Source organism: Pyxidicoccus trucidator, assembly GCF_010894435.1.
Taxonomy (GTDB): Bacteria; Myxococcota; Myxococcia; order Myxococcales; family Myxococcaceae; genus Myxococcus; species Myxococcus trucidator.
Genome location: NZ_JAAIXZ010000015.1, coordinates 1 through 230,686 on the forward strand (window position 1 = coordinate 1; position 230,686 = coordinate 230,686).

Here is a 230,686-nt window from a genome sequence, read left to right on the forward strand (position 1 = left end):
CCACGCGCAACTGGACGCCCGCGGGGCCCGTGCGCCTCAACCCCTCCGCGAACACCACGCCCATTCAGCACGCACGGACGAAGACGCGCTGACCCGACTCACCCGACATCTTCCTTGACGCTCACCGCTGCCATGATCGAGCCCGCCCAATACGACCTCGTCACCTGCTGAGGGCCGTCGTGGTCCACCTGGGAGAAATCCTCCTCGGAGGCCGTTTGCAATGACCGAGTAATATTAATACTGCTTGGTCGCTTTGGGCATTCACCGAGGGAGATTTCCCCCGGTGAATGGTTGGAGGCTGCGCGTGCAGTCTCATCCCAACTCGCGCATCGGCGAGCTGCTGCCCCACGAGTGGACGCGCCGCCGCGCCACCGACTCTTCCTGAACGCCGCCGCTGGAGTCCAACGCCAGTCTGCTCATGCCCGAGCTCGAGACCATCGCTGAGCACAGCACCCGTCCGTCTTCAAGCGGTCCGGCACGACGTTCGCCGGACGGATACTGTGCAGCAGCACGTCTTCCAGATACTGCTATCGGGTCGCGGGCTGGCCCTGCAGGCTCTGCTGGATGGCCTTTTGGAGCACCTTGCGGTTCTCCGGGAAGCCCCGGTTGGGGTACGCTCTGGCGCCGCGCACGATGGGGGCGTACTGCTGGTACATGGGATCCGAGCGCGCCTGGGGGCTCTCGTAAAAGGACTGGCTCGCCTGGAGCAGGTAGCGCGGCAGGGAGCCCTGAGGCGCGTCCTGGCTGAGGGCGATGATGCCGCGCACCTCGGGGGTGCTCATGTACTCGGAGAATGCCTGAGCGTCCGCCGCACAGACGCCGGTGCAGTGGGCGTTGAGAACCAAGGCGTCCACGAACACTACCGGGTGCGTCCCCATACCGAGCGGGACGGAGATAATCTGCGGCAGGGGCAGCGCCGGGTTGGCCTTGCGGATGAAGAAGAGGCGCTCGGTGTACCCCATGAAGGCGTTGGCCTGCCCGGAGGCGAACGCCTCCTCGGCCTTCGTGTTGTCCTTGAAGGTGCCGTCGAGGCACGGGTTGGTGCTTGAGCCGCGGGCGCAGCTGTTCACCACCTGGTCGAAGACGCTCAGGGTCTTCGAGTCCAGTGGCAGCGCGAGGGCCTCGGAGAGCCGGTCCGCCGAGTTCGTGTCAGCCCACCCATCCATATATGCGGCGGGCAGCGTCCAGCTTCCGCTGTAGTTCGTCGCGAGGGGAATCTTGTCGGGCCCCAGGCCCGTGAGGGTCCGCACGAGTGACTGGCCATCGGTGGCGGAGTGGATGCTGGGGCTGCCCGAGTACACGACGTTCGTGCACAGGTACGTGGGCGTGCCGTAGCTCTTGCCATCGATAGAGGCAGCCTGCCGCGCGGCCGGGAACGCATCGCCTGCCTCCTTCGGCCAGGGCTGGATCCAGCCCTTGGACTGGAGCGTCCCCAGGAGCAGGGTGTCGATCTCCACGACCTGGGCGGCGTCGGCCCCCTCACTGAGGAACTTCTCCAGGGTGCCGCCAGCGTTCAGGTCATACAGGTCGAGGTTCTTGTCGAACACGACGTCCAGATCGATGTCCGGGTGGAACTGCTCGAAGTCGTGCTCAAGCCTCCGCTTGAGGCTCGCGAAGTTGTCGCCCGCCGAGTCGGGGATATAGGGGAAGAGAACCGCCTTGAGCTGCCGAGGCTGCTCTGCCGGGGGTTTGGGTTGCGAGGTGACACAGGCACTCGCAGCCAGGAGGACGGCGCAAAGCAGGACTCTCCGAAGCATGGGCGGCTCTCTTCCACTAGAGGGGTAAGGGGCGGCAGTGTAGTGGCCCTTCCCCCGGGGTGGAAGCCACACCCTTCCTGCTTGGCCAGGTATTCCATAGCGGCGATCGTCTTGGCTCCCTCAAGTCTGCTCACGCCCGAGCGCGAGACCACCGCCGAGCACAGCACCCGACCGTCTTCAAGAGGTCCGGCACGACGTCCGCCGGATGGATATGGTTGGAGTCCCGAGGGAAGTGACCGAGTAGTATTAAGAGTTCCTTTCAAAAATCCCCCGGGCTCTGTCAGCCCGAGGGAGCGCTCCGCTCAGGTGTGGTTTCGGAAAGAAGTTCTAAGTTGGTAGTCTCGGGGTATGTGCAATGGACAATCCCTCTCGGCCGCTGTGGACACCTGGATCCCGCTCAAGGACGCCGCGCAACATGCGGGAGGACCGTTCTCCGGCATCCCCACCAGCTCGGGCGTCTATGTGCTACGGGTCAGCAAGGTGGGAACAACGGACATTGATCGCGTGAAGAAGAAGTTCTCCTCGTCCCCGTTCATGAAGATCCGGGACCGTATGGACGCGTCAAGTGGCGCAATGTTCGCGGAGCTGGGCCTTGGTGAAGATCAGGGGTGGGCGCTCTCTGATTTCTACCGGCGACGGTTGGAGCGTGTTGACCGGATCGCCATCAAGCAGGGCGTCCTTACCTGCCCCATCATCTATATTGGCAGGGCCAACAGTCTCCAGCGCAGGCTGAATGAACTCGCTTTCGACGGGCACACGATCAATGCACCGTTCTGGGCCCTGCTCATGTCCGGCTGGGAGCTTGAGGTGGGCTTCAAGAAGATGAGGAAGAAGGCCGAGACCGCAGAGGAAGCCCGCCTCAAGGGGATATACCGCAAGCTCCACAGCAACGACCTTCCGCCCCTCGTGAAGAGGTAGTACGCACTGTACCCAGGCTGTACCCAAGATGAACGGACGCGGGTGGACCTCCATGGACGCTCCACCCGCCCCGCTCCAGAGGGAAACCGGCCGACCCTCAATCCCTCCGGGCACCTCGCGGATCAGGGTGGCGGGGCTTCAAAACCGGTGAGGGGCGCTGAGAGGCGTCCCTGGCGAGTTCGATTCCCGTGCCCTACCGCCAATCTTTCCCTTCTGATTTCGTGCCGCGTTCGGAGACGTCAGACCGGTAACTCACCGGGGATGGCTCTACGGTGGCCACGTCCTCAGTCCTGTGTCGTCCGCCTTCTGGCGACTCCACATTCGATGCAGTGCGTCCGTAAGCCGGTTGGAGCCGTTTGCGGTGCGGCGCGATGCCTCGCGAAGAAGCGCCATGGTTCCCTCATCCATGTCCAGTGCAGCCTCCGCGTTGATGATGCAACCTCTCTCGCAGTGCGCAGCAAGAGAACGCCTGTCTCGCCTGCGATCGACAGCGGCGTCCCTTCGCGCAGGGTTTGGCGCGCGAGGGCTCTGAATGAGTTCCAGTCGGGTGGTTCGTCCATCGTTCCCCCCTTGCGGCTCGGGAGGCACTTCAGGCTGCCGGTGACCACCAGCCCGCCGTATCTGGGGAAGGAAGCACCCACGCATCCAAAGCTTCGACACAGCCGGGATGCCACCCCTCCGTCCTACGGAGCGCTTCCGCGAGTGCCTCCATCTGCCTCCACTCCCGCTCATCAAACGTGTGACTGCGGATGACGCTGGGAATGGGCTCGCGATTCTCTTCTAGCCCCCACCGTGCCCGCTCGCGCTCCAACTGGGTGCCCCGCAGCAGCATGAGAGGAAATGCCTTTAGCACCGGCACCCGTTGCTGCAGGCAGAAGTCGACCGTTCTCCGGAAGGACGTCAGCGTCTGCTCGGGTAGGCCGAAGATGATAGAGACCTCGAATGAGGTGCCCCTCGCATGGAGTTTGCGAATGCCTTCCAGCACTTTCTCCAGATGGTTCACCCGCTCCACTGCGCGAGCCTCGCGCTCGTGGATGGTCTGAAGGCCGAATTCAAGCCTCACGTCGAGCCCCTCGCAGGCGTCGAGGAACTCGTCATCCAGCGTCGAGAAGTGGCACTGCAATGACAGCCGCCCTCGATAGCCGAACCTTCGGAACGTCCGCAGCACCGCCAGGGCGTGGTCCCCGAGATTGAAGAGTGGATCCAACACGGCGATGTCGTCTACCCCCGAGCGTACGAACAGTTCCATCTCGCGCTCCAGCCGCGCCAGGGGAATGTCCCGCCGCCGCAGGCGGCTACCCGCCTCCCGATGCTGGCAGAACGAGCAGCGGAAGGGACATCCGCGCTGCGTCTCCCAACGAATGAACCGCTGGCCCCCAGAGAGTTCGATGACATCGCCGAGGAAGGGGGACGGCAGCAGTGCCAGGTTCGCCTGCGCTTGGAGGCCGGGGTCCACCTGCCCCGCCCAGTGGACTCCCGTGAACCGGATGCGCTCCGAGGTGGAGGCGAGTGCCACCATGACCTCTTCGCCATACCCTCGAACAAAGGCATCCGCCTCGGGATAGATCTGCTCGAGGCCCGCCCCCGCGTAGGAAACCTGCGGCCCTCCAAGAACGATGCGCCCGCGAAAACCGTGCTGTCTGAGCGCTACCAGAAGTCTCTTCACCACCCCGTCGTTCCACACGTAGACGCCAAGTGCCACGTCCACCTGATCCGACTCGGTCCCCAATGCACCATCGAGGATGCTCCTCAGGACCTGCTCCTCGCTGAAGCCAGAGTTGTTGATGGCAAAGGAGAACGCTCGCACATCCACACCCGCGTTCCTCAGCGCCGCGACAATAGAGGCATGCCCCAGCGGAAGCCGAGGGTCCTTATCTCGGGTCCAATCGATAGACACCTGGATGACTCGCCGAGACCCAGGAGGGGCAGGAATGACCTGTGCAGTTTGAACGGACATGTGCCCCCGGGATGCGTTGGCAGTAATGGTCAGCAATACCCATAGCCCCAGCCGATTCCGACGAGTGTGAATCGGATGGATTCAACGGGATCGCCAGCAACGCTTTTCGGGAGAACGACCTTCCGCCGCTTCCAACCACGACACCGTCCATTGGGCCACCCGGCGACAAGGCGGCGGACAGTGCCCAGATGTCACGCTGGACTCCCCACCCCGCCCCTGCGCATATACGCCGCATGAACAGGCTCGCAAGCGCATCGATAGCGGCACTGGCCACGTTGACCCTGACGTCCTGCCTGGGCGGTGACGACGAAGGAGTGGACTGCGCCCAGGTGGTCGTCTGGGCCCGTCCCGCCTCGGGCGAGTGCCGGACCTTCGCGACTCCCTGTGACGTCCCCTCCGGCTACACCGAGTGCTGTGGCGGCCTCTTCGGCGGCTGTGTGTCGGGCGGTTCCGCCGACACTTGCGTGGATGACCCCACCGACGCCTGCAACCCGGGCGCGGGCGCCACGGACTGCCCTGGCATCTGCCAGTAACACCGTCACTTTCCACTCACGTTGACCGGCGTGTAACGCGGTGCGCGAGCTGATTCTTACGGGATGAAAGCGGCCGAGACTCCTCCTTGAAGAGTGAGGTACTCTCGACCTTCCGATTCAGCCGCTCTCGTCCGATGAGAATGTCCACCCACGTCCCACACCGGATTGCTGCTGGCAGCCCCCTTCTTACGCGCTCCTCCGCCCCACGGATGGCCGCCTCACCCGCCTCGTTGCGGAGTGACGCCTCCCGGGGCGGGCACGCAGGTGGGCCTTCCGCATTATCGGGCACCGCACCGCCCGCGAGGGCGTTCGTCCACGCCTCGAACCGGGTCGGGTCCGGCAGCTAGCCAGCGCCGACCCGGCCCTTCCTCGACACCTCGACTGCTTCCGTTCCACTCCGCGGCCGGGCCGCACGTGGGACACGACTGGCACCCAGGAGCCTCGCCTCATGAGTGACGCTTCGAAGAACCTCGACAAGCTCTCGCCCAAGCAGCGCGCCCTGTTCGAGCTGCTTCGCAAGGAGAAGCTCGCCGGGAAGAGCCCCGCCCGCCAGACGATTTCCCGGCGCACCGCGAGTGGCCCCGCTCCCGTGTCCTTCCCCAGCATCGACTGTGGTTGCTCGACCAGCTCGAGGGCGGCACCTCGTTCGCCTACAACGTCCACATCACCGTCCAGCTCACCCTGCGCTCGCTGCACCACCACGAGACGCTGCTGGAGGGCTTCCACCTGGACTTCGACGCCTTCTTCAGCGAGGAGCTGGAAGGCAGGGGCAGCTGGTTCTCCCACCTGGAGTCCTGGTGGCCGCACCGCAACGACGCCAATGTCCTCCACGCCCGCTTCCGCCAGAAGCTGGGCATCTCCGGCGACGAGCTGTAGGCCGCCAGGGCCGTCAGCCCACGGAGAGCGCCGTCACGGACGCTCCGCGTCACCCGGGGACCTGGGGCCCTCCTCCTTCTTCGGGCCCTCGCGCTTCTTGAAGCCCCACGAGGAGCTCCACATGCCCGGCCCGGTGAAGAGCACCGTCACGAGGGTCATCACCGCGGCACCGATGAGAATCTCCACCAGCATGTCCACGTTCTCCCCTGTCGTGACGACCCGCGTCGTCCCTCGCGAAGGACTGCCACCCACACACCCGCCGCGCGGCGCCTGGAGGGCAGCCGCGCGGGCAGCCGTCTCGCCGCCCACCGTCCCTCATGCCGCAACCCATCTCGGGACGCAACGCGGCGCCGGGTGGGAGCCCTTGATTGAACCTAACGCCTCACCGAAGCCCGGGGCATGAGGCGCCGGTGCCCCCGCCGCCCCTGGTGTTAGGCTCGCCGCCCCCATGCTCCTTCTCCTTGCCAGCGAGCCCCTCGCACCGGGTCGCGCACGCCGCCCCATCGTCCGCCGGGCCGCTCCGCTGCTCGGGCTCGTCCTCTCCCTGCTGGGCTGCGGGGGCCGCGAGACATCCTTCGGCACGGACGACCCCTGCCCCACCGGGAACTGTGGGACTCCCGGGCTGGAGAACAGCCTCCGCATCGCCGCGTTCAACGTGCACCGCCTCTTCGACACCACCTGCGACTCCGGCGCGTGTGGCGGCAGTGCCTACGAGGCGCTGCCCACCCCCGACGCCTTCGGCACCCAGGCCGACAAGCTCGCCAGCGCCATCTCCCGGCTGGAGGCCGACGTGGTGATGCTCGGCGAGGTGGAGACCCAGGCCTCACTGGACGCGCTGTCGACGCGGCTCCCGGGGTTCCGCCACGCGGTGCTGGGCGAGACGGGCGCCCCCGCCTCCGTGGACGTGGCCGTCCTCTCCGCGTACCCCATCCTCCTGACACGGGGCCACCGGGACCAGCCGCTCATCAAGCCGGACGGGTCCACGACGCGTTTCTCGCGCGAGCTGCTGGAAGTGCACCTGGAGACGCCGGGCATGCGGACGATTGTCTTCTCCGCGCACTTCCGCTCGAAGGTGGACGACGACCCCGGCCGCCGGTTCGCCGAGGCGGACGCATCCCGCGTCATCGTCACCCGCACGGCCCAGGAGTGGCCAGACGCCCTCGTGGTGCTGGGCGGCGACCTCAACGACGTGCCGGGCTCACCGCCGCTGGATGCGCTGGAGAAGGACGGCGCGCTGCTCCGCGTCGCCAGCGACCGCCCGGACAGCGAGACGTGGACGTACTCCTACCTCGGGAACCTCCAGGCCATCGACCACCTGTACCTCGCGCAGGGCGGGGGCACGTACGTGACCGGCTCGTTCCGGGCGGCACGCGAGGCGAGGGGCGGCTACGGCGGCTCGGACCATGCCGCGGTGTACGCGGACTTCCTGCCCGCCACGGAGTGACGCTCAGGCCGGGGCGGGCACGGCCTGGATGTCCAGCTCGATGTCCACCTTCTCGCCCACGAGCCAGCCTCCGTTGTCGAGCGTCTTGTTCCAGCGGAGGCCGTAGTCCGAGCGGTTGATGGTGGCACGGGCGGTGTAGATGAGCCGCGTGTTGCCCCAGGGGTCCTTGGACGTGGCGGCGTGGCGCGCCTCGAACACCACGGGCTGGCTCACGTTGCGGATGGTGAGCTCGCCCAGCAGCCGGAAGCCGGCGCCGCCGGTGGGCTCCACCCCGGTGCTCCGGAAGGTGAGCTTCGGGGCATTGTCCGCGTCGAGGAAGTCCCCCGAGCGCAGGTGCGCGTCCCTCTCCGGCGAGCCCGTGTAGATGCTGGCCGTGTCCGCGCTCATCTCCACCTCGCCCTGCGCCGGCTGCTCGGGATTCACCTTCAGCGTGCCGGAGACGCGCTCGAAGCGGCCATGCACGCGGGCCACCACCATGTGGCGGGCAACGAAGAGGATGGAGGAGTGCGCCGGGTCGATGTTCCAGGTGGGGGCTGCGGGCATGAAGAAGGCTCGGCGATGAACGGGCGGGATGAGGAGTCAGCACGGCCTTACGGCCGTGGCTGGCCCCTGCATCCTAGGAAGAATCCAGCCTCAGGCCATCGGATTGCGTCAGCGGAGGGGTGAACCGGAAGACGCTTCACCCCGCGTGGCGCGGACCTTCACCCCCGTCATGCGCTCACGAGGCGTCGCGCTCTTCTCCCGGTGGGCGAGCCTTCCGGGCCTCCAGCAGCGGCAGTTCCACGGTGAAGGTAGCTCCCCGGTCCGGCGCGCTCACCACCGAGACGGTACCCCCGTGCGCCACCACCACCTGCCGGGAAATCCACAGCCCGAGGCCGAAGCCACCGTACTTGCGTGCGGACACCGCGCGCTCGAAGCGGCCGAAGATGCGCTCCTGGTCCTCGGGGGCGATGCCGATGCCCTCGTCGCGGACGATGATGCGCGCCGCGGCGCCGACGCGCTCCACGCGCACCTCAATGGGCGCGCCCGCGCCGTACTTGATGGCGTTCTGCAGGAGGTTGGTCACCACCTGGTCCAGGCGCAGCCGGTCGAAGTGGCCCACGAGGGGGGCCTCCAGCTGGAGCGCGAGCGTGGAGCCCGCGGAGTCGACTTCGTCGCGCAGCCGCGCCACGGCGTCCGCCACCAGCGCGCTCAGGTCCACCAGGTCCAGCGAGAGCTGGAGCCGTCCGGTGGTGATTTGCGACACGTCGAGCAGGTTCTCCACCAGCGCCGACAGCCGGCTCACCTGCCGCCCCGCGGAGAGGATGCGGTCCCCCACGTGCGTGCGCGCCTCCGGACTCAGGTTCCGCTCGATGAGCTCCAGTTGCAGGCGGAAGGCTGTCAGCGGCGTCTTCAGCTCGTGGCTCGCCACCGAGAGGAAGTCGTCGCGTACGCGGACCGCCTCGCGCAGGTGCGACTCCATCACCTCACGCCGGGTCACCTCACCGCGCATCCGCGACAGCTCCAGCGTCGAGCGGGCACGGGCCACCAGCTCGCGTGCGGAGAAGGGCTTGACGAGGTAGTCGTCCGCGCCCGCCTCCAGTCCCTCCACGCTCGCCTCATCCCCGGCGCGCGCGGACAGCATGATGACCGGTAGCGAGCGGGTGCGCGGCTCGTCGCGCAGCGCCTTGAGCAATCCGAAGCCGCCCAGCCGCGGCATCATCACATCCGTCACCACGAGGTCGAACGGGCCATGGCCGGCGATGAGGTCCAGCGCCTGCTCGCCGTCCTCCGCCGTGACGACCTCGAACAGGGTGCCGAGCACGCGCGCGAGGTACTCGCGCAGGTCCGCGTTGTCGTCCACCGCCAGCACGCGCCCGCGCTTCCCGTCGGCGGGGAGCGGCTCTCCACGGGGAAGTGCCTCCGGGCGCGCGGACGGGCTCACTCCCGCGCCCTGGTCGGGGAGCCAGCGCAGCGCCTCCTCCACGAAGGTCTCAGGTCCGGTCGCCGTCGACTCCCGGGTACGCGCGGCGCGGAGGCGCGCGCTGGGGAGGTGCTCGCTCCCCAGTGGCAGCGCCACGGTGAAGGCGGTGCCCCTCCCCTCCTCACTGTCCACTCGCACCTCGCCCCCGTGCAGGTGCGCCAGCTCGCGCACCAGCGACAGGCCGATGCCGCTGCCCTCGTGGGTGCGGCTCCGGGCGCCCTTCACGCGGAAGAAGCGGTCGAACAGGCGCGGCTGGTCCGCGGCGGGAATGCCCGTGCCGGTGTCCTCCACCGTCAGCAGGGACTGGCCCCTCTCCTGGCGCAGGCGCACGGAGATGCCGCCCTCGAAGGTGAACTTCAGGGCGTTGGACAGCAGGTTGAGGACGATTTTCTCCCACAGCTCCCGGTCCACGAACACGGGCGCGGCCAGCGGCGGGCAGTCCACCGTCAGCACCAGCCCCGCGCGCTCGATGGCGGAGCGGAAACCACTGGCCAGGTCCACGGTGAGGGTCGCCAGGTCCACCGGCTCGAAGCTCGCCTCCAGGCGGCCCGCCTCCAGGCGCGAGAAGTCCAGCAGTGTGTTGACGAGCCGCAGGAGCCGCATGGCATTGCGGTGCACCAGCTCCAGCTCCCGCCGCTCGGCGTCACCGAGGCGGCGCGACGCGAGCAGGTCCTCCACCGGCCCCAGCATCAGCGTGAGCGGCGTGCGGAACTCATGGCTCACGTTGCTGAAGAACGCCGTCTTCACCCGGTCCAGCTCCGCCAGCGCTTCGGCGCGGCGACGCTCGTCCGCGTACGCGCGCGCGTTGCGCAGCGCCCCCGAGACTTGTCCCGCCAGCAGCTCGAAGAAGGACTGGTAGCCCGCGTCGAGCGCGCGGTTGGGGCTCACCCCCGCGACGAGGACACCCAGCGGCGTACCCTGCCCCTCCGCGGCGAGGGGGAGCACCAGCGCCGAGCGCACCGCGTCTCCCCAGGGGCCGCCCTTCACCGAGACGCGGCGCTCGACGTCGTCCACCCGCACCGTCTCGCCCGCCGAGGCCCTCGCGAGGGGCCACCCCGTGTCCTCCCCGGTTGCCAGGTCCACGATGGAGGGGCTCGCGGCTCCGCCCGCCGGAAGTCCGACGGTGCCGCACAGCGTGAGGCGCTGGCCATCCGACGAGCGCAGGTAGAGCAGCGCGAAGGGCACATCCAGCCGGTGTCCGGCGAGGGCCTCGGCCAGCCCCTGGCAGGTCCGCTCCATGCTGTGCGTCTCCCCGGCCTGGGCGGCGAGGTCGCTCAGCAGGCGGAGGCGCCGCTCGGAGATGACCTGCGGAGTCACTTCCGTACACACCGCGAGCATACCCATCACCGCGCCCGAGTCGTCCTCCGCGGGCGCGTGGGACACGTCGAAGTAGGCCTCCTCGCGGTAGCCCGAGCGCTCCAGCAGCAGCAGCAGCGCCGGCAGCCAACTGGCCACGCCCGTCTCCATCACCTGCCGGATGACCGGCCCCAGCGTGTCCCACGCCTCCGCCAGCGTGACGCGGATGTCGATGCCGAGCGCCGCCGGGTGCTTGTCTCCGATGAGCCGCGAGTAGCCGTCGTTGTAGAACTGGGTGAGCTGGGGCCCCCACGTGAGAATCATGGGGAAGCGCGAGGCCAGCATCGTCTTGACGAGCACCTTGAGGCTCCGCGGCCAGGCCGACGGCGGCCCTACCGGCGTGGACCCCCAGTCCCGCGCGCGGATGAGCTCGCGCAGCTCGCCAGGGTTGCCCAGGGCATCCAGCCAGGCCTCCCGCGCGGAGCCCTGCGGCACGGCGCGTTGCCGTGGAGTGTCCTGCCTGGCCTGGTCGTCCATCGTCCCCGGTCTCCTCCTGCGTTGCTGCTGCCGTGAGTCCACCTCCAGCGGCTGGCGCCTCCGGGAGCCCACTCGGGCCCACCGACTGGAGGGCATATCGGTAACCACCGTTCCGCGGAGCTGCTCCTCCCAAGGGCACCCTGACGGGCCCTTCTGGGACGCTGGAATGAAGAAGCTGTCATGTGCCCGACGCTCGGGGCTGTCCACCCGGAATCACCCGGCAGGCAGGGAGGCAGGCGGCGGCTCCCACGCAGGCCCGCGCCGTCGCAGCCCGAAGCCCGCCTGGTCCGTCAGCGGGGCCCGGGACGCTCCGAAACACCCCGAGTAGCGCCGAGTGGTACTCCCTGTAAGGCCGCCCTCGGAAAATTGGCTCAGGAATCGCTCGTCGTCCTCGTCGCTCACCTGCTCCTTCCTCCAACATCCCCACCTTCCATGCGCCCCACCATCGCGGTCATCAACGGCGAGCAGTACTGGCAGAGCTACTTCCCCGACTGCGAGGTCGTCCCGCGACGGCTCCAGGACGCGGCGTGGGTGCTGCGGGACGGGGAGCTGTGGTGCCTCAACCGCGAGGCGGCGACGCGCATCGACGGAGTCTTCTGGCGCGTGGGCGCGATTCGTCCGGACCCGCGACACCGGACGGTGCTGGACGTGCTGCGCCTGAGCGGCGTGCCCTGCGTCAACCCCGCGTCGGCCCTGGCCCGCTGCCAGGACCGCCTGTCCATGCTGGCCGAGCTGCGCGCCGCGGGGCTGCCCGTCATTCCCTTCGACGTGGCCCTCGGCGACGACATGGTCCGCCGCATCGCCCGCCCCGCCCCCTTCGTGGTCAAGGTGGGCAACCACCACGGGGGCTATGGCAAGGCGCTGGTCCGCAGCGAGGCGGAGTGGTTCGAGGTCGCCGACCTGCTGTTCGCCGCCAATGACTACGCCGTCATCGAGCCGTACATCGACTACCGGCGGGACGTGCGCTGCCTCGCCATTCGAGACAGGTATTGGGCGATGGCTCGCGAGGGCGCGGGCTGGAAGGCCAACGTGCAGACGCGGAAGCACCAGGTCATCGACCCGCCGGAGGCGCTGGTCGGGTACACGCAGCGGGCCCTGGAGCACCTGGGCGCGGACATCGTCGCGCTCGACTTCCTGGAGACCCAGGAGGGGGAGTTCGTGCTGCTCGAGTGCAACGACACGCCGGGCCTGTCCGGCTTCCCGGAGGTGCTCCGCGAAGAACTGGCGGAATGTCTCCGGGAGCGGATGCGCCGGTGAGCCGGGGGGCGGCTATGCGGCGAGGAAGCCGCCGTCGACGGAGAGAGGCGTGCCGGTAACGTAGCTGGCGCCGTCGGAGCACAGCCAGAGGGCCGCGCTGGCGATTTCCTCTTCCGTGGCCATCCGCCCCATCGGGTGCTCGGCGACGAGTCCCTGGACGAGCTCCGGGGCGAAGGTCTCCGCCTGGCGCATGCCGGCAGTCCGGGTGACACCGGCGCAGAGCGCGTTCACCCGGATGCCGCGAGTCGCATACTCGAGCGCCACCGAGCGCGTCAGGCCCACCACGGCGTGCTTCGAGGCGACATAGGCGTGGTGCGCGGCCCTGCCAGCCAGGCCGTAGATGGAGCTGAGGTTGACGATGGCGCCGCCTCCGGACTGGAGCATCGCGGGGATTTCGTGGCGCATGGCGAGCCAGACGCCCCGGGCGTTGATGGCCATGACGCTGTCCCAGACGTCCTGATTCGTGTTCTCCAGCGAGGCCATGTCGCCGCCGCTCCCGGCGCTGTTGACGGCGAAGTCCAGCCGGCCGAAGTCCTTCAGGGTGCCTTCCACGGCACGTGCCACGGAGGCGTCGTCGCGCACGTCGGAGGGAAAGAAGCGGACCCGGGCGCCCTCGGCTTCCAGGGCCGCGCGGGCTTCACGCCCGGCGTCTTCGCCACGCGCGGCGAGGACCACGCTGGCGCCCGCCCGGGCGAAGGCTCGCGCCGTGGCGAGGCCGATGCCGGAGGTGCCTCCGGTGATGAGTGCCACCCGTCCGGTGAAGTCATAGCGAGTCATCCAGGTTTCCTTTCCGAGCCCAGCCCGTTGCGGATGAACAGGACCGCCTGGCGGGCCAGGGCCCGGCGGCGCTTGAGGTTGAGCCGCTTGCGCAGGGAGTCCGACGCGAGGACCTCGTGGAGCTCGGCGCCGAGCTCCTGGAGGACCACGTCCGTCAAGCCAGGGCCGATGACCGTGGCGACGAAGCGCGTGGCGATGTCCAGGTCGGACGCCTTCAGGACACCGCTCCGGGCGCCCTCTTCCAGGACGGCACGGAGCTCGATGATTCCGGCCTCGCAGATGGCCTTGTAGAGGCCGCGGACCTCCACGACGGCCGTGGGCGCCGCGGCGGCCGCGGAGAGGCGGGCGAGGCGGGGGTGCTCGACGAGGAACGCCATGCCCCGCTCGATGAAGGTCTCCAGGCGCGTCCAGAAGTCTCCGTCCTGGCTCGCGGCGCCGACGAACTCACGCTTGCGGCGCGGGGCCTCCTCCGTGAGGAGCCAGCGGTACAGGTCGAGCTTGTCCTCGAAGTACTGGTAGACGCTGCCCTTGGGGATGCTCGCGCGGCGAGCAATCTGCGACAGCGAGGCCTCGGTGTAGCTCCGGTCGGAGAACTCGACGATGGCCTCGTTCACGAGGCGGTCCCGGCGCTCGTCCGGGAGGCGGAAGAAGGTGGGCGTGGGCATGTGACCGGTCAGTCATATGACCGACCGGTCGCATTGGCAAGGGGAGTTTCAAGACTCAACAGGGCAGCGCGACGCTTGTTCGAGCGTCACCCGCCCTCATTCCCGGCCGTGGTGACGGACTGGACGTTGAACCGGGTGGGGCTGACCGACAGGCATTGGACGAGCTGCTCATGGGCCCTGTCGACGTAGTCCTGGACCTCCAGGGGCTTCGACTCTGCATCTGCTTCCAGTCTCGCTTGATTGCAGAGCACCGGCCGCAGCGTGAGGAGTTCCTTCAGCGAATCGGCCAGGGACGTGCGCTGCTCCGCGACTCGGGCGCGCTTCTCCTCGAAAGTCCTGAGCTGAGCCGCGTCCTGAGGCGGCGTTCCCGCCACCGGCGCTTCCAGGGTCTTGATCGCCTCCAGCAACCCGCCGGGCGGCAGTGACTCATCGTCGAGCAACTCTCGCACTTGCGTGAGATTCGACCCGGCCTCCGCCCCCTCACTCATCAGGGCCTTCAGCTGGAAGGAGGCGCGTTGAACCTGCGCTTCCTTCTTTCGAAGGCGGTTCGCGCATGCAGCCAGATGCCCCGCGTTGTGAAGGCTTGCAAGCCGTTGTGAGGCGAGGGCCTGCTGGACGAATGTGCGCTCCCCACAGTTCAGCCAGGAGTCAAAGCCCGTGAAGAAGGCCAGCGCTGCCGCCCCCGTGATACCTGCGTAGGTCCAGTGCCGCTGCACGGTGTCGTTGGACGTATTCGGCCCCACGCCTGCCGCGATGACCGTCACTCCCGCGCTGATGAGCTGGCCAGCCTTGAGGAAGCCGGCTGTGAATCCGCAACGGCGATAGGCAGCCAGCGCATCATTGTATGCTACCGCGCAGTTGCGCGCCTGCGCGGCCATGTCACGGTCCTCCAACAAGGGAGTGGGGATGATCTGGGCCGTACCCTCCTTCACCTCTTCCACGTCCGAATAGCTCATCGTCCCATCATTGACGCTGCTGGGCATGACGATTCCCTGGCGAGAGGCGGATGCGTTGTTCTTACATGCAGTCAGGGTGAGCAATAGAGCAATCACTTGCAGTTTCATGAAGCCTCCGCTTCGGGTGATCCGCCGTCTGGAGCAATCCAGGAACCTGGGACGTCAATCGTCAAATGGCATGAGGCCGCTCGTGACGAGGGCGAACCTCTGCGTCGTCCCCACGGAGAGTCGGGTGGGATTCACCTCGAGGGTCCAGCGCCCATCCATGATTGGGGCGACCACGACCTCGACGTTGTCCACCCGATTGGGACCGTTCCTCGCAGCCATACCGGAGGGGTCCGACCTGTCGAGGCTGAAGGGAAAGTGCACCGCTCCGTCGGGGGACACGAGCATGAGGTCCAGGTCGTTCCGGAGCGCGGGCGTGGAATCATCTACACCCGCGCCGTTCGGCTCGGAAGCAGGGTCCGTCCACACCACCGTCACACGGATCGGCCCACCGTCAGACCGGAGCGTGCGCCTCAAGGGTGTGCCGGCTGAGACCTCGGAGAGTTCAACCAGGTGTTGACCCGTGCGTGCAATCACATGCCCTGCCTGGAGCGAGTGGATGGCCCCCCACCCAAACATGGGGTCAGGCCCGGGGGCCCCCCCGTCCACTGCGGTGTGGATGAGCACGGCCTTCAGCTCGGCGGATGAGGCGCTTCTGCCACGCCTTGCTTGAAACTGTTGGAGCAGGAGCGCTCCAATCCCAGCGGCCGTCGGGCACGCCATGGAGGTGCCACTGATCTCCGTGTACGCGCGGTCGTCTTCCGCCGAGACTGACAACAGGCTTTGCCCATTCGCCACGAGGTCAGGCTTGATGCGGCCGTCATCCGTTGGCCCCCAGTTACTGAAGTCCGTCGTCCGGATGGGCATGGGGGCCCCGCCATGGTCCTCGATGGCGCCAATGCAGATGCTGTTCTTCGCCACGCAGAGCCCTGTCACCGTGTCGAAGCCCCGCTGCGCGCCTTCGGAAGCGTCCGGAGCACGAACCAGGGCGGAGCGGACCCAGATCAGCTTTCCTGTCGTGGAGTCCCTCCCAAGGCTGTAGTGGACCACGGGCTGGAAGCTGGGAGCATCACTCCGGTCATTTCCCGCGGCAACGAACGAGGACAGGTGTGGGTAGGCAGCGAGGACGGCGTCGAGCTGGGCTTCCGTCGAGGTGTACTTCCCGAATTTGAAGTCCTCGGTCTCGCTGAGGCTCGGGTCTCCCCACCAGAACCATGCGCCATTCCGACGTTCCCATCCTGAAGAAGGGCCATAGGAGTGGTTGGAGATCTGCACGTCCCTGGCAATCAGCGGAAGCTGATTCAAGGCCTCGTGGAAGTCGAAGCTCCACAGCCTCACGGAGGGGGCCATGCCCCGGGCACGCGAGTCGACACCGCGCGCCGCGATGGTCCCCGCCACATGGGATGCATGCGTGCTGGGCGGGCGCTGCGTCCGGATGGAGACCCGGGACGTCAGGTGGCTCGCGGAGCGGGTGAGGAATTCGGAATGGCTTGCCCGGATGGCCCCTTCATCGAAGACCGCGGCGACAATGCCCGAACCATCGAAGCCCGGATAGGTGGCCATGAATTCCGGCACCAGGTGGAGGGAGCGGGCGTCCTGGTTGAAGGGTCTCAGTGCCCAGAGCTCGTCGACGTCAGGGGGCCGAGCCAGCTCGATCCACGCCACCCGGTCATTCGCCTTGAGCGACTCAAGCACCTCTGGCTCTGTCGACTTGAGCTCGGCTGCGACGGGCACCGTCGCGCGCGTGGCGATGGGCCGCTGGAAGTGCTTGCTGACGGACAGAGGCAGCTGGTTGCCAGGCGTGATGAGGGCCGTGACCTCCAGTTCCACGAGCTGCGCGCGTTTGACCGGGGCCCCCGCCGCGACTCCCGCGTCTTCTTCCGCGGACATCGACAGGAGCCCCAGGGACTTCTCGTCCGCCGGGATGCCCGCATCCGCGATGTCCACTCCCGCGCCCGCCGGCTCATCGTCCCCGGCAATCGAGTTCAGACTCAAGAGCGAGACACAGGCGATTCCCGCTCCAATCCATCGAATGTGAAAGGGCTGCTTCATGACTGACATCTCCTGCATGCGTGCGGCTTAGAGGCTTCCTGCGTCGTCCCTGACCGGGGCTTCGCTGACGGAGAGCGCCTTGTGGATGGCGAGCGAGTGGGCGTCATGCAGCCCCCCATCCCGCTGGGCGTCACGAAGCTCCGTGAGAGTGGGCAGGTCTTCGAGGGGCGGCTGCTCGTCGGGCGCCCCTTCCCCTGCCGGGCTGGTGGCCATGGCCTCGGGAGAAGCCATGGGCCCTCGAGGTGTCCTCCCTCTCCATCGCGAGGCCCGGACGCCCCCATCTGGAAGGACAGGGAGGTTCGCCAGATAGCCGAACGTGGGAGTTGGAGCGAAGTACTGGGTGACCGGGAGGGCGTCGACCGTCATGTCGAACTTGTTCACGATGTTGGTCGTCGCTCCGAAGAACTTCCCCCCAATCTGTACGACGGACTGCGCCGCCTGCCCTTCGACCTTCACCTCCTTGAGCTCACGGGAGGTGATCTGGGTGAGCACCACGCCGGTGATGTAGCGGACCTCGCAGGTGCGCGCCGGGAGACGCTGGCGCATGATCTCCACAATGTTCGCGCACTTCGCGGGATCCTTCTCGGCTGCGATGACAGGGTCGGAGATGCTGAATTCATAGGCATGATCGGCGGAGGAATTGATTCCGCCGACCACATGCTGGAAGGACAGCGCGGCCTGCCCCGTGACCTTCTTCAGGGTCAGCGCGTCGATGCCCGGGCGCGAGTCCACCTCACATCCGGCAAGTTGGTGCTTGAAGAGGCGCTCGAATTCGAAGTCACCCGCATCGGGCGAATCGCATGAGACACCCTCCCGCCTTGCCTTGCGGACATAGAGCGTGGAGAGCGCGTAGGAAGGATTGTTCCGCAGCGAGGAGATGGCTGGCGCCGGGAAGCGGTTGCCGATCATCTGCTCGTACGTGTAGTCCTCCAGGAGCTGGTCTTGGAGACGGGGCACCACGCCTCCATCCCGTTCGAGCGAGCCTCCCTCGGGAGGATGGGGGCATCCCGAAGTAGCCAGAATGGCCGCCACGGACATCGCCAGGATGACTCTCGGTAATACGTTCATCGGGCACTCCTCCTCGGAGCGCGTACTCAATGCCCTTGAAATTGTTGCGCTGCGCCTCCTAAAGCAGCGCGCGTACCAAAGGGCAGTCTCAGCAATTCCATTGACTTGCGCGGCTGCCCTCGTACCCACGGACAGTGGACGTGATCGCAATCGCGCGATCGCACTCACAGCGCCTGCCAGGTCGGGATTCACACCAGGAGCATCCACGCCTCATGCGAGGACGCTTCCCGGGAATGCGATCGCACTCACGCCCTCTTCAAGCGGCGGCCTTCACGGAACCCCATGGTTTCTCAACGCCCACCAGATGGCGCGCGCCTTGCTCTTCACAAACATTGCCAGCGGAGGGCAGCCCCGGAGGGGACATGCGGTAGGCGGATACGCAGGTCAGCGACTTCCGGAGGGCGCCACGAGGGCATGGGGGGCGTCTTCGGCAGGTCCGGTCGTCAGGGGCAAATACACCCCGAAGCGGCCGGGCCTGCCGAATCGACGTTTCTCGCGCTCGGCGGCCTCGCTCAGCCGCCGAAGCGCTCGAAGTAGCGCGTGAGTTGTTTCACCGCCGTGCCCCGGTCCGCCGACACGCGGGGGGCCACCCGGTGCGCGAGGGACACGACCTCCTCCGCCGTGCGCGGCACCGGGAATTGCGCCGCTCCGCTCATGTGAAACAGCAACAGGGGCTTGAGGTACTTCTCGTTCAGCTCCTTCTGGTCGTCCCACGTGCGCGGCGCGTGCTGGTGGTCCTCGATGAAGGCCCGCACCGCCGTGGCGGCGACCTGCGTAGCCAGTCCTTCCCAGTCATCCCCTGGCGCCAGCCCCTCCACCGGCGGGCGCGGGGCTTCCTGGGGCAGCGGCGCCACTGGCAGCAGCGCCCCCTGCTCCAGCGCTCGCCGGCAGGCCTTCGCGTCGATGCTTCCCTTCACCGCCTCCCTCGGCAGGCGCTGGACGAAGTTGGCCAGCTCCCGGAAGTTGCCCTCCCAGCGGTGTGCTCGCAGCAACTCCAGCGACTCTGGTGTGAGCGTGTCGTAGGCCGTCACCCTCTCGCCCAGAGAGCGCGTGCGCAGGTACGCGGCGAGGTCCTCCCATCGCTCCCTCAGCGGGGGCACATCGATGACCTGGATGGACAGCCGGTACCAGAGGTCCGCCCGGAACCGCCCCTCCAGCGTCGCGGCCCGCAAGTCCTTGTTCGTCGCGCAGACAATCCGCACGTCCGCCCGCTTCGGCCGGCCGTATCCGCCAAGGCGCTCGTACTCGCCGCTGTCCAGGAAGCGCAGCAGCATCGGCTGGACCTCGGGCGGCATGTCCGCCACCTCGTCCAGGAACAGCGTGCCTCCGTTGGCCCGCTCCACCGCGCCGATGATCTTCTGCGTGGCCCCCGTGAAGGCCCCCTCCTCCGCGCCGAACAGCTCCGAGCGCAGCAGGTCCTTGCCGAACATCGAGCAGTTCAGCGCCACGAAGGACCCGCTCCGGCCCGAGCGACGGTGGTACGTCCTCGCCAGCCCCTCCTTGCCCGCCCCCGAGGGCCCCAGCAGGAGGATGCGGATGCTCCGCGCGGCGGCGTCCACCACCTCGCGGTGCGCTTCCCGGATGGAGCGTGAGGCCAGGATGAGCCCTTCCTCGCGCGTCTGCCGCTCCGCCTCGAACAGCAGGTTCTGCCGGCTGACGTACTCCCACAGCTGCTGGAGCACCCGAGCCCAGCGCCGGTCCATCGTCTCCTGCAGGGAGAGGCGCAGCTCGCGGCCTCCCGCCACCGGAATGCGTCCGGGCTCGTCCGCGAGGGTCTCCGCCCCCTTGCCGCCATGCAGGGAGACCGTGGCGGGAATCCCCACCCGTGCCAGCCAGTCCTGCACCGCCCGCACCAGCCCCGGGCCGAAGTCCTCACTCCCAGACCAGGATGCGTCCGCCGGCCCGCCATCACCCCGCTCCCGATGCTCGGGCGCCGCGAGCTGCAGGATGACGGACTGCCCCGCGGGCACCCGCACCGTCTGGCGCCTTGGCAGGAACAGCCAGCTTCCGTTGCGGCTGCCCACGTCGCGCACGCACACCGTGCCCCCCTCCACCCAGACGAGCGCGTGGTTGGCTGAGACGCTGGGCGACGCGAGGGCCACTCCCCGCGGCGGACGCTCCAGGCCCGGCGGCACCTCGCCTGAGAGGTCCGCTGCCTCCGGCTGCCTGCCGGCCAGGAGCGCTTCGCCTTCCACCAACTCGATGGACTCCGCCCCCAGCTCCGGGGCCTGCAACACGATGCGCGTCAATGCAGTCCTCCGACGGTCTCCGTTCCACCCCCACCGCACTCCCAGCCCGCCATCCTACGTAATCGCACCACGAATCCCGATACCGGGGGCCCGCCTCCTTCCCCCAGATGACCGTGGCGCGCGTGCCTACTCCTCCAGGAACCGCTGCATCGCATCCGGCATCCAGCGGAACACCGTCTTCTCGCGAGCAGTGGCACCCAGCCGGGCATAGAAGGCTCGCGCGGAGGCGTTCTCCGGCCGCATCTCCCACCGAACGGGCAGCCCCTCCGCGGTGCCGACCTCCGCCAGGTGCCGCATCAGCGCCCGCCCCAGCCCCGCCCCTCGCACGCTCGCGCGCACGTACAGGTCGTCCAGCCGGATGACGCGCGAGTTCGCCCAGGTCATGAAGTCCACCGTGTAGGTCGCGAAGCCCACCATCCCCTCCGGCCCCTCCACCAGCGCCGCCCGCAGCAGCGGCGGCCGCGCGCCCAGCGCCTCCCGCAACCGGTCCTCCGTCGCCAACATGAACTGCGCGCTCTCTTCATGCGCCGCGAACTCGCGCAGCAGCGCCAGGAGCACCGGCGCATCCGCCTCGGTGGCGACGCGCACCTGGAAGATGGAGACCTGGGTCAGCTTGTCGGAGGACATGTTTTTCGCATCCCACGCGGCTGTCATTTTGCCAAGCCGCTGCACCCGGGGGATTCTGACGCCCACGGTCAGTCCGGAGGGGGAAACGTACCGTGAACTGGACTCCTCGTTCGTGCTGGCCGCCGCGCCGCCTTGCCTTGGAGCCAAGCCCCGTATGCGCATCGCCGTCATCGCCACGTACACCCATCCCACCCGGCTGCGCGTCAAAGAACCTTCCATCATGCAGTCCTCCGTGCCGGAGCTCATCGCCGGCCTGTGCCCTGCGCACGCGGAGGTGGAGATCTTCAACGAGAAGGAGACCGACATCCCCCTGGACCGCCACTGGGACCTCGTCTTCTTCTCGTACCTGCACTCGTACTACGAGCACACCAAGGTGCTCTCCACCCTCTTCCGCGCGAAGGGGATGAAGACCGTGGCCGGCGGACGCCACGCCAGCTACTTCCCGGATGACACGAAGGAGCACTTCGACGCGGTCATCACCGGCGAGCCGGAGGCCAACGTCCCCGCCCTCGTCGAGGACTTCGAGAAGGGCCAGCTCCAGTCGCTCTACAACCGGCCCTCGCTCGGCCCCACCGCCATCAAGCCGTACCGCTACGAGCTCATCGACTTCACCCAGAACAAGCTGCGCCTGCCCGGCATCGAGGCGTCCCGCGGCTGCCCCTTCACCTGCAACTTCTGCGTCCTCACCGGCAACGAGCGCTACCGCTACCGCCCCGTCGCCCACGTCATCGACGAAATCCAGACACGCATGCACTGGAACCCCAACTTCCTGGGGCTCATGGACGATGCGTTCATCTTCCTCGACAACAACCTGGGCGGCTCGCCCAAGTACCTGCGCGAGCTGTGCGAGGCGCTCATCCCCCTGAAGAAGACCTGGGGGTGCGCGCTCACCTTCAACGTCCTCAAGGACGAGGCGCTGGTGAAGCTGATGGCGAAGGCCGGATGCCGCTACGTGTACACCGGCCTGGAGTCCCTCAATCCCGACTCCCTCAAGGCCATGAACAAGGGGCAGAACAAGCTGAGCGAGGTGGATGCCGTCATCCGCCGCGTGTTCTCCGCCGGAATCCTGCTGTCCTTCGGCCTCATCGTCGGCTCGGACGGGGACACCAACGAGTACCTGGAGAAGCTGCCCATGTACCTCGCGGACCTGAAGTACTTCTCCGTGACGTTTCTTGGCATCGTCTGCCCGTATCCGGAGACGCCCTTCTTCCGCGAGCTCCAGGCCGAGAACCGACTGCTGCCCGGCACCGTGAGCCGGGACTATGACGGCTACACCCTCTGCCACCAGCCGAAGAACCTGCACCCATCCGAGGTGGTGGAGCACTTCAACCGGCTGTGCCTGGAATTGGGCAGCCTGCCCAACATCGCGAAGCACTACTGGTCCAAGCTCACCATGAGCGACATGCCCCGGTACAAGCAGACGATTCTGTTCTCCGGGCCTGAAATCCTGAGCATCCGCAACCCGGTGAAGAACAAGGCACGGCGGTACATCGCCGGCCAGGATTCTCTTGAGGAGTGGGACGTGCGGCAGATGCAGACACTGGGCTTGCAGCCGCAGCGCCTGACCTGAGGCGTGTCGCGTCCGGGGGGGCTCCGCAAGCCCCCCCGTTGCTCAGCCCGCCGCGACCTGAGCGCCCACTCCGGACTCCGCCTCCAGCCGCTCCACGCGCCGCAGCTCGGCCTTCGCGTCGATGGAGGTGAACACCTCCCTGGCGCGGGTCAGCAGCTCCGGCCGCCGGTGCGGCAGCGCCGCCGCCGCGTCCAGGTACGCCACGCCCGTCTCCCAGCGGTTGGGCGTGGCCTCCAGCACCTTGAAGGCGCGCTGGAACAGCGGCTCCGCCGCCTTCGCGCCCTTCTTCAGCGCCTTCGCCCGCGCCGTCACCCGCATGGCCGGGCCCCGCAGGTACGGGTACAGCTTCCCCAGCGCCCGGGCCTTGAAGGCGCAGCGGCGTACAATCGCCCAGAGCTGCTCCTTCGGCACCGAGACGGCCCCCTGCTCCAGCGCGAAGAGCGCCCCCTCCGCCGCGTCCACCAGGCCAATCTGCAGGAAGGGCACCAGCACGTGGTAGCGCCAGAGCGCCTCGTCCGCACGCACCGCCATCAGCGCCGCCTCCTCCACCTGCTGCTCGCGCACCGCCACATTCACCAGGTGGTTGAGGCTCGCGCACTGGTTCGCCAGGTCCTGCACCTCGATGCTGATGCGCAGCCCCTCCTCCAGCTCCGCGCACAGCTCGCCCACGTCCCCGTCCCCTCGCAGGTAGCGGCACATGGGCACCCACGCGTGCGCCCAGCCCTGGTGCATCAGCGCGTTCAGCTCCACCCCCACCCGCCCCATCTCCCGGTAGTTCCGCTCGGCGACCTCGAAGCGCGCGGCCTGGAACTGGCTCGTCGCCAGCATCATCAGCCCCGTCTGCACCTCCCACATGTCGCCGACCTGCCGCAGCAGCGCCACCGCCTCCTCGCCGTACTGCGTCGCCCGCGACTGCTCATTCGTGAAGATGGACAGCGTCGCCAGCCGGCTCAGGGCAATGCCCTCCGCCGCCGCGTCTCGCGAGAGCCTCGCGTGCTTCAGCGCCCGGTGGCACCACGTGCCCGAGCGCTTCAGCAGCCCCGAGCCGAACAGCAGTGAGCCGTAATAGCTGCTCGCCAGGGCCAGCCCGTACTCACTGCGCGAGCGCTCCGCCATCGTCGCGGCCACCATCGTCGCCCACGTCAGCTTCCCGATGTCCGCGAAGTAGTAGATCTTGATGAGCGAGATGAGCGTCGACAGCTGCTTCAGGTACAGCGGCAGCCGGGAGCCGAGCGGCCGCACCAGCCAGGGGAAGACGCCGTAGAGCAGGTGCAGCCCCAGCGCCAGCACCGTGCGCACACCCAGCGCCGCCAGGTTGCGCGGCATCGTGCGGCCCATCAGCACCAGCGCCGTCTCCAGCTCCTGGATGGCCCGCTTCGACTCGCCCTTCTCCTGGTGCGCCCGCCCCAGCCCCAGGTGGATTTCCGCCTTGCGCGACTCCTGCTCCTCGTCCGCCAGGCACTGCTCGAACATCAGGATGGCGCCCGCGTAGTTGCCCGCCTGCAAGAGCGTCTCCGCCAGCTCCTGCATCACCCGGCGCGTCTTGATGAGGACCTCGTCCGGATCCAACGCCACCGTGCCGCCCAGGACCTCCATGGCCCGGTTGTAGTGGTGGATGGCGTCGTCGTTGGCGTACTGCTCGCGCGCGCTGCGAGCCGCCATCAGCGTGTACTCCAGCCCCTTCACCTCATCGTTCCCCGCGAGCGCGTGGTACGCGAGGATGCCCGCGGACTTCACCGGGTTGTCGCCCGCCCGCGTCTCGATGAAGCCCGCCATCCGGCGGTGCAGCTCCTCCCGCGCCGACACCAGCAGCGTGTTGTACGCCACGTCGCGGATGACGATGTGCTTGAAGATGCAGGTGAAGGGCTCCTCCACCTCCAGCAGGATGAGCCCCAGCTTCGTCAGCGTGTCGATGGCCTCGCGAATCCGCTGCCGGGTCACCGAGCCCGGCGCCAGCTCCGCCACCGCCTCCAGCGTGAAGATGCGCCCCACCACGGAGGCCACCTTCACCACCAGCTTCTCCGTCTCGCTCAGCAGGTCGATGCGCGCCAGCACCACGTCCTGGATGCTGTCCGGCAGCTCCAGCGCCTGGAGGCTGCGCTTGCGCTCCATCCGCTCCGCCCCCGGCGACACCGGCCCCAGGTAGCCGCCCTCCACCAGCCCCTGGACGATGGACTCGGCGAAGAACGGGTTGCCCTGCACCTTCGCCAGCAGCATGTCCTCCAGCACCGTGTCCGGAGGCTCCATGCGCAGGTGCAGCCGCAGGAGCGCCCGCGTGTCGTCGTCGTCCAGGTTCGCCAGGTCCAGGCGGTGCAGCCCGGGCAGCCCCTTGAGGTTCTTGAGGTGCTCGCCCGGCCGCATCGTCACCAGCAGCGTCACCCGCAGCGGGGCCAGCCGCGCGGCCACGTACTCGATGAGGTCGACGGAGATGTTGTCCGCCCAGTGCAGGTCCTCGAAGAACAGCAGCACCGGCGTCTGCTTCGACAGCTTCTCCAGCAACTGGAGGATGATCTGGAAGAGCTTCTGGTTCTTCCGGCGCGCGTCCAGCTCGCGCGTGACGGGCTCCTCCTCCAGCGGCAGGCCCATGATGCCCGCGAGCACCGGTATCCACTCCGGCCCGGTGTCCTCCAGCCCCTCGAAGCCCTGGCGCAGCTGCGCCAGCTGCGTGTCCAGGTCGGCTCCCTCATGCAGCCCGAAGACCTGGACCAGCACCTCCTTCCACGGGAAGAAGGGGGTGAACATCTCGTACGAGTAGCAGATGCCGTAGAGGCTCCGCGCCCCGCGCCCCTCCGCCTCCTCGACCACCTTCGCGCCCAGCCGCGACTTGCCGATGCCCGCCTCGCCAGACACCACGCAGATGCGGCCACTACCGTCGATGGACTCCTCCACCGCGGTGCGCAGCGCCAGCAGCTCGCCCTGGCGGCCGACGATGTCGCCCTTGCCCTTGATGAACAGGCTGCGGCGCACCTCCGCCTGGAGCCGGTACACCGGCACCGTGCGCGCCACGCCCTTGAGCTTCGCGTCCTCCACGAACTCGGTGGCGAAGCCGCTCTGCTGCAGCTTGCGCTCCGTGTTGCCGTCGATGTGGATGCCCGTGCCCCGCCCGTGCGTCATCAACCGGGCGGCCAGGTTCACCACTTCGCCCAGCGCCGAGTAGCCCTTGCGCCACGGCGAGCCCATGTCGCCGAAGTACGCGTGCCCCGTGGCGACGCCGATCTGCAGCTCCTGCACGAAGGGGAAGTTCTCCCGCTCGCGGATGAGCTTGCACGCCAGCCGGCTCGCCAGCACTTCCTTGCTCTGCAGCGCCGTGGGTGCGCCGAAGATGACGTAGAGGACGTTGCCCTTGTCCGTGAAGTCCGTCATCAGCAACACGCCGCCGTGGTGCGCGCTCTCCCGCTGGACGTACTCGTAGAAGGTGTTCAGCTCGCGGGTGAACTCCTCCGCCTGCTCCGGCTTGCTGCTGTTGGTGAAGCGCAGGAAGAAGCAGGTGACGTCGCGGAAGTCCCCGCTGAACTCCTGGTGCGCCGTCGTTATCTTCGTGAAGAGCACCGGGTGCAGCAGCAGCGCGCAGCGCCCCACCAGGTCATCCCCACCGCCCAGCGCCAGGGACGGCGGCGGCTGGGACTGGAGCGGCGCGGATGGCTCCAGGCGGTACGCGCCGTCCCGGACCTCGCCCTTGCGCGCGCCCTCGGGCAGCAGCGCCCAGGCCTCGGGGCTCAGGAGCACCTCGCCCACCGTGGCGCGCTTCTCCGCCTTCACCGCCTGCTCCAGCGGCTGGCCGATGAGCGCCGGGTGCATCCACATTCCCGTGGAGCCGAGGACGATGCGGTGCGACTCGCCAAAGCCGATGCCGATGCGCGAGGACACGGTGAAGCGCTGGCCCAGCAGCTCCAGTTGAGCGAAGCGCAGGAGCCGGCGCTGCACGCCCAGCGCGCACCGGGCCGCGCGCTGCACCACGCCCGCGTCGTCCTCGCCCGGCGCGGGCTCGAAGCAGGCGAGGATGGAGTCTCCGGCGAACTGGTAGATGTCTCCGCCGTGGTCCTTCACGACGTCGATCATCTCCGTGTAGTAGCTGGTCAGCAGGCGCTGGAGCGCGTCGATGCCACGCGGCCCCGCCTCGCTCAGGCTGACGACGATGGGCGTGAAGCCGGCGATGTCCAGCAGCAGGATGGCGCCCCGTACCGGCTCCACCGGTGGCAGGGAATGCGCCTCCGTGTGCTCCAGCCTGCGGAGCACCGCGCCGGGGATGTACGGCACCAGCGACGCGAGGATGGGGTCGGTGTTCGCCGGCAGCATGGTGGCGCCCTCAGCCCAGCATCTCGAAGCGGATCCAGGCGGCCACCACGCCCACCACCGCGTAGAAGAAGATCTCCACCGTCTCGGATAGGGGCTGGGCCTTCCTCAGCGCCCCCCACACGTGCACCACCACCATGCCCACGCACACCAGCCCGATGAGGTCGAACAGGGCCGGCTGACTCCCCGGGTCGGGGATGAAGCGCACCACCGTCAGGATGATGGCCAGCGCCACCGCGCCCAGGCACCTCGCGAAGTACACCGTCAGGTCGGTGTTCCCCTCCTGCGGCTTCCACCCGAACCAGCGCGCCCACGTCAGCGGCACCAGCAGCAGCGGCAGCGCGTAGACCGCCAGGAAGAAGGCCACGGAGACCACGAGGAACCAGCTGGCGAGTGGATGTTGGGCACTGATCATGGTGGCGCACGAGAGACGACACGGCCGCCCGTTTCTTGAGCGGCTCCGGACGTTTCCCCCCTGTGTACCATTCTAGACGTTCTGGAACGCGGTTCCCACGTGCCGCACCAACCCGTGAAGTCCTGGGAATTCCAGCGTTAGTGGGCGGACAGGCGGCCCGACTCCCGGACGGACTCCCGGATGAACTCGGCGACCCGCTCCAGGGAGTCCGTGCGCTCCAGGTCCGAGTGGAAGCGGCGGAAGGACTCCGGCGGGCCGTAGAGGATGACGGGCTTGCCGTAGCGCAGCGCCAGGCTGGCCTCGGACGCGGTGCCCGCCCCGCCCGGCAGCGCCACCAGGGCATGCGGGGTGAGGACGTTGATGTGGTTGCGGCTCAGCGGATCCGTGCCCTGCTCGCCGCTCAGCGGCAGGTGGGTGTAGATGGCCAGCTCCACGCCGGGGTTGGGGTAGCCGGAGCGGGGGCGATATTCCCCGCCGTCCACCGTGCCCGGGACGATGCCGATGGAGATGCCCCGCCGGCCCTCCACCTGGACGAAGGCGTCCGCCGCCACGCGCATGACGCCGCTACCTGCACCGGTGAGCAGGTCGAAGCCCGCCTCGGCGATCCACCGGACGAGCGGGATGACCCACTCCTCGTGGCCCTCCTTGCCTGATCCGAAGACGCCGATGATCCGCCGTTCCCTGCGCATGGCCTCCGTACCTCCACCACTTTGACCTGCCCGGCCCCCAGCATCTTCCATGCTTGGACGCCGCACCCGCCGCAACCGGTTCACTTCCCCACACTGAGGCCGCCAGGCGTTCACCGATGGAAGGATCCACCCCCGGACAGAGGCCACTTTGACGCTTGCAGGACGGCTGGCAGGACACCGTCCGTCACCAGCGTCGGGCGCCCTCCTGTCAGACCCCCTCTCTACCTTGACGCTCACGAGCCAGGAGGTCGGCCATGTTCGACAGTTGTGGGGGATGTGAGCGTCTCGGCCGCGCCGGGGAAATCTTCGACTGGTGCGCCAACTGCGAGCTGTCCCTGTGCCCGGGGTGCATCGCCCGCGGCTGCTGTGACAGCGAGCCCGCGAGGTCCGGTCTCGCGGCAACGCTGATGCTTCCCGAGCCGCCCCCGGACGTGGGGCCCATTCCGCTGCCAGAGCATTTTGGGGGCCGCTGCTGTACGCGTGCCCGCGCCGTGGCGTGCTCCTGCGCCTTCCATTGGGTCTGTGACTCGCATGGCGACCAGCACATCGGCACCCACGACTGAGCGCCCTTCCCCGCGCGCGTGGGGAAGAAATCTCGTGAAGCCCGTTCAACGCTCGTGAGCATTGGAAGGTCTCCGGAGTCTTTCCCATCCAACGGGTAGGATGATGAGCCCTGCGTTTCTCTCCGACATTTCGAGACATGCTCGTTTCTTGAAAGAGTCGGGAAGGCCGATAGCGTCCGGGTGTCGCGGGGGGGCTCGCACATGATCACCATCCTGGGACGCAGTCCGGTCCATGTCCGTTTGCTGGCGCTGGTCGCCGCCGCCGCGGCCAATAACGCCGAAGTCCTCATCCAGGGCCCGAGCGGGGTCGGCAAGGAGCTGTACGCGCGGCGCGTGCACGAGCAGAGTCCGCGCGCGCCCCACCCCTTCATCCCCGTCAACTGCGGCGCGCTGCCCCCGGACCTCTTCGAGAACGAGCTGTTCGGCCACGTGGGCGGCGCCTTCACCGGGGCCCGCTCACGCAACCGGGGACTGGTGGCGGAGGCGGAGCACGGCACGCTGTTCCTGGACGAGGTGGACGCGCTGCCCCTGGCCAACCAGGTGAAGCTGCTGCGGCTCATCCAGCAGAAGGAGTACCGGCCGCTGGGGGACGCGAAGCTGCACCGCTCCAACGTGCGCATCATCGCCGCCACCAACGCGGACCTGCTCGCGGAGACGCAGGCGGGCAACTTCCGGTTCGACCTGTTCTTCCGCCTGCGCGTGCTGCCGATTGAAGTGCCACCCCTGCGGGAGCGGCCGGAGGACATCCCTCCGCTGCTGGAGCACTTCCTCCAGCACTACGCAGCCGAGTATGGCCAGGCGCCCGTCCGCTTCTCGCCGGATGCCATGGAGCGGCTGCTCACGTATGCGTGGCCGGGCAATGTCCGCGAGGTGGAGAACTGCGCGCGGTTCCTCCTGTGCACCCGCGCGGGGACGCAGGTGGGCGTGGAGCACCTGCCCCTGCTGACGGAATGGACGCCCGGGGCCGCGCGGCTGGAGGCGCAGCGCCAGTCCCGCGAGTCCTTCCAGGCGGCGAAGCGGCGCGTGGTGGAGGCCTTCGAGCGGGCGTGGGTGGAGGAGTCCCTCACGGAGCACGAAGGCAACATCGCCGCCGCGGCCCGCGCCAGTGGGAAGCACCGACGCGCGTTCTTCGAGCTGATGCGACGGCATGGGCTGAAGGCGCGCTCGCGGTAGACTGAGGGCCAGACACCGAGGAGTCGGAGGCCGCGAAGAGGCCGAGGCCTCGTCAGGACTTCGCGCCCTTCCCTGCTCACCTCTTCCGGAGATGGCCTGCTCCATGATGCCTGGTCCCGTCCTAGTGCTGGCCTGCCCGCGCTGCGGGGCGCTTCACCGGTGTCATTCGCTGGCGTCCGGCAACACCTTCGGCGCCATCGTCTGGACGGATGGCTGGCGCGACGCCCCGATGCTGCCGCTGCCGCCCCTCATCTCGCGGTGCGCAGCCTGCCACCGGTTCTTCTGGGTCGGGCGGGCGGAGCGACGGGGCGCGCTCGGGACCTCCAAGTCCGTTCTGGAGTCCGCCACCGTCGTCACGCTGGAGTCCGTGGGAAAGCGCCGGGTCGAGGTCATGCACCTCGTGCGGCGCGCAATCGGCGAGGACCTCCAGGAGGTGAAGCGGCGCATCGACCGGCTGCCGACGGAGCTCGGCCGGTATTTCCACCAGGGCGAAGTCAGGGAGCTCGCCGCCCGCTTCGAGGCGCTGGGCGCCCGGGTGACGCTGCGGGAGGAGATGTCGCAGGTGTGGCGCTCGACGACGCCTGTCGGGTCGGAGTCGGCACCCCGCGTGCGGGACCCGGATGAGGCGGGGTTCCTGGAGGCCCTCGCGGAGGGGCTGGCACAGGAACAGGACGAGGAGCGCGAGCTGCGGCTCCAGGCCTGGTGGGCGGGGAATGAGCCGTATCGCCAGGGCACGCCCTGGGTGCCGTTCTCCCAACGCTCCCAGGGGGCAAGGGACAATCTGTGCGCGCTGGTGGCGCTGTGCGCGCCGGATGATGTGACGCAGCGGTTGTTCAGGGCGGAGGCGCTTCGAGAGCTGGAGCGCTTCGATGAGGCTCGGGACATCCTGAGCGGAGAGTTCCCAGCGCCACTGGACCGGGTGGCGGCCTACATCCGGGAGCTGGCCACCCAGCGCATCGCCGAGGTCCAGCAGCTCGGCATCGCCGCGGCGGGACGGGCGTAGTCCCTGCCGGTCAGCTGCGCTGGGAGAGGAGGGCCCGCCGTTGGAGTCGAGCCGCCGGACGCCCGCCTACGGCCAACTCATCCCCCGGTACAGCTGGTGCTCTCCTCGTCCACGTCTCAGTGCGTGGGGATGACGTCTTCCCGCTACTGCCCCAGGGTCGGTCGCCCTCGCGGGACATCGTACCGGGGGCCATGGCGTGGGCGGTCGTGAGAGGGATTGCGTGCCCCCGGAGCCCGCTCGGCGCAGGTCCTCGAGGGCATGAGGGCTGGCGCGCACCCGCCACGCAGCACGGCCGGGAGATTGGCCAGCGGGCCCGTGTTGAAGCTGTCCTGGGTTGAACGGCCTTGCCCGGGTCCCAAGGTTGTCGCTGAACCTGTCAGGGGGCGGCAATGAAGAGCATGAAGAGCTTCCAGGCGTTGATGGTGGTGGGCTTGCTCTGGGGTGCCGGAGCCCTCGCGCAGGACGACGACGCCGACATGCGGGGCCTCACGGTGTCCGCGGGCGGCGGGGTGGAAGGCTACAGCGGAGGGCTGGCGCCACGCATCGACCCGGGCGCGGCCTACGGTGCCACGTTGACCCTCAAGCCCTCGAGGGTGCTCGGCTTCGAGGTGGGCTACAGCGGCGCGGTGAACACCCTCGACCTGGATGGGGCCGAGGACCTGGTGGGGAGCCCGGGCATCGTCCGCAACGGCGCGCAGGCCGTGGCCACCGTCGGGCTCACCGCCAGCCCCGTGCAGCCCTACATCCTCGGGGGTATCGGGGTGAACGACTTCAACGTGCGCCAGGGTGCAGAGGCGCTGGGCTACGCCGACGACACCGTGGGCTCCGTGCCAATGGGAGCGGGCCTGCGCTTCTACTCCGGCAACTTCTCCGCTGACCTGCGCGGCAACTACAACTTCCTCTTCGATGAGGAGTTCGCCCCGGGCGTCCCGGTGGCGGAGCAGGATGTCCTCGACGTGAACTTCGTGGACGGCGGCAGCTACAACGCCACGCTCAGCATCGGCGCCACGTTCTGAGCCGCCTCCCTCCCATGGCTACCCACGAGAGGCACTCACTGGAGCCTGCGTACTGGCAGCAGCTGCTGGCCACCCTCCTGCTCTCGTTGGCGGCCGTGGGCTCGGCCTTCAGCGCCTGGCAGTCCTCGCGCTGGGGAGGGGTGCAGTCCGTGCACTTCGCCAGCGCGTCCGCCGCGCGCGTCGAGGCGATACGCGCCTTCAGCAACGCCAGCGTCCAGATGTCCTATGACGCCAACACCTTCGTCCAGCTCGTGCTCACCGCCCTCCAGGGGGAGGAGCAGTTGGCCCGGATGGTGGGCGAGCGCTTCCTGCGCAAGGAGTTCAGGCCCTTCGCGGAGGAGTGGCTGGCGCTCAAGCCGCTGAAGAATCCGGACGCGCCCCCCACCCCCTTCGAGCTGAAGTCCTTCTCCAACGCCCAGTACCAGGAGGGCCTCCGGCTGGAGCAGCGCGCCGAGCAGCAGACGGAGGAGGCCAAGCGCGCGAATCAGAACTCCGACGACTTCATCCTCTCCACCGTCTACTTCGCCCTGGGCCTGTTCTTCGGGGGACTCGCCACCAAGCTGCGCAACCAGCGACTCGTCACGGTGCTGCTCGTCTTCGGGGTGCTGGGGAGTCTGCTCGGGCTCCGCCAGGTGCTGCTCCTCCCGTTTCACTGACCTGGGTCGTCGGCCAGGTCATCCAATGGGCCCTGCGCCATCGCCCGGTAGTACGGCACGACTTCGACGGCCAGCACGTCGCGCAGCTGCTGACGTGCGCTGTCGTAGTCTCCGGCCCGTTGGCAGCGGCAGCTGGACAGAGAGTTCCCGAACCGGGGCAGGCTCGCGCCCGGCTCCGCACTCGCAGTGCTCAAGCTCGCGACAGCACATACCGAGCGACGCGCTCCCGCTACCCGCTTGGAACCTTGAAGCCGGCATCCCTTCGGGCCTGGTCGATCAACTCCCAGAATCCACCGGGCCCGGTTGCTTCAAACCACGAAGATGCACAAGCGTCGCACCGGCCCCGCTCGGGTAGGCCCCAGTCAAGCTCGTAACCACCTCTGGGGCTTCTCTCCGCCTTCTCGATGTTCCGGAGGGCTCGGTCACGACACTCCTTGCAAAGCATCACGGCGGAGCCCCAGCCGTCGAAAACGACATGCATCTTCTCAAACCGGTTCGCCTCAACGGCGTCAGCAATATGCTCGCAGCATGAAATGATGCCCTGCAGCCCGTGAGTCGAACACTGAATCACACGCTCACTCCTGTCTTCACTCCAGTACGTCGCGAGGTCATACCGCTTGCGACGTCAGCTTCGTGCCGACCGCCGGCTTCCGCATCCGTTCAAGCCCGTCGCCCCTGCACAGCTGAATCATTCCCTGCACGACTCCTATCGCTTCACGGCTGCCCCTGATTCGTCGCTCACCTGCGGTGGCCGCGAAGTGGACGGCCGGCTCGAACAGGGTGGAGGTTTTCGTCCACCCCACTTCCCGCAGTGATCCCACAGGGTTGCGCGCGAGGGGTGGAGGTTTTCATCCGCCCTCCCCCATCCGAAGCCTCCAGACGCGCCCTTCAAGTGTGCGGGATCACGTTGATCCGCCAGCCCGCACGCCTGGGCACGCGCGTTGCTGTTGGGCCCGGGACGGTTCCGCCGCACCAAGGGGGTGTGGGTGGACAGGGGCAGTTCTCGGGCCCGGGGGTATGGCTGTTGGCGACGTACGCGGCGATTTCGGCGGTGGGACAGGGGCTACTGGCCCTGCTGGAGCAGGCGTGTCCCAAGCCCGAGTTCGAGGGCGCCAGCTTCCGCCTCTACCAGGCCGCTGACTTCAAGACGCCCATGGACGAGGGCGTCTCCCTCTTCCTCTACCGCGTCACCCCCAGCACCACCCGCCGCAACCTCCCCGGCCGCGTGGACTCGCAGGGCCGCCGCACCCGCAGGCCCCTGCCCCTGGACCTCTATTACCTGCTCACCCCCTGGGCGAAGACGGCCGTGAAGCAGCACCGGCTCCTGGGCTGGGCCATGCGCCAGCTCGAGGACACGCCCACCCTCACCGCCAGCTTCCTCAACCACTACGGCTCCTCCGAGACCGACACCTTCCTCCCCGACGAGACGGTGACGCTCGTCTACGACCCGCTGTCCATCCAGGACATGCTGAACATCTGGGAGCCGGGGAAGCCCAACATCCAGGTGTCCGCCACGTACATCGCGCGGATGGTGGGCATCGAGTCCGGCATCGCCGACGAAGAGGCCGGCCCCGTGCAGACGCGCGTGCTCGCTCCGGGGAGGTTGACCGAGCGATGAGGCCCCCCATCCACGTCATGGAGCGGCTGTCCCGCATCGCCCCCCTGGGCGTGCGCTTCCTCGACGAGGCCACCGGCGCCCTCGTTGGTGACGGCCTCCAGGTCTCCGCCTTCCCCGTGGGCCTCCCCGCCGCCCGAAGGGCCTCCGTCGTCAACCGCTCCGGCGTCCATGTCCTCATGGACCTGCCCGGCCTGAGGGACCTCGAGTACGCCGATGGCGACGCGGGCGACGACGCGTGGTGGGCCGCCCTGCCCGCGCGCCGGCCGTACACCGTGGAGGTGCGCGACACGCAGGGACGCTTCCTGCCGTGGGCCTTCCGCGCGGAGCTGCCCCACCGGGGCCTGTTCGTCCCGGACTGCGTGTCCTCGCCGCTGTCTCCCGTGTCCCCGCTGTCTCCGGCGGACGGGCCCGCGGTGCCGCTGTTCTCCGCGCCCGCGCGCCAGGCCGCCGTGCCGCTGGCCGTGCTGCGCGCCGAGCTGTGGGACATCGAGGCGCGCGTCCCCGCCGCGTGGACGCTGGTGGAGGTGACGCCCCCGGGAGGCGGCACCGCGCGCGGCATGGCGGATGAGCTGGGGCGGCTCGCCCTCTTCTTCCAGTACCCCGAGCCCGAGGACTTCATGCCGGGCTCGCCAGCGGATGCCTCCAGCTTTCCCGCGGGGCCTCCGCTGCTGGAGCAGAAGTGGAGCTTGCAGGTGCGCTTCCACTACGCCCGACGCACACCCGTGCCGGAGCTGCCGGACGTGTGCCTCACGCTGTCCCAACCCCCCGCGGGGGTGTGGAAGGACACGGGCAGCCCGCTGGAGCTGCTCGAGTCAACGCTGCGCTACGGCCAGGAGCTCGTCCTGCGGACCCAGGACGCGCCGGGCTCCCGGCTGTGGATCACCCCCACGGGTTCAACTCCCTAGGAAAGACCGATGCCCGAATATCTTGCCCCTGGCGTATTCATCGAAGAGACGAGCTTCCGTGCCAAGTCCATCGAGGGCGTGAGCACGACCACCACGGGCTTCATCGGCCCCACACGCTACGGCCCGGTGGACCTGGAGCCGGACCTCATCACCAGCGTGGTGGAGTTCGAGCGCGTCTACGGCAACCGCCGGCAGCTCGCCTTCCCTTCGGGCGTCACCCTCCACAACTACACCTGGCACGCGGTGCGCGCCTTCTTCGAGGAGGGCGGCAAGCGGCTCTACCTCAGCCGCGTCTACCGCCGGCCCGACAACAAGTCCTACACCGGCCTGGACCCGGACATCTCCCTGGTGGGCGCATCCCCAGCCTCGGCGCCCTTCCAAGACGGCCATGCCCGCGCGCTGCTGGACTCCACCGGCGGGACGGGGACGTTGGCGCTGGCCGCCCGCTACCCTGGCTCGGCCGGCAACCTGCGCGTGCGCTACACGCTGCGGGTGGGGCAGAACGTCCTCTCCTTCGAGAACGGCGCCCCGCGCGTGGGCGCCCTCCTGGAGCGCGACGTGGTGATGATGCGGGACATCCAGTCCCCCATCTCCCCCGTGCCGGGCAGCGGTGAAATCTACCTGGCCGAGTGGGACCAGGACGTCCAGGACTGGAAGTTCACCGGGGGCGCGAGCTCGCCGGTGTTCCTGTCCACCCTGACGAGCGGCGCGGGCTTCGAGATTCGCGTCATCACCGCGGCGGTGACAGTCATCCCCACGGACGACCCCGCGTCCGCGCAGACGTGGGACGGGCTGGCGTTGGACCCGCTGCACACCCGCGCGGGGGCGGCGGACTCCATCAGCGCGCGCTTCGGCTACGACGCGGACGATCCGACGAAGAACCGCGACGTGCCCATCATCATCGACACGCAGGCGCTGACCACGGGCGTGGCCGTCCTCAAGGCGTTCCTCGACGCCAGCCTGACCAGCCCCATCATGAGCCCGCCGCTGGACACTTCGCTGGAGGACCCGGACTCCACCGAGTCGTCGCGCTCGCTGGAGACCCTGCTCAAGGGTGGCAGCGACGGCCTGCGGCCGCTCGCGGACGACTACGGGGGCCAGGCCATTCCCAACACCACGCGGAAGACGGGCCTCATCCAGTTCGAGGACCTGGAGGACATCTCCATCGTCGCCGCGCCGGGCTCCACCTTCGGGTACGAGAATGGCTACGGCACCAACGCCGCCACCATCATCAACCTGCTCATCTCCCACGCGCAGCGGATGAAGTACCGCATCGCCGTGCTGGACAGCGGCAACGGGCAGACGCTGTCGCAGGTGCGTGCGCTGCGCGCCAAAATCGACACCAGCCACGCGGCCCTCTACTACCCGTGGGTGAAGGTGCTGGACCCCGTCACGCGCCAGCCCATCTTCCTGCCGCCCAGCGGCTTCGTGGCCGGCATCTACGCGCGCAACGACGTCAACCGCGCCGTGTACAAGGCCCCCGCCAACGAAGTCGTCAATCTGGCGCTGGGCTTCGAGGCCAACCTGAGCAAGGCGCAGCAGGAGGTGCTCAACCCCGAGGGCATCAACGCCTTCCGCTTCTTCGAGGGGCGCGGCAACCGGCTGTGGGGCGCGCGCACCACGTCGTCCGACCCCGAGTGGAAGTACGTCAACCTGCGCCGGTACTTCGCGTACCTGGAGCGCTCCATCGACAAGGGCACCCAGTGGGCGGTGTTCGAGCCGAACGGCGAGCAGCTGTGGGCGAACGTCCGGCGGACGATTGAGGACTTCATGCTCAACGAGTGGCAGTCGGGCGCGCTGCTCGGGGACAAGCCGGACAAGGCGTACTTCGTGAAGTGCGACCGCAGCACCATGAGCCAGAACGACCTGGATAACGGTCGGCTGGTCTGCCTCATCGGCGTGGCGCCGCTGCGCCCGGCCGAGTTCGTCATCTTCCGCATCGGCCAGTGGACCGGCGACCGGAAGTAACCCTCCAGGAGATTCCACATGGCCGTCTTTCGTGATCGCCCCTATGTGCAGTTCAACTTCCTGGTCGACCTGGGCACCGGCACCACCGATGGGCCGGATGCGGGCTTCCAGGAAATCTCCAACGTGGGCATGGAGGTCACCGTCGCGGAGTACCGCAACGGCAACGAGAAGGAGAACAGCGTCCGCAAGATTACCGGCCTGAACAAGGCCACGGACGTCACCATGAAGCGCGGGGTGATTGGCTCGCTCAGCCTCTACCGGTGGTTGGATCAGCTCCGCAACGGCGACGCCAACGCCCTGCGCACCGTCACCATCCAGCTCCAGAACGAGGACCACACGGCCGTGGTCCAGACGTGGAAGCTGCTGCGCGCGCGCATCATCAAGCACGTGTCCGGCCCCTTCAACGCGAAGGGCACGGACGTGGCGATTGAAGAGCTGACCATCGCCTACGAGCGGCTGGAGATGGAGTGACGTGAGCCGCCCCGCCGCCAGACGCCTTCCCGGCCTCCGCTTCGAGATGCAGGCGCCGCCCGTGGCGGACGCGCTGCCTCGGATGGACGTGGCCGCCTTCGTCGGCTTCGCCGCCTCCGGCCCGCTGCACGTGCCGGTGGCGGTGGAGGACGTGGCGGACTTCGAGGCCGTGTTCGGCGCGGCGCCCCTGCTGGCCTGGGACGCCGAGCGGGGCGAGCCCGTCCACGCGCAGCTGGAGTCCGCCGTGCGGGCCTTCTTCCGCAACGGGGGCCGGCGGTGCTGGGTGGTGCGCGTGGCGGGGCCTGGCGCGAAGACGAACACCTTCCCCGTGCCCGGGCTGCTGCGGCGCACGGAGGGCGGCGGAGTGACGGCGGCGCTGGCGCGGGCCCGCTCCGAGGGGAGCTGGTCCGACGGCGCGACGGTGGCGGCTTCCATCCAACGCGAGCCGGTGGAGCTGCTGGACTGGAGCAGCGTGGACGGCGCAGGCGCCGAGCTGACGGTGACGGCGCCCGGCGGCGTGTCCGTGGGCGACCTGCTGCGGGTGAGCTTCGAGGGCACCGGGTGCTCGCTGCTGGTGCCGGTGGAGTCGGTGGAGCCCGTGGCACAGGAGACGGCGCTGACGTGGTCCGGCCCGGTGTCGCGGCGGGTGACGGCGCGGGTGCGCTCGTCCCAGGCGCTGTGGCAGCAGACGGACGTGGCCCCGGTGGACGACACGCCCTTCGTCTCGTGGCTGCGGGGCGAGGGCGACGAGGTGTCCCTGGACGTCACCAAGGTGACGGACCCGGGGCCGGACGCGCGGCCCCGCGTGCTCACGCTGACGTTGGATTTGGAGGCGAAGGACGCGCCTCCCGCCGGCGCGGTGCTGCGCATCGTCGACAGCGCCACCGGGGAGAACTGGCTGCTGGTGGAGTCCGTGGAGCTGGGTCAGGCGGAAGGCGGCGCGGTGCTGGTGTCCGGTGGGGTGTCGCGCCTGCTGACGTCCTCGCCGGTGGAAGTGGCCTCCGCGCACGCGTGGTGCGAGCGACTGACGCTGGGCCTGTGGACGCGGCGAGGCGAGGAGCAACCGGCGCAGCTGGAGCGGCTGGGCTTCTGTCCGGCGCACCCGCGTCACTGGGCCGCGCTGCCCACCGACGTGGAGCGGGCCCGGCACGAGGACCAGGAGACGCTGCCCTCGCGCCTGCCCGAGGAGCGGCTGCCGCAGGACTGGCGCCAGGGCGTGCCCACCGAGCGCTTCCCGCTCGCCGGGCCCGGCGCCGGGGGCGAGGCCTTCTCCATTCCCCTGGGCCTGACGGACCCGCCCACCGCGTACGTGGGCTGCACGCCGCCCGCCGGAGACTCGCTGGAGCGCGATGGGCTGGCGGCCTTCGGCGCGGATCTCTTCCTGGACCCGGACGTGAAGTCGCTGGGTGTCGAGTCGCTGCTGGCACAGGCGGACTTCCTCCGCTACCAGAGCAGCCAGCCCCGCTCGCTCCGGGGCATCCACGCGGTGATGGACCGGCTGGACGCCACGCTGGTGGCCGTGCCCGACGCCGTGCACCGGCCGTGGGTGCTGGCCGGTCGCCCCGACGTGAAGCCCGCCCTGCCCGCCCAACCGCTGCCGGAGCCGGCGTGGGGCACGTTCCTGGACTGCGCCCTGCGGCCGCCTCCCGCACCCGAGCCCTTCGTCGCTGAGCCCGAGGAGCCGTCCTCCGGGCAGGCCTTCACGCTCGACTGGGGAACGGTGCCCGGCACGGACGTCGTCTACGTGTTGGAGGAGGCCACCCTCCGCGACTTCAGCGACGCCGCCGAGCTGTACCGGGGGCCGCTCTCCGCGCGCACCCTGTACGGGCGCACCGCCGGCACCCGCTACTACCGCGTGCGCGCGGAGCGTGGCGGCGTCACCGGACCGTGGGCGGAGGGCCTGGACGTCACCGTGGCCCCCCAGGCGCGGTGGCACCTGGTGCCCGTGTCCCAGTACGACGTGGGGCCCCTGCTCGCCGTGCAGCGCGCGCTGATGCGGATGGGGTGCGCCCGGGGCGACCTGCTGGCCGTGCTGTCCCTGCCCGAGCACTACCGCGAGGCGGACGCCATGGGCCACGCGGCGACGCTCCAGTCCCCGCTGGGCGCGGAGGAGGACGGCGTGCCTCCGCTGGGCTTCGCGGAGGAGACGGCCCTCTCCTACGGCGCGCTGTACCACCCGTGGACCTTCGTGTCCGAGGAGGGGCGGCCCGGGGTGCCCCGGCGGCTGGCTCCGGATGGCACCGCGTGCGGCGTGCTGGCGCGGCGGGCGCTGGAGCGCGGGGCGTGGGTGGCTCCGGCCAACGAGCAGTGGAACGGCGTGGTGGCGCTGAATCCGGCGATGAGCGCCGAGCGGTGGCTGGATCTCCAGGAGGCGCAGGTGAACGTGGTGCGCCAGGAGCCCCGGGCCTTCCTCACGCTGTCCGCGGACACGCTGGCCACGGACCCGGACCTGCGACCCATCCACGTGCGGCGGCTGCTGTCCCTGCTGCGCCGGGCCGCGTTGAGGCTGGGCTCCACGTACGTCTTCGAGCCCAACGACGCCAGCTTCCGCCGCCGCGTGCAGCGCGGCTTCGAGGAATTGCTGGGCCGGCTCTTCGTGCGCGGCGCCTTCGCGGGGAAGACGCGCGAGGGCGCCTTCCAGGTGGTGACGGGCGACGCGCTCAACACCCCCGCCCAGGCGGAGCAGGGCCGCTTCTTCGTAGACCTGAAGGTGGCGCCGTCCCAGCCCCTCACCTTCCTCAACGTGCGACTCGTGCAGAGCGGCGACCGCGGCACCGTCACGGAGGCGCGCTAGGCCATGGCCAACCAGCAGGACGAGACGGTCATCGCCCCGTTCACCGCGTTCGCCTTCGCGGTGGAAATCGACATTCCCGGCGTCAGCCCGAAGGCGTGCAGCGCGGCCTTCGCCGAGTGCGACGGCCTGGAGATGACCATGGACGTGAAGACCATTCGCGAGGGTGGCAACAACGGCCGGCAGATTCGCCTCGCTGGCGCGCTCAGCTTCGGCCAGCTCACGCTCAAGCGCGGCATGACGGCCAACGACGAGCTGTGGAAGTGGTTCGAGGCGATGCGCACGCGCCCCCGCCTGCGCGCCAGCGCGGAGGTGGTGGTGTTCGCCCCCGGCCCCCAGCAGAAGGAGCGCGCGCGCTTCGTCCTGTCGCGCTGCCTGCCGGTGAAGCTCAAGGCGCCGCCGCTCAACGCCAAGGACGGCATGGTGGCGATTGAAGAGCTGCAGATTGCCTACGAGTCGCTCAGCCGCAAGACGGTCTCCGAGGGAGGCGCCTAGCCCATGTCCGACGACGCCGCGCCGCTCGCCAAGGCGAAGCTCATCCAGCTCGACTCCAAGTTCGAGAACCCCATCGACGAGAAGGAGACGTCCTGCGAGGTGCAGTTCAACCCGGAGACGCTGAAGGTCTCCTACGCCAACCAGGTGCAGCAGCCGTCCGGCGGTGGAGACCAGCGCGGCACGCCCACGCAGCAGTTCGTGGGTGCCGGCACCACCAAGCTGGCCGTGCAGCTGTGGTTCGACGTGACGGGCCAGCCCGAGGACCAGGGCAACGCCGTCGACGACGTGCGCAAGCTCACCGAGAAGGTGGCCTTCTTCATCACCCCGAAGAAGGAGGGCGACAAGTTCATCCCGCCCGCCGTGCGCTTCCTGTGGGGCAGCTTCCGCTTCGACGGAATCATGGAGGGCCTGGAGGAGTCGCTGGAGCTGTTCTCCGCGGAGGGCCTGCCCCTGCGCGCCAGCGTGTCCTTCACCCTGTCGCAGCAGAAAATCGACAAGTTCTTCTTCGCGCCCACCGCGAAGCCTCCGGCGGGCGCAGGCACCACGCCCAGCGGCAAGCCCGCGGGCACCGCGCCGATGACGCCCGCACCGGCGGGCTCGACGATGCAGGGGCTGGCGGCGGACCAGGGCAAGGGCGGGAACTGGCAGGCGATTGCGACCGCGAACGGCATCGAGAATCCGCGAAAGCTCGCGGCCGGACAGCTGGTGGACCTGCAGGCGGGACTCAACGTCGGAGTGAGGCGGTAGGGGGATACGCATGGCCGTGGTCATCAACGAGATGGAAGTCGTGAGCGCGCCGCCTCCGGCCGCGTCGTCGGGTGGCGGCAAGGGCGAGGAGAAGGCCCCTACGTCCGGCGTGCAGCAGGCGCACGAGCTGGGACGCGGCCTGGAGCGCCGCCGTGAGCGCATGGAGCGCGTGCGCTCGCACTGAGCCGGGACAGCCATGGCCGACGGAAACTCCGACAACAAGCTCCTCGCCGCCCGCCCCACCCTGCGCGTGGACGGACGTGAGCAGGCCGAGCTCTCCGCCGGCCTGATGGAGCTGTCCATCGTCGAGACGGTCCAGGGGCTGTATCGGTGCGAGGCCACCTTCGGAAACTGGGGCCCCAAGGACGGGGAGACGGGCTTCCTCTACTTCGACCGCGCCCTGCTCGACTTCGGCAAGCCCTTCGAGGTGCGGCTGGGCACCACCGACGTCCTCTTCGAGGGCCGCATCATGGCGCTGGAGGCGGAGTTCCCGGAGAGCGCGCCGCCCACGCTGACGGTGCTCGCGGAAGACCGACTTCAAGACCTGCGCATGACGCGGCGGACGACGACGTACGCGGACGTGAGCGACGCGGACGTGCTGCGGCAGGTGGCCAGCAAGCACGGGCTGACGCCGGACCTGGACGTGTCCGGGCCCACACACAAGGTGCTGGCGCAGGTGAACCAGAGCGACCTGGCCTTCCTGCGCGAGCGCTGCCGCGCGGTGGACGTGGAGCTGTGGGTGGAGGGGCGCACCCTGAAGGCGAAGAAGCGCGGGGCCCGCTCCACCGGCGAGGCGCTGAAGCTGGGGCGCGGAAACGAGCTGACGGCCTTCACCGTGCTGGCGGACCTGGCCAACCAGCGCTCCGCGGTGACGGTGAGCGGCTGGAGCGTTCAGGACAAGGACGCGGTGACTCACGAGGCCGGCCCGTCCGTGCTGGGCGCGGAGCTGGGCAACGACGAGAGCGGCGCGAGCCTGCTGTCCTCCAAGCTGGCCGAGCGCAAGGAGGCGGTGGTCCACACCGTGCCGCTGGGCAGCCAGGAGGCGCAGTCCCGCGCGGAAGGACTGTTCCGTCAGATGGCCCGGCGCTTCGTGGTGGGACGCGGCACCGCGCAGACGGACGCGCGCCTGCGCGTGGGCACCCGGGTGGAGCTGACGGGGCTGGGGCCCCTGTTCAGCGGCAAGTACCACCTGGCCGAGGTGAAGCACCTGTTCGACGGCGCGCACGGCCTGCGCACCGAGTTCCTGGCGGAGCGGGTCGGCCTGGGGAGGGCGTCATGATGGACGGCTCGGCTTGGGAGATGGCGGCGGACGAGCGGGTGCCCGGAGGACTGGGCGGCCGGTTCTATGGCCTGTACCCGGCGCGCGTCACCGACATCAAGGACCCGGACAGCCAGGGCCGCGTGAAGGTGGCGCTGCCCTGGGCCGCGGATGCGGCGGGCGGCGGGCGCTATGAGGCCTGGGCCCGGCTGGCCACGCTGATGGGCGGCAACAACCGCGGCTCGTGGTTCGTGCCCGACGTGGAGGACGAGGTGCTCGTCGGCTTCGAGGCCGGGGACCCACGGCGCCCCTACGTGGTGGGCGCGCTGTGGAACGGCAAGGACGCGCCGCCGGAGAGCATGGACGGCGCGGGGAAGAACGCGAAGAAGGTGCTGCGCTCGCGCAATGGCATCGTCATCACCCTGGACGACACGGACGGCCAGGAGACGCTCACCCTGGAGACGCCCGGCGGCCAGAAGGTGACGCTCAAGGACGGGCCCGGCTCCATCGAAGCCCAGGACAGCAACGGCAACTCGCTGAAGATGGAGGCCAGCGGCATCACCGTGACGGCCTCGGCGAAGGTCACCGTCAACGCCAGCACCGCTGAGATTTCCGCCGGCATGCTCACCGTCAACGCGGGCATGTCCAAGTTCAGCGGCGTGGTGCAGGCCGACACCGTCATCACCAACAGCGTCGTCAGCGCGTCGTACACGCCGGGCGCGGGGAACGTCTGGTGATGGCCACGGCGCTCGCACATCCCGTCCAGTGGGTGACGGCCTCTCCCCTGTGGGCGGGCGTGGACAAGCTCGCGCGCATCCAGGCGCCGGGCATCCTCCAGTTCGACTCGGACCGATTCATGGAGGAGCTGGCCGAGCGGCTCCAGCAGCAGCCCCGGCCGGACCTGACGGGCCTGCTGGTGACGAAGTTCGAGAGCTTCAGCGAGCCCATTCCCGGCGAAGACCCGGTCGACGCGACGAAGACGCCCAAGCTGTATCAGCCCGCGCACGGGCGCTTCTACCTGGTGGCGTCCAGCCTGGTGTGCCGGCTGCCCGGCATGCCGGACCACGTGGTGGACCTGCCCAAGGGGGAGAAGGCCGCCTTCGTGCTGCGCAAGGAGCTGGGCAACGGGAAGGAGGCCGCGTGGGTGCCCGAGGCCCCCGAGAACCCGGCCATCAAGCGCCGCATCTGGAAGGAGCTGGAGTCCACCAAGACGGGCACGCTGGCGAAGGGCGAGGAGCTGCTGCCCCTGTTCCCGGTGAACTTCACTGCGGACGGCAAGCGGAGGCGGATGCTGGTGGGGCTGGTTCCCACGTCCAGCCGCGACACCTTCGAGTCCGCCGAGGCCTTCCAGGATACCGACCCGGCCACGGGCCTGGACCCGGAGAAGATGATTGCCGACGAGGCCGAGGCCCAGGTCATCGTCCCCTTCGAGCAGCTGCTGCTGTGGACGAAGAGCACCTCCGAGGCGGTGGAGGTGCAGAAGGAGGCGACGCGCTTCCTGCTGGTGGACTTCGCCACCCTGCTGGACGAGCGCCTCCACGCGCTGTGGACCCGGCTGGACAAGGACAGCCCGGGGCCCGCGCCGACGGACGCCACGCTGGGCCTGTTCAACCTGCTGACCGGCAACCACCGTGTGGAGGGCAGCTCGGGCGACACCTGGCAGCAGGCGCTGCGCAACGCCATGCGGGAGCGCGCGAACATCCTCAACGGGCGGCCGAACACGCTGAACTACAACCTGCGGCTGTGCACGGAGGTGACCGTGACCGCGCTGCGGTCCGCGCTGGTGCAGGCCGCGACGGTGGGCACCTACTCCCTGCCCTCGCAGCCCGAGCCCGTGTCCAAGCTGGAGCAGCCGGGAGTCACCCGCTACGTGCTGCGCTGCGTGTACCTGAAGCCGGCCTGCGGCGCGCTGTGCCCGCCGCTGGTGAGCGCGCCCTCGCGGACCTTCACGCTGGCGCCGTTCTTCGACCCGGACGCGCCCGCGCGCCCGGTGCGCATCGAGTTGCCGGTGGACACCAGCATCCGCGGGCTGCGCCGGTTCAAGAAGAACGTCGGCTTCACGCTGTCCAAGGGCCTGCGCAAGCAGATGTCCCGCGTGGCCGGCCTGAAGAAGACGATGGATGGCGAGCTCGACGACGGGTTGAGCTTCGACCTGGGAGAGCTGTGCATGTTCTCCATTCCCATCATCACGCTCTGCGCCTTCATCGTCCTGATGATCTTCCTGGCGCTGCTCAACATCATCTTCTGGTGGATGCCCTTCCTGAAGATCTGCCTCCCGAAGCCCAGGGTTGGGTGAGTCCATGGACGCCGGAAAGCTCATAGGCCGAGGCATCAGCTTCCCCCCACGCGTGGGCCCGGACGGGCGCGTGCAGTGGTCCGAGGGCGAGCGCAACGTGCGCGAGGCCATCCAGGTCATCCTCGCCACGGAGCCGCGCGAGCGCCTCCTGCTGCCGGAGTTCGGCGCGGGGCTGGCGCGCTTCCTCTTCGAGCCGAACACCGTGACGACGCGGCACCAGATTGCCGAGCGGATCACTCGCGCCCTGGCGCTGTGGGAGCCGCGCATCTCCGTGGAGTCGGTGAGCGTGGAGGCCGACGCGCAAGACGCCCGGGCCGCCACCGCCACCATTACCTACAAGCTCGTCGCCACCGGGGCGCGCGAGCGGCTCAGCCTGAACATCACGCTCGCGGGGTAACACCACCTTGCCACTCACCCTGCCCACCATCGATGACCGGAAGTACCAGCAACTGCTGGACGAGGCGCTGTCGCGCATCCCCGTCCACAACCCCGAGTGGACCAACTTCAACAAGGCCGACCCGGGCGTCACCCTGCTGGAGCTGTTCTCCTTCCTCACGGAGAGCCTGCTCTACCGCGCCAACCAGATTCCGGAGCGCAACCGGCTCAAGTTCCTCCAGCTGCTGGGCGTCCCCCTGCAGCCCGCGTCGTCCGCGAGGGGACTCGTCGCCTTCCGCAACGAGCGCGGCGGAACGCCCCAGGCACTCACACTGACGGACGGCGTGGAGGTGAGCGCCGGCAAGGTGCCCTTCCGCACCGAGCGCGGGCTGGACGTGCTGCCCGTGGAGGCCGCCCTCTTCTACAAGCGAAGCGTCGCGCCCGAGGAGCGCGTGAAGGCGTACTACGAGGAGCTGTACGCGTCCTTCACCGCCACCACGCCCCCGCTCGCGCCGCTGAACGCGCTCCAGTTCTACGAGACGACGCCCTTCTCGCCGCGCGGCACCGAGCCGCTGGACCTGAACACCCAGACACTGGACCGGGCACTGTGGGTGGCGCTGCTGCTGCGGCCCGCGGACCTGAAGCTGGCGTCGTCTCCGTTGGGGCCGGAGGGTGCCAAGACGCAGCTCTGCGAGCTGCTGAAGGGCAAGGTGCTGACGGTGGGAATCGCGCCCGCCGGAGACACCGGAGGGAGGGACCTGGTGCCCAACGGGCAGGCGCGGCCCGAGGGGTCGGCGGTGCTCCAGTTCCAGCTCCCCCGGTTGCCGCCGGAGGGCAAGCTGCCGGAGTCGGCTGCGGACCGCAACGCGAGCTGGCGCACCCTGGCCACCGCCGAGGTGCCCGCCGAGCCGGTGGTGGTGGACGTCCCCCTGCCCTCCAGCGAGGCCGAGCTGGCGCTGTGGTCGAACCTGGACCCGCTGGAGGCGGGCACCCGCGACTTCCCTCCCGCGCTGGACGACGAGGCGCTGGATGCACGCGTGATTACGTGGCTGCGCATCACCTCGTCCGCGCCCGTGTCCGTGAAGCTCTTGTGGGCGGGCATCAACGCGGCGCCGGTGACGCAGCGCGAGCGAGTGACGAGCGAGCTGCTGCCCGCGGGCACTGGCGAGCCGGACCAGGTGGCGAAGCTGGCGCGCTCGCCCGTGCTGCCGGGCACGGTGAAGCTCACCGTCACCGTCAACGGCACCTCCGAGACGTGGGAGGCGATTGATGACCTGATGAGCGCCGGACCCGAGGTGGCGGTGCCGGACCCGCGCCTGCCGCCGGGCACGCCCGCGTACACCAACACGCGGGTGAAGGTGTTCCTCCTGGACGCGGAGGCCGGCGAGCTGCGCTTCGGCGACGGCGCGCACGGCGCCCGTCCGCCCCCTGGCGCCACCCTGCGCGTGGACTATGACCATGGCGTGGGCCGCGCCGGCAATGTGGGCGCGGGCACGGTGACGAGCGGCCCCGCGCTGCCTCCCGGCATCAAGGTGGAGAACCCGCTGCCCACCTGGGGCGGCGCGGACGCCGAGAATGTGAAGCAGGGAGAGCGGAGCATCTCCCGCTTCCTCCAGCACCGAGACAGGCTGGTGACGGTGCAGGACTTCGAGGCGCTCACCCTGCGCACCCCCGGCGTGGCCGTGGGCCGCGTGGAGGTGCTGCCCGCCTTCCACCCCGCCCTGTCGCCCAACGAGCCCGGCGACGCGCCCGGCGCGGTGACGGTCATGGCCGTTCCGCGCTTCGAGCCGGACCCCGCGGAGACGCAGGGCGCGGACGCCTTCCTGGATGCCATCGCCTGCTGGCTGGCGCCCCGGCGGCTGGTGACGACGGAGATCTTCGTGCGCCGCGCCCAGTACAAGCCCGTCTGGGTGACGGTGGGCCTGGAGGTGGTGGCCGGCGTGTCCCAGGCCGTGGTGCGCGAGGCGGTGAAGGCCGCCCTCACCGCCTTCCTGTCGCCGCTGCCCCCCGAGGACGTGGACCTGCTGGAGCCCACCGTGTCGCTGGCCGGCGCGCCGCAGGCCACGGTGCTCCAGCGGGGCTGGCCGCTGCGCAAGGCCGTGGTGTCGCTGGAGCTGGCGGCCGTGGCCAGCCGCGTGGCGGGCGTGGCCCTGGTGCGCGGGGTGAGCCTGGGACTGGCCACCGGCGCCGCGCAGGGCCAGGTGCCATTGACGGGCCTGCAGCTGCCCCGGCTGGCCGGCATCTCCGTGGCCGTGGGGGACCCGCCGTCCCTGGACGAGCTGCGCGGCACCGGCCCCGTGGCCACCGGCGCGCAGCGGCCCTTCGTGTCCGTGCCCGTCGTGCCCGAGGAGTGCCGGTAGATGGACGCCAACGGCTCCCGCTTCCACCTGCTGCTCGGCCGCGACGACTGGGGCCGCTGCTCCTCCGACAAGGGGCAGCCCCTGGCCGAGGCGTGGGCCGACGCATCCGGCACCGGCGCGGACGTGGCCTGGGATGCCCTGCGCGCGGAGGTGTCCCTGCGCGCCGAGCTGTTCCGCTTTCCCGCCGCGCCCCGCGACGTGCCGCCGAAGCTGGAGGACCGGCGCGGCGCCGCGAGGGACCGCTACAAGAGCTTCTACTGGATTGACCGTGACGGGCTCGCCGTGAAGGTGATGTCCAGCGGCTCGCGGCTCACCAGCACCTTCTGGCCGGTGGCGCCCTCTGAGCCCCGCGCGGCGACGTTCGGCGGCTTCGGCCCGGTGGTGGCTCCGTCCGCTCCGGCGGCGGTGCCGCTGGGCGGACTGGGCATCACCGCGCACCACTACCTCGTGGTGGGGACGCTCGCGCCCGAGCCGGGGCTGCTGGTGTTCGACCTGCACTCCGGCGGCCCGCCGGTGCGGCACCTATGGCCCGCGGGAGTGCCCTTCGCACCGTGGGACGTCGCGGCCACGCCGGACGGCGGCGCGGTGGTGCTGGACCGGCAGCACCGCCGCCTGTGGCGCCTGGACGCGGAGCTGCGCGTGGTGCGCCTGGGCGGCGACTCCGTGCTGGCCGAGGAGGTGGTGGAGGTCTTCCAGCCGGCGCAGGGCGGCCCGCCGCGTCGCGTGCCCGCCGTCACCTTCCCCGAGCCGGTGTCGCTGGACGCGTCGCTGCCGCTGGATGCGGCGGACCCCATCTCCGTGGAGGTGCTGCCCGACGGCCGCGTGCTGGTGCTGGACCGGGGCGAGGCCGGCGGCTTCCTGAGCGTGTACCGCGACGGCCAGCCCGAGGGAGCGCCGCTGCCGCTGGAGGTGGAGGGCATCCTCCAGGGCTCCGGCTCCGCGTTCAGCTACGCGCTGGTGCCGCATGACATGGCCCTGGTGCCCGGGACGAAGGACACGCCCCACCGCGTGCTCGTCGTGGGCCGTGACGGCAACCAGGTGTTCGCCTTCGACCTGCATGTGGGCGAAGGCGGCGCACTGTCCGCCGTGCCCCAGCCGGAGTACCTGCCGCTGCGCTTGTTTGGCGGCAAGGCGCTCATCGGCGTGGACGGCGGCGCGTTCTACGACTTCGCCGACACCTTCGTGCCCCTGGTGGCCCAGCGCCGGCCCCGCTACGTGCGCGAGGCCACCCTGCGCACGCCGGTGCTGGACGGCCGCGCGCCCGACTGCGTGTGGCACCGGCTGATGCTGGACGCGTCCATTCCCCCCGGCGCCCGCGTCACCGTGCGCACCCGCGCGGCCAACGAGCATGCGGACCTGGAGGCCACGCCCTTCATCGAGGAGCCCACGCCGTACAAGCGCGGCCGAGGCTCGGAGCTGCCGTACGTGGCCGGCGCCACGAGTGGGCACCGGGGCACCTTCGAGGTGCTCTTCCAGCGGGCGAAGGGGCGCTACGCGCAGGTGGAGCTGACGCTGCACGGCGGCGGAGCCACCACGCCTCGCATCCACGCCCTGCGCGCGTGGTACCCGCGCTTCTCCTACCTGGCGCAGTACCTGCCGGGCCTGTACCGGCAGGACGCCGAGTCCGCGAGCTTCCTGGACCGGTTCCTCGCCAACGTGGAGGGGCTGTTCACCTCGCTCGAGGACCGCATCGCCGCCGCGCAGGTGCTGTTCGACGCGCGGGGCGCTCCGCCCGAAGCCCTGGACTGGCTGTCGTCCTGGTTCGGCGTGGCCATGGACCCGGCCTGGGACGAGACGCGGCGGCGGCTGTTCCTGCGCCACACGCTGGACTTCTTCCAGTGGAGGGGCACGCCGCGCGGGCTCATCATGGCCCTGCGCGTGGCGCTGGACGAGTGCCCGGACGACACCATCTTCACCGAGGAGACGGAGCCCACCCGCGCCCGCTTCCGCATCGTCGAGCGTTTCCGCTCGGCGCGCACGCCCTTCATCACCCCGCCCGAGTCCACCGTGTCGGACGGCATCCACGTCGTCACCACCGCCACGACTCAGCGCTGGGAGCCCTCGCAGGGACGCGCGCAGCTGGTGGACCGCTACCGCGCGGCCCTGCAGGCGGCGGGCGTGACGGCGACGGTGGACAGCTTCCCCCTGCGCGAGCCGGCGGGAGCGACGGCTTCCTCCGTCTGGCGTTCCTTCTGCATGGAGGCGCTGGGCTTCATTCCGGCGGCGACCGTCGCGACCACCTCGGTGTGGCGGGAGTTCCTGCTGCGGCGCTACCGCAACGTCACCGCCCTCAACGCGGCGCACCTGACGTCCCTGGCGGACTTCACGCAGGCCGCGCTGCCCGTGGTGCTGCCGGACGACGGCCCGGCGCAGACGGACTGGTACCACTTCGAGACGGTGGTGCTGCCGGTGCGCGCCGCGGCCCACCGCTTCACGGTGGTGCTGCCGGTGCCCAAGGGCAGCGCGGCGGAGGAGCAGCGTACGCGGCTGGAGCAGGCGATGCGGGTGGTGGCGGTGGAGAAGCCAGCCCACACCGTGTTCGACGTGAAGTTCTACTGGGCCATGTTCCGCGTCGGCGAAGCCCGCCTGGGCGTGGACACCCTGATTGACCTGGGCAGCCGTGCCCCCGAGCTGATGCCCGCCATGCAGCTCGGCCGCGAGTACCTGGCGGAAAGCCATCTGGCCCCGAGACCCCCACAGGATGCCAAGGACCGGCAGATCCTGGGACGGGACGCGCTCGGGCGCCGTGAGACCCACGGGAGCGACACCCTATGAGCACCTTCACTTCCACGTCAGTACCGCGCGCCGCCGCCGACCCCACCAAGCACGTCAACTACGTGCTGGGGATGGTGCTGGGCGTGGACGACTTCAATCAGGAGTTCGCCTGGCTGTCCGAGCGGGACAGGTGGCTCGCCCGCGATTTGCTCGGCTACGGCACCGCCTGGGGCCTGGCCGTGACGTCCGGCCTTGGCACCCGGGGCCCGGAGGTGCGGGTGTCGCCCGGCGTGGCGCTCACCCCGCGGGGTCAGCTCGTCCGGGTGACGCCCTCGCAGTGCGCGTCACTGAATGACTGGCTGAAGGCGAACCGCGAGGCCGTGGACCCGCACGTCTCCGCGACGGACCTCCTGCGGCTGTGGGTGGTGCTCTGCTACCGCGAGTGCCTCACCGACATGGTGCCCGTCCCCGGGGAGCCGTGCCGCAGTGAGGACGACTCCATGGCGCCCTCGCGCGTCACGGACGACTTCCGGCTGGAGCTGCGCCTGGGGCGTCCCGCCCAGCCTGAAGAGGACGCCGTCCGCGATTTCATGCGCTGGCTGCAAGGCCACATCCAGGGGGCAAGCGACCCTTCCAGCTCCATCTCCATGGAAGCCTTCCTCAAGGCCATCCGCGACGCGGCGGTGACCGGCTCGCCGCCGTCGTCGCCGCTTTCTCCCCCCGCCCCGAACAGTCCGCTGGACCCGATGATGGACGCGTCCCCGCCCGGGCCGCTCCTCATCTACACGGAGGACATGGAGCGGTACCTGCGCGCCGCCCTGCGGCTGTGGGTGACGGAGCTGCGCGCGCTGTGGCGGCCCAACTGGCTGGGCGCGGCGCACGGCTGCACTTCCCCCGTCACGCCGGAGCCCGCGAGCGACGGCGACTGCGTGATGCTGGCCGAGGTGGAGGTGGCGCTGGTGAAGTCCGAAGTGGCCGGCGACTGGCTGGTGGATGACGACCCCGGCGCCATCCGCCTCCTCGAGGAGGACCGGCCCTTCGTCCTTCACCTGCGGATGCTCCAGGAGATGCTCCTGTCCATTGCCGCGGCCGGCGGCGGCGGCGGTGGCGCGGGCCCGGCGGGTCCCCAGGGGCCCCAGGGGTTGAAGGGCGACAAGGGCGACCCCGGCAACCCGGGTGTGAAGGGCGACAAGGGCGACCCCGGCAGCCCGGGTGTGAAGGGCGACAAGGGTGACCCCGGCAACCCGGGTGTGAAGGGCGACAAGGGTGACAAGGGCGACCCCGGCAACACGGGCGCGCAGGGTCCGCAGGGCGACCCGGGAGAACCCTTCCCGTGGGTGGTGCGGCGCCCCGAGAACCCGGACCTGGGCAACTACCACATCGTGGCAGCGGGCATCGTCCCCCTCCGGGACGAGGACCCCGGCACCACCTACAACGGCCTGCGGTGCGTCGGCATCGTGGATGACGGGACGGCCTACTTCACCTTCAACGACTGCGTCTTCAAGCCCGAGGAGTACGTCTACATCGTCAAGGCGATGATGGTGCAGCACCCGGAGTTCCCCCACCTGGACTCCGTCACCTTCGGCGGCTTCCCCGAAGGGGATGACTCCTCTGTGTTCGCCCTCCACTTCTGGGACATGCCGAACCAGCAGTACGCCAATCCCGGCGACCTCGAGCAGCTCGAGGTGGTCATCGAAGTCAGCCAGTACTTCCGCTTCCCTCAGGGGTGAGGCGCCATGCGCATCGACCTGGATACGGCATTCCTCGACGACGGCATCCGCTCGACGAACTTCTTCAACGGCCGACTGCTTTCGGCCGAGGACCTGACGCAGGAGCAGCAGTCCCGCAAGGAGGCGCTCAAGCAGTTCGGTCGCGCCGTGGGCGAGGGCGTGGCCCACGGGCTGGAGGTGGAGGCCATCGTCGGCGGCAGCTCCGCGACGGACCCCGTCGTCACGGTGAAGCCGGGGCTGGCCATCAACCGGGAGGGGCGCCCCCTGGAGCTGCTCCAGGAGGTGAACGTGGCGCTGCTGCGCGGAGCGGCCAACACCACCTCCTCCACGGGTGGAACGGGCGCCTTCGCCACATGCGAGCCTCCCGGGAGCGCCTACGTGTCCGGCGCGGGCGTGTACCTGCTGGTCATCTCCGAGGCGGAGGGACGCGAGGGGCGCGCGTCCACCAGCGGCCTGGGAGGACTGCCCGGCACCGGATGCGAGGCGAAGCGGCTGGTGGAGGGCGTGCGCTTCCGGCTGCTCCAGCTCACGTTGCCGGACGCCGCCGAGCTGGGAAGTGACGAGGCCGTGCGGAGGCTCTTGCGCAACCGCGTGGCGCACCACTGCTTCGGGACGACGGACCCGAGCTCGAAGGCCTTCATACGGGACCCGTTCGGCCCCGCGGTGGAGGGGTACGGCCTCATTGACGGCCTGCGTCCCAACGCCCTCACGAGCTGCGACGTCCCGCTGGCCGTGCTGCACTGGCGACACGGCGAGGGCCTGCGCTGGGTGGACACGTGGGCGGCCCGGCGGCGGCTGACGCGGCCGACATTGCTGGGACGCTGGGCGTCCGGGGTGGCGGACCGCCGCGCGGCCGAGGGCGAGGCCATGTTCCTCCAGTTCCAGGACCAGTTGGAGAAGCTGCGCCAGGGCACGCCGCAGTCGGTGCGCGCGGTGGACCACTTCTCCTATCTGCCGTCGGTGGGGCTGCTGCCGCTGGAGGGCGGGGGCCGCGCGGGCTTCGTGTACGCGAAGTTCTTCGAGGGAGTCACCGCGCGGCAGCCCCCGCTGCACGTGGAGGGCGCGCGGCTGCAGTCGCTGCTGCGGCTGTCCATGGCGTACCCGCCCATCAACGTGGCGGGTGGGGACCCGGGCCTCTGGCTGTACCGGGTGCAGGAGAACCACGCGGCGGAGAACGGAACCGCGGGCCCGCAGCAGTACCTGGTCTTCACCAGCGGGTACCTGCCGTACCTGGGCACCCCACGCTTCGACGCCGCGCACTGGAGCTTCGCGAACTCCGCCCTGCCATGACCCTTCCCCTACCTGACGCTCGCTGGCCGCGAGGAGAGCGCGATGCCCATTGATCTGGATGACCTGCCCGAAATCAAACCCGGAGACCTCATCACCTCCGACCTCATCAACACGCTCGTCCGGGAGATGAAGAACCTGGTGGCCGGCGTGGGCAACAACCCGGTGCCCAACCTCTTCGGGCGCACCATCAGCGACGTGAAGAACACCCTCGCGCAGGGGGGCAACAAGCTCAAGATTGCCGGGGCGCTGGACGCGGCGGGCGTCTCGGTGGACATCGGGCGCGCGGAGAACGCGGGGCGGCTGGTGGTGGGGCAGATTCCCCCGCCCGACGCACGGGTGGCGGACAACACCAACGTCTTCCTGCTGATAGCGGCGGTGGCGGGCAGTGGGCCCCAGCAGTCGGAGCCTCCCGTCATCACCGGCTTCTCTCCGCTGACGGCGCCCGTGGGCACCCCGGTGCAGATCATCGGCAAGGAGTTCGACCCGGTGCAGTCGCGCAACAAGGTGACGTTCGACGGGGTGACGGCGGCGACGCCCTCGTCGGACAGCACGCGCTTCTCGCTGTTCGTCACGGTGCCGACGGGCATTCCCGGCGCGCCCACCACGACGGGACAGCAGAAGGTGGTGTCGGTGGTGGTGACCACCGCCACGGGCATCGCAACCGCGCAGCTCGTCATCACGCCACCGCCCGCGCAGCCCACCCCATCCGTCTCGTCATTCAGCCCGGCCATTGGAGCGAAGCTCGGCTCCACGCTCACCATCACCGGCCAGAACTTCGGCTCGGTGCCGAGCAACGTCAGGGTCTTCTTCGATGACCAGCCACTGGGAGGGAGTCCCCCTGCACCCGTGGGGGTCCAGCCGGCCACCGCGACGGGAACCCAGCTCACCGTCGTGATTCCGGCGAACCTGGATGGCTTTGGAGTGACCGGCGATCGGAAGACGGTCTCCATCAAGGTCAGCGTGGGGCCGATGACCTCACTGGGGATGGGAGTCATCCTCGAGAAGTGAGAAGACCCTCTCATGACCCACCGCCACGCGCTGTTCCTCTCACTCCTCTGCTGTCTGCTGTTGCCGGGCCTCGCGAGCCAGGCGGCAGAGCAGACGTTCGCCTACAAACTGCCGCACGTGCTTGCCCCCGCGCAGCCTGTGTCGCTGGTCAGGGTGGAGCTCTCGCTGTACGACGACTTCGCGCCCGGACAGGACGTTGGGGGCGTTGTCACCGGGGCACGCTTCACCGTCCGGGACGGGGGGGGCGATGAACTGGGGACCTTCCCCGCCATGGACGGGGCGCACACCCTGTCGAACGGCGATCAAATCACCCTCCGGGGAGTCGGCACCGAGACGGTATTCCTGAGACACCATGTGTACAGCCTCTACGCGGCCCCGAACACCGACCCCTGTGCGCTCAACGGGAGCGCGACGGACTCGGAATACCAGTACACGCTCACCGGCTGGACGGGCATCTCCACCTACCGGATGACGGGGTACTCAGCGGCCTCCGTGGACAGCTGCACCTGCTCCAAGCGCCGCGTGAAGAACGGCATGAATTGGACCGAGGTGCCTCCCGGCGACAACCTGGGCCGGTTCCCGATGGACATCGCGCTGGTGGTGGACCGCTCGGGGAGCATGTCCAGCTCCGTCACCCAGGGCATGTCACGCTGGATGGGCCTGCGCTCCGCCGTGGCCCAGTTCATTGCCCAGTGGAAGCTGGAGGGAATGCCGCGCCAGACGGGCGCAGTGGATCCGAAGCTGGGCACGGACCGGCTCGGGCTCTTCCTGTTCGGCTCGAACGTGGTGTCAGAAGGCTTCCGGGAGCGGGGGTTGGACGGCAACGAATGGAATGAGTTCACCGATGCCTTGGATCGGCCGGAGTACCCGAGTGGACAGACCGCGATGGGCGCCGGACTGGAGGCGGCCTTCAGCGAGCACAGCCAGCTCGGCAGCGAGAATGACCTGACGGTGGTGCTGATGACGGATGGCATGCAGAACGTCCAGCCCCTGGTGAAGCAGGGCCTGAACGGCCACATGTCGATCGTGTACCCGGGCACGGACATCGACCTCACCAACAAGTGCACGCCCATCCTCACCATCCCCGTGGGGAACGTCGGGGCCCCGTGGACCGAGGACCTGGAGCGGCTCTCGCAGCAGACGGCTGGGACGACGCAGCTCACCCTTCCGAGCCAGATTGGCCCGAGCTTCATCTCCAGCCTGGTGGATGCGCTCAAGGGCAACACCCCGTCCCTGGCGCTGCAGGAGCAGCGGACGATGCCGCCAGGTGGGGGCACGCACCTCCATCCGGTGACGCTGGACTCGTCGGTGGAGAACGCCATCGTCGTGCTCGGTTGGGTTGGGAATCCCAACCTGGTGGAAGGTGCGCTGTCGGTGCGCCTGCTGGACCCGAATGGGAACGAGGCGCCGACGGTGGCCAACGAGGACGGCTTCCTCTTCTCGGCCCTGCGGGTGGACCTGCCGGACAGCGGCCCGCCCGGCGTGTGGACGGTGGAGGTGAACGGCGGCGCGTCTGTGGGCGTGCCGTACAACGTCTCCGTCATCGCCGAGGAGTCGGTGCTCGACTTCGTCGTGCGCGTCGTCGGGGAGCAACACCCGGCGGGCGAGCCGCTCGAGGTTGAGGCGGTGGTCAGCGTGGATGGAGAGCCGGCCGACCCGGGCGACTACCAGGTGTCCGTGGAGGTGGAGGGGCCCGTGGAGTCGCTGGGGACGGTGATGAGCGAGTACGGCGGCGGCTACCCGGATGACCTGGCGAATGACCGGACCGCCTACGAATGGAAGCTCGACGACCTCCTGGAAGGTGATGAGGACTTCGCGGCGCGGACCGCGCTGTACCCGCGCGTGGAGCTCCCGCTGACGCCGGTGGGTGGCGGACGCTTCCAGCTCCCCTACACGGACACGTCCATCCCCGGCCGGTACCGCTTCCGCGTCGTGGTGACGGGGCCGGATGAGCTGCGGCGCGTGGAGACGCTGGAGGCCCACGTGGTGGTGCTGCCCGACGTGTCAGCCACCGCGACGGGCGGAGAGCCCGAGGGCGACGACCGCTTCGTCATCCACTTCACCCCGAGGGACCTCGAGTACCGGCGGCTGGGCCCGGGGTACGAGAACACCGTCCGGGTGTTCGTGGACTGGCAGGAGCTGACGCCCTCCACCGACACGGGCGAGGGCGTCGGCTACTCCCTCTGGGACAACGAGCAGATGGGCACCTACACGCTGCGGTTGTGGGGCGTGAACTACACCGCGCACCTCTCCGTCTGGATGGGAGGCGCCGTGGTGCTGGACAACTCCATCGCCTTCATCCTGGAGAACCCCCAGGACCTGAGGAACGCGACGCCCGCGGACCAGACGGCGAAGCAACGGTCCGAGGCGGAGCCCCTGCCCGGCCGCAAGTGCGGCGCGAGTGGTGGGTTGCTCGGCCTGTTCCTCGCGCTGCCCCTGCTGGGGTGGTGGCGCATTCCCCGTAAGCCGTACCGGGCGCCGCACAAGCGCTCCACCGAATGACCAGGAGATGAAGATGGCATACCGCCTGTCGCTGCTCGCAGGGCTGTTCGCGCTGCTGCTGTCCCCGGCCACGGCCGAGGCGCAGTTTTCCTTCCGGACGCCAATCACTCCCGCGGGAGGCCAGGCGGTCACCCACGTGAAGGTGATGCTGGAGCTGGGGGCACCCGTGCCCGCCGGCTCCACCATCGACTTCGGCGGCACGCCGGTAGGCATTCCCGGCAACGTGCTGCTCCCCAACGGGGACAACGCCGTGTTGAACGCCGCCGGCAACACCGTGGTCGTCGAGTACTGGCTCTACAGCCTGCTGACCAACATCTCGAACCTCTGCTCGAAGGACCCGCTGGACAACGGCCAGCGGACGGTGACGTTCACGCCGAGCTTCGCTGGCATCAACGGCTACCGCCTCACCGGGTACTCAGCGCTGTCGGAGGACCAGTGCACGTGCGCCCGCCGACGGGTGAAGCTCATGGAGTGGCTCACCCCGCCGCCGGGCACGAACAACGGCCGGCTGCCGCAGGACATCGCGCTGGTGCTGGACCGCTCCGGGAGCATGAGCGGCTCCACGCCGGGAGACTCGGAGCCGTCGACGAAGTGGCGGGCGCTGGAGGACTCCATCGAGCAGTTCGTAAACTTCTGGGCAGCGGAGGGAATGGACCCCTTCACCCAGACGGGAGGCCGGGCGCTGGCGAAGGACCGGCTGGCGCTCGTCTACTTCCAGAGCGTCGTGGAGCCCACCCCGTTCGGCGGCAACCTGTTCGTCGAGCGCGGAGTCGGCGCGGTGGCCGGCCCGACGCACCCGTGGACGCAGCTCAGCAACGACGTGAGGGCCAAGGAGCCGGCCGGGTCCACGGCCATGGGCGGAGGCCTCAAGGCGGCGGTGCAGGCCTGGGAGGCGCTGCCCGAGCCGAAGAACGACCTGACGGTGGTGCTCATGTCGGACGGCATGCAGAACGTGAACCCCCGCGTGAAGGACGGAGTGGGCGCCCACATCGGGAAGAAGGTCCTGGAGTTCACGGCGGGCGTGGACACCCCCCTGGTGCAGAAGTGCCGTCCCATCCTGACGGTGTCCATGGGCAACGCGGCAGACGCGTTCGTGACGGTGATGGACGACATCGCGCAGCAGACGGCGGGCACCAGCCGCCTCACCACGAGCAAGGGCACGGCGCCCGCGTTCGCGGGGATGCTGGTGGAGTCGCTCAAGGGCAACACCCTGTCCACGCTGTTGCAGAGCACCGCCACGTTGCCGGCCGGCACGAGCACGGAAACGCGGACGGTGGCGGTGGACTCGACGGCCCGCAGCCTCTACGTGAACCTGGGTTGGTACTCCGGCGTCTACCGCGCTCCGCCCCTGTTGCTGCGTGTGACGGCGCCGGACGGCAGCATCGCGAAGCCGGCGGTGGAGGTGCGGGGCAACAGCCACGTGCTGCACCGCTTCGAGCTGCCGAAGAATGGCCCGCCGGGTGACTGGAAGCTGGAGGTGGTGCGCGGCTCGGTGACGTCCAACTTCGTGTACCAGCTTGGCGCGTACGTCGACGAGCGGAGCCTGGACTTCCTGCTGTCGCTGGGGGGCAAGCGGCACTCGGCCGGCAAGCCGTTGGTGCTGACGGCCCAGGTCGCCTTCGACGGCAAGCCGATGAAGGGACTGGAGGGTGACCTGACGGTGCGGGTGGAGCGCCCCCTCACCGCGTTCGGCACGCTCATGCACGAGACGAAGACGCCCGAGCCGGGGTCCGGGCAGTCCGACGGAGGCACGCCTTCGCAGTCGGACGGGGGCGTGGATCCACAGTCGCCCTACCAGGCGAAGCTGAACGCGCTGCTCCGGGACAAGGAGTTCCTGGAGCGCGTGGGTACCAAGCTGGATGAGACACCGCTGACGCTGAAGGAGGCGGACACCGGCATCTACCGGCTGGAGTACAAGGACACGCAGCTGCCGGGCACCTACCGCTTCCACTTCACGCTGGAGACGAAGGACGCCGACGGACGCCCGCTGCGCCGCGTGGAGACCATCGAAACCCAGGTGGACGTGCTGCCGCACGGGCCGGCGACCGAGGTGACGACGCAGAAGGTGTCCGAGGGCGTCTACGACGTCATCCTCACGCCTCGGGACGTGCTGGGCCACTACGTGGGGCCCGGCTTCGAGAACGACGTCCATGCGGAGGTGAAGGGCGAGGGCCGACTGGAGTTCGTGGACACGCCGAAGGTCGACGGGACGTACCGCGCGCGGCTGACCGGCCTGAAGGATGACACCGAGGTGCTGGTGTACGTGACGGGCACTCCCGTCGCGCAGGGGCCGGTGACGAAGCTGGAGCCGGTGAAGCCCGGCGAGGACAAGCCGACCGACGGCGGCACCGGGCCGGGCCCGACGCCGGGCCCCGGCGGGTGCGGCTGCAGGCGGATGTCCTCGGGCGGAATGCTGGGGGCCATGGGCCTGCTCATGCTGGGCTTCATCTCCCGCCGGAGGGGACGCCGCGACGATGAGTGAGGGGGCGCGGGTGGGACGCACAATCATCGGGAAGCTGCGGCTGCGCGGGGCGGACCTTGAGCCGCTCTCCGCGCGGCTGCGGCTGGAGTCCCTGTTGAGCGGCGCCCACCTCGTGCCCCTGGGGCTGCCGCCCTCGGCCACCGTGTGCATCCGCCGGCTGATGGACCCCAAGCCGGGGGTGCTGCCGGTGCGGCAGCTCGCGCTTCGTCCTCCCTCGGCGTGGGACGAGGCGATGGTCTCCGCCCTGGAGGCGCAGGTGGCCCGGGCGGCGCGGCCCGCTCGCGGCGCGGTGCCTCCCGGCGCGGAGGCGGTGCTGTTCGCGGACCCCTCCGAGCTGCTGGCCTGTCTCGCCAGTGACGTCAGCCGGGGCAGTGCGCTCGCCCACTGGTGGTGGCGGGGATTGTTCCCCAGCGTGGACCTGGCGCGGACGGTGGTGGCCGAGTGGCTGCGCCAGCCCGAGTACGTCCCCGCCGCGCTGGAGGCCTCGGTGCGCCGCGGTGAGGCACGGCCCGTGCTGGCGCTGTTCACGGAAGCTGAAGCGGGGACCGTGCTGGCGCAGGTGGCCCGGGTGCATGGGCTGACGACGCTGGCGCCGGTGGGACGGGCGGACGGTGAGGGGCCTGCGCGGGACGCGGCGCGGGAGGTCGCGGGGGGAGATGGCCACGGGGCGGTGGTGGGGGGCTCCGTGGCTATCGCGCCTCCGTGGGAGCCGTGGGTGCCGGAGGTCCGTACGCTGGGGCTCGGACAGGCGCGGCAGGCGCTGCTGGGCGTGGCGCTGATGCTGCGACGGGCGCCCGAGGAGACTCGTCGGAGCGAGTTCGCTCCGGCGGTGGTGGCGTGGCGCGGTGGGAAGCATGAGGTTCTGGAGGGGGTGGAGGTTCGGCCGGCGCCGGTGGCTCCGACGGCTGCCATGGAGGTTCGTGCTGAGCGTGTCGACTCGGGGGACGGTGGCTCGGGTTCGCGCGGAGTGACGGAGGCGACTTCGGAGCAAGTGGCTTCTAGGGCGGAACAGACGGCTCCGGTTGGAGTGGACTCGGGTGCGGTCCACGCCCCGCGGGAGATGGCTGGGACTCTGGAGACTCCGGTCGTGGCGGTGGAGTCCTCCCCTGCTCCCGGAATGATGGGCGGGCTGCCTCCGGTGAGCGACGGAAGGATGGAGGCCGAGCGGGTGATGGAGCCGGTGGGAGCGGTGGAGGCACCCGCGCCTCCCGCACCTCCGGAGCTGCCGTCGACGCCGCCCCGGGTCTTCGAGCCTCCTCCCGGACGTGCGTGGGGGCTGCCCATCTCCACCGGACTGGGGGGCCTGTTCTACCTCGTCAACCTGGCGCTGTTCCTGGAGATGTACGGGGACTTCTCGCGGCCCGCGCACCCTCACCTGCCGCTGTCGCTGTGGGACTTCGTCACGCTGGTGGGACGGCGGCTGCTCGTGGACCCGCGCACTGGCGACCCCGTGTGGAAGGTGCTGGCCCTGCTGTCCGGACGGAAGGCCGGTGACGCGCCCGGTGCCGGCTTCGAGCCTCCGGAGGCCTGGCGGATTCCCTCGGAGTGGCTTCTCGCGTTCCGCGCTCCCGAGGAGTCGTTGTGGACGTGGGAGGCCCGGGACGAACGGGTTCGCGTGCTGCACCCGGCGGGCTTCCTGGTGCTGGATGTTCCGTGCGCGGGAGGCGACGACGCGGGGGCGCAGGTGCTTCGCGAGACGGAGGCGTTCTCTCGCGAATGTGCGTTCACACTCGTTGATGGAGCAGTGCCGGCCCCGGCCGAAGTGGAGGCCTCGGCGCTGGAGCGGTGGCTGGCGTGGCTGGTGCCCTACTGCCGCTCGCGACTGGTCCGCGCACTGGGCCTGGCTCCGGACGATGCGCCCGCGCTGGAGGCGGCGGTGTTGACCCACGATGCGCGGCTCCATGTCACGGAGACGCACGTGGACGTGGTGCTCGCGCTCTCGCAGCTCCCCCTCGCCGTGCGCGTCGCCGGGCTGGACCGCGACATCGGGTGGCTCCCCTCCGCCGGGCGCCACCTCACCTTCCACTTCGAGTGAGCCCGAGACGCGCCATGTCCGACACCCCGAACGCCGCTGCTCCTCACTCCGCTCCTGGCGCCTCGCGTGGCGCGGAGTCTGGTTCCTCTGCTGGTACCTCGCGTGGCGCTGAGTCTGGTTCTTCTGCTGGCGCCTCGCGTGGCACTGAGTCTGGTGATGTTTCTGGCGCCGCGCGTGGTTCCTCCGCTGGCTCCGCGCGTGGCGACTCCTCTGGGGCCGACTCGACTTCGGAGCCCCTGGAGCACTTCAAGCTGTACTTCTTCGCCGCCGCCACGCGGGTGCTGGCGCATGGCGCGAGGACCTTCGGCGGTGAGGGCGCGCTGCTGACGCGCTTCCCCTTCCTGGAGGGGTACCGCACGGAGCTCACGGAGCTGGGTATCGCCGCGCTCGAAGGCGAGAACGGCCCTGGCTCGTGGCCCGAGGCCCTGGCCGCCTGGGAAGCCGACGTGTCCTGCCACCTGCCCCTGCGCGCGCTGCGACAGGCCGCCGGGCTGGACCATGAGGCCCTCACGCTGCTGGTCGCGGTGGGCATGGTCGAAGAGGACGCCCGCTTCGGCGCGCTCTTCTCCGCCCTGCAAGGCACGCCCACCCTGCACCGCCCCACCCTGGGCCTGCTCAACGCGAGCTGGCGCGGCGAGGAGGACCGGGGCGAGGTGCGCGCGCGCCTGCGCCGGCTGATGGACCTGGGCCTCGTCGAAGTATCCGACCGCGAGGCTCCTCGCGCCGAGTGGGCACTGCATGTCCCCGGTCCCATCTGGGATGCACTCCACGGTGAGGCCCCGGAGCGTCCCGCCCCGTGGATGAAGCACCATGCCCACGAGACGCTGACGCGCGACGAGCCGCTCATCGTCCCCGACGCGCTGGGGGGAGCACTCACCCGGCTGCCGGTGCTGCTGGCCTCGGGCGAGATCCGCGCACTGGTGGTCCGCGGCCCCCGTCACAACGGACGGCGCACACTGCTGCGCTCGGTGGCCCGCGCGCTGGGCCGGGGGGTGCTGGAAGTCGAGGGGCCGCAGAAGGGGGACGACGCGCGGTGGCGCATGGTGGGGCCGCTGGCCACGCTGCTCCATGCGCTTCCCGTGGCGGTGCTGGAGCCGGCTCCCGGCGAGGCCGCGGAGGTGCCGGAGTTGACCGGACTGGACGGTCCACTGGGCGTGGTGCTCGGCCGGCTGGGCGGCGTCTCCGGCGAGGGCGTGGACCGCGCCCTCACCCTGGCGGTGGACATGCCCGGCCCCGAGGAACGCGCCCTGCACTGGAAGCGGGGGCTGGCGGGCCGGCCCTGCGCCTGCGTGGAGGAGCTCAGCGCCGCCTTCCGCCTCACCCGGGGCCATGTCCGCCGCGCGGCGCGGCTGGCGCAAGCTCACGCGGCGCTCGCCGGGCGCGCGGCGGTGGAGCCCAACGACGTGCGCGAGGCGGCGCGAGCCCTCAACCGGCAGGCCCTGGACACCCTGGCCGTGCGCCTCACCACTCCGGGCGACTGGGGCCAGCTCTCCGTGTCCACCGAGACGATGCGTGACTTGCGCCTCCTGGAGACGCGCTGCCGCAACCGCGAGCGCATGGGCGAGGCCGTGGGTGGCTCGCTGGCCCAGCAGCTCACGCCGGGCGTGCGCGCCCTCTTCCAGGGCCCCAGCGGCACCGGGAAGACGCTGGCCGCGCGCCTCGTCGCCGCGGCCCTGGGCCTGGACGTGTACCGGGTGGAGCTGTCCTCGGTGGTGAACAAGTACATCGGCGAGACGGAGAAGAACCTCGCCCGCATCTTCTCGCTCGCCGAGGAGCTGGACGTGGTGCTGCTCTTCGACGAGGGCGACTCGCTGTTCGCCCGGCGCACCGGCGTGGGCTCGTCCACGGACCGGTACGCGAACCTCGAGACGAACTACCTCCTCCAGCGCATCGAGTCCTACGAGGGCATCCTCCTCGTCACCACCAACGCGGCGGACGCCATCGACACCGCCTTCCAGCGACGCATGGACGTGGTGGTGGACTTCCGCGCGCCGGACCCGTCCGAGCGCTGGACGCTGTGGCAGCTCCACCTGCCCGCCGCGCACGCCGTGGACGCGGGCATGCTGCGCGAGGTGTCCGCCCGCTGCCAGCTCAGCGGCGGGCAGATTCGCAACGCCGTGCTGCACGCGTCGCTGCTGGCGCTGGAGGACGGCGGGCCGCTCGGCTCGGCACACCTGGAGGCCGGCGTGGTGCGCGAGTACCGCAAGGCCGGCGATGTCTGTCCCCTGCGCCGCACCGGCGCCACCTCCCTGCGGGGCTGAGAGCCACCACCCATGCCTCCCGCCCGCGCCGCAGCACGAGGTCCCTCCCGCGCCCCCGCGCGCGGTGGGGCCCCCGCGCGTGCACGGGCGGGCGCCACGTCCGCGCCGGCACCGGGCGGCGCCGCGGTGAAGGTGGGCGGCGACGCGGAGAAGGACCCGCGCTTCCGCAAGGTCATCGAGCAGTTGGAGAAAGGAGCGAAGAAGACCCAGCAGCACCCGCCCGCCTCGCAGAAGGCCTCCGAGGCCCAGTCCGCCGCCGTGTCCCCGCCCACCGAGCGGACCGCCGGCGCCAAGGCCAATCAGGTCGACGCCATGAAGGCGGCGGACGCTCCCAAGGCAGACCCCAACGGTTTCCTCACGCTGCTGCGCGCGGAAATCGAAAAGGTGATGCCCAAGAACCTGGACGATGCCGACAAGTTCATGGAGGGCGGCGAGACGGGCCAGGTGAAGGACGCCGTCTCCGGAGGCGTGAAGGAGCAGAAGGACACGGCGGCGGGCCCCACCGAGCAGGCCACCTCCGCGCCGCCGGACCCCAGTGCCGTGCCGGCTCGGCAGGCCGAGGCCATGCCCGAGGAGCCGGCCGCGCCGCCTCCGCCCGTCAACGGCGCCGCCGCCATGCCCGCGCCGAAGCCCAAGGCGGAGGTGCAGGCGCTGGGCAAGCCCAAGGAGGACGCCGACCAGCAGATGAAGGACGCGGAGCTGACGCCGGAGCGGCTCAAGAAGGCGAATGACCCGCGCTTCTCCTCCGTGGTGTCGCAGAAGGGCACCGTGGAGAAGCTCGCCGCGGCGGCGCCCGGGAAGTACGTGTCCAGCGAGTCCGCCACGCTGGGGCAGGCCAAGGGCAAGGCGTCCGGCGACGCGAAGGCCGGCGTGGCGCAGATGGGCGGCGTGAAGCTGTCCGGCAACAGCAAGGTCAAGGCGCGGCAGTTCCTGGCCAAGCAGAAGGACGAGGCGCGGCGCAAGGCCGTCAGCGACCACATCGAGTCGCTGTACCAGAAGACGAAGCAGAAGGTGGACACGAAGCTGTCCACGCTCGAAGCCGACGTCATGCGCCTGTTCGACGTGGGCGCGGAAGCGGCCCTGGCGGACATGAAGTCGTACGCCAACCGTGAGATCGACAAGTTCAAGGACGACCGCTACAGCGGCATCACCGGAGGCGCGCGCTGGCTGGCTGACCTGTTCCGCCCCGTGCCCGAGGGCATCAAGGTCATCCTCGGCCAGGCGCGCACGCGCTTCGCATCGAAGATGGACGCGCTGGCGGTGCGCATCTCCGCCATGGTGGATGGCCGGCTCGCCGACGCGAAGGCGGAGGTCGACAAGGGCCAGGCCGCCATCAAGACGTACGTGGACAGCCTGCCGAGGGACTTGCAGGCCGTGGGGCGCGAAGCGCAGCAGGCGATGACCGAGCGCTTCGACGAGCTGCGCAGCGGCATCGACTCGAAGAAGAACGACCTCGCCCAGAAGCTGGCGCAGAAATACAAGGAGGCGCACGACAAGGCGGACTCGGCGCTCAAGAAGCTGGAGGAGGAGAACGCCGGCGCGCTGAAGAAGCTGGCGGACGCCATCGGCGAGGTCATCAAGATCCTCACCGAGTTCAAGGACAAGCTGATGGCCGTGCTCCGCAAGGGGCTGGAGACCATCAAGCTCATCCTCGCGGACCCCATCGGCTTCCTGGGCAACCTGCTCGCCGCCATCAAGCTGGGGTTCAACCAGTTCGTCGGCAACATCTGGACGCACCTCAAGAAGGGATTCATGGAGTGGCTGTTCGGCTCGCTGGCCAGCGCCGGCATCCAGGTGCCGAGCGACCTGAACGTGTGGTCCATCCTCAAGCTCGTCCTCGACGTGCTCGGGCTGACCTACGCGTGGATGCGCAGCGAGGCCGTGAAGCTGATGGGCGAGCGCAACGTGGCGCTCCTCGAGAAGCTGGTCGAGTACATCACCATCACCATCAAGGGCGGCCCGCAGGCGCTGTGGGACAAGCTGAAGGAGGACCTGTCCAACCTCAAGGCAATGGTCATCGACGCCATCCAGAACTGGCTCATCGAGACCATCGTCAAGCAGGCCGTCACCAAGATTCTCTCGATGTTCAATCCGGCCGGCGCCATCGTCCAGGCCGTCATTGCCATCTACAACGTGGTGATGTGGGTCATCGAGAATGCCTCGCGCATCCTCGCGCTCATCGAGGCGATGGTGAACTCGGTGCATGCGATTGCGACGGGAGCGATTGGCGGCGCGGCTGCGTGGATTGAAAAGGCGCTGGCGAGCCTCATCCCCATCGTCATCGGCTTCCTCGCGCGGCTCATCGGCCTGGGCGGCATCTCCGCGAAGATCAAGGAGTTCATCACCAAGGTGCAGACGAAGGTCCGCGCCGCCGTACTCAAGTGGCTGAAGAAGGCCTGGGAGTACGTGAAGAAGCTGTTCGGGCGAGGGGGTGGCAAGGACAAGAAGGGCGCCGAGAAGCCCAAAGTGGACATCGGCTTCGCCATGGCCGGTACGGGCCACCAGCTGACGTTCGAGCCTCGCGGCGGAAGCGTCGTGGTGCTGATGGCGTCCGAGAAGCTGCCGCTGTCGGACAAGTTCAAGGTCGCCCACTCCGCCATCGACAACTTCAAGTACTACATGTCCTCTGTGACGGTCCCGGAGGTGAAGACCGAATGGCAGACCAAGATGCTGCCGGACCTCGAGAAGCTTCAGTCCTCGCTCGTCGGACGCTTCAAGGACATCTACGAGAAGCGCTTCAAGGACGAGAGCATCTCGGACGCACAGGCCAAGGCCCAGGTGGAGGCGCTCAAGAAGGAGGCAGAAAAGTTCCTGGCGCAGCTCGTGGAGTGGGGCTCCAAGACGGGCATCGCGGACCTCAGCAAGGCCTCCGTGGAACAGACGCTCCGCTCCAAGGGCGAGGCGCTCTGGAAAGCCGCCTGGGCGCAGACGAAGGCGGCCGTCGATGCGACCGTCGCAGGCCACGCGTTCCGGAGCGTACCCGTCAAATACAGGGGCAGTACCGCCACGGCATGGCGCGGCCCCCACAAAGCGCAGACGCACTTCGATGTGGCGGACTTCGACGTGGACCTCTACGTGATCCACCCCGTTGCATTCGAGGAGGCGCGGCGCAAGGGCGCGCCCGTGCTCAACGGCAAGATCTTCGCACCCAGCTCACGACTGGCAGACCTCGTCAGCGCCCAGGCCGCCGTCGTGGGTGACCTGGTTACCCGCTTCCCACATGTGAGGAAGGTCCGGACGTCCTCGCTCGTCTTGCGGAAGGATGCGCCGTGAGAAACCACCGTCTTTCGTTTCATGGAAGCTGAGGAACACATGAAGCGCACCGTCCTCGAGTTCTCGATACGTGCTGACGCCGCGGAGCCCGCCTCCGCCGTCATCCCCCGAATTGAGAAGGCACTCGGCTGCAGCCTCCAGTCCGAATGGATTCAGGGGGAGTACGTCCGGCAGGGGTACCTGCTGGGCATGAAGATCTTCTTTAGCGAGTGGAGGGGGATTGGCGGGGCGCCGACCTTCCAGCTCCATGGTTTCGCCGAGAACTTCACCCCGGAGACGGCCGACTTCGTCGACATCAGTCTGGCCGTCATCGGACTGCTCGCGGAGCACGAGGCGGGCACCTGGCGCGTCCCTTCGAACAAGGAGATCGACGCGGAAATCGCGAACGCCTCGGGCACCGGGGCAGAGGAGCCAAGCGGCGAATGAGCTCCCGTCGAAACATCTTCGCCTGCCTCGTCCATGAGAGCCCGGAGTGCGTCATCGACCTGGTGCGCAACCTCCACCACCTGGACCCGGACTCGCGCATCCTGCTCTACAACGGAGGCCGCGACGCGGGCCTGCTCCAGGGCTTTCCCTTCGAGCGCTACAACGCCGTCGTCCACCCCACCCCACGGCCGATGAAGTGGGGGTGGCTGCACGACTTCGCGCTCGACTGCTTCCGCTTCGCGCTGGAGCACGAGCCGTTCGACGCGATGACCATCGTCGACTCGGACCAGCTCGGGCTTCGGCCCGGGTACTCCGGGTTCCTGGGTGACTTCCTGAAGACGAACCCTGGCGCGGGGCTGCTGGGGAATGTGCAGACACCCCAGGGCCCGGGCAACCGCGCCGCCCCGGCCGTGAATGCCCGGCGCGAGCTGGACCTGTGGCGGCCCTTCCTGCGCAAGTTCCCCCAGGGCGAGGCCCAGTTCGTCCACTGGACGTTCTGGCCCTCCACCGTGTTCAGCGCGGACGCGGCGCGTGACCTGGTGAAGCTGTGGGACGGAGACCCGCAGCTGAATGACATCCTCCGACGCTCTCGCATCTGGGCCACCGAGGAGGTGCTCTTCCCCACCCTTGTCGCGCTGCTGGGCCACCGCGTCCTCACCAGCCCCTGCAACTACGACCTCGTCCGCTACCGCGTCCGGTACAGCCTCCGGCAGCTCGACGCGGCCATGGCCAACCCGGCCGCCTTCTGGGCCCACCCCATCCCCCGCCGTCCCGACGACCCGCTGCGCACCTATGTGCGCTCGCGGTACTCCGGGTACGAGGGGGCCGCGCGGGAAGCGCGGAACGTGGCTCCGGAGACGCGCGCCGTGGAGGTAGGGGACGTGGCACCAGAGGCGCATGCCGTGGAGGGACGGAACGGCACGCCGGTGCAGGAGGAGACCGCGGGTGCGGAGACGAACCGGCCCCGGCTGCTGCTGACGTGGCCCATCCTCGCGGAGATGCGCAAGGTGGAGGGCTGGCTCTCCGACGAGGAGGCGGACCTGCTCATCGCCGCGTCCTCCCACGCCCTGGCGTCGCTGCCCGCGCCCCATGCCGTCGTGGAGGTGGGCAGCTTCTGCGGGAAGGCCACCGTCATCCTGGGCCGCGTCGCCGAGTCGCTCGGCTCGACCGCGCCCGTGCATGCCATCGACCCCGGGGACGGCGTGGTCGGCTCGCGGGATGGCGGCCTGCGCCACCTGGGGCCGACGCGCGAGAAGCTCCAGCAGACGCTGCAGCAGGCCGGGCTCGCCTCGCGCGTCCGCGTCCACTTCGAATCCGCGCCCGCCGTGCCGTGGAGCGAGCCCATCGGCTTCCTCCTCGTGGACGGGCTGCATGACTACGCCAGCGTCGCCGCCGACTTCCACCACCTGGAGCCGTGGCTCGCCACCGGCGGGCTCGCCGCCTTCCATGACTGCGCGGACTACTTCCCCGGCGTGAAGCGCTTCGTGCAGGACCTGCTGCGCGGCGGCAGGTTCCGCCGCGTCCACACGGCGGGCACCCTCGTCGTCATGGAGAAGGTGGCGGCGGCGGAGCGCGCGGAGGCGATCACCGCGCCCGGGCGCATGAAGGACGGCGGGGCCACGGTGGAGGCGATGGCGGCACGGCCCACCGAGGCGCCGCCAAGCGAGAGCATGGTTGGCATTGCCGAGGCTGCTGCTCTGCCCGTCGAAGCGCCGCTGACGGGGACGGCGCGCACGCGGGTGTCCTGCATCATGCCCACGTACAACCGGCGCCGGTTCGTCCCGCTCGCCGTGCGCTGGTTCCTCGCGCAGGACTGGCCGGACCGCGAGCTCATCGTCGTGGACGACGGCAACGAGCCTTGCGGGGACCTGCTCCCCGAGGACCCACGCATCCGCTACGTGCGCCTGGAGCGCCGCCACTCGCTGGGCGCCAAGCGCAACCTCGCGTGCCAGGCGGCGAGCGGGAGCGTCATCGTCCACTGGGACGACGACGACTGGTCCGCGCCCACGCGCCTCACCTACCAGGTGTCGTCCCTGCTGAAGGCGGGCGCCGCCGTCTGCGGCCTCACCCGCGTCTACTACCACCAGCCCACCACCGGCCGCTCCTGGCAGTACGTCTACCCCGCCGGCCAGCGGCCCTGGGTGTCCGGCAACACGCTCTGCTACACGCGGGACTTCTGGCGGCGCAATCCCTTCCCCGACATCAACGTCGGAGAGGACGCACGCTTCCTCTGGAACGACCCCTCCCGGAAGCTGCTCGCGCTGGAGGACGCGTCCTTCTTCGTCGCCTGCGTGCATGACGCCAACGTGGACCCCAAGCGCGTCCACCACCGCTTCTGGCACCCCCACTCCACCGACGCCGTCCGCGCGCTCATGGGGGACGCCTTCGACGCCCTTCGCCACGCCACCCTTTCCACGGAACAGCACCCGCTCGCCGCGGGAGCCCCCTGAGGCCCGCCATGACTCCCGCCCTCACCTTCGTCTTCCACGACCACATCGTCCGCCCCACCGTGGTCGCCGCCGTCCGCTCGGCCATCGCCCAGAACCGCAACGCCGTCGTCCACATCTACTGCGACCCGGCGAGCATCCCCCGCTACCAGCCGCTGCTGCCCAAGGCGCACTTCGAGGACCTGACGCAGTACTTCGGCCCCTTGCAGACGACGCGGATGGAGGTGGCCGCGCGGCGCATGCCGGCGCTCGCGCTCCATCAGCACGGAGGCTGGTACCTGGACGCCTTCGACACCCTCACCCTCAAGACGCTGCCCTCGGTGGAGCGCTTCACCATTGGCGAGGAATGCTGGGACTCGCGCCGCCGCTGCCCCGCCGCCTGCGCCAGCCCGCCGGGAGACGCCTTCGCCCAGGCGTGGCTCAACGCGATGAAGGCCGTGCCCGACGCCCAGTGGGAGCCCACGACGGACCAGAAGCTCGTCAACCGCGTCATCGACTCGGGCCGCTTCCCCGTGGAGCGGCTGTCCACCGGTCAGCTCAACTGGCCGTCCGATAGCGGCTTCACCGGCGAGCTCCGCATGTCCGAGGACCAGGTCGAGTGGCTCCTCGATAACGCCTGGGTCGTCCACTACTACAGCCGGGGCGCACGGGGGCTCCCCTACAAGGAGATGAACCTCACCGCGCTGCGTCGCTGCCGCAACCTCGACGGCTGGCTGCCCCGGCTCATCCTCCACTACAGCCGGGGTGTACCCGAGGGGTCCGGACCGACCACCTGAGCCGTTCAGCGTTGGCCACCTGGATTCGGAGCGGAGGGTTACCGTGGGGCGGTCATTGCTCACTTCTTGAGAGGGTGTGAGGATGGATGCTCCCCCTCCGAGGAGCTGACCTTGAGCCACTCCCTCGCCGTGCCCTCACCGCAGGCGCCCGCAGTTCACTCTTCCGCTGGGACGGTGCGGCGCCCATGAGGCCCCATGCGCTGGCGGTCTCCGTCGCAGGCGATGTCCCCTCGGTCCTCCCCGCGCGAGCCCTGGAGGTGGATGCGGGCGTGGCCCTGCCCGTGGCCTTCGGCGGCCTGCGCAAGGTGCTGCGCGCCTGTGAGGACGCGGCGCCGGAGGTGGTAGGCGCCCTGTCCCGGGCCCACCCCTCCGAGTGGAACCGCCTCTTCCCGGGCTCCATCGCCGGAGTGCCTGACTTGAGCGACCTGGCGCTGACGCCCTCCGAGCGCCGGCTCCACCGCGAGTCCGAGCAGATGTTCTGGGTGCTCAACGTGGCGGCGAAGGCCATCGTCGAGACGCTGCGCGCCAGCGGACGCCCGCTGGTGCTGCACGGCGCGGGCGAGTGCGACCTGGTCAGCCTGCGCGCGGTGATGCGCGCCGCGGAGTGGAGCCGCCTGGAGGGCCTGGACGGCACGCTGCTGCTCACCGGGTGGAGCGTGCGCCGGCCGCATGGTGCGTTGGCCTTCGAGGCCCGCCGCCAGGCGTACCTGGACGCGCTCTGCGACAGGATGCGGGCCCCGCGTGCCTCGGGGCCGGGGCCGGTGTCCTCGCGCACGGTGGAGCCCGCGGTGGACCTGGAGGGGCGCTACCTGCAGCTCGCGGTGGACGGCTCGCAGGCGCGCGAGGTGCGGGTGGCCGCGGCCATCCTCGCCATCCGCAGCTGCTTCTTCACCACCAACTACGAAGGCGCGATGCTGGCCGCGGAGCAGGGGCTGGCGCTGCTGGACACGGACGCGGCGCTGCCCGGCCGCGTGGCGCAGGCCTGGGACTCGCTGGACACGGGCTTCACCACGCCCGCCATCGAAATCGACCGGAGCAGCCTGGGCGACGTGGAGGAGCTGCGGGCCCTGTTCGCGCGCTGCATGGGCGTGGTGCACGTCTTCACCGGCTCCCACGAAGCCGCCATGGAGGCCTTCGGCCTGGGGCTGGCGTGCCGCATTCCTCCGGACCTGGTGGCGCGGCTGCACATGTTCCGCGCCCTCACGCTGACGAAGCGCTTCGGGCAGCTTCCGAACGCGCGCACCGAGGTGGAAGCGGGCCTGGCCGCGCTGGAGCGCAGCACGTCCCCGGACCGCGCCCTCCAGGAGGGCTGGCTGCGCAACGTGTGCGCGCTCACCTGGTTCCAGGAGCGCAAGCTGGACAAGGCGGTGGTGGAGGAGAAGCTCGCCATGCGCTGCGTGGGGGACCTGCACGACGCGAGCGCCACCCACCTGAAAATCAACCTCATCTCCAACGCCAGCTACCTGCAGGAGACGGCGCGGCAGTACGCGGACGCCATCGCCACGTGGCGGCGCTTCGAGAAGATCAGCGCGAAGTGGGGTGCCAACTTCGCCAAGCACCACTGCTACCGGCTGGCCGGGCTGGAGCTGGGCGCGGGCGAGCGCGACGCCGCCGTGGAGCACTTCACCGCGGCGTATGCCAACGCGGATGAGCTGGGGGACTCGTTCCACCGCCAGGTCATCGCGGCGGAGCTGGGGCGCCTGTTCCTGGACGAGCAGCAGCCCGCCACCGCCGTGGAGTGGTTCTCCCGCGCGGAGGAGCACGCGCGCGCCGTGGGAGACCCGCTGAAGACGGCGGAGAGCCTCGCGGGGCTCGCGGTGGCCGGCGGCCGCACCGACTGGACGGAGGCCCTGCGCTGCGCCCAGGCCAGCACCACGTGGCCCAAGGAGACGGCGGCCCTGCTCGACGGACTGACGCGGGGGGATGCGAAGGCGGTGCACGCCGCGCTGCCCCGCGCGAGGACGAAGCTCAACCGCCCGTTCGACCCGGTGAACCTGTACTGACGGAAGCGAGGGCGCTCGCGCGAGCGGAGCGGGAGCGCCCGTGGGTGAGGGGCAGCGCGTCGCTCAGAGCCTGGCGGCGCGCGCGGGGTCGAACGGAGCCACCGCGTCACAGCGGCCGTGCTCCACGAGCTCCGCGATGGAGGCTCCGGTGAGCGCGCCGGTGAGGATGCCCTGCCCTCCCAGGCCCGTGGCGACATATACCTGCTGCATGCCCGGGTAGCGGCCGATGTACGGGCGCCCGTCCGGCGTCACGGCGCGCAGCCCCGCCCAGGCACGGACGAAGCGCGCATCCCTGAGGCGCGGCGCCAGCTTCGCCACCGTGGCGCTGAGGTGCAGCAGCCCCGCCGGCGTCACGTGCTCCGCGAAGCCCGCGTCCTCCTCCGTGGCCCCGACGACGATTTCCCCCGCGCGCCAGGGCGCCAGGTACGAGGGACCGGACACCACCCGCGACAGCTGGAGGCCCGGCTGGTGCACCACCAGCATCTGTCCGCGCACGGGCTTCAGCGGCAGCGCGGGCAGTCCCTCCAGGCCCGCCGACCACGGGCCCGCGCCGACGATGAGGTGGTCCGCCCGGAGCGTCTCCTCGTCCGTGTGGACCTCCACGCCATGGGCAGTCTCCTGGATGGAGCGCGCGGCCACGCCCAGCCGGACGCGGACGCCCGCTCGAGCCGCGGCGTCCCGGAGCGCGTTGACGTAGCCGTCCGTGTCCACCATGTGGCCCTGCTCGCTCTCGAAGGCTCCGAAGAGCGGCGTGCCCTCCAGCGCGGGCTCCAGCGCCACGAGCCTCGCCGCATCCACCCAGAGGCCCGGCCCCTCCACGTCCTTCGCGGCCTTCTCCGCCAGCGCGTCGCGGGACTTCGCGTCCGGGACGACGCGCAGGATGCCCTGCCCCCGGCGAAGCTGGGGGCCATCCGGAAGCGAGGCCAGGTCGTCCGCCAGGGCGGCGCGGCCCGCGCGGGCGAACACGAGCATGTCCAGGTCATCGAAGAGGCGCACGGAGGGAATGGCGACTCCGGCGGCGGCTCGCGAGCCCCGTCCTCCGGGGTCCACGGCGTCCAGCACGGTGACGCGTGCTCCAAGCGCGACGAGCCGGCGCGCGGCCGACAGGCCGACGACGCCAGCTCCGAGAATCACGATGTCGGCGTCAGCCTTCACTCACTCCGGCCTTGGCCTGCCTCGCCTCGACTGTCTGGCCGGCGGTGGCGGGGTCGAGCACGAGGGCCACGACGTGGAAGTTGCTGGCGACGTAGGTGAAGCCGAAACGCTCGGCGCGCTTGACCACCGCGTCCAGCTGCGTGTAGCCGATGAGGAGCTTGAAGCCGAGCCTCGCCGCCTCCGCGCAGATGGCGGCGACGATGGCGTCGACATACCCGGTGCGCTCCTCGCGAGACATTCCCGGCGCCGCGACGAGGTTTTCGATGAGCGCCACCGAGCTGTCCGTGCGGTACAGGAAGCCCGCGGCCTTGCCGGGGATGATGTACCCGGTTTGCGGCAGGGCATCCTGCGTCATCGACTCATTCCAGAGCTGCAGCCAGCCCTTGATCTGCTCGAAGTGCAGCTCTGGAACGTAGGGGATGGGAGTCATGGGTTACTGAAGCAGCATCGACCCCATGCGCTGGGCCATCAGCTCCATGGTGTTCTGACGGCTCTGATCCGTCATCTCTTCCTTCTTCTGGGTGGCCTTGAGCAGGTCCTTGGCGATGTCGGTGACCTTGCTCTTGCCCGTGGCCAGGTTGAGCGCGCCGCTCAGCAGGCTGTTGCCGCCCATGCCCTCCATCAGCCCCGAGCCGCCAAACTTGCCCAGGACATTTCCGAGAGCGCCACCCATGCCGCCGGGGATGAGGTCGCCGGCCGCGCCGAGCAGGGACTGCAGCGGGTTCTTGCCCTGCATCAGGCCGCTGGCGAAGCCCATGGCCGCGCCGAGCAGCGGGTTGACCATCGAGACGAACGGCTTGACGACGTCCATCACCTTGCCGAGAACCTTGGTAAAGCCGCCCATGGTCAAATCCTTTTTAGTAGGGGCCGCGGTGCGACCCTCAAGTGAGCCTGATGTACGAATTGTCGGAGGCTCGGCTTATTTGTTCCGTGTTACCCGAAAAAACTGACTGCCCGGGAGAAACCCAAGGGAATCCGGGTGCTTGGCAAGCGGCGACATGGAAAAAGCCGGTGAAATCCTCCCGCACCCGGAGCGCGGATCATTTCTTGTCGGAGGGCGTCTTCTTGGGGTCCACCTGCACCGCGGTGGGGGACAGTCCCTTGCGGGCCTCGGGCGCACCCTTCTGGACGGCATCGGAGGCGAGCGCGGCCTTGTAGCGTGCGTCCGCGTCCTCCGCGTTGAAGCCATCCCGCTGCTGCGCGCGGCTGATCATGATCTCCCCGTCGACGATCTTCTGCAGGTGCGTCTGCAGCTCCTCGACGGTGGGGATGTTGGGGTCCCTCGCCTTCAGCTCCTCGTCCGGGGTGATGACGAGCTGGGGCGGCTTCTCGGGGTTGAGGGCGTAGTCGAGGATCTTCTCCACGTACGTCTCGACGTCGACCTTCAGCAGCTGGGCCTGCTCCTTGACGTCCTTGTCGGCCAGCAGCTCCGCGCGCACCTCTTCCACCGGCCTCTTCAGCTTCTTCGGTTCAGGGACGACCTGGTTCTCTCCGGCCATGGCGCTCTCCAGAAAATGGGGGCCCGTCAACCCGGCGGGGGCGGAAAGCCCCGCCAGGTCCGAGCATGGAGCCATTCTGGCCGGTGAGACACCCCGGATGTCAAAGGGCTCCGGCGGTCCACCGGGTGAACTGCATGCGCAGCTCGCAGGTGTAGCGGCCTCGCGCGTCCTTCAGCCAGAGCTGCTCCGGCGCCGGATACATCTCCTCCACCGAGAGCCGCTCCGCCTCCCGGGCGAGGTGGGAGAGCAGGTCCAGCGCGAAGGGGCTCGCCGTGTCGATGAGGTAGGGCTTGCGCTCCTTCGAGCTGCGCATGAACACGAAGCGGGGCCAGCCGCCCGCCCGCCGCTCGCGCTGCACGGCGAGGAACAGCTCGAAGCCGGTGGGCCGGGACAGCCGCTCCGAGGACAGCTCCCACCGCTCGCGCTGGTACACCGCGCCGCCCACGCTCAGCCGGGGCAGGTGGCGGCCCTTCGTGCGCAGCGGCGCGTGCAGCACCTGGGGATGGGCCAGCGCCGCGAAGGGCGGGTAGGACGAGAAGTCGTCCAGCGGCATGTACAGGCTCAGCCGCTCGCCCTTCCCGTCCACCAGCACCGGCCCCTGGGGCGTGGGGCGCACCTTCACATCGCCCGGAGTGAGTGCCCCCTCCTCCACGTCCAGCACGTCCGACACCGAGTACACCAGCCGCCGTCCCGGGAAGACGTAGAAGCCCTTGTTGCGGCGGCGGATGGCCAGCCCCACCAGGCCTCGCGCGGCGGGGTCCGCGTCCAGCCACCGGGAGGCCACGGACGCGTAACGCTCGCGCTCCGGCTGGAAGGCGCCGAGCCAGCTCCACAGCAGCAGGTGGTGGTGGACACGCGCCAGCATCACCTCGAAACCACCGCCGTCCGGCTTCGCCGCGAGGCACACGTCCGGCAGCGCGTACCGGCCTCCGGGCGTGGACGTGCCCAGGAAGTCCACGGGCAGCGTCCGGGCGCGCGCGGCGTCGTCCTCCAGCAGCACGGGCGGCACGGGCGAGAAGCGGCTCCCCGACACGGTGTCCGGGCGCAGCCGCACCGCGTAGTCCAGCAGGTCCATCGGCGTTGCGTCCGGGCCCAGCGCGTCGCGCACCTGCTCGCGGAAGCCGCGCTGCACCGTGTCTCCGTACGCCGCCGACAGCTCCAGTGCGCCGGTGAGCGCCGACTCCAGCGACTGGGTGAAGCGCGCGCCGAAGCGCAGGCGGAACGGGGAGCTGGCCTCCTCGTAGAGGATGAGCCGGTCCGCATACACCTGCCCCTCGCCGCGACGCGCGGGCTTGCCGGTGGCCTCGGTGAAGGACGCCTCCAGGCGCGGCAGCAGTTCGCGGCGGGTGTCCAGGTCCGCCGCCTCGAAGTCGGCGCGCAGGCGCGCGAGCGTGTCCAGCCGCTCCAGCCAGCGCGCCCGCGCGTCGGACTCCGGCAGGGCCGCCACCGAGTCCCGCACGCTCTCGAAGGTGCCGAAGTCGTTCGCCCGGAAGGGCAGGCCCCACAGCAGCAGCGCCGACTTCACCAGCGGCAGCGCGCGCCGCTCCACGTCCTCCGTGGGGATGCCAAGCACCCGCGCCGCCTCCGCGGGCGTGGGGGTGGCCCGCAGCACGGAGAGGAGCTGCTCCGCCTCGGGGGACAGGGGCACGTCCAGCTTCAGCGGCGCGCACGCGGCCCGGCCCGGCGTCACGGTGAAGAGCGGGTTGAGGCGCAAGGGCAGGTGCGGGCGCAGCGTGCGCTCGCGCCACACCGCGCGCGACAGCTCTGTCACCGCCCAGAAGGAGAAGAACGTGCGTCGGCGCGTGTTGCCGCTGGGCACCGTGCGCACGTCGTAGCCGTCGTCTGCCGTGCGCTCGCCGTAGGAGATGGGGCCGAAGAAGCTCGTCGTCTCGTTCTTCGCGCAGAAGCGCTGCAGGTACGTGTAGACCTGCCGCTCCACCCGGCGCGCGTCGGAGGTATCCGGGCGCTCACCGCCCCGCACGTAGCGCGCCCAGACGTTGTCGTACATGGCCGGGCTGGAGAGGAACACCGCCTCCTGGATGGCCGGGGCCGCCGCCCGCTCGCGCAGCTGCCGCCGCAGGGCCGTGCGCTCCTCGGCGTAGCGGGCCTGGAGCGACTCGCGGCGCGCACGGTAGCGGGCCAGCGCGTCCCGGACCGGAGCGCCCTGGCGAGGCTTCAGCGAGGGCTCGCGTCCCTGGGCGAGCGCCTCCTGGAGGGCCCGCACGTCGGCGTCACCCCCGTGGGCCCGCACCTCCGTCAGCAGCGCCTCCTCGTCCGCCAGGAGTCCGGTGGTCTCCGCCAGCAGCTCCGCCGACAGCCCGAGCGACTCCAGCCAGTCGAACGGGAAGCCCGCGTGGCGCAGCACGAACAGCTCGCCCAGCGTCCAGGTCTCACTCATCCGTGCACCCTCGTCAGGACGGACTTCCCCACCAGCGTGTCCACCAGCTTCCGCCGCTGCGCCTCGGGGACGGCGCCCAACACTTCCGCCGGTAGCGCGGGCCGGTCCAGGCCGGACAGCTTCGGCGCCAGTCGCGCATCCATCGCCAGCACCGTGCCCGTGCGCAGGTTCGCCGCGTACCATGAGGACTTCGCCGCCCCGTCGAGGGACGCCGGCAGGTGGACCAGCGCGCAGTCGTCGTCGAGGCGGATGGGCGGATTGTCCGGGGCGGCGCTGCGCTCATCCACCTGCTGGGACGCGCCCGTGGGCAGCGGGGCCGTGGGCCCTCGCAGGCAGGCGGCGGCGACGCGGCCCGGGTTCAGGGGGACGCGCTGCATCAGCCGGGTAGAGAGCGCCGTGAGCGTCTCCTGGAGCTGGAAGCCCGAGAGCGTGGCTGGCGCGTCAAATGGTGTACTCCGGGCGAGGTCCCTGTCTTCGGCCGGGGCGCGCACCTGGACGGGGCTCCAGCAGAACCCACGGGCGGCCTCGCTCCGTGCCAGCGGCCAGTGGAAGGGACGCACCCCCGCCACGTGGTCGAACAACGGCTCCGCCTCGAGCGCCGCCAGCGTCAGCTCCAGTGCCGCCGCGTCCACGCCCGGCGCTCCCACCCACCACTCCGCGACAATGCGCACGCCCGCGGCGCGCAGGCGCTCGGCTCCGCGCGCCAGCTCCGCCCGCCGCCGCCAGTGGCCAGAGGGCTCCTGCACGCCGTCCTCGCGCACCGCGCAGAAGCCGACCACCGCCACGCGACAGCCGCTCTCCACCAGCGCGTCCGCGTGCGCGAGCGAGAGGAGCCCCACGTGGCCACCCCAGGGGGCTCCGCCCGTGAAGACGCGCACCTGCTCCGGAGTGCAGACCCCGAGCACCTGCCCCGTCGTCAGCGCCCTCACGTCCACGGGCTCGGGCACCTCCCCCAGCGTCGCCCAGCCGCGCTCATCGTCGGGGGGCGGCGTGGAGACCCACAGGTCCAGCGCCTCGGGAATCCAGACGAGTGACTCCGGCCCCGACTCACCGGCCAGTGGAGCCACGCGCCAGCGCAGGGGCGGGACGGCATCGAGGAACTCCGCCCGCTGGAACATGGGCAGCCGCGCCAGCACCTTCTTGTGCGCCACCGCGAAGGGCCCCGTGACTTCGAGTGGCACTTCCGGCGGACAGGCCCGGGCGAGCCAGGCCGCCGAGGGGAGCTGCTGGTCCCGCTCCAGCCAGAGGCGCACGCGCTCCGCCTTCGTGAAGCGTTCGGCGGCCCGGGCCAGGTCCTCCGCGTAGGGCGCGGGCTGTCCCGCCGTGCGCAGCACGTCCGAGCTCCGCTCGGTGGTGCCCGCTTCCAGCTCCAGGTCATCGAGCCGCAGCCGTACGCCGCTCGGAGGACCGGAGAGGGCCGTGAGCACCGCGCCCAGGGCCCGGAGCCGGGTGGGGCCGTGGAGGTCGCCACGCCCCGAGAGCGCCCCGGCCGCACGCAGCAGGAGCAGCTCCCTCATGGACTGAGGCGTCGCTGGCGCTGTCACCCGCGCATCGACGGCGTCCGCCATCGCCCCATCGGAGACGACGCGGCGACAGAAGTCCCGGGCCACGTCCACGACGTGCCACCCCTCGGGGGCTTCCGGCACGAGCGTCACGTCGCGGTGGGGTGGCAGGACCAACAGCTTCATCCCCGCCCCTCCTCGGCGGACGGAGGTGGCGCGCCCCACAGCAGCGTGCAGCGCAGCTCCACGGTGTGCCGGCCTCCCGGCCCCTGCAGCCACAGCTGGTCCGGCGCCGGCCGCATCTCCGAGAGGAGGACCTCCTCCTTCTGCTCCAGCAGGTTGAGGAAGACGCGCAGCAGCGGCGGGCTGCGCACGTCCACCAGCACGGGCTTCCGCTCGTCCTTGAACTTCGCGAAGACGCAGTCGGGCATCCCCCGGGCCTCCCACACGCCCACGGCCGCACGCAGCCTCGCGCGGTCGTCGCGGCAGGCAAGCAGCGCTTCCCGCTCCTCGGCGCCCAGCCGCCACTGCTCGCGCTGCACCACCACGCCGCCCAGCGTCAGCCGTGGGGTATGGGCCCCCAGCGACACGCGCAGCGGGCGGATGCGCGGCAGCGCGAAGGCGGTGTGGACCAGGCTCTCCAGCTCACCGTTGTAGAGGCACACCTCCGAGCCCAGCCGCTTCGACAACAGCCGCGCGGTCTTCCCGTCGCTCTCCACGAACAGGTCGTCCATCGGCAGCTTCCAGGCCGAGGCCCGCGCGCTCACCCCGCCCAGCTCCACCACGGGGCCCGGGAACTCCGAGGGCAGCAGGCCCGTGCGCCGGGACGCGAGCACCGTCACCAGCGGCACCGGCCGGCTCAGCGTCCCCAGCGCCCGCACCATGGCGCTCTCCACCCGCCCCCGCGCCTCGTGGAACTGGAGCGCCCAGCCCCACACCAGCGCGGTGTCGTGCACGTCGCCCATCACCAGCTCGTACTCGCCCCGGCTCCACGCCTCCGCGTCGCGCGCGCCGACCAGCAGGTCCACCGAGGTGACAAGCGGCAGCGCCCGCGCATCCTCCACCGGTGACGGCGGCGCCACGCTCCCCAGCTCCACGTGGCGCGCGGAGGCGTCGGTGATGGCCGCCGCGAGCACGTCCGTCACCGACGTGTCCGAGGGCACCGGCCGGTCCGAGTACGCGGCCGCGACCTTCCAGAAGGGCACCGTGCGCGCCCCCACCAGCCCGGCGACGGCGGCCCTCGCCGCCTCGCGCGTGCGCCGGGCCGCCTCGCCCATCCACGCCAGGGCGGGCTCCAGCCGCGTCGCCAGCTCGTGGGCCCGCTCGCCGCCGACCTCCACGCGCAGGTCCCCGCCACACTCCTCCCGGAGCGGGAGCCGGTCCTGGTAGAAGTTGTGCGACTCGGAGGCCGGGCCGCGCTCGGACGGAGGCACCACGCCCCACTGCGTCCGCGCGCGCTCCGCGAAGGCCGCTTGCAGCGCCATCTTCCCCGCCGCGTCCGCCGCGCCGTACCGGCCCATCAGCTCCAGCAGTGCGCTCAGCCCTTCCACATGGCGCCGGGCCGCCAGGCAGGACAGGCCCGCCACGCGCTCGGCCAGGTCGTCCACCGGGTGGTGCACGGCGGCGGGGACCTCGAGCTGGTGCGTGAGCAACCCCTTCTCGCAGCCCAGCCGCGCCGCCTCGCGCGCCAGCCCCGGTGCCACGCCCAGCGACGACGCCAGCCCCGCCAGCGTGCGCGTCCCGTCCGCGACCTCCACCAGCCGGGGCAGCAGCTCCTCCACGCTCTCCGGCGTGGGCGCTGTCTTGCGCGCGGGCACCTCGGCGAAGGCCTTGCGGCGCAGCACCAGCCAGGCGGCGATGTCCGGGTCGAAGGCGATGGCCCGCACCAACCCCTGCACCAGCCACGAGGCCGCGAAGGTGTTGCGCCCCACCAGCACCTCCGGCCCGGACCAGCGCAGCGTCACCCCCGTGGGCGCCTCCGCGTCCGCCCGGCCGTAGTTGATGGGGCCGAAGAAGCCCATCGTCTCGTTCTTCGCGCACAGGCGCTGCAGGTAGCTGGCCACCTGCCGCCGCAGCCGGGCGCCGTCGCGGCCCTCCACCAGGTCTCTCGCCACGGGCGGACTCGAGCTGGCCACCGCCTCCAGGAAGCGCGGCTCGCGCCGCAGCGCCGCCAGCGCCGACTCCACGGCCGCGCTCTCGCGCTCCAGCGCCTCCGTGAAGGCGGCCTCCGCGTCGCTCGCCGCCCGGGCCCGCGCGTTCCACGCGGCGAACACCTCGGGTGACTCCAGCCCTTCCGTGTCCACGGGGCGCCCGGCCTTGAGCGCCGCCAGCACCGCGCGCGACGGGCGCTTCACCCGGGGGCCCGCCGCCCGCAGCGACTCCAGCGCGCGCTGCTCCGACGCGAGACGCCGGGCTCCCGCCGCTGCCTCCGGGCACCCCAGGCGTTCCAGCCAGTCGAAGGGGAAGCCCGTGGTGCGCACCACGAGGTGGGGGAAGAGGGTCCAGCCCTTCATGCGTTCCGCACCCTTCGTGCTGGGGCGCATGCGGCGCCCCGAGGTGTGCCGCTACCGCTGCTGCTCGGTCCTGCTACCGCGCCGGCAACTCGATTTCCTGCCCAGGCACGGCCATCACCCAAAGCTTGCTCACCCCGCTCGGGCAGCTGACCAGCACCTCCAGCTCCCGGCCCGCCTCGATGGGGGACTTCACCAGGGGCGTCACGCCGGGCAGCACCGCCCCACCCACGTGGACCTGGCAGCCCGGGGCGCTCCCCTTCACGCTCAGCAGCCCGTGCGTGCCCGGCTGGTGCCTGGCGTCCGCCAGCGTGCGCACGTCGATGTCCTCACGCAGCTGCGTCGTCCCGAACCGGCGCAGCTGGCCGTTCACCGCCGTGGCGATGAGCAGCGGCCCCTGGGAGGCCGCGAGCGGGGCCGAGCCCTGCTCCAGGCGCAGGCCACCCACGTAGACCTGCTCGCCCTGCTCCACGTTGATGAACCCGGAGCCCGGCTCCCTCAGCAGCACGATGGCCACCGCGGCCAGCACCAGCAGCCCGCCACCCCCCAGCACCATCCACTTCCAGGAGCCAGACTTCGCCGGGGCCTCCTCGGCCACGGGCGGGGGCGGAGGACGCGGGGCCACGACGGGGACCTGCGCCGTCTGCCGGGCCGGGTGAGCCACCGCGGCGCTCACGACGGGCTTCACCTGGGGAGGCGGAGGCGGACGCCCCTGCTGGGCCGCGCCATTCGCATGCGGCGCATGCGGCGCATGAGCCGTCGGGGCCACGGCCTGAACGGCCCCGGAGGGACGTGCCGGCTGATGCACGGCGGGATGCGGCTGCGACGGCCGCACCGGTGTCGCGGGCCGGGCCGGCGCGGCTTCCACGGGAGGCCGGGGCGGCCCCAGCGACAGAGGGACCATCTCCGTGCGGTCGCCCATGTCCAGGTCGGGCAGCTCGGGGAGCGGAGCGGGAGGAGGCACCACCTGGGGGCCCACGCGCGGCTGGCTTCCCGTGGGGCGCGCCACGCTCACGGGAGGCGGAGTCATGGGCCTGGGACCACTGCCGCTGCCCGTGGAGCGGGGACCGCTGCCACTGCCCGTGGGGGACGGATGCGAGCCACTGCCCCTTGCTCCCGGCGTGCGCCCGTCGCCCGGGGCGACCATGTCGCCCGTGTTGACGTTGCCGCTGCCCGTGCCCGAGGGCATGGGCCGGGGGTGGCTGCCGGTGCCGGTGGTGGTCGACGGCGCGAACTCCACCAGCCGGTCCCCCAGCGTGTCCTTGAAGAACTGGGCCACCGCCGCCGGAGACGAGTTGAGCCGGTGGTGCGCCATCACCGCTTCGATTTCCTCGCGCATCGCCGCCGCCGACGGCGTGCGCCGCGACGGGTCCTTCACCAGCGCGCGGAGGATGAGGTCCGACACGTCCTGGGGAATGTTCGGCTTGAGCTGCGAGGGAACCGGCGCCGCCTCGCGGACGATGGCGTTGAGCGTGGCCGCGTCGTGGTCCCTGCGGAACGGAAGCTGGCCCGTGAGCAGCTCGAAGAGCACCACGCCCAGGGCGAACACGTCATTGCGCGCGTCCAGCGAGCGCCCGGAGGCCGCCTCCGGGGAGATGTACGAAATCTTCCCCTTCAGCACGCCCGCCTGCGTGTGCTCCTCGCCCGCCACCTTGGCGATGCCGAAGTCGCTCAGCTTGACGGCGCCGTCCAGCGAGATGAGGACGTTGTGCGGGCTGACGTCCCGGTGCACCACCGGGTGCGGCGTGCCCGCCGGGTCCACATAGGCGTGTGCGTAGTGCAGACCCGCCGCCACCTCGGCGACGATGCGCAGCGCGTGCTCCATGGGGAGCGCCAGCCCCTTGCGCCGCAGCTCGTTGACCAGCTTCTTGAGGTCCGGCCCGCGCACGTACTCCATCAGGATGTACGCCACCCCGTCGGACACGCCCACGTCGAACGTCTGCACGACGTTCGGGTGCGTCAGCCGCGCGTTGGCCCGGGCCTCCGCGAACAGCATGTCGACGAACTCGGGGTTCTCCGCGAACTGCGGGAGGATCTTCTTCATCACCACGAACTTCTCGAAGCCCTTCACGCCGACCTGCTTGGCGAGGAAGACCTCCGCCATGCCGCCCTGCCCCAGCCGCCGGATGATGTTGAGCTTGGTGCTGCCCAGCGAGTTGGAGATGTCGGTGGAGGCCCCCTGCTTCGCCTGGGGGTCGATGTTCGTGGAGCCGAAGAGGTACTGGCTGAGGGCGCGCGGCTCGAGCGCCTCCATTTCATCCAGCGGCCGGTCCGTGAGCGGCACGCGCGCCAGCAGCCCCTGCAGCTGCGGCATGTGCGGCACCCGCGCGCTGCCGCCGCAGATGGGGCACGCGCGCTCCACGTTGGACTGGTGCGCCCGCAGCTGCGCCAGGTAGTCCGCGGCCTGGATGCGCTGGTGGCTCACCTGCCCGCAGTTGCGGCAGTCACACGGCAGCCACAGCGTGGCCATGCGCGCGGAGGGCTGCCGGGACGAGCGCGCCAGCACGGCCAGCACCGGCGGCGGCAGCCGGCACAGCACCACCTGCGCGCCCTGGGCCGCCGTCTCCAGCACCTGCTCCAGCTTGGGCAGCGCCTCGGGCTCCACCTTGCTGACGTGGCTGAAGTCGAAGCCGACGCGCCCCTCCAGGCCGGACGCCAGCCGGCGCACGTTGAGGTCGCCCTTCAGCGCGCTGGCCAGGGTGATGTAGGTGATGTCGTCCTGGACGATTTTGAGGTGCTGCGCCAGCTCCGGCTGCTCCGAGGGCATGCTCGCCCGCAGGTAGCGCATCACCACCGGGTCCACCGTGCCGAACTGCTGGCGGCGCGCGTAGTCGAAGAACTCGCTGGCCAGGTCCGCGAACTCCAGCGCGTTGCCGCACACCGGGCAGGCGTGCTCGGGCGCGAGCTCCTCGGCGAGGACCTTCGCCTCGTCCTGCAGGTTCACCACCCGCAGCCGGTCCTCGTTGCAGGTGCGGCAGGTGTAGGGCGCCAGGACGGAGAGCACCCGCGCCACGCCGGCGAAGCCCTCCACCATGTTGAGCTGGTCCACCATCACCGGTGGCGCGTGCACGACGTACAGCCCCAGGGCTCCGGGCGGCAGCTTGCCCGCGAACTCAATCCACCGGCGCACGCCGAAGGAGCTGATGCGCTCCACCCGTCCCAGGTCGACCACCAGCACCCCGTTGAGCTCCGGAGTGCTGGACGTCAGCGGGAAGGTCTCGTCGATGACGCCGGAGATCCGTACGTGGGTAATGGTACCCACGCGGAGCCGGCTGATGATGGCGTTGGAACCCTGGCTATCCACCGGCCCTGACCTCATTGCAGACAGAACAACAGAGACTTCGGCTGGGTGGCGCGGCGTCGCGCCTCTCCCAGGTCCACCACGCACAGGACCCTCGACTCACGACCCGCGGCCACGCGGACCGCCACCGTGTCGCTGTGCTCCAGGATGCGCCGCAGCCCCAGGCCCGCGCCTCCCCCGGAGGCGTCCACCTGGACGCGTCCACCCCACCCCTCCAGGGCCCGGGCGAAGGGCCCCGGCCGTAAACCGCCGAAGCGGTCCACGACTTCCAGCCACATGCGTCCCTCCTCCACCGTATAGGCGAGCTCGCAGGCGTCCTCGTCCGCCACCTCGCTCACCTCCGTGCGCCGGTGCGCGTAGCGCTGCTGGCCCTTCGCATCCACCGGAGCGTCCAGCAGCGCGTTGACGCCCAGCTCATGCACCACGTCCGCCACCAGGCCGGCGGCCGCGCGAGAGCCCGCCGCCTGCCGCACGGCCGCGGCCGCCACGTCCGCCGTGGTGTTGATGTCCGCCACCCGCTGCAGCCGGTGCCGCGTCACCGCCGCACCCTCCGGCAGCAGGGACCTGCCCCGCAGCAGGGCCCCCAGCAGGCGGACCTCCCACGCGGAGGGCCGGCCCTCCGGGCCGCGCGAGGCCAGCAGCAGCGCTGGCGGCTCGCGGCGCAGGGACTCCGCATGCGCGGGCGTCAGCCGGCCGTCGAAGAGCACCAACCGGCGAGGGCCGGCGGCGGAGGGCGCCGGCTCCTGGTGGAAGACCACGCCTCCCTGGGTGAGTACGGGAGCCGCCTGCTCCAGCAGCGCGGGGGCAAGCGACTCGTCGGCGATCAACAGGAGGCTCCCGGCCTCCAGGTGGGGAGCGGTACTCAAGACCTAGTAACGAACCTTGACTTCACTGAAGAAGGACTGCGGGGGAGCCGGGAAGCCGTGCGACTCCTCGTATTGGGCGTTGAAGAGGTTGGAGCCCAGGAAGGACACGGAGATGCCGTCGTAGACGTTGAAGCCCACGCGCGCGCTGGCGGTGACGTAGCTGGGCAGCTGCACCCGCGTGGTGGGCAGGCCCGTCGCCTCGTCCACCGTGAAGCCCGGGTCGAAGCGCGGGCCCACGAAGAGGGCGTACAGCTCCGCGAAGGCCACCTTGCCGATGTTGGTGCGCCCACGCGCGTAGAGCCGGTGGCCGGGCGCGTAGTCCAGCGCCGCCTCGGGCCCGTCGTTGTACGGCAGCGTCTTGGCGTCCAGGTACTGGTAGGCCACGTCGAAGGACGAGTTGATGGTCGGAATCTGCGCGGCCGCTTCCAGCTCGAAGCCCGCCACGCGCGCGTCGCCCAGGTTCTTGAACTGGGAGACGGAGCCGAACACCAGCTCCTGGTTGATGAAGTTCTTGGCCAGGTTGTAGAAGCCCGTGCCCGTCAGGCGCACCCGCCGGTCGAAGGGCCAGAAGTCCACCGAGGCCTCGAACGTGTCCAGCGTCTCGGCGGCCAGGTTCGCATTGCCCACCAGCGTGGCGGCGTACATCTGCTGGTTGATGGCCAGTTCTGCCAGGGTAGGCGCGCGGAAGGCGCGGCCGTAGTTGGTGCGCAGCGTGAGCAGCTCCGGCACCGCGTGGAACACCACGCTGGCGCGCGGGGAGAGCTGGTCCGTGCGATTGCTCCAGACGCGCTCGGGAATCTGGTAGCGGTCATAGCGGGCGCCCGCGCCGAACACGAGCCGGTTGAAGAGCCGGTACTCCGCGTCCACGAAGCCGCCGATGATGGTCTGCTTCGTGTCGTCCACCGTCAGCTCCGGCAGGACGTTGGGCACGTTCACCTGGTCGGCCTTCACGTCGCCGCCGAAGGTGACGTTCAGGTCGCCCACGGAGAGGAGCGCACGCGCCTCGCCGCCCAGCCGCCGGCGCTTGCCCAGCGCGCGCGTCATCTCGCCGCCGAAGGCGTTCTCCATCAGCACGTCGCGGCGCTTGAAGAGGCCGTACGCCTGACCGAAGAGGCGCAGGTTCTCCGTCACCTGCTGGTCCACCTGGGCGGAGGCGTTGAGGTTCTGCACCGACTCCGAGTCGTTGGGCGTGTAGTGGCAGCGGCCGCAGTTGCCCACGGTGGAGATGTGCGTGCCACCCGGGCGGCCAATCTCCGCGTCCGTGAAGTCCGCGTCCAGCGCCAGGGGGCCCACGCGCACCTTGCCGCTGACCTGGTGCACCAGCGAGTCCTGGTTGGTGTCCACCCGGCCCACGCGCGGGTCATTGAAGAGCTGCGGCCCGTCCGAGCCGAAGCCGTAGTAGCCCAGCAGCGCCTCCACCGGACCGCCGCGGCCGGCCACGTTGCCGTGCAGGCGCCACGTCTGGTCCTGGCCCGCCAGCACGCGCGCCTCGGCGCCCACGTTCTTCCCCTTCTCGATGAGGTCGGAAGGCTGGCGCTCGATGATGTTGATGACGCCGCTGAAGGCGTTGGAGCCGTACAGCGAGGAGCCCGGGCCCCGGATGACCTCCACCTGCTTGAGGTTGATGAGCGGCGTCGTCTCGTCCGCGTAGAACTGGCCCGTCCACGGGTCCGTCAGCGGCCGGCCGTCCTTGAGGAGCAGCAGGCGGTTGGACAGGTAGTTGGAGCCCAGGCCACGCGCGCTCACCGCCGCCTTGCGCATGGAACCCCGGCGGCACTCCATGCCGGGGAAGTACTGGATGGCCTCGCACAGCGAGAACTGGCCGGTGCCCTCCAGCTCCTCGGCGGGAATCCAGGACACGGTGAGGGGCACGTCGGAGATGCGCTGGTTGCGCTTGGACGCGGTGGTCACCACCGCCTCGCTCAGCACGCGGTTGACGGACTCCTCAATCGAGTCCGCGCCCCCCAGCGGGTCCGAGCCGGGCAGGCCCGCGAGCCCCGAGGGCGGCGGCATGGCCCCGCCCGGGGTGGGCTCCGCGAAGGGCGCGCGGATGGGAACGTTGGACTCGGGCTCCTGCGCGGGCGCCGCCACCGTGGAAGGCGCGGCCAGCGTGCCGCTGGCAGGCGGCGGGCTGTCCGCCACCGAGGGCCCCGCGGCCGGCGAGGTCATGGGGGAGCCCGGAGACGCCACGGGCAGCGGGTCTCCTACCGGAGGGGCCAGCGGCGTGGGCGGCTCGGCCGTGGTCGGCGTCGAGGGCTCGCCCGTGGCGAAGGGATCATCCGTGGCGGGGCCACCGCCCAGCGTCGGAATCTCCTCGTCGGGCGTGCTGACGACGGCCGGCTTCGTGGCCTTGCGCGATTTGGTCCGCGTCTTGGCGGCGCGAGGCGGCGCGGCGCTCTTGGGCGTCGTTCGCCGCTTCTTCTTCACCTTGGGCTGCGTCTCCGCCGCGGCGGCCTGCGCCCGGGCTTCGGTGCTCGCGAGGCCGGCGAAGGCCAGCGCGAACACCATGACGGACAGAGAGAGAGCCCGAAGACCGCGGCGCTCCGGATAAGCCTTCACCGAGCCAGGCCGCGGCTCACCGTACACAGTCGAGTGCATCATTCTCACGTCCGTGAGTGAGGGGGACACCCACGGTCCTGTACGTACGCCCCGGTTGGCGGCCCGGCGTCAGGGCCATCGTCCATTCAGACGTGTCTCCACCTCTGAACGCTCGCGCCGTCAGATTGCAAACTACCTCAGAGATTCTGCCGTTCCAAGTCAGCGGCTCTCATTCCCTGAAACTCAAGAAGTTATCGGGGGCTCCGCTCCACAGGTGCTTCCTCAGTCATCAGGCTGCTCGGCGGAGACGGCGAGGTCCCCGGCGAACGACGGCAGCGCGGGCCCCAGCTCCTCGGAGCGCACCAGCACCTCGGCGTCCACGCGCACGTCGGGAGCCTCCGCCAGCACGGGCTGGCGGCGGGGCGGGCCCTGGGTGACGAGCCTGCGGAAGTCCTCGAAGTCACGGCCCTGGACGCGGGCGAAGGCGTCGAAGGGGGGCACCGCGCCCACGCTCCCGAGCGCCCCGGCGAGCACGTCGCCCTGGCCGCGCAGGTCCACCAGCACGGCGCCGGGCACCCGGCCGCTGCGGAAGAGGACGCGCACGTCCTTGGGGACGTGCGCGAGGGGGACGAGCGCGGCCTCCGCGCCCCGGGCCTCCAGCATCTTCAGGGCGGACTCCACGTTCGGCACCGGCACCACCTTGAAATGACGCTGCGCGTCCAGGTCGCCGCCGAGCACCACGTGGGTGACGAACTTCGGGTCCGCGGGGCCGGCGCCCTTCACCAGCGCCAGGCGCTTGCCGGCCAGGTCCTTCACGACGCCCTTCTGGGTGGAGACAATGGCCCAGCGCTGCTGCGTCTCGCCGGAGCGGGAGGCCCAGGCCACCGGGGTGGCGCGGGAGCCGAGCTGCACGGCGGCCCAGGCGTCCACCACCGCGAAGTCCACCAGCCCGTCGGACACGGCGCGGGAGAAGTCCTCGTAGCGGCCGAAGCTCTTGGCGGCGACGGGGCGCTCCAGGGACTCGCCCAGCTTCGCGGCCAGCGCCTCCGCGTACTGGAAGCGCTCCTGGCCCTCGCTGAGGGTGGTGGCGAGGAAGACGCCCAGGGTGGCCTTCTTCGGAGCCGCGCCCGCGGGGGCGGCGGCCAGGGTGCAGGCCAGCACGAGGCCGGCGAGGAGGAAGCGGTGTGCCTTCATCATGGAGTCTCCTCGGCGGTGGCCTCGGCCGGTGCGCCATTCGAAGCGGGCCCGGAGGGCTCGCCGAAGCCGTGCAGGCTCTGCAGGCGCTCCTTCCACTCGCGCACCTGCGCCATGCGCGGGCCGGTGCCGGAGGCGAGGTAGCGGCGCCAGGCGTCCACGGCCTCGGCGGGCTCGCGGCGGCGCTCCTGCGCGTCGATGCCGAGGTTGAGGGAGGCCACGGACACGGTGGGCTCCAGCTGCCGCCACGTGGTCAGCGCGTCCGACGTCTTCCCCTTGCGCCAGTCCACGCACGCCAGGTTGTGCCGCACCAGCGCGTCGTCCGGGGTCAGCGCGAGCGCGGCCTTGAGGGCCTTCTCCGCCACGCGCATGTTGCCGGAGGCATACGCCAGCCCGGCCTCGCGGCGGTGGAGCGCGCCCGTCATCGCGGACACCCACTTCGGCTGGCCGGGCATGGGCTTCTTCGCGGCGGCGGCGAGCTGCTTGCGCGCCGCTGCCACCTGCCCCTTCTTATAAAGGAGGAAGGCGTCCGTCAGGGCGCGGGTGTTGGGCCAGGCCCAGCGCTGCGCGGGGGTGAGGGCACGCTTGAGGGCGGCGCTGGCCTCGGCGTGCCTGCCTGCCTCCGCGCGCGCCAGCCCTCGGGTGAAGAGGGCCAGCTTCGCCAGGTCCGGGCGCTTGCTGACGCCCAGCCGGTCCACGGCCTCCAAATCCCGCTCCGCGGCCTCGGCGTCCCCGGCCTCCAGGCGCGCCAGGGCGCGGCGCACCAGGACGCGCGGCAGGTTGGCCTCGGCCACGCTCGCGGCGACCTTGGAGGGCCCCACGTCGGTGAGCCGCTGCACGGCGGCGTCCACCTGCCCCAGCTCCACCTCGGCCAGCGCGGCGCCCACCGAGGTCTCCGCCTTGGCGTCCGGCTCCTCCGTCTGCGTGCCCGCCCGGGTGAAGGCCTCCAGCGCGGCCGTCGCGTCGCCCGTGGCCAGGCGCGCGTAGCCCAGCAGCAGCCCCTCGCGCCAGGTGGCGCCGGGCAGCGTCGCGCCCTGCTCCATCACCTTCCGGGCCTCGGGGAAGGTGCGCGTCTCCAGCAGCGCGGCGCCCAGCCGCCGGGCCATGGGCGCGGAGCGGTCCAAATCGTACGCGCGGCGCAAGTCCCGCACCGAGTCCTCCAGGCGTCCCGTCCCGGCCCTGTCCCGGGCGCGGTGGGCCAGCGCGCGCGCCAGCCACTGCTTCGCCCCGGCGTGCTCCGGCTCCGCCTGCAGGGCGTTGGCGTAGTCCTCAATCGCCTGGTCCCACTGGCCGGTGGCGAAGTGGTCCGAGCCCAGCAGCATCCAGCCCAGCGCCTGCCGGGGGGCCATCTCCACCACGCGCCGGTGGACCTCCACCGCGCGCTGGAAGCGGCCCGCGCGCCGGTTGACGGAGCCGAGGTTGGCCCACAGCTCCAGGCTGTTGGCGCCCGCGCGCACCGCGGCCTCCAGGAACTGGATGGCCTCCTCGTGCCGCCCCTGCGCCTGGAGCGCCTTGCCCACGGCCATCTGCCCCACCAGCAGGCCCGGCTGCAGCTGCAGCACCCGGCGGTACTCCGCCTCCGCCGCGGCCGCGTTCTTCTGCGCCAGCCGCACGTCACCCAGCAGCAGGTGCGCGGCGGGCGTGCTGCCCAGCTTCACCAGCGCCTGCGCCTGGCCCTCCGCGCGAGGCACCTCGCCCGCGGACAGGTACAGCCGCGCCAGCTTCTCCTTCGGCTCGGCCACCTGCGGGAAGCGCGTGGTGACGCCCTCCAGCAGCGTGCGCGCCTCGCCCACCCGGCCCTCCAGCTCCAGCACGCTGGCCAGGCCCAGCTGCACGCCGGGCGACTCGGGCCGCCCCGCCTGCGCCTGCTGGAAGGACGCGCGCGCCGAGGCCACGTCCCGGCGCAGCACGTGCGCGCGGCCCAGCAGCTCGTGAATCTGGAAGTCGTTGGCCGCCAGCGGCGCGGGGCGCAGCGCCAGGTATTTCTGGAGCCGCGTCACCGCCGCGTCGCCCCGCTGCGCATAGAGGTAATAGCTGGCGAGGTAGTAGTGGACGATGAGGTGCTCGGCCGCGTCCGCGGCCGCCACCTGCTCCAGCAGCGGCACGGCCTCCGGGAAGCGGCGCAGCTTGTAGAGGGCCACGCCCAGCGGGTACGCCAGCGACAGCTCGCCGGGGCGCGCCGTCATGACGGGCTGCACCCGGTCCACCGTGCGCTGCCAGTCCTGGAGCCCGTTGGCGGCGGAGCCGATGCCGGCGGCGGCGGCGACGGAGCCCGGCTCCGCGACGAGCGCCTGCTCGAAGAGGCCCAGGGCCTTGCGGTACTTCTCCTCGGCCTCCTTCTTGTCACCGGAGGCACTGGCGGCGCTGGCGGCCACCTGGGCCGCCTCACCGTCCTTCACCAGCCGCTGCGACTCGGACATGGGGGGAGGACGGTACTGCGCGAGCGCGGGGGGGCCGGCCAGGGTGGCCAGCAACGCGAGCGCCGGAGCAAGGCGTCGCCGTGGGGTGTGGGGTGTGCGGCGCATGCGGGTCGGTTCCTGGGGAATCAGGCGACGGGGCTGAACTCGGCCACGACGACGGTGATGTCGTCTCTCTGCGGCTGGCCGGCGCTGAAGGCGCGTGCGTCCGCGAGCAGCGCGTCACGCAGCGCCTCCGCGGACAGGTGGGCGTTGGCCTGCACGGCGGCGGCGAGGCGCTGGGTGCCGTAGAGCTTGCCCGCGGCGTCGCGCGCCTCGGTGAGGCCGTCCGTGTACCAGACCACCACGTCACCGGGGCGCAGCTGCGCCTGGCGCGAGGTGAACTGCGAGGACACGTTGGCACCCAGCAGCGGCCCGCGCGCCGGCAGCGAGGCCACCTGCCCGCTGTTCCGGTTGAACACCAGGGGGCTGGGGTGCGCGCCTGCCGCGTAGTCGATGTGGCCGTTGGACACGTCGAGGATGGCCAGGGCGCTGGACATCTGGTGCTCGCCGCGCCCCACGTTGGCCAGCGTGACGTTGAGGGAGGTGATGAGCAGCTGCGCGCTCACCTGCGAGGGCTCGCGCAGCGTCATCGCGGACGCGAAGCCGCTGGTGGCGCTGGTGGCCACCAGCGCGGTGGACAGGCCATGGCCCGTCACGTCGCCGATGCCGATGACCACCCGCTGCGCGTCCAGCGAGGCGCGGAACCACCAGTCGCCGCCGCACGCATCCGCGGTGACGACGAGGCCGGCGATGCGCACCGGCCCCACCTGCACGGCGTCACGGCCGGGCAGCAGCGTCTCCTGCACGGTGCGGGCGAGCGACACCTCGCGCTCCAGCTGGGCCTTGGCGCGCACGTCGTCCAGCAGGACCTTGATGCGCTCCGCCATGTGGTTGAACACCACGCCCAGCGTCACCACCTCGCGGCCCGCGCCCCGGGCCGTGCCCGCGCGGGCGCCCAGGTCTCCGGCGGCCAGCTGCATCACCTTGCCCGTCAGCATGCCCAGGGGCCGGGTGATGCGCCGGCTCTGGAACGCGACGAGCGCGCCCGCGAGCACCACGAAGCCCAGCCCCAGGCCGAGCATGCGCATCGTGTTGGCGCGCACCGTGTCGCGCTTGTCCTCTTCCAGCGCCGCCAGCTGCTTCTGGAGCCCGCCCAGCGAGTAGCTGATGACGACCAGGCCCTTGCCGCTGCTGGAGCCGTAGTCGATGGGCTCCTGGATTTCGGAGATGGGCTGCCCCTGGTAGAAGGCGCTCACCAGCCGCCGCTCCGCGACGCGCGCCGGGCTGTTCCCGGCGGCCTCCTTCTCCGTGCCCTTCTCGCTGTCCGCCATCCGCACCCCGTCCGGGTCGAAAATCTGGACGCGGAGGATGTTGGGGTTGGTCTTGACGATGGAGCCCGCCACCTCTTCGAGGAAGGCGTAGTTGTTGTCGCGCAGGTTGGTGGCGGAGGTGAGGGCAATGGTCTGCCCCACCGTCTGGCCCAGCTCGCGGGCCTGGTCCTGGATGCGGTCCTTGGAGCGGAGCGCCGTCTCCTCGAACTGGGACTGCGTCGAGGCGACCGACAGCGCCGCCAGCAGGCCGACGATGGCCACCACCAGCACACCGGTGGTGAGCAGGAGGACCTGGTCCAACCGGAGGCCCTTGATGGCCGCCACGTTGGGCAGCTCACCGGCCTCCAGCGGGGCGATGAGGGTGCTGGTGGCCTCCGCCCGCCCCAGGCCCATGGGGCCCGTGAGTCGCGTGGCGGTGGACTCGCGATTCCCGGTGAGCTCCTGGGTACCCGTCCGCTCGGCGGGCGGCGGCGCGGAGTCCGGAGCGTCATCGTTCGGCGGTGGGGGGTTCAGACGCGTGTTCGTGCTGGACAAGGGCACACCCAGAGGGTCGCGTCGGGGCGCGACGAGGGAGCGGGGGAGTGGCGACTCTATCGCACTTCTCCTTATTCGCGAGGTCCCCGCCCTACCCGGCTGGCGTGTCCCCCGTGGCCGAGGTGACTCCACGGGGAGGCCGGGGCCCGGCGCTCCCGCGCCACTTCACGCGGGGTACGGCGGGCGTCCCCTGCCCTTCACCGGGCGTCCTCGGGGGCCTCCGGTTAGCATTGAGGGCGCATGCGGCCCCACTTCCACGTGGCGGGCATCCCGGTCCACGTCCACCTGTTCTTCTTCCTCATCGCGCTCGCCGCGGGCTGGGGCCTGGTCGACGCGCCCGCTCGGCTGGCGCTGTGGGTGGCCATCGTCTTCGGCTCCGTGCTGCTCCACGAGCTGGGCCATGCGCTGGCCTTCCGCCGCTACGGCTGCCCCGCGGCCATCGAGCTGCACGGCATGGGCGGCACCACCACGGGCCGGGACGCCGAGCGGCTCACGCATCGTCAGTCCGCGTGGGTGAGCTTCGCCGGACCGGGGATGGGGTTCCTGCTGGGAGCCCTCGTCTGGGGCCTGTCCCGCTTCACCCCGCTGGGCCAGCAGGGCGGGCTCGTGGGTGAGGCGGTGCGCCAGTTGCTGTGGGTCAACGTTGGCTGGGGCCTGTTCAACCTGCTGCCGCTGCAGCCGTTGGACGGTGGCCACCTGCTGGCCTCGGCGGTGCGTGCGCGGAGCGGCTACCGCTACGAGCGCGTGCTGCACGGCATCGGCATCGTCACGGCGCTCGGCGTGCTGGCCCTGGCCGTCCTGTGGAACCAGCCGTGGATGGGGCTGCTGGCGCTGCTCTTCGGGGTGATGAACTTCGAGCAGCTTCGCCAGCTTCCGAAGGAGGTCCGCGTCCCGCGCGCCGCCGCCCCACCCCGGCGCCGGGTGTCCCCACGGCGTGAGCCGGACACCGCCTCCGTCTCCGTGGAGCAACTGCTGGGGGAGCCACGGGACGCCCCTCGCGTCGCGGCGCGCCGCGCCCCCGCGTCCCTGCGAGAGCTGGAGGAGGACGAGCCCGAGGGGCCGCATGACCCCGCGCTGGTGGGAGCCATGCTGCTGGAGAGCGGACTGGCGGCGATGGCGGTGCGGCCACTCCAGTCCGCCTTCGCGGACTCGCCCTCACCGGACACCGGCCATGCGCTCGTCGTCGCGCTGCTGGAGACGGGACGCTTCACGGAGCTCGAAGCGCTGCTCGCCGGCCCGCGTGCCACGCACCTGTCCGACGACACCCTGACCCTCATCTCCGAGCGGGCGGGCGCCACGGGCCACGTCACGCTCGCGGCACGTGCCGGAGCGCTGCGTCACCGAGACAATTTCTAAGTCAAATGAGCCCGGCTGATTGCCGCGTCGCGTAAGGAGATGCCTTCCGCCTGACGGCTCGCCTGGAAGGCCATCAGCAGTCTTGAGCGGAGGGGGCACATCCGGGTTATAGGGGCGTCCCCTCCAGCCAGAGGAAGCTCGCGCGTGTCCCGTCCCCAGCTCATCAAAGAAGCGTCCGCGCCGCTCCAGCTCGACAAGGAGCTGCTGCTTCGCATTCACGACCTGATGGTCAAAACGCGCGCTCTCGAAGAGCGCCTCATCCAGATGTACAAGCAGGGCCACGGCTACTTCTGGATTGGCGGCCCCGGCGAGGAGGCGTTCAACGTCCCCCTGGGCATGCTGATGAAGAAGGGGCAGGGCCCGGCGTACGACTACCTGCATGCCCACTACCGCCAGTCCGGCACCATCCTCGCCCTCGGCGAGGAGCCCATTGGCGCGCTGCGGCAGATGAAGAACACGGCCACGGACCCCTACTCCGGCGGCCGCAACTTCGCGGGCCACTTCTCGCTGCGGAAGTACAACGTGGCGCCCGTCTCCTCGCCCATCGAGGTCCAGTACGCCGTCGCTCCGGGCACGGCCATGGCGCAGAAGCGCCACGGCGGTGACGGCATCACCATCGTCACCGGCGGTGACGCGGGCACGGCCGAGGGCGATTTCGCCTCGTGCCTGGTGTGGAGCAGCCGCCCCGCCAACCCGCTGCCCATCCTCATCATCGTCACCAACAACAAGTGGGGCATCTCCACGTCGGGAGACGGCCAGCACGGCGAGCAGCGCATCAGCGACCGCGCCAAGGCGTTCGGCATCACCGCGAAGACCATCAACGGGAATGACCCCGTCGAGGCCTACACGGAGCTGAAGAAGGCCATGGAGTACGTGCGCAAGGAGCGCAAGCCCTACTTCATCGAGGCCATGGTGTCGCGCCTGTACGGGCACTCCTCCGCCTCCGGCGCCAACTACGTGGGCGACGAGGTGGACTGCCTCAAGCAGTTCGAAGCACGGCTGGAGCAGGACGGCATCATCTCCCGTCAGCAGATGGACGACCTGCGCAACCGCTACACCGAGGACATGGCCGCCGCCGCCCGCCTGGTGCGCGACGAGCCCCAGCCTGACCCCGACTCCATCTGGAAGCACGTCTACGCGGAGGACAAGTAACCCATGGCCAACATGGCACAGGCCATCCGAATGGCCCTGCACTACGCCGAGGAGAACCTCGGTGTGACGGACATCTTCGGCGAGGACGTGGGCATGCCCCTGGGCGGCGTGTTCACCTGCACCCAGGGCCTGAAGACGACGTGGAACTCCCCTCTCGATGAGCGCGGCATCATCGGCGCCGCCATGGGCATCGCCATGGGCGGTGGCCGGCCCGTCGCGGAGATCCAGTTCTGCGACTACGTCTACAACACCATCGACCTGCTCAAGCTGGCGGGCAACACCTGCTGGTCCACCAACGGCGACTGGAACCTGCCCATGGTGGTGCGCACGCCGGTGGGCAGCGGCATCCGCGGGTCCATCTACCACTCGCACTCCTTCGACGCGACGATGACCCACATTCCCGGCTGGAAGGTGGTCATGCCCTCCACGCCGCTGGACGCGTACGGGCTGCTCATCACCGCGTGCAAGGAGCAGAACCCGGTCATGTTCCTGGAGCCCAAGGCGCTGCTGCGCGTGAAGGGCGAGGAGCGCATCCCCGGCGAGCCGGACGATGACCGCGCGCTGTCGAAGATGATTGATGCCCCGCTGGGAGACCGCACCCAGTGGAAGCCGCAGTGGCCCGAGCTGGAGGCCTACGCGGTGCCCTTCGGCAAGGGCAAGCGGGTGCGCGAGGGCTCGCACCTCACCGTGGTCAGCTACGGCCGCACCCTGCCCCTGTGCGCGAAGGCCGCCGCCGAGCTCGCGAACGACGGCATCAGCGCCGAGGTCATCGACCTGCGCTCGCTGTGGCCGTATGACTGGGAGCTCATCAAGGAGTCCGTCCAGAAGACGGGCCGCGTCCTCTTCGTCAACGAGGACACCGAGGTGACGAACTTCGGCGAGCACCTGATGCGCCGCACCGTCGAGGAGCTGTTCTACTCCCTGCTGGCGCCGCCCCGGCTGCTGGCCGGCAAGTTCCTCCCCGGCATCGGCCTGGCGGACGGCCTGGAGATGGCCTCGGTGCCCCAGCAGCACGACGTCACCGCCGCCATCCGCTCGCTCGCGGCCGAGCAGCCGTAAGCACCGCACCCACAGTCACCCCGCCCTGAAGGGCCCCGGGCCGCCGTTCCTCTTTGTAGGTTCGGCGGCCCTGTCGTTAGAATCCAAACTGCCTTGTCCCAACCAATCGTCCGTACCGTCAGCCCGTCCGTTGGCGCCGATGCGCCCGCCTTCCGCATCCGTCGCGCCCGTCGGGGCGACGCCGAAGCCATGGCGTTGCTCCTGCGCGAGCTGGGCTATCCCCAGGGCACGGACCAGCAAACGGTCCACTGGGTCGTCAGCCATCCGGAGATTGAAATCTTCGTCGCCGGGGACCCGCAGGACCGGCCCGTGGGCATGATTTCCTTCTCCCACCGGCCGCAGCTGCGCCTGCGCGGGCGCGTGGCCACCGTGGACGAGCTGGTGGTGACGGAGACGTGGCGCCGGCGCGGCGTGGGCCGGGGGCTCATCAGGCAGATTCTGGAGCGCTGCAAGGTGCTGAGCGTCAAGCAGCTCCAGCTCGTCTCGCCCATGGCCAGCACGCCCGAGACGCGCAGCTTCTACGCCGCCTGTGGCTTCTCCGAGATTGACTCGGGCGTGTTCCGCCACCTGGAGACGGAGAGCCAGCGCTAGCGGCCGGCCCCGCCGTCTGGGGCGCTACCGCTTGAAGCTGTCCACCACGCGCTGGAGCCGGGCGCGGTCCTCGTCCGGCATGTCCGTGAAGCGCACGCCGATGGCCTCCGCCTCGTCGCGCACCCAGGCGATGATGCCGTTGAGGTGGAACTCCTCGCCCTCAATCGCCATGGACAGGCGCACCTGGGCGCCCACGTCGTAGGCCTTGCGCGTGCGCAGGCACAACCCACCCGCGGAGATGTTGAGCGAGTAGGCCCGCAGCGCCCGTGCCGCGTCCTGGACCTGCGCGAAGCGGACCTCGAACCGAGCGGCGACGCGCTCGTCCGAGCGCCGGTTCGCGTATGCGCTCAAGTCCCCGCCATCCATGTCATCCGCCGCCTTGGTTGTCATGCGCACCCACTAACCCCCCACGTTAGACGCGACTGGCGATACCACAGACTGCCCACCCAGCCCCCTGAGGGTGACGCGCCGGGCCAACCCCGGGGAGTCTCGGGCGTTCGCCAAGTGTCCGCTGCTTTCCACGCCCGATTCAAGTGGGGCCCCTGTATCGGATTCTGTCGGCTAAGTCCCTGTGTACTTCGATTCAGGAGCTTGGGATGCGCGCTCGCCTCGTGATGTTGACTGGAACCCTGGCCCTGGCTCTCTGGGCGGCGGGGTGTGATGACGATGACGACGGCCCCGGGCCGGACCCCATGGAGGACGCTGGGGTAGGGACGGACCCGGATGGTGGAGGAACCCCGGAGGACGGGGGACGGGACGGAGGGCCGGGCTCGGACTTCGCGTGCAACGTGGCGCGGCAGGAGGGCTGCGGGGGCGGCGAGAGCTGCCACTTCGCGGACCTGGCGGACGGAGGCACGGGCAGCCGGTGCTTCTCGGCCGAGTGCGATGTGGTGCTGCAGGACTGCGCGGAGGGGCAGCGGTGCACGTACGTGGGCCAGGGCGGCGCCACCTCGCGACGCTGCGTGGAGCCGGGCACGGGGGACGAGGGCGCGCGGTGCACGCTGTCTCCCTCGGATGGGGGCCTCGCCTACGACACCTGCCAGCAGGGCCTCTTCTGCAAGGACGAGCCGGCGTCGGACGGCGGCACGGCCTTCTTCTGCCGGAGGCTGTGCCACGCCACGCCCCAGTGCGGGGACGCGGGCGAGTGCAACACGGTGCTGCGGCTGGAGGGTACGCCGGAGCTGCCGCTGGTGTGTGGCCCTCCGTCGGCGCGGTGTGACCCCTTCGGCCAGGACTGCACGTCGCCGCTGGGCTGCTACCCGTCCACCGCCGGTCCGGTGTGCGCGGGCAGCGGCACGCGGGGCGAGGGTGAGGCGTGTGACTTCAGCAACCAGTGTGCGCCGGGGAGCACCTGTGTGAATACGACGGGCAGTGGCCTCACGTGCCGCCCGCTGTGCCGTCCCGCCGGGACGCCCGCTTGCACCACCGGCACCTGCCGCCCGCTGGATGACAACCCCGGCGTGGGCGCCTGCGTGCCCTGAGCTCGCCTACCCTCCCCTCCCACGCACTCACGGTGGGAGGGCCGGGACATGGGGCTTGACCCCCGGGGGCGCCTCCGCTTTGGGAAGAGGGGCATGCACCCCGCTCGCGCACTCCTCCTCGTCTCGCTGCTGCTTCCCGGACTGTCCGCCGCCGCGCCTGTCATCCAGGTGCCCGAAGGAGGCCGGACTGTGGACGTCGTGGCGAAGGGCGTCGTGTGCGGCCCGGTGCGGGGCGGCTGGACGCTGGGCGCCGATGGGCGCTCCATCCGCCCTCCGGAGAAGGTGGAGGAGGAAGCGCGCACGCTGGAGCTCAAGGTCGCCGAGAGCGCGGACCTGTGCGCCACCAGCACGGCCACCGTCACGGTGATTGCCACCGGCCCCTTCCCCCGCATCGACGCCGGAGCGACCACCTTCTATCCGGACGATGGCCGCGTCGAGCTGCGCGGGACGGGACTGCTGAACGTGGCCATCGCCTGGGCCGGGCCGCCGCGGGGGGAGGCGCAGCGCGCGCCCGTCCAGGGCCAGGACGTGTGCCTGGTGCCGGTGCCGTCCACGGGCCGTGGCCCCACGGACTGCGCCGTGCCGGTGGCACAGGGCCTGCCCGTGGACGCGGCGCTGTACCAGGTGCCACCGCACGGCCGGCGAGGCCCGGAGGTGACGACCTACGACGCCAATGGAAACGTGGTGGACCCGGAGTCCCTGCGGCTCCGCCCCGGCCGCGTCGTCCTCACCCAGCCGCTCGTCCGCGCCAGCGGCATCGACGTGTCGAAGGGGCCCGGCACCGTGGCCGTCAGCCACTCCGAGGCGATTGCCACCGTCGACTGCGGGCTGGCGCGCTGCGAGGTGGGGGAAGGCGTCATCTTCGTCCGCAACGTCCCCGGCGTGGACGCCACCATCACCCTGCGCATGCGACTCACGCCCCGGGTGCTGTTCGCCCGGGGGGAGGCGCTCGAGCAGGTCCTGTCCGCGACGCTGCCCGTCCTCGCCTGTCCGCTCACCGCCGTGGAGGGCACGGTGCTCCGGAGCGTGGAGGACTCGGCGCTGGTGGTGAGGCTCGACCCCGTCTGCGCGCACGACCCGCGCACCCTGGTCTGGACCATCAACAACCAGCGCGCCCGCCCGGAGCGCGTGGTGAAGACGGCGGAGGGCACCTATGTGCTGCTGCGCACCAGCGGGACGCCGGACCAGCAGGTCACCATCACCGCGCTGACCTCGCGCCAGGATGGGACGGTGGTGGCGTCGGACACGGCGAAGACGGTGCCCCTGCCCGCCCCTCGCGCCACGCTCGAGCTCCCCGGCCACGGCCCCATCGACTTCATCCCCACCAACCGTCCCGCCGAGGTCCGCGTGGCGGCAGCGAAGGCAGGGGGCCGCTTCGTGCTGCACGCGCTCAGCGGCGCCTACGACGTCACGATGCGGGACACCCTCCCCCTCGTCCAGGGCGAGGCGACGGCGGGAGGCTTCGTGGCGCTGCGATTCGGCTACCGCCTGCCGACGCTGCCGGCGGAGCTCGCCACCACGGACCTGGCCCTCGTCGACGAGCGCGTCCAGCGCCTCGTGCGCGAGGCCAGCGTGCCCGCCCGCGTCGACAAACTCTTCGAGTTCGTCTGCGCGAACAAGCAGGGCCAGGACGAGGTGCTGGCGCCGAGCCGGCCCCACCGCATCCCCTACGAGATGCGCGGCACCTGCCGCGTCATCCTCCACCGGGAGCGCCTGACGCCCGAGGAAGGCAACCAGGAGGTCGTCCTCCGCATCACCGTCACCCGGCCGGACGGCTCCGCGCGAGTGGAGAGTCAGGTCGAGCAGCGCATGTTCCTGCGACCGAAGGGGGACGAGCGCGTCATCCCCATCCCGGGGAGCCTGGCGCAGTTCGACCGCATCCTCGTCCAGGTGTCCCACGTCGCGGACGAGGCCCGCTACGCCCTGAGCGCGACGGACCGCACGGGCCTGCCTTCCGCCCAGTGGACGGCCATCGTCCGCGGCGGCCTCTTCCGGCTCTACACGACGGCCACCATTCCCGCGGGCCTCTACCGCGCCACCGAGCCCTCCGGTCAGCTCAGCATCAACTTCGGCCTGGTGTCGCGACTGGCGCTGCTCAACAGCGAGGGCCAGGAGCGGCTGCTGGGAATCGAGCTCGGGCTGATGGGGCTGGGGCTCGTTCCACAGTCGGGCGACATCCAGTTCCCTCCGACGCTGGCGGTCGTCGCCGGCCTCGGCCTGCGCGTCCCCATCGGTCCGGGAGCCGCTGTCGGCGCCCAGGCCTGGGTGGCGCGCGAGTTCCGGGGCGACATCACCCGACGGACGAATGGAGACCCCACCACGGACCGCGTCGTCCCCTCCAGCAACTGGTCCTTCATCTTCGGACCGAGCATCTCCGTCGGAAACGTGGGCTACAACCTCTGAGCAGCCCGCGAGGTATCCGCAAGCGGTGTCGGGGGCTGAACGGTACGCCCCACACCCGCAAGGCGAGCGAGTGGGCGAGCATCCGGTGACCCCGTGCCGCTCCCACGGCAACCGGCTCGTCAGGGCGGTCGGGTGTGAGCATCCTCTAGCGCCGGGAGGGCGTGCGGATGCGACTGTGGCGGGCGTGGCTCGGGGTCCTGGTGTGCGCGGGGAGTGCGCTGCTGGCGTGTGCGGACAGCACCACCGGAGAGCTCCCGGTGGAACCACCTCCAACGGACATGAGCGAGCCCGCGTCCGTGGAGTCCTCCTCACCGGAAGAGTCGCTGGAAGTGGCCCCCGCACTGGTGTTGAACGATGAACGCCGGGTGCGGGCCACGCCTCCTCCGGCACCGGCTCCGCCGGGCAACTCGTTCCAGCCCGGCTTCCACCAGGCGCTGCGCTGGTCTCACAGCGTGGGGGGCATCACCACGTTCCGCCTGCGCATCCCCGTGGCGCGCGAAGGCGGGCGGCTGCGGGTGACGTTCCGCTCGGGAGACGGAAACCTGACACTGCAGCGGGCCACGGTGGCGAAGGCGGGCACGGACGGGGCGCTGGCGTCCATGCCGGTGTCGCTCACCTTCGGCGGGAAGACGGGCTTCACCGTGGGGGCGCGCACGCACGTGACGTCGGACCCGGTGGACTTCCCGGTGTCGTTCCGCGACGACCTGGCCATCAGCTTCGAGGTCCGGGGCGCGCTGGGGGCGAGCGCCATCGACGCCTTCCCCGGCAGCTCCGCGCGCTCCGGCGCCTACTCCGCGGTGCCGGCGGCCCTCGGAGGCGCGGCCTTCGAGCGCGCCGTGGGCGTGGCCACGGTGGACGTGGAGGGCCCCACGGGGCGGGCCTTCGTGGCGCTCGGGGACAGCATCACCGAGGGCTACATGGACATGAAGAACGACGCGCGGAATGCGTGGCCGGCGCTGGTGGAGGCCCAGCTCGGCGTGCCGGTGGTGAACTCGGGCGTCAGCGGCCAGGGCTTCTACGACGCGCTGGAGTTCCTCGACGGCGAGGTGCTGACACTCGAAGGCATCACCGACTGCATCCTCCTGCTGGGCACCAATGACCTGGGCGAGGACGGAGCGCTGGGGCAGCTCCAGGCCCGGATGCTGCGGATGGTGGAGCGGCTGCGGCCCTTCTGCCGCGTCTGGGTGAGCACCCTGCTGCCCAAGGAGAAGTCGAACCACAGCCCCTACGCGGTGGTGAAGTCCCAGCGGGTGTCCTTCAACGACTGGCTGCGCCAGGGCGGCACCGGGGCGGACCTCATCGACCTGGAGTCGGTGACGCGCCGGCCCGACAACGTGCACCTCTTCCTGGAAGGGCTGGTCGCCGACGGCATCCACCCCAACGCCGAGGGCCACAAGGTCATGGCCACGGAAGTGGTGCGCACCCTGCGCGAGCGGGGCGAGCTGTAGCCTCCGCCGTCAGGCCGCCGGGCGAGGGCCCAGCACGCCGTGCAGCACCAGCAGCTCGGCCAGGGCCGGGGGCGCCAGAATCCAGTCGCCCTCGTTGGGCACCCAGCGCACCGGCGCACCCGCTTCCTCCAGCAGGGCATTCACCCGCACGAGCAGCGGAGCGAAGGTGGGGCCGGGGGCCTCGCGGCTCCCCTCGCCTGCCTCCACCTCGGTGCCGCCCGGCTGCACCCGGAAGGCGGCGCGCCCCTGGAGCGGCTGCACCTGGAAGCCCGGCAGGTAGGGCTGCATCGCCGCCTCCAGTCGCTCCAGCAGCGAGGCGTCCTCGTACGGGTGGACCAGCTCCAGGTCGAAGAAGGAGGGCAGCTGCGCGAGCAGCTCCAGGCGCAGCGGATCCTCCCGGCTCTCGCGCCAGTGGTGCTCGGCCAGGTCGAAGGCGGTGGCGGGGATGCGCACCTCCCACCGCTCCAGCTTCGCGAGCAGCTCGCCCATCCGCTCCACCAGCTCGTAGGGCGGCTCGGCCCGGGACACCCACGCCACCTCGGACACGGACTGGCCGCGCCGCTGCCCCGTCACGCGGTCGCCCACGCGCAGCTGCAGCGGCGGCTCTCCGGAGTCCTCCTCGGGGTAGAGCGGCGCGTGCAGGAGGCCCTCGCCCACGTCCGGGCGCAGCCGCGCGAAGCCGTGTCTGGGGTTGACCTCCACCACGCTGAACAAGTCCTTGGGCATCCCGTCCTCCTCGCTGTCCCCTGTGCCAGCCTACCCCGTGTTCCGCATGCCGGCGGCGATGCCGTTGAGCGTGAGCAGCAGGGGCCGGTCGCACTCGGGCTGGCCCTCGCGCTTGCGCTTGAGCAGCTCCACCTGGAGGAAGGACATGGGATCCACGTAGGGGTTGCGCAGGGAGATGCTGCGCTGGAGCTGCGGGTTGTTGTCGAGCAGCCGCAACTCCCCGGTGAGGCGCTTCACCTGCTTGCGCGTGCGCCGGTGCTCCTGCTGGATGCGCCGCCACAGGGCCCGCGTGGACGCGGGGGCCAGCTTCGCGTAGCGCCCGGCAATCGCCATGTCCGACTTCGCCAGCACCATGGTGACGTTGTCGATGACGGCGCGGAAGAAGGGCCACTCGCGGTACATGCGCTTCAGCGTCGCCGCCCCGCCCTCCTCCTTCCCGTACGCCTCCAGCGCCGAGCCCACGCCATACCAGCCCGGGATGATGGCCCGGTTCTGCGTCCAGGCGAACACCCACGGAATGGCGCGCAGCGTCTCCAGGCCCCCCGCCTTGCGCTTGCTGGGGCGCGAGCCGATGGGCAGCGAGGCGATTTCCTCCACCGGCGTGGCGGCGGTGAACAGCTCCAGGAACTTCGGGTCCTCCCACACCAGCGCGCGGTACTCACGCCGGCCCGTCTCCGCCAGCGTGTCGAACACGGCGCGGAAGGTGCTCTCGTCCTCCGGCGCCGGGCGCGGCTGCGCGTCCAGCGTGTGCAGCAGCACGCCGCCCAGGACGAGCTCCAGCGTGCGCCGCGCCAGCTCCGGGCGCGCGTACTTGTGGTCCAGCGCCTCGCCCTGCTCCGTCGCCTTGTACCCGCCCGCCACCGCACCCGGGGGCAGCGCGAGGATGGCCTCCTGCGCGGGGCCTCCGCCGCGGGCCACGGACTCGCCGCGCCCGTGGAACAGGCGCAGCGGCACCCCGGCGGCGCGCGCCGTCTCCGTGAGCGCCACCTGCGCGCGCTGGAGCGCCGCGCTCGCCGCGAGCAGCCCCACCTCCTTGCCGGAGTCGCTGTACCCCACCATGACCTCCTGCACGCCTCGCGCGTCCAGGTGCCGGCGGTACTCCGCGTGGGCGAAGAGGGTCCGCAGCACGTCCGGCCCCGAGTCCAGCGCGCCGAGCTGCTCGAAGAGGGGCACCACGTCCACCGTCGCACAGCCGCGCTTCGCGTCCCACAGGCCCGCGTGGCGCACGCAGCGGAACGCCGCGAGCACGTCCTCCGCGGTGCTGGCCATGCTGAGGATGAGGGTGCGGCAGGCCGGCTCACCCGACTCCGCCTGCGCCTCGCGCAGCCGCGCCAGCACCGCGAGCAGCCGCGCTCCGCCCTCCGACGGTGGGGGCCCTCCATCCAGCGAGGCCGCCGCGCTCACCGCGTCCTCGGCCGGTACGCGGGCCTCCAGCTCCGTGAGGGACAGCCCCAGCGCGAGCACCTGCTCCCGAAGCCGCCGCACCTGCCGCAGTCCCGCGCGCTCCCCCTTCGCCTCCTCCAGCGAGCGCGCCAGCAGGTCCAGGTCCGCGAGCAGCGCCTCGGGAGTGCGGTAGGCGCCCTCGGGCATCGTCCCGGCCGCGCCCGTCCGCTGCGCCGTCACATAGTCCAGCGCGCGCCGCAGCCGTTCCTCCATGAAGCGCAGCTTGTGGCGCCAAGGCTCGCCGGTGGTGCGCGGGCCCTGGCGGCGCTCCGCCTCGGGCAGCTCCGCCGCGTCACGCGCGAGGGACGCCTCCAGCTCCGGAGACAGCCTCGCGTGCCGCGCCGACTGGGACAGCCGGCCGCCCAGCCGCTCCAGCTCGTGCAGCAGCAGGCGCAGGCCGCGGGCCCGGTGCGCGCGCAGCGTGTCCGCGAAGACCTCCGGCGTCACCAGCGGGTTGCCGTCCATGTCCCCGCCCACCCAGGAGTGGACGCGTACGGGCGAGTCCACCGCGCCGAGCGGCTCGCCATAGGCGCGCTCGAAGGCCCAGTCCAGCACCTCGGGCATGAGGGACAGCTGCTCGGCGAGCACCTCCTCCACGTACCAGAGGACGTTCTTCACCTCGTCGCCGACGGTGGGGCGCTCGCGGCGCAGCTCGTCCGTCTGCCACAGCGTGGTGATTTCCTCGCGCAGGGACTCCAGATTGTCGGCGGACTCGCGGGGCGTCAGCTCGCACCTGTCGCGCTCCTCCAGGAGGCCGGCCATGCGGTAGAGCTTCTCCAGCAGCGTGCGGCGCACGGCCTGCGTGGGGTGCGCGGTGAGCGTGAGCGTCACGCGCAGGGTGCGGAGGGCCTCGCGCACGCGCTCCGCCGGCACGCCGGACGCCTTGAGGCTCAGGAGCGTCGCCTCCAGCGAGCCACGCTGGGGCTTGGACGCGGCGGCGCCCGCGTGGAGTCGCGCGCGGCGGATGCGGTGGTGCTGCTCTGCCAGGTTGACGAGCTGGAAGTAGACGGAGAAGGCGCGCAGCACCGGCTCGGCCCGCTCCAGCGGCAGGCGCTCCAGCACCTCGGCCAGCTCCGCCGCCGCCGCCCGCCGGCCCGCCACCGGCCCGCGTCGGCGCTGAATCGCCAGGCGCCGCACCTCTTCCTCCAGGTCGAACAGCACCTGGCCTTCCTGCTCGACGAGTACCTCCCCCAGGAGCCTGCCAAGCAGGCGGACATCACGACGGAGAGGCTGGTCCAGAGAGCGCAGTCGGGGCATACGCCCTGAACCGTAACGCCGCACCGCGTCTTCGGCCCGGGTATTCAGGGACAATCGCCCGGCACCGGACGGTGCGCGCCGCGCCGCCCCGCCTGCCCGCCGCCGTGTCTCCCGAGCCACACGGAAGCCCGGTCCACGCCTTGCACAACACCCCTCCCGAGCGCCGCGGACACCTCCGCGGCCAGGGAGCCCGTGGCATGTGGACGACAAGGATTTGGAAGGCGACGCTTCTGTGTGGCTGGCTGACCGCGCCCCTGGCCGGAGCGCAGCCCGAGGCGCCCGAGGCGGCCCCCGAAGAGGCGCCCTACACGGAAGGCGCGCCGGACGACATGGGCGGGCCGGTGGACGAGTCGCAGTTCTTCATGGAGGACCCGGAGTCGCTGGACGCCCCCGTGCTCCGCTACGCCGAGCCCCTCTCCTGCCCCGCCGCGCCGGGGGGCCGGGTGTGGGTGGCCGACACGGAGGAGTGCGGCGACGCCGAGTGCATCCGCAAGACGACGGTGTGGATTGGCTCGTGGACCCTCGAGGACGCGGAGATGGAGGTCCGCTGCGAGACGGACCGCATCATCCTCGGCACCACCGACTGGCAGCTCGTCCTGGCGCCGGACGCCACGGGGAAGCTGGACGTGGCGGAGGCGACGCCGGCCGGGCCGGAAGGCGCCCCCTCCGAGGTGGCCGGAGAGACGTCGCTCCAGCCGGCCTCGGAGACCTGAGGGCCTACGTCCCGATGCGCTGCAGGATGAGGATGGGGCCGTCGTCGATGCGCCTGTCGCGCAGGTCGATTTCGCAGTCCAGCATCCAGTCCCCGTGCCCGTCCGGGTCCATGATGCGCTGCTGGGCGCTCCACAGCCGCGTCCCCGTCTCCTTGATGGTGCTGTTGGCGGGCTTGCGGGCCTGGGGCGTGAGCACCACTATCTTGTGCTCCTCGAAGTACGGCGCCATGGCCTGCTCCAGCTTGGGAGCGGTCCACTCGCCCAGCGCGTTGTCCAGGATGCCCAGCGCGTCCAGGTAGCGCTTCTGGCCCAGCGCCCTGAGCAGCCGGTGCAGCTCCTCGCGCACGCGGGCGGCGAAGGCCTTCGGGTCCTCGGTGAGCTCCTTCGGCTTCAGCTCCACCACCGGCTTCGGGGTGAGCGCGGCCTCCGGGTTCTTCATCCGCTCCCACTCGTCCAGCAGGCTGGAGTCCACCTGCCGCAGCGTGGCGCGCAGGTGGTCGCTGAAGTCCTCCACCTCCTCCGTGCGGAAGCGCTCGGGCACCGTCTGCACCAGCGTCTTGTAGACGTCATTCACATAGCGCAGGAGCACGCCCTCGCTGCGCTGGAGGCCGTACTCACGCACGTAGTCGTGGAAGGACATGAAGCGCTCGAACATGTCCCGCACCACGGACTTGGGACGGATGTTCGCCTCGCCCACCCACGGGTGCTTCTGCGCGAACTTGTTGAAGGTGCCGTAGATGAACTCACGGTTGGGCTTGGGCCACTCGAGCTTCTCCAGCTCCTCCATCCGGTCGTCGTACTCGACGCCCTGCGCCTTCATCTCCTGAATCTTCTCGCCCTTGAGCTGGTGGAGCTGCGCGTAGAGCACCACGTCCGGGTTCTCGAGAATCGACTCCACCAGCGTCACCACGTCCAGCGCGTACGTGTCCGTGGTGGGGTCCAGCAGCTCCAGCGTCTCCAGGAGGTACAGCGACAGCGTCTGGTTGAGGCTGAAGTCGTGTTGCAGCTCTCCGGCCACCTTCACCCGGCCGCCGGAGCCATTCTGGCCGCGCTCCACCTCGACGATGCCCGCGCCCACCAGCGTGCGGAAGTCCCGGGCCGCGGACTTGAGGTGCCGGCGCTTCAGGTAGTCCGAGTCATGGCAGCGCTGGATGAGCTGCACCAGTCGCCGGTAACCGCCCCGCCCCTCCACCTCGTGGTCGCTCTGCAGGAGGTTGAGGATCATCCCGTGCGACACCGCGAAGCGCGACTCGAGCGGCTCGGGCATGCCGTTCTGGAGCCGCTCGAAGGTGCTCTTGTCGTACTGCACGAAGTTCTTCTGCGGGGGCTTGGCCTTGGGCGTCTTCTTCTTGCCCGCGGCCTCCTTCGCGGCCAGCTTGACGTTCTCGACGACGTACTCGGGGGCCTGGGCCACCACGCTGCCCTGGGTGTCGAAGCCCTTGCGGCCCGCGCGGCCGGCAATCTGCTTGAAGTCGCGCACGCTCAGCGTGGTCAGCTTCTCGCCGTTGAACTTGAACAACTGGGTGAAGAGCACGGTGCGGATGGGGATGTTGACGCCCACGCCCAGGGTGTCCGTGCCGCTGATGACCTTGAGGTGGCCGCCCTGCGCCAGCTTCTCCACCAGCAGCCGGTACTTGGGCAGCAGGCCGGCGTGGTGCATGCCGATGCCGTGGCGGAGGAAGCGCTGGAACTCCTTGCCGTAGGGCGTGTCGAAGGGGGCCTCCATCAGCGCCTGGCGGATTTCCTCCTTCTCCTCCTTGGTGGAGAAGTCCACGCTCATGAGGTTCTGCGCCTGCTCGGCGGCGGCGCGCTGGGTGAAGTTGACGAGGTAGATGGGGTACTTCCCCTTCGCGATGAGGTCCTCGAGGGTCTCGTGGAGGGCGGACTCGCGGTAGTCGAAGTCCAGCGGCACCGGGCGCTGGTCGCTGCGCACGGTGGCCACCTCGCGGTTGGTGAACTTCTGGAGGCTCTCCTCGATGACGTTCGTGGGCCCCAGCGTGGCGGACATCAGCAGGAACGTCGTGTCCGGCAGCGCGATGAGGGGCAGCTGCCACGCCACGCCGCGCTCCTTGTCGGAGTAGTAGTGGAACTCGTCCATGACGACGTAGTCCACGCGGGCACCGGCATCGCGCAGGGCGAGGTTGGCGAGAATCTCCGCGGTGCAGCAGAGAATCTTCGCGTTGCGGTTGATGCTCGCGTCGCCGGTGAGCATGCCCACATTCTCGGCGCCGAAGGCGTCGCACAGGGCGAAGAACTTCTCGTTCACCAGGGCCTTGATGGGGCAGGTGTAGAAGGAGACCTTGCCCTCGGCCATCGCCTTGAAGTGGAGCGCGGTGGCGACCAGCGACTTGCCGGAGCCGGTGGGCGTCTTGAGGAACAGGTGCTTGCCGGCGAGCAGCTCCAGGATGGCTTCCTCCTGGGCGGGATAGAGGCTCAGCCCGTTCGTCGTGACGTAGCTGACGAAGCGGTTGAGAATCTCGTCCGCGTCCAGGGGAGGCTCTCCCGGCTTGGGCAGCAGGGCGGCGAGCGGCGCTTGGTTCTCGGAAGGGGCCATCACACGCCAGACTCTAGGCGGGGGCCACGGTCCTCACCGCGAAAAATCGCCTGCTGGCGCACGGTGCGTGAAGGAGAACGCTTTCCTGCCCGCCCGACCGGCCCTCCCAAGGGCTCACAGCACCTTCACCGCCTTCACCATGTCCGGCGCCAGCTCTTCGTGCGGGAGGATGGTGAAGCCCAACTTCCGGCTGATGGTCTGCATGGCGCGGTTGCCCGCGAGGATGTCCGCGAAGATGCGCTGCATCCCCCAATCGCGGCCCACGTCCACCAGCCGCCGCAGCAGCTCCGTGCCCAGACCCTGCTTCTGGGCGATGTCACTGATGAGGATGGCGAACTCCGCGTCCTGCGTCCCCCGCAGCCGGGTGAGCCGCCCCACGCCGAGCAGCGCCCCACTCTTGCGCTCCGCCACCAACGCCAGCTCCCGGGCGTAGTCGTTGAAGCAGATGCGCGCCAGCCGCTCGTGCGCCACCCGGGTGCTGAGCTGCAGGAGGCCCGCGTAGCGCAGGAACACCGTCTGCTCCGACAGCGTCCGGTGGAACTCCTCCATGCGCGGCTCGTCCTCCGGGCGGATGGGCCGCAGGAGCACCTCCTCGCCACTCTCCATCCGGAACGGCGCCACGTACCGCTGCGGGTACGGCTCAATCGCCAGTCGCGGCAGCTCCGCCTCCGTCACCGTGGGCGGGTGCAGCACCACGCGCGCGTCCAGCGCCAGCAGCCGCTCGGGCGAGGCCAGCAGCGGGTTGATGTCGACTTCCTTCACGAAGCGCTGCTCCACCACCAGCCGGCTGAAGCGCACCATCAGCCGCTCCAGCGCCGCCAGGTCCACCGGCTTGCGTCCGCGCACGCCGCGCAGCGCGGCATGGATGCGCGTCTGCTCCATCATCCGCCGCGCCAGCGTGGTGTTGAGCGGCGGCAGCCCCAGCGCCCGGTCCTTGAACACCTCCACCAGGACGCCACCCGCGCCGAACAGCAGCACCGGCCCGAACTGCGCGTCCAGACCGCTACCGATGATGAGCTCGTACCCGTCCAGCTTCACCATGGGCTGAACGGTGACGCCGTCGAATGCCCCCGGCTGCCCCAACTCCACCAGTCGTGCGCGGATGCCGCGGAACGCCGCGCGCACCGCGTCCGCGTCCGGCAGGTTCAGCCGCACGCCGTCCACGTCCGTCTTGTGCGTCACCGTGAGCGAGTGCAGCTTCACCACCACCGGGTAGCCCAGCGATGCGGCCTCCGCCACCGCCGCGTCCTCCGTGGTGGCCAGGCGCGTCTCCACCGTGGGGATGCCATACGCGGCCAGCAATTGCTTGGACTCGTACTCCGTCAGCAGCGTTCGCCCGGCCGCGCGGACCGCGTCAATCTGCCGCCGTGCCTCGTCGCGAGCGGCGGCGTGCTCCTCCGCCAGGGTGGGCGTCTCGTACAGCCCGGCCAGGTTGTACGAGTAGCGCCACATGTAATTGAAGATGCGCGCCGCCGTGTCTGGATAGCCGAAGGTGGGGATGCCCGCGTCGTTGAGCACGCGCTCCCCGGCGGCCACCTCCGAGCCCCCCATCCAGCTCGCCAGCACCGGCTTGCCGTGCAGCTTCGCGTAGGGCTTGAGCCGGTCCGCCGTCTTGGTGGGCTCGGTCATGTCCTGCGGGGTGAGGATGACCAGCAGGCCGTCGCTGTTCGGGTCCTTCCCCGCCACCTCCAGCGCCTTCGCGTAGCGCTCGGGGTCCGCGTCGCCCAGGATGTCCACCGGGTTGCCGTGGCTCCACTGCGGCGGGAGGAAGCCGTCCAACGCCTTGCGCGTGTCCTCCGCCAGCACCGCCACCTCTCCCCCACCCGACACCAGCGCGTCGGTGGCGAGCACGCCAGGGCCTCCCGCATTGGTGAGGATGGTGAGCCGGCGCCCTGCGGGCCGGGGCTGCCGGGCCAGTGTCTCCGCCATGTAGAAGAGGTCCGCGATGGAGTCCACGCGCAGCACGCCGGTGCGGCGGAAGGCGGCGCTGAGCACCTCGTCACTGCCCGTCAGCGTGCCGGTGTGGGACGCGGCGGCCTGCGCGGCCTGCGCGGTGCGCCCGGCCTTGATGACGATGATGGGCTTGGTGAGCGCCACCTCGCGCGCGGCGGAGAGGAAGGCGCGCGCGTCGCCGATGGACTCCATGTAGAGAAGGATGGAGCGCGTCATCGCATCCTCGGCGAGGTAGTCGATGAGGTCTCCCCAGCCCACGTCCAGCATGGAGCCCACGGAGACGAAGGCGCTGAAGCCCACCGCCTCGCGCAGGCTCCAGTCGAGGATGGCGGTGAGCAGCGCACCGCTCTGGCTGATGAAGGCCACGTTGCCCGGCCGGGCCATGGCGCCGGCGAACGTCGCATTGAAGCCACTGGGAGGCCGCATGACGCCCAGGCAGTTGGGGCCGATGAGGCGAATCCGCGCCGCCTGCGCCACCTCCAGGATTTCCCGCTCCAGCCGCGCCCCCTCCGCGCCCGTCTCCTTGAAGCCGGCGGAGATGATGATGGCGCCCCGGACGCCCAGTTCGGCGCACTCGCGGATGACTCCGGGCACCACGGCGGCGGGCGTGACGATGACGGCCAGGTCCACCGGCTCCGGCAGCGAGCGCAGGGACGGCCACGCCTTGATGCCCAGCACGTTGGGCCGCTGGGGGTTGATGGGGTAGACGGTGCCGCCGAACGGGTTGCTGATGAGGTTCCACAGCACGGTGCGGCCCACGCTGCCCGGGCGCTCGCTGGCTCCCACCACGGCCACGCTGCGCGGCGAGAAGATGACGTCCAGCGGCAGCCGCGTGGGCTGCTGGTGAAGCACGTTGTGGGACGGGTCCGTCTTCGGAGAGCCGGGGGCGCGCGAGTCCATGGGCCCGTGTTTGAAGCGGAGTCCGAACGGGCGCAATGCCTGAGTGGTGGACTCCGTGAGACAGGCGTCACTACCGCTCGCCGGCCATGGCGCTCAGTCGAGCCCGGCCTTCCCGAGCGACCAGTACGCCTTCACCTTCTGCGCCGGAGCCACCCCGGCCGCCTTGAGTCGGGCCCGAAGCACCTGGATGGCCTGGGCGCGGCCCGTCATGACGAGGTGCGCCCCCGGCTTCCGCTCCAGCGCGGCCTGGAGCAATGCCGCCACCTCGGGCAGGTGCCCGTCTCCGGGCGCCCGCGCGACCACGTCGCTCTCCGCGAGACCGAACTCGCGCAGCACGGCCCCGGACTCCTCGCGTGAGGACACCTCGAAGACCTGCTCGACGTCTCCGGTACCCGCGCGAAGGTTCCGCAGCGCGTGCGCCACCGCGAAGGACGTCTCGTCCCCGAAGAGCACCACCGGTCCTCGAAGGACCGCGAGCGAAAGAGAGCCGCGAGGCCCCATGAACTGACAGCGGTCTCCCACGCGCACGTTGCGGCCCCACTCCGCGCCCGGGCTGTTCCCGTGGAGGTAGACGAGGAACTGCGTCGCCCCGCGCGCCGTGTCCCAGGCCAGCGGGGTGTACGTCCGCATCCCTACGTCAGGGAGGAACACCTGCACCTTGTCGCCCGCGCTCCAGGAGGTGTTGCGAAGCCCCTCCCCCACCAGCTCCATCCAGCGGAAGTGCGGCGAGATGTCGCGGACCTTCTCGATGCGCGACTCCCGGAACAGGAACCGCCCCAGCACTCCGCCGATGATTGCCTTCCCTGATGCCATCCGTGTCACTCCCGTGGGGAACCGCCCCACCGATTCTCGCGGCGCATCCTCGCGCCTGCCAGCCGGAGCGGGGATGAACCCGTATGACGGGAGCATGAAGAAACGTGAAGGGGCTGGCGACGGGCCCGTGCTCCCCGCTGGAGCGCTCAGGGCTTGAACAACTGCGCCCCCTGTTCGGCGACCGCGAGCACCTCGCCCGTGGGCAGGAGCGTGGCCGTGTGGTTCTCGAACATGAAGGAGAGGCCGCCGGTGCGGCTCAGCTCGCCCGTCTCCGGGTTGTAGAGCTCCGCGAGCGCGAGGGACGAAGAGCTGATTCTGTTATCGCTGTGCCAGCCGCCCGTCACGAGCAGCGTGCCTGAGGCAAGCCGCGTGGTCGCATGGGAGTAACGCGACTGGTCGCCGCTCCGTCTGCTCCAGGTGCCCGTCTCCGGGTCGTACAGCGCCGACGACGGAACGGTGGCGTCGGAAAAGGTGTCGCCCCCCAGCACCAGCACCTTGCCCGAGTCGAGCAGCGTGGCCGTGTGGGAATGGCGAGGCGGGTCGAAGCCGCCAGTGGGGGTCCAGGTGCCCGTCTCCGGGTCGTACAGCTCCGCCGTGGCGAGAAGAAGGTTATCTTCCCCCATGCCGCCGGCCACCAGCACCTTGCCCGACACCAGCAGCGTCGCCGTATGACGACTCCGGGCCGAGGCCATGCTGCCGGTGGAGGTCCAGGTGCCCGTCGCCGGGTCGTACACCTCCGCCGTGGCGAGGTGCCCGGAGGCGTTGTAGCCGCCCGTCACCAGCACCTTGCCCGACGGCAACAACGTGGCCGTGTGCTCGGTACGATCCTCGACCGAGCTGCCGGTGGCGCTCCACTCCCGCGTCTTCGGGTCATACACCTCCGACGTCCCGACGGTGTCGCCGTTGAAGATGTTGCCGCCCGCCACCAGCACCTTGCCCGAGGGCAGCAGCGTGGCCGTCAGGTTGTAGCGGGGCGTGGCGAGGCTGCCGACGACGGACCAGGTGCCAGCCCGCGCATCGTAGACCTCCGCACGGTCGTCGAGGCCGCCCACCACCAGCACCTGGCCCGAGGGCAGCAGCGTGGCGGCGTGCCGGGGATGGCGGAAGTTGGGTTTGGCGGCGGGAGACCACACCGAGCAATCCGGAAAGCCCCACACGGTGTAATGGGTGGAGGCCGAGAGGCCCAGGGCATTGGTCGCCGTGGCCGTGACGCGGAGCCGGGTGCCGAAGAAGGGCACGCAGGCAGGAGCCGTCCACGTGGCCTCGCTCGTGATGCTGGTCGTTGCCCCGACGCTCACCGAGCCGGCGGTCGCGGACCAGGAGAAGCTCAGCGGGCTGAGCTGCGGGTCCTGAGCGGCGACCAGGAACGTCCGCTGCCCTCCCGGGGTCATCCCACCCGACAAGTCCTCCAGGCCCTTGGCGAAGACGGGGGGCTGAGGGCCACCCGCATCCGGAGTCGTGCCTGCATCCGGAGTCGTGCCTGCATCCGGAGTCGTGCCTGCATCCGGAGTCGTGCCCGCGTCCGGAGTCGTGCCCGCATCCGACTCACATTGCGCCGGATCACGCTGACAGGACTCGTCGCCACCGCTGTCGCAGCCAGAAAGGAGGGCCAGCAGTCCGCCAACCCACAACAGGTGTCTGTACATGAAATGTTCTCTCAAGAAGGTCCAGCAGCGGGTCTTCCCAGCTAACGCGTGTACAGTTCACCCGTGGCGTGGGGGCCTCCGACTTCACGGTCCTTGCCGCCGGCCACCAGCACCTGGCCCGAAGGCAGCAACGTGGCAGTGTGACGCTCGCGCTTCGTGGCGAGACTCCCTGTGGAGAGCCACATGCCCGTCTCCGGGTCGTACACCTCCGCCGTGGCGCCACCGAACGTGCCTTCCTGCCCCACCTGGTTGAAGCCGCCCGTCACCAGCACCTTGCCCGACGGCAGCAGCGTGGCCGTGTGGAAATGGCGAGGCGAGGCGAGGCGGCCCGTGGTGGACCAGGTGCCGGTCTCCGGCTCGTAGACCTCGGCCGTCCCCCAGCTGACCGCGCCACCGAAGCCGCCCGCCACCAGCACTCCTCCGGTGCCGAGCAGCGTGGCCGTGTGGCCGTGGCGGGCCCAGGCGAGACTGCCCGTGGCGGACCAGGTGCCCGTCTCCGGGTCGTACACCTCCGCGGTGGCCAGGGTGCTCCCGGCTTCCGTGTTGGCGCCCCTGCCACCCGTCACCAGCACCTTGCCGGCCTTCAACGACGTGGCCGTGTGGCCTTCGCGGGCCGTGGCGAGGCTGCCGGTGGAGGCCCAGGTGCCCGTCTCCGGGTCGTACACCTCCGCCGTGGCCACGAGCCCGTCACCCGAGCCGCCCGTCACCAGCACCTGGCCCGAGGGCAGCAACGTGGCCGTGTGGCTACTGCGCGCCGTGGCGAGGCTGCCGGTGGAAGCCCAGGTGCCCATCTCCGGGTCGTACACCTCGACGAGGGCGAGGCTGCCGAGACTGTCGTTGAAGCCCCCCACCACCAACACCTTGCCCGAGGGCAGCAGCGTGGCCGTGTGCTCGCGACGGCCCCTGGACAGGTCTCCGGTGGAGGCCCAGGCGCCCGTCGCCGGGTCGAAGACCTCCGCCGTCGAGAGGTCCGTCCCCCCGAAGCCGCCCGTCACCAGCACCTTGCCGGACTTCAGCAACGTGGCCGTGTGGCCCACACGCGCCGTGGCGAGGCGGCCGGTCGAGGCCCACGTCGAGCAATCCGGAATGCCTGGCGCGAAGACCCGGGTGGTGGCGGTGAGGTTCAACGCGTTGGTCACCGTGGCCGTGAGGACGGCCGTGCGGTCAGCAGGGACGCATTGAGGCGCCGTCCAGGTGACCTCGCCCAGGATGGAGTCTGTCTCTTCGTCGCTCAGCGTGCCGAAGTTCGCGGACCAGGCGAAACGGAGCTCACCGCACAGCGGGTCCTGGGCGACGAACAGGAAGGTCCGCCGCTCTCCCCGTGTCATGTAGACCTGAGGCCCGGGTGCCAGGTCGAAGTAGGGCGCCTGCGCATCGCCCGCATCGGGTGTTCCCGAATCCGGGAGCGTCCCCGCGTCCGCGGAGGTGCCCGCATCCGGAGACGTCCCCGCATCCGGAGATGCACCCGCGTCCGCCTCACACTGCGTCGGGTCTCGCTGACAGGACTCGTCGCCGCCGCCGTCACAGCCGGAGCCAAGCGATAGCAGCGCCCCAATCCACAACAGGTGTCTGCTCATGGAATGATCTCACCGGAGGGCTCGGGAACGGGGCTCACCTGGGGAGCCACCTGGCGCGTGTACAGCTCCACTTCCTTGGTGTCAGCGGTGCCGCCCACGACGAGCACCTGGCCCGAGGGAAGCAGCGTGGCCGTGTGGTGGATACGGGCCGCGGCGAGGCTGCCGGTGAAGACCCAGATGCCCGTCTCCGGGTCGTACACCTCCGCCGTGGCGTTCGCCTTGGTGTTTGGGCTGCCTGAAGTGCCGGCAGTGATGCCGCCCACCACCAGCACCTTGCCCGACGCCAGCAGCGTGGCACTGTGACGGTGGCGGCCCAGGGCCAGGCTGCCGGTGAAGGCCCAGGTGCCCGTCTCCGGGTCGTACACCTCCGCCGTCCCCACCCACCCATTGCCATTGGCACTGCCGTAGCCACTCGCCACGAGCACCTTCCCCGACGGCAGCAGCGTGGCCGTGGAGTTGTTGCGGGCCGTGGCGAGGCTGCTGGTGGCGGTCCAGCCTCCCGTCTCCGGGTCGTACACCTCCGCCGTTCCCAGGAACACATTGGCATTGCCGTAGCCGCCCGCCACGAGCACCTTCCCCGAGCGCAGCAGCGTGGCCGTGTGGCCTTCGCGAGCCGTGGCGAGGCTGCCGGCAGCAGCCCAGGTGCCCGTCTCCGGGTCGTACACCTCCGCCGTCCCCAGGTTCCCATGGGCATCGCTGTAGCCGCCCACCACGAGCACCTTCCCCGACGGCAGCAACGTGGCCGTGTGGCGAGCACGGGCCGTGGCAAGGCTGCCGGTGGAAGCCCAGGTGCCCGTCTCCGGGTCGTACACCTCCGCCGTTCTCAGGTTGCCGATGCCGCTCGCTCCCAGGTGGCTGTAGCCGCCCGCCACGAGCACCTTCCCCGAGCGCAGCAGCGTGGCCGTGTGGCTACTGCGGGCCGTGGCGAGGCTGCCGGTGGAAGCCCAGGTGCCCGTCTCCGGGTCGTACTCCTCGACGAGGGCGAGGTAGGAGGACCTGTTGACGCCCCCCGCCACCAGCACCTTCCCCGACGGCAGCAGCGTGGCCGTGGGGCCACTGCGGGCCGTGACGAGGCTGCCGGTGGGCGCCCACGTGGAGCAATCCGGAAGCCCCAGCGGGGTGAACCGCGTGGTGGCTGACAGCCCCCGGTCATTGGTCACCGTGGCCGTGACGACGCTGGGAACGTCGGCCGGCACGCATCGAGGCGCCGTCCAGGTGGCCTGGCTCGTGGCGGCGGTCGTCTTCTCGGCGCTCATCACGCCGACGTCCGCGGACCAGGAGAACCGGAGCACGTCACACAGCGGGTCCTCGGCGACGACCAGCAGCGTGCGCTGTTCTCCACTCTTCATGAGTGCCCGGGACTCGAGCGCCCGGAGGATGACGGGCGGCAGCGGCTCGCCCCCATCCGGGGCGCTGGCGTGCGGAGGCACTCCCGCGTCCTCGGACTCCGCGGCCTGGGCGTCACAACGCGTCGGGTCGCCCTCACAGGCCCCGGTCTGCTCGCCGTCGGCGTTGGCGCAGCCGGCGAAGAGGGCCAGCAGCGCGCCAACCCACAACAGGTGTCTGTACATGGAGTGCTCTCGTCGAAGTCGCCGGCCGCGACTCCGCCCCCTGCCTGCCCAGACATCATAGCAACTTCAACCAGGCCAGGGGGAGTCTGCTCGGGAGCACCTGCCGGGGCCGTGTCTCACGCCCCGGCGTCCCTCCCATGCTCAGGCCGCCGCGGAAGCCGCCTGCTCCAGCGCGGGCTTGAGCACCTCGCGCGCCCACTGCGCCAGGGACGTGGGCGTGGTGGTCTGCGCGGAGCGCGGCTCGGCGGGGTCCATGCGGCCCTCGCCGATGCTGCCGTACAGCTCCGCGTAGAGGTCCACCAGCCACGCCGGCATGCCCGCGCCGGCCATGCCCTTGCGCGCATCCTCCAGCGTCACCTGCACGTAGCGCACGGGCCGGCCCAGGGACTGCGTGAAGACGGCCTCCAGCTCCGCGTAGGTGACATCGGCCGGGCCATGGACGCCCACGTAGCGGTGCCCCTTCCAGCCCGCATCCAGCAGCACCTCGGCGGCCTTCGCGGCGATGTCCGCCACCGCGACGAAGGGAACGGCCTTGGTGCGGGGCACGGGCATGAACAGCGAGCCCGTCTTCGCCAGCGTCCCCACGTCGCGCAGGAAGTTCTCCATGAAGAAGCCCGGCCGGAGGAGGGTGACGTCGGCGCAGACGGCCTTGAACGCCTCTTCCACGGCCAGCAGGGCGTTCACCGGGCCGGTGCCCGAGCCATGCTGCGCGCCCACGCTGGACAGCACCACCACGCGCTTCACGCCGTGCTTCTTCACCGCCTGCGCGGCGGTGCGCGCCGTCTCCTGCGCCCAGGACACGAAGTCCGGCCCGGTCGCCGGAGGCGTCAGCCAGAACAGGGCCTCCGCGCCCACCAGCGCGCGGTCCAGCACCGCGGCGTCATCGGTGGAGCCCTCCACCAGCTTCGCGCCACGCTTCACCAGGTCGGCCACCTTGTCCGCGCTCCGGCTGATGACGGTGAGCGAGCGGCCCGCCGACAACAGGCTCAGCGCGAGGGCACGGCCGATGTTTCCGTTGGGGGTATTGATGACGATGCTCATGTGCGGCTCCGGGTGACTGCGAGATGTCCCCAAGGTGCTCGCACTCCCGTCATGAGGCCACTGCATGTTACTCATGTGCACATGAGCCCCATTCATGCCCGTCGGGCCCGTGCGCCGGCCTCCACCCCGAAGGTCTCCCCTCCCCCGCCGGCTCCGGCCGGCGCGGACCTGACCGGCATCAACCTCAACCTCATGGTGGCGCTGGACGCCTTGCTGACGGAGGCCAACGTCACCCGGGCGGCCGAGCGGGTGGGCGTCACCCAGTCCGCCATGAGCCACTCACTGCGCCAGCTCCGCGAGCTGCTGGGGGATGCGCTGCTCATCCGAGGGCGGGGAGGCATGGTGCGCACGCCGCGCGCGGAGCAGCTCGCCGCGCCGCTGCACCGGGGGCTGCTGGAGCTGCGACGGGCGCTGAGCAACGAGCCCGTCTTCGAGCCGCGCACCGCCCGGCGCCGCTTCACCCTGGCCACCGGGGACTACTTCGCCGCCACGCTGCTGCCGGAATTGCTCGCGGTGCTGGACCGCGAGGCCCCCCACGTGGACCTCGTCGTCCGCCACCTCATCCCGGACCAGGTGACGTCCCTCATGGAGAGCGGCGACGTGGACCTCTGCGTGGCCGCCTTCCCGGACTCCTCCCTCTCCCTGCGGCAACAGAAGCTCTACACGGAGGACTTCGTCTGCGTGGTCCGCGAGGGCCACCCCGCCGCCCGGACGGGGCTGGACCTGGAGACCTACCTCCGGCTGCCCCACGTCCTCATCAGCCCCCGGGGCGAGGGGGCCGGGGCGGTGGACACCGCGCTGGCGAAGCTGGGGCGCTCGCGCCGCATCGCCCTGCGCCTGCCCTACTTCCTCACCGCGCCCCTCACGGTGGTCCGCTCGGACCATGTCCTCACCGCGCCCCGCCGGCTGGTGGAGACCTTCGCCGGGGGCTGGCCCCTCCAGGTCCTCCCGCCCCCCGTGGCGCTCCGCGCCTTCGACGTCCTTCAAATCTGGCACGAGCGGTTCGACGCCGACCCGGCCCACCGCTGGCTGCGGGGCGTGGTGGCCCGCGCCGCGGGAGTCACGCGCGACCTACCCACCAGGGCCACACGGCGGGTGCGCGGGACGCAACCTTCCTGACACTCCCGGACAGCCACACTGAACGAAGATTCAAGGGTGGGAGAGCATCCCATGGGCCGACCGGTGTAGGGTGGTCCTCTATGACTTCTTCCGAGAAGCTGGTTTTCACTCAAACGGTCGAAGCGCTCTTCGTGCGCGCTCTGGAGAACCGTCTCACCCCGGCGTGCCGCGAGCACCTGCGCCGGGCGGGGCTGGACCTGGAGCAGAAGCTGGAGCGGACCTACACCTTGGAGCAGTGGAAGGAGTTCCTCCGCATCGCCGCCGGCCACGTCTATGGCGGCGTCCCCGCGGAGGCGGCGTACTACTCGCTCGGCGAGCGCTTCATGGACGCCTACTTTGGGACGTTCTTCGGCCGGGCCCTGCTAGGCGTCGTCCGGCTGGCGGGGCCCCGTCGCATGCTGTTGCGCGCCGCCATGGGCTTCCGTGCCGGCAACAACTTCAGTGACGTCGAAATCGTCGAGCGGAGCCCCACGTCCCTGGAGTTCCGGATGAACGACGTGCTGGCGGACCTGCCCACCTTCGCCTCGGGGCTGCTGGCCCGGGCGGTGGAGCTCTGTGGTGGGTGGCGGGTGGTGGCGGTACCCGAGGAGTTCGACGGCACCTCGGCCACCTTCCACATCCGCTGGTCCGAGGTCCCCGTCGAGGCGGCCCTCAGCGCCACGGAAGACGGCGGCGCGTCCCGCCCGAGGGCGTAGGCGACCCACCTGGGGCCGGCCTCTCACCGGCCCCTGTCACACCCCCGCCGGGGGCGTCCGCGAGTCCAGCGACTCCAGGAAAGCAAGCACGCGCCGTCCGCACGCCTCCGGCTGCTCCAGCGGGAACAGGTGCGCGGTGCCCGGCAGCTCCTCGGTGCGGACGCCGGGAATGGTGCGGCGCACGCGCTCCAGGCCCTCCGGGGTGAGCGTGGGCGAGTCGCGGCCCCGCACCACCAGCGTGGGCACCGTCACCGAGCGCAGCGTGCGCCACACATCCACCGGAATCGTCTCGAAGACGCGCGCCTCCCAGGCCGCGGGGATGGCCAGCCGGACGCCACCGCCGGGGGCCTCGACGAGCCCGTGGGTGAGGTAGTCCTGGAAGGACTCGGGGTCGAAGCGCTGGAAGAGGGCCTTCTTCTGGAAGCTCGCGGCCACCTCCTCGCGGGAGCCCCAGGCCTCACGGCGGCGCCGGGCGCCCCGGGCCAGGGGAATCCGGTGCCGCTGGCGCAGCAGCGCGGTGGCGCGGAGCAGCCACAGGCGCCTGCCGGTGACGAGCACGGGGTCCAGCGCCACCACGGCCCGGAACAGTCCCGGCGTCTTCACGGAGGCGAGCAGCGACGCCACGCCGCCCACGCTGTGCCCCACGCCCACGAGGCCCGTCAGGCCGCGCGCCTGGAGCGCATGGGCCAGCTCGTCGGCCAAATCCGTCCAGCTGGTCAGCGAAGCCGGGTCCGAGCCGGGTACGAGCGCACGGCTGCGCAGCGTGAGGACGCGATAGCGCGTCGTCAGCACGTCGATGAGCTTGCGGTAGCTGCCCGGAGGGAAGCCATTGGCGTGGGCCAGGTGCAGGTCGGGGCCGGTACCGCCCCAGTCGTCCAGTGGCAGGGCTTCGCGCATCGCCCTCCGAATACTCCAGGGGGCCCCGGGTGTCTCCACCCTCTTCGTCTAGACTGCTCGAGCTCCATGAGTTCGAATCCAACGCGCTTCATGCGAGGCTGGGCGCCATGCCCGGGAACGATCCGAAGCAGCACGAGGACAACGCGCTCGAGCGCGCGGAGTTCGAACGCGCCGAGGAGGAGTTCGAACGCTCGCTGCGAATCAAGCCGTCGAAGCTGGTGACGCCTCCGCAGCCAACACCCGTGATGAGCAAGATCCTCTTCCACGGGCATCCGCTCATCTGGCTGGGTGAGGAAGCGTCCGTCTTCGTCCACTTCCTCGTCGGCGAGCGAAGGCTCGACAAGCCGCTCGACGTGACGTGGACTTCTCTCGACCCGAGTGTCCTCTCGATTCGGGAGGCAGGGCGCCAGGGCCAATCCGTGATGGCAAGTCTCGTCGGCGCGTCCCCCGGAACCACCAGACTCATCGCGACGACGCAAGAAGGGCACCGCGAGGAGCTGGAAATCCGCGTCGTCGATCGCGACAGCGTCGAAATCCAGTGGTTTTGAGCCGGCGGTAGCGGAGAGGGTTCAACCGCGGCGGACGTCGTCGGCGTCGTCGGTGTCCGCATGGGCGCCGGCCCCGCCCATTCCGGCCCCGCCCATTCCGGCCCCGCCCATTCCGGCCCCGCCAGCACCACCGCCACCGCCCCCTCGGCCGCCGCCCTTGTCGCCGCCCTTGCCCCCTCCGCCAGCGCCGCCGGGACGCACTGGCCCCTGGTCGGGAATCGCGAGCCCGTTGGGGACCGGCTCGAGGTCGAGCGCCTTGCGGATGAAATCGCGCAGCGACACGACCAGCCGCGCGGTGCCGACCTTGCGCCCGGCGACCATGTCCGCCGCGGCCCCGGCGGCGAGCCGCACCTGCTCCTCGGTGCCGAGCAGAATCACGTCCGACAGCGCCGCCTCGACCGCGTCGCGGGTGCGCCGACGGCGCTCGAGCGCCGGGGACTCGAGCGGCGACGCAAGCCCGGGGCCGGAGTCGGGTTCCTGCTCGAGCGGCTCGCCGGCCGCGAGCCGCCGACGCAGGTCGCGAAGGTGGGTCGGGTCGACGACGAGCTCGCCGGTGAACGAGCCGCCGAGCGTCTTGTACGCCGCAATCAACGTCTTCAGCCGCTCGTTGATCTGGCGGTTCTCGCGTTCGCGCTGGCGCTGCACGGTCTGCATCACCAACAGGCGGATGCCGACGACGACCATCGACACCAGCACGAGGCTGGCCAGCGTCGCCGCGAGGCCGCTCCAGGAAGTGAAATCGAGGGTGCGCATCATCGAAGCGACGATAGCGCGTCCGCCGCTCAGGGCCTCGCCGCGCGGTCCAGGATGGGCTCGAGCACCGCGGCCAGGTCCCCCATCACGTTGGTGAACCCCGTGACGTAGCGGCCCGTCTTGGGCACATAGAGCATGAAGCTCTGGTATCCCGCCGTGGTCCCCAGATGCCCGATGGCGATGATTCCCTTGGACGCGAGCTGCATCACCCCGAGCCCGTATCCAATCAGCCGTGACTCGGGGTCAGGCGCCGACTGGAACGCGAACATGGCGTCCAGGGTCTCCGCGCGCTCGAAGAGTGCACCGTCGCGAAGCTGTTCCCAGAAGGTGGCGAGGTCGGAGACGGTGGTCACCAGGGCGTGACCGCCGGAAGCCCCGGCCATCGAAGGGTCGACGACGGTGAGGTCCGCCAGCTCCTCGTCGAATGGGACGTACCCACGCGCGCAGGGCGTCGGGCAGCCCAGGTCTCCCGGCTCGGGCAGAAACGTCTGCGAGAGCCCGGCTCGCTGGATGACCCGCTCGCGGACGAGCTCTCGCCAGCTTCGGCCTTCCGCCGCTGAGAGGATTTCACCGAGGAGCACGTAGTTGGTGTTCGAGTAGCCGTACTGCGCACCGGGAGGGAACGTGGGCGCCTGCGCTCCGACGACGCCGAGAATCTCCTCGAGCGTCCAGACGTGCTCCGGGTCGGACACGATGGCCATGTTCGTCTCTTCGGTGACCCACTCCGGAATGCCCGAGCGGTGACTGAGCAGCATGGCCACGGTGATGGTCTCCGCGTTCGCGATACGCTCCGTCACACTCGCCGGCAGTCGCTCCGCGAGGGTGTCGTCCAGCGCGAGCGTGCGCCGCTCGACGGACTGCAGCACGGCGGCGGCGACGAAGCTCTTGAGGACGCTGCCGGCGCGAAAGTGGTGCTGCGCGGACATGGGCAGCTTCTGCTCGACATCTCCGAGACCGGCGACTCCCAGCCACGTCTGGCCTTCCTTCGAGGTGACAGCCAGGGCGACGCCGGGAGTCACGCCCCTGGCGACGACGTCCGCGAGAGTGGCCTGCAGGTCAGCGTGCAGCGTCGTGGGCTCGTCGTCGTCGTTGTCGTCGCAACCGCTGACCGCTCCAGCCAGACAGAGGAGCAGGACGACAGAGACCACGGCGAGCGAATCACGGTGTCTGACTTCACGAATCCGGGCGTTGATGGGCATGGCCATGAAGCACCGCCCGACTGCGTGAGTGTCACCACGAGCAGGGCCCATGGGTCCGCAGGCGCCGCCCATCTATATTTCTGAGAAATTTGAATTGTCCGCAAAAACAACTTTTCCTGCCCTTCCGGGTGTTGGTCCAAGGGAGCGCAGGTATAGCGGCGGGCGGTCGCTGGAGCTCCCAAGCAGCAGCGTCCACGCCCTGTAGTCCCTCGAAAAGGAATCCCCATGCGTAAGCTTTCCATGGCGTTGTTGGTCGGTGTCACCCTCGTCGGCTGCGGTGTCGACCCGGAGGCCGAGAACCAGGAGATCGTCTCCAACCTGATTGAGGCCGGGTTTCCGGCCGAGGACATCATGGTCGCCGACGGTGCCGTATACGTGGGCCGCGACGCTCACGTGACGCTCGAGGCGTCCCGCGAGATGCTCCAGGCCCCAGCGGAGAGCGCCGAGCAGTACCGCACGACCAACCTCGTCGGCTCGAGCGTGACGAAGATCTGCGTCAACCCCACCTCCACGTTCAACACCTTCCCCCTCCTGAGCCAGGGGCTCGACCTGGCCATTGCCAACTACAATGAGCGGGGCCTCCGCATCACCTTCGCGCGCGGCCCGACCACCGGCTGCACCGCGAACATCACCGCGCAGACCATGTCCGGCACCGGCGGCTCCGCGGGCTTCCCCTCGGGAGGCCTGCCCTACGGAATCATCAACATCGGCACCGGCCTGAACAGCTACAGCGCGGACGTGAACGAGCACGTCATCACCCACGAGCTGGGCCACGCGGTCGGCTTCCGCCACTCGGACTACTACAATCGCAGCATCAGCTGCGGCGCCGGCGGCGACGAGGGAGATGCTGGCGTGGGCGTCATCCACATCCCCGGCACGCCGACCACGGCCACCGTGGGCGGCTCCATCATGAACTCCTGCTTCCGGTCGACGGAGACCGGCGAGTGGACCAGCTCCGACATCACCGCGCTGGCCTACCTCTACCCCAGCGGTGCGGTCGCGAGCTGCTCGAGCTACAACTTCATGTCCTACCGCGGGCAGAACGGGACGCAGATTCAGTGCAGCTGTGCGGCGGGGAGCGCGGGGACTGTGTGGGGGACGGACCTCTACACCGACGACTCGAATGTCTGCGTGGCGGCAGTGCACGCCGGTGCGATTCCCTCCACCGGAGGGACGGTGGTCGTCACCATCCAGCCAGGTCAGAGCAGCTACACGGGCACGACCCGCAACGGCATCACCACGAACTCCTACGGCGCCTGGGGCGGGAGCTTCTCCGTCGCCGGCCAGACGCCGCCTCCGAGCAGCTGCTCGAGCTACAACTTCATCTCCTACCGCGGGCAGAACGGGACGCAGGTCCGGTGCAGCTGTCCGGCGGTGAGCGGCGGGGCTGTGTGGGGTACGGACGTCTACACCGACGACTCGACTGTCTGCGCGGCCGCGGTGCATGCCGGTGCGATTCCCGCAACCGGCGGGACGGTGACCGTCACCATCCAGCCGGGACAGGGCAGCTACACGGGCACGACCCGCAACGGCATCACCACGTACTCCTACGGCGCCTGGGCGGGGAGCTTCACCCTCAGCCCGTAGTCGCCACACCAGCCTCCGGCAGCAGGAACGAGGGACGGTAGGAGAAAGGCACTACCGGGTCCTCGTCACGGACCTGGCCCTCCGGGAGCAGCAGCTCCCGGGGGGCAGTGCGGCTGCACGGCGTGCCCGCGTCCTTCACCGTCCCGAGAGGGCCTCCGCGCGTGGCTTGCCTTCGGCCGAGGCGGGCATTCCCATCTCCAGGAGCGCGGACAGCGTGGGCGCCACGTCCACCGGGTCTATCTCCTGGGGATACAGGCCGGGCTTCACACCCCGGCCCGCGAACACCACGGGCACCTGCGCGTCGTAGGCGTAAGGCGTGCCGTGGTTCGTCCCACGCGGGTAGTCGCTCATCACGTGGAAGGGCTTCGACATGAAGAGGACGTCCCCGCTCCGCATCGGGTAGTAGCCGCGCCGCAGCGGGGCCACCAGCCCCGCGAGGTCCGGGGCCGTGTCCAGGTCGTCCTTCGCCACCGCCGTCACCGTGAAGGGCTGCTTCGACAGCCACGCCGCCGCCGCGCGCCGCACCGCCACTCCATCCACCTGTCCCGACTCCAGGGCCTTGCCGCCCAGGTACACATCCAACGTCTGCAGCTTCACTGTCACGTCGACGCCGAACTTCTCACGCAGCTCCTGGGCCAGTCCCTTGGCCACCTCCACCGGGTGGATGCGCATGGCGGGCACGCCCGCCTGGACCCAGGCCTCCGGAATCTCCGCGCCTCCATGGTCCGCCGACAGCGCGATGACCAGGTTCGCCCTGCCTCCCGCCGCACGCTCGGCGGCGGTGATGAGCTCGCCCAGCGCCTGGTCCAACCGCAGCAGCGTGTCCTGCATCTCCCATGAGGTGGGCCCGAACGCGTGGAACACCACGTCCGTGTTGCTGAAGCTCACCGCGAGCAGGTCCGGCACGTCGTCCCGGCCCAGGCCCTCGCCCTCCATCGCCGCCTTCGCCGCCTGCACCAGCAGGTCATGTGAGCGCGGCGACACGGCGAAGGCCCGGTACGACGCGGGCCCCGGCTTCTCGAGCCCACCGTGGAGCGCATGGGGGAACGTGCGGCCCATGATGCCGTAGGGCTTCGGCGGCTCCGCGGCGCGGTCGTCCTCGCCCAGGTACTCGGCGCGCGGACGCAGCAGCTCCCACGTCTTGCCAAAGGCCGCGTCCGCCAGCTTCCGCGCGTTGAGCGCCTGCATCCACGCGGGCACCGCCTTCGCGTACCAGGTGCTCGTCACCATCTTCCCCGTGGCCTCGTCGAACCACCACGCCTGTCCCTGTCGCCCGGCCAGCGGAATCGCCGCGCGCGCCTTGAACGACAGCGCCACCACCTTGCCCCGGCCCTGCGTGGACACGCGCAGCCGGTCCGCCAGCGTCTCCGCCATCAGGTTGCCGGGGCTGGCGTCCGCCGTCGGGACGGTGACTCCGTCCAGGACGGCATACGCCGGGTCCATGTAGGCCTGCACGCGCTGGTCCGTGGCACGGTCATGGACGTCGTTGTCCACGATGCCGTGGCGCCACGGATTCGCTCCGGTGGCCAGAGTGGCGTGCCCCGGTGCGGTGCGGGCCTCCGCGTAGGCGTAGCGCGCGTAGGGGTAGAACGCCCCCGTGTCGAGCAACTTCCCCAGGCCGCCGGTGAGGCGCGGACGGTTGCGCAGGAGCAATTCACTGCCCAGTGCGTCCACGCTGATGAACAGGGTGAGCTTCGGGGCCCTGGCCGCGGCGGGCAGGGCGGACAGGACGAGGAGGGCGACGAGAAGACGGGACACGCGGGACAGACTCTCCGGCCAGAGGGTCGGAAGCAATCCAGATGCGTCCCCCGACGCTCTAATAGTGGTTCTGGTTCATCCCCGTGGCGGGACGCGTGCTGGGAGAAGAGGTCAGCGTGCTCGGAGACGAGACCGGCGTGGCCGGCAGGGCTCCCGCGGTGGCCGCACCGAACATGCGCCGGATGTTGTCGCCGAAGAGGGTGAGCGTGAGCAGGCCGATGAGCGCGACCAGCGAGAGCGCGGCCACCGCCGTCACGGCCGTACCGAGCAGCGTGGTCGCCTCCGCGCGCTGCTCGCTCCATACGCGCCGGCAGTCGCCAGTCACCACCGTCCCGTCCGACCGGCGGTAGAGCCGAGCGCAGACCTGCCCACCGGACTGAAGCAGCGTCTCCACTTCGGACGTGCTCAGCTCGCTCACGTTGTAGACATTGAGCCGGCAGGCGCCGCAGTGCCGGACGCGCGCATCACCCGTCATCTCCTCCCAGCGCATCTTGCAGGGCGTCGCGATGGTGAGCCGTTCATCCAGCGAGCGGGTAGTCATGACGGGAGACGGTACCGGCCTCGTGCGCCTCCGCACATCGGTCATTCGTCCGAAGGACGGATGACCGACCCCGCCTGCAGGTTCGATTCCCGCCGCCTCGCAGCACAACCCGCCGCTCCCAGTCTTGAACCAGCGTTCTACCCGTTGATGAGCGCGTTCGCAGGTGACCTGTTGTGGGCTCAGAGCGCCTAACAAAAGCAAGGACTGCAGCCATCGTCCGAGAGGACGAACCCCTCAAACCTGATTCTTGTTAGGCACTCTTATAGTCTTCGCCGGTTCGCACGAGAAGAAGAGCGTGAGGGTTTTTGCCGTGTCCTGTCCGAGGGCACCTTCCCACGTCGTGTCTTCTGTCGGGTCGATTTTTTCACATCCTTGCGCGGCTTTTCTCCAGACACGACTTCACGCATCTCGTCGTTGAACTGCTTGATGAACATCATCGCATTCATGAGCGCGTCCACAGGACCTTGACCGAAGATAGGCGTCACCTTGGTCAAATGCCCCTCGATCATCACTGGGGTGTACCAGCAGCGCTCCTGCGGGAAATGGACAGGCTGCCCTACCGTGAGTCTTGAAGTGCGCCGTTTACCCTCGGGAGTAGTGTATCTCCAGTAGTCATCCGCGATAGGGGCTTCGATCACGGTCAACTTCGGGCGCCAATCATCTTCAGGCACATGACACCTCAGCGGTTGGAGCGTGCACGCAAGTGACTTCCAAGGTCTTTAGTATTCGGCTCATATTCCTCGCTTGGAGTTGCGGGATCCGAGTCTGATTCCAAAGCCCTCCCTGGAGTTGCAGCCTCGCTTCGGAAGAGATTCTGGGAAGCCGTGCTCCGCCACTGGGAGGATGGTCCCGATTCAGTTACCGGCGCTCCCAAAGAAGGCCTTGAGGCAGGAGTTGTTGCGCACGCCAATAGAACCGTGCAGACGGAGAGTGCATGGAGCCGAGGCATAGGCTCCCACCAGCATATGGGTAGTTCTCTCAGCAGCCAATACCGGTGAGGGCCACCGTGTCGGTGCGGGCCGAGCCGGAGCCATAGGGTAACTGGAGGATGTAGGCCCTCAATGCGTTCGGACGCCCAGCGAAGAGCAAGGGGCATGTTGGCGTGCATGGAGAAGCCTTCAAGGAAGGAGCACCGAAGCTGCTTGCTGGGAGGGAGCAGGACATCCAGTTCCAGTAGCGAGGGCGGGTGCGAGGGCAATGACTCGGTGGTGAAGCGCAAGTACGTGCTCCGGGGCTCGGTGTCGCTGGCGGAGAAGCTCAACGCCATCGCCCAGCTCAAGCTGAAGGCCCTGTTCCAGGGTCTGGAGATGGCGGAGGCGAACGTCACCGTGGGCGAGGGCGGGACGTCTATCGACTCCGGCCGCATCGAGAAGTGCGATGACGAGCCGCACAAGTCGTGCGCGGTGAGCATCAATACCGACCCCTCCCGGAGCGGCGAGCGCAACGATGCGGGAGAGCCGCTCTGGCGCTTCGCCGGCAGCCCCGAGGGCGTCATTCCCCCGGACCGCTCCCAGCCTGTAGAGAAGGGCCGGGAGCCCTGGCGCGCACGCCGCCAGGGCCCTCACGCCGATGCTGGCACGGCGGCCCCTGCGCGGTAGCGGCCCCAAACGGGTAACATGCGCGCCAGGGGGTGAGGACATGGCTCCGAGCGTGGGCGTTGCAGGCGGACACAACGAGGTGCTGTTTCCTGGCAACCCTGGCTGCGAGAAGTTCTTCACGCTGCTGGAACAGGAACGCCTGCCGAGGCGGCTGCTCGACGGCCGGCTCACCTCCGAGTCACTGGATGGCCTCGAGTTGCTCCTGCTCGGAGGCCCCCGACTCGACCTCGAGCGCGAGGAGGCCCGGGCCATCTCGGACTGGGTCGAAGCCGGAGGGAGCCTGCTCATCACACTCGATGACGTCCAGCCCGGCCAGGTCCTCGCCTCCCTGTTCGACGGCCTCGTGTACACCCAGGTGGGGGGAAGGGTTGGAAAGCCGCACTCGGGATGGTGGCTCGACCCAATCCAGTCGGCCAGCCCCGTCCGCTACGAAGTCCCGCTCGAGCCCGGAGTGCCCGCCGACCGCAAGCGGCAACGGTCCGTCATCCAGTGGCGCCGGGGTGCGGGCGCGGTCTGTGTCTTCAGCCGTGGCTCGCGGCTCATCGGTTCCGAGTTCTCCGCGCACTTCGCGTCCTGGCTGGTGACGCTGTGGCGCCACCGCACGGCGGCCGAGGTTGCTCGCCGCCGCGCGCTGCCCCAGCGGCACCGCCTGCTCCAGGGCTATCCGATGGCGCCCCAGCTGCGGAAGGACCTCGACGAGGACAGGCTCGCGCAACTCGACGACTATCTCGGACTGGACGCGGGGAAGCCTTGCGTGGTCGGGGTGCTCCCGCACCCGTTCTGCAATCCGGCCGTCAAGGGGTGCGGGTTCTGCACCTTCCCGCAGGAGGCGTATCGCAACACCTCCGCGGAGCAGGTTGCCGCGGAAGTCGCACAGGAGCTGAGGCAGGGAATGAGGTGGGGGCGGCTCACGAACAAGCCCGTCGAAGCGCTCTACTTCGGGGGGGGCACCGCCAACCTCACCCCACCGGAGTCCTTCCGCGAGCTGTGCCGGGCCGCTCGCGCCGCGCTGCCCCTGGCCGAGGGCGCGGAAGTCACCCTGGAGGGAGTGCCCATCTACTTCAGCGCCAGGAAGCCCTCGCTGCTGGAGGTGCTGCGCGAGGAACTGCCCGACCTGTACTACCGCATCAGCATGGGCATCCAGACCTTCGATGACGCGCAGCTCGCGAGGATGGGCCGTACCGCCATCGGTGGGCCCGTAGCGGTGGAGAAGGCGGTGCTCGCCGCGAGGGACCAGGGCTTCTCCTGCTCCGGCGACCTGCTCTTCAACCTGCCCGGCCAGAGCCGTGAGCAGATGCTGGCCGACGTGGACCGGGCCATCGACCTGGGACTGGACCAGGTCTGCGTCTACCACCTGGTGCTCTTCGAGGGGCTGGGCACCGAGTGGAGCAAGCAGCCCGCGCTGCTGGCGGCGCTGCCCTCCAACACCGAGGCGTGCGCCAACTGGCTGGCGGTCCGCGAGCGACTGCTGGAGCAGGGCTTCGTCCAGACCACGCTCACCAACTTCGAGCGCGCGAGTCTGCGGGGAACGCCGCGCTCCTTCCGGTACGAGCCCTACGGCTTCTCCCCCGAGACGTACGACGTGTTCGGTTTCGGTCCCGCCGCACTCAACATCTTCGACGCGCAATTCGGGTGGCTCAAGACCGCCAACCCCGAGGGCGCGGGCGACTACCTCGCGGCTCGGGCCCGGGGACGCACCGCCGAGCGCATGCTGCTGCTGGGCGGCTGGGACAAGCGCCTGCTCTACCTCACCCGGAAGGTGGCGCTGCTCGGCATCGACAGCGCGGCCTACCGGGCCTGGTGCAAGACCGAGCTCTTCGACGACTTCGGCCGCGAGCTGACGGCCCTGCTCGACGCGGGCCTTCTCGCGCAGGTGGGCGAGCGACTGGAGCTCACGCCGGAGGGGATGTTCTATGGCGACACCATCGCCGGCACGCTCGCCTGGCGGCGCGTCCGGTCCGGGCAGGCCCTGGACGTCGTCGAACCCAATAAGCACCGGCTCTCCTACGACGAAGAGCTCGACGCGTCCGTCTACAGCGCCATGGGCTGAGTGCACTCAAAGACCTGTCACGGAGCGCGGCCCTGACGCTGTCAGGCGTGAGCGGCAAAACCAGACTTGTGAATCATGCCCGGGTCGCCGCTCGGGTCAGGCCTTGTGTGCGCCCCGTGATTTTCATAGTGTCCGTGAATTCACTGAATTCGGCGAGACGGGAGTTTGTATGCACCTGAGGGTACGTAGGCGCTTCATGGAGACCCTGGCAGTGCTCGGGATCATCGCGACGACGCTCTTGGGTGCGTCGCCGGCTCGGGCTGACTACGCGGCGATGATGCAGCCGGCCTCGGGGAGGGTCACGTATGTCGTTGGCGGCTGTCCCTCCGACCCCAGGCCGACGCACATGGGAATCGACATCGCGGGCCCGGGGGGCGCGCCCATCGTGGCCGCGTACGACGGCGTCGTCACCACGCGCGTCGTCAACTTCGGCACGTCAGGCTATGGAAACCATGTAGTCATCACACACGCGTCCGGCTACACGACGCTCTACGCGCACATGCAGCAGGCTCCGGCCGTCGCATTGTACCAGTCCGTGGCGAAGGGCCAGACGATAGGCCTCATCGGCAACACCGGTAACTCCTTCGGAGCTCACCTGCATTTCGAGCTCAAGCGGAACGGGGCGAACATCGCGAACCAGGGTTACTCGTGCGGCCAGACAGTCACGAGGGGTTATGCGATCGCCATGGACTTTCCCGGGCTCCAGTCCAACACGACAAGGACGATCCACGAGACGGCGGTACACGGTGGCGCGTGGAAGAAGATGAGCACGGGGCAGCAGATCTCCTCGAGTGTCTTCACGACCGTGAAAATGGGGACGGGATGGGGTGACATCCTCAGCAGCTCCGGCGGCTACCTCTGGCACACGCTCGTGAGCGGTGGACGGTGGGTCACCCTCAACTCCGGGCTCTCCTTGAACGCCACGAGCATGTCCGCTGTGGATGTCGGGCAGGCGTCGCCGCAGCTCCTCGCGGTGGAGGGTGACCGGCTCATGCACGTCTGGGGCGATTCGAACGGATGGCACAAGGGTTGGACCGGCATCAACACGACGGGCAAGGTCTCCGCTGTCGTGATGGCGAACAACTCTATCCAGGCGATGATCAATCAGGGTGGGACGCTGTACCAGGTGTGGACCGGCAGCGGCGCGTGGCACATCGCGTCCACCGGACAGCCGGTCGGCGACGCGTTCGAGGCGGTGTACATGGGGGGCAGCGCACCTCAGGTGATGACCGTGCTGAACGGGCAACTCCATCAGATCTGGGCCACGAGCACGGAGTGGGTGACGATGTCGACGGGTATCGGGATTGCGCCCGGCGCGACTTTGTCGGCACTGAACATGGGCGGAGGGTGGCCGCAGGTGTTCACCGCTGAAGCCGGGCACCTGTACCAGACCGCCGTCATGAACGGCAGCTGGACGAGGATGGCGACCGGGACCCAGGCTTCCGGGCCCATCGACGCCGTCTCCCTCGGAGGGGGTGAACAGCCCCGCGTGTATACCGCGGAGTGACTCCTCCCCGGCCGCTCGCGCGGGCGCGGATTGCAGCGGAGCCTTCTCGTTCGTGTTTCACCTGGCTGGGTTCGCGACGTGGCGGCCCAGCCAGTCCTCCATCTCCCACACTTCTCAGGGAACCAGCGCGACGAGCTGGTTGTTCGCCGAGGGCGTGAACTTGAGGGACTGGAAATAGAACGCCTGGTAGCAACCGCCCGAGGCGCCGCAGTTGCCGGACGCGTCGGCGCCGTTCAGGAACGGCGAGCCGTCGGGCGTCCAGCCCTGCCAGAAGCTGATGAAGGCGTAGCACAGCGACTCGTCGTAAGGGCCGACCGTCGACATGTCCTGGCTCCGGATGACGACGTAGTTGTTGCCCGTGCCCGTGAGGTCGACCGACCAGGTGACCATGTCCGGCTCCCAGTCGATGCGGTAGCGGTACACCGACGCGCCCCAGCCGGAGGTCGTGTCGGGCAGCGGGTTCGGCGGGGTGCCGGTCCACAGCGGCGTCGCGGTGGTCGCGTACGCCTTTTTCTGCCACCAGACGTTGGTCGACACGCTCTGCGTGCCACACGGCGTGGACCCGGAGGTGCAGTGGCCGGAGAACTCGAAGTCGATCTCCTGCTCCTGGTCCTGATTGAATTCGCTCAAGTAGAAGGTCGTGGTCACGCCGCTCCCAGCGCCCACCTTGATGGACAGCTCGTACTGGCCAAAGCCGAGCGCGACGCCGAGCCGCATCTTCGCCGAGTACCAGGCGCCCTCCCCGCCCCAGTTCGCCATGTTCATCGTCTCCAGCTCGATGTCCGGCCCACCCCCGTCCGGCGGCGGCGAGTAGCTGTAGGTCGAGGACGCGTACGGCCCGCTCGTCAGGTTGGTCCAATCCGACGAGCCGAGGCTGTAATAGACGCTCTGCCCGGCGACGGTGAGCCCGCGAGCGGGGTCGGTCTTCAGTTCGCGACGTGCCTTGCCCATAGTGCACCATGGTGACAGAGGGTGAAGAGTATCCAGCCTGCGAATGAACCCTCGCCGGTGGGCGACGTCACCGCATCATGGAGACGGACCGGGGCTCTCGGTGTGACGCGCCTCGGGTGATGACGCGGCGCGCGACTGGAACCTCCGGAGCGCCGCTTTCGGTACGAGCAGCGCTACGCCGGCGTGGGCGGTCCGAACCACTGGGTTAGCGCGTCACGCAGCCCCGAATCCGTGCCGTCTCCCACCCACGCGACATGGCCATCGCGGCGTACTGCTTGCGAGGCTGCGGGCCTCACTCCCCCCCGGAGAGCTCGAGCGTGGGAATGAGGACGTGGCGAAGGCCCGGGAGCCGGTACAGCAGGGTGGCCGGATCCGTCCCCTCCCGAGGCCGATCGAGGTTGAGCTCGAGCTGCACGCGGTAGGTGCCTGGGGGCACGCGGCCCGAGAAGGTCCACACCTCACTGGCCGTGGTGGCATCTCCACACCGGATGGGAAGCCTCCACCGGCTTCCATCCTCCGTGCTGACGAGCACGATGTACTGCGTCACGTATCGCCAGAGCCACGGGGAGTTGGTCCACCGGACGACATGGTCGCAGGCATCCGTCAGACCGAGCTGCTGGCCGTTGCGAGTGAGCGTCCCGGAGACCCTGGAAGCGTTCGATGCACTCGACAGCACCAGGTCGGTGCGGGGGCCCGCGACCTTCAGCGGCGGCATGTTCGCGGAGGGATTGGACTGACCGTTGAAGATGAGCAGCTCGTAGGTCCCCGGGAAGACGGCGCCGTGGAAGGTCCCTGAATTCTCGCTGTCGCACTGGAGGTCGAGGCGCTGTTCTCGCCGGGTTCGCGGATGGACGAACCAGAGCTGGGTCTGACCATCCAGCCGACAGGTGGAGATGGAGTCAACCGCGTGGAGCTGGATGCGGCCCGCGACCTCGTGACGGGTGATATCGAGCACGATGCCCTGCCGGTCTCCCGAGACCTCCAACGTGAGCGGCGCCGCGAAGCCCTTCACGTTGGGATAGGAGGCCTCCCCGGTGCCTGCCGTGTCACGCGGCAGGATGGACATGCCATAGCGGCCCGGCAGTACCCGGCCCTGGAAGGTCCAGCCCGCGTTCGACGAACACGCGACGCCCAGTCGGGTCACCACGCCGGTGTCCATGTCCGAGAGCTCCACGTAGGTGTGGTTGCCGAAGGCGTCCGTCGTGCTGTTCGCGTCGCTGCACAGCCCCGCGGGGAGGGCGGTGCCCCCCTGGACGATGGAGCCGGAGACGGCCTGGGTCTTCACGTCCAGCACCAGCTCACGCTGGGACTCGAGCAGCTCGAGCCGGGGCAGGGCAACGACCCTGCCTTGAGGGAGGCTGCCGAGCGTGCCGCGAGGGCCGTAGTCCCTGGGCTCCAGCTCCACACGGTAGCTGCCCGGCGGGAGGCGGCCCTCGAACCTCCAGCCGTTCTCCTGCTGCCAGCAGTGGACCTGGAAGGAGAACGTGCGCTGCCCGGTGACGTCGACGAAGTGCGCGAACGTCTGGCGCGAGCCATGGCCGTAGCAGGTGTCGTCCCGGAGCTCCTGCCCGTCACGGGTGATGCGGCCCACGACCTCCAGGCTGTTGGGGGCCAGCGTCAGCTCCACCTCTTCCTGGGAAGTGTCGGCCTGGAGGGTACCGACCAGCGCATCCGCTCCGGTGGGTGCTCCTCCGCCCTCGAGCGTCACAAGGTGGCCCCCCGGGGGGAGTCGTCCCTGGAAGCGTCCCACCACGTCGAGGGGTAGCAGGGTGGTGACGTCCGTGCGCAGCTCGACGAAGCGCAGCTTGGCGGGGGTTCCCGTCCAGGGCAGCGGCGGGCCGTTGACGACGATGCGTCCCGCGACTGCCACCTGCGGTGCGCTCACTTCGAAAAGGAGGCCCTTCCGGTCGCTCTGGACGGAGAGGAAGCTGGCGAACTGGCGCCGGACGAAGTCGCCGGAGCTCGCGCTACTCCAGTGCAGCGCGAAGCGGTAGGCGCCTGGAGGAAGATGGCTCTTGAAGGTCCAGCCGGTCTCCAGCGAGCAGTCGAGCTTGACCTCGTATTCGACCCCCGACTGCAGGTCCGTGAAGCCCAGCCTGTAGAAGTAGCTGCTGCAGTTGGTGACGGGGGCCCCCTCGTGCAGGAACTGGCCCTCTACCTCGAACGTCTTCGCATCCAGCGCCAGCGCGTCGCGCGGGCCATTGGCGCAGGTGCCGTCGCCCCTGCACGTATACCCGGCGGGGCAGTCCGCCTCGCACGTCCGGCCGCCGCACAGTCCCGCGGTGCCACCGCCACCACAGGTCTGCGTGGCGCTGCACGTGCCGCACTCCACGACACGGCCACACGCGTCCGTCACCGGGCCGCAGTTGCGCTCCAGCTCCTCGCAGGAAGGGGGCGCGTCTTCACAATTCTGGATGGGGCCGGGGCCCACCTCGGGGGGCGTGCCGGGCCCTGGCTCCGTCTTGCAGCCCACGCCCACCACGAGCACCGTGGCGAGCACGAGCCAGCTGTTGCGAACCCCCATCCACTGCCTCGGTAGCGACTTCCTCATGACCCCTCTTCACCTCACGGACATGCCTGGAAGGCATGGCGCCCGTTTGCCCCGGCCCTGGCCCGCACCATATTGCAAAGCGGGTGGTGGAAGCGTGCCGGGTTTCCGAGGCGGACTCATCGTAGAAGTCCGCGTTGGCACTCGCTGCCTGGGTGAAGCACTGCGGAAGGCCGCCCATGGCGCGGCCCGGCCGCCGGCCCTGCTAGGGCTCCTGTGTGAGCGGCAAGGCTGGCGAGTCCTTCACCTGCGCCTGGTGGTTCACCCGCGTGCCCAGGATGAAATGGGGCGGGTCGAAGGGCTCGGCCACGGGGCGATGGGGAAGCCGTTCCCGCCGAGAATGGTGCCACCCTCCGTGACCCGGTTGCCGTAGATGTCCGTCAGCGCTTCGCCACCGCCGCGCGTGTCGGCCCAGACGACCAGGAACTCCTTCCTGCTGTTGTTCCAGGCGATGGAGGCCTCCCCCGTGAAGTTGAGCCCCGGGCTGAGGGACCTGTCGACCTCGGCGAGCACGACGCCGTCCTTCGACACGCGCGTGAAGTAGATGACGGACTCATCGGTCCCTTCGACCGAGAAGGTCACCATGCAGAGCTTCTCGGAGCAGGCGATGCTCACCGGCCCGAAGGTCTCACCCGACTGGATGAGCCGGAACACCGGGCCCACCACGGTGCCATCCGGCCTCACGCGCACCCCATCGACTCCATCCATCGTCTCCCACACGACGAAGAAGTGCGTGCCGTTGTAGGCGATGGCGGGCTCCCCACCGGACTCGTCGCCGATGTTGATGCGGATGCCCTCCGGGTCGAGCACCGTGCCGTCCTGCTTCCCCCGGGTGCCTGTCCTGGGGGATGAGCACTCCGAGCGACTGTCGCCCAAACTGCCCTGCCCCGGACTGTCGCGCAGGTGGGGCTCGGGCCCTCCGTTCCCAGATTGCCGCTCCACCGCGGCCCGTGCCGCATCTCCATGGAGCTGCCGATGATGAATCACTGGCGTCCACTCCCGCTGTTGCTGGCCCTCTTCACCGGCTGCGCGCCGACAGTGGATGACGAGCCGGGTCCGCACGCGGAAGACACCGCATTGTCCACGCCATCCCGGCGCGAGTGGGAGCCCTGTGGCTCCACCCCGCGTCTGCTCAGCGACATCCGCCCCGGACCGGCGGACTCCTTCATCCACAGCCAGGTCCACGGAGAGGGCGTTCTCTTCTTCGCCGCGCATGATGGCACCCACAGCTCCGAGCTCTGGAGGAGCAGCGGCCTTGGCGGCACCGGCACCTTCATGGTCAGGGACATCGCGGTGGGGTTGGACAGCTCGGGCCCCACGGACCTCACGATGGTGGGAGACCGGCTCTTCTTCATCGCGGACGACGAAGTGCGGGGCCGCGCCCTGTGGGCGAGCGACGGCACCGAGGAGGGCACATATCTGGTGGAGCGGGTGCTCCCCATCGACGCCAGCTTCGGGGAAGGACAGACGCTGGTGGCCTACAAGGGCAGGCTCTACTTCTCGACCGTGGTTCCCGACGGCACGGACGGGTACGAGCTCTGGACGAGTGATGGCACGGAGGCAGGCACGTTCATGGTGGAGGACTTCGCCCCAGGCCCGGCCAGCTCCTTCCCTCGCCGCTTCATCGTCCACGACGGGTTTCTCTACTTCGTCGTCACCGTGGACGACGAGAACTGGCTGGTGCGGAGCGATGGCGGACCCGGCTTCACACCCGTCCTCAAGGTCTTCGAGGACACGGTCATCTTCAGCATGAAGTCCGTGGGCAGGAAGCTCTTCTTCCTGGTGGACCCGGACGAAGGCGAGGCCGACCTCTACGTCACGGATGGCACGGCCGCCGGCACCCGCTTCCTGCGGTTCTTTCCCGGTGAGTACCCCCACGACATGGTGGGGCTCCACGGCAAGCTGTACTTCAGCGCCGGCTCGGGCGCGCCGGAGGGCGAGGAGCTGTGGGTGAGCGACGGCACGCGCTCGGGCACGAAGCGCGTGAAGGACATCCAGCCGGGCGCGGTGGGCTCGGCGCCCGCGTTCCTCGCCGTGTCCGAGGGGCGCATCTTCTTCGCCGCGGATGATGGCGAGCACGGGCGCGAGCTGTGGGTGAGCGACGGCACGACCCGCGGCACCGTGCTCTTCAGGGACCTGGAGCCAGGAGCCACGGGGTCGTCACCTTCGGAGGTGACGGCCATCCAGGACTGGCTGTTCTTCGGCGCGACGACGGCGGGACGCGGCGCCGAGCCCTGGGTGAGCGACGGCACGGTGGCCGGTACGCGGGCGCTCGACGAGGTGGCGCCGGGCGCGGCCTCGTCCTCGCCGCGCGACTTCATCCGTTCCGGCTGGGACGTGTTCTTCACCGCCGAGGACGGAAGCACCGGGCGCGAGCTGTACGCCCTGCCCTTCCGCCCCGAGGACCGCTGTGCGCCCGCGCTCCAGGCCGTGTCTGACGGAACAGCGGAGTCCCGCCCACTCCGGACATTGCCCACGAGCGGTGCACGCGCTCCCTAGCGCTTCCATTCATGATAGGGCGCGAGGCATGGCCCCCGCTCGCCGCACGTGGCTCCTCCTCGCGCCTCTCCCGGCAATGCTGCTTGGGGCCGCCGTGGCGGCTGCGAGCCACATCCCCGTGATGGTGTTCCTTCCCAATGTCCTGGGGCTCCTGCTGGGGGGACTGGGTGTCCTCGCCCTCTCGCGCACGGCACCAGCCACGCAGGAGCGCGCGACTCCCTGGATGGCCGCCGTCGCCTTCCTCGCGGTCGCGGCGACGCTGGTGTTCGCGGGACTTGACGGTGTGCACCGCTGGATTCCGCTTGGACCCTTGCGCTTGAACGCGTCCGCGAGCTTCCTGCCGTGGATTCTGGGAGGGCTGGCGGCCTCGAGTGCGAAGGCTCGCGCGATGGCCGTCGCACTCGTGCTTGGCGCGCAGCTCGTTCACGTGGCACAGCCCGACGCGGGACAAGCCACCGCGCTCGCGGTAGGGACGGTGGCCATGCTCGCGGGTGGCACGGTGCTTCGAGGGTGGGCCCAGGTCGCCGTGGGCGTGACGGTCGTCGCCCTCGCCGTGTGCGCCTGGCTGCGAGTGGATCCACTCGCGCCCGTCGACCATGTGGAGCGGATCCTCATGCTCGCGTTCTCACATGGCGTTCCGTGGGCGGGGGCGGTCATCGTCGCGGGCTCGATGCTGCTCGCTCCGATGGTGATTGCCGTCAGGAGTCAGGAAGGCGCGAGCGCGAGGCTGGCCCTGAGCCTTGCCCTCTACTTCGGGACGACGCTCGGCGTGACCTTCTTGGGGAACTTTCCGGTTCCTGTCATCGGGGCGGGCGCCGGGCCCGTGCTGGGGTGGTACGCGGCGGCATTCCTCTCATCGCGCGGGTCCGGCGCCACCTGACGGGGGTTGGCGGAGCAGCAGCACACCCGCCACCCCCACGAAGGCCAGGGCTGACACGGCGAGCGAGAGGTGGATGTTGGTCACGCTTCCCAGGAGCCCCACCGTCACGCCGCTGAACGCGCGCAGGCCCAGGGCCGACATGCTGAAGAGCCCCAGGACGCGGCCCCGAATGGTGTCCGGCGCATTCAGCTGCACGATGGCCTGGGTCATGCTGCTGAAGGAGAGCTCGAGGAACCCGGCCACGAACAGCACGCAGATGGCCGCCGGATACCAGCTCATGAACGAGAACGCGAAGAGCGAGCATCCCCACAGGAACGCAATCTTCAACGCGGCGGCAGCCGTCGTCGGCAGCCAGGTCCGGCGCGTCTCGAGCAGGACGCCCGCGAGCAGCGCACCGGCCGCATCCGCTCCCAGCAGGAGCGTATAGGCCATGCCGGGGTCTCCATGGCCCAGCGCGTGGGCAAAGCCCGGCATCTGTGCCTGGTAGCTGTTGCCGATGAAGAAGGAGGCGGCACCCGCCAGCAACACCATGGCCGCGACCACGGGCATCCCCCGCACGTCGCGGAGGGTCTGGACGATGTCGGCGAAACCTCGGACGGCACGCTTGGGCCCCGTCGTCCCACTGCGAAACTGCCGGCCATAGGGTGCGCTCACCAGCCAGAGCAGGAGGGGCAGATAGAACAGCGTGTTGACGAAGATGCCCCGGGTCGGCCCGAGCGTCCGCATGATGATGCTGCCCACTCCGGGACCCACCAGGACGCCCAGGTAACGGGCCGTCGCGTTCAGGCGCACCGCACTGGCCAGGGAGCTCGGGCCCACGATGTCGTAGAGCAACATCTGACTGGAAGTGCTCCAGAGGACCCCCGCGCAGCCATGGAGCGTGAGGAGCACCATCGCGTGCCACATCTGCAAGGAGTCCGTGACGAAGAAGTATCCCCACCCCACGGAGGCGGTGATGAAGAGCACCATGCCGGCCTGGATGAGGCGCCTGGAATCGAACCGGTCATTGAGCGCGCCCACCGGCACCGAGAACACCAGGAAGGGGAGCCAATGGGACACCACCGCGAACCCACCGAGCGCCGCCGAGTGGAACTTCTGGAACGCCACCCAGTAGCTGATCACGTGCTCGATGTTGTCGGCCATCATCGCCAACATGAACGTGATGAGAAAGGTCCGGTATCCAGGGATCCGGAGCGCGCTCGTTGCGACAGGAGGGACGGCCACGGTGGAGGTCATGGATAGAGCACGGCCCTGGCCGCATTGAACGTCAGTCCGAGCAGCACCAGTGACGACAGCACGAAGAGCACGAAGCGCAGCTCGATCTTGTTGATGGTGGCCTGCACCAGGCTATGCACCACGCGCAGGCCCACATAGCTCCAGGCCAGCATCAGGTTGAGGCCGGTTCCTTCGCCCAGCAGCGCCAGCGCCAGCGTGATGGCATAGAAGAGGGTGGGCTGCTCCATCAGGTGGTTGTAGTTGTCGGCCTTCCAGCGCACCTCGGCCGGCAGCTGGCTCATCTGCTCGCCGCGCGGCACATAGGGGTCGGGTTTCATGCGGACCTTGAACATGGCCGGCAAGCGCGTGGCATACATCCATGCCCACATGACCATGGACCAGGACACGAGCGCGACGATGGGAGCGAGAATGGGGCTGTGCATGGCTCCTCCCTGCCCCATGTCGCGGCACGGCGCAACTCTACACCGGCCCCGACGCACAGCCCGGGTGGCACCCGGGAGCGGTCTTGCCGACGAAGCGCCGCGGGCTGCCTCCATGGGGAGGTGGCGCAGCGGTCAGCCGTGCGCCGCCGTGCAGACCTTGTTGCGGCCGGTGTTCTTCGCGGCATAGAGCGCCTGGTCGCCGCGGGACAGCAGCTGGTCGAGCCGCTCACCCGGGAGCCACTCCGCCACCCCCACGCTGACCGTGAACGTGAGCGCCTTCCCGCCCTCGGGCACCACGACCTCCGCGAGGGACTGCCGCAGCCGCTCGGCCACCCGCAGCGCCCCCTCCGCGCCGGTCTCCGGCAGGACGATGGCGAACTCCTCGCCGCCCAGCCGCCCGAGCACGTCCACGCTGCGCAGCGCGCTCTGGCTGGTGCTCGCCAGCGTGCGGATGACCGCGTCCCCCACCGGGTGGCCATGGGTGTCGTTGATGCTCTTGAAGCGGTCGATGTCCAACATCAGCAGCGAGACCGGGCGTGTGCCGCGGCGCGCGCGGTCGAGCTCGCGCTCGGCCAGCTGCAGGAAGCTGCGCCGGTTGTGCGCCCCGGTGAGTGAGTCACGCGTGGCCAGCACCTCGAGGTCCAGCTCCAGTCGGAAGGCGCGCCGGGAGAGCCGCTCCGAGAGCGCCGCCAGGATGACGCCCGCCGTGGCCCCCGAGATGAGGAACACGTTCACCGCGAAGAAGAAGAGGCTGCTCGCTCCGAAGACGAGCCCGAGCAAGTTCACCACCGCGAGCAGGAGCCCATGGTGGGTGAGCGCGTGGCGCAGCGAGGTCGTCAGCGCCGAGAGCATCACCACCATCAGGAGCAGCGAGCCCACCGCGAGCATCTCTCCGAAGCGCAAGCCCACCGAGAGCCGGGTCACCGACGCGGCCCCCACCCCCACTCCCGCCAGCAGCAGCAGCTCCACCCGAGCCCGCGCCGGCTCCCAGCGCGCGAGCAGGTGCAGCGCGAGGTACGCCCCCACCGCCAGAAGCCGCACCGCCATGTTGCGGCCCAGCTTCTCGGGGTCGAGCTGGTAGTCCAACCCCATGAAGGCGAGGAAGAGCGTCGCGGCCACCAGGAACGTCCAGCGCAGCTTCGCATGGAGCTCGCGCGCGCCCCGCTCCGCGTAGCGCTGCTCCTCCTCGGTCGAGAACACCGTATCCATCCCTATGCGAACCTGCACCGGAGCGCCACCAGCCCTCCAGGCCTGAAGCGGAGGGAGTGACTGGCATTCGACCCTGTGCGCCCCCCGGTGGTTGAGCAAGCTCAGCACATTCGCGGATGGAAGGGCAACGTGGGCTCCGCGAAGATGGAACCGACGCTGCCGCGGCTGCGGCTCAGCGTCCCGCACTGAGTGACGGCCCGGTAGGCTTCAGCGGGGCGAGACGATGTAGCGCCCCAGCCTCGACACGGACGCGCTGACGGTGTTCGCCCCGGTGTCCAACACGGCCCCGGAAACCGCCTGGGCCGGCCCGTCGTCGGGCTTCCAGTAGAGCGTGAGCGAGGACTCCAGGCCTCCCTCCGGAATGAGCTTCGGGTCGTACCCCACGGTCAACCGCACGGGCTGCTTGAACACCCCCGACGCGGGCTCGAAGTCGTAGTCGTGCGCGAACATGAAGTCGTTCCACTGCGTGGGCACGAGCATGCCGAAGCGCCACGTCCCCGGTTCCACCTGCACCTCCGCCGTCAGCGCCCCCGCGGGCAGCTCCCACCGCACGCGCCCCTCGTACATGCTCACGGTGCCACCCACCGGAGTGAACCGGGCTGAGTCTCCGCACTGGTTCGCCCGCAGCTCGCCGCCCGCGATGCATGCGGCCAACGTCTCACCGCCCGCCAGCGCATCCAGGATGCGCCGGTACTGGTACACCGACGTGGCGAGCGGCACGCCCGCGTGAAGCAGCACGGTGCCCCCGTCCGTCGACCACAGCGTGTCTGTCTTCCTCAGGCCCTCCGCCAGCTGCGCGTAGTCCAGTCCGTTGCGCTGGCAGAGCTCCCAGGCGGTGGGGGCGAACTGCTGGTTGATGGCATCGCAGAGACTGCTCGCCTGTCCGCCCACCCGGTAGGAGATGGCCCGCACGAGCCACTCGTGGGACAGCTCGTGTCGCAGGAAGAGCACGATGTGGGAGTACTCGTGCGCCACCAACACCTGGTTCTCGCGCGCCACGGCGTTCTCGACCGTCAGGGGCCGTGCGACCTCGGGCGACGGCGCCCGTGAAGCCTCCAGCTCCCAGAGACAGACATTCGAGCCCGGTCCCGGTTCGAGCCCCGTCTGGTTCATGAACGAGCTGCCGGACGCGGCCCCCTTCGGGCCACAGAGGCTGTCGCCCGCCAGGTGGATGTCCACCGGCACCATCCGCGGCGACACGTCCACCCCCGCCACGGAGACGAGGTCGTCCTTCACCGCCAGGAACCCCGCGTAGCGCGCGAAGAGATACGTCTCGTCAATGGGACAGGGCTCCTCGCAGACGATGCGGAAGGTGTCTCCCGGCCGCTGGTAGGCGCGGTACTCGCGCCCGCCGAGCGTCACCTGAGTCCTGGGCACCGCGACGACTTCAGGCGGAGGACGGCCCGCGTCCACGCCGGCATCCGGTCTGGAGACGCCCGCGTCGGAGGGGCCGCCCGTCCCCGGCTCCGGGTCGTCGCCACAGGCGGACATGAACACGAGAAGAAGACCGAGCAGGGCGCACCGCGGCGCTTGGAGGGAGGGCATGTGACTCGCGGTAGAGCACGCCCCGCTCCACCGCGCACGCATCCCGTGTCGCCTGCCGTGGCCACAGCCGCCCGTCATCAGCACCTTGCCGGACCTCAGCCGAGGGGATGGGGTGCCATTCGAGCGGGGCGCCGGGGGCAGGCGCCGGGGAGACGTGCCAGGATTGGCATGCTCGCGACCTCCGCGCGCGGGCACCGAGGAAGCTTCATGAGATGCTTCGCCGTGTCCCTCCTGCTCGTCGTCAGCCTGTCCGCCTGCGCCACCCCGCGTGAGCCCCCGGCTTCGGAATGCCCGAGGCACGAGCTCGCCTTCAGCCGGGAAACGGGGTGCCAGAACGACGGCGCGGTGGAGTTCTGTCTTCCGAAGGGCAACGACGCGCTCCTCGCCCGCGTGAAGGCCATTGCCCCCAAGGTCCACGCGGGGGCGTCCCGAGGCCGCGCGGGCTGCGACACGTCCCAGGAGACGCTCTACTTCTTCCCCACGGAAGCCACGGAATGTGTTTCACACCACGGCGCGCTCACCCCCGCCGCGTGGGACGCGCTCTGCCGCCTCGCCGCGCTTCCAGAGGTTCGGGCCATCGTGCCCACGTGGTACGAGTAACCTGCTGCCAATCGAGGTCAGCCAGACACATCCAAGGGGCTGCAATGCTGAAGACGAATCGCGGGTACTGGCTGGGACGTGGTGGCGTCGGGGTGCTTCTCGCCCTCCAGGCGGCGTGCCTGGAAGGTCCCCGTGAGGAGCCTGTCACTGAACCGGCGCCCGCCGTACGCAGTGAGGCCCTCACCGACGCCAGCGACCCCTTCACGGCCCCGGCGCGCGCGCTGGCTGATGAGCTCGGCTTCTCGCTGAACATCCAGCACGCGCCCTGGATCCTGCCCGGCGACAGCTGGAAGACCTTTGCCGCGCAGAACTTCAACTCGTACACGAACCTCGGCGAGCTCTCGCACATCACGCTCAAGAACGGGGTCGACGCCCCCATCTACCTCGACGAGCTCGGCTGGGCGGTCAGTGACGCCAACAACCCCACGTACTACCCGGCCAGCCAGCCCTTCCACGTGATGCGTGGGCACACGAACATCTGGTACGGGGTGGTGCTTCCCCCCTGGTTCCAGACGCTCGACGCCGCCTGCGCCTCGAACCCGAACTGCCTCCTGAATCAGCCTTCCTGGTGCGCGAATGGTGGCACCGCCGACTGCAACATCTCCGGGATGTACGCCCCGAATCCCACGGCTTCGCTGCGTGAGCACACGCTCCGCCGGCAGGTCTTCCGGCCCGTGAAGTCGCTGCGCGAGGGCATGGGGCCCGGCGCGAGGATTCAGGTCGACGTGTCGAACGAGATGGTGCGCACCATCTTCCCCGGCGGGAACTACGGCATCTATGACCGTATCGCGGGAGAGAGCGACCTCACCTACTGGAACCGGGTCGCCTTTCCCGACTCGCGCGTCTGGAGCGACATCCGCCCCTCGGACAGGCTCTATTTCCTCGAGCTGGCCTTCAGGATTGCTCGCGCCGCCGACCCGGCCGCGCGCCTCTTCTTCAACGACTACGACGGGCAGGTCGAGGGGTACGGCCGGAAGTCTCGGGCCATCAAGGAGGTGGTGCGCATCCTCCGTGCGCGCGGTGCGCCGGTGAATGGCATTGGTCTCCAGTTCCACCTCAAGGACGTGGACCCGCCGCCCGGCTTCGACCACCTCGGGCGCTGGAACCCGAGCTATCAGCCGGCCGTCGAGTCCTACATGCGCGGGCTGGCGGACATCGGCGTCGAGGCCGCGGTGACGGAGTTCGACGTGGTGGTGAAGGGGAACCTCGCCGAGGACGAGGGCGTTCTCCGCCGTCACTCTCAAGCGGCGCGTGGGGTGCTCGACGCCTGTATTGACTCGGGAAACTGCCACACCTTCACCGCGTGGGGAGCGATTGAAGGCTCGCCTCCGCCTTCTGGCACCCAGACCTTCTCCCGGGGCCTCTTCCGCTCCAACCTCACTCCAGTCCCGGCCTGGTGGACACTCAGCCGGGGCCTTGCTCGCGCCGTGGTTCCCGGCTCGAGCGTCTTCGAGCCGGAGTGGTTCCCGACCACTCCGGGCTATGCCGCCTCGGGCGGCCAGTCGTTTCTCATGCCCGGAGCGGATGGCTACATGCTCTGGGGCAATGGCAGTCTGAGCGCGCCGGTCAACATCCCGGTGACTGGCACCTACGTCTACGACGTCTGGGCGACCGGCTACCCGGCGGCAGGGCAGAACCCCATCGCCGCCCTCTCCCTGGACTCGACGCTCCAAGGCACGCTGTCCGTCGGTCCAGGGGCGCAGCACTACATGCCCGAGTGGGTCCTCCCCGCGGGCAGCCATACCCTGTCGGTGGCCTTCACGAACGACCTCCAGACGGCTTCCGAGGACCGCAACCTCTTCATCGACGCGCTGGCCATTCGTCCCAAGCACCGGGTCGGGCGGCAGGAGTGCCACCCCCTCCAGGTCGCGACGATGGGAGTGAAGGAGGGCGCGACGCTGAACGACTACGGCTGGGGAATCCTCTTCACGAACGGGGCCTACAAGGAGGCCGTCTCCGTCACGAAGAGCGGCTGGTACACGCTGCGCCTGGTGGGCTACGGGTTCGGTTCGCCTCAGCAGGCCTCGCTCGACATGCGCGTCGATGGCGTGCGGCAAACGACGTGGCTCCTCGCCTCGCAGCCGTGGGGGAGCGCGGGCTCCACCTACGAGCTGAACGTCTACCTGACTCGCGGCACCCATGAGCTCGCGCTGGCGTTCACGAACGACTACACCGGACCTTCCGAGGACCTGAACGTCGCCCTTGGCACCCTCAGCGTCTGTCCAATCTTCGAGCTGGTTGGCCAGGCGACCTACGCCGCCAGCAATACGAACAACGCCACGCTGAGCACCGTCAGCACACCTGTGAGCCTGCAAGGGGGACAGACCCTGACCTTCGGTGCCTGTTCGCCGGGCGCGACCTACAGCGGAGACACGTATCTGCGCCTCTTCGACTCGCGAAGTGTCGAGGTGGCGTTCAATGACAACGCCTGCGGGGGTGGTTCTCAGCTCACCTTCACTGCGCCCACGAGCGGCACCTACACCGTGGGGATGGGGTGCCGTTCGAGCGGTGCGTGTTCTGGGCGCATGGTCTGGAGCGTCCAGTAGGTCCGGACGCGGGGAGAGTCAAACCCATCACCGCGGGGACTCTCGCCTGCGCCCGCGCAGCGCCCCTCCCTACGGTCAGGAAGCTCGCGCCGCGTCACGGAACGGAACGGAACGGAACGGAACGGAACGGAGGGGTCAAGGCGCTGAGCGACCGCCGATCTCCGGGAAGCGCGCATAGGCCCGCAGGAGCGCGTCCAGGAGAGCGGGGTTGTCCAGGTCGAGCGGCGCATCCGTGAGCCGCACGACCCATCCGCCTGATGCCGTGCGCCGCGCCCGTGAGAGCAGCTCGGCGTCGCGAGCAGGATCCGGGAACCCGATGGCGCGTGCGGCAGCGGCCGACCAGTAGTTCAGCCACCCAAGGTAATGCGGAATCTCAGGCGCGCGGTTGTACCGTGGGCGCAGGAGCCAGGGCAATCCATGGGACGTCGCACGTGGCTCGTCTTCCGGGTCACGAAACTGTTGCGATACAACCTCATTATATCCCCACGGCGATGCATGCCCCCAGACCGCGCGAGCGCCCTCACCTATCGCATCCAGCACATCCGCTGCGACCGCGACGCCGACTGCGTCCAGTGGCAGCGTCGCCTGGACGTCAAAGCGCGGCGGACTCCCTACAGCAAGGCCGCTTGGGTTTTCCCACCCGGTAAGCGTCACGGGCCGGCTTTCGTCATCGTTGCAAAGGAATGGAAATCCACCGTCTGTTCTGTTTGCAGAAATCCACTCATCGCGGTGAGTCAACGCAATGAGGTCCCCCTTTTCAGAAAGCGTCCACGTCAGCCGCAATCCGGGAAACGCACGCTCCATTCCATGGACGATGGTGAGCGGTCGCTTATCGTCGCCCACGAGCGCAGGCGCGCATACGTTTAAATTAAGAGATTCCTGTGCAGCTGTCACCCTAACACCAATCCATGACAACGACTGTGAGGTCGGGGTCTAGCGCAAGAAGCGCAGTCTTGTGGGCGGGACTTCGGACCCCCACGACAAATTTATACCCGCAAGCCTCCGCAAGCATTTTCTCGCGTTTGCTCTCCGGTAGCTTGACTCTGGCAAAGAACCTCTGGGAATGAGGCGAGTGTATGTCGAAATCATCAGTCTTTACTTCCCACAACGTGCGCGTGGCCAACTGCAGCGCGTCAAATTGCTTGCCATTGACGAGCACATCCCAGCCGGGGAAACCGTTATTCGGAATTGTGTCGGCGCACTTGTTGTGACCGTCGTCTCCGCCTCGGTGCGGCACTGGGACGGGCTCGCACTTGCGGCGGCGCTCTCGGTCCAGTGGATCGGTCGGCACCGGCGGGAACCAATCCTGCCCTGATGGCTCTGGCTCGGGCTTTCGATTCGCTGAGGACTCCTTAGGGGCGGTCTTGGTTTGGGGCTCGGGCTCGACTTCCTCCCGACTACTCCCTCTCAGCTCATACGCATCCAGCGCTTCCTTGATGACGACGCCCACCACCACAACGCCAACGACAATCACCGCGCCCACAACGAGCTCCGGCGCCGCCAGGACACAGAGGCCGATTCCCAGGGCAGCCGTGCCGGTCGAAGCGACCGCGCACCTTCCAGTGAGATCATTGAACCGGACCCGGTCATGGTCGAGAGCATGAAAGCACCGCTCCGCCAACTCGGGCCATGGCTGGGAAGCCTCCTGCACGACGCAGCGCCCCCCATCCCTCCACGGGAGAGTTACCGCTCTCTGGAGGTTGGCAATCCTCGGGTTCCGGGACACGCGCTCTCTTGGGCTCGGCGCTGGCGTCGCGCAGGCCGAGAGAAAGAGTAGAAGTGCGGTGCAGGCTCGGAGTCGCATGGTCACGTCGTATCAATCAAGCGCGGGGGCTGTAGGTCAAGGCTTGCCTGCCCTCGGGTGAGCTTGCCCACGTAGCCGGGACAGGCCGCCTCGTCACCTATGGGCCGTCACTGCGCTTTGCGGGGCCTGAGGTGGAAGGGCGTGGCGGCGCAAGGACGGGGACGTAGCACGCTCCTTTGTAGACGACGCTGTCCTCGCTGTCGCAGCCCTTCACATTCACGGGCAGCTTCCTCCAACAACCGCCGTTGATGGGAACCTGCACATCTCCGGGACATCGGCCGTTGGCATTCGGGCGCCGCTGCCCTGGAAAGGGCTTGGGGGGCAGGTCCACCGCGAGGGTCGACCCCACGAAGGGGGCTCGGGCGGGCTCTACCGGGGCCGTCAGCGCGGAGTCTCCGACGGCCACCGTGCCGCCATCGCTCGCCTCTTCTTGCGCTGCCAATGGCAGCGTCGCGGCCGGCTCGATGGCCAGGACACCCAGCACCCACCCGCCCCCCAGTGCCAGTGCACCTCCCAGGCTGGCGGCCGCGAACCAGGGCCCCCTGGCTCCGCGACGTCGCCGGGCCGTGACGTGCTGGGGGGCAGGCATGAGGCCCGCCGGCTGAGGCTCTTCTCCCGTGAAGAGGGGCCTGTCCGCCTCCGGCCCCGCCTTCCGTGCGGCCTGCTCCAGCGCCTCGGCCACCTCACGCGCACTGCCGCGTGATTCAGGGCGCGGTGAGAGCATGCGGGACACCAGGGCGCTCAACTCCAGGCAGCAGCGGGCGTTCGTTGCCCTCGCCGACCAGGACTCCATTTCCCCCGGACGCCACATCCACGCGTCCTCGTCGTCGGGGTGCGTCGGCGGCGGGTACTTCCCGGTGAGCAGCCGAAAGGCGGTGACGCCCAGCGCGAAGACGTCATCCGCGGGCCGGGGCGCGTAGGGAACATCGGAACGTCTGCCGAAACGAAGCACGGTGCGCCAGGCCTCCGGCGAGCGGTAGGCGGGCGTTCCTGGCGGGAAGTCCTGCCACGTCAGCGTCGCGGCGCCCACGTAGTGCGAAGAGCCGAAGTCCATGAGGAAGGGCTGTCCGTCCGCGCGGCGCACCCGCACGTTGTCTCCCTTCACGTCCCTGTGGACGCCGCCCGCGGAATGGGTCGCCGCAAGGGCCCTCGCCAGCCAGGTGAGGACTTCAAGCACCTGCCGCGACGTGGGGCGCTGCACGCGCGCCCAGTCATAGAGCGCGGCGCCCTCCACCCACTCCATGGCGATCCACGCGTAGGGAGTGCCCGTGGAGGACAGCAATTGACCCTGCCCTCTCAGGCGCGGCACCGCCGGGTGTCGGAGGCGAGACAGCAGCTCGGCTTCGCGCCCGAAGCGCGCATCCCACGGGTGCAGGGCCAGCTTGAGGGCCACGACGTCCGCGCCGTCCCCTTCGTCGGCCACGGCGCGGTACACCACGCCGTAGGCGCCACGGCCTCGCGGCTCGCAGATGCGCCACGGTCCGATGCGCGTGCCCGGCGGCAGGCCCGCCGGATTCAGGTGACCAGGCTCCATGAACTGCCTCGCGAGCAGGGGCGCGGTCCGCTCCGCGCTCCGGGAGCCTACTCGCTGAGTCTGTGGGACTCCGCGAAAACGGGGCGGCGTCCCTCTCGTGAGCGCTCCTCCGCTCGGAGTTTCGGCGACTCCTACCCCGCGGAGACCGGCGCGCCAGCCCCGTGGGCGCGTCGCGGGTCTACCAGGACAGGTCGAGGTCCGGGGTCCCGGTGTTGGTGAACCGGCTCGTGCCCACCGGAATCTGGATGTTCTTGCTGCCGTTGGCGGGCACCGCGTAGGTGACGGCGTCCACGTTCGGGCACTTGACCTTCACCGAGCCGGCGGTGGCGGTGTTGTTGCTCACCTTGACCAGCGTGGTTCCGTCGATGTCCGTGCTCTGGCCGCTCGTCAGGGTCTCGTTCGACATGGCGTGCTCCTCGTGAGGTGACCTGCGGGAAAGGAGTGCAGGTTCGAAGAGCAAGACGCCGCGGCCCCGGTGGCTGTGAAGCACCGACGGCGGTTCCGCGCCTCGCCGGTGCCGCGGGCAGGCAACCCTCGCAACCGACGCCGGAAGAATCGAGCGGGCCGGCGGCGAGGGTGGTGGCCACCGTGTGGCGGGACGGTGACAATGGCGGGGGGCGCCTTTCAAGTGGCGGGGAGCACCCTTGGTGGTGAGCCGCGAGGGCTGACCCGGGAGCACGTCGGCATGTGGCTGGAGAAGAGCGCGGAGCTGTGGACGGCGCGGCTGAAGCCGTCAGGCCGGAGCCGGTACGCCGCGGCGTCCCCCATCGCGATGTGGCTCTGTGGCTGGGCCCTGGGAGAGATAATCGCCCTGGGAATGCTGGTCCTCGTCCTCTGGGAGCTGTTCTTGCCCGGGGCGCTGGCGGGCCGCCCTGGCACCGGAACTCCGAGCTCCGGCACGGGCGAGGCGGTGGTGCTGCTCTTCCTGGGCGTGTGGCTGGGGTTCTGGACGGTGGGCGGTATCTCCGCCTGGCGCGCGCTGCTGGCGCTGCTGGTCAGCGAGGAGCGCCTGACCTTCAACCCCTCCGGGGTGACGCGCTGGTGGCGGGTGGGCCCATGGCGCTCGGAGCGCCACCTGACGCGCGGTGCGCTGGTGGACGTGGACCCGGAGGGCCCCGAAGGCACGCTCGTCGCCAGCCTGGCCAGTGGAGAGACGGTGGAATTGCTCCGGTGCGGAACCGTGGAGCAGCGCCGCGAGCTGGCGGGCCTGCTGCGAGAGCTGTTCGCGCTGGCCCGGGACGAGCCCTCGCTGGCGGACCACACTCCGCCGGGCTGGGAGTGGGAGCGGCATCCGGAAGGCTCCTGGGTCCTCAGGCCCGCGCGCCACGTCCGCCAGCAGCAGGTTCGGACCTGGGGCTTCACCGCGCTGGGCCTCGCGACGTGCGCGGGAGGACTGGCATGGCGGCTGGTCCGGGATGGGGGCGCCTGGACGGGGGCGCTCTTTTCCTGGAGCCTCGCCGTGCTGGCGGCCCTGGCGGGACTGCGGGCATGGCGCAGCCTCCGTGGACGGGAGTCGTGGACGGTTCAGCGGGGCTCGCTCCTCCACGTCCTCCACGGGCTCTTCCGCACCCGGCACACGGTGTACGCGGCCCCGAAGCTGGTCCTCGAACGCACCGTCGACGGCGACGGGGACGTGTCCTTCGGCCTGTGGGTCCGCTCGCACGTGAAGAGCAAGCGGCTGGGGCCCCACGCAAGCACGCCTCGCGGGTTGCTCCACCTGGGGTACTGGCTCGCCCGCCGGATGCGCGGCAAGCTGACCCTGGAGCCGCCAGACCTTGGCCGCACCTGAGCAGGAACTCGCGCCTCGGCGCATTGACCTGTCTACGGGGCCTTGCAATGAAGAGCGCGGGCGACCCGTGGTGGGGCGTCCTGGTACGAAAGGTCGATACCCATGGCGCGGCTCGTATTCGTCACGTTCGATTTGACGATGGAGAACCAGGACTACAAGACCGCCTACCAGCTCCTGGGGAAGATGGGCCTCTATGTGAAGGAGCCAGAAGGCAAGATCGCCCTGCCGAACACGAGCGTCATGGGAAGAGTCCCTGACGGATGGTCGGCGGATTTCTTGAGGCAGCGCATCACAGACCAGTTTCGAGCCGCTGGCGTGAACCTGTCGCAGATCTTCTGCGCCGTGGTGTCTGATTATGCGGGGATGGGCAAGGCTGAGTAGTCACCGGGCATCGAAGCCGGCAAGCCAGGCTCCCGCATTGCAGCGCATCCGCATCCGCCTTCGTGCTGCCCTCGGCCGGGCGAGTCTACGCTCAGCACGTCGAGCGACGGGCGGTATCCCTCGGCTTGGGCCGCACCTCGTCACCTATGGGCCATCCGTGCGCTCTGCGGGAGCCGAGGTGGATGGGCGTGGCCGTGCCAGGACGGGCATGTAGCACACGCCTTTGTAGACGAATCCGTCCTCGACATCGCAGTCCTTCACCTCCACGGGCAGCTTCACCCAACAACCGCCGTTGATGGGAACCTGCGCCGTGCCAGGACATCGGCCGTTGGCATTCGGGCGCCGCTGCCCCGGGAAGGGCTTGGGGGGCAGGTCCACCGCGAGGGTCGACCACACGAGGGAGGCTCGGTCGGGCTCCACCGGGGCTGTCAGCGCCGAGTCTCCGACGGCCACGGCGCCGCCATCCCTCGCCTCTTCTTTCTCTGCCAGGGGCCTCGCCGCGGGCAGCTCGATGGCCCGTACACCCAGCACTCCCACGACACCCAGTGCCAGTGCGCCTCCCAGGCTGGCGGCCGCGAACCAGGGCCCCCTCGCCTCGCGACGGGGCCGGGCCATGACGTGCTGGGGGGCGGGCATGAGGCCCGCCGGCTGAGGCTCTTCTCCCGTGAAGAGGGGCCTGTCCGCCTCCGCCCCCGCATTCCGTGCCGCCTGCTCCAGCGCCTCGGCCACTTCACGCGCGCTGCCGCGTGCTTCAGGGCGCGGTGAGAGCATGCGGCTCACCAGCGCGCTCAACTCCAGACAGCAGCGGGCGTTGGTTTCCCTCGCCGACCAGGACTCCATCTCCTCCGGGCGCCACATCCACGCGTCCTCGTCGTCCGGGTGCGTCGGCGGCGGGTACTTCCCGGTGAGCAGCCGAAACGCGGTGACTCCCAGCGCGAAGACGTCATCCGCGGGCACCGGCGCATAGGGGATGACGGGAGGTTTGCGGAAGCGAAGCACGTAACGCCACGCCTCCGGCGAGCGGTAGGCCGGCGTGCCGGGAGGAAACGCATGCCACGTCAGCGTCGCTGCTCCCACGTAGTGCGACGAGCCGAAGTCCATGAGGAAGGGCTGTCCGTCCGCGCGGCACACCCGCACGTTGTCTCCCTTCACGTCTCGACGTAGGCAGCAAACTGCACCGCAGGGTGCACCGGGTTCAGAAACGGTGCGCATCACCTTCCCAGTGCACCCCCTGCGGGGCACGCCATTGACGGTGGTGCGTACCGTCCGCAGCCAGGATGGGAAGCAGTACGTCGATGCCGAGCATCCCAAGGGTGGGCTCATTCGGGTGCCTCTGGAGTGGACCGACCGCCGTACTCCCGTGGCGACGGCCATGGGTGCTGGGCAACAGGGGCGGCTGAATGCCCCTGCCTTACTGAAACTCGCGGAAGCCGTCGAGGAAGGGCTGAAGCGGTCTCTTGCCTTGGAGCCTGCGGCGCTACCCGAGCGGGACTCTAGCTTCAATCATGCCAGTAGCACCGCAACCCCGAGCCGACCTGCCCTGGTCCCACCTGCCCGAGGCAGCCAGGACGCAGTGGGTGGGCGCTTGGGCCAGCCTGCTGCACAAGGTGCTGCGCGACGAGGCCGGCGCCGGAGAGCCACGCCATGAGCGACAAGCTACAAGCCACTCACCTCCAACGACGGGCGGTCGTCTACCTACGGCAGTCCACGCTCAAGCAGGTCCACGAGCATCATGAGTCCACCGCCCGGCAGTATGCCCTGAAGCAGCGCGCGCAGGAGCTTGGCTGGCCCGCCGGGCGTATCGACGTCATTGATGAAGACCTGGGGCAGAGCGGCGCGGGGACCGCCTGGCGCTCGGGCTTCCAGCGGATGACAGAGGCGGTGGCCCACGGGCAGGTGGGTATTCTCCTCGCCCTGGAAGTGTCGCGGCTGGCGCGCTCCTCTGCGGACTGGCAGCGCCTACTGGAACTGTGCGCCCTGGCCGATGTCCTCATCGCGGACGAGCAGGCTATCTACACGCCGCGGGACTACAACGACCGGCTGCTGTTGGGGCTCAAGGGCACCATGAGCGAGGCGGAGCAGTACTGGATGCGGTTGCGGCTGCAGGGGGGCAAGTCATCCAAGGCTCGGCGCGGGGAACTCTTCCTCACGCCTCCCGCGGGGTACCAGTGGGACGACGCGACGCATCGGTTCTGCTTGGACCCGGACGAGCAGGTCCAGCGCGCGGTGCGGTTGGTCTTCGAGCGCTTCCGTCTGGACGGCAGTGCTTGGGCGGTGGTGCGCTACTTCGCGCGGAACGGGTTGAAGCTGCCCACGCACCAACTGCGAGGACGCCAGGTGCACTGGAGCCCTCCGCGCTATGACAGCGTGCTCGACATGCTCCACAACCCGCTCTACGCCGGCGCCTACGTCTATGGACGCAAGGAGGTGCGGATGGCGCTGGTGGAGGGGCAGTTGAAGCGACGGCACACCACCGTCCTGCCGCGCCAGGCGTGGAAGGTCTGCCTCTTCAACCACCACCCGGCCTATCTCAGCTGGGAGGAGTTCATGGCCAATCAGCAGAAGCTTGAGGGCAATCGGACTCACCACCTGCCGCACCAGCACGGCGCTGCGCGTGAAGGAGCGGCCCTGCTGCAGGGCCTGGTGCTGTGTGGCCGGTGCGGCCACTCCATGAGCGTGCGCTACCGGGGCGCCACTCACAGCCCCTACTACGAATGCCCGAATGACCCCGGCGCCATGGGAGGCAAGCGGCTGTGTTGGTTGGTGGCGGCCCGGCGCATCGATGACGCCGTCGCTCGACTCTTCCTCGAAGCGGTGCAGCCTCCGGAATTGGAACTCGGACTGGCCGTGGCGCGCGAAGTGGAGCGTCAGGCCGAGCAGCTGCATCAGCAGTGGAAGTTGCGGCTGGAGCGCTCGCGCTATGAGGCGCAGCTGGCCGAGCGCCGCTACAAGGCCGTGGACCCGGACAACCGAGTCGTCGCCCGCACCCTCGAGCATGAATGGAACGAGAAGCTGCGGGAGCTGGAGGAGTTGGAGAGCCAGTACCAGCAGGAGCGGCGGCGCCAGAAGCTGGAGCTTTCCGAGCAGGACCGCGCCCGCATCCTGGCGCTCTCCAAGAACTTGCCGCAGGTGTGGAGCGCACCGAGCACGACGAACGCGGAGCGCAAGAGGCTGCTACGCATCCTGGTGCAGAAAGTCGCGCTGAGCCCCGTGGAAGTCCCCAGCAGAAGGGTGCAGGTCCAGGTCGTCTGGGTGACCGGGACCGTCACGGACTTCACCCTGCCGCGGCGTCCGGACTTGCAGACGCGGAGCAATCCACCCGAGGCCGTCGAGCTCATCCTTCAGTGGTTCGAGCAGAAGAGCGACGCTCAAATCGCTGCCGAGCTCAATGGGCGGGGCCTGCGTACCGGGGCCAATCTGCCGTGGAACAAGAAGACGGTGCACCGGGTGTTGAACCAGAGAGGACTCCAGCGTGCGAGCCCGGCGCCTCAGTGTGTGCGGGCACCTTCTCGCCGAGCGGATGGGCTGTATTCCGTGCACGGTGTCGCCGAGCGTTTCGGCGTCTCCGAAGCCATGGTGCGTTACTGGATGGGGCGAGGATGGCTCGAACCGACAGAGGGAGGCGGACGTGGACACATCTGCTGGTTCAAGCTCGACCGCAAGGCGATCAGGAGATTGAACGCTGCCAGGGCCCGTCGCTCCGCCGGCTCCTCAAACCCCATGCAGCATGAGGTGCATTATGCGTAGTACGTCTCGGTGCACTCCGCCCGCCGCGTGCGTGGCCTCCAGGGCCCGCGCCAGCCACGCGAGGACGCCCAGCACCTGCCGCGACGTGGGGCGCTGCACGCGCGCCCAGTCATAGAGTGGGGTGCCCTCCACCAGCTCCATGGCGAGCCACGCGTAGGGCGTGCCCGTGAAGGACTCCCATTGCCCCTGCCCTCTCAGGCGCGGCACCGCCGGGTGCCTCAGGCGCGAGAGCAGCTCGGCTTCGCGCACGAAGCGTGCATCCCACGGGTACAGGGCCAGCTTGAGGGCCACCACGTCCGCACCCTCCCCTTCCTCCGCCACGGCGCGGTACACCACGCCGTAGGAGCCCCGGCCGAGATGCTCGACGAGGCGCCACGGGCCAATGCGCGTTCCCGACGGCAGGCCCGCCGGATTCAGGTGACCAGGCTCCATGAACTCCTCGCGAGCGGAGGCGCGGTCCTCTCCGCGCTCCAGGAGGCTACTCGCTGAGTAGTGGGTTGTCAGCCCAATCATCCGGGAGGGGTCGGCGAAGTTCACGGCCGGCTGGGACTCACCCACCTGGAGCCGATGGGCCTGCTTACGCTCGCCATTCAGCCGGTGGCGCACATGCCAGGGGTGGGCGCAGCGGAACCTGTCATCGAGGATGAGACAGTGAGTTCGTGAGATGACTGCGCGTTTTCCTGAGAGGTGGCGAGTCGCGCGGGTCGTTGATCCAGACGGCGTTGTGCAGCGCCTGCGGCTTGGATGCGCCGCGCGGGAAGCGCTCGGAGTGAGCCGCGTAGGCGGCGGCGAGCACGGCAGCTCGGGCCGCGATGCGCGCGGCGGCCACGATTTGGTGCACGTCGTGGGGCGTGAGCAGGCCGAGGCCCGCGTGGTGGTGCTGTTGGAGACATGGGGGTCTGGAGTGCGTCTTCGTCACGCCCAGCTCCGCCATCGGTGAAGGCGTAGGTATGCAGGGCTCAATCGAGCAACCACCGAGTCCTTCGAGGTGGGCGTGCGCGCCGCTACGAAGCACGCCGGGTCATCAACCCTAGAAGCTGTGCCGCCTCCCTGGTGGCAGGATGATGCGTTCCCAGCACGCGGCGCCGCGTCGCGAGGATACGAACCTGCACGGCCTGAGCATCGGAAGGCTCGCCCAGGGCGCAAAGCGTCTCGATCAATCGCTCTCGCGCCGCGAGTGTCCGTGGGTTTCCCGTTCCCAGGATGCGCGAGCGCGCCTCGAGTACGCGCTCCTGCAGGAGGAGCGCATCTCCGCGCTCACCCAGTCCCGCCAATATCAGCGCGAGGTTGTTCATGGCGGTCAACGTATCCGGGTGCTCTTGCCCGAGCACGCGTCTGCGCCCATCCAGGACCCGCTCCAACAGATTTCGTGCCTTCTCAGAGTGCCCCATGGCTCCCAGTGAGCCTGCCAGGTTGCTCAGGGCTGTCAGCGTATCTGGATGCTCCACCCCCAGCAGCCGCTGGCGTCTCTTGAGCACCTGTACTTGCAAGTCCCAGGCGGACTCTGGCTCTCGCATGGACCGAAGCGTTCCGGCCAGGTTGTTCATCGCAGTGAGCGTCGCGGAGTGGTCGGGACCCAGCAGGCGCCTTCGCGTCTGGAGCACGCGTTCCTGGAGCTCCTTCGCAAGCGCCAGCTCATTCTGATCCCCAAGCGTACCGGCCAGATTGTTCAGCGCCGTCAGGGTGTCGAGATGGTCAGGCCCCAGCATACGCTCACGGGCGCTGAGCACGCGCTCCTGCAGTGCCCTTGCCGCTGCCGGTTCGCCCATGGCCCGGAGCGTCAGTGCCAGGTTGCCCATCGCCGCCAACGTATCGGGATTCTCTGCCCCATTCGAGAGCCCAGGCCCCTGCAGGCGCCTGCGCACATTCAGGATATGCTCTTGCAAAGCCTTTGCTCTGCTCGGGTCGCCCATCTCCAGCAGTGCCATGGCCAGGTTGCCCACGGCGGTCAGCGTGGCATCGTCGGACTTCCATCGTCCTTGAGTGCTTGCACTGAAGTAGTCACAGAGGCGCTCGGCATGCGGGCGGCACGCCATGACGAGCTGCCAGTCCGTGGATGCCCGCTCCCGGTCTGGAGCGATGAGCCCGCTGATGGCCGCGCACAGTTGCTGGATTTCCTTCTCCGGCTCGGACGAGCGCCCTCGAAGGAAATCCGCCAGTACCCGATGCATGAACCCGAAGAAATCGAGTCCCTTTCCGTGCCCTACGACGGGGGAGACAAAGCTCCGTGCGATGAGCTCTCCACGAACGCCCCCGGAGAACGCGTCTGGCCCCAGGGCGCTCAGTAGCGCCGTGGGAATCGGCTCTGCATCCAGGTGCGCGACCAACCGTGCCGCGCGCTGCGCCTCGGGCGTCAGCTTCTCGTAGGAAACCCGGAAGGCCTCGACGATTCCACGCAAACTACCCTTCGGCACCACGTTGCGAAGTTGCTCCCACCCCTCTTCCAGCACTTCTGCGGGGCCCGCCTCCAGGTGCGCGAGCAGCTCGGCGGGAAGCAGCACCTTGTTCCACAACCCACTATTGAGCAGCGCCAGTGCCAAAGGCAGCCGCCCGACCCAATCCGCAATCCGCCCCCAGCCACCGTCCGCGGGGTTGGCCCCATCCACCCCATGCAGAAGCAGCGCGACCGCCGATTCCCGGCTCAAGACGTCCACCGGAAGCGACACCAACCCGCGTCCCTGTAGACGAAGCCTGGAGGTGAAGAGCGCCGACACCACGCCCAGCGCCGGACACCATGTCTCCAGAGCGGGAGGGGGCGTGCCCGGCACAGGCTCCGGCACGTTGTCCACCACATACAAGACACGCCCACGTCTCGTGGCCTCTTCCAGCGCACGGGCCAACTCGTCCACCACCCTGCGTTTGTCCTTCCTGCAAGTGGCCAGGTCCGGAACCTGCGGTGAGAGGACTTGGAGGATGCCGTGATGCTGCTCCTCCAATGCGTCCATGCCGACGTCCGCATCCACCCAGAAGATGCCACCCGGGTAGTACCGGGGTCCAAAGCGATGCACGTACTCCCAGGCCAGTGTCGTCTTCCCCGCCCCACCCACGCCCGCGAGTGCGCCTGTGAGCGCTGTTCCGGTTCGCCCGTCGGGAGTCCCCGCCGAGAGCGCGAAATGGATACGCCACAGGTCCTCGGCCCGGCCCTTGAAAGCGTCTCGCAGTGATTGGGCTCTGCGGTTGGACGGTGGGTAGAGGGGCCGAAAACCCGCCAGTCCATTGGGTGATGGCAGCAGAGGCCGGGTGGTCAGCTCTGCTTGAACAGCCTCCGGCGCCAGCCCCGTGCTCCTGAGTCGGTCGGCAAGGGAGCGCTGGACCCTGGACAGCCGGGCACGGACCTCCGCGCCAAGCCGGCCGGGCTCATCCGCCGTCACGACCTCGCCGAGGGGGAATGGCAGCAACTGCATTTCCGCTGGCACCGTTTCAGGTGAGGTCACTGCCACGACGACCGAATCCAGGACTTCCCGCTGCTGTGTCTCGCGCCCTTCCCGTGCATCCTGATGGGGCTTGAGCAGGGTCTCCAGCTCCCACAAGCAATACCAGCGACGGAAGTACTCCGCGTCAGCGAAGACGACCACCACTCGCGCGGCGAGCAGCGCCATCGCCGTGGCCTCTGGAAGGTGCTCCTCCTCCATGGCCGAGGTGTCCAGGAAGGAGGTGTCCGCCCCCAGCTCGCAGTGAAGCGCCTCCGCGCGCCCGGAGCTCGTGCCTCGCGCATACGAGATGAAGACCGCGCGGCCCGTGAAAGCGGCCTGCGGTCCGCGCGGTAGCGGCGGGACGGGGCTCACCTCCCCCGCCTGCAGGCTCGGAACGACTCGCGCTTGCGGTCCCGAGCCTAGCGAGGGGACGAACGGCACCTCGCGGAGAGCTGCCCCAGGAAGGGCCCCAGAGCCGTGTAGTCCGCCCCGTAGCCCACCACCCGCAGCTTGCCCGTGGGGGGATAGCGCGACTCAAGCCCCTCCACCTCGCCATTCCTGACCAGCAGATAGTGCGGCTGGGTCGAGCTCTTGAACAGCTCGAGAACGCTCTTGAGCAACGCGCCCAGGTTGGGATCTTCCAACCCCTCGCCACATCCCACGAAGACGAGAGTACGCGAGGCCGCAGCTGCGCTCTGCAATGCCTGTGCTCCCCGCTCGTGGACGATCTTGAAGTAGTCCGTGAGGCCAAGGATGACGGACTCCGGGTCATCCCAGTGCCCATGAAGGTGGAGTATGGCGGGCCTCCGCCCCCTCAGGAACTCCTCCACCCCTGGCCCATTCCTCCAGGTGATCGGGGGCAGCCCCGTCGCCTCTTCCAACAGGTCATCGTAGTTGGTGGTGGCCAGCGGGACACCGAAGGCAACCAGGTGGTCCACCACGTCCCGCTTCACCAACTTCAGCTCGCCAACGGAGCGTCGCAGCCATTTGGTGTACTGGCCACTGCGCTCGGATGCGCCCAGCTTCAGTCGGACCGCCTCGGCGGCGAAGAGCACATGGTCGACCTCGCCAGAGTTCAACTGGGCCCGCGTCAGCGCCACCCAGTCCTCCTTCGCCAGTCGCTGGTCGACGCAGTACGCAATCCCGTCGTCTATCAAACCCTTCCAGGATGCAACAGCGGCCTTCCCTTCCGTCGCCCCGACGGAAACTCCGGAACCGACGACCAGGAGCGTGTTGTGGGTGTCCCGAAGGGCCTCGACCAGCTCGTCTTCCAGCGTTCTGCGCACGGTTCCCCCGAACCCCAGTGTGCCAGCAGCGGTGGATAAGCAACGGCGAACGCCAGTCTATACCGAGTACCGCCAGGGCGGTAATGCGGGACATGGCGCGGGTCCTGGCAAACCCAGACACCCGGTGGATGTCTGTAGATGGGCTACGGGCTCGCCCGTCGGATGGGCTGCAAGCTGACCCTGGAGCCGCCAGCGCCTGGCCGCACCGGGTAGTGGCCCCGGGCTACAGGCCCATGAGCGGCTGTCCCTCGTCCAGGATGTTCGCAGGGAGGCTCCCGGGCCTCGCATCCGAGGCCGCGGCGCCCGCCCACATCTCCGCCACGGTCTCCACGAGCCGGTCGATGTCGATGGGCTTGGCCAGGTGCCGCTGGAACCCGGCGTCGAGCGCCTCCCGGCGCTCTCTGTCGCTGACCAGCGCCGTGAGGGCTATCGCAATGACGGCGCCGCCCCGTTCCGGGCTGAGGGCCCTCACCTTGCGGATGAAGGAGTAGCCGTCCTCGCCGGGCATCGCGATGTCGCTCAGGAGGACCTCGGGCCGGAAGTCCTCGATGAGCGCCAGCGCCGCCGCCGCGGAGTCCGCCGCCAGGACGTTCGCGCCGGCCTGTCGCAGCAGCTCGGTCGTGGCCTCGCGTGCGCCCGGGTCGTCCTCCACCACGAGGATGCGCAGGCCCCCGAGCCGCAAGGCGGCTCCCGCGTTCCGGGACGGGGGTTCGACCCGCGCGTGCTCCGGACCGGCGGTGGGCGCCACGCCGGCCGCGTCCTGACGGCCGGGCAGGAGCGGCAGGAGGACCGTGAAGGCCGAGCCCTGGCCCTTGCCCGCGCTCTCCGCCTGCACCGTCCCTCCGTGGAGCTCCACCAGGTGGCGAACGATGGCCAGCCCCAGGCCCAGTCCCCCGAAGACCCGGGTGGTCGAGCTGTCCTCCTGCATGAACCTGTCGAAGATGCGCTGCAGGGCCTCGGGCTCGATTCCGGCCCCGCTGTCGCTCACCCGGAGCCTGGCCTGTCCGCCCACGGGCTCGAGCACGACCTTCACCCGTTGGCCGTCGGCGGAGAACTTGATGGCATTGCTGAGCAGGTTCCACACCACCTGCTGCAGGCGCGTGGGGTCTCCCGAGATGAGCCCGAGCGAATCATCCAGGGAGACGTCGAGCTGGACGGACTTCTTCCGGGCCTGCTCGCTCACGCTCTCGAGCGCGGCCTCGACCACCTCGGACAGGTGGAGCGGCTGGAACCGCACCCGGAGCTTGCCGGTGACGATGCTCGAGACGTCGAGCAGGTCATCGATGAGCTGCACCTGGACCTTCGTGCCCCGCTCGATGGCCTCGCTCGCGCGCCGGAGCCGGGCGTTGTCCATGTCGCCGCGGCGCAGGAGCTGCGCCTGCATCAGCATGGTGGAGAGCGGGGTGCGGAGCTCATGGGACAGGGTGGCCAGGAACTGGTCCTTCGCGCGGTTCGCCTTCTCGGCGTCCTCCTGCGCCCGCTGCGCCTGGGCGAGCAGCTCCGCGCGCTCGGTGATGTCCTCGATGGCGACCAGGAGCATGGGGACGCCGGTGCGTGAGTGGACGGAGCGCGCGGAGAGCGACATCTTCCGGCTCCCCAGGTGCGGAAACGCGTGCTCGACCTCCAGGCCCCGCACCAGCGTGTTCTTGGCGAGCATCTCCCCCAGCGAGCTCCGCAGCGCCGGCACGTTCCACGCGCGACCACTCAGCTCGAAGAAGCTCTGCTGCTCGACCTCTGACGCCGAGGCCCCGAAGGCCTGGTAGAAGGCCCTGTTCGCCGACAGCACGCGCAGCTCCTTGTCGAGGACCAGCAGCGGCACCTGCACGGCCTCCACGATGCTCGCGGCGTAGTCCCGCGCCCACTCCACCTGGCGGACGTGGTGCTTGAGCGCGTCGATGTCGATGAGCGACACCATGGCGCCTTCAATCTGGTCCTCGGTCGTCTTGTAGGGGCGGATCTGCATCCGGTGCCAGCGGCCCGCACGGTCCTGGACCTCGGATTCCCGCATCACGGCCGTCTCGATGACCTCGGCAATCTGCGAGTCCAGGTCCACCACGCTGATGTTCAGCGTGATGTCGCTGATGGGACGCCCCACATCCGACGGGAGGATGTTCATGATGCTGCGCGTCTTCGGCGTGAAGCGCCGGATGCGCCGCTCGAGGTCCAGGATGAGCACCGGGATGTCGACGACGTTGACGAGGTTGACGAGGTCTCCGTTGACCAGGTGCAGCTCATGGTTGCGGCTGTGGAGCTCGTCGTTGACCGTGGTCAGCTCCTCGTTGGTGGACTGGAGCTCCTCCTTGGCCGTCTCCAGCTCCTCGTTGAGGCTCTGGAGCTCTTCATTGCCCGAGACGAGCTCCTCGTTGGCGGAGGCGAGCGCGTCATTCGTGCGACCATGCTCCTCGAGCAGCGACTGGAGGTAGTCCTTCGTGGCGGCCAGCTCGAGCTTCAGCGCGGGGGAGTGCTCGCCCCCCTTCTGCTTCGCCGCGGGGGCGCTCTCACGGCGGACGGGCTTGCGCCCCTGCTTCCCGGGCAGGTCCACCTCGTCGAACAGCACCACATAGAGGAGTTCGGGGTCCCCGGGCACCCCGGTGACGGGGATGACGGTGATGTCACACAGCAGCGTGGAGCCATCCTGGCCGACCCGCACTCCCTCCATCCGGGAGGGGGCGAGCGCCTTCCTCGCCTGGGCGAGCGCCACGCGCAGCGGGGAGAGCAGCCCTTCACGCGCCATCTTGAAGAGATTGAACTGGGGCTCTCCCGGCGCGGGCTCGAGATAGGGACCGGTGTGTCCGCGAAACTGGATGATGTCCAGCTTGTCGTTGACGACGACTCCCGGCGGCGCGTACCGGCTCAAGAGGAGGCGGTCAATCCGCCGCGTCGAATCTTGGGGGGACCTGACGGGCTCCTGGGCGGCGCGGCCGTGCACCCGCTTCTCGTCCGGCGGGAACTCGGGGCCTCGCAAGAACCGGAGCTTGCTGGGCCCCTCCGTGCGCGCCAGGATTTTGTGGGTCTTGCTCACGGACGAGAAGAGCTGGGTGGCCCCTGAGATGCTCTCCGTGCGCCCGAGCAGGAGGAAGCCCGGGATGTTCAGGCAGTAGTGGAAGGTGGCCAGCACCCGCTTCTGCAGCGCGGGGGTGAAGTAGATGAGGACGTTGCGGCAGGTCACCAGGTCCAGCCGGGAGAAGGGCGGGTCCCTGGCGAGGTCATGCCGGACGAAGACGCACAGCTCGCGCACGGCCTTGGCGATGCGATAGCCACCCTCGACCTGAGTGAAATAGCGCGACCTCCGCTCCTTGCTCAGGTCGCTCAGGGCGCTTTCCGGGTAGAGCCCGGCGCGGGCCTTGTCGACGGCCTGCGCGCTGAGGTCCGAGCCGAAGATCTGGATGGGATGCTGGCGCTGGCGCTCTCCCAGGAACTCCAGGAGGCAGATGGCCAGCGAGTACACCTCTTCGCCGGTGGAGCACCCCGCCACCCAGAACCGCAAGGGTGCTCCCGCGGGCTTGTGCTCGAGGAGCGTGGGGAACACGTGCTTCTTCAGTGCCTCGAACGCCTCTGGCTCCCGGAAGAAGGAGGTGACGTGGATGAGGATGTCCTCGTAGAGGGCCCGAGCCTCGTCGGGGCTTTCCTCGAGGAGCTTCACGTAGTCGGGCAGGCCGTCCACGCGGCGCAGCGCCATCCGCCGGGCGAGCCGCCGCTCGAAGGTGGCCGACTTGTATTCCCGGAAGTCGATGCCGACGGCGTTGCGCACCAGGGCGAAAAGCCGCTCGAGCGTCGCGGCACCCTGGGCGTCCCGGGGCCGGTCCGCCGTGTCCTCGGTGGTATAGGCGTGGCGGCTCAGCCGCACGAGCTCCTGGGCGAGCTGCGGCAGCGGCAGGCACGAGTCCACGACCCCGGCATGGACCGCGCTCTGAGGCATCCCTCCGAACTTCGCCGACCGCGGGTCCTGAGCCAGCGTGATGCCGCTCCCCTCCTTGATGGCCCTGAGCCCTTCGGTGCCATCCGAGGCGGTCCCCGAGAGGATGACGCCAATGGCGCGGCTTCCACGCGCGGCGGCGAGCGAGCGCAGGAAGATGTCGACGGGCAGGTGCGGCTTGCGCGGCTCGGCCGTTCGCGCCCGCAGGCTGAGCATGTCATCCGTGAGCTCCATGTCCGCGCCCGACGGGATGACGTAGACGTGGTCGGGCTCCACGCGCATCCCATGCTCGACCTGGAGGATGGGCATCTGCGTCGCGGACGAGAGGGCTTCGCTCAGGAAGCTGGGGTGCGTGGGGGACAGGTGCTGGATGAGGACGAAGGCCATGCCCGTGTCGGGCGGAAGCTGCTCGAGGAGCTGGGTGAACGCTTCGAGCCCACCCGCGGACGCACCGATTCCCACCACCGGGAAGGAAGTCCTGGGCGGCCGGGGAGCGAGACGCCTGGGCGCTGCCTTCGCGGGAGGGGGGGGACGCCTGGGCGCTGCCTTCGCGGGGGCGCTGCGCCGTTGCGCACTGGTGGGCCGGGCCTTGCTTCGCGGCTTCTTCACCACGGGAACCCCTGTTCTACACAGGCCTTCTCGCCGACATGGCTCCTGCGGCCCAGGCGAACCCGCGACGTAGTCGGGTTTTTCCGAGACTCAAGATGTCAACGGTATGGGCGCCATGACGAAGAGAGTCAATGACGGCCGGCCAAAGGCAGCTGCCTTCTTCTGCCTACACATACCGGGGGACCATTCTTCCCCGCTGCCAGGGCAGGCAGGTGCGGAGAGGCTCCGGAGGACGGCTGCCTGCGTCACTCCCACTGCGGATGCGCCAGCACCCGCGCTTCGACCTCGGGCGTGAGCTGCGCGCCATGCGGCGCCCGGGATGACGAGCGCTTCCACCGCTCCAGCCACCGCGCGCCCAGGGGCAATTCCAACGACTCGCGCCGCGTCGTGCCCACCGTCGTCTCGCCCTTGGTCCCCGTGGACACACCGGCCCCCACGAAGAACCCGGCCAGCAGCAACGTGACGCGCGTGGGAGTCGCCGCGCTGTACGTCAGCAGCATCGCCCCGTCCCCGTCCTCGCGGCAGTGCCGGCGCACCCGTGCCAGCACGCCCTCGGTCCACATGTCCGGGTTGGACGCGGGGGAGAACGGGTCGAAGTACACGAGGTCCGCCACCGGCAGCGTCCCGTCCAGGTGCGGCACCGCGTCCCCGAGCAGCAAGCGCCAGCGCACGCCCTCCCCTTCCCACGCGCCGTCGCGCATCAGCGCCTCCGCGGCCTCGCGGAAGGGCTGGAGGAAGGGGAAGCCCGCAGTGTCCGCCAGGGCCAGCCGCAGCGGTGCCAGGTCCACCTCGAAGCTGACCACCTCCAGCGTCCGCCGCTGCTCGGCCCCCAGCTCGCGGGCACACGTGAGCGCGGCCACCGCGTTGGTGGCGGCCCCCAGGCCCACGTCATGGATGACCAGGGGCGGGCCCGGCTGGCGCAGGCGCTCGGCCAGGCGCGGCTGCTCCACGTAGAGCCGCAGCGCCTCCTTCCACGGGCCCACGGAGGGGTGCATCACCTCGCCATGGCCCAGGTGCCGCACGGCGCGCGCGCCATTGCGCAGGGTGACGACCTCGAAGTCCCCGTCTCGCGGATTGACTACCTCTGCATCCGCTCCGCCCCCGCTCACCCGACCTCCTTCAGCGTCACCTCGTTCGCCCCCGCCTCCGCCTTCAGGTCCTTGGGCGTGGCGATGGCGGCCTTCAGCTCGCGGGCCACCTGCTCATAGGTGCCGCCGAGGATGCCCGCGCGGATGCGGCCCATGAGCTTCTGGTAGTGCCGCACGTTGTGCACCGACAGCATGCGCGAGCCCAGGTGGTGCTTGCCGCGCATCAGGTGCTGCAGGTACCCGCGCGTGTAGCGCTTGCACACGTAGCAGTCGCACTCCGCATCCAGCGGCGCGTCGTCCAGCCGGAACACGGTGCGCGTAATCCGCACCAGCCCCTGGAAGGTATAGGCGTAGCCCTGCTGCGCCATCTTCGTGGGGATGATGCAGTCGAACATGTCCACGCCGCGCAGCACCGCTTCAATCAGGTCCGTGGGGGTGCCCACGCCCATGAGGTAGCGCGGCTTGTCCGTGGGAAGCGACGCGGTGGCGCGCGCCGTCATCGTCTCGCGCTCCGCCTTCGTCTCACCCACGGCCAGCCCGCCGATGGCGAAGCCGTCGAAGGGCAGCTTCGTCAGGAAGTCGGCGCTCTCGTCGCGCAGGTTCGGGTACACGCCGCCCTGGACGATGCCGAACAGCGCCTGCCCCGTGTCGTGCTTCGCCTTGGCCTGTAGGCTGCGCACGGCCCAGCGGTGGGTGCGCTCCATGGCCTCGCGCGTGCCGGCCTCGTCGGTGCGCGAGTCGATGCACACGTCCAGCACCATCATGATGTCCGAGTTGATGGCCTGCTGCATGGCGATGCTGGACTCGGGGCTCAACAGCTGCCGGCTGTTGTCATGGAAGCTGCGGAAGTGGGCGCCCTTCTCCGTAATCAGCCGGTCCTCCGGCAGGGAGAAGATCTGAAACCCACCCGAGTCGGTGAGGATGCCGCCATCCCACTGCATGAAGGGGTGGATGCCCCCGAAGCGCTTGAACACCTCGGCGCCCGGCCGGAGCATCAGGTGGTAGGTGTTGGCCAGCAGGATGCTGGCCCCCGTCTCCTTCACCTCTTCGGAGCCCAGGTGCCGGAAGGCGGCGTGGGTGGCCACCGGCATGAACATCGGTGTGGGGAAAGAACCCCGACGCGTGTGCAGGATTCCCGCGCGGGCGCCGGTGGGGTCGGTGGTGACGAGCTCGAAGCGGACGGCCATTGAACGGCCCTTATACCCGCCACGCCCGGCGGGTACCGCATCCATCCACCCGGCCCGCTCCCCCGCCCCCCAGGCCCCCCTCCCCCCGCCAGGGCCTCCTCCCCGCCCCCCGGGCAGCCGGCCAGGGAGCGGAGCCCGGGGGCCTCCCGGCGCCCTGCCCGCCCGGGAAGCGGCATTTTCCGCCCCCTCCCGTGGGTTACATCCGGTCACCGCGAACGGGCTGGGAACGCGAATCACCTTGCTTCTTTGGCCCACCGCGCCATTTCCGCTAGAACGCCGCCGCCATGTTCAACGTCATCAACGTCTCCAAGGCCTACGGGCCCAAGAAGCTCTTCGAGGAGGTCAACGTCACCTTCTCGCCGGGCCGCCGCTACGGCCTGACCGGTCCCAACGGGGCCGGGAAGTCCACGTTCATGAAGATCCTCGCCGGGGACGAGGAAGCGGACATGGGCAACATCATCCGGCCGCGCAAGCTGGGCATCCTCCGCCAGGACCACTTCCGCTACGAGGAGGACCGCGTCCTCGACGTGGTGCTCATGGGCAACCGGGCCCTGTGGGCGGCCATGTCGGAGAAGAACAAGCTGCTGGCCAAGTCGGACATCACCGAGGAGGACGGCAACCGGCTGGGTGAGCTGGAGGGCGTCATCGCCGAGGAGGATGGCTACTCCGCGGAGAGCGACGCGGCCACCCTGCTGGCGGGCCTCGGCATCGACCAGGCCTTCCACGAGGGCCCCATGCGGCAGCTCACCGGCGGCCTCAAGCTGCGCGTGCTGCTCGCCCAGGCGCTGTTCGGCAAGCCCGAGGGGCTCCTGCTCGACGAGCCCACGAACAACCTCGACATCGACTCCATCCGCTGGCTGGAGACCTTCCTCCACGAGTACGAGGGCGTGCTGATCACCATCAGCCACGACCGGCACTTCCTCAACTCCATCTGCACGCACATCGCGGACATCGATTACGAAGCCATCATCCAGTACAACGGTGGCTACGACGACATGGTGCGCCAGAAGTCGCAGCTGCGCACGCGGGTGGAGTCGGAGACGGCCGAGAAGAAGAAGAAGATTCTCCAGCTCCAGGACTTCGTGGCGCGCTTCCACGCCGGCACCCGCGCCTCGCAGGTGCAGAGCCGCATCAAGCAGATCGACAAGCTGAAGTCGGACGACCTGAAGCGCTCCAACATCGCGCGCCCGTTCATCCGCTTCGACCAGAAGGTGCCCAGCGGCAGGCAGACGCTGATGGTGGAGGGCATCCAGAAGTCCTTCGACGGCGTCCAGGTCATCAAGCCGTTCAGCGCGCTGGTGTGCAAGGGCGAGAAGGTCTGCGTCATCGGCCGCAACGGCGTGGGCAAGTCCACGCTGGTGAAGATGATTGCCGGGCAGCTCGAGCCGGACGCCGGGAAGATTGGCTGGGGCCACATGGCCTCGGTGGGCTACCTGCCGCAGGACCACCACGGCGTCGTCCGCAAGGGCACCACCTGCTTCGGCTGGCTGCGTGACTTGCACGACAAGCTCACCAACGAGGAGATCTCCGGCGTGCTGGGCCGGATGCTCTTCTCCGGTGAGGAGCGGATGAAGAACACGGACACCCTCTCCGGTGGCGAGACGGTCCGCCTGCTCCTGTCCAAGCTGATGATCATGCAGGACAACGTGCTGGTGCTGGACGAGCCGACGAACCACCTGGACCTCGAGTCCATCGCCGCGCTGGCCGAGGGCCTCCAGAAGTACGAGGGCACGGTCATCGTCGTCACGCACGACCAGGAGCTCATCTCCGAGGTGGCCACCCGCGTCTGGTCGCTCCAGCAGGGCCAGGAGGTGCTGGACTTCAACGGCCCCTACTCGGAGTTCCTCGAGAAGCACGCCGACGCCGCGGCCCGCCGCCGGTAGCCCCCGGGGACGCAGCCCCTGAAGCACGAATCGCCGCCCGGACCGGGGAAGCACTCCCGGCACGAGGCGGCGATTCGCTTTTCCAGGCTCCAGGCCCGCGCACGATGGGCGCGGGCCCTGGAGGTCGCTACGGGTTGTTGAAGCCGAGCGAGGCCGGCCCCACGGCCCAGTCGCTCGCCATATTGGAGTCACCGAAGGTGACACGCCTCACGGTGGTGGTCCGCTCCCCGTTGGGGAAGGCGGTGTTCCAGTTGACGGAGACGTCGAAGGCGCTCGGGAACGTGGTGTACGTGCAGGGCACGCCGCCGCAGTCGGACGGCAGCCACAGGCCCTCGGCCTGGATGGCCTGGAGCTGGGGCAGGTACGCGGCGGGAGGGTTGGAGAGCAGCGTGTAGACGAAGGCCACCGCGTCCTGGGTGTTCCCCACGGCGTCCCGGATGCGGAACACCCGGTTGTTGTTGGTGACGCCGGCACCGGCACCGTGGAAGTCCCAGGCCGTGTCGTAGTTCGAGGCGTACACGCCCTGGGGGTAGGCCGTCTTGCTGGAGGTCTCCGAGCCCGGGGCGTCCACGCCCGGCGTCGTCCGGTCCGGATTCAGGTGGAGGACGATGACGTCTCCGGTGGCCACGTTGACGTCCGGCAGGGTGGCCAGCAGGGGGTTGGCGAGCGTGGCCTCCACAAGCGTCATTCCGTCCGTGTTGCCCCCCTGGACGACGTACAGCTCCACCAGGTCCCGGCCGAAGTTGGCGCCAGCGATGGCGGGCGCCAGCTCGGTGATGCGCAGCACGGCCGGGGCGGTGTACCCCCGGAAGCTGCCGGCGTTCCCCGTTGGCTCCACTCCGGTGCCCGCCGGGTCCCGCACCGTGGAGGCCACTGTCACCGTGTAGCTCTGGCGGGGCGTCTGGCTGCTGGTGCTCACCCACACCTCGCGCTCGGTGACGACGGTGGCGCCCGTCACGGCCAGGCCAGCAACGGTGAACTGGCTGCCATTGGCCAGGACGCTGCCCACGTCGAGCCGCCGGTCGAAGCGGACGATGACCGTCCCCGGCCCCGCGGCCAGCGCGCCCGTCACGCGGGGGCCCGGGCACACCAGCGAGGTGACCTGCTCCGGCGTCCACACCGAAGGCTGGGTGGTGGTCCCGAAGAGCCACAGCGGGGAGCGGAGCCCCACCGTGCAACCCGGCGTCACGTCGAGTTGCTCCCTCACCGTCTCCACCATGCGCAGCCGGAACAGGTTGGAGTTCGCGGAGCCCTCGGGCACGCCGACCGTCGACAGGTTCGCCTGGGAATGGCCGGTGCCGGCCGTGAAGAACGTCCCGGTGACGGTGCCGCTGAGGGAGATGAGCTCGGCCTCGTACTCCCCCACCACCGAGGGCACGTCCACGTTGCTCACGTTCTGGACCAGCGCGTCCAGCAGGTGGCCGCTGGACAGCACGTGATAGGCGGAGATGTTCGCGCGCACCATGCCGCCGGCCATGCGCTTGTTGCTGACGGTGATGCTCACGCGCATGCCCGCCTGAGGAGGCGGGAAGAGCCCCGTGGGGTCCACCTCCACGAAGATGGCGGGGCCCGCGCGCTCCGCCTGGAGGAAGAAGCCCGCGGGGTCATTGGCGAGGTTGCCGACGCCCGGCTTGACGTAGGTGATGAAGGCGCCATCCACCGACACGAGCACCGGCCCGTCCATCGCGCCGCGCACGACGGCAAGCTGCGCCGAGGCGTCGGCGTTGGAGAAGGGCAGCTCGTAGGCCTCCTGCCGCGCCGCCTCCGCGTTGCCCGCCTGGTCCACGGAGAAGAACCGCAGGGTGGTGGTCTGGGTGAAGGTGAGCGGCTCGGTGTACAGGGGCGAGGAGCCGCTCGGCGCCGTGCCGTCCGTGGTGTAGCGCGTCTCGCGGCAGCCGCTGCCCGTGTCCGAGCATGACAGCGTCACGGTGACGGGGTCCTGATACGAGCCGCCCGCCGGAGTCACCTGCGTCACCGGCGCCACGGCGTCGATGACGTACGACACGCTCTTCGAGGCCTCCAGATTGCCCGCGGTGTCCACGGAGCGGAAGCGCACCTGGGTGGAGGTGGAGACCGTGAAGGGCGCGGTGTAGCGCGTGCTGGCCGTCGACGGCTCGGTGCCGTCGAGCGTGTAGAACGTCCCGGCGCACCCGCTGCCACCGCCGTTGTCCACGCACGTCAGCGTCACGCTCCGCGCGCTCGGGTACGCGCCGCCCGCCGGGCTGGCCGTGGTGACAGGCGCGGTGGTGTCCGAGGAGAACGTGTACGTCTCCACCACCACCGGGCTGGTGTTGCCCACGGCGTCCACGGCGATGAAGGCCAGCGTCGTGTTGGTGGAGACGGTCAGCGCCCCCTGGTAGCGGGGTGAGCCCGTGTCCGGCGTGGCGCCCGTCACGGTGTAGTGGATGGAGGCACACCCGCTGCCCGCGTCGTTGCACGTCAGCGTCACCGTCTGCTGGGTGAAGAAGGCGCCGCCCCGGGGGCTGGCGGCGACGGTGGGCGCCACCGTGTCGATGACGTACGCCGCGGACTTCACCGCCTCGACGTTGCCCACCCCGTCCTGCGAGAAGAAGCGCAGCGTGGTGTTGGCGCTGATGCGGATGGCCCCGGTGTACGCCAGGAAGCTGCCCGTGGGCGCGACCGGGTCCGTCGTATAGCGGATGGAGCCGCTGCACCCCACGCCCGCCCCGTCACTGCACGCGAGCACGACGTCCTGCGCCGCGCGGTAGCTGCCCCCCGCGGGCGTGGCGGTGGTGGTGGGCGGCGTCGCGTCGATGACGTACGTCTCCGACTTCGCGGGCTCGGCGTTGCCCAGCGCGTCCACGGAGAAGAAGCGCAGCGTGGTGTTGGCGGAGATGCTCAGCGGCGCCGTGTAGCGCGTCGAGGACGTCGAGGGCGGAGCGCCGTCGGTGGTGAAGTACGTGGCCTCGCAGGTGCTGCCGCCCGCGTCGGCGCAGGCCAGCGACACCGTCTGCGGGCCCGCGAAGCTGCCACCGCGCAGGCTCGGCGTGGTGGTGGGGGCCGTCCTGTCGAAGGTGAAGGACACCGCCCGGGCCGGCTCCCGGTTGCCCGCCGCGTCCACGGAGAAGAAGCGCAGCGTGACGGACGACGTCACGGTGAGGGCCCCCGTGTACAGGGGCGACGTGTCGCCCGGCGACGTGCCGTCCAGCGTGTAGCGCGTGGCCGCGCAGCCGCTGCCGCCCTGCCCGTCGTCACAGGCGAGAGACACCTGGGTGTCGCCTCCGAACGTGCCACCCGCCGGGGTGGCCGAGGTCAGCGGCGCCGCGGTGTCGATGGTGTACGTCTGCGTCTGCACGCTGCCCGCGTTGCCCACGGCGTCCACCGCGAAGAAGCGCAGGACGGTGTTGGCGAAGAGCTGCACGGGGACCTGGTACTGGGCCGAGTCGCGCGTCGGCGCGAAGCCGTCCGTGGTGTAGTGGATGGTGGCGCACCCGCTGCCGGTGCCGTCATCGCAGGTGAGCGTCACCCGCTGGGTGGTGGCGTACGTGCCGCCCGGGGGCGTCGCGGTGGAGACAGGGCCCGTGGCGTCCAGCGTGTACAGCTCCGAGCCCGGCTCGGACGCATTGCCCGCCCGGTCCACCGCCAGGAAGCGCAGCCGGGTGGTGGCCGTCAGGCTGATGGGCGCGGAGTAGCGGGCGGACGCCTCCGAGGGGATGGAGCCGTCCGTGGTGTAGTGGAGGGCGGCGCAGCCGGAGCCATTCCCGTCGTCGCACGCCAGCGCGACGACGCGCGAGCCGCCGAAGGTGCCACCGCGCGGCGAGGCGGACACCGTGGGCACCTCCGTGTCCAGCACGTAGCGCTCCGAGCGCGTGCCCTCCACGTTGCCCGCGACGTCCACGGAGAAGAAGCGCAGCGTCGTGGTGGCGGAGATGGCCAGGGGCGCCGTGTAGCGCGTCGACGCCTCCGTCGGCACGGTGCCGTCCAGCGTGTAGTGCGTGGCCGCGCAGCCACTGCCGGTGCCGTCGTTGCACGTCAGCGCCACGCTGCGGGGGCTGTTGTACGCCCCGCCCGCCGGGGTGGCCGTGGTGGTGGGCGCGGCGATGTCCTGCGTGCCGGTGAAGGTGTACTGCTCGCTCTTCGCGGCCTCCGTGTTGCCCGCCGTGTCCACGGAGAAGAAGCGCAGCGTGGTGGTGGCGCTCAGCGTGAAGGGCTCGCGGTACCGCGTGGAGCCGGTGCCCGGCGTGGAGCCGTCCAGCGTGTAGTACGTCGCGGCGCAGCCGCTGCCCGAGCCGTCGTCACAGGCCAGCGCCACCGCCACCAGACGGGTGAAGCTGCCCCCCGCGGGCGTGGCCCGCGTCGTGGGCGCCGCCGTGTCCTGGGGAGTCGGATTGGGGTTCGGGTCGGTGCCGCCACCGCCACAGGCGCTCACGAGCTGTGCGACGAGCAGCGCCGCGACACAGCGGAGCGACCAGGAAGGATTCAGGGACATCATGGCTCCAGGATGCAGGGCGGCCCCCTCCACCTCGGAATTGCGTTCCGCGAAGACGTGTCCGAGGAGGCCGTGACGGAGCAACGGATTGAACGTTGCCCATCTGACAGCCGCGCAGGGTGTCACCCGGCCGGGGGCCGTCGCAAGCCGGTGCACTCACGGCGAAAGCACCTGCCGGGGTCCGTGCCCACCCGGCACTCCCTCCCCTGGGTGAAGGCGCCCGGAGAGAACGTCACGGACGCTCGCCCACGTCCCGGAAACGCGACACGGCCGTGCCCGGACAGCGACTCGCCTGCTCTCCGAACGCAACGAGGCCCCGACCCCATCGCGCGAGGTGCGCGAGGGAGCCGGGGCCCTTCGGGAAGACGACGCCGCGCGGCTACCGCGCGGTGTTGCGGCGCACGAGGAACAGGCCCAGGCCCAGGCCGGCGGCCCAGCGCGCGGCGGCGGCCAGCGGCGTCTGCCTCAGCTTCGGCGTGGCCGTGGCCGGTTGCCCGGTGCGCGGGTCCAATGCGGGCCGGAACTCACGCGAGCCGGGAAGCTGGGCTCCCCCCGCCTCCAGCTCGCCCTTGGTGGCCGTCACCACCTTGCCATCCTCCGCGTCCTTCGAGCCGGGCGCCTTCCCGTCGGGAGAGCGGTGCTCGAGGATGGCGTTGATCTCCGCGCCCAGCAGGATGACCTGCGCCGAAATCCACATCCACAGCAGCATGACGATGACGCCGCCGATGGCGCCGTAGTTCACGTCATATTTGCCGAAGTTGGCCACGTACTTGGAGAAGCCCCACGAGGCAATCACCCAGATGAGCACGCCCACCACGGAGCCCGGGGTGATGAACCGGAACTTCTGCTCCACGTCCGGCAGCACGTAGTACAGCACCGCCCAGAGGAACATCACCACCAGGCCGGCGGTGGGCAGCCGCAGCCAGGTGAGCACCGGCCCCGCGGGCCCGAGCTTGTCCGCGATGACCGGGGTGACGATGATGGCCGACGCCGCGACGATGGCCACCGCCGCGCCACCCAGCGTCACCAGCAGGGCCACGCCGCGAGTCTTCCAGAACGGCCGCGACTCCTTCACGCCGTAGACGGTGTTCAGCGAGTCCATCAGCGCCACGATGCCGCTGGACGCCGCCCAGACGGCGCCCACGCCGCCGATGGTCAGCAGCCCCACCGGGTTGCTCTCCGCCAGCGCGTTGATGCGGTCTCCCAGGATGGTCGTCACCTCCTTGGGCGCCACCTTCTCCAGCTCCTGGATGAGCGTCTGCGCCTGGGCGGGGTCGATGATGATGCCCGCCAGCGACACCAGGAACAGCAGGAACGGGAAGAGCGCCAGGATGGCCCGGAACGTCAGCGCCCCCGCGACATCCCCCACGTCGTCGCGCGTCCACTCCGCCTTCAGGGCCTTGAAGAACTCCAGCCAGCCCATTCCCTTGCCCGGGAGCACCATTCCGCCGCCTCCTCACAGGTGTTGTGACCTGGGGAACGATGCGCATTCCCCACACCTCCCGGAGCCTCCCCGCGCCGGGCCACCGCCTGGGCGCCCGCAGGGCAGGCGGGCCTGGGCGCCTGTAAAAGCTACCTTCCGTGGAAAACAGAGGTGGGGTCACCCTGTCCCCCCTAGGCACGGGAGCGTTCATTGGCGTACACCGTGGGAGGGCGGCTCGCGGGGAGCGCGGGCGGCCCTCCCCGAGGACGCCATGTTCGTCACCTGTCTGCTGAGTGTCAGCCTGGCCCTGACCGCCAGCGCCGCACCCGGATTGCCTCCTGGCACCCAGGCCGAGGCCCCCGCGCACACGTTGTGGCTCGTCCAGGCCCTGTATCCGGGACAGGACGCGCTGGTGAAGCGCACCGAGGACGGCATCGTCGCGCTGCTGCCCCAGGACGTGAAGGCGCGGCAGGTCATCGGCCGCGGGGCGCTCGCGGGCTTCCTCCAGGGCCGCAATGGCGACCTGGCGTGTGTCTCCGGCGAGGCGCGCTGCCGCGAGCCGCTGGAGACGTACCTCGGCTCGCTGGGGCTGGAGCGGGTGGTGCTGGTACAGGTCGGCCAGGACGACGCCGGCTACCGCTTCCGTGCCGTCAGCGTGCGCTCGGACACCGGCGCGCGCGCCCAGGCGGAGACGGCCAACCCCGCCTTCGAGAAGGCGCTGGCCGGCGTGCTGGTGAAGTTCCTCTCCCTCAACGCCACGGTGGACGCGGTGACGCAGCCGCCCGGTGCCACCGTCTTCGTGGACGGGGTGAAGGTGGGCACCACGCCCTTCTCCACCGAGGTGCTCCCGGGCGAGCACACCTTCCGCTTCGAGCTGGCCTCGCACCTGCCGAAGGAGGAGACGCGGGTGGTGGCCTCTCGCGAGCAGGTGCGGCTGCGCCCCGCGCTGGAGAAGGTGCCCGCGCGGCTGGTGGTGAAGGCCTGGCCGGAGGGCACGCACATCCTCGTGGATGGCAAGCAGGTGGGCACGGACGCGGTGGACCAGGGCATCCAGCCCGGCACGCGCACCCTGTCGCTGGTGCTGGAGGGCTACGAGCCGCACGACGTGAAGGCGGAGATTGCGCCCGGCGCGACGTACTCGCTGGAGCACACGATGAAGCCCACGTCCATGCAGGCCTTCAAGCTGGCCATGCGCCGGCGGCAGGCTGCCACCATGGCGCGGCAGAGCTACCTGGAGGCCTCCTACGAGATGCTGAGCCTCACCGGCACCGGCGTGGAGACGCAGCCCATGAGCGCCTCCGCGGACCTGAAGGCCGTCCGCACCCTGGACGTTCGCGCTCCGGGCTCGCGGAAGATGATGGGCCTGGGCATCGAGTACGGCCGCTACGGCCAGTACTTCGGAGTCCTGCTGGTGGGCGCCACCTACTACACCACCGGCGACACCTGGACGATGGGCGTCAGCCTTCCCGACGGGGCGGCGGGCGCCTGGGTAGACCGGGTGAGGCAGGACGGCGACTCGCTGGGGGCGAAGGCGCGGATGCTGTCGGTGCGCGCGCTCCAGCCGCAGCTTCGCTACGTGGTGGGCCCCGTGTCCTTCGCCATCCAGGCGGGCCTGGAGGTCCGCGGGCTGCAGCTCGAGGAGCAGAACCGCCAGGACGGCGACCCGTTCGACGACGGCTTCTACGCGGTGGACCTGCACGCGTCCGGACAGGCCACCGCGCGCATCTTCATCTACGAGGGGCTCTACGCCTCCGCCGGCTACCAGCACGGCTTCACGCTGCTGAAGAAGATTGCCGGCACGAGCAACCTGCGGGGAGGGCTGGGCTATGCGTTCTGAACCGCGTCGCTGGGTGCTGATGGGTGCGCTGCTCTGGTGCGGCCTGGCCGCGGCCGAGCCGCTGGTGGGCTCCTCGGTGGGCAACGCCGACGCGCTGGTGGCCGAGGGCACGCGCCTCTACAACAAGAAGCGCTACGCGGACGCGTCGGGCCTGTACCTGAAGGCCACGCGCGCCAACCCCTCGCTGCTGCCGGCGTACCTGGGCCTGGCCCGGGCGCGCCTGGGCGCGAAGGAAGTCCCGGCCGCCTGCACCGCGTACCGCGCCTACCTGCGCAGCGCCCCCGACATCCAGGACCGCGCCAAGGCGCAGCGGGAGATGGAGCTGTGCGAGCGCCAGCTCAAGGCGTGGCGCAAGAAGAAGAAGAACAAGGTGCCGCCGGACCTGACGGCGCGCCACGTGGAGCTGAAGGCCGGCTTCTTCGCCGCGCTGGAGGACGGGAAGCTGGTGGGCCCCGACTCCGCGGGAGAGATGCTGACCACCCTGGTGTCGGAGGGCTACCTGGGCATGGACCTGGGGGAGATGGGCCACCGGCTGAACGCCGCGAGCCGCGCGGCGACGGACGACCTGCACCGCCGCGCCCTGGCCGGCGAGACGCTCCCGCCCCAGCAACTGAACGAGGCGCGCACGCTGTTCGACCTGGCGCGGGACACGGGCGAGCCCTCGGCCCAGGCGACGGCGCAGGCGCCGTTCCTGGAGGGCCTCGCGGTGCTCCAGGCGGGCGACTCCGCCCGGGCGCAGGGCCTGTTCGCGAAGGCGGCGGCGGCGGCGCCGGACCGCACGGAGTACCGGGTGTGGCGTGCCGCCGCGCTCCAGCGGGGGGGCGACCTGGGCGGGGCCCTGGCGGTGATGGAGGCGGACCTGCCGACGGACTCGCGCACGGACGTGCTCCGCGCGGAGGTGGCGAAGCGCAAGTCCCCGGAGGCCGGAGCCCGCGAGCTGGAGCGCATCCTCTTCCAGCGCTACCCCACGGCGGCGCGCTGACATCATGGCCCTCTACATCTGCCAGCGGTGCGAGGCGCAGTACGAGACCTGGGGCGGCTCATGCCCCGCGTGCAGCGGCACCGAGCTGCTGACGGTGGCGCAGCCGGTGGACCGGATGCTGGGCCGCATCGTCCACGGCCGCTACCGCATCCTCCGCAGGCTGGGCCAGGGCGGCATGGGCTCGGTGTACCTGGCGGAGCAGGTGGGCATCGGCCAGCAGGTCGCGATGAAGTTCCTCAACAGCGGCCTGTCGTTGGACCCGGACGTCGCGCGGCGCTTCCTCAACGAGGCCAAGAGCTACGCACGCGTGGCGCACCCCAACGCGGTGACGCTGCACGACTTCGGGCAGGACGAGGAGGGCACGCTCTACATCTCCATGGAGTACGTGGAGGGAGACGACCTCAAGCGCCTGCTGGCCAACGCGGGGCGGCTGGCGGTGCACGAGGCCGCGGACATCATCCTCCAGGTGGCGGACGTGCTGGCCTACGCGCACGCGCGCCAGGTGGTGCACCGTGACTTGAAGCCGGAGAACGTCATGGTCCGGCAGGGCATGCGGGGCTGGCACGTGAAGGTGCTGGACTTCGGCATCGCCCGCATCAGTGACGGCGCCACGAGGCTGACGGTGCAGGGCGCGGTGGCGGGCACGCCCCGGTACATGTCTCCCGAGCAGGCCATGGGCCTGGACGTGGACGCGCGCGCGGACATCTACGCGGTGGGCGTGGTGCTCTTCGAGCTGCTCACCGGGCACCAGCCCTTCGACGGGACGAGCGTCGCCGAAATCATGCAGAAGCAGGTGAACCAGCCCATGCCCCACCTGGGGGACGTGGTGCCGGACCTGCAGCTGCCGGCCATCGACGCGGTCATCCAGAAGGCGACGGCGAAGAAGCGCGTGGAGCGCTACGCGACGATGGAGGCCTTCGCCTCGGACCTGAGCAACGCGCTGCCCACGCTGACCAACCGCAAGCCCATCAGCGGCGTGAATCCGGTGGTGAAGGGCGCGCCGGCCGAGGAGAGCAGCTCGGGCACGCTCGTCTACGGCGATGGCTCGGAGGCCACGCTGGTGCGGGGCGCCGCCGTCGTCCCCAAGCCGGGGCACGGGGGGCAGTACAACACGGGCCGGATGGCGCCGATTCCGCTGACGCAGCCCGCGCCCTCGGCGCAGGCCGGCTTCGACAAGACAGCGCACGCGGCCTCGCCGTACGCGCCGCCGAAGCGCTCACACACGGGCCTGGCGATGGGCATTGGCATGGCCGCGGTGCTGCTCCTGGGCGGCGCCGGCGTGGTGGCCATCCGGGGCCAGGGCGGGGCGGTGTCCCCTGCCCCGTCCACGCCAGGGCTGGAAGCCGCCGTCGCTCCGGAAGCGCCCACGTCGCCGGCGGGGCACCCTCCGCCGGACGGGCACCCGCCACCGCCCAGGCACCCGCCGCCGCCCGGGCACCCGCCGCCGCCCGGCCCCCCGCCGCTGGCCGGGCACCCGCCGCCGCCCGGGCACCCGCCGCCAGCCGAGCCCCCGCCCCCGTCCGAGCCCACGGAGGAACAGGCCGTGGCGAACACTGGCTCCGAGGAAGCACAGCGGGAGCGGGCCAGGAATCGGCTCATCGAGATTGGCGACGACTTCGCGAACGGCGAGCTGGACAAGGCGCTCCAGAAGTTCGAGCGGGCCCGGGAGCTGGAGCTGGACGCCGTGGAGCCGAAGCTGGCGGAGCTGGGCCGGAAGATGGAGGACGTCTCGAAGCGGCTGGCCCGTGCACGTGGCATGGAGAATGACGGCGACTGTGAGAAGGCCATCAAGCTCTACAAGGCGCTGAAGAAGGACTACGCCAGCCGCACCCCGACAGACAAGGGCATCCGGCGCTGGGCAGTCCAGGGCCTCCAGCGCTGCCAGGACAACCTCCCGCCCGAGACCGCCAACTAGCCCGAGGGCTTCCGGCCCTCGTCCGTCCATGCCCGGCACCCGAGAGATACGCGCCGACCACGACCGCGTATCCATCGTGATGTACCAGGCGTATCCGGACGCCATCGCGGACGTGGCGGTGAAGCAGCAGAAGTTCGGCCCGCCCTTCTCGGTGGGCCGGATGACGTGGATAAAGCCGAGCTTCCTGTGGCTCATGCACCGCTCGAACTGGGGCCGCAAGAGCGGGCAGGAGCGGACGCTCGCGGTGCGCATCCGGCGCGAGGGCTGGCACGAGGCGCTGAGCCTCGCGGTGCTCACCGCCTTCGAGCCCCGCGTCCACGGCACGCCCGAGGCCTGGCGCCGCGCCTTCGAGTCCGCGTCCGTCCACGTGCAGTGGGACCCGGAGCGCACGTTGCGAGGCGCCGGCCTCCCGCATGACAGCATCCAGGTGGGCCTGGGGCGCACTGTCATCTCCCGCTTCGTGGAGGCGTGGACCGTCTCCATCGAGGACCTCACACCGCGCGTCCAGAAGATGCGCCGCCTGCTCGACGAGGGGCGCGCGGACCAGGCCGCCCGCCTGTGCCCGCCCGAGCGCGTCTACCCCGTGCCCGTGGAGCTCGCGCAGCGCCTGGGGATGTAGTCCGACGCGAGGCGCTGCCCATTCAGTGCGCCTTGAGGATGACGTGCCCGCGCCTCGGTGGCCGGAGTCCTCGCCTGGGGACGCAGCGGCCGCGCCTCGGGGGCCGGAGTCCTCGCCTGGGGACGCAGTGCCCGCGCCTCGGGGGCCGGAGTCTTCGCCTGGGGACGCAGTGCCCGCGCCTCGGGGGCCGGAGTCTTCGCCAGACGGAGTGCCCGCGCCTCGGGGGCCGGAGTCTCCTTCGCGCACCAGGGCACGCCAGAGGGCACGCGCCGGGGCAAGCACTTCGGCTTCGCCCACCTTCTCGCCCTGCTGCGCCGCGCGCGCCAATTCCAGCAGCGCGCCCCACACCAGCCCCTCGCCCAGTTGGGCACAGCCGGGTGCCAGCGCCCCCTCATGCGCGCCCTTCTCCAGCACCTGGCGCACCAGCGCCCGCGTCGCCCCACCGTACGACTGCTGCGGGATGAGCGCCCCGGCCACCCGTGGCGCGGGAGCGGGGGGCGAGTGCGGCCCATACGCCTGCGCATGCCAGTGCAGAAAGGTGAAGTTGAAGAGGCCCGGATGCCTCAGCGCCCACCTGGCCAGCTCCCACCAGAAGGTGAGGAAGGCCTGGGCGAAGTCCACCCCCGGCCTGCCGTGCTTCAACAGGAAGGCCACCTCCACGTGGTAGCTCAGCTCCTTCTCGGTGAAGTCGCGCACTGCCAGAGCCAGGCCCAGCTTGCTGCCGTAACGCCGGTACAGCGAGCCCACCGACATCCGCATGGCCTCGGCCAGCCCCGCGGCCTGCACGTTGTCGTAGCCCCGCCGCGCCAACAGCGCCGCCGCCTCGCGCATGGACTCGGCGTGCATCATCTCCAGGAAATCCATCCCCCTCCCCCTTCCCGCCCCTCGGGCGATTGGCTGCCGCGAACGAGACGTCCTTCCGCTTCGCTCCCCTCGGGAGAGGAGCCTCCGCGGAAGGAACGTTCCTTCCACCGGCACCTGTCTACCGGGTGGGTCCGACATCGGGTGACTCCTCCGGCAACGCCCCGGGTGGTGGGCCCGACACCGGGTGGCTCCCCCAGCAACGCCCTGGGTGGTGGGCCCGACATGGGGTGACGCGCCCAGCAACGCCCCGGGTTGTGGGCCCGACACCGGGTGACTCCTCCAGCAACGCGCCGGGTTGTGGGCCCGACACCGGGTGACTCCCCCAGAAACGAGCCGGGTGGTGGGCCCGACATGGGGTGACGCGCCCAGCAACGCCCCGGATGGTGGCCCCACCATGGGGTGACTCCCCCAGAAACGCCCTGGGTGGTGGGCCCGGCATGAGGTGACGCGCCCAGCAACGCCCCGGATGGTGGCCCCACCATGGGGTGACGTCCCCAGAAATGCTCCGGCCTGTGGGCCCGACATGAGGTGACGCCCCAGCAACGCCCCGGGCAGTAGGCCCTTGCGGCTCTCCGGGAGCAGCGGTGTTTCGCCCGAGGGCCATGGGAGCCTGGCGAGGCCCTCCGGAGTCGGCGCGCTTGGATGTGCCACGCGGAAGGCGAGCCCCGGCGAAGGGGCTCCGCAACCAACACCTGTCGGCCAGGCCACCCGGCAGGCCTTCCCAGCGAGAGCGCTTCGGCGGCCTGCCGCGTTCCGCACTCCCGGCCGGATGCGCAAGTCGCGTCAGAGCCGGGTCATCCCGCCATCAACGACGATTTCCTCGCCCGTCATGAAGGAGGAGTCCTCCGAGGCAAGGAACAGCGCGGCCCGGGCGATTTCCTCGGGCCTGCCCATGCGCTTCAGCGGAATCCGGGCGATGAGGGCCCGCTCGATGGCCGCCACGTCCTCGGGTGCCCGCCCGCCCTTCGAGATGATGCCCGAGTCCGTCGGGCCCGGGCTGACGGCGTTGACGCGCACGCCGTACTCCAGGAACTCGGCCGCGGCCGTGCGAGCCAGGGAGCGCAACGCGGCCTTCGACGCGGCGTAGGCGCTCGTCCCCGGCATGCCCATGCTGTTCGTCATCGAGGTATTGAGGACGACGGTGCCGCCCCGGCGGAACACGGGCAGCGCGGCGCGAAGCGCGAGCCACGGCCCCTTCACGTTGATGCGGAAGACTTCGTCGAACGTCGCCTCGTCCATGGAGAGCAACGGGGCGGACCTTGAGATTCCAGCGTTCAGGAACAGCACATCCAGCCCGCCGAGCTCGCGCTTCACGTACTCGAACAGGGAGCGGACCTGGGAACCGTCGGCCACGTCCGACTTCACCACGTCGGCGATGCCCCGTAGCTCGACGCGGGCCCTCTCTACCGATTCGGCTGTCGAGCCCGTCACCACCACCCGAGCTCCCTCCTCGTGGAACAGCTTCGCGGCCGCGAGCCCGATTCCGCTCGTCCCGCCCGTGATGACCGCCACCCTTCCCTCCAGCTTCTTCGCCATGACCCGCTCCTTTTTCAGACCAATCAGTCTATTAACGGCCGAACGAACGCGTGCCCCCGCCTCCGGCGGTCAGCACCTATTCGAGCGCTTGCAGTGAGATGCGAGCAATGTCGCGGAGCGCCGCGGATTTCGGGTCCGCCGTGGCGGCAACGCGGAGCCCCTGGAGCGCGCCCACGAGGAAACGAGCGAGGGCCCGGGTGTCCTTGGAAGGCGCCAGCTCGCCCCGCTCACGCGACTGTTCGAGCGCGCGGAAGAAGATGGCCTCCAGGCCCCGCTGCCGCGCCGCGATGCTCTTCGCGAGCTCACGGTCATGCGGAGCCAGTTCCACCACGGCGCTGACGCCCATGCAGCCGCGACGCTTCTCGGACTCGCTCTCGTCGACGATGCTCTCGAAGATGTCCCGGAAGGCGCGCGTCACGGAAGGCGCGGTCTCCAGGCACGAGCGCAGCTGGTCCACCCGGTGGGTCTCGTACCGGTCCAGCGCCTCGAGGAACAGCGCGTGCTTGTCGCCAAAGGTGTCATAGAGGCTCTGCCTGGCGATGCCCATGGCCTCGAGCAGCTCGCTCAGCGACGTTGCCTCGTAGCCCTTGTCCCAGAAGACCTGCATCGCCCGGTCGAGCGCTTCCTCACGGTCGAATTCCTTGGTCCGCGCCATGCCGTCATGGGTAATGAATCCGGACCATCCAGTCAATAAATACGGCCTCCGCTCCGCCGGGGCGGCCGAATCGGCGAGGACAGGTCAGCAGGCCAGCCCGTATTCCAGGCAGCGCGGTGCGAGAGTCCCAGGCCTGGGGCCTGGAGTGCTTCGTGTCCTACCTCACGGGCGTGAGCCGGGCTCCGACAGCTGGGAGTCCCACCAGCGCGGCAGGCTGTCATCCGCGGGGAGTGAACAGCCTGTCCGCTCCTTGAGGAGCCTGATGGCGTAGAGGTGCTGTCTGGCGAGGAGCAGGGAGTCCACCGCTTCGAGCGCATCCGCTGGGAGGGCCTGGGTGATGCGATTCGTCATCCCTGAAGCGTATTCCCTGGAGGGGAATGCCCAAACGAGCCGCCTCCAGGAATGGGTAGGAACTCCTGGACGTCGCGGCGCCACAGTCCCTCAACCATGGGTTGAAAGTCCCAGCACCCCATGGTTCATTCAACCAGCCGCCCTGCCCCAACAGGCTCAGGGCGTGACGACGAGGCGGATGGGGTTGCCCTCCTTCTTCACGAGCCGCTCCACGCCGCGAGCGACGTCCTCCAGCGGCAGCGTCGCCGTCACGGAGCGGGACACGTCCAGGCGCTTCGTGCCCACCAGCGTCACCAGCTCGTCCAGGTGCTTCTTCTCGTAGCCGAGGTGTCCGAGCATCGCGTGGGACTGGACGCCGAACACGACGCCCGGCCCCAATTGGATGGGCTCGGGTGAGAGGCCCACCATCACCGCACGGCCGTGGCGGCCGAGGCATGAGGCGGCCTGGGCCAGCACGCTGTTCGCGCCCACCAGGTCCACCGCCACGTCCAGGCCCAGCCCGCCGGTGTACTGGAACACCTTCTTCCTCAACTCCGGCATGCGCGGGTCGAACGACGCGTCCGCGCCGAACTCGAGGGCCCGCGCGCGTGCCGCCTCGTTCGTGTCGAAGGCGAGGATGGGCGCCGCACCCACCATGCGCGCAATCTGCACCGCATGGACGCCCAGGCCCCCAATCCCCCACAGCCCGATGGACTGCGCGGGGCGCAGCTGTGCGCGCTCCACCAGGCCCGCGTACGGCGTGGCCACGGCGTCCGCGAGGATGGCGGCCTGCTCGAAGGGCAGGTGGTCGGGAATCGTGGACAGCGCGAAGTACGGCACGACGACGTACTCGGCCCAGGCGCCGTCGTAGTGGAAGCCCATGATTTGAAAGGCGAGGCACTCCTGGAGCCGGCCGTTGGCGCACTTCACGCAGCGCCCGCACGGCCTGCCCCCGGCCATGGCGACGCGGTGCCCCGGCTCCCAGTGCGGCGGCACTCCGGGCCCCACCTCGTCGACGACGCCGGAGGCCTCGTGCCCCGGAGTCACCACGGGCAACGGGGACTTCAGCGAGCCGTCGAGGAGGTGCGCATCCGAGAGGCAGATGCCACAGGCTTTCACCCGCACCCGCACCTCACCCGGGCCGGGCGTGGGCACCGGCACGTCCTGCACTGTCAGGGTCCGGGCGGCGGTATCGAAGCGCGCGGCCCGCATCATCCGCTGGTGGGCACCACTCATGGTCAGCTCCTCCTGGCAGCAGCGTTCGTCCCCAGCGGGCGGGCGCCAACCGGCGATGGAGCGCGACGGGAGCCGTCAGCCCGCCGAGCCCCGGGCAGGCCGGATGCTAGTAGCGTTCATGGAAGTCGTGGGCGAGGAACGCAGACGCGAGCGCTCAGCCTCGAACATCCGCATCGCTGTTTCGCAGAGCGGAACCGACAACTGCAGCGGCGCTGGCCCCGCTCCTGGCTCCCGCGCGTGCGCTGTCAGGCGCCTGCTCGCAAGGAGGACAGGCGGGCCTCAAGAGTGCGCCTGCCTGCCATGACCACCAGTGCATAGCGTGAGCGCATGCTCGGCAACCGCACTTCGGAAGAGTGGATCTCGGAGTACTCGAAGAGCCACACGCACCCGGTCAACCGCTTCTGTCACACCGTGGGCATCCCGATGATTGCGTCCTCGGTGCCGTTGGCGGTGGCCTCACCCTTCGTCCCGGGGCTGTGGAAGCTGCCCACGGGGCTCTTCGTGGTGGGTTGGGTCTTCCAGTTCGCGGGCCACGCCTTCGAGCGCAAGCCACCCGAGTTCCTCAAGGACTGGCGCTTCCTCTTCGTGGGCCTGCGGTGGTGGGCGGCGAAGGTGTCAGGCCGGGCCTGACGCCGCTCGGAGCGAGACGATGAAGGGCCTGCGCACCTGGGTGTGCCGTGCGGTCAGGTCTTCCCCGAACCAACCTGCTGCGTCCCCGGTAGCGTGCGAAATGAAGGAATGGCTCAGGGTCCTGCCGCCGCCACGCGCTTTGCCCTATGCTTCACAGCCAGTCCTATCCCGTGTGTGCACGGGAGCCTTACGGAAAGTGGCCAGCCATGGCGTGGTACGATTCTGAAGCGGAGTTCTTCGCGGCGATGGATAACGGGGAACTCTCTCTGCACGAGGTCAGCGGGTACCACACCCAGCGCGACCAGCAGCTCAACGCGAACGTAGGGACGTTCTTCGGCATGAGCCGGGAGTACTCGGTCCGGACGAGCACCTTTGGCTCGACGGGCTACGTGCTGCACACCCATCAGGTCGGAAGCTTCATCTCCGCGGCCCACATCAAGGACGGCTCGTTCGGACGCATCACGTTCAGGTTCAACGACCTGCGCACCCTGGACAATCGCCTGTAGGCCCTGGCGCGATGCTCAACGCCGGCCCGCTCCAATGCGCTCGAGCACGGCGGCCACCACCCGGTCACAGCGAGGGGCCTGGAAGGCGAAGGCCTCCTCCAACGGGTCGTCGAGTCGGGCCGCCAGCTGCTCGCGGACGAGCGTCTTGGCCCGGTGCAGCCGCGTCTTCACCACGGCCTCACTGACTGCCAGCGCCTCGGCGGTCTCCGCCGTGGACAGCTTCTCGACCTCCCGGAGCATGAAGATGGTGCGGTAGATGCCTGGCAACCCGTCGAGGGTCTGCTCCAGGTGCCGCGCCAGTTCGCGGCCGAAGGCACGTCGCTCCGGGTCGGGCTCGTTGTGCTCCAGGTGCTTCATGTCTTCCTCCCGGGTGCCATCGCCCCCGCCGCTGAGGGCGACCAGCCGGCCGCGGTGCCCCAGGCGCAGCGGGCCGCCGCGTCCATCGTGTCGTCAGGGCGCTTCACATCCGCGAGAGAATCTCCGCCTTCTTCTGCTCGTACTCGCCCTGCGTGATGAGCTCGCCGTCCAGCATCGACTGGAGGTCCTTCAAGGCCTTGACCGGGTCCGAGGGAGCCAGGGTTCTGGCCTCGGAATATCCAGCAGCCCCCGCGAGGAGGGCTTGGATGCTCTGGGGGCGCTGCTGCTCGACGGGCCCCAGGACGACGAACCGCTGTGGGTCGTTCGGGTCGACCTTCACCTTGAGGCGCATGCCGGGCTCCAGGATGAATGCCTTCCAATCATGTGCCCGGCTGCGGTGCTGCACCGTGTACGCGGGGCGGCCCGGCACCTTGAACTCCAGCAGGAAGTCGTAGACGTAACTCTTGTTGATCCGCATCGACGTGCGCTCCATCCGGAGGATGGTGGCCTCGCCGGCTGTTCCGTGCTCGCGGAGGCGCTGCGTCTGCGCGTGCGAATAGAAGAAGTAACACGCCACGCCGAGGCCGGCGATCAGCATGAGCAAGATGGGCGAGAGCATCAGGAATGACGCCAGCATGTGAAGCTCAGCCCCCGAACACCGGCAGCACCGGAGCATCCTTGAGCCGCGGTGCCCGAGCATCCTTCCCGGACAGCAGCGGCTCCGTCACCGGCCACGGAATCCCCAAATCCGGGTCATTCCACAGCACCCCACGCTCCGTCTCCGGCGCGTACAGCGTGGTGCACTTGTAGTGGAAGTCGGCGTACTCGCTCAGCACGCAGAAGCCGTGGGCAAACCCTGGCGGAATCCACAGCTGCCGCCGGTTCTCCGACGACAGCTCCACCGCCGACCACCTGCCGAACGTGGGCGAGCCGCGCCGCACGTCCACGGCCACGTCGTACACGGCGCCGGTGAGCACCTGCACCAGCTTCCCCTGGGCCTGGGGCTCCTGGAAGTGCAGCCCGCGCAGGATGCCCTTCGCCGAGCGCGAGTAGTTGTCCTGCACGAAGGGCCCGGGGATGCCCGCCTCCGCGTAGCGCTTCGCGTGGAACGTCTCCATGAAGAAGCCCCGGTCGTCGCCGAACACCTTCGGCTCCAACAGCAGCACCTCGGGCAGCTCCAGCGGGGTGACTTTCACGACACCGCCCCCCGGTTCTCCGCGAGCGCGAGCAGGTACTGGCCGTACTCGTTCTTGCGCATCGGCTCCGCCAGCGTGACGAGCTGCTGCGAGTCGATGTAGCCCATGCGGAAGGCAATCTCCTCCGGGCAAGCCACCTTGAGCCCCTGCCGCCGCTCGATGATCTCGATGAAGTTGGACGCCTGCATCAGCGACTCGTGCGTGCCGGTATCCAGCCACGCGTAGCCACGCCCCATCAGCTCCACGTCCAGCTGCCCCCGGCGCAGGTACTCCGCGTTGACGTCGGTGATCTCCAGCTCGCCGCGCTTGCTCGGCTTGAGGTTGGCGGCGATGTCGAGCACCTGGTTGTCGTAGAAGTACAGCCCGGTGACGGCATAGTTGGACTTCGGCTTCGCCGGCTTCTCCTCCAGGCTCACCGCGCGGTGGTTGGCGTCCAGCTCCACCACGCCGTACCGCTCCGGGTCCTTCACGTAGTAGCCGAACACGGTGGCGCCGGTGGTCCGCTTCGCCGCGCGCTGGGCCATCTCCACCAGCCCGTGGCCGTAGAAGATGTTGTCACCCAGGACGAGCGACACGTTGTCCTGGCCCACGAAGTCGCGGCCGATGATGAACGCCTGGGCCAGCCCTTCCGGCTTCGGCTGCTCCGCGTAGCTGAAGCGCATGCCCCACTGCGCGCCGTCGGACAGCAGCTCGCGGAAGCGCGGCAGGTCCTGCGGGGTGGAGATGACCAGCACGTCGCGGATGCCCGCCAGCATCAGCGTGCTGAGCGGGTAGTAGATCATCGGCTTGTCGTGCACGGGCAGCAGCTGCTTGCTGACCACGCGAGTCAGGGGGTACAGCCGCGTGCCCGAACCGCCGGCGAGAATGATGCCCTTCATATCCACCTCGGAAAGTCAGTGTCCCCGCGCGGCTCGCCACGCGGCGTGGAAGCGCGCCAGCGACTCGGCCAGCTCCATGGGTTGAACCGAAAGCTCGCGACGGGCCTTGTCCGTGCGCAGGCCGCTCTTCAGGGGGCGGGGGCTCGGCAGCTTCAGGTCCGCCATGCGCGTGGGGGCGATGAGCTTCGCGTCGAAGCCGAACACCTCGCACAGCGCGAGGCCGAAGCCCACCCGGTCAATCACCGTCCCGCCGCACGTGTTCCACACGCCGCCCAGCCGCCGCTCACCCAGCTCCACCAGCATGGCGGCCACGTTCTCCGCGAAGCTGGGGGACACCACCTGGTCCTCGAAGAGGCGCACCGGCCCGCCCTTCTCCAGCGACGTCACCAGCCACGCGCCGAAGTTCATGCGCCCTTCCACCGGCGGCCAGCCGTACACCACCGCCGTGCGGGCAATGGCGCACCCGGGCGCGAGCACCCGCGCGGCCTGCTCGCCCATGTGCTTCGTCACCGCGTAGACGCCGCGCGGGTTGGGCAGCGCGGCCTCGTCGTAGGGCCCCGCGTCGCCGTCGAAGACGTAGTCGGTGGACACGTGCACCAGGTGCGCCCCGGCCTTGCGAGCGCCCCGGGCCACCGCCGCGGCGGCGGTGACGTTGCCGGCGTAGGCGGCCTCCGGGTCCTTCTCGCAGGCGTCCACCTCCGTCATGGAGGCGCAGTGGAGGATGACCTCGGGCGCCGCGGCCTCGATGGCGGACGCCACGTCCGCCTCGCGCGTCAGGTCCACGGCCACGTAGCCGTAGTCGCCGCCCGTGCGGCGAGCGCCCCGGCCCAGCCCCACCACCGTGTGCCCGCGCTGCTGGAGCAGCGTGCAGGCGCGGCTGCCGACCAGGCCGTTGGAGCCGGTGACGAGGAAGCGCATGGCGTCAGGCCTTCCCCTGCAGGCGCGAGCGGTACTGCGACTCGAAGTACTGCCGGTAGGCGCCGCTCATGACACGCTCCCACCAGGCGGGGTGGTCCACGAACCAGCGCACCGTCTCCGCCAGGCCCTGCTCGAAGGTGTGCGCGGGCGTCCAGCCCAGCTCGGTGCGCATCTTCGTCGGGTCGATGGCGTAGCGCCGGTCATGTCCGGGGCGGTCCTTCACGTACTGGATGAGGGACTCCGGCTTGCCCACCAGCCCGAGGATGGCCTTCACAATCTCGATGTTGCGCCGCTCCGCCCCGCCGCCGATGTTGTAGACCTCGCCGGCCCGGCCCTTCTCCAGCGCCAGCAGCAGCGCCTGGCAGTGGTCCTCCACGTGGAGCCAGTCGCGCACGTTGCCACCGTCGCCATACACGGGCAGCGGCTTGTCGTGCAGCGCGTTCACCACCATGAGGGGGATGAGCTTCTCGGGGAACTGGTAGCGCCCGTAGTTGTTCGAGCAGCGCGTGACGACCACGTCCAGCTTGAAGGTGTGGTGGTACGCCAGGGCGATGAGGTCCGAGCTCGTCTTGCTGGCCGAGTACGGGCTGGACGGCTGCAGGGGCGACGTCTCGGTGAAGGCGCCGGTGGGGCCGAGGGAGCCGTAGACCTCGTCGGTGGACACCATGAGGAAGCGCTTCACGCCCCGGGCGCGGCTGGCCTCCAGCAGCTGCTGGGTGCCCAGCACGTTGGTGGTGACGAAGACCTCGGGGCCGAGGATGGAGCGGTCCACGTGGCTCTCGGCGGCCAGGTGCATCACCGCGTCGATGGAGTGCACCGCCATGAGGTGCTCGACGAGCTCGCGGTTGCCGATGTCGCCGCGCACGAAGACGTGCTGGGGGTCACCCTCCAGCTCGGAGAGGTTCTCCAGATTCCCGGCGTACGTGAGCTTGTCGAGGTTGACCACCGTCCAACCCGGCCGCACACGGCGGAGGTACTTCACGAGGTTGGAGCCGATGAAGCCACAGCCGCCAGTCACCAGTACGTTCATGTCCCGCGAACCTTGGGTGCTCAGAGAGGGTGTCTGCGTATAAGAGGGGTTTCCTACCGTCAAGGCGCCAGGGGCTCGGGCTTGTGTGCCCGCCCCTGGCGGCTGTAAGGGGACCGGGCGTGAGTGCTCAGCGAACCAGCTCCATCCACCAGGTCCTCCCCCGGCTCGCCTGGGGGGACGCGGTGGGCAACCAGGTGCGCTACCTCCAGGGGCTGCTGCGCCGCTGGGGCTACGTGTCGGAGATCTACGCGGAGACGTGGGACGACGCCTGCAAGGACCAGGTGCGCCCGGTGCGTGACTACGCGCGCGAGGCGGGCCGGGACTCAATCCTGCTGGTGCACCACAGCTTCGAGTCGCGCCTGGTGCCGCTCATCACCCGGGCGCCCGGCCGGAAGGTGCTCGTCTACCACAACGTGACGCCTGCCCGGCTGTTCGAGGGGTTCGAGCGGAAGGTGGCCGCCGCGTGTGACGGCGCCCGTGACGAGCTGCTGGCGCTGCGGCCCCAGGTGGAGTGTGCCTTCGCCTACTCGCGCTTCAGCGCGGAGGAGCTGGTGGCGGCGGGGTACCGGAACGTCTCGGTGCTGCCCTTCGCCATCGACTGGACGGCGTTCGACACGGCGCCGGACCCGGTGCTCCAGGCGGAGCTGGGGGACGGCTGCGCCAACGTGCTCTTCGTGGGGCGCGCGGTGCCGAGCAAGAAGGTGGATGACGTGCTGCGCGTCTTCACCGCATACCAGCGGCTGTACCAGCCGAGGAGCCGGCTCGTGGTCGCCGGCTATCTGCACCGTGACGGCGCCTATGGGGCCTACCTGCACGGGCTGAAGGACGTGCTCGGCGCGGAGCAGGTGCGCTTCCTCGGGAGGGTGAGCGCGGCACAGCTCTCCGCGTGCTTCGCTACCGCGTCGGCGTACCTTTCCATGAGCCGGCACGAGGGCTTTGGCGTCCCGCTGCTGGAGGCCATGTACCGGGGCGTGCCGGTGGTGGCGTACGGGGCCGCGGCGGTGCCGGAGACGATGGGCGGCGCGGGGCTCGCGACGCTCTCGGACGACCCGGGCGACGTGGCGGAGCTGCTCGCGGTGCTGGAGCGGAGCCCGGCCCTGCGCGAGCAGGTCATCACCGCCCAGCGCGAGCGGCTGGCCACGCTGACCCAGGACGCCGTGGCCGAGCAGGTGCGGAAGGCCTTCCAGGGAGTGCTCTCCGGGGGCGCGGAAACGTCCCCTGCCCCGTCCCCGGCCGCCTCGGTGGAGCTGGTGTGCCCGGGCTTCACGCTGCGCCCTGACGACGCCATGTCCCGTCTCGCGCGGAGGATGGCGGAGCGGCTGCCGGGGGCTCGCATCCTTGCCCTCCGTCAACGGGGCGCGGAGCCCTCCCTGGGCCTGGGCCCCGAAGACGTGGGAGGAGTCCCGGTGTGGCACTTCACTCCGGACCAGCCGCCGCGACGTGAATCGGAGGCGCTGCCCGGGTCCTCGTCACTGGAGACGGTGGCGCGGGGCTCCCCGGCGTCGGTGCTGCTGCCCGGCTCCTCGTCGCTGGAGACTGCGGTGCGAGTCTCCTCGGCGCCGGTGGTGCTGCTGGGTACGGACACGCTCGCCGCGCAGGCAGTGCTGCCCCACGTGAAGGAGCGGGCCTGGGGGGTGTACGAGGCCTCGCTTCCCGGGTCGCTCCTCGAACCTGCACGGCAGCAACTGGGCCGGCGGATGGTGATGCTGGACGCGTCGAGTCCCGACGATGCCCTGCGGGCGATGCTGAGCGCCCTGCCCTCTACAGCTGGAGGTTCCCGTGCGACCTGAAGACCTGCTCACCCGCGCACCCTCGCCCGAGGCAGTGGCGCGTGAGACGCGGAAGCTGGCGCAGCCTTCGGAGGAAGCGCGCGAGGCGCTGCGCCGCTCCCTGGAGGCCGCCGCGAGTCCACCGGCTCCCGCGCCCTGGCCGGCGCTGCTCCAGGAAGCGCGCGGGAAGATGGACAGCCGCTACGCCGAGCCGGCGACGTCGCACCGGGGCGGGCTCGCGGGGCTGGCGCTGGTGGTGTCGAAGCGGGTCTTCCGCCGCGTCTTCCAGCCCTTCATCAACGAGGCGCTGCGCAAGCAGGTGGAGTTCAACGAGTCCATCCTCGACGCGCTCGCGACCATCCACGACGTGCAGCGCGAGCACTCGCGCACCCAGGCCACGTGGCGGCAGGAGCTGGAGCGCAGGCTGGCCCGCATCGAAGCCGCAGCGGAGCGTGCCGCGGCGCATGCACCCTCCGACACCACGCACCAGGCCACGAAGCCCTCGGCGAGCAAGTCGTCCGAGCCTGCTCCCGCCAACGCCGCCCGCCAGGCCACGAAGCCTTCGGCGCCCAAGTCGGCCGAGCCTGCTCCCGCCAACGCCACCCGCGCGGGAGAAGCCTCGCGGCCCCCTCCGCCCGAGCCCGCCCGTGGCGGCACCTCGCGTGGACGCTCCAGGCGGCGCTAGCGCTGCCCGGGGCGCGGCCCGCTCCCCCCTTCGAGGTACTCCCCTTGCGAATCTGTCTCGTCTCCAGAGCGCTCGCGCCATTCTCCGCGGGAGACCTCGCCGCGTATGTCTCACGGATGTCCCGCGCCTTCGCCGAGGCGGGCCACGAGGTCCACGTCCTCACCGCGCCCCAGCCGGGCCTCGTCGCGGCGGCGGAGACCGAGCTGCCCGGCGTGCGCGTCCACACCGTGGAGGAGCTGACCTCCGGCTTCGCGGGCGCCTTCTCGCATGCGCCCATCCGCCACGCGATGCAGGTCTACACGGCGCTGCGCAGGCTTCACGAGCAGCACCCCTTCGACTTCATCGAGTTCCCCGAGCGCGAGTGCGAGGGCGCCTTCGCGCTCCGAGCGAAGCGCACGCTGGGCCACTTCGCCTCCGCCGTGCTCGCGGTGCGCCTGCACACGCCCACGGCCGAACTCCAGAAGCTGAACCGCGTCGCCGCGCTGACGCTGGACACCGCGCAGCAGGAGTTCTTCGAGGCCAGCTCCCTCCGCGAGGCGGACCTGCTCCTCTCCCCCACCCGTGCCCTGCTGGACCGGGTGACGCAGCAGCTCGGCCTCGGCGACATCGGCGTGGTGGTGCCCTACCCCTTCGCTCCGCTCACCGTGCCCACCGAGCCGCGGCCGCCCCCCGAAACCCTCCCGTGCGTGCGCTACGCCGGCCCGTTGGAGTACCGGAAGGGCGTCCACCTGCTCATCGACGCCATGCAGGTCCTCTTCGAGCGCGGGCTCCACGCGGAGGTGCGGCTCATCGGCGATGACACGCCGACGGGCCCTGCGGGCCGCTCCTATCTTCAGTGGCTGCAGCGGCGCATCGCCCCCGCGTGGAAGGACCGGTTCCACTTCGCGGCGCGCGACACGCGCACTGAGCACATCCTCACCGGAGCGGCGGTGTGCTGCGTCCCCTCCCTCTGGGACAACCTCCCCTACGAAGGTCTGGAGGCCATGGCCTCCGGCCACCTCGTGGTGGCCAGCGACGCGGGCGGCCTCGCCGAGCTCATCGAGGATGGCCACAGCGGGCTCCTCTTCCGCACGGGCGACGTGCCGCACCTCGCAGCCGTCCTGGAGAAGGCGCTCGGAACACCCGCCCCACGAGACACCGCGCGTCAGGCGGCACCAGCGCGCATCGCCCGCCACTGCGACCCGGCGAGCCTCGTGAAGCAGGTCGAGGAAGCAGTGGCCCGCGCAGCCCCCACGAGGCACCAGGGACCGCCGAAGCCCGCGTCACGGCTTCCGGAGCCCGGCACGCCGCGCGTCTCCTTCCTGGTGCCCTACTACAACATGGGGCGCTACCTGCCGGAGACGCTGCGCTCCATCCGCGCGCAGACCTTCACCGACTACGAAATCGTCCTCGTGGACGACGGCTCGACAGACGCGGAGAGCATCGCGCTGCTGGACACGCTCCAGGCGCCGGACCTGCGCATCCTCCGCCAGCGGAACGGTGGGCTCAGCGCGGCACGCAACACGGGCCTGCGCGCCGCTCGGGGGCACTACATCCTGCCGCTGGACCCGGACGACCTCATCGAGCCCACCTTCCTGGAGAAGGCGCTGGCGGTGATGGAGGGCACACCCGGGCTGGCCTATGTCACGTCCCTGGTCGCCTACTTCCGCGAGACGCCAGACAACGTGGTGGGAGGCTGGGTGCCCTCGGGCCTGGACCGCGACGCGCTCTGGGTGGTCAACGTGGCGTCCACCTGCACGGCGTTGATGGAGCGCCGGCTCGTGGAGGAGCTCGGTGGCTATGACGAGTGGCTCGCCTCGTACGAGGACTGGGACGTCTTCTCCCGGATGGCGGAGCGCGGTCTCACGGGGACGGTCCTCCCGGAGCCCCTCTTCCTGTACCGGCTGCGCCCGGACTCGATGACCCGCAGCCTGCGGCTGAACGAGCGTCAGCAGAGCCTCGCGTACCTGAGCCACAAGCACCCCATCCTCGCGCTGGACCCGGGACGCGCCCTCCGCATCCGCGAAGGCGAGGCCCACAGGCTCGAAGTGCGGCTGCGTGAGGAGGCCGCGGCGGCCATCCCACCGCCCCTGCTCAACCGGGTGGCGGACCGGGTGAATGGCACCCTCAAGCAGTTCGACTTCCTCCACGACACGCTGCGGCGAGCCGCCCGGCTGGTGGCGCCGGACGCGTCCCGCCCCATCCGACATCAGCTCATGGAGCGCCTCCGGAAGAAGCCGCCCACCGACTCCTGAGTACGGGGCCGTGGCGCCACCTGCGCGCCCGCCCGCCTGGTCGCCTGGCGAAAATGGGTCGTTAAATGAGCATTAAATGGGCGTGTCGATTCGCCAGGAGCTCGTTCGACGTGTCAGTAGAACCGGCACTGAGGCCGGCCCACACGAACCCAGGGAGATACGACGATGCGCTTCATGATCTTGATCAAGGCCAACAAGGACTCCGAGGCCGCCGTGATGCCCGACGAGAAGATGCTGACCGAGATGGGCAAGTACAACGAGGAGCTGGTGAAGGCCGGAATCATGCTCGCCGGCGAGGGGCTCCACCCCAGCTCGAAGGGCGCGCGGATCCATTTCTCCGGCAACAAGCGGACCGTCATCGACGGCCCCTTCTCCGAGACGAAGGAGCTGATCGCCGGCTTCTGGCTGTGGCAGGTGAAGTCGAAGGAAGAGGCCATCGAGTGGGTGAAGCGCTGCCCCAACCCGACCGGCGAGGAGTCCGAAATCGAAATCCGCCAGGTCTTCGAGACCGCGGACTTCGGCGAGGTGCTCACGCCCGAGCTCCGTGAGCAGGAGGACCGGCTCCGCGCGACCGTCGAGAAGCAGCAGCGCGGCTAGTCAGCCCCTCGGGAGGTGGGCGGAGGGCTCAGCCCTTCGCCGCCCCCAGGCTCGTGTAGACGGTCTGCAGGCCGTCCGGCCCCACCGACACGCCGATTGGCCAGCAGCGCCAGCAGCGCCAACCCGAGCAGTCCCGTCCCCGCGCCACCGGACTGCTGGCAGCCGCAGCCGCTCGAGTCGAGAGGCGGTGGCGGTGGGCTCGTACCCGGGGAGCCCGCGTCCGGCCCCTGGCTCCCGGCATCCGCCCCCTGGCTCCCAGCATCCGGCACCGTGCTACCGCCATCCGGCACCGTGCTACCGCCATCCGGAGTCCCCCCGTCAACGCGGGATGCCGCCTGCACCCGCACCTCGAAGGTGCAGCTCCGGCTGTTGCCGCTCGTGTCCGTGGCCGTGGCTTGCACCTCGGTGGTGCCCACGGAGAACACGCTGCCCCGCGCAGGAGCGTAGGCCACCGTCACGGCGGCGGAGACCGTGTCCGACGCCATCGCCTCCGGCCACTCCACGGCCACTCCCGCCGCGGACGTCGCCGTCGCGGACTGCGCGGGCGGGCACTCCAGGGCCGGAGGCGTCGTGTCCCGCACGGTGACGGTGAAGGCGCACGTCGCCACATTGCCCCCGCTGTCGGTGGCGGTGACACGCACCTCGGTGGCTCCCAGCGCGAAGGTGCCGCCACTGGCATGGCTGTAGGCCACCATCGGAGTCTCCCCCGGGTCCGTCGCGGTGGCCGGAGGGTAGCTCACTGGCGCGCCCTGCCCGTTCACCGCCTCCACCACCTGCGCTGCGGGACAGGTCACCTGGGGAGGCTCCGCATCCTCCGCCGTCCAGGTCGCCGCCCACAGCTCCACTCCCGAGGTCGCGGTCCAGGCCGGGAAGTACAGGCGCTGTCCCGACGTCACAAACCAGCGCGGCGCGGACGACGCGACGCCCGGGGCGATATCCGCCACGCGCACCGTGCCCTCAGGCGTGCCATTCGTCCGCCACAGCTCCTGCCCGGACAGCCCATCCGACGCGGAGAAGACGAGCGGCCCCGTCGCCCCCAGACGCGTGAAGGGCCCTGGGATGCTGGCGCTCGTGCCACCACCCTTGCGGAGCTCCTTCACCCGCACCGTACCGGCCGCCGTGCCGTCACTGCGCCACGGCTGGTAGCCACTGGCACCGTCATCGGCCCAGAACACCAGTGTGTTTCCGAAGGAGGTGAGCTGCACGGGCGGGAGCACCTTCTCGTTCGTCCCGAACGCGCGGACCTTCATCGGGGCGCCGCCATCGCTCTTCCACAGCTCGGGCGGGCCATTCTGGGGCTCGGCGGTGAAGAAGAGCGTGCTTCCCAGGATGGCCGTGTTCGTCGGCCCGGTCTTCTTCCAGGACTTGGAGGGCACGGAGCCCAGCAGGCGCGTCCCTGCCGCCGTTCCATCACTCGTCCACAGCGCCCGACCCTGCGTCTCGGTGGTGGCCCAGAAGTAGAGCCGGCCATTCATGGCGATGAGGTGGTCGAAGGTGACGCTCTTGTCGGGCGCATCCAGGCCCGTCACCCGCACGGTGCCATTCACGGTGCCATCACTCGTCCACAGCTCCTCGTGGCGCCAGTCGGTGGAGCCCGTGAAGAAGACCCGCGAGCCCAGCGCGGTGAGCAGCCGGGGCCGCCACCCCGGCGAAGGGAGGGAGACCTGCCGCAGGCGCAGCGTCCCCCCCGGCGTCCCATCCGTGCGCCAGAGGGAGTCCCCCTCGAAGGAATAGTTCGTGAAGAAGGCCAGTGCGCCCGCGGTGACGACGGGGCGGTCGTCATTGATCCCGAAATCCATGGGCCCCAGCTGCTGGGGGGCCTGCGCGCTCGCGTCCAGGCTCCAGAGGAAGCGCTCACCCGTGGCGGCGTCGGTGGCTGCCCCCATGAGGAGCTTTCGCCCGAACCGGGTGAGGTACCTGGGACTCCAGAACGAAGTGGAGCCGCCCACCGCCACCGTGCCCCCCGACGTGCCGTCGGTCCGCCACAGGCGTTCGCCCTCGCCGTCATTCGCACTGAAGAAGAGCGTCCCCTCCAGGTCCAGGCCCCCGCCGCGCGTATCGAAGCCGAGGCCGCCCAGCGTGTAGTTGGCGAGCTTCGACACGCGCTGCGTCCCTTGCGTCGTGCCATCGCTCCGCCACAGCTCGTCGTCATCCCCCCAGAAGTGCAGCGCTCCCTGAGACCAGACGCCGCGCAACCCGGTGAAGTCGAAGTCGGTGGGCGTGTGGTTGGACAGCCGCACCGTCCCCTGGGAGGTGCCGTCCGTCTTCCAGAGCTCGACGCCGGTGACGCCGTCGTTGGCCATGAAGAACAGGCCCACGGGGGAGGAAATCATCGTCAGGGTTTCGACGTCGTCACTCGCCCATTCAATCCCCGGCGCCAGATCCGCGACCCGGCTCGTGCCCTGCGGCGTGCCATCGCTCTTCCAGAGCTCATGGCCGGCCGAGGCATCCCAGGCCCAGAAGTAGAACGCCCCGCCGTGAGGGGTGTAGGTCCCCGGGAACGAGCCCTCGGTACCGGGTGCCAGGTCGGCCATGCGGACGGTGCCGTCCGTCGTGCCGTCGCTCTTCCAGAGCTCCCGGCCGGCCTCCGCGTCCCAGGCGGAGAAGTAGAACGTGCCTCCGAAGCAGAAGAGCTGGGGCGGGAACTGGGCCCCCGGGGAGGACGGGTCGGCGGTGTCGATGTCCTTCAGGAGGACCGTCCCCGAGTCGGTGCCATCCGTCCGCCAGAGGGAGTTGCGCCCGAACTCGCGCGCCGCCCAGAAGAGGACCTTGCCGCCGCACTCGGTGAGCCCGCCGGTGTGCAGGCTGTGGAAGGGCGGCGGGTTCTGCATCACCCTCGTGGTGCCCGCGGGCGTGCCGTCGCTCTTCCAGAGCGCCATGCCGCGGGTGTCATCCGTCGCCGCGAAGAGGAGCGTGTCCCCCAGCCACGCGTGGGGGTGCCAGCCCACTGTCCCCGACGACGCATGCTCCCGGCGCAGCAGCACCGTGCCCTCGGGCGTGCCGTCGCTCTTCCACAGCGAGAAGCCCGAGCTGGGGCTCTCCGAGTCGGTGGTCCCGATGTACAGCACGCCATTGCGTTGCGTGAGGAAGCTGCCCTGCGCGCGAAGGGACTTCACCAGCACGGTGCCCTGCGCGGTGCCGTCGCTGCTCCACAGGCCGTTCAGATATGCCCCTGTCGACGCGGCGAGGAAGTACAGCCGCCCGTTCATCACCAGGGAATGGGACGGAGCCGACCCGGCGTAGCCCGGCAGCAGGTCCACCACCATGGAGGTGCCCCCGGCAGTGCCGTCCGTCCGCCACAGCTCCTGGCCATGGACCTTGTCGCTGGCGCCGAAGAGGACCGTGTTGCCGAGCGCGGCGAACATCGTCGGCTCTTCGAACACGAAGACGTCCGGCCCCGTGCCAGCGAGGAGGTCCCGCACCTGGAAGGGCGTGCCCACGAGCGCGGCGGAGTGCTCACGCGGCGCGCTCTCGGGCGCGGCCTTCGTCGCCTTCTCCTCGGCGCAGCCCATACCCAGGCACGCCGCCAGGGAAGCCCCCAGCAGCGCGCGCAGTCCTTGTCCCACGTTCATTTGATGTCCCCGGTTGGAGAATGTTCGCCAGTATACGGAGCCCTCCCCCGGACGGAGGGCACGGCGCGGCGCGTCAGGCGGCTCCGGCGATGGGGGCGGTCCGTCCGAGCAGGTGCTCCATCATCCGGTCCACCTGGGCCTCCCAGGTGGTGCGCCGCACGCGCTCGGCGGCGGCGGTGCCCAGGCGCTGGCGCAGCGCCGCGTCACCCACCGCGCGGCGGAGCTGCGCCAGCACGGAGCCGGGGGTCGGCGCCGTGAGCAGGCAGTTCTCTCCATCGTGGAGCAGCCAGTGGTTGGCCGGGTTGTCGTTGGTCACCACCGTCATCCCGCTCGCCATCATCTCCAGCGGCAGGTACGAGGGGTGCTTGGTGAACATGAAGCACAGCCCCACGTCGCACTCGCGGTACAGCGCGGCGGTGCGCTCGGCGGGGAGCACGCCCAGGTTCGTCACCAGCCCGCGCACGCCGTAGGACTCGGGGTGCCACTCGGCGCCGGCCGTCACCACTTCCACCGCGGGGCCCAGCTCGCGCTTCAGTCGGGCCAGCGCCGCCAGTCCCAGCTCGAAGCCGTTCCGCTCGTTGCCCGGGCGCCCGTAGAAGAAGACGCGCACGGGCCCCTGGCGCTCCGGCCGCCGCGCGTGGAACAGCGCCCCGTCCACGGCGGGCTCGAAGGCGAAGCCGTCCATGCCGTGTTGGGCCTTCACGTAGTCGCGCAGGCCCGGCGTGTTGAAGATGCCCTGGAAGCCCAGCGAGTACGTCTGCTCCGCCAGCGCCCACTGGGTGCCGGCGGCGAAGAACATGGGCTCGTAGTCCTGCACGAAGTAGCCACGCACCGCCGCGCGCGGGTGCCGCAGCACCTGGTACACGGAAGTCCAGTAGGTGGCGATGGCCAGGTCGCACGCGGGCAGCTCCGCCAGCGCCGCCGGCCCGGACAGCACGCGGAAGGCGCCCGAGGCGCCGGGGAACACCGTGGCCGCGCGAGACTCGAAGTCGCCAGGACTGGCGCCCGGCTTGTCGTAGACGACGAAGTCGCTGCGCACGCCGTGGCGCCGGTGCATCAGGTCCGCGAAGCGGAAAATCGTGTGCACGCCCGCGAAGACATGGCCGAAGGCCGGCACGAACCACGTGGCCGTCTCCACCTTCCCGCGCGAGCGCAGGGCCGCCAGCGCCGCCGGGGCGGACTCGCGCGACGCCTTCGCCTGCTCCGGCGTGCAGTCCAGCGCGTCCAGGTGCTCCACGGTGTGGCGCTGCGCCCGGGCGCGCTCCTCCAGCGCCGGGTCCACCGCGCTAGGTACGTCGCGCGACAGCGTGCGCACGGCCAGCGTCTCACCGTCCTCGGGGTGCTGACGCAGGACGCAGTCGGTGCCCAGCAGCGTGAGGTTCGGGTTGTAGAAGGGGTCCCCGCGAGCGCCCAGCCACGGGCGATAGGCCACGTAGGACCACCAGTAGTCGGCCTCGGGAATCGCGTCCGCGCGGCGGCTGGCGGACTCGTGGTGGATGACGCGCGCGTGCGGCGTGTACACCACGCGCAGGCCGCGCTGGTTCAGCCGCAGGCCGAGGTCCACGTCGCTGCCGCACACCTGGAAGCGCTCGTCGAAGCCGCCCAGCTCCTCGAAGACGGGGCGGCGGAGGATGACGCACGCGCTGGTGACGGACAGCCAGTTGCGCGTCGACTCGGTGTCGCCGAAGGGCGTGCGGAGGGGCCCGTCCGGCAGGCGCCAGAAGGGGTGTCCCGCCATGCCGGTGAAGCCCACGACGACGCCCGCGTGCTGCACGGTGCCCTCGGGGAAGAGGAGCTTGCAGCCCACCGCGCCCACCTCGGGCCGCTGGGCCTGGGACACCAGCTCGTCCAGCCAGCCGGGGTCCACCACCTCCATGTCGTTGTTGAGGAAGAGGAGCAGCTCGCCCGTGGCCTGCTTCGCCGCCCAGTTGTTGATGGCCGGGTAGTTGAAGGGGAAGTCCCACGTCAGCTTCACCAGCCGGGGGTCCGTCAGCCGCTCCAGCAGCGCGAAGGTCTCCGGCTTCGTGCTGTTGTTGGAGACCAGCAGCACCTCGAAGTTCGGATAGGTGGTGCGCGACAGCAGGCCCGGCAGCAGCAGCTCCAGCAGGTCCGGCCGGTCCTTGAACGGGACGATGATGGAGACCTTTGGCGGCGCGCCGCGCACCGGGTAGCGGACGCGGTACCGGCCGGGTGCGAAGCTCGTCACCTCGGCGGGCTCGCCGGTGCGGGCCAGGTGCTCGCGCAGGGCCCGCGCTCCCGCCTCCGTGGCCGCCTGCCCTGGCTCCGCGTGGGCGCGCGAGTGGTACAGCACCTTCGGCACGTGGCCGATTCCCCGCGTGGCCTCGCTCAGCCGCAGGACGAGCTCGTAGTCCTCGGCGCCGTCGAAGCCCTCGCGCACGCCGCCCACGGCCTCCAGCACGGAGCGCCGCGCGACGAGGAAGTGGCGGATGTAGTTCAGCGAGCGCAGCAGGTCCGGAGACCAGTCCGGCTTGAAGGAGGGCCCGGTGCGGCGCCCCTCCCCGTCCAGCCGGTCCTCGTCGCTGTAGAGGACGTCCAGCGAAGGCTCCGCCGCGAGCACCACCTCCGCCAGGGCATGCGGGGCCAGCGTGTCACCGGCCTCCAGGAAGCCCACCCACTCACCGCGCGCGGCGGCCAGGCCCGCGCTCAGCGCCCCGGCGAGGCCACCGTCCCGGCGCTCGCGAGTCACCACGCGGACGCGCGGGTTGCGCGCGGCGGCCTCGCGCAGCACCGCCGCCACGTGCGGGGCCGTGCTGGCGTCGTCCACCAGCACCCACTCCCACTCGGGGTACACCTGCGCCTCCACGGAGGCGAGGCCCTCGCGGAGGAAGGCCTCGGGCGTGTCGCGCACGGCCGTGACGAGCGACACCCGGGGCTTCACCTCCAGCCGCGCCACCGCGTCGCGCGCGGCGGAGAGGTCGGCAGGCTCCCGCCGGGCGCACCAGCCCTCGTAGTCACCCAGCTCGGGAACCTGGGGCGGCGGCGTGCGCGCGCCCAGCACCCCGGCCAGCGCCAGCACCGCCTGCTCGTTGAAGCGCGTCTGCCGGCGCAGCAGCTCGGTCCACAGTGGAGCGCCCGCGCGCAGCGCCCTGGGCAGGACCTCCGGGCGCAGCGGGTCATTGCGCCCGACGAGCCCGGCCACGGACTTCGCGCCCTCCGCCTCGGACGGCGGCTTTGGCGCGGCGGCGGCGGCGAGCGCCTCCACCATGGCCGAGTTCCACTCCGCCTGCCCGCGCAGCAGGGCCTCCAGCACCGGACCCGCCGCGGAGAGGTACGAGCGCTTCGCCGCATCCACCACGGAGCCGAGCGCCCCGCTCCGGTGCGAGCGCACCGACTTCCACCGCGTGGGGTCCGCCTTGGACTCGAGCTGCGCGCGCACCCAGCCGGACACGTCGTCGCGCAGGCCCAGGCTCCGGTGGACGGACAGGTACTCCAGCACGCGCACCACGGCCTTGTTGAACTCGGCCTGGGGGCGGAGCGACTCCACGTGGAAGGGGTGGAGCCCCTCGATGAAGGCGCGCTTGGTGGCCGTCACCATGCGCCCCATGCCGGAGGCGCGGTGCGACTCGGGCACGGTGAACTCGTGGGGCACCGCCAGCCGCGAGGCCTCCTGCAACGGGGACAGCGCCTGCGAGCCCGAGGGCCTCGCGCGGTGGAGCTGCTCGGTGAGCAGCCGCAGCGTCCCCTCCAGCGCGGACACCTCGGCGCACCGCTCGGGCAGGCACGGGCGGCGCGCGTCGAGCAGCGCGCGCACCACGGCCACCATCCGCGCCAGGTCCCCCGCGCTCGGCGCCGTGTCCGGAGCCACCGCGTCCCCGGAGAGCTTCTCCAGTCCTGTCTTCACCGCCGTACCGCCTCTCTCGTTTTCACGCGGGCCGGGCGGGTGTGACTCCCCTCTCCCGGCGCGCCAGCCGGTGGCTGAAGCTCAGGGATGACCGCCGCCGGCGGCCCGGGGCACGGCGCCCCCGGCCAGCGCGGGCACCACCGCCTGCGCCACCGGCGCCGACTCCACCACCCAGCGGTGCGCCGGGCGGAACACGCCCCGCTCCGCCACCGTGGAGCTCACCTGGAAGGTCCGTCGCTCCGTGGACGCGCCTCCCGAGGAGCGGGCCGTCACCTGGAGGGCATACTCCCCCGCCAGCAGGCCCAGCCGCTCCAGCACGAAGCGCACGCGGCCCTCCGGAGGAAGCTGTCGTGGCAGCTGCACCTCCTCCAGGAGGGTGCTCGTCTCGTACAGCGGCTTGCCGTCCGCGGTCTGGAGGGACACCTCGAACTCCACGTCCGTGGCGCGCTCGTCCGCGGTGAAGTCCACGCACACCTCCACCGGCGTCTCCGGTGTCAGCGGCGTGTCCTCGCCCTCGGGCGACGACAGGTGCAACCGGGTGAGGCGCACGGCCATGGTGGACGACGGCAGCACCTGCGCCGCGCCGGGCACCTGCGGCAGCGCCCCTCCCCCTTCGGTGAGGGCCGGTGGCGTGAAGGACTGGGACTGGGACTCCGCCAGGGCAATGGCCTGCCGGTACTCGGCCGTCACGTCCGCGGAGCGGCCCACCCGGCGCACGTACCCGCCGTCAATCCATGCCGCCAGGTCGCACCACTTGTCCACCGTGTTCAGGTCATGCGTGACGAGGACGATGGTCTTCCCCTGCCGCTTGAAGTCCATCATCTTGGCGAGGCTCTTCTTGCTGAAGTGCTCGTCGCCCACGGCCAGGATCTCATCGATGATGAGGATGTCCGGGTCCACGTGCGTGGCCACCGCGAAGGCCAGGCGCATGTACATGCCGCTGGAGTAGGTGCGCACCGGCTCGTCGATGAACTCGCCCAGTTCGCTGAAGGCGATGATTTCATCCATCCGCGCGCGCACCTCGGCCCGCGACATGCCGAGGATGATGCCGTTGATGAGGATGTTCTCCCGCCCGGAGAAGTCCGGGTGGAAGCCCGCGCCCAGGTCCAGCAGCGCGGAGATGCGGCCGTTGATCTGCAAGAGGCCGGAGGTGGGCGTGTAGATGCCGGTGATGAGCTTGAGCAGCGTGCTCTTCCCCGAGCCGTTACGCCCGATGATGCCGACCGTCTTGCCCTTGGGGATGGTGAGGTTGATACCGCGCAGCGCGGTGATGAGTCCGGCCTCGCGGGCCTGGCGCTTGCCGCGCAGCCAGCGCAGCAGCTCGGACTTGAACGTCGTGTACTCGCCCCGGATGGTCCGCTTCCGGAAGCTCTTCACGACGTCCTGCATGACGATGGCGTCCATGGATTCCTGCATGGCAGCGGTCAAATGGACTCCGCGAATTCCTCGCGGCGGGCTTCGAAGATCATCGACGCGGCCCACAACAGCACGACGGAGAAGACACCCAGCGCCAACAGCGGCGCCGCGTCCGGGAGGCGGTGCTCATAGAAGAGGGCCTGATACGAGGTGATGATGGGGGCCATGGGGTTCAGCACGAACATCGCCGTGCGCAGCGTCTCGTCCTGGAAGTTGGAGAGCGGATACAGCACGGGCGTCCCGAAGAACCACATCGTCAGCAGGTTGGTGACGATGTGCTGCAGGTCCCGGAACGTCACGTTGATGGCCGCGAGGATGTACGTCATCGCCAGCGTGAAGGTGAGCTGGATGAGGACCACCACCGGGAAGAAGAGGACGTGCCAGGTGGGCCACTGCCCGTAGATGATGCCCAACCCGAGCATCAGCGGCAGGGACAGCGTGTAGTTGCAGAGGTTGGTGACCACCACCGTGGTGGGCAGCACCTGGGCGGGGAAGCGGACCTTGGTCATCAGGTCTCGCCGGTCGCTGATGGCGCTCGCGCCACCGCTGATGGAGCTGGAGAACCAGATCCACGGCAACAAGCCCACGAACATGAAGAAGGCGTAGTTGGGCGTGTTCTGCCGCATCACCACGGTGAAGAGCAGCGCGTACACCAGCATGTGCAGCGTCGGGTTCAGGAACGTCCACAGGAACCCGAGGAACGAGCCACGGTAGCGCGCCTTCAGCTCGCGCTGGACGAGGCTGAGCAGCAGGCCCCGATACTGGTACAGCTCACGGACGAGGCGAATCATGAGGGGGCCCTTCATATAGCAGGGCAGAGCCCGGATGCGAGGCAGCCCGGTGAACCCGCCACCCGCCGCCGGTGCGCCCGGATGACCGTCTGCCCCGGGTACGGCCATGCATACGGCCCCGGATTTCAAAGCGTTTCATGGCGGCTCGCAGCAGCGGGCGCTGGACTCCGGTGGAGACGCCACCACCCACCAGCCCGCCGGAGCCCGTCCTCACGCCTGCCGGAAACCCCTTCGAGCCTGAAGCCGGGAGCGGCCTCCGCCACTGGAACCGGAGCTCGGAGCGACCACGCGGCCTGAGGTGAGCGGTGTCTCCGGGCCCGCGAGACATGCCCGCTCGCCTGCCTTCGCGTTGATAACGGGGGCGGCGCGAGAACCCAGACACCGGAAAAGAAAAAGGCCCCCTGGTTTCCCAGGGGGCCTCTTAATCTGGAGCGGGAAAAGGGATTTGAACCCTCGACCCTCGCCTTGGCAAGGCGATGCTCTACCGCTGAGCTATTCCCGCATCAGGTACCGCGACTTCGTTTCGGCGGCCGGTTCAGCGCCGCGCCGAAAGTGAGGCTGGATATACAGAGCCCTTCCGGACCCGTCAAACACTTTTCGCACCGGTCGGCTCGCCTCCACGCTTCGCGAGCATGGCGAGGAACGCACGGAAGTAGACGACCGCGCTCCACACCGAGAAGGCACCCGAGAGGTAGACGAGCACCTTGCCCACGAGGTTGTAGTCCACGGGCACGGAGGTGGCGCCAACCTGCAGTGGGTGCACGTAGTGGACGCAGAGTGAAATGATGCCCACGAGCTGGAGGGACGTCTTCCACTTCCCCTCCTGGCCGGCGGCGATGACCATGCCCTCGCTGGCGGCGATGGTGCGCAGGCCGCTGACGATGAGCTCGCGCGCCAGCAGGACGATGACGACCCACGCGGCGATGCGCCCCAGCCGCACCATCATCACCAGCGCCGCCATGGCGATGAGCTTGTCGGCGAGCGGGTCCATGAACTTGCCGACCACGGTGATGAGGTTCCACTTGCGCGCCAGGTAGCCGTCAATCACGTCGGTGATGGAGGCCACGGCGAACACCAGCCCCGCCCACAGGGAGTTGAGGGGGTCGGCGTCGTAGGTCAGCCAGACGAAGAGGGGGATGAGGAAGATGCGCCCCAACGTGAGCATGTTGGGGAGGTTCCAGAACTCCTGCACCAACACGCTGGGCTGACGCTCCGCGCGGCGGCGCGCCCGCTCCTCCCGCTTCAGCTTCTTCCGGGTCGCTCGGTCCAAGGCCATGGAGGGCACCTTCTAGCGGACACCAAGGGCGATGAGGGCAAAACCTTCACCGCTCAGCTCCACCGCGGTCCGGAGCACCTCACCGGTGGGCGACTTGAGCAGGGGCACGACGCGGGGCGTGAGGTTGCCCTGCCAGCCCACCAGGTGCGTCAGGGGCACCGTCACCGTGCCCTCCATCCGCACCGGCACCGAGCGCAGCGCCCCGGGCAGGCTCAGCAGCACCCGCCCCTGCCCGCGCAGGTGCACGAGGTCCAGGTCCGGAGCAATGTCCGACGGCACACGTCCGTTCTCGAACATCACCGGCTCTTCGAAGGCGAAGATGCACTCGTCGCGGAAGTAGGCGGAGTCCTCGCCCAGGTCCACCGCCAGGAAGGTGCGCTTCTCGGAGGGCTCCATATAGAGGACGCCACGACCCCGGGCCCGGACCATCCGCGCCGCGCCCTCGCCAAAGGACTTGTCCGTGGCGCGGCCCCGGAAGCGCTTCATCTCCGGCTGGAAGGCCAGCTGGCCGCTGAAGGCCACCAGCCCGTCCAGCCGCGTGAGCAGCTCTCCGTCCACGGAGACAGAGAAGCTGCCCTCGCCCAGGACGAAGGGATGCGCGGGGTCCGCCCCCGCCAGCGCCACCGCGGGCGCCAGCTCCGCCAGCGGCGGCACGAAGGCGCCCGGGAGTCCCGCCGCACCTTCATGGCCCGCGACTTCCGGTGTGGAAGGTGGGGTGGTGGCGCCGGCTCCCGTGAGCGGCGCGGCCGACGTGGCCGTGGCACCGGCTCCCGCGACAGGCGCGGCGGTGGCACGCGCGCCCGGCGTCGCACCGCCGACCGTGCCGGGAGCAGCGGCGCCGGCTTCGAGCGGGGCCCCGGCCGTCACCGGGGCTGACGACGGGCCCGTGCCCGTCGTCCTGGCCACCATGCCGGCGGGCGTCGTCGCGCGGGACAGCATCGCCTTCGACAGGGGCACCGGGGTCAGCGGCACGCTGGCGGCGAGCGCGGCGGAGGTCTCCTCGAAGTCGTGCTGGGCCTCCATGGCCAGCTCTTCCGCGTCCTCGGGCGTGGCGGTGAGCACCGGCAGCTCCTCCCCACCGGCAAGGGAGCTGGGCCCCTCGTCCTCGGCGAGGCGGATCTCCTCTTCCTCCGGCTCCTGCGCGGCCGGTGCAGTGGCCCGGCCCGAGGGCCCGGGTCCACCGTCCAGTCCGAACTGCGCGCCCCAGTCGCCCTCGGGCAGCCCACCCGAGCGGCCCTGGGCGCGCGATGCCTCGGCGGCGGGCGGCGTCGCGGCCGGAGCGCCGGGCGTGGCCACCGGCTCACCGCCCTGCTCCCGCACCCCCTCGCTGCCCTCCAGTTCGGCGAGGCCCCGGGCGCGCGCGGGCTGCGCGGACGCGGGCCGGGAGTAACCCTCCCCGGCGATGGCGCGCGTCATCTTCTCCGCCATGGCGTCGCTGCCCGCCAGCAGGAAGTGCTCGCGCGCGCGGCCGTACTCGCCCATCTGCGCGAGTGTCAGGCCCAGGTAGTTCTGCGCCTTCTGGTGCTCGGGAGCCAGGTCGGTGGCCGTCTCGAACTCGCGCGCGGCGCGCTGGAGCGCGCTCGTCTTCAGATACACGAGCCCCAGGTTGACCCGCAGTGTCGGGTCCACCGGGTTGTCTCGCACCAGCATCTCGTACAGCTCCGCCGCCCGGTCGAACATGCCGAGCTTGAAGTAGCAAAGGCCCAGCAGGTTCTGCGCCTTCTCCTGACGGGGCTGGAGCTGGTGGGCGCGCTCCAGGAACTCCTTTGCCTCGATGACCTTCCCGGCGGCCAGCAGCTCGCCACCGCGGTAGAGCTGTTGGAGGAACTCGTCGTCAGCGGGGCTCTTCTCCCCCCGCCCCTTCGCGCGCGTCGTCATTCTGGGATGTGGGCTCGCGGGGGCCGCTCTCGGCGGTCCGCTCGCGCTCCTTGTAGTGGAAGTAGAGCTGGAGCACCTTGCGCACGTACCCCTGCGTCTCGTCGTAGGGGGGCACCTTGCCACCGTAGCGCTTCACCGCCTCGGGGCCGGCGTTGTACGCGGCAATCATCTTCACCATGTCGCCGTCGAACATGTTGGCGAGCACGCGCAGGTAGCGCACCCCGCCCTCGATGTTGTCGCGCTCGTTGAAGATGTCCTTCACGTACATGTCCGACGCCGTGGCCGGCATCAACTGCATCAGCCCGCTGGCGCCCTTGTGGCTCAGCGCGTTCGGGTTGAAGTTGCTCTCGGTGTGCATGATGGCGCGCACCAGTGCCGTGGGGATGCGGTAGCGCAGCGCCGCCGCCGCGATGTGCGGGTCCAGCTCCGGCGGCGTCTTCTTGCGCCCCACCACCGGCGCGCTCTTCGCCGGCGCCGGGGTGAAGGAGCCCTTCATCCGCTTCGCCTGCTTGGCGCCGGAGGGAGGGACATTCGTGTAGACGATGGTCCCGTCCTTCTCCACGTAGCGGTAGACGGACTCGGAGGCTCCCGCCGTCAACGGCAGGGCCAGCAGGGTGGCGGCAAGGAGCGCGGGAAGGGCACGCATATCGGCAGCCCTCAACCTTAGACAAGCGCCGGAAAGTCCTCAAGAAAACGCCTTGTTTCCGGCACTTACCGCCATTAAGGCTGTCCACCATGCCTCATCGGTTCGATTTTCTCGTGCTCGGGAGCGGCGTGGCGGGCCTCTCGTTCGCCCTCCAGGCGGCCCGGCACGGCACGGTGGCCGTCATCACCAAGCGGGAGCGAGGTGAGAGCAACACCGCCTACGCGCAGGGCGGCATCGCCAGCGTGCTGGCCCCCACGGACTCCTTCGACGCCCACATCGACGACACCCTCGTGGCCGGCGCGGGCCTGTGCCACCGGGACGCGGTGGAAGTCACGGTGAAGGAAGGCCCCCAGCGCGTGCGCGAGCTGGTGGACCTGGGCGCGGACTTCAACAAGCACCTGTCCGGCGAGTTCGACCTGACGCGCGAGGGCGGCCACTCCGCCCGCCGCATCATCCACGCGGGGGACATCACCGGCCGCGAGGTGCAGCGCGCGCTGCTGGCCGCGTGTGACGAGTCGCCCAACATCACCTTCTTCGCGCACACGGCCGCCATCGACCTCATCCTGGACCGGCGCATGCCCAACCCGGGGGCCCACCGCGTCCTCGGCGCGTACGCGCTGCTGGAGAACGGCAGCATCGAGCGCTTCCTGTCCAAGGTGACGGTGCTGGCCACCGGCGGCGCGGGCAAGGTGTACCTCTACACCTCCAACCCGGACGTGGCGACGGGCGACGGCGTGGCCATGGCGTACCGCGCGGGCGCGCGGGTGGCGAACATGGAGTTCTACCAGTTCCACCCCACCTGCCTGTACCACCCGGAGGCCAAGAGCTTCCTCATCAGCGAGGCGCTGCGAGGCGAGGGCGGCAAGCTGCGCCTCAAGGGCGGCGCCACCTTCATGGAGCGCTACCACTCCATGGGCGCGCTCGCCCCTCGCGACGTGGTGGCGCGCGCCATCGACGCGGAGATGAAGCGCACGGGCGACGAGTGCGTCTACCTGGACATGACGCACCTGGGCCGCGCCTTCCTCACCGAGCGCTTCCCCAACATCTACGCCACCTGCAAGGCCTTCAACATCGACATGGCCGTGCAGCCCATCCCCGTGGTGCCCGCGGCCCACTACCAGTGCGGCGGCGTGGTGACGGACCTGGACGGGCGCACCTCCGTGCCCGGCCTCTACGCCATCGGCGAGGTGGCCTGCACCGGCCTGCACGGCGCCAACCGGCTCGCCTCCAACTCGCTGCTGGAGGGCCTGGTGTTCGGCCACCGCGCGGTGCGGGTGGCCGTGGAGGAGATGGCGGGCCTGCCCACGCGCACCGAGGACCCGCCGGCCTGGGACGCGGGCAGCGCCGTGGAGTCGGACGAGAGCGTCGTCGTCACCCACAACTGGGACGAGATTCGCCGGCTCATGTGGAACTACGTCGGCATCGTCCGCACGGACAAGCGGCTGATGCGCGCGCGGCGCCGGCTGGAGCTGCTGCGCGAGGAGATTCGCGACTACTACTGGCACTTCAAGGTGACCCGCGACGTCATCGAGCTGCGCAACATCGCCGAGGTGGCCTACCTCATCGTCGACTGCGCCAGCCGCCGCAAGGAGAGCCGCGGCCTGCACTTCACGCTCGACTACCCGCACACGGACGACCACCACTGGCTGCGCGACACCGTGCTCTCACGGGAGCTGTGAGCGCGCATGGCGTCCCGCCCCCGCCGCATCCTGGACGCACTCCCCTCCGGCCCCGGCGGTGAGGGTGGCGGGCCCCCCCCGGGCGCGCCGCCCCCGGCCGTTCCGCTGCCGCGGCCGTGGGTGAGCTACGCCATCCTCGCGGGCGCGGTGGGCCTGTTCCTGGTGGAGCAGTTCTTCCCCGTCTCGCAGCTGGTGCTCGCGGACGGCTCGCGGGTGAGCCGGCTGCCCCCGCTGGCGCTGTACGGGCCCGCCGTCCAGGCCGGCCAGTACTGGCGGCTGCTGGGCGCGGTGCTGGAGCACGGCGGGGCGCTGCACCTCGTCTTCAACATGTCGGTGGTGGTGACGCTGGGCTTCACGCTGGAGCGCGGCATCGGCAGCCTGCGCTTCCTGGGACTGTCGCTCGTCACCACGCTGGGCGCGTCCACCTTCTCGCTCCTCTTCGACTTCGACGTGCCCACAGTGGGCGCGTCGGGGATGATTCTGGGATGGGCGGGCGCCATGCTCCCCATCTCCACCCAGCAGGGCCGGCAGGAGCTGTTCGTCTGGCTGGCGCAGGTGGCCGTCCTCAGCCTGCTGCCCTTCGTGAGCTGGGCGGGGCACCTGGGCGGCTTCCTCTTCGGGCTGCCCTGCGGGCTCGCCCTGCGGATGGGGCGCGGGGTGTACGCGCGCGCCCTGCCCATCCTCCTCTTCCTCAGCCTCGTGGTGGCGCTGTACGCGGCGCACCCCGAGCGGCGCGGGGGCCTGTGACATGGAAGTGAGAAGCATCTGTGTCTTCTGCGGCTCGCGCCCCGGCAACCGGCCGGAGTACGTCGAGTCCGCCACCCGGCTGGGCGCGGAGCTGGCCCGGCGCGGACTCACGCTCGTCTATGGAGGCGCCAGCGTGGGCGTCATGGGCGCGGTGGCGGACGGTGCGCTGGGGGCCGGTGGGAAGGTGGTGGGCGTGCTGCCCGGCTTCCTGGGCTCGAAGGAGATTGCGCACCCGGGCCTCACCGAGCTGCACAGGGTGGACACCATGCACGAGCGCAAGGCGCTGATGGCCGAGCGCTCGGACGCGTTCATCGCCCTGCCCGGTGGCTTCGGCACGCTGGACGAGCTCTTCGAAATCGTCACCTGGGCGCAGCTCGGCCTGCACCGCAAGCCCATGGGGCTGCTGGACACGCGCGGCTTCTTCCAGCCGCTGGTGGCCATGGCGAAGCACCTGGCGCAGGAGGGCTTCGTCCCGGCCGAGCAGGCCGTGCCCTTCGCGGTGAGCGCCCTGCCCTCGGTGCTGGTGGACCGGCTGCAGGCCGGCCCCACGCTGCCGCCCGTGGAGAAGTGGCTGAGGCGCGGCCAGACGTGAGGCCGCGCGGAGCCGCTGCTACTGCGCGGACACCGTCAGCTCGGCCTTGCCCAGCGACGAGGACAGGCGCAGCGTCACCTTCTCCGTCCCCGGGGGAATGACGGGCTGCCCGTTGGACAGCGTGGTGGGGAAGTGCAGCTCCCACCCCACCCAGAACACGCCCGTGTAGGGGTAGTACGCGCGCATGTTGAGGTCCACCCGGCCCAGGCGTGAGATGCGCGTCGGCGTCACCTCGCCCGTGGGCGTCACCAGCGCGAGGCGCCAGATGGTGCGCTTCAGGTCGAAGTCCGCGTAGCGGAATTCGTTGAAGTGCACGCCCAGGAAGAACTCGTGGACCACGGTGGCTTCGGTGCGCTCCTCGGCCAGGAGCTGCTCCACCTTGTTCTCCGGCAGCACCTGGAAGGCGGCCTGGCGGCGCACCCGCGCCTCGCGGAACGTCGGCGTCTGCAGGGTGGCGCCCGCGAAGATGCGCGTGTCGAAGCCGTCGTAGATTTCCTGCCGGCCCGAGTACTTCGCGAGGATGGACTGGTAGGCCTCCTCGGCCTGCTCGTCCGGCAGCGTCGGTGCCTGCTCTCCGACGGAAGGGGGCGTGGTGACGCAGCCGCCCAGCAGGGCCAGCAGCGCCACGGTCGCGAACGGCGTCCTCACGGGATGAAGTCCTTGCGGGTGAACAGCGTGAACAGGCGATGGCCCGAGGCTTCCACTGCCTCGCGGCCGCCCTCCAGCCGGTCCACCAAAGCGAAGGCGCCCAGCACCTTCAGTCCTTCTTCCTGCGCGCGCTCGATGGCCTTGAGCGTGGAGGCACCCGTCGTGACGACGTCCTCGACGATGGCCACCGCCGCGCCCGGCCCCACACCGCTGAGCCCTTCAATCCACTGGCCGGTGCCGTGGCCCTTGGGCTCCTTGCGGACGATGAACGCGGCCAGCGGCGAGCCCGACAGGTAGCCGGTAAGGCTCACCGCCGACGCCAGCGGGTCCGCACCCAGCGTCAGGCCGCCCACGCCCACGGCCTCGGGGGCGTGGCGACGGATGGCCTCCAGGAACAGCCGGCCGATGAGGAAGTGTCCCTCGGCCAGCAGCGCCGTGCGCTTGCAGTCGATGTAGAAGTCCGACTCCTTGCCGGACGAGAGCACCACGCGCCGCCGCTCGAAGGAGCGCTCCGTGAGGAGCTCCAACAGCCGGGCGCGGTCTCTCGCGAGCGGTTCCGCCATGGCCTACAGACCCTCCAGGTACGCCACGAGCTGCGACGAGTACCGCAGCTGCATCAGGAGCTCCGCCTTGCGCGAGTCATCCAGCGCGGCGAACACGTCCGCCAGCAGCGAGAGGTCCTGGTTGATGGCCCCGAGCCGCTCCGACACGTCCGCCGCCAGCTCGTCGGCATCGATTTCCTCTTCCACGCCCTCGGGCGCCAGCGTGTCCTCGGTGGCGAGCGCCTTCTCCAGCATGTCGCGCACCGCGGCGCTCAGCCGGCCCTCCGACTCCAGCTGCTCGCGCTTGGCCTCCAGCACCTCGGGCTCCACCGGCGTGGCGTGGATGGCCTCCGCCAGGGACATGAGGAGCGCGTCCTCGTCCGACAGGCTCGTGTGCACGCGCGCCTGCACCGCGTCCCGCTTGAGGAAGCGCAGCGCCGCCACGCGACGGAAGCCGCAGACCAGCTGGTAGCGGTCCTCGCCGGCCGGGCGCACGTCCACCGGGAACAGCTGCCCCAGTCGGGCGATGTCCGTGGCCAGCCCGGACACGTCACCCTCCGAGCGCAGGCGGAAAGAGGTGTCGTCCTGAAGCTTGTCCAGGGGCATCAGCACCAGCGTCACCCGCCCGGCCAGACGCTCCTCGGGCGCGGACAGCTCTTCCGGCAGCCCCTCCTCCTCGTCGCCCTCCTGCTCGGACGTGTCGTCCGTCAACCCGGCCACCTGGGACTCCTCACCCTGCTCGGAACCATCCTGTGAAGCGCCTTCGGCCGGAGCCTCTCCACCTGGGGACGGAGTACCCGCCTCCCGGGCCGGCTCGCCACCCTCGGCGCGCTGCTCACCGCCGTGCTGCTCGCCCTGCGGAGCACCCTCGGCGCGGGGCTCGCCGCCAGGGTGCTCACCTGCGTGCTGCTCACCTTGCTGAGCACCTTCGGCGCGGGGCTCGTCGCCCTGCTGCTCGCCTTCGGCCCGGTGCTCGCCACCGTTGTGGTGCTCACCCTGAGGTGAGCCTTCAGCGCGGTGCTCGCCGCCGGGGTGCTCACCTTCACGGTGCTCACCACCGTTGTGGTGCTCACCCGGATGGCCACCTTCGGCTCGGTGCTCGCCGCCGGGGTGCTCACCCTGTTGCCCACCCTCGGCGCGATGCTCACCGCCAGGGTGCTCACCGGAATGACCACCCTCGCCGGAGCGCTCACCTTCACGGTGCTCGCCACCGTTGGGGTGCGCACCCTCGTGGCCACCCTCGGCACGGTGCTCGCCTTCGGCGCGGTGCTCACCGGGCGCAGCTCCGCCCTGGCCGCCCTCGGCTGGCTCGGACGACGGCGAGCCACCCTCTGGCGCGGTCCCCGGCGTCCCTTCCTGTCCGTCAACCCTGTGCTCGGCGTCCATGGCGGCACCCCTGGTCTGCCCACCCCCGCGCCACCGACTCCGGTGGCGCGGGCGATGTGCTCTAGCGGGCCTTCTTCTTCAACACGACCTTCTTCTTCGCGCCAGCACCCATGACGGAGGGCGTTGACGGCTCAGCAGAGGTCGCCTGCTCGACCGGCGCGGGCGCCGGGCGGGGCTCCACGCGCGTGGGCGGCGGAGGCGGCGGCATCGGCTTGGCCTGCGGGCGGGCGGCCGGCATCACGGGAGCCGGCGCCGGACGCGCGGTCGCGGACGTCGTGCCAGTGGAACGCGCGGGCGGAGGCGGCGGCGCCGGACGCGAGACCGGAGCGGTCGGACGCGCCAGCGTCGTCGTCGTCGTCGGACGTGCCGTCGGACGGGCCACCGTGGGGCGCTCGGCCGGCAGCCGGCCCGGCTCCACGTCGCCCATGTCCACGCGGCCGCGGAAGCTGGCACCGTCCACGATGATGACGCGGGGGGCGTGGATGTCGCCCACCATGCGGCCCTCGCGGGTCAACTCCACGCTCTCCGTCGCGTTGATGTTGCCCACCACCACGCCGCTGACGATGGCGTTCTTCACCGCCACGTTCGCCTTCACCACGCCGGAGGGCTCCACGATGAGCGTCCGGCTGAGCGTCAGCTCACCCTCGACCCGTCCACGGACGGTGAGGTCCTCGTCGCCCGTCAACCGGCCGCTGATGAGGATGGAAGGCCCCACCACGGTGTTGTTGACGTTGTTGCTCCCTGAGAGCTCCTTCGCGGTGGCCACGAATCAGCGCTCCTTCATGTCCATGTCGACGTTGCCCTTGAAGGAGGCACCATCGGCGATGAGGATGCGCGGCGCCTTGATGTCGCCCACCACGCGGCAGTCCGTCTTCAGCTCCACCTTGTCGCTGGCGACGATGTTGCCCGTCACCCGACCGGCGATCTCCACGTTCTGCGTCTCGATGTCCGCCTCGACGACGCCGCTGCCCTCCACGTAGAGGCTTTCCTTGAGGGAGATCTTCCCCTTCACGGTGCCCTGGATGACCAGGTCCTCGTCTCCGGAGATTTCCCCGTCGATGACGATGCTCGAGCCAATGACCGTATTCGCCATGAGTGTTGTCCGCCCCTCTCGAAAGGTGTGCGCCGTGCAGAGCCCGGCGTGAGTCTCAGATGTCGTCCGGCAGCTTCACGTCCATCTCGATGGAGCCGTTGAACACGGCCCCATCTTCGATGACGACGCGAGGCGCCTTGATGTCGCCAGCCACCTTCGCCGAGGCGCTGATGGCCACCCGTGTCGAGGCGTCGATGTTCCCGCTCGCCTCACCGTTGATGGTCAGCTCCTCAGCCCGGATGTCCGCCTGCACCTTGCCGGTGCTCTCGATGGTGAGGTGGTTCTTCAGGGCAATCTGCCCCTCCACCCTGCCCTCGATGACCAGGTCCCCACCTCCCGTGAGGTTGCCCTTAATGACGATGCCCTTGCCGATGATGCCCGTCTCACCCGTTGCCATGCGGTGACCTCACCCAGCGCCAGCTCCTCCGTAGGAGCCGGGCGACCTGATTATGTCAGAGATGCGCGGAGATCCAGCCGGAGATATCCCGGAACACTTCCGCGCGCCCCACCTCGTTCAGGGGCTCGTGGCGCATGCCGGGGTACTCCTTGAACTTCTTGTCCGCCGCCCCGGCCGTCTCGAAGAAGACCCGAGCCGCCGCCGGAGCGGCCACGCCGTCCTCCGCGCCGCACAGCACGAACAGCGGAGCTTGAATCTTCGGTGCCAGCAGCATCGCCTCGCCCTGGGCCTTGGTGGACTCCAGGAACCAGCGGGGCGTGACGACGGTGAGGTAGAGCGGGTCGGCGCGGGTGGCGCGCTGCACCTCGAGGTCCTTGCTCAGGTCCTCCGGCGTCAGCTCCGTCTTCAGGGGCAGCCATGGCACGAGCCTTCCCACCGCGCGCGCGGCCATGAGCTTCATGGCCGGAGGGGTGATGGCCAGCTTGAAGTAGGGGGCTGACAGCACCACCCCGGACAGCCCCTCCACGTGGCGCTCCCCCAGCCACTTCACCGCCATCAGCCCGCCGTGGCTGTGGGCCAGCATGAAGGTCTTCTTGCCGCCCGCGTCCTTGCGCACCCGGGCCCAGAAGGTCTCCAGGTCGTCCACGAAGTGCGGCCACGCCTCGGCGTAGCCCCGGCGTCCGTCCGCGCGGCCATGGCCCCGGTAGTCGAAGCCGTGCACCGCGAAGCCGTCCGCGAGCAGCGCGTCCACGACATACGTGTAGCGGCCGAAGTGGTCCCCGTAGCCGTGCACCACCGCCACGTGGGCGCGGGGCTCGCCGTCCGGCAGGCTGGACCTCCAGAAGAGCCGGGTGCCGTCCCTGCCGTTGAAGAAGCCCTCGTCGTGGCGCGCCATAGGCGCATCAACTTAGCGGCCCGACGAACGCGTGGGTAGCGCCTTGAGCTTTCGCTCGAGCACCGCGCGCTGTCCGGGGGGCTCCGCCGACTCGGGGTCCAGCGCCAGCACGTCCAGGGCGCGGCGCCAGGCACCGGCCGCCTCTTCGCTCCGGGAGGCCCGCTGGTAGGCGTCTCCCAGGTGCTCCAGGATGACGGGCTCGTCCGGAGTCAGCGACGAGGCCCGCTCCAGCGCCTCCACCGCGCGCAGGTACTCGCCGCGCCGGAAGTACACCCACCCCAGCGAATCCAGGAAGGCCCCGGTGTCCGGGCGCAACTGGAGCGCGCGCAGCACGCGCCGCTCGGCTTCGTCCAGGTCCCTGCCCGACTGGGCCAGCAGGTAGCCCAGGAAGTTGAGCGCCGGGGCGTGGTCCGGGTCCACCTCCAGCACCGCCCGCATCCGCGCCAGCGCGCCGTCCACGTCGCCCTGCCGCTCGTGGGCCGCGCCGAGCACGTAGAGCAGCTCCTCGTCCCGGGGCTTGCGCGCCACCACCTCGCGCAGCAGCGTCAGCGCCTCCGTCCCCCGCCCCTGCCGGTGCAGCGTGGCGGCCAGCGCGTCGTACAGCACGGGCGTGGGCCCGGCGGCCAGCCCTTCCCTCAGCACCGCCTCCGCCCTCGCGCCCGCCCCGCTCCGCTCCAGGGCGCGGGCGTACTGCAGCCGCGCCTCCAGGTCCTCCGGTGTGTCCTGGAGCGCGGCCCGCAGCAGCGCCAGGGCCCGGGAGTGCTCTCCCGCCAGCGACAGGCAGCGGGCGCGGCGCAGGCGGGCGTCGGCGAAGACTTCCGAGCCCTCGGGCACCCCGGCGAAGGCGGCCGCCGCCTCCGCGAAGCGGCGCATCCGCTCGTGCACCAGGCCCGCGTAGTAGGACAGGCGGGGCTCGTCCGCGCCGGCCTTCCGGGCCGACTCCAGCACCTCCGCGGCGGCGGCCGGCTCGCGCGCGGCCAGGTAGCTGAAGGCCACGCGCACGGCCGTCTCCGGCTCGGAGGAGAGCGACAGCAGCCGGTCGAAGTACGCTCGCGCCCGCACCAGGGAGCCGGCCTTGAGCGCGGCGCGGCCCGCGCCCAGCAGCACCTCCTGGCTGTCCGGGTCCTTGCGCAGCGCGCGGGCGAGGGCGTCCTCCGCCTCGGCGGGGCGGCCGGAGTCCTCGTACAGCTTCGCCAGGGCGGCCAGCACCTCCACGTCGCCCGGGTCCCTCCGGCTGGCCTCCGTCAGCAGGCGCTCGGCGCGGAGGACATCGCCCCGCTCCGCCAGGGCCAGCCCCAGGCGCCGGTGGCCGGAGGCCTCGCCGGGCAGCGCCAGCGCCAGCGCCTCCACCACCTTCACCGCCTCGTCGGGCGCGCCGGCCTGGAGGTGCAATTGGGCCAGCACCAGGTACGCCTCGGGCTCGCGCGGCTTGAGGGCCACTGCGCGCCGCAGGTGCAGCCGCGCCCGGGTGTAGCGCCCGGACTCCAGCAGCACGCGACCCAGCAGCACGTGGGCCGGGTAGTACGCCGGGGAGCGCTCCACCGCCCGGCGCAGCTCGCGCTCGGCCTTCTCCAAATCCCCCAGGCGCGCGTACTCCTCCCCCAGTTGGGTGAGCAGCAGCGGGTGCCCGTCGTCCGTGGCCAGGGCCAGGCGCAGCGCATCCACCGCGCCCCGGTGGTCTCCGGAATGGTGCAGCAACCGCGACTGGAGGTAGTTCGCATAGCTGGCGGACGAGGAGAAGCTCCCCTCGTCCGTGGCCGCCGCGTCCATGGCCTCGCGAATGGCCTCGCGGTCCACGCGCGGGCGCTTGGGCGGAGGGGCCGCGAGGGCCCCCCGCGCCACGAAGACGCCCAGCAGGACGGAGACGAGGAGGCGGGAAGGGCTCACGCGAGGAGGAGTCTAGCGCGGCCCCGCCCGGCGTGCAGGCGGCACACACCGCCTCCGCCGGAACCCGTCAGGTCTGCTCCCGAGGCCGTCACACCTCTTCCTGAGGCGGCGCGCCCAGCTTCTCCAGCAGCTTCTCCACCGGGTCGCTGTCCTGGCTCACGTCCGCCACCGCCGAGCGGTACTCGGTGTCCGTTGCCTTCTCGACGTCCGGCAGCATGCGGCTGATGACGTTGCGCGCCGGCTCCGCCTGGCACTCGGGGAGGATGACGACGAACACACCTCCGCCCAGGTGGGAGATGGCATCCGGGTGGCGCACCCGCTTGCGCATGATGTCGGCGATGCTGGCCGGAATCGGGTCCACCGGCCGGTCCGGCCGCAGCACCGCCAGACTGAGGGGACGGTGGAAGCGCCGGCTGCGCGTCAGCTCCTGCTCCAGCCGCAGCAGCAGCCCGCGCCGGTCATGCAGGCCCGTGGCCGGGTCGCTGCCGGTGCGCCGCTGCAGGGCGCTGGCCTTCTCCTTCTCCTGCTGCTCTCGCTCGCCCTGGCGCAGCTTGAGCGCACGGTCGGTGCGGTTGAGGAGCTCCACCGCGTTGAACGGCTTGCTCATGTAGTCCACCGCGCCCAGGTTGAGCGAGCGGACCTTCTCCGCCACGCCCTGGTGGGCGGACAGGAGGATGACGGGGATGTTCGCCGTGTCCGACGAGGACTTGAGCGCCATCGCCGCGTCCAGCCCGTCCAGCTTGGGCAGGAACACGTCCATGACCACCAGGTCCGGCCGCTGCGCGCGCGCCTTGGCGAGACCTTCCGCACCGTCGCGGGCCACCTCCACCCGGTACTTGGAGCGCAGCACCTCCGACAGCACGGCCGCGATTTCCGGCTCGTCCTCCACCACCAGCACGCGCGGCTGCTCATGGGGGTTGGTCGCGGCGGGCTGCTGCGGCCTCGGGTTGCGCGGCGCCTCCTGCGCCAGCGGCAGCGTGAAGACGAAGATGCAGCCGTTGGCCGGAGGGCTCTCCGCCCAGATTTCGCCGCCGTGCAGCTCCACGAACTCCTTGCAGATGGCCAGCCCCAGCCCCGTGCCCTTGCCGCCATGGCGGTAGCGGTCGAAGACCAGGTGCAGCTCGTCCGGGGGAATGCCCACGCCGTCGTCCTGCACGCACACCTTGGCCGCGTCGCCGTCCGGGCGCCCCAGCCGCTGCGTGCTCACCACCACCTCGCCGTCCTGGCGCGCGTGGTGGATGGCGTTGGTGATGAGGTTCTGCAGCACCTCGTGCAGCTTCATCTCGTCGCCGATGAGCATCAGGCTGTCCGGGCAGTCCGCGCGCAGCGACACGCCGCGGTTGGCCGCCAGGATTTCCAGCTCATTGACCGCGTCCCGGCACAGCTGCGCCACGTCCAGCACGCGCGGCTCAATCGACAGCCGCGCCGCCTCGCCCTTCCCCTTCTCCAGCAGCGACTCGACCAGCCCGAGGATCTTCTTGCCCTGGCGGATCATCGCCTCGGCGGACTGCTTCTGCTGGGCCTCCAGCGGGCCCTCCTGCAGCAGGCGGCCATGGCCCAGCAGCACCTGGAGCGGCGCGCGCAGGTCATGGCTGCAGACGGCGATGATCTCGTCCTTGAGCCGGTTGAGCTCCTTGAGGCGGCGGTTGGCGTCGTTCAGCTCCTGGTAGCGCTGCACGTACGCCAGCTCCAGGTCCTCGCGCTTCTTCTTCACCGCCGTGTGCAGGCGCGCGTTGCGGATGGAGTTGGCCAGCACGCCGGCCACCGCCTGCGCGAACTCCTGCTCGTCCCGGCCGAAGGACGCGTCCACCCGCGACACGCGCAGGAAGAGCGCGCCCAGCAGGTCGTCCTGGCAGATGAGCGGCTGGACGAGGATGGACTTCACACCCAGCGGGAGGATGGAGGTGCGGACCTCCGCCATCAGCGGATCTCGCTGCGCCTCTTCAATCAGCACCGGGTGCCGCGTCTCCAGCGCACGGCGCAGCTCCGGGTAGCGGGCCACCTCGATGTCCAGCTCGACGAGGCTCGGGTCCTCCTGCGTGGCCACCACGCGGGCGGTGCGGGCATGGCTGCCCTCCACCAGCACCACCGAGCAGCGGTCCGTCCCGGTGACGCGCCCCACCTTGTCCACGGCGATGCGCAGGATTTCCTCCAGCTCCAGCGAGCTGGTGGCCGCCTGGGTGATCTCCAGCAGCATCCCCATGCGCATGCGGATGCGCTCTTCCCTGTCGCGCAGCCGGCCCGCGCGCAGCGCCGCCTCCAGCCGCGGCACCACCTCGTCCGCGCTGCGAATCCAATCGTCCACTGCCAGACGTTTGAAGGCCTCCGCGGAGCGGGTGCGCCCCAGGTCCACCAGCACCGGCAGTCGCTGCAGGCGCTCCACCTTGCGCAGCGAGTCCAGCATCTCCGCCGCCCGCTTCGCCGTCACCGCGAGCAGCACGACCTCCGGCTGGAGCGTGTCCGCCGCCTGCGACAGGCTGCTCTCCCGCTCCGCCGCGGCGCACTGGTAGCCGCTCGCCGTGAGCCGCTCGATGAGGGCGTCTCCCGCCTCCTTGGCGGCCACCACCAGCACGCGTCCCCGCTGATCCGCCTGCATCTCGACTCTCACGGTGAACCTCGGACCCGCCGGCCCAGGAAGGACGGATGGAGAGGCTGCGTCAATCCACTGCGTGCGAAAGGGTACATGGTTCGGATCCGGATCATGCCGCTGAACACGCCCGTGGGCCAGAGCGGCGCACATCCCAGGAAGGGCGGGCATGTGAGAGGAAATGCGCGGCCTGGCCGCACTGGCCGTACGCCCGCCACCCGCCATCCCCCCTGGCCCCTCCCTCATGCACCCTGGTGGCTATCACGTCCGCGCCCCCGGGGGGATGCTTCACGTCCCCACCCCCGGCAGATGCCCGGCCGGTCGCCCCTTCCACCGTCGATCAGGCGCCAGCACGGCTGCAATTGTAATCCCCTGGCGCTTACACGGCCGCTACTCCCACCGAGAAGCCCCCGCCGCCCGCGCGGAGCCTCCAGGTCCGGGGATTCCGGACTCCGGGCCCCAGGCATCCAGGCTCGCCTCCAGCTCCGGGCTCCCCGTCTCCGAGCCCCGAGCCCCGAGCCCCCGCGCTCGCCGCCCCCGGGGCACGGTGATGCCCGGACCGCGGGTACGGGATAGAGTGCCGCGCCATGCCCCATCCTCCCCTGACGCGGCACGCATGGCGCGCCGCCCTCGCCCTTGCCGCCAGCCTGTCCGCCGCCTGCGGCGGTGACCCCAAGCCGCCCCCCACGCCGGACCCGCCCCAGGTCGCCCTCACGGTGCCCGAGTCCAACGTCGCGGGCACCAGCCTCAAGGTCATCGTCAACGTGACTGGCTGCGACACGGTCTCCTCCCTCAACCTCCTGGACCGGGAGACGTTCCTCAAGACGTTCACCTACGCGGGGAAGGACACCACGCTGGAGCTGCTGTCCGCGGACATCCCCTACAAGACGGTGGGTCTGTCGGCCAGCCTCGCGCTGGTCGCCGAGGCCGTGTGCGATGACGGCCGGAAGAACAAGTCCCAGCCCCAGCCGGCCGTCTTCTTCCCCGTGACGCGCGTGGTGGACGACCCGCAGGCCCGGGAGCAGGTCTTCACCATGCCCTTCGTCGCCGAGGGCACGGGCACCAATGTGGCATTCCTTGGCTGCAAAGGCCCCACCGCGGGGGCGCACACGCTCTACCGCCAGCCGCTCTCGGGCACCGCGCAGTCGGTGGCGATGCCCACGCTCTGCACCCCGAACACCGTCATCAGCGCGCCCGCGTCTGACGGCACTCGCTGGGTCTGGACTCCCGGCTCCAGCGCCTTCGCGGTGGACCCCAGCTTCCAGATTACCTCCCGCTCCCACCCGGACCTCGCGATTGGCACGCTGACGGTGATGGACAATGGCGACGCGCTCATCCGCAACCAGAGCGCCGGCCGCATCATCCGCCTGTCCCGCCGGGCACCCAGCCCCGGTGGCGTCGGCACGGAGATCTGGGTCTTCGAGTACCAGACCGGGAAGGTCGGCTATCCGCTGGCCCCGCTGAAGGTGCGCAACGGCCGCGTGCTGGTCGCCTCGCAGTACCCCTCAGGCGACGGCCGCGCGCAGATCATCGTGGAGGAACTGGACGCTGGCGACTCCAACCCCGCCACGGGTGGCACGCTCCTGACCCAGCACGTCATCCGCGACGTCCTCAGCACCAGCGTGGAGCCCCCCGTTCCGGCGGCGGCCTTCAGCGCGGACGGCAGCGTGCTGTACCTCGGCTTCTACCCGGTCGCGACGGACCGCTCGCAGGTCGTGGCCTGCGCCTCCGACGCCGACGGGTGCGAGGGGGCCAACTCCCGCTGGTCCAGCATCCAGCTCGTGGGCCCGGTGAGGGCGCTGATTCCCTATGCGAACGACTCGCGCCTCGCCGCCGTGGGCACGCAGCGCGTCTGGCCGCTGGCCACCGCCGATGGCGTCGTGCGCGGCAAGGACAGCACCTCGGTGGACGCCAACGGCGCGCTGAACGTGCTCTACATGCTCCCGAGCCGGCCCCCGTCCACCGACGTCTTCTTCCTCAACGGCCCCGCGCGAGTCGGCCAGAGCGCCTCGCTGCCGGTGGAAATCGTGGGCATGGACCAGTCCTCCAGCGGCGAGGGCCGCGAGGTCTTCCGCTACCAGGTGGCCGTCAGCATGGGCGCCGCGGTGGACGGCGATGGCCGCCTGTGGCTGCGCACCGGCGGCAAGTTCCACCAGGCGCTCCCCATCAGCCAGTACCGGAGCGCCCGGCCGTAACAGCAACGCTCAGGGCCTGTCGGCGACGAGGAGTGCCTCCACGTTGCCGGCGGGCCCGGGCACGGGCGAGTCCATCAGCCCACGCACGGTGAGGCCCTGCTCGCGCACGAAGGCCGTCACCGTGTCGATGGCGTCCTGGCGCGCGGCGGCGTCCCGCACCACGCCGCCCTTGCCCACCCGCTCGGGGCCCACCTCGAACTGGGGCTTCACCAGCGCCACCAGCAGCCCGCCCGGCTCGAGGAAGGTCAGCACCGAGGGCAGCACCTGGGTGAGCGAGATGAAGCTCACGTCGATGACGATGGCGCCCACCTTCTCCGGCAAATCTTCGTCCGTGAGGTAGCGCGCGTTGACGCGCTCGCGCGAGCGCACCCGCGGGTCCTTCCGCAGCTTCTCGTGCAGCTGGCCGTAGCCCACGTCGATGGCGTGCACGCGCGTGGCCCCGTGCTGGAGCAGGCAGTCCGTGAAGCCGCCGGTGCTGGCGCCGATGTCCGCGCACACCCGGCCCGTCACGTCGAGCCCGAAGCGGTCCATGGCCCCCTTCAGCTTCAGCCCACCGCGCGACACGTAGGGCAGCACCTCGCCCTTGAGGCGCAGCTCCGCCTCCACCGGCACCAGCGAGCCGGGCTTGTCCACGCGCTGGTCGTCCACCACCACCTGTCCGGCGAGGATGAGCGCCTGCGCCTTGGTGCGCGACTCCGCCAGCCCGCGCTCCACCACCAGCACGTCCACGCGCTCCTTGCGAGGCTTCACCGCCCGCCTCCTTCCAGCAGCTCACGGCCCGTCCGCAGCAGGCCCGCCGCGTCCAGGCCCAGCTCCGCGCGCTGCACCCGCGCGTCGCCATGCGCGACGAACACGTCCGGCATGCCCACCAGGCGCACCCGCGCGGTGATGCCCCGGGCCGCGTACAGCTCCAGCACCGCGCCACCCAGTCCGCCGCGCGTCGTGCCCTCCTCCACCACCACCACGTGGCCGCACGCGGCGGCCTCCAGCAGCGCGGCCTCGTCCAGCGGCGAGGCACAGCGCGCGTCCAGCACGCTCCAGCCTGGCTGGCCCCGCGCGGCCTCCAGCGCGGCCAGCCCCAGCGGGCCCAGCGTCACCAGCGTCAGCCGGGGCCGCTCGGCGCGCAGCAGCCAGCGCGCGCCCACCAGCGGCGCCTCGCCCGCGAGCACCCCCGGAGGCAGCGGCGGCAGCGTGCCGCGCGGGAAGCGGAGGACGGACGGGTGCGGCGCCGCCAGCGCGGTGTCCAGCATGGGCGCCAGGTCCTCGCCCACCATGGGCGACCAGAGCTGGAGCCCGGGCAGCGGCCGCAGCGACGCGACGTCGAAGGTGCCCTGGTGCGTGGCGCCGTCAGCGCCCACCAGCCCCGCGCGGTCCACCGCGAAGACGACGGGCAGGCCCGGCAGGCACACGTCGTGGATGACCTGGTCGTACGCGCGCTGGAGGAAGGTGGAGTAGATGGCGCAGACGGGGCGCGCGCCCGCCGCGGCCAGCCCCGCGCTGAAGGTGACGGCGTGCTGCTCGGCGATGCCCACGTCGTGCACCCGGTCCGGAAAGCGCGCCTTCAGCTCGTTGAGCGCCGAGCCCTCCAGCATGGCCGGCGTCACCGCCACCACGCGCGAGTCCTTCGCCATGGCGTCCTCCAGCACCGCCGCGAAGGCCTCGCTGAAGGTCCGCTGCCCCTTGCGCGAGCGCACCAGCTTGCCGTCCCGCCACTCGTACGGGCCCATGGCGTGCCCGCGCGTCTGCGCGTCCGCCTCCGCCGGGGGGAAGCCCTTCCCCTTGAGCGTGAGCGCGTGCACCACCACCGGCCGCGAGGACACCTTCGCCTCGCGCAGCGCGTGCACCAGCGCGCCCAGGTCATGCCCGTCCACCGGCCCCAGGTAGGTGAAGCCCAGCCCCTCGAAGAAGGCGCGCGCGCCCCGTGTGCGCAGCAGCGCCGGAATGGCGCCCACGTTGGCGCTGATGGACATCTGGTTGTCGTTGAGCACCACCACCAGCGGCAGGTCGCTGCCCCCCGCGTTGTTGAGCCCCTCGAAGGTGAGCCCGCCGGTGAGCCCGCCGTCACCCAGCACCGCCACCACGTGGCCGCGCCGGCCCAGCACCCGGCGCCCCTCCAGCATGCCCAGGGCCGCGGACACCGCCGTGCACGAGTGGCCCGCCAGCAGCGCGTCATGCGGGCTCTCACGCGGGTCCAGGAAGGGCCCCAGCCCGCCGGCCTGCCGCAGCGTATGCATGCGCTCTCGCCGCCCGGTGAGCAGCTTGTGCGCGTACGCCTGGTGCCCCACGTCGAAGAGGAGCGCGTCCGTCGGCGAGTGGAACACCCGGTGCAGCGCGACGATGAGCTCCACCGCGCCCAGCGATGCGCCCAGGTGCCCGCCCACGCGGCCGCACAGGGAGATGATGTCCTCGCGCAGCGCCTCGCACAGCGCCGGCAGCTCCGCCTCCGGAAGCGACCGCACGTCGGAGGGCGAGGCGATGCGCTCCAGCAACCCCGTCATCAGGACTTCCGCTCCACCGAGTACCGCGCCAGTGCGGCCAGCGGCCCGTCGGCGCCTTCCAGCGGCCGCACCGCCGCCATCGCCTGGGCCACCTTCTCCTCCGCCATGCGCTTGGACGCTTCCAGCCCCACCACCGCCGGGAAGGTGAAGCGCCCCGCCGCCGCGTCCGCACCCGCCGGCTTGCCCAGCTGCTCCGGCGTGGCCGTCACGTCCAGCACGTCGTCGGCAATCTGGAAGGCCAGCCCCACCGCGTCGCCATAGCTGTCCGCGCGGGCCAGCGCGTCCGCGTCCCCGCCCCCGGCCAGCACGCCCATGCGGCACGCGGCGCGGATGAGGGCGCCCGTCTTCAGGCGGTGCAGCCGGATGAGGTAGTCCAGCGCGGCCGGCCGGTCCTCGGCGATGTCCAGCACCTGCCCGCCCACCATGCCCGCCGCGCCCGCCGCCACGGCCAGCTCGCGGCACAGCGCCGCGCGCACCGGCTCCGGCCCCGAGGCCACCAGGGTGAAGGCCTCCGTCAGCAGCGCGTCTCCGGCGAGAATGGCCATGGCCTCGCCGTGCACCTTGTGGTTGGTGAGCCGGCCCCGGCGGTAGTCGTCGTCGTCCATGGCCGGCAGGTCGTCATGCACCAGCGAGTACGTGTGCACGTACTCCACCGCGCACGCCGCGTCGCCCGCCAGCGCGGAAGCATTGCTGGCGCGCGCCACGGTGTCCGCGAAGGCCAGGCACAGCACCGGGCGCAGGCGCTTGCCGCCGGCCAGCAGCGAGTAGCGCATGGCCTCGGCCAGCTTCGGCGGGGTGCCAGACGGTTGGAGGAGGTCCGCGCGCTCGCGCAGCAGCGACTCCACCCGCGCCTGCTGGGCGCTCAGGAAGGAGTCCAGATTGAAGGGTGCCAAGAGTCCGTACTCCTCTAGGGGGGCTGCGTGGCCACGAGCTCGTGCACGCGCTTCACGAGCTTGTCCATGTCCAGCGGCTTGACGAAGTAATCCGCGGCGCCGACCTCGAAGCCGTGCCGCTTGTCCTCCGGGTCCCCTCGCCCGCTGATGAAGATGACGGGGATGTCCCGGAAGTGCTCGTTCTTCTTCACTGCCCGACACAGCTCGAAGCCGTCAATCCAGGACATATTCACGTCCAGGAGGATGGCGTGCGGCCGGTGCAGCTGGAGGGAGGCGATGAGGCGCAGGCCGTTGGCAGCCATGGTGACGTCGAAGCCCTCGTCCTCCAGGGCCGCCGCCAGCAGCTCCCGCGTGTCGCGGTCATCATCGACGATGGTGATCTTCGGCTTCGACATGCCGGAAGTGGGCGCCCGAACGGCCTAGAACGGGACGTCATCCTCCGGGGGAGGCCTGGGGGCAGGCGCAGCGGGCGCTCGGGGGGCCGCGGCCGGGGCAGGACGTCCCGCAACCGACAGCGGCGCCACCACGTCCTTGCCATCCTCGTCCAGCAGCAGCTGCTCGATTCGCTGCTCCGCCTCGGTGAGCAGCTTCTCGCCGCGGCGCACGAGCCGGATGCCCTCCTCGAAGGCCTTGAGAGAGTCCTCCAGGGACAGGTTGCCGCTCTCCAGCCGGCCCACCGTCTCCTCCAGTCGCGTCACCACGTCCCCGTACTGCTCGGGAACCTCGGGCTCCGCCACCTTGTCCGCCTTGGGCGCCTTGTCCGACTTCGCCACAGCCTTCCACCTCCCCGTGGGGCGCGGGACTCTAGAGGGTGGCCCGTTAGCAGTCCACCGGCCCTTTCACGCCCGTGACGGTGACTTCGACTTCCTCACACCCGCCCAGCGTCTTCGCCCCGTTCACCGCGAGTTTGATGCCCAGGTGCTCTCCCACCTGTACGTCGGTGCTGGTGCGCACCACCGCCCCATCCCGCTGGCGGAAGACCACCGAATACCCGCGCGACATGACCTTCAACGGACTCATCGCGTCCAGTCGTCCCTCCAGACGCTGGAAACGCCGCTGCGCATCCGCCAGGGTGCCCTGCTGGAGCGCCAGCAGCCGTGCCCGGTGCGCGGCCAGCCGGGCACGCTCCTTCGCCACCCGCGCCGTCGGCGAAACCCGCTCCAGGCCCAGGTGCGCCGTCGCCAGCGACGCCTGCCGGCTCGCCACGCCCGCGCGGGCCGCCTCCGACAGCCGCCGGGCCAGCCTCAGCAGATGGGCCCGCTGCTCGCCCAGCCGTGCCTGGGGCCGGACCCGCTGCAGGCGCTCGGACAGCACGCGCAGCCCGTCCCGGTGCTCGCGCACCGCGGGCCGCAGCACGCGCATCATCGCCTCCACCTGCTCGGACAGGTGCAGTCGCTGGTGGTTGATGGCGCGCCGCGGGTCCTCGAGCTCCGCCGAGAGCTGGCCCAGCTCCTCGCGCAGCTCCAGCACCCGCCGCTCCGTGGCCCGCCGCAGCCGCCCGGCCTGCGTGGCCAGCGTCAGCTCCAGGTCCGCCAGCACCGGCGCCAGCCGCTCCGCCGCCGCGCTGGGCGTGGGCGCCCGCAGGTCCGCGACGAAGTCGGAGATGGTGAAGTCGATTTCGTGGCCGATGGCCGACACCACCGGCACCGGCGAGGCGAAGATGGCGCGCGCCACCA

174 protein-coding genes, 1 tRNA gene and 3 pseudogenes (1 of these 178 cut by a window edge) are annotated in these 230,686 nt (G+C 70.2%); 76 read left to right on the forward strand and 102 right to left on the reverse strand.

Translation table 11 applies throughout. The features are described from left to right. Nucleotides 1-527 precede the first annotated feature (527 nt). Nucleotides 528-1,757, reverse strand: a complete 1,230-nt coding sequence (locus G4D85_RS33915) for an extracellular solute-binding protein (RefSeq protein WP_164018229.1) — start codon at nucleotides 1,755-1,757, stop codon at nucleotides 528-530. A gap of 504 nt (nucleotides 1,758-2,261) precedes the next feature. Here G4D85_RS33915 and G4D85_RS33920 point away from each other — a divergent pair. Next, nucleotides 2,262-2,675, forward strand: a complete 414-nt coding sequence (locus G4D85_RS33920; protein WP_164018230.1) for a hypothetical protein — start codon at nucleotides 2,262-2,264, stop codon at nucleotides 2,673-2,675. Between the two features lie 267 nt (nucleotides 2,676-2,942). Here the strand turns inward: G4D85_RS33920 and G4D85_RS50870 are convergent, their stop codons facing one another. The 3 genes and pseudogenes from G4D85_RS50870 to G4D85_RS33930 form a co-directional block, all read right to left on the reverse strand. Further along, on the reverse strand, nucleotides 2,943-3,083 hold the full coding sequence (locus tag G4D85_RS50870; RefSeq protein WP_420821740.1) for a DUF2379 family protein: 141 nt from the start codon (nucleotides 3,081-3,083) through the stop codon (nucleotides 2,943-2,945). Nucleotides 3,084-3,160: 77 nt separating this feature from the next. After that, nucleotides 3,161-3,235, reverse strand: a pseudogene (locus tag G4D85_RS50875) (DUSAM domain-containing protein); the annotation flags it as partial. 29 nt (nucleotides 3,236-3,264) lie between these two features. Further along, complete coding sequence (locus tag G4D85_RS33930) at nucleotides 3,265-4,632, reverse strand: B12-binding domain-containing radical SAM protein (protein WP_164018231.1); 1,368 nt, start codon at nucleotides 4,630-4,632, stop codon at nucleotides 3,265-3,267. Nucleotides 4,633-4,865: 233 nt separating this feature from the next. Between G4D85_RS33930 and G4D85_RS33935 the strand changes: the two genes are divergently transcribed. Both G4D85_RS33935 and G4D85_RS33940 read left to right on the forward strand, forming a co-directional pair. Further along, nucleotides 4,866-5,165: a hypothetical protein gene (locus G4D85_RS33935; RefSeq protein ID WP_164018232.1), complete on the forward strand. Its 300-nt coding sequence runs from the start codon at nucleotides 4,866-4,868 to the stop codon at nucleotides 5,163-5,165. A 615-nt stretch (nucleotides 5,166-5,780) separates the two neighbouring features. Continuing rightward, complete coding sequence (locus G4D85_RS33940) at nucleotides 5,781-6,041, forward strand: sulfotransferase domain-containing protein (protein WP_164018233.1); 261 nt, start codon at nucleotides 5,781-5,783, stop codon at nucleotides 6,039-6,041. Between the two features lie 33 nt (nucleotides 6,042-6,074). Here the strand turns inward: G4D85_RS33940 and G4D85_RS49000 are convergent, their stop codons facing one another. Continuing rightward, nucleotides 6,075-6,233 carry a hypothetical protein gene (locus G4D85_RS49000; RefSeq protein WP_205525831.1) on the reverse strand — a complete coding sequence of 53 codons (159 nt, stop codon included), beginning with the start codon at nucleotides 6,231-6,233 and terminating at the stop codon, nucleotides 6,075-6,077. Nucleotides 6,234-6,489: 256 nt separating this feature from the next. Here G4D85_RS49000 and G4D85_RS33945 point away from each other — a divergent pair, with 256 nt between their 5' ends. Next, the gene (locus tag G4D85_RS33945) at nucleotides 6,490-7,485 is read left to right on the forward strand and encodes an endonuclease/exonuclease/phosphatase family protein (protein WP_164018234.1); all 996 of its coding nucleotides are present in this window, start codon (nucleotides 6,490-6,492) and stop codon (nucleotides 7,483-7,485) included. A gap of 3 nt (nucleotides 7,486-7,488) precedes the next feature. Here the strand turns inward: G4D85_RS33945 and G4D85_RS33950 are convergent, their stop codons facing one another. Together G4D85_RS33950 and G4D85_RS33955 are read right to left on the reverse strand one after the other, a co-directional pair. After that, complete coding sequence (locus G4D85_RS33950; protein ID WP_164018235.1) at nucleotides 7,489-8,028, reverse strand: YceI family protein; 540 nt, start codon at nucleotides 8,026-8,028, stop codon at nucleotides 7,489-7,491. Nucleotides 8,029-8,203: 175 nt separating this feature from the next. After that, on the reverse strand, nucleotides 8,204-11,281 hold the full coding sequence (locus G4D85_RS33955; RefSeq protein ID WP_164018236.1) for an ATP-binding protein: 3,078 nt from the start codon (nucleotides 11,279-11,281) through the stop codon (nucleotides 8,204-8,206). Nucleotides 11,282-11,713: 432 nt separating this feature from the next. Between G4D85_RS33955 and G4D85_RS33960 the strand changes: the two genes are divergently transcribed. After that, the gene (locus tag G4D85_RS33960) at nucleotides 11,714-12,538 is read left to right on the forward strand and encodes an ATP-grasp domain-containing protein (RefSeq protein ID WP_164018237.1); all 825 of its coding nucleotides are present in this window, start codon (nucleotides 11,714-11,716) and stop codon (nucleotides 12,536-12,538) included. Nucleotides 12,539-12,550: 12 nt separating this feature from the next. Here the strand turns inward: G4D85_RS33960 and G4D85_RS33965 are convergent, their stop codons facing one another. From G4D85_RS33965 to G4D85_RS33995, 7 genes are all read right to left on the reverse strand, one after another. Next, nucleotides 12,551-13,315: an SDR family NAD(P)-dependent oxidoreductase gene (locus G4D85_RS33965; protein ID WP_164018238.1), complete on the reverse strand. Its 765-nt coding sequence runs from the start codon at nucleotides 13,313-13,315 to the stop codon at nucleotides 12,551-12,553. Then, nucleotides 13,312-13,980: a TetR/AcrR family transcriptional regulator gene (locus tag G4D85_RS33970; protein WP_164018239.1), complete on the reverse strand. Its 669-nt coding sequence runs from the start codon at nucleotides 13,978-13,980 to the stop codon at nucleotides 13,312-13,314. Before G4D85_RS33970 ends, G4D85_RS33965 begins: the two co-directional genes overlap by 4 nt. Nucleotides 13,981-14,066: 86 nt before the next feature. After that, nucleotides 14,067-15,044 carry a hypothetical protein gene (locus G4D85_RS33975; protein WP_164018240.1) on the reverse strand — a complete coding sequence of 326 codons (978 nt, stop codon included), beginning with the start codon at nucleotides 15,042-15,044 and terminating at the stop codon, nucleotides 14,067-14,069. Nucleotides 15,045-15,098: 54 nt separating this feature from the next. After that, nucleotides 15,099-17,033 carry a S8 family serine peptidase gene (locus G4D85_RS33980; RefSeq protein WP_164018241.1) on the reverse strand — a complete coding sequence of 645 codons (1,935 nt, stop codon included), beginning with the start codon at nucleotides 17,031-17,033 and terminating at the stop codon, nucleotides 15,099-15,101. 27 nt (nucleotides 17,034-17,060) lie between these two features. Next, nucleotides 17,061-17,990 (reverse strand): hypothetical protein, encoded by a 930-nt coding sequence (locus G4D85_RS33985; RefSeq protein WP_205525832.1) that lies wholly within the window; start codon nucleotides 17,988-17,990, stop codon nucleotides 17,061-17,063. A 623-nt stretch (nucleotides 17,991-18,613) separates the two neighbouring features. Next, nucleotides 18,614-20,350, reverse strand: a complete 1,737-nt coding sequence (locus G4D85_RS33990; protein ID WP_164018243.1) for a sigma 54-interacting transcriptional regulator — start codon at nucleotides 20,348-20,350, stop codon at nucleotides 18,614-18,616. Between the two features lie 126 nt (nucleotides 20,351-20,476). Next, on the reverse strand, nucleotides 20,477-20,977 hold the full coding sequence (locus tag G4D85_RS33995; RefSeq protein ID WP_164018244.1) for a GNAT family N-acetyltransferase: 501 nt from the start codon (nucleotides 20,975-20,977) through the stop codon (nucleotides 20,477-20,479). 154 nt (nucleotides 20,978-21,131) lie between these two features. Between G4D85_RS33995 and G4D85_RS34000 the strand changes: the two genes are divergently transcribed. Further along, nucleotides 21,132-22,547: a B12-binding domain-containing radical SAM protein gene (locus G4D85_RS34000; protein WP_164018245.1), complete on the forward strand. Its 1,416-nt coding sequence runs from the start codon at nucleotides 21,132-21,134 to the stop codon at nucleotides 22,545-22,547. 42 nt (nucleotides 22,548-22,589) lie between these two features. On the opposite strand, the gene G4D85_RS50415 is transcribed toward G4D85_RS34000, so the two are convergent. The 3 genes from G4D85_RS50415 to G4D85_RS34015 form a co-directional block, all read right to left on the reverse strand. Continuing rightward, complete coding sequence (locus tag G4D85_RS50415; protein ID WP_164018246.1) at nucleotides 22,590-26,843, reverse strand: AAA family ATPase; 4,254 nt, start codon at nucleotides 26,841-26,843, stop codon at nucleotides 22,590-22,592. 10 nt (nucleotides 26,844-26,853) lie between these two features. Beyond that, nucleotides 26,854-27,255, reverse strand: a complete 402-nt coding sequence (locus G4D85_RS34010; protein ID WP_164018247.1) for a hypothetical protein — start codon at nucleotides 27,253-27,255, stop codon at nucleotides 26,854-26,856. 137 nt (nucleotides 27,256-27,392) lie between these two features. Further along, nucleotides 27,393-27,944 carry an SLOG cluster 4 domain-containing protein gene (locus G4D85_RS34015; RefSeq protein WP_164018248.1) on the reverse strand — a complete coding sequence of 184 codons (552 nt, stop codon included), beginning with the start codon at nucleotides 27,942-27,944 and terminating at the stop codon, nucleotides 27,393-27,395. 254 nt (nucleotides 27,945-28,198) lie between these two features. Here G4D85_RS34015 and G4D85_RS34020 point away from each other — a divergent pair, with 254 nt between their 5' ends. The 5 genes from G4D85_RS34020 to G4D85_RS34040 all read left to right on the forward strand — a co-directional run bounded on the left by G4D85_RS34020 (nucleotide 28,199) and on the right by G4D85_RS34040 (nucleotide 32,355). After that, a complete protein-coding gene (locus G4D85_RS34020) occupies nucleotides 28,199-28,507 on the forward strand; it encodes a hypothetical protein (RefSeq protein WP_164018249.1) in 309 nt (102 codons plus the stop codon). Nucleotides 28,508-28,708: 201 nt separating this feature from the next. Continuing rightward, the gene (locus G4D85_RS34025) at nucleotides 28,709-29,680 is read left to right on the forward strand and encodes a sigma 54-interacting transcriptional regulator (protein ID WP_164018250.1); all 972 of its coding nucleotides are present in this window, start codon (nucleotides 28,709-28,711) and stop codon (nucleotides 29,678-29,680) included. A 103-nt stretch (nucleotides 29,681-29,783) separates the two neighbouring features. Next, nucleotides 29,784-30,683 carry a ribosomal protein L7/L12 gene (locus tag G4D85_RS34030; RefSeq protein ID WP_164018251.1) on the forward strand — a complete coding sequence of 300 codons (900 nt, stop codon included), beginning with the start codon at nucleotides 29,784-29,786 and terminating at the stop codon, nucleotides 30,681-30,683. 389 nt (nucleotides 30,684-31,072) lie between these two features. Beyond that, the gene (locus G4D85_RS34035; RefSeq protein ID WP_240359653.1) at nucleotides 31,073-31,699 is read left to right on the forward strand and encodes a hypothetical protein; all 627 of its coding nucleotides are present in this window, start codon (nucleotides 31,073-31,075) and stop codon (nucleotides 31,697-31,699) included. 14 nt (nucleotides 31,700-31,713) lie between these two features. Next, a complete protein-coding gene (locus G4D85_RS34040) occupies nucleotides 31,714-32,355 on the forward strand; it encodes a hypothetical protein (protein WP_164018252.1) in 642 nt (213 codons plus the stop codon). Here the strand turns inward: G4D85_RS34040 and G4D85_RS50880 are convergent. Continuing rightward, nucleotides 32,349-32,477 (reverse strand): annotated as a pseudogene (locus G4D85_RS50880) (DUF2379 family protein); the annotation flags it as partial. The gene G4D85_RS34040 and the pseudogene G4D85_RS50880 sit on opposite strands and share 7 nt — an antisense overlap. Before the next feature lie 902 nt (nucleotides 32,478-33,379). Here G4D85_RS50880 and G4D85_RS34050 point away from each other — a divergent pair. From G4D85_RS34050 to G4D85_RS34175, 26 genes are all read left to right on the forward strand, one after another. After that, on the forward strand, nucleotides 33,380-33,973 hold the full coding sequence (locus G4D85_RS34050) for a Pvc16 family protein (RefSeq protein WP_164018253.1): 594 nt from the start codon (nucleotides 33,380-33,382) through the stop codon (nucleotides 33,971-33,973). Then, a complete protein-coding gene (locus G4D85_RS34055; protein ID WP_164018254.1) occupies nucleotides 33,970-34,878 on the forward strand; it encodes a hypothetical protein in 909 nt (302 codons plus the stop codon). Before G4D85_RS34050 ends, G4D85_RS34055 begins: the two co-directional genes overlap by 4 nt. Nucleotides 34,879-34,887: 9 nt before the next feature. Beyond that, nucleotides 34,888-36,846, forward strand: coding sequence for a phage tail sheath family protein (locus G4D85_RS34060; RefSeq protein ID WP_164018255.1), 1,959 nt, complete (start codon nucleotides 34,888-34,890; stop codon nucleotides 36,844-36,846). Between the two features lie 18 nt (nucleotides 36,847-36,864). Then, the gene (locus G4D85_RS34065; RefSeq protein WP_164018256.1) at nucleotides 36,865-37,317 is read left to right on the forward strand and encodes a phage tail protein; all 453 of its coding nucleotides are present in this window, start codon (nucleotides 36,865-36,867) and stop codon (nucleotides 37,315-37,317) included. A 1-nt stretch (nucleotide 37,318) separates the two neighbouring features. Beyond that, complete coding sequence (locus G4D85_RS34070; RefSeq protein ID WP_164018257.1) at nucleotides 37,319-40,111, forward strand: hypothetical protein; 2,793 nt, start codon at nucleotides 37,319-37,321, stop codon at nucleotides 40,109-40,111. 3 nt (nucleotides 40,112-40,114) lie between these two features. Further along, nucleotides 40,115-40,603 (forward strand): phage tail protein, encoded by a 489-nt coding sequence (locus G4D85_RS34075; RefSeq protein ID WP_164018258.1) that lies wholly within the window; start codon nucleotides 40,115-40,117, stop codon nucleotides 40,601-40,603. A 3-nt stretch (nucleotides 40,604-40,606) separates the two neighbouring features. Then, complete coding sequence (locus G4D85_RS34080; protein WP_164018259.1) at nucleotides 40,607-41,350, forward strand: CIS tube protein; 744 nt, start codon at nucleotides 40,607-40,609, stop codon at nucleotides 41,348-41,350. A gap of 10 nt (nucleotides 41,351-41,360) precedes the next feature. Beyond that, nucleotides 41,361-41,534, forward strand: a complete 174-nt coding sequence (locus tag G4D85_RS34085) for a hypothetical protein (RefSeq protein WP_164018260.1) — start codon at nucleotides 41,361-41,363, stop codon at nucleotides 41,532-41,534. Nucleotides 41,535-41,546: 12 nt separating this feature from the next. Beyond that, on the forward strand, nucleotides 41,547-42,629 hold the full coding sequence (locus tag G4D85_RS34090; protein WP_164018261.1) for a phage late control D family protein: 1,083 nt from the start codon (nucleotides 41,547-41,549) through the stop codon (nucleotides 42,627-42,629). Beyond that, nucleotides 42,626-43,345 carry a phage baseplate assembly protein V gene (locus G4D85_RS34095; protein ID WP_164018262.1) on the forward strand — a complete coding sequence of 240 codons (720 nt, stop codon included), beginning with the start codon at nucleotides 42,626-42,628 and terminating at the stop codon, nucleotides 43,343-43,345. The genes G4D85_RS34090 and G4D85_RS34095 overlap by 4 nt, the downstream gene beginning before the upstream one ends. Beyond that, entirely contained in the window at nucleotides 43,345-44,904 is a 1,560-nt protein-coding gene (locus G4D85_RS34100) for a hypothetical protein (RefSeq protein ID WP_164018263.1), read from the forward strand. Before G4D85_RS34095 ends, G4D85_RS34100 begins: the two co-directional genes overlap by 1 nt. Nucleotides 44,905-44,908: 4 nt before the next feature. Further along, on the forward strand, nucleotides 44,909-45,301 hold the full coding sequence (locus G4D85_RS34105) for a GPW/gp25 family protein (RefSeq protein ID WP_164018264.1): 393 nt from the start codon (nucleotides 44,909-44,911) through the stop codon (nucleotides 45,299-45,301). A gap of 7 nt (nucleotides 45,302-45,308) precedes the next feature. After that, nucleotides 45,309-47,639 (forward strand): baseplate J/gp47 family protein, encoded by a 2,331-nt coding sequence (locus tag G4D85_RS34110; RefSeq protein WP_164018265.1) that lies wholly within the window; start codon nucleotides 45,309-45,311, stop codon nucleotides 47,637-47,639. Beyond that, complete coding sequence (locus tag G4D85_RS34115; protein ID WP_164018266.1) at nucleotides 47,640-50,414, forward strand: phage tail protein; 2,775 nt, start codon at nucleotides 47,640-47,642, stop codon at nucleotides 50,412-50,414. Then, nucleotides 50,411-52,084 (forward strand): collagen-like triple helix repeat-containing protein, encoded by a 1,674-nt coding sequence (locus G4D85_RS49820; protein WP_240359654.1) that lies wholly within the window; start codon nucleotides 50,411-50,413, stop codon nucleotides 52,082-52,084. Before G4D85_RS34115 ends, G4D85_RS49820 begins: the two co-directional genes overlap by 4 nt. A 6-nt stretch (nucleotides 52,085-52,090) precedes the next feature. Continuing rightward, the gene (locus G4D85_RS34125; protein WP_164018267.1) at nucleotides 52,091-53,374 is read left to right on the forward strand and encodes a hypothetical protein; all 1,284 of its coding nucleotides are present in this window, start codon (nucleotides 52,091-52,093) and stop codon (nucleotides 53,372-53,374) included. 42 nt (nucleotides 53,375-53,416) lie between these two features. Next, a complete protein-coding gene (locus G4D85_RS34130) occupies nucleotides 53,417-54,382 on the forward strand; it encodes an IPT/TIG domain-containing protein (protein ID WP_164018268.1) in 966 nt (321 codons plus the stop codon). 12 nt (nucleotides 54,383-54,394) lie between these two features. Continuing rightward, nucleotides 54,395-56,884 (forward strand): VWA domain-containing protein, encoded by a 2,490-nt coding sequence (locus G4D85_RS34135; RefSeq protein WP_164018269.1) that lies wholly within the window; start codon nucleotides 54,395-54,397, stop codon nucleotides 56,882-56,884. A 13-nt stretch (nucleotides 56,885-56,897) separates the two neighbouring features. Further along, nucleotides 56,898-59,366, forward strand: a complete 2,469-nt coding sequence (locus G4D85_RS34140; protein ID WP_164018270.1) for a vWA domain-containing protein — start codon at nucleotides 56,898-56,900, stop codon at nucleotides 59,364-59,366. Nucleotides 59,367-59,376: 10 nt separating this feature from the next. Continuing rightward, a complete protein-coding gene (locus G4D85_RS34145; protein ID WP_164018271.1) occupies nucleotides 59,377-61,401 on the forward strand; it encodes a serine/threonine-protein kinase in 2,025 nt (674 codons plus the stop codon). A gap of 278 nt (nucleotides 61,402-61,679) precedes the next feature. Continuing rightward, nucleotides 61,680-63,662 (forward strand): ATP-binding protein, encoded by a 1,983-nt coding sequence (locus G4D85_RS34150; RefSeq protein ID WP_164018272.1) that lies wholly within the window; start codon nucleotides 61,680-61,682, stop codon nucleotides 63,660-63,662. A gap of 12 nt (nucleotides 63,663-63,674) precedes the next feature. Beyond that, nucleotides 63,675-66,935: a phage tail protein gene (locus G4D85_RS34155; RefSeq protein WP_164018273.1), complete on the forward strand. Its 3,261-nt coding sequence runs from the start codon at nucleotides 63,675-63,677 to the stop codon at nucleotides 66,933-66,935. 39 nt (nucleotides 66,936-66,974) lie between these two features. Further along, complete coding sequence (locus tag G4D85_RS34160) at nucleotides 66,975-67,361, forward strand: hypothetical protein (RefSeq protein WP_164018274.1); 387 nt, start codon at nucleotides 66,975-66,977, stop codon at nucleotides 67,359-67,361. Further along, entirely contained in the window at nucleotides 67,358-69,811 is a 2,454-nt protein-coding gene (locus G4D85_RS34165) for a glycosyltransferase (protein ID WP_164018275.1), read from the forward strand. Before G4D85_RS34160 ends, G4D85_RS34165 begins: the two co-directional genes overlap by 4 nt. An 8-nt stretch (nucleotides 69,812-69,819) precedes the next feature. Further along, a complete protein-coding gene (locus G4D85_RS34170) occupies nucleotides 69,820-70,584 on the forward strand; it encodes a hypothetical protein (protein WP_164018276.1) in 765 nt (254 codons plus the stop codon). A 185-nt stretch (nucleotides 70,585-70,769) separates the two neighbouring features. Beyond that, the gene (locus tag G4D85_RS34175) at nucleotides 70,770-72,587 is read left to right on the forward strand and encodes a tetratricopeptide repeat protein (protein ID WP_164018277.1); all 1,818 of its coding nucleotides are present in this window, start codon (nucleotides 70,770-70,772) and stop codon (nucleotides 72,585-72,587) included. A 63-nt stretch (nucleotides 72,588-72,650) separates the two neighbouring features. Here the strand turns inward: G4D85_RS34175 and G4D85_RS34180 are convergent, their stop codons facing one another. The 13 genes from G4D85_RS34180 to G4D85_RS34240 form a co-directional block, all read right to left on the reverse strand. Continuing rightward, complete coding sequence (locus G4D85_RS34180; protein WP_164018278.1) at nucleotides 72,651-73,742, reverse strand: NAD(P)/FAD-dependent oxidoreductase; 1,092 nt, start codon at nucleotides 73,740-73,742, stop codon at nucleotides 72,651-72,653. Further along, nucleotides 73,732-74,172, reverse strand: a complete 441-nt coding sequence (locus G4D85_RS34185; RefSeq protein WP_164018279.1) for a hypothetical protein — start codon at nucleotides 74,170-74,172, stop codon at nucleotides 73,732-73,734. The genes G4D85_RS34180 and G4D85_RS34185 overlap by 11 nt, the downstream gene beginning before the upstream one ends. Before the next feature lie 3 nt (nucleotides 74,173-74,175). After that, nucleotides 74,176-74,586, reverse strand: coding sequence for a hypothetical protein (locus tag G4D85_RS34190; RefSeq protein WP_164018280.1), 411 nt, complete (start codon nucleotides 74,584-74,586; stop codon nucleotides 74,176-74,178). A gap of 196 nt (nucleotides 74,587-74,782) precedes the next feature. Next, nucleotides 74,783-75,241: a hypothetical protein gene (locus G4D85_RS34195; RefSeq protein ID WP_164018281.1), complete on the reverse strand. Its 459-nt coding sequence runs from the start codon at nucleotides 75,239-75,241 to the stop codon at nucleotides 74,783-74,785. A gap of 100 nt (nucleotides 75,242-75,341) precedes the next feature. After that, complete coding sequence (locus G4D85_RS34200) at nucleotides 75,342-77,639, reverse strand: lantibiotic dehydratase (protein ID WP_164018282.1); 2,298 nt, start codon at nucleotides 77,637-77,639, stop codon at nucleotides 75,342-75,344. Further along, nucleotides 77,636-79,327, reverse strand: a complete 1,692-nt coding sequence (locus G4D85_RS34205) for a hypothetical protein (RefSeq protein WP_164018283.1) — start codon at nucleotides 79,325-79,327, stop codon at nucleotides 77,636-77,638. Before G4D85_RS34205 ends, G4D85_RS34200 begins: the two co-directional genes overlap by 4 nt. Beyond that, entirely contained in the window at nucleotides 79,324-81,654 is a 2,331-nt protein-coding gene (locus tag G4D85_RS50420) for a lantibiotic dehydratase family protein (RefSeq protein WP_164018284.1), read from the reverse strand. Before G4D85_RS50420 ends, G4D85_RS34205 begins: the two co-directional genes overlap by 4 nt. 73 nt (nucleotides 81,655-81,727) lie before the next feature. After that, on the reverse strand, nucleotides 81,728-84,955 hold the full coding sequence (locus tag G4D85_RS34215; RefSeq protein WP_205525833.1) for a serine/threonine-protein kinase: 3,228 nt from the start codon (nucleotides 84,953-84,955) through the stop codon (nucleotides 81,728-81,730). A gap of 11 nt (nucleotides 84,956-84,966) precedes the next feature. Continuing rightward, complete coding sequence (locus tag G4D85_RS34220; protein WP_164018286.1) at nucleotides 84,967-85,818, reverse strand: hypothetical protein; 852 nt, start codon at nucleotides 85,816-85,818, stop codon at nucleotides 84,967-84,969. A 3-nt stretch (nucleotides 85,819-85,821) separates the two neighbouring features. Further along, nucleotides 85,822-88,419, reverse strand: coding sequence for a TonB-dependent receptor plug domain-containing protein (locus G4D85_RS34225; RefSeq protein WP_240359655.1), 2,598 nt, complete (start codon nucleotides 88,417-88,419; stop codon nucleotides 85,822-85,824). 219 nt (nucleotides 88,420-88,638) lie between these two features. Next, entirely contained in the window at nucleotides 88,639-89,553 is a 915-nt protein-coding gene (locus G4D85_RS34230) for a PhnD/SsuA/transferrin family substrate-binding protein (protein ID WP_164018287.1), read from the reverse strand. After that, nucleotides 89,550-92,075 carry a tetratricopeptide repeat protein gene (locus tag G4D85_RS34235; protein ID WP_164018288.1) on the reverse strand — a complete coding sequence of 842 codons (2,526 nt, stop codon included), beginning with the start codon at nucleotides 92,073-92,075 and terminating at the stop codon, nucleotides 89,550-89,552. The genes G4D85_RS34230 and G4D85_RS34235 overlap by 4 nt, the downstream gene beginning before the upstream one ends. Before the next feature lie 20 nt (nucleotides 92,076-92,095). Continuing rightward, on the reverse strand, nucleotides 92,096-93,874 hold the full coding sequence (locus tag G4D85_RS34240) for a PP2C family protein-serine/threonine phosphatase (protein WP_164018289.1): 1,779 nt from the start codon (nucleotides 93,872-93,874) through the stop codon (nucleotides 92,096-92,098). A 240-nt stretch (nucleotides 93,875-94,114) separates the two neighbouring features. On the opposite strand from G4D85_RS34240, the gene G4D85_RS34245 reads away from it, so the two are divergent. The 4 genes from G4D85_RS34245 to G4D85_RS34260 all read left to right on the forward strand — a co-directional run bounded on the left by G4D85_RS34245 (nucleotide 94,115) and on the right by G4D85_RS34260 (nucleotide 98,032). Then, the gene (locus G4D85_RS34245) at nucleotides 94,115-95,230 is read left to right on the forward strand and encodes a M50 family metallopeptidase (RefSeq protein WP_164018290.1); all 1,116 of its coding nucleotides are present in this window, start codon (nucleotides 94,115-94,117) and stop codon (nucleotides 95,228-95,230) included. Nucleotides 95,231-95,374: 144 nt separating this feature from the next. Further along, nucleotides 95,375-96,382, forward strand: coding sequence for a thiamine pyrophosphate-dependent dehydrogenase E1 component subunit alpha (locus G4D85_RS34250; RefSeq protein WP_164018291.1), 1,008 nt, complete (start codon nucleotides 95,375-95,377; stop codon nucleotides 96,380-96,382). 3 nt (nucleotides 96,383-96,385) lie between these two features. Further along, entirely contained in the window at nucleotides 96,386-97,441 is a 1,056-nt protein-coding gene (locus G4D85_RS34255; RefSeq protein WP_164018292.1) for an alpha-ketoacid dehydrogenase subunit beta, read from the forward strand. A 93-nt stretch (nucleotides 97,442-97,534) separates the two neighbouring features. After that, nucleotides 97,535-98,032: a GNAT family N-acetyltransferase gene (locus G4D85_RS34260; RefSeq protein ID WP_164018293.1), complete on the forward strand. Its 498-nt coding sequence runs from the start codon at nucleotides 97,535-97,537 to the stop codon at nucleotides 98,030-98,032. 24 nt (nucleotides 98,033-98,056) lie between these two features. Here the strand turns inward: G4D85_RS34260 and G4D85_RS34265 are convergent, their stop codons facing one another. Further along, nucleotides 98,057-98,422 carry a TIGR02266 family protein gene (locus tag G4D85_RS34265; RefSeq protein ID WP_164018294.1) on the reverse strand — a complete coding sequence of 122 codons (366 nt, stop codon included), beginning with the start codon at nucleotides 98,420-98,422 and terminating at the stop codon, nucleotides 98,057-98,059. Between the two features lie 206 nt (nucleotides 98,423-98,628). On the opposite strand from G4D85_RS34265, the gene G4D85_RS34270 reads away from it, so the two are divergent. The 3 genes from G4D85_RS34270 (at nucleotide 98,629) to G4D85_RS34280 (ending at nucleotide 103,364) form a co-directional block, all read left to right on the forward strand. Further along, nucleotides 98,629-99,513 (forward strand): hypothetical protein, encoded by an 885-nt coding sequence (locus G4D85_RS34270; protein ID WP_164018295.1) that lies wholly within the window; start codon nucleotides 98,629-98,631, stop codon nucleotides 99,511-99,513. A gap of 93 nt (nucleotides 99,514-99,606) precedes the next feature. Continuing rightward, on the forward strand, nucleotides 99,607-101,916 hold the full coding sequence (locus tag G4D85_RS34275) for a hypothetical protein (protein WP_205525834.1): 2,310 nt from the start codon (nucleotides 99,607-99,609) through the stop codon (nucleotides 101,914-101,916). A 167-nt stretch (nucleotides 101,917-102,083) separates the two neighbouring features. Further along, entirely contained in the window at nucleotides 102,084-103,364 is a 1,281-nt protein-coding gene (locus G4D85_RS34280) for an SGNH/GDSL hydrolase family protein (protein ID WP_164018296.1), read from the forward strand. A gap of 9 nt (nucleotides 103,365-103,373) precedes the next feature. Here the strand turns inward: G4D85_RS34280 and G4D85_RS34285 are convergent, their stop codons facing one another. Continuing rightward, nucleotides 103,374-104,090: a hypothetical protein gene (locus tag G4D85_RS34285; protein WP_164018297.1), complete on the reverse strand. Its 717-nt coding sequence runs from the start codon at nucleotides 104,088-104,090 to the stop codon at nucleotides 103,374-103,376. Nucleotides 104,091-104,120: 30 nt separating this feature from the next. Next, on the reverse strand, nucleotides 104,121-106,790 hold the full coding sequence (locus G4D85_RS34290) for a phosphoenolpyruvate carboxylase (RefSeq protein WP_164018298.1): 2,670 nt from the start codon (nucleotides 106,788-106,790) through the stop codon (nucleotides 104,121-104,123). 197 nt (nucleotides 106,791-106,987) lie between these two features. On the opposite strand from G4D85_RS34290, the gene G4D85_RS34295 reads away from it, so the two are divergent. Further along, nucleotides 106,988-107,503 carry a hypothetical protein gene (locus G4D85_RS34295; RefSeq protein WP_164018299.1) on the forward strand — a complete coding sequence of 172 codons (516 nt, stop codon included), beginning with the start codon at nucleotides 106,988-106,990 and terminating at the stop codon, nucleotides 107,501-107,503. A 4-nt stretch (nucleotides 107,504-107,507) separates the two neighbouring features. Here G4D85_RS34295 and G4D85_RS34300 read toward each other — a convergent pair whose 3' ends face one another. The 7 genes from G4D85_RS34300 to G4D85_RS34330 all read right to left on the reverse strand — a co-directional run bounded on the left by G4D85_RS34300 (nucleotide 107,508) and on the right by G4D85_RS34330 (nucleotide 119,558). After that, nucleotides 107,508-110,057: a DEAD/DEAH box helicase gene (locus tag G4D85_RS34300; protein WP_164018300.1), complete on the reverse strand. Its 2,550-nt coding sequence runs from the start codon at nucleotides 110,055-110,057 to the stop codon at nucleotides 107,508-107,510. Nucleotides 110,058-110,171: 114 nt separating this feature from the next. Continuing rightward, nucleotides 110,172-112,910, reverse strand: a complete 2,739-nt coding sequence (locus G4D85_RS34305; RefSeq protein WP_164018301.1) for a bifunctional acetate--CoA ligase family protein/GNAT family N-acetyltransferase — start codon at nucleotides 112,908-112,910, stop codon at nucleotides 110,172-110,174. A 93-nt stretch (nucleotides 112,911-113,003) separates the two neighbouring features. Then, nucleotides 113,004-113,723 (reverse strand): siderophore-interacting protein, encoded by a 720-nt coding sequence (locus G4D85_RS34310; protein ID WP_164018302.1) that lies wholly within the window; start codon nucleotides 113,721-113,723, stop codon nucleotides 113,004-113,006. Nucleotides 113,724-113,869: 146 nt separating this feature from the next. After that, entirely contained in the window at nucleotides 113,870-115,369 is a 1,500-nt protein-coding gene (locus G4D85_RS34315) for a Kelch repeat-containing protein (RefSeq protein WP_164018303.1), read from the reverse strand. Nucleotides 115,370-115,410: 41 nt separating this feature from the next. Next, nucleotides 115,411-116,946, reverse strand: a complete 1,536-nt coding sequence (locus G4D85_RS34320; RefSeq protein WP_164018304.1) for a Kelch repeat-containing protein — start codon at nucleotides 116,944-116,946, stop codon at nucleotides 115,411-115,413. Next, entirely contained in the window at nucleotides 116,943-118,517 is a 1,575-nt protein-coding gene (locus G4D85_RS34325; RefSeq protein ID WP_164018305.1) for a Kelch repeat-containing protein, read from the reverse strand. Before G4D85_RS34325 ends, G4D85_RS34320 begins: the two co-directional genes overlap by 4 nt. A 141-nt stretch (nucleotides 118,518-118,658) precedes the next feature. After that, on the reverse strand, nucleotides 118,659-119,558 hold the full coding sequence (locus G4D85_RS34330; protein WP_164018306.1) for an NmrA family NAD(P)-binding protein: 900 nt from the start codon (nucleotides 119,556-119,558) through the stop codon (nucleotides 118,659-118,661). Between the two features lie 81 nt (nucleotides 119,559-119,639). On the opposite strand from G4D85_RS34330, the gene G4D85_RS34335 reads away from it, so the two are divergent. After that, complete coding sequence (locus G4D85_RS34335; protein WP_164018307.1) at nucleotides 119,640-120,677, forward strand: LysR family transcriptional regulator; 1,038 nt, start codon at nucleotides 119,640-119,642, stop codon at nucleotides 120,675-120,677. An 80-nt stretch (nucleotides 120,678-120,757) separates the two neighbouring features. Further along, a complete protein-coding gene (locus G4D85_RS34340) occupies nucleotides 120,758-121,372 on the forward strand; it encodes a DUF2378 family protein (protein ID WP_164018308.1) in 615 nt (204 codons plus the stop codon). Nucleotides 121,373-121,408: 36 nt separating this feature from the next. Here G4D85_RS34340 and G4D85_RS34345 read toward each other — a convergent pair whose 3' ends face one another. Further along, nucleotides 121,409-122,269: an alpha/beta fold hydrolase gene (locus G4D85_RS34345; RefSeq protein WP_164018309.1), complete on the reverse strand. Its 861-nt coding sequence runs from the start codon at nucleotides 122,267-122,269 to the stop codon at nucleotides 121,409-121,411. Nucleotides 122,270-122,376: 107 nt separating this feature from the next. Between G4D85_RS34345 and G4D85_RS34350 the strand changes: the two genes are divergently transcribed. After that, nucleotides 122,377-122,817 carry a hypothetical protein gene (locus tag G4D85_RS34350; RefSeq protein WP_164018310.1) on the forward strand — a complete coding sequence of 147 codons (441 nt, stop codon included), beginning with the start codon at nucleotides 122,377-122,379 and terminating at the stop codon, nucleotides 122,815-122,817. 21 nt (nucleotides 122,818-122,838) lie between these two features. Here the strand turns inward: G4D85_RS34350 and G4D85_RS34355 are convergent, their stop codons facing one another. After that, nucleotides 122,839-123,573 (reverse strand): hypothetical protein, encoded by a 735-nt coding sequence (locus G4D85_RS34355; RefSeq protein WP_205525835.1) that lies wholly within the window; start codon nucleotides 123,571-123,573, stop codon nucleotides 122,839-122,841. A gap of 26 nt (nucleotides 123,574-123,599) precedes the next feature. Then, nucleotides 123,600-124,718, reverse strand: coding sequence for a serine hydrolase domain-containing protein (locus tag G4D85_RS34360; protein WP_164018311.1), 1,119 nt, complete (start codon nucleotides 124,716-124,718; stop codon nucleotides 123,600-123,602). Between the two features lie 276 nt (nucleotides 124,719-124,994). On the opposite strand from G4D85_RS34360, the gene G4D85_RS50425 reads away from it, so the two are divergent. Continuing rightward, complete coding sequence (locus tag G4D85_RS50425) at nucleotides 124,995-126,356, forward strand: M57 family metalloprotease (protein ID WP_164018312.1); 1,362 nt, start codon at nucleotides 124,995-124,997, stop codon at nucleotides 126,354-126,356. A gap of 135 nt (nucleotides 126,357-126,491) precedes the next feature. Here the strand turns inward: G4D85_RS50425 and G4D85_RS34370 are convergent, their stop codons facing one another. The 3 genes from G4D85_RS34370 to G4D85_RS34380 all read right to left on the reverse strand — a co-directional run bounded on the left by G4D85_RS34370 (nucleotide 126,492) and on the right by G4D85_RS34380 (nucleotide 129,326). Next, complete coding sequence (locus G4D85_RS34370; RefSeq protein WP_164018313.1) at nucleotides 126,492-128,114, reverse strand: alkaline phosphatase family protein; 1,623 nt, start codon at nucleotides 128,112-128,114, stop codon at nucleotides 126,492-126,494. 58 nt (nucleotides 128,115-128,172) lie between these two features. After that, nucleotides 128,173-128,655 (reverse strand): hypothetical protein, encoded by a 483-nt coding sequence (locus G4D85_RS34375; protein ID WP_240359656.1) that lies wholly within the window; start codon nucleotides 128,653-128,655, stop codon nucleotides 128,173-128,175. A gap of 260 nt (nucleotides 128,656-128,915) precedes the next feature. Continuing rightward, nucleotides 128,916-129,326, reverse strand: a complete 411-nt coding sequence (locus G4D85_RS34380; RefSeq protein ID WP_164018315.1) for a hypothetical protein — start codon at nucleotides 129,324-129,326, stop codon at nucleotides 128,916-128,918. Nucleotides 129,327-129,863: 537 nt separating this feature from the next. Between G4D85_RS34380 and G4D85_RS34385 the strand changes: the two genes are divergently transcribed. The 3 genes from G4D85_RS34385 (at nucleotide 129,864) to G4D85_RS34395 (ending at nucleotide 133,810) form a co-directional block, all read left to right on the forward strand. Further along, nucleotides 129,864-130,253: a hypothetical protein gene (locus G4D85_RS34385; RefSeq protein WP_164018316.1), complete on the forward strand. Its 390-nt coding sequence runs from the start codon at nucleotides 129,864-129,866 to the stop codon at nucleotides 130,251-130,253. A 40-nt stretch (nucleotides 130,254-130,293) separates the two neighbouring features. Then, entirely contained in the window at nucleotides 130,294-132,303 is a 2,010-nt protein-coding gene (locus G4D85_RS34390; RefSeq protein ID WP_164018317.1) for a radical SAM protein, read from the forward strand. A 196-nt stretch (nucleotides 132,304-132,499) separates the two neighbouring features. Continuing rightward, on the forward strand, nucleotides 132,500-133,810 hold the full coding sequence (locus tag G4D85_RS34395; RefSeq protein WP_164018318.1) for a M23 family metallopeptidase: 1,311 nt from the start codon (nucleotides 132,500-132,502) through the stop codon (nucleotides 133,808-133,810). 114 nt (nucleotides 133,811-133,924) lie between these two features. Here G4D85_RS34395 and G4D85_RS34400 read toward each other — a convergent pair whose 3' ends face one another. From G4D85_RS34400 to G4D85_RS34410, 4 genes are all read right to left on the reverse strand, one after another. Next, entirely contained in the window at nucleotides 133,925-134,761 is an 837-nt protein-coding gene (locus G4D85_RS34400) for a family 16 glycosylhydrolase (RefSeq protein WP_164018319.1), read from the reverse strand. A 173-nt stretch (nucleotides 134,762-134,934) separates the two neighbouring features. Further along, nucleotides 134,935-135,057, reverse strand: coding sequence for an aromatic-ring hydroxylase C-terminal domain-containing protein (locus tag G4D85_RS50595; protein WP_420821741.1), 123 nt, complete (start codon nucleotides 135,055-135,057; stop codon nucleotides 134,935-134,937). Further along, nucleotides 135,054-137,312, reverse strand: a complete 2,259-nt coding sequence (locus G4D85_RS34405) for a hypothetical protein (protein WP_164018320.1) — start codon at nucleotides 137,310-137,312, stop codon at nucleotides 135,054-135,056. Before G4D85_RS34405 ends, G4D85_RS50595 begins: the two co-directional genes overlap by 4 nt. Before the next feature lie 258 nt (nucleotides 137,313-137,570). After that, complete coding sequence (locus G4D85_RS34410; RefSeq protein ID WP_164018321.1) at nucleotides 137,571-138,119, reverse strand: hypothetical protein; 549 nt, start codon at nucleotides 138,117-138,119, stop codon at nucleotides 137,571-137,573. Nucleotides 138,120-138,284: 165 nt separating this feature from the next. Here G4D85_RS34410 and G4D85_RS34415 point away from each other — a divergent pair, with 165 nt between their 5' ends. Together G4D85_RS34415 and G4D85_RS34420 are read left to right on the forward strand one after the other, a co-directional pair. Next, entirely contained in the window at nucleotides 138,285-139,808 is a 1,524-nt protein-coding gene (locus tag G4D85_RS34415; protein WP_164018322.1) for an ELWxxDGT repeat protein, read from the forward strand. Nucleotides 139,809-140,031: 223 nt separating this feature from the next. Next, nucleotides 140,032-140,688: a hypothetical protein gene (locus G4D85_RS34420; RefSeq protein WP_240359657.1), complete on the forward strand. Its 657-nt coding sequence runs from the start codon at nucleotides 140,032-140,034 to the stop codon at nucleotides 140,686-140,688. On the opposite strand, the gene G4D85_RS34425 is transcribed toward G4D85_RS34420, so the two are convergent. From G4D85_RS34425 to G4D85_RS34440, 4 genes are all read right to left on the reverse strand, one after another. Continuing rightward, entirely contained in the window at nucleotides 140,662-141,924 is a 1,263-nt protein-coding gene (locus G4D85_RS34425; protein ID WP_164018324.1) for an MFS transporter, read from the reverse strand. The genes G4D85_RS34420 and G4D85_RS34425 overlap by 27 nt on opposite strands. Then, complete coding sequence (locus tag G4D85_RS34430; protein ID WP_164018325.1) at nucleotides 141,921-142,346, reverse strand: MAPEG family protein; 426 nt, start codon at nucleotides 142,344-142,346, stop codon at nucleotides 141,921-141,923. The genes G4D85_RS34425 and G4D85_RS34430 overlap by 4 nt, the downstream gene beginning before the upstream one ends. A gap of 132 nt (nucleotides 142,347-142,478) precedes the next feature. Further along, nucleotides 142,479-143,555, reverse strand: a complete 1,077-nt coding sequence (locus G4D85_RS34435) for a GGDEF domain-containing protein (protein WP_164018326.1) — start codon at nucleotides 143,553-143,555, stop codon at nucleotides 142,479-142,481. A 207-nt stretch (nucleotides 143,556-143,762) separates the two neighbouring features. After that, on the reverse strand, nucleotides 143,763-145,100 hold the full coding sequence (locus tag G4D85_RS34440) for a hypothetical protein (RefSeq protein ID WP_164018327.1): 1,338 nt from the start codon (nucleotides 145,098-145,100) through the stop codon (nucleotides 143,763-143,765). Between the two features lie 207 nt (nucleotides 145,101-145,307). Between G4D85_RS34440 and G4D85_RS34445 the strand changes: the two genes are divergently transcribed. Further along, a complete protein-coding gene (locus tag G4D85_RS34445; protein ID WP_164018328.1) occupies nucleotides 145,308-145,700 on the forward strand; it encodes a hypothetical protein in 393 nt (130 codons plus the stop codon). A gap of 44 nt (nucleotides 145,701-145,744) precedes the next feature. Then, a complete protein-coding gene (locus G4D85_RS34450; protein ID WP_164018329.1) occupies nucleotides 145,745-148,246 on the forward strand; it encodes an endo-1,4-beta-xylanase in 2,502 nt (833 codons plus the stop codon). Between the two features lie 135 nt (nucleotides 148,247-148,381). Here the strand turns inward: G4D85_RS34450 and G4D85_RS34455 are convergent, their stop codons facing one another. The 4 genes from G4D85_RS34455 to G4D85_RS34470 form a co-directional block, all read right to left on the reverse strand. Continuing rightward, nucleotides 148,382-149,089, reverse strand: a complete 708-nt coding sequence (locus tag G4D85_RS34455) for a DUF5953 family protein (protein WP_275900337.1) — start codon at nucleotides 149,087-149,089, stop codon at nucleotides 148,382-148,384. A 52-nt stretch (nucleotides 149,090-149,141) separates the two neighbouring features. Next, a complete protein-coding gene (locus tag G4D85_RS34460; protein WP_164018331.1) occupies nucleotides 149,142-150,050 on the reverse strand; it encodes a DUF6310 domain-containing protein in 909 nt (302 codons plus the stop codon). Between the two features lie 97 nt (nucleotides 150,051-150,147). Further along, a complete protein-coding gene (locus G4D85_RS34465; protein ID WP_164018332.1) occupies nucleotides 150,148-151,584 on the reverse strand; it encodes a serine/threonine-protein kinase in 1,437 nt (478 codons plus the stop codon). A gap of 178 nt (nucleotides 151,585-151,762) precedes the next feature. Further along, nucleotides 151,763-151,990, reverse strand: coding sequence for a hypothetical protein (locus G4D85_RS34470; protein ID WP_164018333.1), 228 nt, complete (start codon nucleotides 151,988-151,990; stop codon nucleotides 151,763-151,765). 279 nt (nucleotides 151,991-152,269) lie between these two features. Here G4D85_RS34470 and G4D85_RS34475 point away from each other — a divergent pair, with 279 nt between their 5' ends. Then, nucleotides 152,270-153,373: a hypothetical protein gene (locus tag G4D85_RS34475; protein WP_164018334.1), complete on the forward strand. Its 1,104-nt coding sequence runs from the start codon at nucleotides 152,270-152,272 to the stop codon at nucleotides 153,371-153,373. Nucleotides 153,374-153,475: 102 nt separating this feature from the next. Then, nucleotides 153,476-153,754, forward strand: coding sequence for a hypothetical protein (locus G4D85_RS34480; protein WP_164018335.1), 279 nt, complete (start codon nucleotides 153,476-153,478; stop codon nucleotides 153,752-153,754). Nucleotides 153,755-153,898: 144 nt separating this feature from the next. Here G4D85_RS34480 and G4D85_RS34485 read toward each other — a convergent pair whose 3' ends face one another. After that, complete coding sequence (locus tag G4D85_RS34485; protein ID WP_338052925.1) at nucleotides 153,899-155,128, reverse strand: serine/threonine protein kinase; 1,230 nt, start codon at nucleotides 155,126-155,128, stop codon at nucleotides 153,899-153,901. Nucleotides 155,129-155,398: 270 nt separating this feature from the next. Between G4D85_RS34485 and G4D85_RS34495 the strand changes: the two genes are divergently transcribed. Beyond that, on the forward strand, nucleotides 155,399-157,501 hold the full coding sequence (locus tag G4D85_RS34495; RefSeq protein ID WP_164018338.1) for a recombinase family protein: 2,103 nt from the start codon (nucleotides 155,399-155,401) through the stop codon (nucleotides 157,499-157,501). Here G4D85_RS34495 and G4D85_RS34500 read toward each other — a convergent pair. From G4D85_RS34500 to tgt, 6 genes are all read right to left on the reverse strand, one after another. Continuing rightward, on the reverse strand, nucleotides 157,466-157,933 hold the full coding sequence (locus tag G4D85_RS34500) for a protein kinase domain-containing protein (RefSeq protein WP_164018339.1): 468 nt from the start codon (nucleotides 157,931-157,933) through the stop codon (nucleotides 157,466-157,468). The genes G4D85_RS34495 and G4D85_RS34500 overlap by 36 nt on opposite strands. Before the next feature lie 572 nt (nucleotides 157,934-158,505). Beyond that, on the reverse strand, nucleotides 158,506-161,133 hold the full coding sequence (locus tag G4D85_RS34505; protein ID WP_164018340.1) for a tetratricopeptide repeat protein: 2,628 nt from the start codon (nucleotides 161,131-161,133) through the stop codon (nucleotides 158,506-158,508). Nucleotides 161,134-161,333: 200 nt separating this feature from the next. Then, nucleotides 161,334-162,200, reverse strand: a complete 867-nt coding sequence (locus tag G4D85_RS34510) for an SIR2 family NAD-dependent protein deacylase (RefSeq protein ID WP_164018341.1) — start codon at nucleotides 162,198-162,200, stop codon at nucleotides 161,334-161,336. Nucleotides 162,201-162,423: 223 nt separating this feature from the next. Continuing rightward, nucleotides 162,424-166,581, reverse strand: coding sequence for a chemotaxis protein CheB (locus G4D85_RS34515; protein WP_240359659.1), 4,158 nt, complete (start codon nucleotides 166,579-166,581; stop codon nucleotides 162,424-162,426). Between the two features lie 389 nt (nucleotides 166,582-166,970). Further along, on the reverse strand, nucleotides 166,971-167,834 hold the full coding sequence (locus G4D85_RS34520) for a tRNA (5-methylaminomethyl-2-thiouridine)(34)-methyltransferase MnmD (RefSeq protein ID WP_164018343.1): 864 nt from the start codon (nucleotides 167,832-167,834) through the stop codon (nucleotides 166,971-166,973). Continuing rightward, complete coding sequence (gene tgt / locus G4D85_RS34525; protein ID WP_164018344.1) at nucleotides 167,831-169,000, reverse strand: tRNA guanosine(34) transglycosylase Tgt; 1,170 nt, start codon at nucleotides 168,998-169,000, stop codon at nucleotides 167,831-167,833. The genes G4D85_RS34520 and tgt overlap by 4 nt, the downstream gene beginning before the upstream one ends. A gap of 284 nt (nucleotides 169,001-169,284) precedes the next feature. On the opposite strand from tgt, the gene G4D85_RS34530 reads away from it, so the two are divergent. Further along, nucleotides 169,285-170,883 carry an ABC-F family ATP-binding cassette domain-containing protein gene (locus G4D85_RS34530; protein ID WP_164018345.1) on the forward strand — a complete coding sequence of 533 codons (1,599 nt, stop codon included), beginning with the start codon at nucleotides 169,285-169,287 and terminating at the stop codon, nucleotides 170,881-170,883. Between the two features lie 127 nt (nucleotides 170,884-171,010). On the opposite strand, the gene G4D85_RS34535 is transcribed toward G4D85_RS34530, so the two are convergent. Together G4D85_RS34535 and G4D85_RS34540 are read right to left on the reverse strand one after the other, a co-directional pair. After that, a complete protein-coding gene (locus G4D85_RS34535) occupies nucleotides 171,011-175,333 on the reverse strand; it encodes a chitobiase/beta-hexosaminidase C-terminal domain-containing protein (protein WP_205525837.1) in 4,323 nt (1,440 codons plus the stop codon). A gap of 379 nt (nucleotides 175,334-175,712) precedes the next feature. Beyond that, nucleotides 175,713-176,777 (reverse strand): YihY/virulence factor BrkB family protein, encoded by a 1,065-nt coding sequence (locus G4D85_RS34540; RefSeq protein ID WP_164018347.1) that lies wholly within the window; start codon nucleotides 176,775-176,777, stop codon nucleotides 175,713-175,715. A gap of 250 nt (nucleotides 176,778-177,027) precedes the next feature. Between G4D85_RS34540 and G4D85_RS34545 the strand changes: the two genes are divergently transcribed. From G4D85_RS34545 to G4D85_RS34560, 4 genes are read left to right on the forward strand one after another with little or no spacing between them, the layout of a single operon-like run. After that, entirely contained in the window at nucleotides 177,028-178,593 is a 1,566-nt protein-coding gene (locus G4D85_RS34545) for a PEGA domain-containing protein (RefSeq protein WP_240359660.1), read from the forward strand. Next, nucleotides 178,583-179,575, forward strand: a complete 993-nt coding sequence (locus G4D85_RS34550) for a tetratricopeptide repeat protein (RefSeq protein WP_164018348.1) — start codon at nucleotides 178,583-178,585, stop codon at nucleotides 179,573-179,575. The genes G4D85_RS34545 and G4D85_RS34550 overlap by 11 nt, the downstream gene beginning before the upstream one ends. Before the next feature lie 4 nt (nucleotides 179,576-179,579). After that, on the forward strand, nucleotides 179,580-181,490 hold the full coding sequence (locus tag G4D85_RS34555) for a serine/threonine-protein kinase (RefSeq protein WP_164018349.1): 1,911 nt from the start codon (nucleotides 179,580-179,582) through the stop codon (nucleotides 181,488-181,490). A gap of 28 nt (nucleotides 181,491-181,518) precedes the next feature. After that, the gene (locus G4D85_RS34560; RefSeq protein ID WP_164018350.1) at nucleotides 181,519-182,109 is read left to right on the forward strand and encodes a DUF4291 domain-containing protein; all 591 of its coding nucleotides are present in this window, start codon (nucleotides 181,519-181,521) and stop codon (nucleotides 182,107-182,109) included. A gap of 705 nt (nucleotides 182,110-182,814) precedes the next feature. Here the strand turns inward: G4D85_RS34560 and G4D85_RS50885 are convergent. The 5 genes and pseudogenes from G4D85_RS50885 to G4D85_RS34590 all read right to left on the reverse strand — a co-directional run. Beyond that, nucleotides 182,815-183,498: pseudogene (locus G4D85_RS50885) on the reverse strand (helix-turn-helix domain-containing protein); the annotation flags it as partial. Nucleotides 183,499-183,756: 258 nt separating this feature from the next. Then, entirely contained in the window at nucleotides 183,757-184,509 is a 753-nt protein-coding gene (locus G4D85_RS34575; protein WP_164018352.1) for an SDR family oxidoreductase, read from the reverse strand. Nucleotides 184,510-184,585: 76 nt separating this feature from the next. Beyond that, the gene (locus G4D85_RS34580; RefSeq protein WP_164018353.1) at nucleotides 184,586-185,164 is read right to left on the reverse strand and encodes a TetR/AcrR family transcriptional regulator; all 579 of its coding nucleotides are present in this window, start codon (nucleotides 185,162-185,164) and stop codon (nucleotides 184,586-184,588) included. 162 nt (nucleotides 185,165-185,326) lie between these two features. Further along, entirely contained in the window at nucleotides 185,327-185,515 is a 189-nt protein-coding gene (locus tag G4D85_RS34585; RefSeq protein WP_164018354.1) for a hypothetical protein, read from the reverse strand. A 156-nt stretch (nucleotides 185,516-185,671) separates the two neighbouring features. After that, entirely contained in the window at nucleotides 185,672-186,730 is a 1,059-nt protein-coding gene (locus G4D85_RS34590) for a zinc-binding dehydrogenase (RefSeq protein ID WP_164018355.1), read from the reverse strand. Nucleotides 186,731-187,057: 327 nt separating this feature from the next. Between G4D85_RS34590 and G4D85_RS34595 the strand changes: the two genes are divergently transcribed. Beyond that, entirely contained in the window at nucleotides 187,058-187,360 is a 303-nt protein-coding gene (locus G4D85_RS34595) for an Mpo1-like protein (RefSeq protein WP_164018356.1), read from the forward strand. 206 nt (nucleotides 187,361-187,566) lie between these two features. Beyond that, entirely contained in the window at nucleotides 187,567-187,866 is a 300-nt protein-coding gene (locus G4D85_RS34600) for a hypothetical protein (protein ID WP_164018357.1), read from the forward strand. Nucleotides 187,867-187,881: 15 nt separating this feature from the next. Here the strand turns inward: G4D85_RS34600 and G4D85_RS34605 are convergent, their stop codons facing one another. The 6 genes from G4D85_RS34605 to rfbB all read right to left on the reverse strand — a co-directional run bounded on the left by G4D85_RS34605 (nucleotide 187,882) and on the right by rfbB (nucleotide 192,245). Next, the gene (locus tag G4D85_RS34605; protein ID WP_164018358.1) at nucleotides 187,882-188,223 is read right to left on the reverse strand and encodes a sigma factor-like helix-turn-helix DNA-binding protein; all 342 of its coding nucleotides are present in this window, start codon (nucleotides 188,221-188,223) and stop codon (nucleotides 187,882-187,884) included. 103 nt (nucleotides 188,224-188,326) lie between these two features. Next, nucleotides 188,327-188,860, reverse strand: coding sequence for a DUF3592 domain-containing protein (locus G4D85_RS34610; protein ID WP_164018359.1), 534 nt, complete (start codon nucleotides 188,858-188,860; stop codon nucleotides 188,327-188,329). Nucleotides 188,861-188,867: 7 nt separating this feature from the next. Continuing rightward, nucleotides 188,868-189,419, reverse strand: a complete 552-nt coding sequence (gene rfbC / locus G4D85_RS34615; RefSeq protein WP_164018360.1) for a dTDP-4-dehydrorhamnose 3,5-epimerase — start codon at nucleotides 189,417-189,419, stop codon at nucleotides 188,868-188,870. After that, nucleotides 189,416-190,297 (reverse strand): glucose-1-phosphate thymidylyltransferase RfbA, encoded by an 882-nt coding sequence (rfbA, locus tag G4D85_RS34620; RefSeq protein WP_164018361.1) that lies wholly within the window; start codon nucleotides 190,295-190,297, stop codon nucleotides 189,416-189,418. The genes rfbC and rfbA overlap by 4 nt, the downstream gene beginning before the upstream one ends. A 15-nt stretch (nucleotides 190,298-190,312) precedes the next feature. Next, nucleotides 190,313-191,215, reverse strand: a complete 903-nt coding sequence (locus G4D85_RS34625; protein WP_164018362.1) for an SDR family oxidoreductase — start codon at nucleotides 191,213-191,215, stop codon at nucleotides 190,313-190,315. A 4-nt stretch (nucleotides 191,216-191,219) separates the two neighbouring features. Next, on the reverse strand, nucleotides 191,220-192,245 hold the full coding sequence (rfbB, locus tag G4D85_RS34630; protein WP_164018363.1) for a dTDP-glucose 4,6-dehydratase: 1,026 nt from the start codon (nucleotides 192,243-192,245) through the stop codon (nucleotides 191,220-191,222). A gap of 119 nt (nucleotides 192,246-192,364) precedes the next feature. Between rfbB and G4D85_RS34635 the strand changes: the two genes are divergently transcribed. From G4D85_RS34635 to G4D85_RS34650, 4 genes are all read left to right on the forward strand, one after another. Further along, nucleotides 192,365-194,035: a glycosyltransferase gene (locus tag G4D85_RS34635; protein ID WP_240359661.1), complete on the forward strand. Its 1,671-nt coding sequence runs from the start codon at nucleotides 192,365-192,367 to the stop codon at nucleotides 194,033-194,035. Continuing rightward, nucleotides 194,025-194,699: a hypothetical protein gene (locus G4D85_RS49840; RefSeq protein ID WP_240359662.1), complete on the forward strand. Its 675-nt coding sequence runs from the start codon at nucleotides 194,025-194,027 to the stop codon at nucleotides 194,697-194,699. The genes G4D85_RS34635 and G4D85_RS49840 overlap by 11 nt, the downstream gene beginning before the upstream one ends. A 44-nt stretch (nucleotides 194,700-194,743) precedes the next feature. After that, complete coding sequence (locus tag G4D85_RS34645; protein ID WP_164018364.1) at nucleotides 194,744-196,933, forward strand: glycosyltransferase; 2,190 nt, start codon at nucleotides 194,744-194,746, stop codon at nucleotides 196,931-196,933. A 165-nt stretch (nucleotides 196,934-197,098) separates the two neighbouring features. Beyond that, the gene (locus tag G4D85_RS34650) at nucleotides 197,099-197,530 is read left to right on the forward strand and encodes a YciI family protein (protein WP_164018365.1); all 432 of its coding nucleotides are present in this window, start codon (nucleotides 197,099-197,101) and stop codon (nucleotides 197,528-197,530) included. Here the strand turns inward: G4D85_RS34650 and G4D85_RS34655 are convergent. The 8 genes from G4D85_RS34655 to G4D85_RS34690 form a co-directional block, all read right to left on the reverse strand. Beyond that, nucleotides 197,527-201,102 (reverse strand): ELWxxDGT repeat protein, encoded by a 3,576-nt coding sequence (locus G4D85_RS34655; protein WP_164018366.1) that lies wholly within the window; start codon nucleotides 201,100-201,102, stop codon nucleotides 197,527-197,529. The two genes, G4D85_RS34650 and G4D85_RS34655, sit on opposite strands and share 4 nt — an antisense overlap. A 73-nt stretch (nucleotides 201,103-201,175) precedes the next feature. After that, the gene (locus G4D85_RS34660) at nucleotides 201,176-204,964 is read right to left on the reverse strand and encodes a rhamnosyltransferase WsaF family glycosyltransferase (protein ID WP_275900338.1); all 3,789 of its coding nucleotides are present in this window, start codon (nucleotides 204,962-204,964) and stop codon (nucleotides 201,176-201,178) included. Nucleotides 204,965-205,045: 81 nt separating this feature from the next. Continuing rightward, nucleotides 205,046-206,380: an ABC transporter ATP-binding protein gene (locus G4D85_RS34665; protein WP_164018367.1), complete on the reverse strand. Its 1,335-nt coding sequence runs from the start codon at nucleotides 206,378-206,380 to the stop codon at nucleotides 205,046-205,048. Between the two features lie 8 nt (nucleotides 206,381-206,388). Then, a complete protein-coding gene (locus G4D85_RS34670) occupies nucleotides 206,389-207,171 on the reverse strand; it encodes an ABC transporter permease (protein ID WP_164018368.1) in 783 nt (260 codons plus the stop codon). A gap of 427 nt (nucleotides 207,172-207,598) precedes the next feature. Continuing rightward, nucleotides 207,599-207,673 (reverse strand) — tRNA-Gly (locus G4D85_RS34675). A gap of 84 nt (nucleotides 207,674-207,757) precedes the next feature. Then, nucleotides 207,758-208,447 (reverse strand): CDP-diacylglycerol--glycerol-3-phosphate 3-phosphatidyltransferase, encoded by a 690-nt coding sequence (gene pgsA / locus G4D85_RS34680; protein WP_164018369.1) that lies wholly within the window; start codon nucleotides 208,445-208,447, stop codon nucleotides 207,758-207,760. Nucleotides 208,448-208,459: 12 nt separating this feature from the next. Next, nucleotides 208,460-210,325 carry a tetratricopeptide repeat protein gene (locus G4D85_RS34685; protein ID WP_164018370.1) on the reverse strand — a complete coding sequence of 622 codons (1,866 nt, stop codon included), beginning with the start codon at nucleotides 210,323-210,325 and terminating at the stop codon, nucleotides 208,460-208,462. Then, entirely contained in the window at nucleotides 210,282-210,971 is a 690-nt protein-coding gene (locus G4D85_RS34690) for a lytic transglycosylase domain-containing protein (RefSeq protein WP_164018371.1), read from the reverse strand. Before G4D85_RS34690 ends, G4D85_RS34685 begins: the two co-directional genes overlap by 44 nt. Nucleotides 210,972-211,060: 89 nt before the next feature. Between G4D85_RS34690 and nadB the strand changes: the two genes are divergently transcribed. Genes nadB through G4D85_RS34705 form a run of 3 tightly spaced genes read left to right on the forward strand, consistent with a single transcriptional unit; the run spans nucleotide 211,061 to nucleotide 213,989 of the window. Continuing rightward, nucleotides 211,061-212,650: an L-aspartate oxidase gene (gene nadB / locus G4D85_RS34695; RefSeq protein WP_164018372.1), complete on the forward strand. Its 1,590-nt coding sequence runs from the start codon at nucleotides 211,061-211,063 to the stop codon at nucleotides 212,648-212,650. A gap of 6 nt (nucleotides 212,651-212,656) precedes the next feature. Then, a complete protein-coding gene (locus tag G4D85_RS34700; protein ID WP_164018373.1) occupies nucleotides 212,657-213,397 on the forward strand; it encodes a rhomboid family intramembrane serine protease in 741 nt (246 codons plus the stop codon). Between the two features lies 1 nt (nucleotide 213,398). Beyond that, a complete protein-coding gene (locus tag G4D85_RS34705; protein ID WP_164018374.1) occupies nucleotides 213,399-213,989 on the forward strand; it encodes an LOG family protein in 591 nt (196 codons plus the stop codon). An 18-nt stretch (nucleotides 213,990-214,007) separates the two neighbouring features. On the opposite strand, the gene G4D85_RS34710 is transcribed toward G4D85_RS34705, so the two are convergent. From G4D85_RS34710 to G4D85_RS49845, 3 genes are read right to left on the reverse strand one after another with little or no spacing between them, the layout of a single operon-like run. After that, on the reverse strand, nucleotides 214,008-214,637 hold the full coding sequence (locus tag G4D85_RS34710) for a hypothetical protein (RefSeq protein WP_164018375.1): 630 nt from the start codon (nucleotides 214,635-214,637) through the stop codon (nucleotides 214,008-214,010). Continuing rightward, a complete protein-coding gene (gene pyrE / locus G4D85_RS34715) occupies nucleotides 214,634-215,200 on the reverse strand; it encodes an orotate phosphoribosyltransferase (protein WP_164018376.1) in 567 nt (188 codons plus the stop codon). Before pyrE ends, G4D85_RS34710 begins: the two co-directional genes overlap by 4 nt. A gap of 3 nt (nucleotides 215,201-215,203) precedes the next feature. Then, nucleotides 215,204-215,899, reverse strand: a complete 696-nt coding sequence (locus G4D85_RS49845) for a ParB/RepB/Spo0J family partition protein (RefSeq protein ID WP_240359663.1) — start codon at nucleotides 215,897-215,899, stop codon at nucleotides 215,204-215,206. A 123-nt stretch (nucleotides 215,900-216,022) separates the two neighbouring features. Between G4D85_RS49845 and G4D85_RS49850 the strand changes: the two genes are divergently transcribed. After that, complete coding sequence (locus G4D85_RS49850; RefSeq protein ID WP_240359664.1) at nucleotides 216,023-216,184, forward strand: hypothetical protein; 162 nt, start codon at nucleotides 216,023-216,025, stop codon at nucleotides 216,182-216,184. A 12-nt stretch (nucleotides 216,185-216,196) separates the two neighbouring features. Then, nucleotides 216,197-216,679 (forward strand): hypothetical protein, encoded by a 483-nt coding sequence (locus tag G4D85_RS49855; RefSeq protein ID WP_240359665.1) that lies wholly within the window; start codon nucleotides 216,197-216,199, stop codon nucleotides 216,677-216,679. On the opposite strand, the gene bacP is transcribed toward G4D85_RS49855, so the two are convergent. The 6 genes from bacP to G4D85_RS34750 all read right to left on the reverse strand — a co-directional run bounded on the left by bacP (nucleotide 216,627) and on the right by G4D85_RS34750 (nucleotide 223,433). Next, nucleotides 216,627-217,331, reverse strand: coding sequence for a bactofilin BacP (bacP, locus tag G4D85_RS34725; RefSeq protein WP_164018378.1), 705 nt, complete (start codon nucleotides 217,329-217,331; stop codon nucleotides 216,627-216,629). The two genes, G4D85_RS49855 and bacP, sit on opposite strands and share 53 nt — an antisense overlap. Nucleotides 217,332-217,334: 3 nt before the next feature. Continuing rightward, on the reverse strand, nucleotides 217,335-217,658 hold the full coding sequence (locus G4D85_RS34730) for a bactofilin family protein (RefSeq protein WP_002636698.1): 324 nt from the start codon (nucleotides 217,656-217,658) through the stop codon (nucleotides 217,335-217,337). 55 nt (nucleotides 217,659-217,713) lie between these two features. Next, nucleotides 217,714-218,055, reverse strand: a complete 342-nt coding sequence (bacN, locus tag G4D85_RS34735; RefSeq protein ID WP_164018379.1) for a bactofilin BacN — start codon at nucleotides 218,053-218,055, stop codon at nucleotides 217,714-217,716. Between the two features lie 55 nt (nucleotides 218,056-218,110). After that, nucleotides 218,111-218,950: an alpha/beta hydrolase gene (locus tag G4D85_RS34740; protein WP_164018380.1), complete on the reverse strand. Its 840-nt coding sequence runs from the start codon at nucleotides 218,948-218,950 to the stop codon at nucleotides 218,111-218,113. Between the two features lie 12 nt (nucleotides 218,951-218,962). Next, on the reverse strand, nucleotides 218,963-220,837 hold the full coding sequence (locus G4D85_RS34745; protein ID WP_164018381.1) for a tetratricopeptide repeat protein: 1,875 nt from the start codon (nucleotides 220,835-220,837) through the stop codon (nucleotides 218,963-218,965). A gap of 88 nt (nucleotides 220,838-220,925) precedes the next feature. Then, complete coding sequence (locus G4D85_RS34750; RefSeq protein ID WP_164018452.1) at nucleotides 220,926-223,433, reverse strand: ATP-binding protein; 2,508 nt, start codon at nucleotides 223,431-223,433, stop codon at nucleotides 220,926-220,928. Between the two features lie 578 nt (nucleotides 223,434-224,011). Between G4D85_RS34750 and G4D85_RS34755 the strand changes: the two genes are divergently transcribed. Beyond that, nucleotides 224,012-225,619 (forward strand): hypothetical protein, encoded by a 1,608-nt coding sequence (locus G4D85_RS34755; RefSeq protein ID WP_164018382.1) that lies wholly within the window; start codon nucleotides 224,012-224,014, stop codon nucleotides 225,617-225,619. Nucleotides 225,620-225,628: 9 nt separating this feature from the next. On the opposite strand, the gene G4D85_RS34760 is transcribed toward G4D85_RS34755, so the two are convergent. The 6 genes in view from G4D85_RS34760 to xseA are tightly spaced (at most 46 nt apart) and all read right to left on the reverse strand, a layout consistent with a single transcriptional unit that may run on beyond the window. Next, complete coding sequence (locus G4D85_RS34760; protein ID WP_164018383.1) at nucleotides 225,629-226,369, reverse strand: TlyA family RNA methyltransferase; 741 nt, start codon at nucleotides 226,367-226,369, stop codon at nucleotides 225,629-225,631. After that, the gene (locus G4D85_RS34765; protein ID WP_164018384.1) at nucleotides 226,366-228,117 is read right to left on the reverse strand and encodes a 1-deoxy-D-xylulose-5-phosphate synthase; all 1,752 of its coding nucleotides are present in this window, start codon (nucleotides 228,115-228,117) and stop codon (nucleotides 226,366-226,368) included. Before G4D85_RS34765 ends, G4D85_RS34760 begins: the two co-directional genes overlap by 4 nt. Beyond that, nucleotides 228,117-229,010 (reverse strand): polyprenyl synthetase family protein, encoded by an 894-nt coding sequence (locus tag G4D85_RS34770; protein WP_164018385.1) that lies wholly within the window; start codon nucleotides 229,008-229,010, stop codon nucleotides 228,117-228,119. Before G4D85_RS34770 ends, G4D85_RS34765 begins: the two co-directional genes overlap by 1 nt. Nucleotides 229,011-229,024: 14 nt before the next feature. Continuing rightward, on the reverse strand, nucleotides 229,025-229,405 hold the full coding sequence (locus G4D85_RS34775; protein WP_164018386.1) for a response regulator: 381 nt from the start codon (nucleotides 229,403-229,405) through the stop codon (nucleotides 229,025-229,027). Nucleotides 229,406-229,429: 24 nt separating this feature from the next. Then, a complete protein-coding gene (xseB, locus tag G4D85_RS34780) occupies nucleotides 229,430-229,783 on the reverse strand; it encodes an exodeoxyribonuclease VII small subunit (protein WP_164018387.1) in 354 nt (117 codons plus the stop codon). Nucleotides 229,784-229,829: 46 nt separating this feature from the next. Then, a protein-coding gene (xseA, locus tag G4D85_RS34785) for an exodeoxyribonuclease VII large subunit (RefSeq protein ID WP_164018388.1) crosses the window boundary here: on the reverse strand, nucleotides 229,830-230,686 show its 3' portion. Its footprint extends 889 nt past the window's final position; only the last 857 of its 1,746 coding nucleotides appear in the window; the start codon falls outside the window, past its right edge — the gene reads right to left on this strand; the stop codon is at nucleotides 229,830-229,832.

Excerpts from the sequence above, each read along its gene's own strand:
- G4D85_RS33935 (WP_164018232.1), top strand. The coding sequence starts at position 4,866 with ATGAACAGGCTCGCAAGCGCATCGATAGCGGCACTGGCCACGTTGACC.
- bacN (WP_164018379.1), bottom strand. The coding sequence starts at position 218,055 with ATGGCAACGGGTGAGACGGGCATCATCGGCAAGGGCATCGTCATTAAG.
- G4D85_RS34030 (WP_164018251.1), top strand. The coding sequence starts at position 29,784 with ATGATGCCTGGTCCCGTCCTAGTGCTGGCCTGCCCGCGCTGCGGGGCG.
- G4D85_RS34350 (WP_164018310.1), top strand. The coding sequence starts at position 122,377 with ATGCCCGGGAACGATCCGAAGCAGCACGAGGACAACGCGCTCGAGCGC.
- G4D85_RS34425 (WP_164018324.1), bottom strand. The coding sequence starts at position 141,924 with ATGACCTCCACCGTGGCCGTCCCTCCTGTCGCAACGAGCGCGCTCCGG.
- G4D85_RS34580 (WP_164018353.1), bottom strand. The coding sequence starts at position 185,164 with ATGGCGCGGACCAAGGAATTCGACCGTGAGGAAGCGCTCGACCGGGCG.
- G4D85_RS34205 (WP_164018283.1), bottom strand. The coding sequence starts at position 79,327 with ATGAAGCTGTTGGTCCTGCCACCCCACCGCGACGTGACGCTCGTGCCG.
- G4D85_RS34395 (WP_164018318.1), top strand. The coding sequence starts at position 132,500 with ATGGAGACCCTGGCAGTGCTCGGGATCATCGCGACGACGCTCTTGGGT.
- G4D85_RS34605 (WP_164018358.1), bottom strand. The coding sequence starts at position 188,223 with ATGAAGCACCTGGAGCACAACGAGCCCGACCCGGAGCGACGTGCCTTC.
- G4D85_RS34275 (WP_205525834.1), top strand. The coding sequence starts at position 99,607 with ATGCACCCCGCTCGCGCACTCCTCCTCGTCTCGCTGCTGCTTCCCGGA.
- G4D85_RS34415 (WP_164018322.1), top strand. The coding sequence starts at position 138,285 with ATGATGAATCACTGGCGTCCACTCCCGCTGTTGCTGGCCCTCTTCACC.
- G4D85_RS34535 (WP_205525837.1), bottom strand. The coding sequence starts at position 175,333 with ATGTCCCTGAATCCTTCCTGGTCGCTCCGCTGTGTCGCGGCGCTGCTC.
- G4D85_RS34665 (WP_164018367.1), bottom strand. The coding sequence starts at position 206,380 with ATGCAGGAATCCATGGACGCCATCGTCATGCAGGACGTCGTGAAGAGC.
- G4D85_RS34085 (WP_164018260.1), top strand. The coding sequence starts at position 41,361 with ATGGCCGTGGTCATCAACGAGATGGAAGTCGTGAGCGCGCCGCCTCCG.
- G4D85_RS34480 (WP_164018335.1), top strand. The coding sequence starts at position 153,476 with ATGGCGCGGCTCGTATTCGTCACGTTCGATTTGACGATGGAGAACCAG.
- G4D85_RS34235 (WP_164018288.1), bottom strand. The coding sequence starts at position 92,075 with ATGCGCCGCACACCCCACACCCCACGGCGACGCCTTGCTCCGGCGCTC.
- G4D85_RS34460 (WP_164018331.1), bottom strand. The coding sequence starts at position 150,050 with ATGCGACTCCGAGCCTGCACCGCACTTCTACTCTTTCTCTCGGCCTGC.
- G4D85_RS50420 (WP_164018284.1), bottom strand. The coding sequence starts at position 81,654 with ATGAAGGGCTGGACCCTCTTCCCCCACCTCGTGGTGCGCACCACGGGC.
- pgsA (WP_164018369.1), bottom strand. The coding sequence starts at position 208,447 with ATGGCCTTGGACCGAGCGACCCGGAAGAAGCTGAAGCGGGAGGAGCGG.
- G4D85_RS34765 (WP_164018384.1), bottom strand. The coding sequence starts at position 228,117 with ATGACGGGGTTGCTGGAGCGCATCGCCTCGCCCTCCGACGTGCGGTCG.
- G4D85_RS33970 (WP_164018239.1), bottom strand. The coding sequence starts at position 13,980 with ATGCCCACGCCCACCTTCTTCCGCCTCCCGGACGAGCGCCGGGACCGC.
- G4D85_RS50870 (WP_420821740.1), bottom strand. The coding sequence starts at position 3,083 with ATGGATGAGGGAACCATGGCGCTTCTTCGCGAGGCATCGCGCCGCACC.
- G4D85_RS34245 (WP_164018290.1), top strand. The coding sequence starts at position 94,115 with ATGCGGCCCCACTTCCACGTGGCGGGCATCCCGGTCCACGTCCACCTG.
- G4D85_RS34345 (WP_164018309.1), bottom strand. The coding sequence starts at position 122,269 with ATGCGCGAAGCCCTGCCACTGGACGACTGGGGCGGTACCGGCCCCGAC.
- G4D85_RS34125 (WP_164018267.1), top strand. The coding sequence starts at position 52,091 with ATGCGCATCGACCTGGATACGGCATTCCTCGACGACGGCATCCGCTCG.
- G4D85_RS34155 (WP_164018273.1), top strand. The coding sequence starts at position 63,675 with ATGCCTCCCGCCCGCGCCGCAGCACGAGGTCCCTCCCGCGCCCCCGCG.
- G4D85_RS34590 (WP_164018355.1), bottom strand. The coding sequence starts at position 186,730 with ATGAGTGGTGCCCACCAGCGGATGATGCGGGCCGCGCGCTTCGATACC.
- pyrE (WP_164018376.1), bottom strand. The coding sequence starts at position 215,200 with ATGGCGGAACCGCTCGCGAGAGACCGCGCCCGGCTGTTGGAGCTCCTC.
- G4D85_RS34530 (WP_164018345.1), top strand. The coding sequence starts at position 169,285 with ATGTTCAACGTCATCAACGTCTCCAAGGCCTACGGGCCCAAGAAGCTC.
- G4D85_RS34690 (WP_164018371.1), bottom strand. The coding sequence starts at position 210,971 with ATGCGTGCCCTTCCCGCGCTCCTTGCCGCCACCCTGCTGGCCCTGCCG.
- G4D85_RS34595 (WP_164018356.1), top strand. The coding sequence starts at position 187,058 with ATGCTCGGCAACCGCACTTCGGAAGAGTGGATCTCGGAGTACTCGAAG.
- G4D85_RS34035 (WP_240359653.1), top strand. The coding sequence starts at position 31,073 with ATGAAGAGCATGAAGAGCTTCCAGGCGTTGATGGTGGTGGGCTTGCTC.
- G4D85_RS34330 (WP_164018306.1), bottom strand. The coding sequence starts at position 119,558 with ATGAGCATCGTCATCAATACCCCCAACGGAAACATCGGCCGTGCCCTC.
- G4D85_RS34625 (WP_164018362.1), bottom strand. The coding sequence starts at position 191,215 with ATGCGCTTCCTCGTCACCGGCTCCAACGGCCTGGTCGGCAGCCGCGCC.
- G4D85_RS34540 (WP_164018347.1), bottom strand. The coding sequence starts at position 176,777 with ATGGTGCTCCCGGGCAAGGGAATGGGCTGGCTGGAGTTCTTCAAGGCC.
- G4D85_RS34230 (WP_164018287.1), bottom strand. The coding sequence starts at position 89,553 with ATGATGAAGGCACACCGCTTCCTCCTCGCCGGCCTCGTGCTGGCCTGC.
- G4D85_RS34055 (WP_164018254.1), top strand. The coding sequence starts at position 33,970 with ATGAGGCCCCCCATCCACGTCATGGAGCGGCTGTCCCGCATCGCCCCC.
- G4D85_RS34075 (WP_164018258.1), top strand. The coding sequence starts at position 40,115 with ATGGCCAACCAGCAGGACGAGACGGTCATCGCCCCGTTCACCGCGTTC.
- G4D85_RS34225 (WP_240359655.1), bottom strand. The coding sequence starts at position 88,419 with ATGATGCACTCGACTGTGTACGGTGAGCCGCGGCCTGGCTCGGTGAAG.
- G4D85_RS34175 (WP_164018277.1), top strand. The coding sequence starts at position 70,770 with ATGAGGCCCCATGCGCTGGCGGTCTCCGTCGCAGGCGATGTCCCCTCG.
- G4D85_RS34100 (WP_164018263.1), top strand. The coding sequence starts at position 43,345 with ATGGCCACGGCGCTCGCACATCCCGTCCAGTGGGTGACGGCCTCTCCC.
- G4D85_RS34160 (WP_164018274.1), top strand. The coding sequence starts at position 66,975 with ATGAAGCGCACCGTCCTCGAGTTCTCGATACGTGCTGACGCCGCGGAG.
- G4D85_RS34305 (WP_164018301.1), bottom strand. The coding sequence starts at position 112,910 with ATGGACTCGCGCGCCCCCGGCTCTCCGAAGACGGACCCGTCCCACAAC.
- G4D85_RS34775 (WP_164018386.1), bottom strand. The coding sequence starts at position 229,405 with ATGTCGAAGCCGAAGATCACCATCGTCGATGATGACCGCGACACGCGG.
- G4D85_RS34255 (WP_164018292.1), top strand. The coding sequence starts at position 96,386 with ATGGCCAACATGGCACAGGCCATCCGAATGGCCCTGCACTACGCCGAG.
- G4D85_RS34470 (WP_164018333.1), bottom strand. The coding sequence starts at position 151,990 with ATGTCGAACGAGACCCTGACGAGCGGCCAGAGCACGGACATCGACGGA.
- G4D85_RS34685 (WP_164018370.1), bottom strand. The coding sequence starts at position 210,325 with ATGACGACGCGCGCGAAGGGGCGGGGGGAGAAGAGCCCCGCTGACGAC.
- G4D85_RS34060 (WP_164018255.1), top strand. The coding sequence starts at position 34,888 with ATGCCCGAATATCTTGCCCCTGGCGTATTCATCGAAGAGACGAGCTTC.
- G4D85_RS34185 (WP_164018279.1), bottom strand. The coding sequence starts at position 74,172 with ATGACTCCCATCCCCTACGTTCCAGAGCTGCACTTCGAGCAGATCAAG.
- G4D85_RS34025 (WP_164018250.1), top strand. The coding sequence starts at position 28,709 with ATGATCACCATCCTGGGACGCAGTCCGGTCCATGTCCGTTTGCTGGCG.
- G4D85_RS34560 (WP_164018350.1), top strand. The coding sequence starts at position 181,519 with ATGCCCGGCACCCGAGAGATACGCGCCGACCACGACCGCGTATCCATC.
- G4D85_RS34750 (WP_164018452.1), bottom strand. The coding sequence starts at position 223,433 with ATGCAGGCGGATCAGCGGGGACGCGTGCTGGTGGTGGCCGCCAAGGAG.
- G4D85_RS33965 (WP_164018238.1), bottom strand. The coding sequence starts at position 13,315 with ATGACTCGCTATGACTTCACCGGACGGGTGGCACTCATCACCGGAGGC.
- G4D85_RS34730 (WP_002636698.1), bottom strand. The coding sequence starts at position 217,658 with ATGGCGAATACGGTCATTGGCTCGAGCATCGTCATCGACGGGGAAATC.
- G4D85_RS34400 (WP_164018319.1), bottom strand. The coding sequence starts at position 134,761 with ATGGGCAAGGCACGTCGCGAACTGAAGACCGACCCCGCTCGCGGGCTC.
- G4D85_RS34285 (WP_164018297.1), bottom strand. The coding sequence starts at position 104,090 with ATGCCCAAGGACTTGTTCAGCGTGGTGGAGGTCAACCCCAGACACGGC.
- G4D85_RS34170 (WP_164018276.1), top strand. The coding sequence starts at position 69,820 with ATGACTCCCGCCCTCACCTTCGTCTTCCACGACCACATCGTCCGCCCC.
- G4D85_RS34010 (WP_164018247.1), bottom strand. The coding sequence starts at position 27,255 with ATGATCAGTGCCCAACATCCACTCGCCAGCTGGTTCCTCGTGGTCTCC.
- G4D85_RS34115 (WP_164018266.1), top strand. The coding sequence starts at position 47,640 with ATGGACGCCAACGGCTCCCGCTTCCACCTGCTGCTCGGCCGCGACGAC.
- G4D85_RS34270 (WP_164018295.1), top strand. The coding sequence starts at position 98,629 with ATGCGCGCTCGCCTCGTGATGTTGACTGGAACCCTGGCCCTGGCTCTC.
- G4D85_RS34505 (WP_164018340.1), bottom strand. The coding sequence starts at position 161,133 with ATGGAGGAGGAGCACCTTCCAGAGGCCACGGCGATGGCGCTGCTCGCC.
- G4D85_RS34090 (WP_164018261.1), top strand. The coding sequence starts at position 41,547 with ATGGCCGACGGAAACTCCGACAACAAGCTCCTCGCCGCCCGCCCCACC.
- G4D85_RS34355 (WP_205525835.1), bottom strand. The coding sequence starts at position 123,573 with ATGATGCGCACCCTCGATTTCACTTCCTGGAGCGGCCTCGCGGCGACG.
- G4D85_RS34065 (WP_164018256.1), top strand. The coding sequence starts at position 36,865 with ATGGCCGTCTTTCGTGATCGCCCCTATGTGCAGTTCAACTTCCTGGTC.
- G4D85_RS34000 (WP_164018245.1), top strand. The coding sequence starts at position 21,132 with ATGCGCATCGCCGTCATCGCCACGTACACCCATCCCACCCGGCTGCGC.
- G4D85_RS34600 (WP_164018357.1), top strand. The coding sequence starts at position 187,567 with ATGGCGTGGTACGATTCTGAAGCGGAGTTCTTCGCGGCGATGGATAAC.
- G4D85_RS34440 (WP_164018327.1), bottom strand. The coding sequence starts at position 145,100 with ATGCCCTCCCTCCAAGCGCCGCGGTGCGCCCTGCTCGGTCTTCTTCTC.
- G4D85_RS33975 (WP_164018240.1), bottom strand. The coding sequence starts at position 15,044 with ATGAAACTGCAAGTGATTGCTCTATTGCTCACCCTGACTGCATGTAAG.
- G4D85_RS34550 (WP_164018348.1), top strand. The coding sequence starts at position 178,583 with ATGCGTTCTGAACCGCGTCGCTGGGTGCTGATGGGTGCGCTGCTCTGG.
- G4D85_RS34740 (WP_164018380.1), bottom strand. The coding sequence starts at position 218,950 with ATGGCGCGCCACGACGAGGGCTTCTTCAACGGCAGGGACGGCACCCGG.
- G4D85_RS34705 (WP_164018374.1), top strand. The coding sequence starts at position 213,399 with ATGGAAGTGAGAAGCATCTGTGTCTTCTGCGGCTCGCGCCCCGGCAAC.
- G4D85_RS34585 (WP_164018354.1), bottom strand. The coding sequence starts at position 185,515 with ATGACGAATCGCATCACCCAGGCCCTCCCAGCGGATGCGCTCGAAGCG.
- G4D85_RS34320 (WP_164018304.1), bottom strand. The coding sequence starts at position 116,946 with ATGAGCAGACACCTGTTGTGGATTGGGGCGCTGCTATCGCTTGGCTCC.
- tgt (WP_164018344.1), bottom strand. The coding sequence starts at position 169,000 with ATGGCCGTCCGCTTCGAGCTCGTCACCACCGACCCCACCGGCGCCCGC.
- G4D85_RS33945 (WP_164018234.1), top strand. The coding sequence starts at position 6,490 with ATGCTCCTTCTCCTTGCCAGCGAGCCCCTCGCACCGGGTCGCGCACGC.
- G4D85_RS34420 (WP_240359657.1), top strand. The coding sequence starts at position 140,032 with ATGGCCGCCGTCGCCTTCCTCGCGGTCGCGGCGACGCTGGTGTTCGCG.
- G4D85_RS34190 (WP_164018280.1), bottom strand. The coding sequence starts at position 74,586 with ATGGGCGGCTTTACCAAGGTTCTCGGCAAGGTGATGGACGTCGTCAAG.
- G4D85_RS34135 (WP_164018269.1), top strand. The coding sequence starts at position 54,395 with ATGACCCACCGCCACGCGCTGTTCCTCTCACTCCTCTGCTGTCTGCTG.
- G4D85_RS34650 (WP_164018365.1), top strand. The coding sequence starts at position 197,099 with ATGCGCTTCATGATCTTGATCAAGGCCAACAAGGACTCCGAGGCCGCC.
- G4D85_RS34340 (WP_164018308.1), top strand. The coding sequence starts at position 120,758 with ATGACTTCTTCCGAGAAGCTGGTTTTCACTCAAACGGTCGAAGCGCTC.
- G4D85_RS33950 (WP_164018235.1), bottom strand. The coding sequence starts at position 8,028 with ATGCCCGCAGCCCCCACCTGGAACATCGACCCGGCGCACTCCTCCATC.
- G4D85_RS34435 (WP_164018326.1), bottom strand. The coding sequence starts at position 143,555 with ATGGATACGGTGTTCTCGACCGAGGAGGAGCAGCGCTACGCGGAGCGG.
- G4D85_RS34200 (WP_164018282.1), bottom strand. The coding sequence starts at position 77,639 with ATGAGTGAGACCTGGACGCTGGGCGAGCTGTTCGTGCTGCGCCACGCG.
- G4D85_RS33995 (WP_164018244.1), bottom strand. The coding sequence starts at position 20,977 with ATGTCCTCCGACAAGCTGACCCAGGTCTCCATCTTCCAGGTGCGCGTC.
- G4D85_RS49820 (WP_240359654.1), top strand. The coding sequence starts at position 50,411 with ATGAGCACCTTCACTTCCACGTCAGTACCGCGCGCCGCCGCCGACCCC.
- G4D85_RS34130 (WP_164018268.1), top strand. The coding sequence starts at position 53,417 with ATGCCCATTGATCTGGATGACCTGCCCGAAATCAAACCCGGAGACCTC.
- G4D85_RS34475 (WP_164018334.1), top strand. The coding sequence starts at position 152,270 with ATGTGGCTGGAGAAGAGCGCGGAGCTGTGGACGGCGCGGCTGAAGCCG.
- G4D85_RS34315 (WP_164018303.1), bottom strand. The coding sequence starts at position 115,369 with ATGTACAGACACCTGTTGTGGGTTGGCGGACTGCTGGCCCTCCTTTCT.
- G4D85_RS33915 (WP_164018229.1), bottom strand. The coding sequence starts at position 1,757 with ATGCTTCGGAGAGTCCTGCTTTGCGCCGTCCTCCTGGCTGCGAGTGCC.
- G4D85_RS34325 (WP_164018305.1), bottom strand. The coding sequence starts at position 118,517 with ATGTACAGACACCTGTTGTGGGTTGGCGCGCTGCTGGCCCTCTTCGCC.
- G4D85_RS50425 (WP_164018312.1), top strand. The coding sequence starts at position 124,995 with ATGCGTAAGCTTTCCATGGCGTTGTTGGTCGGTGTCACCCTCGTCGGC.
- G4D85_RS34700 (WP_164018373.1), top strand. The coding sequence starts at position 212,657 with ATGGCGTCCCGCCCCCGCCGCATCCTGGACGCACTCCCCTCCGGCCCC.
- G4D85_RS34655 (WP_164018366.1), bottom strand. The coding sequence starts at position 201,102 with ATGAACGTGGGACAAGGACTGCGCGCGCTGCTGGGGGCTTCCCTGGCG.
- G4D85_RS34165 (WP_164018275.1), top strand. The coding sequence starts at position 67,358 with ATGAGCTCCCGTCGAAACATCTTCGCCTGCCTCGTCCATGAGAGCCCG.
- G4D85_RS34445 (WP_164018328.1), top strand. The coding sequence starts at position 145,308 with ATGAGATGCTTCGCCGTGTCCCTCCTGCTCGTCGTCAGCCTGTCCGCC.
- G4D85_RS34095 (WP_164018262.1), top strand. The coding sequence starts at position 42,626 with ATGATGGACGGCTCGGCTTGGGAGATGGCGGCGGACGAGCGGGTGCCC.
- G4D85_RS34280 (WP_164018296.1), top strand. The coding sequence starts at position 102,084 with ATGCGACTGTGGCGGGCGTGGCTCGGGGTCCTGGTGTGCGCGGGGAGT.
- G4D85_RS34390 (WP_164018317.1), top strand. The coding sequence starts at position 130,294 with ATGGCTCCGAGCGTGGGCGTTGCAGGCGGACACAACGAGGTGCTGTTT.
- G4D85_RS34755 (WP_164018382.1), top strand. The coding sequence starts at position 224,012 with ATGCCCCATCCTCCCCTGACGCGGCACGCATGGCGCGCCGCCCTCGCC.
- G4D85_RS34465 (WP_164018332.1), bottom strand. The coding sequence starts at position 151,584 with ATGGAGCCTGGTCACCTGAATCCGGCGGGCCTGCCGCCGGGCACGCGC.
- G4D85_RS34265 (WP_164018294.1), bottom strand. The coding sequence starts at position 98,422 with ATGACAACCAAGGCGGCGGATGACATGGATGGCGGGGACTTGAGCGCA.
- G4D85_RS49000 (WP_205525831.1), bottom strand. The coding sequence starts at position 6,233 with ATGCTGGTGGAGATTCTCATCGGTGCCGCGGTGATGACCCTCGTGACG.
- G4D85_RS33960 (WP_164018237.1), top strand. The coding sequence starts at position 11,714 with ATGCGCCCCACCATCGCGGTCATCAACGGCGAGCAGTACTGGCAGAGC.
- G4D85_RS34140 (WP_164018270.1), top strand. The coding sequence starts at position 56,898 with ATGGCATACCGCCTGTCGCTGCTCGCAGGGCTGTTCGCGCTGCTGCTG.
- G4D85_RS34015 (WP_164018248.1), bottom strand. The coding sequence starts at position 27,944 with ATGCGCAGGGAACGGCGGATCATCGGCGTCTTCGGATCAGGCAAGGAG.
- G4D85_RS34375 (WP_240359656.1), bottom strand. The coding sequence starts at position 128,655 with ATGACTACCCGCTCGCTGGATGAACGGCTCACCATCGCGACGCCCTGC.
- rfbB (WP_164018363.1), bottom strand. The coding sequence starts at position 192,245 with ATGAACGTACTGGTGACTGGCGGCTGTGGCTTCATCGGCTCCAACCTC.
- G4D85_RS33955 (WP_164018236.1), bottom strand. The coding sequence starts at position 11,281 with ATGGACGACCAGGCCAGGCAGGACACTCCACGGCAACGCGCCGTGCCG.
- nadB (WP_164018372.1), top strand. The coding sequence starts at position 211,061 with ATGCCTCATCGGTTCGATTTTCTCGTGCTCGGGAGCGGCGTGGCGGGC.
- G4D85_RS50415 (WP_164018246.1), bottom strand. The coding sequence starts at position 26,843 with ATGCTGCCGGCGAACACCGACCCCATCCTCGCGTCGCTGGTGCCGTAC.
- G4D85_RS34485 (WP_338052925.1), bottom strand. The coding sequence starts at position 155,128 with ATGGCCGTCGCCACGGGAGTACGGCGGTCGGTCCACTCCAGAGGCACC.
- G4D85_RS34500 (WP_164018339.1), bottom strand. The coding sequence starts at position 157,933 with ATGGAGCCTGGTCACCTGAATCCGGCGGGCCTGCCGTCGGGAACGCGC.
- G4D85_RS34450 (WP_164018329.1), top strand. The coding sequence starts at position 145,745 with ATGCTGAAGACGAATCGCGGGTACTGGCTGGGACGTGGTGGCGTCGGG.
- G4D85_RS34310 (WP_164018302.1), bottom strand. The coding sequence starts at position 113,723 with ATGGCATCAGGGAAGGCAATCATCGGCGGAGTGCTGGGGCGGTTCCTG.
- G4D85_RS34300 (WP_164018300.1), bottom strand. The coding sequence starts at position 110,057 with ATGGCCCCTTCCGAGAACCAAGCGCCGCTCGCCGCCCTGCTGCCCAAG.
- G4D85_RS34405 (WP_164018320.1), bottom strand. The coding sequence starts at position 137,312 with ATGAGGAAGTCGCTACCGAGGCAGTGGATGGGGGTTCGCAACAGCTGG.
- G4D85_RS34430 (WP_164018325.1), bottom strand. The coding sequence starts at position 142,346 with ATGCACAGCCCCATTCTCGCTCCCATCGTCGCGCTCGTGTCCTGGTCC.
- G4D85_RS34610 (WP_164018359.1), bottom strand. The coding sequence starts at position 188,860 with ATGCTGGCGTCATTCCTGATGCTCTCGCCCATCTTGCTCATGCTGATC.
- G4D85_RS34555 (WP_164018349.1), top strand. The coding sequence starts at position 179,580 with ATGGCCCTCTACATCTGCCAGCGGTGCGAGGCGCAGTACGAGACCTGG.
- G4D85_RS34290 (WP_164018298.1), bottom strand. The coding sequence starts at position 106,790 with ATGCCCCGACTGCGCTCTCTGGACCAGCCTCTCCGTCGTGATGTCCGC.
- G4D85_RS34040 (WP_164018252.1), top strand. The coding sequence starts at position 31,714 with ATGGCTACCCACGAGAGGCACTCACTGGAGCCTGCGTACTGGCAGCAG.
- G4D85_RS34020 (WP_164018249.1), top strand. The coding sequence starts at position 28,199 with ATGTTCGACAGTTGTGGGGGATGTGAGCGTCTCGGCCGCGCCGGGGAA.
- G4D85_RS33930 (WP_164018231.1), bottom strand. The coding sequence starts at position 4,632 with ATGTCCGTTCAAACTGCACAGGTCATTCCTGCCCCTCCTGGGTCTCGG.
- G4D85_RS34495 (WP_164018338.1), top strand. The coding sequence starts at position 155,399 with ATGAGCGACAAGCTACAAGCCACTCACCTCCAACGACGGGCGGTCGTC.
- rfbA (WP_164018361.1), bottom strand. The coding sequence starts at position 190,297 with ATGAAGGGCATCATTCTCGCCGGCGGTTCGGGCACGCGGCTGTACCCC.
- G4D85_RS34295 (WP_164018299.1), top strand. The coding sequence starts at position 106,988 with ATGTGGACGACAAGGATTTGGAAGGCGACGCTTCTGTGTGGCTGGCTG.
- G4D85_RS34575 (WP_164018352.1), bottom strand. The coding sequence starts at position 184,509 with ATGGCGAAGAAGCTGGAGGGAAGGGTGGCGGTCATCACGGGCGGGACG.
- G4D85_RS33980 (WP_164018241.1), bottom strand. The coding sequence starts at position 17,033 with ATGAAGCAGCCCTTTCACATTCGATGGATTGGAGCGGGAATCGCCTGT.
- G4D85_RS34195 (WP_164018281.1), bottom strand. The coding sequence starts at position 75,241 with ATGGCCGGAGAGAACCAGGTCGTCCCTGAACCGAAGAAGCTGAAGAGG.
- G4D85_RS34335 (WP_164018307.1), top strand. The coding sequence starts at position 119,640 with ATGAGCCCCATTCATGCCCGTCGGGCCCGTGCGCCGGCCTCCACCCCG.
- G4D85_RS34105 (WP_164018264.1), top strand. The coding sequence starts at position 44,909 with ATGGACGCCGGAAAGCTCATAGGCCGAGGCATCAGCTTCCCCCCACGC.
- G4D85_RS34545 (WP_240359660.1), top strand. The coding sequence starts at position 177,028 with ATGTTCGTCACCTGTCTGCTGAGTGTCAGCCTGGCCCTGACCGCCAGC.
- G4D85_RS34670 (WP_164018368.1), bottom strand. The coding sequence starts at position 207,171 with ATGATTCGCCTCGTCCGTGAGCTGTACCAGTATCGGGGCCTGCTGCTC.
- G4D85_RS34080 (WP_164018259.1), top strand. The coding sequence starts at position 40,607 with ATGTCCGACGACGCCGCGCCGCTCGCCAAGGCGAAGCTCATCCAGCTC.